The sequence below is a fragment of the Croceitalea sp. P059 genome, assembly GCF_031846365.1.
In the GTDB taxonomy this organism is placed as follows: Bacteria; Bacteroidota; Bacteroidia; order Flavobacteriales; family Flavobacteriaceae; genus Croceitalea; species Croceitalea vernalis.
Window position 1 is genome coordinate 576,715 of record NZ_JAVRHW010000002.1, and the last position, 230,686, is coordinate 807,400.

General features: G+C 34.3%; 218 protein-coding genes, 1 pseudogene and 1 riboswitch (1 of these 220 cut by a window edge). Of the genes and pseudogenes, 123 read left to right on the forward strand and 96 right to left on the reverse strand.

Annotated features, from left to right (window positions below; all coding sequences use genetic code 11):
• On the reverse strand, positions 1-1,015 hold the 5' portion of the coding sequence (gene glyA / locus RM542_RS08865; RefSeq protein ID WP_311385384.1) for a serine hydroxymethyltransferase. Its footprint begins 257 nt before the window's first position; 1,015 of the gene's 1,272 nt are visible here — the first part of the coding sequence; its start codon is at positions 1,013-1,015; the stop codon falls past the left edge of the window.
• A gap of 235 nt (positions 1,016-1,250) precedes the next feature.
• On the opposite strand from glyA, the gene RM542_RS08870 reads away from it, so the two are divergent.
• The gene (locus RM542_RS08870) at positions 1,251-2,435 is read left to right on the forward strand and encodes a hypothetical protein (protein WP_311385385.1); all 1,185 of its coding nucleotides are present in this window, start codon (positions 1,251-1,253) and stop codon (positions 2,433-2,435) included.
• A gap of 36 nt (positions 2,436-2,471) precedes the next feature.
• On the opposite strand, the gene ytxJ is transcribed toward RM542_RS08870, so the two are convergent.
• Positions 2,472-2,864: a bacillithiol system redox-active protein YtxJ gene (gene ytxJ, locus RM542_RS08875; protein WP_311385386.1), complete on the reverse strand. Its 393-nt coding sequence runs from the start codon at positions 2,862-2,864 to the stop codon at positions 2,472-2,474.
• A 144-nt stretch (positions 2,865-3,008) separates the two neighbouring features.
• Between ytxJ and clpB the strand changes: the two genes are divergently transcribed.
• Positions 3,009-5,609, forward strand: a complete 2,601-nt coding sequence (clpB, locus tag RM542_RS08880) for an ATP-dependent chaperone ClpB (RefSeq protein ID WP_311385387.1) — start codon at positions 3,009-3,011, stop codon at positions 5,607-5,609.
• A 113-nt stretch (positions 5,610-5,722) separates the two neighbouring features.
• Positions 5,723-6,319 carry a TetR/AcrR family transcriptional regulator gene (locus RM542_RS08885; RefSeq protein WP_311385388.1) on the forward strand — a complete coding sequence of 199 codons (597 nt, stop codon included), beginning with the start codon at positions 5,723-5,725 and terminating at the stop codon, positions 6,317-6,319.
• Here RM542_RS08885 and RM542_RS08890 read toward each other — a convergent pair whose 3' ends face one another.
• Positions 6,320-7,741 carry a PorP/SprF family type IX secretion system membrane protein gene (locus RM542_RS08890; protein ID WP_311385389.1) on the reverse strand — a complete coding sequence of 474 codons (1,422 nt, stop codon included), beginning with the start codon at positions 7,739-7,741 and terminating at the stop codon, positions 6,320-6,322.
• A 58-nt stretch (positions 7,742-7,799) separates the two neighbouring features.
• Here RM542_RS08890 and RM542_RS08895 point away from each other — a divergent pair, with 58 nt between their 5' ends.
• A complete protein-coding gene (locus tag RM542_RS08895) occupies positions 7,800-8,351 on the forward strand; it encodes a phosphoglycerate mutase family protein (protein ID WP_311385390.1) in 552 nt (183 codons plus the stop codon).
• Here the strand turns inward: RM542_RS08895 and RM542_RS08900 are convergent.
• Positions 8,348-9,094, reverse strand: coding sequence for a DUF6503 family protein (locus tag RM542_RS08900; RefSeq protein ID WP_311385391.1), 747 nt, complete (start codon positions 9,092-9,094; stop codon positions 8,348-8,350). The genes RM542_RS08895 and RM542_RS08900 overlap by 4 nt on opposite strands.
• Positions 9,095-9,170: 76 nt before the next feature.
• On the opposite strand from RM542_RS08900, the gene smpB reads away from it, so the two are divergent.
• A complete protein-coding gene (gene smpB, locus RM542_RS08905; RefSeq protein WP_311385392.1) occupies positions 9,171-9,632 on the forward strand; it encodes an SsrA-binding protein SmpB in 462 nt (153 codons plus the stop codon).
• A gap of 221 nt (positions 9,633-9,853) precedes the next feature.
• Positions 9,854-12,319 (forward strand): DUF5686 and carboxypeptidase regulatory-like domain-containing protein, encoded by a 2,466-nt coding sequence (locus RM542_RS08910; RefSeq protein ID WP_311385393.1) that lies wholly within the window; start codon positions 9,854-9,856, stop codon positions 12,317-12,319.
• Here RM542_RS08910 and RM542_RS08915 read toward each other — a convergent pair.
• Positions 12,316-12,957, reverse strand: coding sequence for a protein-L-isoaspartate(D-aspartate) O-methyltransferase (locus RM542_RS08915; RefSeq protein ID WP_311385394.1), 642 nt, complete (start codon positions 12,955-12,957; stop codon positions 12,316-12,318). The two genes, RM542_RS08910 and RM542_RS08915, sit on opposite strands and share 4 nt — an antisense overlap.
• A gap of 103 nt (positions 12,958-13,060) precedes the next feature.
• Between RM542_RS08915 and RM542_RS08920 the strand changes: the two genes are divergently transcribed.
• From RM542_RS08920 to RM542_RS08955, 8 genes are read left to right on the forward strand one after another with little or no spacing between them, the layout of a single operon-like run.
• Entirely contained in the window at positions 13,061-14,026 is a 966-nt protein-coding gene (locus RM542_RS08920) for a Gfo/Idh/MocA family oxidoreductase (protein WP_311385395.1), read from the forward strand.
• 5 nt (positions 14,027-14,031) lie between these two features.
• Positions 14,032-14,919 carry a 3-hydroxybutyryl-CoA dehydrogenase gene (locus RM542_RS08925; RefSeq protein WP_311385396.1) on the forward strand — a complete coding sequence of 296 codons (888 nt, stop codon included), beginning with the start codon at positions 14,032-14,034 and terminating at the stop codon, positions 14,917-14,919.
• Between the two features lies 1 nt (position 14,920).
• Positions 14,921-16,156, forward strand: coding sequence for a DUF1015 domain-containing protein (locus RM542_RS08930; RefSeq protein WP_311385397.1), 1,236 nt, complete (start codon positions 14,921-14,923; stop codon positions 16,154-16,156).
• Between the two features lie 13 nt (positions 16,157-16,169).
• Entirely contained in the window at positions 16,170-16,829 is a 660-nt protein-coding gene (locus RM542_RS08935) for a YggS family pyridoxal phosphate-dependent enzyme (protein WP_311385398.1), read from the forward strand.
• A gap of 17 nt (positions 16,830-16,846) precedes the next feature.
• Positions 16,847-18,142, forward strand: coding sequence for an exonuclease domain-containing protein (locus RM542_RS08940; protein ID WP_311385399.1), 1,296 nt, complete (start codon positions 16,847-16,849; stop codon positions 18,140-18,142).
• On the forward strand, positions 18,139-18,975 hold the full coding sequence (locus tag RM542_RS08945; protein WP_311385400.1) for an ion transporter: 837 nt from the start codon (positions 18,139-18,141) through the stop codon (positions 18,973-18,975). The genes RM542_RS08940 and RM542_RS08945 overlap by 4 nt, the downstream gene beginning before the upstream one ends.
• On the forward strand, positions 18,972-19,886 hold the full coding sequence (gene miaA, locus RM542_RS08950) for a tRNA (adenosine(37)-N6)-dimethylallyltransferase MiaA (protein WP_311385401.1): 915 nt from the start codon (positions 18,972-18,974) through the stop codon (positions 19,884-19,886). Before RM542_RS08945 ends, miaA begins: the two co-directional genes overlap by 4 nt.
• The gene (locus tag RM542_RS08955) at positions 19,883-20,377 is read left to right on the forward strand and encodes a gluconokinase (RefSeq protein WP_311385402.1); all 495 of its coding nucleotides are present in this window, start codon (positions 19,883-19,885) and stop codon (positions 20,375-20,377) included. Before miaA ends, RM542_RS08955 begins: the two co-directional genes overlap by 4 nt.
• A 68-nt stretch (positions 20,378-20,445) precedes the next feature.
• Here the strand turns inward: RM542_RS08955 and RM542_RS08960 are convergent, their stop codons facing one another.
• The 13 genes from RM542_RS08960 to RM542_RS09020 all read right to left on the reverse strand — a co-directional run bounded on the left by RM542_RS08960 (position 20,446) and on the right by RM542_RS09020 (position 32,817).
• The gene (locus tag RM542_RS08960) at positions 20,446-21,168 is read right to left on the reverse strand and encodes a response regulator transcription factor (protein ID WP_311385403.1); all 723 of its coding nucleotides are present in this window, start codon (positions 21,166-21,168) and stop codon (positions 20,446-20,448) included.
• 6 nt (positions 21,169-21,174) lie between these two features.
• Positions 21,175-22,755: a HAMP domain-containing sensor histidine kinase gene (locus tag RM542_RS08965; protein WP_311385404.1), complete on the reverse strand. Its 1,581-nt coding sequence runs from the start codon at positions 22,753-22,755 to the stop codon at positions 21,175-21,177.
• A gap of 78 nt (positions 22,756-22,833) precedes the next feature.
• On the reverse strand, positions 22,834-23,421 hold the full coding sequence (gene coaE, locus RM542_RS08970; RefSeq protein WP_311385405.1) for a dephospho-CoA kinase: 588 nt from the start codon (positions 23,419-23,421) through the stop codon (positions 22,834-22,836).
• Positions 23,418-24,371 (reverse strand): YbbR-like domain-containing protein, encoded by a 954-nt coding sequence (locus tag RM542_RS08975; RefSeq protein WP_311385406.1) that lies wholly within the window; start codon positions 24,369-24,371, stop codon positions 23,418-23,420. Before RM542_RS08975 ends, coaE begins: the two co-directional genes overlap by 4 nt.
• A gap of 5 nt (positions 24,372-24,376) precedes the next feature.
• Entirely contained in the window at positions 24,377-25,384 is a 1,008-nt protein-coding gene (locus RM542_RS08980) for a glycosyltransferase (protein WP_311385407.1), read from the reverse strand.
• A gap of 56 nt (positions 25,385-25,440) precedes the next feature.
• Complete coding sequence (locus RM542_RS08985; RefSeq protein ID WP_311385408.1) at positions 25,441-26,253, reverse strand: SDR family oxidoreductase; 813 nt, start codon at positions 26,251-26,253, stop codon at positions 25,441-25,443.
• A gap of 56 nt (positions 26,254-26,309) precedes the next feature.
• Positions 26,310-27,962, reverse strand: a complete 1,653-nt coding sequence (gene recN, locus RM542_RS08990) for a DNA repair protein RecN (RefSeq protein WP_311385409.1) — start codon at positions 27,960-27,962, stop codon at positions 26,310-26,312.
• A gap of 47 nt (positions 27,963-28,009) precedes the next feature.
• Entirely contained in the window at positions 28,010-28,903 is an 894-nt protein-coding gene (locus RM542_RS08995) for a DUF4835 family protein (RefSeq protein ID WP_311385410.1), read from the reverse strand.
• The gene (coaBC, locus tag RM542_RS09000) at positions 28,896-30,104 is read right to left on the reverse strand and encodes a bifunctional phosphopantothenoylcysteine decarboxylase/phosphopantothenate--cysteine ligase CoaBC (protein ID WP_311385411.1); all 1,209 of its coding nucleotides are present in this window, start codon (positions 30,102-30,104) and stop codon (positions 28,896-28,898) included. The genes RM542_RS08995 and coaBC overlap by 8 nt, the downstream gene beginning before the upstream one ends.
• Complete coding sequence (locus RM542_RS09005) at positions 30,105-30,431, reverse strand: DNA-directed RNA polymerase subunit omega (RefSeq protein WP_311385412.1); 327 nt, start codon at positions 30,429-30,431, stop codon at positions 30,105-30,107. It abuts the gene before it with no gap.
• A gap of 18 nt (positions 30,432-30,449) precedes the next feature.
• Positions 30,450-31,286 (reverse strand): outer membrane protein assembly factor BamD, encoded by an 837-nt coding sequence (locus tag RM542_RS09010; protein WP_311385413.1) that lies wholly within the window; start codon positions 31,284-31,286, stop codon positions 30,450-30,452.
• A gap of 104 nt (positions 31,287-31,390) precedes the next feature.
• Positions 31,391-32,281, reverse strand: a complete 891-nt coding sequence (gene dapA / locus RM542_RS09015; protein WP_311385414.1) for a 4-hydroxy-tetrahydrodipicolinate synthase — start codon at positions 32,279-32,281, stop codon at positions 31,391-31,393.
• Positions 32,281-32,817, reverse strand: coding sequence for a DUF6913 domain-containing protein (locus RM542_RS09020; protein ID WP_311387804.1), 537 nt, complete (start codon positions 32,815-32,817; stop codon positions 32,281-32,283). Before RM542_RS09020 ends, dapA begins: the two co-directional genes overlap by 1 nt.
• Before the next feature lie 69 nt (positions 32,818-32,886).
• Between RM542_RS09020 and RM542_RS09025 the strand changes: the two genes are divergently transcribed.
• From RM542_RS09025 to RM542_RS09035, 3 genes are all read left to right on the forward strand, one after another.
• A complete protein-coding gene (locus RM542_RS09025; protein ID WP_311385416.1) occupies positions 32,887-33,648 on the forward strand; it encodes a 5'-nucleotidase in 762 nt (253 codons plus the stop codon).
• Position 33,649: 1 nt separating this feature from the next.
• Positions 33,650-34,564, forward strand: coding sequence for a metallophosphatase (locus tag RM542_RS09030; protein WP_311385417.1), 915 nt, complete (start codon positions 33,650-33,652; stop codon positions 34,562-34,564).
• 208 nt (positions 34,565-34,772) lie between these two features.
• A complete protein-coding gene (locus tag RM542_RS09035) occupies positions 34,773-36,599 on the forward strand; it encodes a Xaa-Pro dipeptidyl-peptidase (RefSeq protein WP_311385418.1) in 1,827 nt (608 codons plus the stop codon).
• A gap of 13 nt (positions 36,600-36,612) precedes the next feature.
• On the opposite strand, the gene RM542_RS09040 is transcribed toward RM542_RS09035, so the two are convergent.
• Together RM542_RS09040 and RM542_RS09045 are read right to left on the reverse strand one after the other, a co-directional pair.
• Positions 36,613-36,915: a hypothetical protein gene (locus RM542_RS09040; protein ID WP_311385419.1), complete on the reverse strand. Its 303-nt coding sequence runs from the start codon at positions 36,913-36,915 to the stop codon at positions 36,613-36,615.
• A 9-nt stretch (positions 36,916-36,924) separates the two neighbouring features.
• Positions 36,925-37,506, reverse strand: a complete 582-nt coding sequence (locus RM542_RS09045; RefSeq protein WP_311385420.1) for a M23 family metallopeptidase — start codon at positions 37,504-37,506, stop codon at positions 36,925-36,927.
• A gap of 22 nt (positions 37,507-37,528) precedes the next feature.
• Here RM542_RS09045 and RM542_RS09050 point away from each other — a divergent pair, with 22 nt between their 5' ends.
• Complete coding sequence (locus RM542_RS09050; protein ID WP_311385421.1) at positions 37,529-38,551, forward strand: DUF3089 domain-containing protein; 1,023 nt, start codon at positions 37,529-37,531, stop codon at positions 38,549-38,551.
• A 25-nt stretch (positions 38,552-38,576) separates the two neighbouring features.
• Here the strand turns inward: RM542_RS09050 and ligA are convergent, their stop codons facing one another.
• The 4 genes from ligA to RM542_RS09070 are packed head-to-tail and all read right to left on the reverse strand — an operon-like array spanning position 38,577 to position 42,535.
• Positions 38,577-40,571 (reverse strand): NAD-dependent DNA ligase LigA, encoded by a 1,995-nt coding sequence (gene ligA, locus RM542_RS09055; RefSeq protein ID WP_311385422.1) that lies wholly within the window; start codon positions 40,569-40,571, stop codon positions 38,577-38,579.
• Positions 40,572-40,600: 29 nt separating this feature from the next.
• Positions 40,601-41,182, reverse strand: a complete 582-nt coding sequence (locus RM542_RS09060; protein WP_311385423.1) for a TIGR00730 family Rossman fold protein — start codon at positions 41,180-41,182, stop codon at positions 40,601-40,603.
• Positions 41,183-42,043, reverse strand: coding sequence for a peptide chain release factor N(5)-glutamine methyltransferase (gene prmC / locus RM542_RS09065; RefSeq protein WP_311385424.1), 861 nt, complete (start codon positions 42,041-42,043; stop codon positions 41,183-41,185).
• 3 nt (positions 42,044-42,046) lie between these two features.
• A complete protein-coding gene (locus tag RM542_RS09070; RefSeq protein ID WP_311385425.1) occupies positions 42,047-42,535 on the reverse strand; it encodes a GNAT family N-acetyltransferase in 489 nt (162 codons plus the stop codon).
• A 30-nt stretch (positions 42,536-42,565) separates the two neighbouring features.
• On the opposite strand from RM542_RS09070, the gene ribD reads away from it, so the two are divergent.
• The 4 genes from ribD to RM542_RS09090 are packed head-to-tail and all read left to right on the forward strand — an operon-like array spanning position 42,566 to position 45,694.
• The gene (gene ribD / locus RM542_RS09075; RefSeq protein WP_311385426.1) at positions 42,566-43,618 is read left to right on the forward strand and encodes a bifunctional diaminohydroxyphosphoribosylaminopyrimidine deaminase/5-amino-6-(5-phosphoribosylamino)uracil reductase RibD; all 1,053 of its coding nucleotides are present in this window, start codon (positions 42,566-42,568) and stop codon (positions 43,616-43,618) included.
• Complete coding sequence (locus tag RM542_RS09080) at positions 43,611-44,213, forward strand: HAD-IA family hydrolase (protein ID WP_311385427.1); 603 nt, start codon at positions 43,611-43,613, stop codon at positions 44,211-44,213. The genes ribD and RM542_RS09080 overlap by 8 nt, the downstream gene beginning before the upstream one ends.
• Positions 44,213-45,076, forward strand: coding sequence for a DMT family transporter (locus tag RM542_RS09085; RefSeq protein ID WP_311385428.1), 864 nt, complete (start codon positions 44,213-44,215; stop codon positions 45,074-45,076). The genes RM542_RS09080 and RM542_RS09085 overlap by 1 nt, the downstream gene beginning before the upstream one ends.
• A 6-nt stretch (positions 45,077-45,082) precedes the next feature.
• On the forward strand, positions 45,083-45,694 hold the full coding sequence (locus RM542_RS09090) for a YigZ family protein (protein ID WP_311385429.1): 612 nt from the start codon (positions 45,083-45,085) through the stop codon (positions 45,692-45,694).
• Here RM542_RS09090 and RM542_RS09095 read toward each other — a convergent pair.
• Positions 45,683-46,081, reverse strand: coding sequence for a thioesterase family protein (locus tag RM542_RS09095; protein ID WP_311385430.1), 399 nt, complete (start codon positions 46,079-46,081; stop codon positions 45,683-45,685). The two genes, RM542_RS09090 and RM542_RS09095, sit on opposite strands and share 12 nt — an antisense overlap.
• Before the next feature lie 206 nt (positions 46,082-46,287).
• On the opposite strand from RM542_RS09095, the gene dnaA reads away from it, so the two are divergent.
• The 3 genes from dnaA to RM542_RS09110 are packed head-to-tail and all read left to right on the forward strand — an operon-like array spanning position 46,288 to position 48,886.
• Complete coding sequence (gene dnaA, locus RM542_RS09100) at positions 46,288-47,712, forward strand: chromosomal replication initiator protein DnaA (RefSeq protein ID WP_311385431.1); 1,425 nt, start codon at positions 46,288-46,290, stop codon at positions 47,710-47,712.
• A gap of 12 nt (positions 47,713-47,724) precedes the next feature.
• A complete protein-coding gene (locus RM542_RS09105; protein WP_311385432.1) occupies positions 47,725-48,186 on the forward strand; it encodes a low molecular weight protein-tyrosine-phosphatase in 462 nt (153 codons plus the stop codon).
• Positions 48,176-48,886 carry an SAM-dependent methyltransferase gene (locus RM542_RS09110; RefSeq protein WP_311385433.1) on the forward strand — a complete coding sequence of 237 codons (711 nt, stop codon included), beginning with the start codon at positions 48,176-48,178 and terminating at the stop codon, positions 48,884-48,886. The genes RM542_RS09105 and RM542_RS09110 overlap by 11 nt, the downstream gene beginning before the upstream one ends.
• A 45-nt stretch (positions 48,887-48,931) precedes the next feature.
• Here RM542_RS09110 and RM542_RS09115 read toward each other — a convergent pair whose 3' ends face one another.
• From RM542_RS09115 to dapF, 4 genes are all read right to left on the reverse strand, one after another.
• Positions 48,932-49,576, reverse strand: coding sequence for a hypothetical protein (locus tag RM542_RS09115; protein ID WP_311385434.1), 645 nt, complete (start codon positions 49,574-49,576; stop codon positions 48,932-48,934).
• A gap of 149 nt (positions 49,577-49,725) precedes the next feature.
• The gene (gene mltG, locus RM542_RS09120) at positions 49,726-50,772 is read right to left on the reverse strand and encodes an endolytic transglycosylase MltG (RefSeq protein WP_311385435.1); all 1,047 of its coding nucleotides are present in this window, start codon (positions 50,770-50,772) and stop codon (positions 49,726-49,728) included.
• Complete coding sequence (locus RM542_RS09125) at positions 50,769-51,293, reverse strand: GNAT family protein (protein WP_311385436.1); 525 nt, start codon at positions 51,291-51,293, stop codon at positions 50,769-50,771. Before RM542_RS09125 ends, mltG begins: the two co-directional genes overlap by 4 nt.
• A complete protein-coding gene (dapF, locus tag RM542_RS09130; protein ID WP_311385437.1) occupies positions 51,287-52,075 on the reverse strand; it encodes a diaminopimelate epimerase in 789 nt (262 codons plus the stop codon). The genes RM542_RS09125 and dapF overlap by 7 nt, the downstream gene beginning before the upstream one ends.
• A gap of 185 nt (positions 52,076-52,260) precedes the next feature.
• Between dapF and RM542_RS09135 the strand changes: the two genes are divergently transcribed.
• The 12 genes from RM542_RS09135 (at position 52,261) to RM542_RS09190 (ending at position 65,855) form a co-directional block, all read left to right on the forward strand.
• A complete protein-coding gene (locus RM542_RS09135) occupies positions 52,261-53,652 on the forward strand; it encodes a trypsin-like peptidase domain-containing protein (protein ID WP_311385438.1) in 1,392 nt (463 codons plus the stop codon).
• A 118-nt stretch (positions 53,653-53,770) separates the two neighbouring features.
• Positions 53,771-55,219, forward strand: a complete 1,449-nt coding sequence (locus tag RM542_RS09140) for a glyceraldehyde-3-phosphate dehydrogenase (protein WP_311385439.1) — start codon at positions 53,771-53,773, stop codon at positions 55,217-55,219.
• Positions 55,220-55,312: 93 nt separating this feature from the next.
• Positions 55,313-55,918 (forward strand): tRNA (guanine-N1)-methyltransferase, encoded by a 606-nt coding sequence (locus tag RM542_RS09145; RefSeq protein WP_311385440.1) that lies wholly within the window; start codon positions 55,313-55,315, stop codon positions 55,916-55,918.
• A 6-nt stretch (positions 55,919-55,924) separates the two neighbouring features.
• The gene (locus RM542_RS09150) at positions 55,925-56,377 is read left to right on the forward strand and encodes a GNAT family N-acetyltransferase (RefSeq protein ID WP_311385441.1); all 453 of its coding nucleotides are present in this window, start codon (positions 55,925-55,927) and stop codon (positions 56,375-56,377) included.
• A 33-nt stretch (positions 56,378-56,410) separates the two neighbouring features.
• Positions 56,411-57,085, forward strand: coding sequence for a tRNA (guanosine(37)-N1)-methyltransferase TrmD (gene trmD, locus RM542_RS09155; protein WP_311385442.1), 675 nt, complete (start codon positions 56,411-56,413; stop codon positions 57,083-57,085).
• Positions 57,086-57,215: 130 nt separating this feature from the next.
• Positions 57,216-57,566 (forward strand): 50S ribosomal protein L19, encoded by a 351-nt coding sequence (gene rplS, locus RM542_RS09160; protein WP_311385443.1) that lies wholly within the window; start codon positions 57,216-57,218, stop codon positions 57,564-57,566.
• Between the two features lie 612 nt (positions 57,567-58,178).
• On the forward strand, positions 58,179-60,386 hold the full coding sequence (locus RM542_RS09165) for an NADP-dependent isocitrate dehydrogenase (RefSeq protein WP_311385444.1): 2,208 nt from the start codon (positions 58,179-58,181) through the stop codon (positions 60,384-60,386).
• 84 nt (positions 60,387-60,470) lie between these two features.
• A complete protein-coding gene (locus RM542_RS09170; RefSeq protein WP_311385445.1) occupies positions 60,471-61,280 on the forward strand; it encodes a DUF4249 family protein in 810 nt (269 codons plus the stop codon).
• A gap of 68 nt (positions 61,281-61,348) precedes the next feature.
• On the forward strand, positions 61,349-63,748 hold the full coding sequence (locus RM542_RS09175; protein ID WP_311385446.1) for a TonB-dependent receptor: 2,400 nt from the start codon (positions 61,349-61,351) through the stop codon (positions 63,746-63,748).
• A gap of 2 nt (positions 63,749-63,750) precedes the next feature.
• On the forward strand, positions 63,751-64,668 hold the full coding sequence (locus tag RM542_RS09180) for a DUF4249 family protein (protein WP_311385447.1): 918 nt from the start codon (positions 63,751-63,753) through the stop codon (positions 64,666-64,668).
• A gap of 18 nt (positions 64,669-64,686) precedes the next feature.
• A complete protein-coding gene (locus tag RM542_RS09185; RefSeq protein WP_311385448.1) occupies positions 64,687-65,616 on the forward strand; it encodes a DUF4249 family protein in 930 nt (309 codons plus the stop codon).
• Between the two features lie 11 nt (positions 65,617-65,627).
• Positions 65,628-65,855, forward strand: coding sequence for a DUF6095 family protein (locus RM542_RS09190; RefSeq protein ID WP_311385449.1), 228 nt, complete (start codon positions 65,628-65,630; stop codon positions 65,853-65,855).
• On the opposite strand, the gene RM542_RS09195 is transcribed toward RM542_RS09190, so the two are convergent.
• Positions 65,856-66,539, reverse strand: a complete 684-nt coding sequence (locus tag RM542_RS09195) for a DUF4294 domain-containing protein (protein ID WP_311385450.1) — start codon at positions 66,537-66,539, stop codon at positions 65,856-65,858. It abuts the gene before it with no gap.
• Between the two features lie 102 nt (positions 66,540-66,641).
• On the opposite strand from RM542_RS09195, the gene RM542_RS09200 reads away from it, so the two are divergent.
• Both RM542_RS09200 and RM542_RS09205 read left to right on the forward strand, forming a co-directional pair.
• Positions 66,642-67,730 (forward strand): M42 family metallopeptidase, encoded by a 1,089-nt coding sequence (locus RM542_RS09200; protein WP_311385451.1) that lies wholly within the window; start codon positions 66,642-66,644, stop codon positions 67,728-67,730.
• Positions 67,731-67,773: 43 nt separating this feature from the next.
• Entirely contained in the window at positions 67,774-68,325 is a 552-nt protein-coding gene (locus RM542_RS09205; RefSeq protein ID WP_311385452.1) for an NUDIX domain-containing protein, read from the forward strand.
• Here the strand turns inward: RM542_RS09205 and hisS are convergent.
• The 6 genes from hisS to rpsF all read right to left on the reverse strand — a co-directional run bounded on the left by hisS (position 68,318) and on the right by rpsF (position 74,704).
• Entirely contained in the window at positions 68,318-69,691 is a 1,374-nt protein-coding gene (gene hisS, locus RM542_RS09210; protein ID WP_311385453.1) for a histidine--tRNA ligase, read from the reverse strand. The two genes, RM542_RS09205 and hisS, sit on opposite strands and share 8 nt — an antisense overlap.
• A gap of 68 nt (positions 69,692-69,759) precedes the next feature.
• Positions 69,760-70,230 (reverse strand): DUF6495 family protein, encoded by a 471-nt coding sequence (locus tag RM542_RS09215; RefSeq protein WP_311385454.1) that lies wholly within the window; start codon positions 70,228-70,230, stop codon positions 69,760-69,762.
• A 61-nt stretch (positions 70,231-70,291) separates the two neighbouring features.
• Positions 70,292-73,498, reverse strand: coding sequence for a carboxypeptidase regulatory-like domain-containing protein (locus RM542_RS09220; protein ID WP_311385455.1), 3,207 nt, complete (start codon positions 73,496-73,498; stop codon positions 70,292-70,294).
• Positions 73,499-73,599: 101 nt separating this feature from the next.
• On the reverse strand, positions 73,600-74,052 hold the full coding sequence (gene rplI, locus RM542_RS09225) for a 50S ribosomal protein L9 (RefSeq protein WP_311385456.1): 453 nt from the start codon (positions 74,050-74,052) through the stop codon (positions 73,600-73,602).
• 14 nt (positions 74,053-74,066) lie between these two features.
• Entirely contained in the window at positions 74,067-74,363 is a 297-nt protein-coding gene (gene rpsR, locus RM542_RS09230) for a 30S ribosomal protein S18 (protein WP_311385457.1), read from the reverse strand.
• 2 nt (positions 74,364-74,365) lie between these two features.
• Entirely contained in the window at positions 74,366-74,704 is a 339-nt protein-coding gene (rpsF, locus tag RM542_RS09235; protein ID WP_311385458.1) for a 30S ribosomal protein S6, read from the reverse strand.
• A gap of 237 nt (positions 74,705-74,941) precedes the next feature.
• Here rpsF and RM542_RS09240 point away from each other — a divergent pair, with 237 nt between their 5' ends.
• Positions 74,942-75,634, forward strand: a complete 693-nt coding sequence (locus RM542_RS09240) for a LytTR family DNA-binding domain-containing protein (RefSeq protein ID WP_311385459.1) — start codon at positions 74,942-74,944, stop codon at positions 75,632-75,634.
• On the opposite strand, the gene priA is transcribed toward RM542_RS09240, so the two are convergent.
• The 4 genes from priA to nadC are packed head-to-tail and all read right to left on the reverse strand — an operon-like array spanning position 75,635 to position 80,378.
• On the reverse strand, positions 75,635-78,091 hold the full coding sequence (gene priA / locus RM542_RS09245) for a primosomal protein N' (protein WP_311385460.1): 2,457 nt from the start codon (positions 78,089-78,091) through the stop codon (positions 75,635-75,637).
• 9 nt (positions 78,092-78,100) lie between these two features.
• A complete protein-coding gene (locus RM542_RS09250; protein ID WP_311385461.1) occupies positions 78,101-78,547 on the reverse strand; it encodes a DUF2147 domain-containing protein in 447 nt (148 codons plus the stop codon).
• Positions 78,540-79,520 carry a YihY/virulence factor BrkB family protein gene (locus RM542_RS09255; protein ID WP_311385462.1) on the reverse strand — a complete coding sequence of 327 codons (981 nt, stop codon included), beginning with the start codon at positions 79,518-79,520 and terminating at the stop codon, positions 78,540-78,542. Before RM542_RS09255 ends, RM542_RS09250 begins: the two co-directional genes overlap by 8 nt.
• Entirely contained in the window at positions 79,521-80,378 is an 858-nt protein-coding gene (gene nadC / locus RM542_RS09260) for a carboxylating nicotinate-nucleotide diphosphorylase (RefSeq protein ID WP_311385463.1), read from the reverse strand.
• 100 nt (positions 80,379-80,478) lie between these two features.
• Here nadC and rlmH point away from each other — a divergent pair, with 100 nt between their 5' ends.
• On the forward strand, positions 80,479-80,952 hold the full coding sequence (gene rlmH / locus RM542_RS09265; RefSeq protein ID WP_311385464.1) for a 23S rRNA (pseudouridine(1915)-N(3))-methyltransferase RlmH: 474 nt from the start codon (positions 80,479-80,481) through the stop codon (positions 80,950-80,952).
• Here rlmH and RM542_RS09270 read toward each other — a convergent pair.
• The 4 genes from RM542_RS09270 to RM542_RS09285 form a co-directional block, all read right to left on the reverse strand.
• Entirely contained in the window at positions 80,918-81,844 is a 927-nt protein-coding gene (locus RM542_RS09270; protein WP_311385465.1) for a type IV pili methyl-accepting chemotaxis transducer N-terminal domain-containing protein, read from the reverse strand. The genes rlmH and RM542_RS09270 overlap by 35 nt on opposite strands.
• 126 nt (positions 81,845-81,970) lie before the next feature.
• Positions 81,971-83,863: a phosphoglycerate dehydrogenase gene (serA, locus tag RM542_RS09275; protein ID WP_311385466.1), complete on the reverse strand. Its 1,893-nt coding sequence runs from the start codon at positions 83,861-83,863 to the stop codon at positions 81,971-81,973.
• A gap of 156 nt (positions 83,864-84,019) precedes the next feature.
• Positions 84,020-84,814 carry an alpha/beta fold hydrolase gene (locus tag RM542_RS09280; protein WP_311385467.1) on the reverse strand — a complete coding sequence of 265 codons (795 nt, stop codon included), beginning with the start codon at positions 84,812-84,814 and terminating at the stop codon, positions 84,020-84,022.
• Entirely contained in the window at positions 84,805-85,257 is a 453-nt protein-coding gene (locus RM542_RS09285; RefSeq protein ID WP_311385468.1) for an isoprenylcysteine carboxylmethyltransferase family protein, read from the reverse strand. The genes RM542_RS09280 and RM542_RS09285 overlap by 10 nt, the downstream gene beginning before the upstream one ends.
• Positions 85,258-85,302: 45 nt before the next feature.
• Between RM542_RS09285 and RM542_RS09290 the strand changes: the two are divergent.
• A pseudogene (locus RM542_RS09290) lies at positions 85,303-85,416 on the forward strand (non-canonical purine NTP pyrophosphatase); the annotation flags it as partial.
• Positions 85,417-85,550: 134 nt separating this feature from the next.
• On the opposite strand, the gene RM542_RS09295 reads toward RM542_RS09290, so the two are convergent.
• Entirely contained in the window at positions 85,551-87,869 is a 2,319-nt protein-coding gene (locus RM542_RS09295; protein WP_311385469.1) for an ATP-binding protein, read from the reverse strand.
• A 310-nt stretch (positions 87,870-88,179) separates the two neighbouring features.
• Between RM542_RS09295 and RM542_RS09300 the strand changes: the two genes are divergently transcribed.
• The 4 genes from RM542_RS09300 to RM542_RS09315 all read left to right on the forward strand — a co-directional run bounded on the left by RM542_RS09300 (position 88,180) and on the right by RM542_RS09315 (position 93,362).
• Positions 88,180-88,755, forward strand: a complete 576-nt coding sequence (locus RM542_RS09300; protein ID WP_311385470.1) for a non-canonical purine NTP diphosphatase — start codon at positions 88,180-88,182, stop codon at positions 88,753-88,755.
• 167 nt (positions 88,756-88,922) lie between these two features.
• A complete protein-coding gene (locus tag RM542_RS09305; protein WP_311385471.1) occupies positions 88,923-90,704 on the forward strand; it encodes a DEAD/DEAH box helicase in 1,782 nt (593 codons plus the stop codon).
• Positions 90,705-90,780: 76 nt separating this feature from the next.
• Entirely contained in the window at positions 90,781-91,557 is a 777-nt protein-coding gene (locus RM542_RS09310; RefSeq protein WP_311385472.1) for a carboxypeptidase-like regulatory domain-containing protein, read from the forward strand.
• Between the two features lie 113 nt (positions 91,558-91,670).
• Positions 91,671-93,362, forward strand: a complete 1,692-nt coding sequence (locus tag RM542_RS09315) for an alpha-amylase family glycosyl hydrolase (RefSeq protein ID WP_311385473.1) — start codon at positions 91,671-91,673, stop codon at positions 93,360-93,362.
• A 1-nt stretch (position 93,363) separates the two neighbouring features.
• Here the strand turns inward: RM542_RS09315 and RM542_RS09320 are convergent, their stop codons facing one another.
• The gene (locus RM542_RS09320) at positions 93,364-93,732 is read right to left on the reverse strand and encodes a VOC family protein (protein ID WP_311385474.1); all 369 of its coding nucleotides are present in this window, start codon (positions 93,730-93,732) and stop codon (positions 93,364-93,366) included.
• 13 nt (positions 93,733-93,745) lie between these two features.
• Positions 93,746-94,273, reverse strand: coding sequence for an SRPBCC family protein (locus RM542_RS09325; RefSeq protein ID WP_311385475.1), 528 nt, complete (start codon positions 94,271-94,273; stop codon positions 93,746-93,748).
• A 117-nt stretch (positions 94,274-94,390) separates the two neighbouring features.
• Here RM542_RS09325 and RM542_RS09330 point away from each other — a divergent pair, with 117 nt between their 5' ends.
• Genes RM542_RS09330 through purB form a run of 3 tightly spaced genes read left to right on the forward strand, consistent with a single transcriptional unit; the run spans position 94,391 to position 97,045 of the window.
• Positions 94,391-95,083, forward strand: a complete 693-nt coding sequence (locus tag RM542_RS09330) for an NAD-dependent deacylase (protein WP_311385476.1) — start codon at positions 94,391-94,393, stop codon at positions 95,081-95,083.
• A gap of 3 nt (positions 95,084-95,086) precedes the next feature.
• The gene (locus tag RM542_RS09335) at positions 95,087-95,656 is read left to right on the forward strand and encodes a hypothetical protein (RefSeq protein WP_311385477.1); all 570 of its coding nucleotides are present in this window, start codon (positions 95,087-95,089) and stop codon (positions 95,654-95,656) included.
• Between the two features lie 45 nt (positions 95,657-95,701).
• Positions 95,702-97,045, forward strand: coding sequence for an adenylosuccinate lyase (gene purB, locus RM542_RS09340; protein WP_311385478.1), 1,344 nt, complete (start codon positions 95,702-95,704; stop codon positions 97,043-97,045).
• A gap of 67 nt (positions 97,046-97,112) precedes the next feature.
• Here purB and RM542_RS09345 read toward each other — a convergent pair whose 3' ends face one another.
• The 6 genes from RM542_RS09345 to RM542_RS09370 all read right to left on the reverse strand — a co-directional run bounded on the left by RM542_RS09345 (position 97,113) and on the right by RM542_RS09370 (position 100,808).
• Positions 97,113-97,916 (reverse strand): mechanosensitive ion channel domain-containing protein, encoded by an 804-nt coding sequence (locus tag RM542_RS09345; RefSeq protein WP_311385479.1) that lies wholly within the window; start codon positions 97,914-97,916, stop codon positions 97,113-97,115.
• Positions 97,917-98,069: 153 nt separating this feature from the next.
• Entirely contained in the window at positions 98,070-98,609 is a 540-nt protein-coding gene (locus RM542_RS09350) for a DUF4252 domain-containing protein (RefSeq protein WP_311385480.1), read from the reverse strand.
• Between the two features lie 72 nt (positions 98,610-98,681).
• On the reverse strand, positions 98,682-99,227 hold the full coding sequence (locus RM542_RS09355) for a DUF4252 domain-containing protein (RefSeq protein ID WP_311385481.1): 546 nt from the start codon (positions 99,225-99,227) through the stop codon (positions 98,682-98,684).
• Positions 99,228-99,321: 94 nt separating this feature from the next.
• On the reverse strand, positions 99,322-99,864 hold the full coding sequence (locus RM542_RS09360) for a DUF4252 domain-containing protein (protein ID WP_311385482.1): 543 nt from the start codon (positions 99,862-99,864) through the stop codon (positions 99,322-99,324).
• A gap of 10 nt (positions 99,865-99,874) precedes the next feature.
• Positions 99,875-100,312 carry a hypothetical protein gene (locus RM542_RS09365; RefSeq protein WP_311385483.1) on the reverse strand — a complete coding sequence of 146 codons (438 nt, stop codon included), beginning with the start codon at positions 100,310-100,312 and terminating at the stop codon, positions 99,875-99,877.
• Positions 100,299-100,808 (reverse strand): sigma-70 family RNA polymerase sigma factor, encoded by a 510-nt coding sequence (locus RM542_RS09370; RefSeq protein WP_311385484.1) that lies wholly within the window; start codon positions 100,806-100,808, stop codon positions 100,299-100,301. The genes RM542_RS09365 and RM542_RS09370 overlap by 14 nt, the downstream gene beginning before the upstream one ends.
• 185 nt (positions 100,809-100,993) lie before the next feature.
• Between RM542_RS09370 and RM542_RS09375 the strand changes: the two genes are divergently transcribed.
• A complete protein-coding gene (locus RM542_RS09375) occupies positions 100,994-102,442 on the forward strand; it encodes a S41 family peptidase (RefSeq protein ID WP_311385485.1) in 1,449 nt (482 codons plus the stop codon).
• A 50-nt stretch (positions 102,443-102,492) separates the two neighbouring features.
• Here RM542_RS09375 and RM542_RS09380 read toward each other — a convergent pair whose 3' ends face one another.
• Positions 102,493-104,382 (reverse strand): TonB-dependent receptor domain-containing protein, encoded by a 1,890-nt coding sequence (locus RM542_RS09380; protein ID WP_311385486.1) that lies wholly within the window; start codon positions 104,380-104,382, stop codon positions 102,493-102,495.
• Between the two features lie 65 nt (positions 104,383-104,447).
• Positions 104,448-104,672, reverse strand: a riboswitch (cobalamin riboswitch).
• Between the two features lie 52 nt (positions 104,673-104,724).
• Between RM542_RS09380 and RM542_RS09385 the strand changes: the two genes are divergently transcribed.
• The 6 genes from RM542_RS09385 to RM542_RS09410 all read left to right on the forward strand — a co-directional run bounded on the left by RM542_RS09385 (position 104,725) and on the right by RM542_RS09410 (position 110,009).
• Entirely contained in the window at positions 104,725-105,879 is a 1,155-nt protein-coding gene (locus RM542_RS09385; protein WP_311385487.1) for an ABC transporter substrate-binding protein, read from the forward strand.
• The gene (locus RM542_RS09390; RefSeq protein WP_311385488.1) at positions 105,876-106,910 is read left to right on the forward strand and encodes an iron ABC transporter permease; all 1,035 of its coding nucleotides are present in this window, start codon (positions 105,876-105,878) and stop codon (positions 106,908-106,910) included. Before RM542_RS09385 ends, RM542_RS09390 begins: the two co-directional genes overlap by 4 nt.
• A 1-nt stretch (position 106,911) precedes the next feature.
• Positions 106,912-107,691 carry an ABC transporter ATP-binding protein gene (locus RM542_RS09395; RefSeq protein WP_311385489.1) on the forward strand — a complete coding sequence of 260 codons (780 nt, stop codon included), beginning with the start codon at positions 106,912-106,914 and terminating at the stop codon, positions 107,689-107,691.
• Between the two features lie 61 nt (positions 107,692-107,752).
• Complete coding sequence (locus tag RM542_RS09400) at positions 107,753-109,096, forward strand: DNA recombination protein RmuC (RefSeq protein ID WP_311385490.1); 1,344 nt, start codon at positions 107,753-107,755, stop codon at positions 109,094-109,096.
• Entirely contained in the window at positions 109,097-109,468 is a 372-nt protein-coding gene (locus tag RM542_RS09405; RefSeq protein ID WP_311385491.1) for a 6-phosphogluconate dehydrogenase, read from the forward strand.
• A complete protein-coding gene (locus RM542_RS09410) occupies positions 109,464-110,009 on the forward strand; it encodes an acyl-CoA thioesterase (RefSeq protein ID WP_311385642.1) in 546 nt (181 codons plus the stop codon). The genes RM542_RS09405 and RM542_RS09410 overlap by 5 nt, the downstream gene beginning before the upstream one ends.
• Here RM542_RS09410 and pgl read toward each other — a convergent pair.
• Both pgl and zwf read right to left on the reverse strand, forming a co-directional pair.
• A complete protein-coding gene (pgl, locus tag RM542_RS09415) occupies positions 110,001-110,711 on the reverse strand; it encodes a 6-phosphogluconolactonase (protein ID WP_311385492.1) in 711 nt (236 codons plus the stop codon). The genes RM542_RS09410 and pgl overlap by 9 nt on opposite strands.
• 90 nt (positions 110,712-110,801) lie before the next feature.
• Positions 110,802-112,334 (reverse strand): glucose-6-phosphate dehydrogenase, encoded by a 1,533-nt coding sequence (gene zwf / locus RM542_RS09420; RefSeq protein WP_311385493.1) that lies wholly within the window; start codon positions 112,332-112,334, stop codon positions 110,802-110,804.
• A 103-nt stretch (positions 112,335-112,437) separates the two neighbouring features.
• Between zwf and gndA the strand changes: the two genes are divergently transcribed.
• Both gndA and RM542_RS09430 read left to right on the forward strand, forming a co-directional pair.
• Positions 112,438-113,847 carry an NADP-dependent phosphogluconate dehydrogenase gene (gndA, locus tag RM542_RS09425; RefSeq protein WP_311385494.1) on the forward strand — a complete coding sequence of 470 codons (1,410 nt, stop codon included), beginning with the start codon at positions 112,438-112,440 and terminating at the stop codon, positions 113,845-113,847.
• 36 nt (positions 113,848-113,883) lie between these two features.
• Positions 113,884-114,924 carry a succinylglutamate desuccinylase/aspartoacylase family protein gene (locus RM542_RS09430; protein ID WP_311385495.1) on the forward strand — a complete coding sequence of 347 codons (1,041 nt, stop codon included), beginning with the start codon at positions 113,884-113,886 and terminating at the stop codon, positions 114,922-114,924.
• A 72-nt stretch (positions 114,925-114,996) separates the two neighbouring features.
• Here the strand turns inward: RM542_RS09430 and carB are convergent, their stop codons facing one another.
• A complete protein-coding gene (gene carB / locus RM542_RS09435; RefSeq protein ID WP_311385496.1) occupies positions 114,997-117,849 on the reverse strand; it encodes a carbamoyl-phosphate synthase large subunit in 2,853 nt (950 codons plus the stop codon).
• A gap of 104 nt (positions 117,850-117,953) precedes the next feature.
• Positions 117,954-118,121, reverse strand: a complete 168-nt coding sequence (gene rpmH, locus RM542_RS09440; RefSeq protein WP_311385497.1) for a 50S ribosomal protein L34 — start codon at positions 118,119-118,121, stop codon at positions 117,954-117,956.
• A gap of 184 nt (positions 118,122-118,305) precedes the next feature.
• On the opposite strand from rpmH, the gene RM542_RS09445 reads away from it, so the two are divergent.
• On the forward strand, positions 118,306-118,821 hold the full coding sequence (locus RM542_RS09445; RefSeq protein ID WP_311385498.1) for a DUF2892 domain-containing protein: 516 nt from the start codon (positions 118,306-118,308) through the stop codon (positions 118,819-118,821).
• 49 nt (positions 118,822-118,870) lie between these two features.
• Here RM542_RS09445 and RM542_RS09450 read toward each other — a convergent pair whose 3' ends face one another.
• Both RM542_RS09450 and RM542_RS09455 read right to left on the reverse strand, forming a co-directional pair.
• Positions 118,871-119,824 carry a lytic transglycosylase domain-containing protein gene (locus tag RM542_RS09450; protein ID WP_311385499.1) on the reverse strand — a complete coding sequence of 318 codons (954 nt, stop codon included), beginning with the start codon at positions 119,822-119,824 and terminating at the stop codon, positions 118,871-118,873.
• Positions 119,825-119,869: 45 nt separating this feature from the next.
• Positions 119,870-120,532, reverse strand: coding sequence for an alpha/beta hydrolase (locus tag RM542_RS09455; RefSeq protein WP_311385500.1), 663 nt, complete (start codon positions 120,530-120,532; stop codon positions 119,870-119,872).
• 174 nt (positions 120,533-120,706) lie between these two features.
• Between RM542_RS09455 and RM542_RS09460 the strand changes: the two genes are divergently transcribed.
• On the forward strand, positions 120,707-121,000 hold the full coding sequence (locus RM542_RS09460; RefSeq protein ID WP_311385501.1) for a GNAT family N-acetyltransferase: 294 nt from the start codon (positions 120,707-120,709) through the stop codon (positions 120,998-121,000).
• A 69-nt stretch (positions 121,001-121,069) separates the two neighbouring features.
• Here RM542_RS09460 and mtaB read toward each other — a convergent pair whose 3' ends face one another.
• The 3 genes from mtaB to RM542_RS09475 all read right to left on the reverse strand — a co-directional run bounded on the left by mtaB (position 121,070) and on the right by RM542_RS09475 (position 124,011).
• Positions 121,070-122,398, reverse strand: a complete 1,329-nt coding sequence (gene mtaB, locus RM542_RS09465; protein ID WP_311385502.1) for a tRNA (N(6)-L-threonylcarbamoyladenosine(37)-C(2))-methylthiotransferase MtaB — start codon at positions 122,396-122,398, stop codon at positions 121,070-121,072.
• A 90-nt stretch (positions 122,399-122,488) separates the two neighbouring features.
• A complete protein-coding gene (locus RM542_RS09470) occupies positions 122,489-123,664 on the reverse strand; it encodes a GlmU family protein (protein WP_311385503.1) in 1,176 nt (391 codons plus the stop codon).
• Between the two features lie 80 nt (positions 123,665-123,744).
• Positions 123,745-124,011, reverse strand: a complete 267-nt coding sequence (locus tag RM542_RS09475; protein WP_311385504.1) for a type B 50S ribosomal protein L31 — start codon at positions 124,009-124,011, stop codon at positions 123,745-123,747.
• A 177-nt stretch (positions 124,012-124,188) separates the two neighbouring features.
• On the opposite strand from RM542_RS09475, the gene RM542_RS09480 reads away from it, so the two are divergent.
• On the forward strand, positions 124,189-124,710 hold the full coding sequence (locus tag RM542_RS09480) for a DUF4199 domain-containing protein (RefSeq protein WP_311385505.1): 522 nt from the start codon (positions 124,189-124,191) through the stop codon (positions 124,708-124,710).
• 42 nt (positions 124,711-124,752) lie between these two features.
• A complete protein-coding gene (locus RM542_RS09485) occupies positions 124,753-125,700 on the forward strand; it encodes a glycosyltransferase family 2 protein (protein ID WP_311385506.1) in 948 nt (315 codons plus the stop codon).
• Here the strand turns inward: RM542_RS09485 and RM542_RS09490 are convergent.
• On the reverse strand, positions 125,697-128,330 hold the full coding sequence (locus RM542_RS09490) for a T9SS type B sorting domain-containing protein (RefSeq protein WP_311385507.1): 2,634 nt from the start codon (positions 128,328-128,330) through the stop codon (positions 125,697-125,699). The genes RM542_RS09485 and RM542_RS09490 overlap by 4 nt on opposite strands.
• 129 nt (positions 128,331-128,459) lie before the next feature.
• Here RM542_RS09490 and RM542_RS09495 point away from each other — a divergent pair, with 129 nt between their 5' ends.
• The 6 genes from RM542_RS09495 (at position 128,460) to RM542_RS09520 (ending at position 134,042) form a co-directional block, all read left to right on the forward strand.
• Complete coding sequence (locus RM542_RS09495; RefSeq protein WP_311385508.1) at positions 128,460-130,166, forward strand: phospho-sugar mutase; 1,707 nt, start codon at positions 128,460-128,462, stop codon at positions 130,164-130,166.
• A 3-nt stretch (positions 130,167-130,169) separates the two neighbouring features.
• Complete coding sequence (locus RM542_RS09500; RefSeq protein WP_311385509.1) at positions 130,170-131,993, forward strand: ABC transporter ATP-binding protein; 1,824 nt, start codon at positions 130,170-130,172, stop codon at positions 131,991-131,993.
• Positions 131,994-132,059: 66 nt separating this feature from the next.
• The gene (locus RM542_RS09505; protein ID WP_311385510.1) at positions 132,060-132,602 is read left to right on the forward strand and encodes an RNA polymerase sigma factor; all 543 of its coding nucleotides are present in this window, start codon (positions 132,060-132,062) and stop codon (positions 132,600-132,602) included.
• Between the two features lie 33 nt (positions 132,603-132,635).
• Positions 132,636-133,148, forward strand: coding sequence for a hypothetical protein (locus tag RM542_RS09510; protein WP_311385511.1), 513 nt, complete (start codon positions 132,636-132,638; stop codon positions 133,146-133,148).
• A complete protein-coding gene (locus RM542_RS09515) occupies positions 133,132-133,578 on the forward strand; it encodes a hypothetical protein (protein WP_311385512.1) in 447 nt (148 codons plus the stop codon). Before RM542_RS09510 ends, RM542_RS09515 begins: the two co-directional genes overlap by 17 nt.
• Positions 133,579-133,691: 113 nt before the next feature.
• Positions 133,692-134,042: a DUF6515 family protein gene (locus tag RM542_RS09520; RefSeq protein ID WP_311385513.1), complete on the forward strand. Its 351-nt coding sequence runs from the start codon at positions 133,692-133,694 to the stop codon at positions 134,040-134,042.
• A gap of 51 nt (positions 134,043-134,093) precedes the next feature.
• Here the strand turns inward: RM542_RS09520 and RM542_RS09525 are convergent, their stop codons facing one another.
• The 3 genes from RM542_RS09525 to RM542_RS09535 all read right to left on the reverse strand — a co-directional run bounded on the left by RM542_RS09525 (position 134,094) and on the right by RM542_RS09535 (position 136,470).
• Positions 134,094-134,915, reverse strand: coding sequence for a hypothetical protein (locus RM542_RS09525; RefSeq protein ID WP_311385514.1), 822 nt, complete (start codon positions 134,913-134,915; stop codon positions 134,094-134,096).
• A gap of 21 nt (positions 134,916-134,936) precedes the next feature.
• Positions 134,937-136,034: a YHYH protein gene (locus tag RM542_RS09530; protein ID WP_311385515.1), complete on the reverse strand. Its 1,098-nt coding sequence runs from the start codon at positions 136,032-136,034 to the stop codon at positions 134,937-134,939.
• Positions 136,035-136,179: 145 nt separating this feature from the next.
• Positions 136,180-136,470, reverse strand: a complete 291-nt coding sequence (locus RM542_RS09535; RefSeq protein ID WP_311385516.1) for an EF-hand domain-containing protein — start codon at positions 136,468-136,470, stop codon at positions 136,180-136,182.
• Between the two features lie 344 nt (positions 136,471-136,814).
• Here RM542_RS09535 and RM542_RS09540 point away from each other — a divergent pair, with 344 nt between their 5' ends.
• The gene (locus RM542_RS09540) at positions 136,815-137,051 is read left to right on the forward strand and encodes a hypothetical protein (RefSeq protein WP_311385517.1); all 237 of its coding nucleotides are present in this window, start codon (positions 136,815-136,817) and stop codon (positions 137,049-137,051) included.
• A gap of 10 nt (positions 137,052-137,061) precedes the next feature.
• Here RM542_RS09540 and RM542_RS09545 read toward each other — a convergent pair whose 3' ends face one another.
• A complete protein-coding gene (locus tag RM542_RS09545; protein WP_311385518.1) occupies positions 137,062-138,096 on the reverse strand; it encodes a VPS10 domain-containing protein in 1,035 nt (344 codons plus the stop codon).
• 51 nt (positions 138,097-138,147) lie between these two features.
• Between RM542_RS09545 and RM542_RS09550 the strand changes: the two genes are divergently transcribed.
• On the forward strand, positions 138,148-139,359 hold the full coding sequence (locus tag RM542_RS09550; protein ID WP_311385519.1) for a methyltransferase domain-containing protein: 1,212 nt from the start codon (positions 138,148-138,150) through the stop codon (positions 139,357-139,359).
• Here the strand turns inward: RM542_RS09550 and RM542_RS09555 are convergent.
• Entirely contained in the window at positions 139,356-140,948 is a 1,593-nt protein-coding gene (locus RM542_RS09555; protein ID WP_311385520.1) for an amidohydrolase, read from the reverse strand. The genes RM542_RS09550 and RM542_RS09555 overlap by 4 nt on opposite strands.
• 295 nt (positions 140,949-141,243) lie before the next feature.
• Between RM542_RS09555 and purL the strand changes: the two genes are divergently transcribed.
• From purL to RM542_RS09570, 3 genes are read left to right on the forward strand one after another with little or no spacing between them, the layout of a single operon-like run.
• Complete coding sequence (gene purL, locus RM542_RS09560) at positions 141,244-144,915, forward strand: phosphoribosylformylglycinamidine synthase (protein ID WP_311385521.1); 3,672 nt, start codon at positions 141,244-141,246, stop codon at positions 144,913-144,915.
• Positions 144,916-144,943: 28 nt separating this feature from the next.
• A complete protein-coding gene (locus RM542_RS09565; protein WP_311385522.1) occupies positions 144,944-145,600 on the forward strand; it encodes a DinB family protein in 657 nt (218 codons plus the stop codon).
• 3 nt (positions 145,601-145,603) lie between these two features.
• A complete protein-coding gene (locus RM542_RS09570) occupies positions 145,604-146,053 on the forward strand; it encodes a GNAT family N-acetyltransferase (RefSeq protein ID WP_311385523.1) in 450 nt (149 codons plus the stop codon).
• A gap of 2 nt (positions 146,054-146,055) precedes the next feature.
• Here the strand turns inward: RM542_RS09570 and RM542_RS09575 are convergent, their stop codons facing one another.
• Positions 146,056-147,111 (reverse strand): hypothetical protein, encoded by a 1,056-nt coding sequence (locus RM542_RS09575; protein ID WP_311385524.1) that lies wholly within the window; start codon positions 147,109-147,111, stop codon positions 146,056-146,058.
• 157 nt (positions 147,112-147,268) lie between these two features.
• On the opposite strand from RM542_RS09575, the gene RM542_RS09580 reads away from it, so the two are divergent.
• The 7 genes from RM542_RS09580 to RM542_RS09610 all read left to right on the forward strand — a co-directional run bounded on the left by RM542_RS09580 (position 147,269) and on the right by RM542_RS09610 (position 156,831).
• On the forward strand, positions 147,269-149,038 hold the full coding sequence (locus RM542_RS09580; RefSeq protein WP_311385525.1) for a long-chain fatty acid--CoA ligase: 1,770 nt from the start codon (positions 147,269-147,271) through the stop codon (positions 149,036-149,038).
• Positions 149,038-149,286, forward strand: a complete 249-nt coding sequence (locus RM542_RS09585; RefSeq protein ID WP_311385526.1) for a hypothetical protein — start codon at positions 149,038-149,040, stop codon at positions 149,284-149,286. Before RM542_RS09580 ends, RM542_RS09585 begins: the two co-directional genes overlap by 1 nt.
• Positions 149,287-149,375: 89 nt before the next feature.
• The gene (locus RM542_RS09590; protein ID WP_311385527.1) at positions 149,376-149,825 is read left to right on the forward strand and encodes a MarR family transcriptional regulator; all 450 of its coding nucleotides are present in this window, start codon (positions 149,376-149,378) and stop codon (positions 149,823-149,825) included.
• Positions 149,826-149,839: 14 nt separating this feature from the next.
• On the forward strand, positions 149,840-152,245 hold the full coding sequence (locus RM542_RS09595) for a 3-hydroxyacyl-CoA dehydrogenase/enoyl-CoA hydratase family protein (protein ID WP_311385528.1): 2,406 nt from the start codon (positions 149,840-149,842) through the stop codon (positions 152,243-152,245).
• Positions 152,246-152,248: 3 nt separating this feature from the next.
• The gene (locus RM542_RS09600; RefSeq protein WP_311385529.1) at positions 152,249-153,439 is read left to right on the forward strand and encodes an acetyl-CoA C-acyltransferase; all 1,191 of its coding nucleotides are present in this window, start codon (positions 152,249-152,251) and stop codon (positions 153,437-153,439) included.
• A gap of 24 nt (positions 153,440-153,463) precedes the next feature.
• Positions 153,464-155,275 (forward strand): acyl-CoA dehydrogenase family protein, encoded by a 1,812-nt coding sequence (locus tag RM542_RS09605; protein ID WP_311385530.1) that lies wholly within the window; start codon positions 153,464-153,466, stop codon positions 155,273-155,275.
• A 110-nt stretch (positions 155,276-155,385) separates the two neighbouring features.
• On the forward strand, positions 155,386-156,831 hold the full coding sequence (locus RM542_RS09610) for an aminotransferase class I/II-fold pyridoxal phosphate-dependent enzyme (protein WP_311385531.1): 1,446 nt from the start codon (positions 155,386-155,388) through the stop codon (positions 156,829-156,831).
• Here the strand turns inward: RM542_RS09610 and RM542_RS09615 are convergent.
• Entirely contained in the window at positions 156,828-158,627 is a 1,800-nt protein-coding gene (locus RM542_RS09615; RefSeq protein ID WP_311385532.1) for a glycoside hydrolase family 15 protein, read from the reverse strand. The genes RM542_RS09610 and RM542_RS09615 overlap by 4 nt on opposite strands.
• A 98-nt stretch (positions 158,628-158,725) precedes the next feature.
• Here RM542_RS09615 and RM542_RS09620 point away from each other — a divergent pair, with 98 nt between their 5' ends.
• The 11 genes from RM542_RS09620 (at position 158,726) to RM542_RS09670 (ending at position 171,652) form a co-directional block, all read left to right on the forward strand.
• Positions 158,726-160,936: a bifunctional alpha,alpha-trehalose-phosphate synthase (UDP-forming)/trehalose-phosphatase gene (locus RM542_RS09620; RefSeq protein WP_311385533.1), complete on the forward strand. Its 2,211-nt coding sequence runs from the start codon at positions 158,726-158,728 to the stop codon at positions 160,934-160,936.
• Positions 160,937-160,940: 4 nt separating this feature from the next.
• Complete coding sequence (locus RM542_RS09625) at positions 160,941-162,461, forward strand: nuclear transport factor 2 family protein (RefSeq protein WP_311385534.1); 1,521 nt, start codon at positions 160,941-160,943, stop codon at positions 162,459-162,461.
• 182 nt (positions 162,462-162,643) lie between these two features.
• Complete coding sequence (locus RM542_RS09630) at positions 162,644-163,663, forward strand: polysaccharide lyase family 7 protein (protein ID WP_311385535.1); 1,020 nt, start codon at positions 162,644-162,646, stop codon at positions 163,661-163,663.
• 112 nt (positions 163,664-163,775) lie between these two features.
• Positions 163,776-164,399, forward strand: a complete 624-nt coding sequence (locus RM542_RS09635) for a TMEM175 family protein (RefSeq protein WP_311385536.1) — start codon at positions 163,776-163,778, stop codon at positions 164,397-164,399.
• Between the two features lies 1 nt (position 164,400).
• Entirely contained in the window at positions 164,401-165,732 is a 1,332-nt protein-coding gene (locus tag RM542_RS09640) for a M28 family peptidase (protein ID WP_311385537.1), read from the forward strand.
• 14 nt (positions 165,733-165,746) lie between these two features.
• A complete protein-coding gene (locus tag RM542_RS09645; protein ID WP_311385538.1) occupies positions 165,747-167,369 on the forward strand; it encodes a M1 family metallopeptidase in 1,623 nt (540 codons plus the stop codon).
• The gene (locus RM542_RS09650) at positions 167,366-168,172 is read left to right on the forward strand and encodes an arginase family protein (RefSeq protein WP_311385539.1); all 807 of its coding nucleotides are present in this window, start codon (positions 167,366-167,368) and stop codon (positions 168,170-168,172) included. Before RM542_RS09645 ends, RM542_RS09650 begins: the two co-directional genes overlap by 4 nt.
• 44 nt (positions 168,173-168,216) lie before the next feature.
• Positions 168,217-169,146 (forward strand): carbon-nitrogen hydrolase family protein, encoded by a 930-nt coding sequence (locus RM542_RS09655; RefSeq protein WP_311385540.1) that lies wholly within the window; start codon positions 168,217-168,219, stop codon positions 169,144-169,146.
• A gap of 2 nt (positions 169,147-169,148) precedes the next feature.
• On the forward strand, positions 169,149-169,676 hold the full coding sequence (locus tag RM542_RS09660) for a GNAT family N-acetyltransferase (protein ID WP_311385541.1): 528 nt from the start codon (positions 169,149-169,151) through the stop codon (positions 169,674-169,676).
• Positions 169,673-170,107, forward strand: coding sequence for a hypothetical protein (locus RM542_RS09665; protein WP_311385542.1), 435 nt, complete (start codon positions 169,673-169,675; stop codon positions 170,105-170,107). The genes RM542_RS09660 and RM542_RS09665 overlap by 4 nt, the downstream gene beginning before the upstream one ends.
• 12 nt (positions 170,108-170,119) lie before the next feature.
• Entirely contained in the window at positions 170,120-171,652 is a 1,533-nt protein-coding gene (locus RM542_RS09670) for a M20/M25/M40 family metallo-hydrolase (RefSeq protein ID WP_311385543.1), read from the forward strand.
• Positions 171,653-171,675: 23 nt separating this feature from the next.
• Here the strand turns inward: RM542_RS09670 and RM542_RS09675 are convergent, their stop codons facing one another.
• Positions 171,676-175,074, reverse strand: coding sequence for a ThuA domain-containing protein (locus RM542_RS09675; RefSeq protein ID WP_311385544.1), 3,399 nt, complete (start codon positions 175,072-175,074; stop codon positions 171,676-171,678).
• Between the two features lie 72 nt (positions 175,075-175,146).
• Between RM542_RS09675 and RM542_RS09680 the strand changes: the two genes are divergently transcribed.
• Entirely contained in the window at positions 175,147-175,722 is a 576-nt protein-coding gene (locus RM542_RS09680; RefSeq protein ID WP_311385545.1) for a YdeI/OmpD-associated family protein, read from the forward strand.
• Here the strand turns inward: RM542_RS09680 and RM542_RS09685 are convergent.
• The 3 genes from RM542_RS09685 to RM542_RS09695 all read right to left on the reverse strand — a co-directional run bounded on the left by RM542_RS09685 (position 175,719) and on the right by RM542_RS09695 (position 180,578).
• On the reverse strand, positions 175,719-178,961 hold the full coding sequence (locus RM542_RS09685; protein WP_311385546.1) for a S41 family peptidase: 3,243 nt from the start codon (positions 178,959-178,961) through the stop codon (positions 175,719-175,721). The two genes, RM542_RS09680 and RM542_RS09685, sit on opposite strands and share 4 nt — an antisense overlap.
• A gap of 68 nt (positions 178,962-179,029) precedes the next feature.
• Positions 179,030-180,280 (reverse strand): MFS transporter, encoded by a 1,251-nt coding sequence (locus tag RM542_RS09690; RefSeq protein ID WP_311385547.1) that lies wholly within the window; start codon positions 180,278-180,280, stop codon positions 179,030-179,032.
• Between the two features lie 7 nt (positions 180,281-180,287).
• Positions 180,288-180,578: a DUF1272 domain-containing protein gene (locus tag RM542_RS09695; RefSeq protein ID WP_311385548.1), complete on the reverse strand. Its 291-nt coding sequence runs from the start codon at positions 180,576-180,578 to the stop codon at positions 180,288-180,290.
• 95 nt (positions 180,579-180,673) lie between these two features.
• Between RM542_RS09695 and RM542_RS09700 the strand changes: the two genes are divergently transcribed.
• The 3 genes from RM542_RS09700 (at position 180,674) to RM542_RS09710 (ending at position 186,338) form a co-directional block, all read left to right on the forward strand.
• Positions 180,674-183,964 (forward strand): amidohydrolase family protein, encoded by a 3,291-nt coding sequence (locus tag RM542_RS09700; protein WP_311385549.1) that lies wholly within the window; start codon positions 180,674-180,676, stop codon positions 183,962-183,964.
• A 156-nt stretch (positions 183,965-184,120) separates the two neighbouring features.
• Complete coding sequence (locus tag RM542_RS09705) at positions 184,121-184,885, forward strand: CDP-alcohol phosphatidyltransferase family protein (RefSeq protein WP_311385550.1); 765 nt, start codon at positions 184,121-184,123, stop codon at positions 184,883-184,885.
• 40 nt (positions 184,886-184,925) lie between these two features.
• Complete coding sequence (locus RM542_RS09710) at positions 184,926-186,338, forward strand: amidohydrolase family protein (protein ID WP_311385551.1); 1,413 nt, start codon at positions 184,926-184,928, stop codon at positions 186,336-186,338.
• 7 nt (positions 186,339-186,345) lie between these two features.
• Here the strand turns inward: RM542_RS09710 and RM542_RS09715 are convergent, their stop codons facing one another.
• The 5 genes from RM542_RS09715 to RM542_RS09735 all read right to left on the reverse strand — a co-directional run bounded on the left by RM542_RS09715 (position 186,346) and on the right by RM542_RS09735 (position 190,802).
• Complete coding sequence (locus tag RM542_RS09715; RefSeq protein ID WP_311385552.1) at positions 186,346-187,647, reverse strand: type II toxin-antitoxin system HipA family toxin; 1,302 nt, start codon at positions 187,645-187,647, stop codon at positions 186,346-186,348.
• Complete coding sequence (locus RM542_RS09720) at positions 187,641-187,994, reverse strand: helix-turn-helix transcriptional regulator (protein ID WP_311385553.1); 354 nt, start codon at positions 187,992-187,994, stop codon at positions 187,641-187,643. The genes RM542_RS09715 and RM542_RS09720 overlap by 7 nt, the downstream gene beginning before the upstream one ends.
• A gap of 155 nt (positions 187,995-188,149) precedes the next feature.
• Positions 188,150-189,214, reverse strand: coding sequence for a membrane dipeptidase (locus RM542_RS09725; protein WP_311385554.1), 1,065 nt, complete (start codon positions 189,212-189,214; stop codon positions 188,150-188,152).
• Positions 189,215-189,223: 9 nt separating this feature from the next.
• Complete coding sequence (locus RM542_RS09730; RefSeq protein ID WP_311385555.1) at positions 189,224-190,336, reverse strand: D-TA family PLP-dependent enzyme; 1,113 nt, start codon at positions 190,334-190,336, stop codon at positions 189,224-189,226.
• Position 190,337: 1 nt separating this feature from the next.
• Positions 190,338-190,802, reverse strand: coding sequence for a RidA family protein (locus RM542_RS09735; protein WP_311385556.1), 465 nt, complete (start codon positions 190,800-190,802; stop codon positions 190,338-190,340).
• Between the two features lie 168 nt (positions 190,803-190,970).
• On the opposite strand from RM542_RS09735, the gene RM542_RS09740 reads away from it, so the two are divergent.
• Positions 190,971-191,567, forward strand: coding sequence for a methyltransferase domain-containing protein (locus tag RM542_RS09740; RefSeq protein WP_311385557.1), 597 nt, complete (start codon positions 190,971-190,973; stop codon positions 191,565-191,567).
• Here the strand turns inward: RM542_RS09740 and RM542_RS09745 are convergent, their stop codons facing one another.
• Together RM542_RS09745 and RM542_RS09750 are read right to left on the reverse strand one after the other, a co-directional pair.
• Complete coding sequence (locus tag RM542_RS09745; protein ID WP_311385558.1) at positions 191,568-192,101, reverse strand: hypothetical protein; 534 nt, start codon at positions 192,099-192,101, stop codon at positions 191,568-191,570. It abuts the gene before it with no gap.
• A gap of 218 nt (positions 192,102-192,319) precedes the next feature.
• On the reverse strand, positions 192,320-194,023 hold the full coding sequence (locus tag RM542_RS09750; protein ID WP_311385559.1) for an RICIN domain-containing protein: 1,704 nt from the start codon (positions 194,021-194,023) through the stop codon (positions 192,320-192,322).
• A 193-nt stretch (positions 194,024-194,216) separates the two neighbouring features.
• Between RM542_RS09750 and RM542_RS09755 the strand changes: the two genes are divergently transcribed.
• The 5 genes from RM542_RS09755 (at position 194,217) to RM542_RS09775 (ending at position 200,919) form a co-directional block, all read left to right on the forward strand.
• A complete protein-coding gene (locus tag RM542_RS09755; protein ID WP_311385560.1) occupies positions 194,217-197,441 on the forward strand; it encodes a VPS10 domain-containing protein in 3,225 nt (1,074 codons plus the stop codon).
• 12 nt (positions 197,442-197,453) lie between these two features.
• Positions 197,454-198,170, forward strand: a complete 717-nt coding sequence (locus tag RM542_RS09760; RefSeq protein WP_311385561.1) for a DUF2490 domain-containing protein — start codon at positions 197,454-197,456, stop codon at positions 198,168-198,170.
• Positions 198,170-199,390, forward strand: coding sequence for a bifunctional alpha/beta hydrolase/OsmC family protein (locus RM542_RS09765; protein ID WP_311385562.1), 1,221 nt, complete (start codon positions 198,170-198,172; stop codon positions 199,388-199,390). Before RM542_RS09760 ends, RM542_RS09765 begins: the two co-directional genes overlap by 1 nt.
• A gap of 360 nt (positions 199,391-199,750) precedes the next feature.
• Positions 199,751-200,242 (forward strand): YdeI/OmpD-associated family protein, encoded by a 492-nt coding sequence (locus tag RM542_RS09770; protein ID WP_311385563.1) that lies wholly within the window; start codon positions 199,751-199,753, stop codon positions 200,240-200,242.
• A gap of 71 nt (positions 200,243-200,313) precedes the next feature.
• Positions 200,314-200,919 (forward strand): superoxide dismutase family protein, encoded by a 606-nt coding sequence (locus RM542_RS09775; RefSeq protein WP_311385564.1) that lies wholly within the window; start codon positions 200,314-200,316, stop codon positions 200,917-200,919.
• 70 nt (positions 200,920-200,989) lie between these two features.
• On the opposite strand, the gene RM542_RS09780 is transcribed toward RM542_RS09775, so the two are convergent.
• Positions 200,990-203,539, reverse strand: a complete 2,550-nt coding sequence (locus tag RM542_RS09780; RefSeq protein WP_311385565.1) for an FtsX-like permease family protein — start codon at positions 203,537-203,539, stop codon at positions 200,990-200,992.
• A 5-nt stretch (positions 203,540-203,544) separates the two neighbouring features.
• A complete protein-coding gene (locus tag RM542_RS09785; protein ID WP_311385566.1) occupies positions 203,545-204,231 on the reverse strand; it encodes an ABC transporter ATP-binding protein in 687 nt (228 codons plus the stop codon).
• 73 nt (positions 204,232-204,304) lie between these two features.
• On the opposite strand from RM542_RS09785, the gene RM542_RS09790 reads away from it, so the two are divergent.
• From RM542_RS09790 to RM542_RS09825, 8 genes are all read left to right on the forward strand, one after another.
• Positions 204,305-204,994, forward strand: coding sequence for an arylesterase (locus tag RM542_RS09790; protein WP_311385567.1), 690 nt, complete (start codon positions 204,305-204,307; stop codon positions 204,992-204,994).
• Between the two features lie 37 nt (positions 204,995-205,031).
• On the forward strand, positions 205,032-205,403 hold the full coding sequence (locus tag RM542_RS09795) for a VOC family protein (protein ID WP_311385568.1): 372 nt from the start codon (positions 205,032-205,034) through the stop codon (positions 205,401-205,403).
• Between the two features lie 26 nt (positions 205,404-205,429).
• Positions 205,430-205,849, forward strand: a complete 420-nt coding sequence (locus RM542_RS09800; protein ID WP_311385569.1) for a GNAT family N-acetyltransferase — start codon at positions 205,430-205,432, stop codon at positions 205,847-205,849.
• Complete coding sequence (locus RM542_RS09805) at positions 205,846-206,412, forward strand: cysteine hydrolase family protein (protein ID WP_311385570.1); 567 nt, start codon at positions 205,846-205,848, stop codon at positions 206,410-206,412. The genes RM542_RS09800 and RM542_RS09805 overlap by 4 nt, the downstream gene beginning before the upstream one ends.
• Complete coding sequence (locus RM542_RS09810; RefSeq protein WP_311385571.1) at positions 206,409-206,966, forward strand: sugar O-acetyltransferase; 558 nt, start codon at positions 206,409-206,411, stop codon at positions 206,964-206,966. The genes RM542_RS09805 and RM542_RS09810 overlap by 4 nt, the downstream gene beginning before the upstream one ends.
• Before the next feature lie 21 nt (positions 206,967-206,987).
• Positions 206,988-207,176 (forward strand): hypothetical protein, encoded by a 189-nt coding sequence (locus RM542_RS09815; protein ID WP_311385572.1) that lies wholly within the window; start codon positions 206,988-206,990, stop codon positions 207,174-207,176.
• A gap of 386 nt (positions 207,177-207,562) precedes the next feature.
• Complete coding sequence (locus RM542_RS09820; RefSeq protein WP_311385573.1) at positions 207,563-208,321, forward strand: DUF547 domain-containing protein; 759 nt, start codon at positions 207,563-207,565, stop codon at positions 208,319-208,321.
• A 119-nt stretch (positions 208,322-208,440) separates the two neighbouring features.
• On the forward strand, positions 208,441-209,634 hold the full coding sequence (locus RM542_RS09825; protein ID WP_311385574.1) for an LETM1-related biofilm-associated protein: 1,194 nt from the start codon (positions 208,441-208,443) through the stop codon (positions 209,632-209,634).
• A 76-nt stretch (positions 209,635-209,710) separates the two neighbouring features.
• Here the strand turns inward: RM542_RS09825 and RM542_RS09830 are convergent, their stop codons facing one another.
• The 11 genes from RM542_RS09830 to RM542_RS09880 all read right to left on the reverse strand — a co-directional run bounded on the left by RM542_RS09830 (position 209,711) and on the right by RM542_RS09880 (position 217,951).
• On the reverse strand, positions 209,711-210,466 hold the full coding sequence (locus RM542_RS09830) for a LytTR family DNA-binding domain-containing protein (RefSeq protein WP_311385575.1): 756 nt from the start codon (positions 210,464-210,466) through the stop codon (positions 209,711-209,713).
• A 49-nt stretch (positions 210,467-210,515) separates the two neighbouring features.
• Entirely contained in the window at positions 210,516-210,848 is a 333-nt protein-coding gene (locus RM542_RS09835) for a 2TM domain-containing protein (protein ID WP_311385576.1), read from the reverse strand.
• Between the two features lie 11 nt (positions 210,849-210,859).
• Positions 210,860-211,210: a 2TM domain-containing protein gene (locus RM542_RS09840; protein ID WP_311385577.1), complete on the reverse strand. Its 351-nt coding sequence runs from the start codon at positions 211,208-211,210 to the stop codon at positions 210,860-210,862.
• A complete protein-coding gene (locus RM542_RS09845; RefSeq protein WP_311385578.1) occupies positions 211,207-211,530 on the reverse strand; it encodes a 2TM domain-containing protein in 324 nt (107 codons plus the stop codon). The genes RM542_RS09840 and RM542_RS09845 overlap by 4 nt, the downstream gene beginning before the upstream one ends.
• 2 nt (positions 211,531-211,532) lie before the next feature.
• Positions 211,533-211,835 carry a 2TM domain-containing protein gene (locus RM542_RS09850; protein ID WP_311385579.1) on the reverse strand — a complete coding sequence of 101 codons (303 nt, stop codon included), beginning with the start codon at positions 211,833-211,835 and terminating at the stop codon, positions 211,533-211,535.
• A 33-nt stretch (positions 211,836-211,868) separates the two neighbouring features.
• Positions 211,869-212,153: a 2TM domain-containing protein gene (locus RM542_RS09855; RefSeq protein ID WP_311385580.1), complete on the reverse strand. Its 285-nt coding sequence runs from the start codon at positions 212,151-212,153 to the stop codon at positions 211,869-211,871.
• A 24-nt stretch (positions 212,154-212,177) separates the two neighbouring features.
• On the reverse strand, positions 212,178-212,456 hold the full coding sequence (locus RM542_RS09860) for a 2TM domain-containing protein (protein ID WP_311385581.1): 279 nt from the start codon (positions 212,454-212,456) through the stop codon (positions 212,178-212,180).
• A 171-nt stretch (positions 212,457-212,627) separates the two neighbouring features.
• The gene (locus RM542_RS09865; RefSeq protein WP_311385582.1) at positions 212,628-213,956 is read right to left on the reverse strand and encodes a 2TM domain-containing protein; all 1,329 of its coding nucleotides are present in this window, start codon (positions 213,954-213,956) and stop codon (positions 212,628-212,630) included.
• Positions 213,957-213,959: 3 nt separating this feature from the next.
• Positions 213,960-214,583: a hypothetical protein gene (locus tag RM542_RS09870; protein ID WP_311385583.1), complete on the reverse strand. Its 624-nt coding sequence runs from the start codon at positions 214,581-214,583 to the stop codon at positions 213,960-213,962.
• Between the two features lie 117 nt (positions 214,584-214,700).
• On the reverse strand, positions 214,701-215,651 hold the full coding sequence (locus RM542_RS09875) for a C-type lectin domain-containing protein (RefSeq protein ID WP_311385584.1): 951 nt from the start codon (positions 215,649-215,651) through the stop codon (positions 214,701-214,703).
• A 140-nt stretch (positions 215,652-215,791) separates the two neighbouring features.
• Positions 215,792-217,951 carry a TonB-dependent receptor gene (locus RM542_RS09880; protein WP_311385585.1) on the reverse strand — a complete coding sequence of 720 codons (2,160 nt, stop codon included), beginning with the start codon at positions 217,949-217,951 and terminating at the stop codon, positions 215,792-215,794.
• A gap of 155 nt (positions 217,952-218,106) precedes the next feature.
• Here RM542_RS09880 and RM542_RS09885 point away from each other — a divergent pair, with 155 nt between their 5' ends.
• From RM542_RS09885 to RM542_RS09950, 14 genes are all read left to right on the forward strand, one after another.
• Positions 218,107-219,399: a DEAD/DEAH box helicase gene (locus RM542_RS09885; protein WP_311385586.1), complete on the forward strand. Its 1,293-nt coding sequence runs from the start codon at positions 218,107-218,109 to the stop codon at positions 219,397-219,399.
• Positions 219,400-219,544: 145 nt separating this feature from the next.
• Positions 219,545-220,237, forward strand: coding sequence for a peptidase E (locus RM542_RS09890; protein ID WP_311385587.1), 693 nt, complete (start codon positions 219,545-219,547; stop codon positions 220,235-220,237).
• Between the two features lie 20 nt (positions 220,238-220,257).
• Entirely contained in the window at positions 220,258-220,449 is a 192-nt protein-coding gene (locus RM542_RS09895) for a hypothetical protein (RefSeq protein ID WP_311385588.1), read from the forward strand.
• Positions 220,450-220,478: 29 nt separating this feature from the next.
• The gene (locus RM542_RS09900) at positions 220,479-221,864 is read left to right on the forward strand and encodes a glycoside hydrolase family 113 (protein ID WP_311385589.1); all 1,386 of its coding nucleotides are present in this window, start codon (positions 220,479-220,481) and stop codon (positions 221,862-221,864) included.
• 5 nt (positions 221,865-221,869) lie between these two features.
• A complete protein-coding gene (locus RM542_RS09905) occupies positions 221,870-221,995 on the forward strand; it encodes a hypothetical protein (RefSeq protein ID WP_311385590.1) in 126 nt (41 codons plus the stop codon).
• 80 nt (positions 221,996-222,075) lie between these two features.
• Positions 222,076-223,761 carry a D-aminoacylase gene (locus RM542_RS09910; RefSeq protein ID WP_311385591.1) on the forward strand — a complete coding sequence of 562 codons (1,686 nt, stop codon included), beginning with the start codon at positions 222,076-222,078 and terminating at the stop codon, positions 223,759-223,761.
• A gap of 10 nt (positions 223,762-223,771) precedes the next feature.
• Complete coding sequence (locus tag RM542_RS09915) at positions 223,772-225,130, forward strand: serine hydrolase domain-containing protein (protein WP_311385592.1); 1,359 nt, start codon at positions 223,772-223,774, stop codon at positions 225,128-225,130.
• A 9-nt stretch (positions 225,131-225,139) separates the two neighbouring features.
• Positions 225,140-226,651: a serine hydrolase gene (locus RM542_RS09920; RefSeq protein ID WP_311385593.1), complete on the forward strand. Its 1,512-nt coding sequence runs from the start codon at positions 225,140-225,142 to the stop codon at positions 226,649-226,651.
• A gap of 16 nt (positions 226,652-226,667) precedes the next feature.
• Positions 226,668-227,285 (forward strand): FMN-binding negative transcriptional regulator, encoded by a 618-nt coding sequence (locus RM542_RS09925; protein WP_311385594.1) that lies wholly within the window; start codon positions 226,668-226,670, stop codon positions 227,283-227,285.
• Positions 227,286-227,288: 3 nt separating this feature from the next.
• The gene (locus tag RM542_RS09930; protein ID WP_311385595.1) at positions 227,289-227,666 is read left to right on the forward strand and encodes a hypothetical protein; all 378 of its coding nucleotides are present in this window, start codon (positions 227,289-227,291) and stop codon (positions 227,664-227,666) included.
• Positions 227,667-227,675: 9 nt separating this feature from the next.
• Positions 227,676-228,152, forward strand: coding sequence for a GNAT family N-acetyltransferase (locus RM542_RS09935; protein WP_311385596.1), 477 nt, complete (start codon positions 227,676-227,678; stop codon positions 228,150-228,152).
• Between the two features lie 265 nt (positions 228,153-228,417).
• Positions 228,418-228,828 (forward strand): DoxX family protein, encoded by a 411-nt coding sequence (locus RM542_RS09940; protein WP_311385597.1) that lies wholly within the window; start codon positions 228,418-228,420, stop codon positions 228,826-228,828.
• Between the two features lie 108 nt (positions 228,829-228,936).
• A complete protein-coding gene (locus RM542_RS09945; protein ID WP_311385598.1) occupies positions 228,937-229,356 on the forward strand; it encodes a DUF2141 domain-containing protein in 420 nt (139 codons plus the stop codon).
• Positions 229,357-229,499: 143 nt separating this feature from the next.
• Positions 229,500-230,441: a LysR substrate-binding domain-containing protein gene (locus tag RM542_RS09950; RefSeq protein ID WP_311385599.1), complete on the forward strand. Its 942-nt coding sequence runs from the start codon at positions 229,500-229,502 to the stop codon at positions 230,439-230,441.
• 20 nt (positions 230,442-230,461) lie between these two features.
• Here RM542_RS09950 and RM542_RS09955 read toward each other — a convergent pair whose 3' ends face one another.
• Positions 230,462-230,659, reverse strand: a complete 198-nt coding sequence (locus tag RM542_RS09955) for a hypothetical protein (protein WP_311385600.1) — start codon at positions 230,657-230,659, stop codon at positions 230,462-230,464.
• Positions 230,660-230,686 lie beyond the last annotated feature (27 nt).

The window sequence follows — 230,686 nt, forward strand, 5'->3', positions numbered from 1 at the left end:
CATCTTTTCCTGTAATATTTTTATTTCTAAGGTCTATAAGCATCATATGATTATCGGTGCCACCAGAGATTACTTTATAATCTTTATCCATAAATGCTTTTGCCATTGCAGCTGCATTTTTCTTTACTTGAATCATATAATGTAAAAAGTCGTCTGACAGTGCCTCACCAAAGGCAACCGCTTTAGCCGCTATAATGTGTTCTAAAGGTCCACCTTGGTTACCAGGAAAAACAGCTAAATCTAACAAAGCAGACATTTTTCTTAGCTTACCATTTTTTAATCGAATCCCGAAAGGGTTCTCAAAATTCTCTCCCATAAGTATCAAGCCACCACGCGGCCCTCGCAATGTTTTATGAGTTGTGGTTGTTACTATATGGCAATGCGGTATAGGGTCATTTAAAATACCTTTAGCGATCAAACCAGATGGATGTGAAATATCTGCCAATAAAAGAGCATTAACACTATCCGCTATTTCTCTAAATCTTTTAAAATCCATATCGCGAGAATAAGCTGATGCACCTGCAATGATTAATTTGGGTTGCTCCTTTTCTGCTATTTCTTGAATTTTATCATAATTCAAAGTTCCTGTTTCTTCATCAACTCCATAAAACACAGGATTATACAACCTACCAGAAAAATTGACTGGTGAACCATGTGTTAAATGACCTCCATGAGCCAAATCAAAACCCAAAATCGTATCACCAGGCTTAAGACATGCATGATAAACAGATGCATTAGCTTGTGAACCAGAATGGGGTTGTACATTAGCATAGGCTGCTCCAAATAATTCTTTGGCTCTATCAATAGCAAGTTGCTCAACTTCATCAACGACTTCGCACCCACCATAATATCTTTTACCAGGATAACCTTCAGCATATTTATTAGTAAGAACAGAACCAGCAGCTTCCATTACTTGTGGACTAGTAAAATTCTCAGAAGCAATTAGTTCAATACCTTCTGTCTGTCGTTGTTTTTCTTTTTGAATAAGGTCAAAAATTAGCGTATCTCTTTGCATTTTCACTATAAATTAAGACGCAAAAATACAAATTGAAAAGCGCAATTATATACTTATAAATACATTATTCGGTCATTTTATTAAATAAAAATCAACAATTAAAAAACCTAGCAAAGTCACTATAAATCAATTAATTAAGAACATTTATACTAGTTTTTATTCTTTTTCGTTAATCAAAATAAGGTTTTTGGCACGGCAATTGAAAACCTACTATAAAACCATAAAATCAAAAGCCATGAAAAAATTATTACTTATTAGTATTGCATTTGTACTGGCAGCCTGCGGTGGTGCCAAGAAAACTCAAGAGGCTATTAATAGCGGTAATTATACCACTGCCATAAATAAAGCCCTTAAAGAGCTTAAAAACAATAAAACAAAAAAGGGAAATCAAAAATTTGTTCTAATGCTAGAAGAGGCATTTGATAAGAATACCACAAGGGAACTTGAAAAAATTACTTTTTTAGAAAAAGAAGGCAATCCTGCTAATCTTGAAAAAGTGTATAATGGCTATCTACAATTAAAAGATATTCAAGGTAGAATCGGTTCTTTACTGCCTTTACCTATTTATGAAGAAAATAGAGAAGCTAATTTTAAGATGAATAATTATGATACCAAGATTTTAAATACAAAATCTTCCTTATCAGAATATTTATATGCCAATGCAACAGATTTACTTGAGAATGCTTCCAACAAGTTAGATTATAGACAAGCCTATGACGAATTAAAATACCTTAATGATATTAATCCTGGGTATTTTGATACAGCCAAGAAAATGGATGAAGCCTATCAAAAAGGCCTAGATTATGTGAAGGTGGAAGTCACAAACGATACAGAACAAATAATTCCAAAGAGATTAGAAGAAGAACTATTAGATTTTAATACTTATGGTATTAATAACTTTTGGGCAACTTTTCATTCCAGTCCAATGGAAAATGTAGCATACGATTATGCTCTTGAACTTGATTTTAATCAAATCAATATTTCACCTGAACAAGTAAATGAAACTCAAATAATCAAAGAAAAATTAATCAAAGATGGTTTTGAGTATGTACTTGATGATAATGGAAATGTCGCGAAAGATAGTTTAGGTAACGATATTAAAGTTGATAAATTCAAAAAAGTAACTTGTGATTTTTACAGATTTACACAATTGAAGACAGCTCAAATTGGGGCCAAAGTCAATTTTAAAGATTTACAGAGTGGGCAAGTTGTTAATTCATATCCTTTATCAAGTGAGTTTATATTTGAACATATCTATGCCAATTACCAAGGAGATAGAAGAGCATTAGATAATAGTCTAGTTGCATTGTTGGATTTGGCAGCCGTTCCATTCCCATCCAATGAACAAATGGTTTATGATGCTGGTGAAGATTTAAAAGCCCGATTAAAAGATATTGTGCGAAGGAATAACTTCAATTAAAATAGGAAAAAGCCCAGATATTATCTGGGCTTTTTTTTATATATATTGTTCTAATTGTACTTCAGAAATTGCTCCATGTGAGGTGTGAAATACCGTAACACCATTTTTTATAATTAATAATTGAGGTGATTGGTGAAGAACCTGAAAGTGAATCCCTGTTTCATTTGATACATCTCGATTTGCAAGCAAGTCCAAAAAATAGATATCCATTTGATTACTAGCTATATCATATTTATCTGTAAACATATTAAGTACCATTCTACTGATACCACATGAAGTGGAATGTTTAAATATAACCTGAGTTTTCGTTGCAGATTTCTGTTCTATTTCTTTAAGCTGTTCTACAGAGTTTAAAGGAATCCAAGGGAGACTTTTCTTCTCTTTTTTCATTTCTGAGCTCTTCCCGAATAAATCATTAAATATTCCCATAGTACAAATTTACGGGATATGTCGAACAATTCCTCAATACTTACAAAACTGACGAAATGTCTTTAAAAATCAGCCCTTTAGCGACATTTTGACTGATTCAATTATCTGGTAAGATTATTGAAAATAACATTTAAAATAATTGAAATGAACTTTAATAATTTTACTATAAAATCACAAGAAGCCCTTCAACAGGCGCAACAAATTGCGCATGGTTATGGCCATCAACAAATTGAAAATGAGCATCTTTTTAAGGCCATTAACGAGGTTGATGAAAACGTTCTTCCATTTCTTTTAAAAAAGCTCAATGTAAACACTCAATTACTAAATAAAGTTTTAGATAATGAGCTGCTAAGTTTTTCAAAAGTATCAGGCACAGATATTATGCTCTCCAGAGAGGCTTCAAAAACATTGACTGAAGCAAATACATTTGCAAAGAAAATGGGAGACGAATTTGTTTCCATAGAACATTTATTACTAGCAATTTTAAAATCTAACAGCAAGATTGCTCAAATTTTAAAAGATAATAGTGTTACTGAAAAAGATTTACAGACCGCGATTGAAGAGCTTAGAAAAGGAAATAAGGTCACTTCGCAAAGTGTCGAAGAAACTTATAACTCATTAGGGAAGTATGCAAAAAATCTAAATGATTTAGCAGATTCTGGAAAGTTAGACCCTGTCATTGGTCGTGATGAAGAAATTAGAAGGATTCTACAGATTCTATCTCGTAGAACCAAAAACAACCCCATGTTAGTAGGAGAGCCAGGCGTCGGTAAAACGGCTATTGCTGAGGGTTTAGCGCATCGAATAGTTCAAGGAGATATCCCCGAAAATCTGAAAGAGAAAATCATATACTCATTAGATATGGGAGCCTTAATTGCAGGTGCTAAATACAAAGGAGAATTTGAAGAGCGGCTTAAAGCTGTTATTAAAGAGGTAACCTCTTCCGATGGAGATATTGTTTTGTTTATTGATGAAATTCATACGCTCGTTGGTGCGGGTGGTGGACAGGGCGCAATGGATGCGGCCAACATACTTAAACCTGCGTTGGCGCGTGGTGAACTAAGAGCGATAGGCGCCACTACGCTAGATGAGTATCAAAAGTACTTTGAAAAAGATAAAGCCCTAGAGAGGCGCTTTCAGAAAGTGATTGTAGATGAGCCTGATACCGAGAGTGCTATTTCAATACTTCGAGGTATCAAAGATAAGTATGAGGCTCACCATAAAGTGAGAATAAAGGATGAAGCAATTATTTCAGCCGTTGAGCTTTCACAACGCTACATTACTAATAGGTTTTTACCAGATAAAGCCATAGACTTAATTGACGAGGCTGCTTCAAAGTTACGTATGGAAATCAATTCTAAACCTGAAGAATTAGATGTTTTAGACAGAAAAATAATGCAGTTAGAAATTGAAATTGAAGCCATAAAACGTGAGAATGATACTCAAAAGGTAAAGACTTTAAATCTTGAACTGGCGAATATTAAGGAAGAGCGTAATGAAATATTTGCCAAATGGGAAAGTGAAAAATCAGTAGTTGACAATATTCAAAAAACTAAACAAGATATTGAAAATTACAGACTTGAAGCTGAAAAGGCCGAACGTAACGGTGACTACGGGAAAGTAGCCGAATTACGATATGGAAAAATTAAAGATGCTCAAGAGTCCCTTGAAGTTTTAAACAAAGAACTTCAGGAGCAACAAAAGACAACGACTCTAATTAAAGAAGAAGTAACTAATGAAGATATTGCAGAAGTTGTAGCCAAATGGACGGGAATACCGGTAACCAAAATGCTCCAAAGTGAGCGTCAAAAATTATTACAATTGGAGGAAGTTTTACATAAAAGGGTAGTTGGTCAAGAAGAAGCTATTGAAGCTGTTTCTGATGCTATTAGAAGAAGTAGAACTGGTCTACAAGATTCTAAAAAACCCATTGGTTCATTTTTATTCTTGGGCACAACCGGAGTAGGTAAAACAGAACTTGCAAAAACCTTAGCGGCGTATTTGTTTGATGATGAAAATGCTATGACCAGAATTGATATGAGTGAATATCAAGAACGACATTCAGTAAGTAGATTAGTAGGAGCACCCCCTGGATACGTTGGTTATGATGAGGGCGGGCAATTAACAGAAGCTGTACGTCGTAGACCATATTCTGTAATTTTGTTGGACGAAATTGAAAAAGCTCACCCAGATACCTTTAATATTCTATTACAAGTATTAGATGAAGGAAGGCTTACAGACAACAAAGGAAGAATAGCTGATTTTAAAAACTCGATTATTATTATGACAAGTAATATGGGCAGTCATGTTATTCAAGATCAGTTTGAAAAAAACTCAAATTTGGAGTCAGCGACTGAAACGGCTAAAAGTGAAGTCATGACATTATTGAAAAAAATGGTTCGTCCAGAGTTTGTGAATAGAATTGATGACATCATTATGTTTACACCGCTGGACAAGTCCAATATCAAGGAGATTGTTCAATTACAACTTGAACAACTTAAAAAGTTATTACTGAACCAGCACATAACATTAGACGCCACGGAAGAGGCTATTAATCATCTAGCTTATAAGGGCTATGACCCTCAATACGGAGCTAGACCGATTAAACGTATCATTCAAAAAGAGGTGCTAAATAAATTATCAAAAGAACTTTTATCTGGTAATATAAAAAATGAAAGTATCATATTATTAGATTCCTTTGATGAAGCATTAGTCTTTCGAAATCAGAAAGAAATGTCAGAATAAAATCAATAAATAACGAGTAGAAAAAGAGGTGATTATAATTAATGCCTCTTTTTTTTAGATATACCATACAGTATAATTTTTTTCTATATTAGCTGTATCCAATCTGAACTATTATGTCTACCAAAGCCGAAAGAACTACTAAATATATCGTAGAAACAGTTGCTCCAATTTTTAACAAACATGGCTATGTGGGCACAAGTATGAGCCACCTGACTGAAGCGACCGGCCTAACAAAAGGGGCTATTTACGGTAATTTTGAAAATAAAGAAGCTTTGGCCTTGGCTTCTTTTGAGCACAACAGAAATATTCTACTTCTAAAAATTGAAGAGCTTTTGGCTATAAAGGGCAATGCCTTAGACAAAATTCATTCTCTAATTAGTTTTTATAGACAATATGATGTTTTTACTCTTTCCATGGGTGGTTGTCCAATTTTAAATATAGGGGTTGATGCCCAGCATAATAATACTTTATTAGCAGCAGCCAACAAAGAGACTATAAAGGAAATTGAAGGGAAAATTGCACTGGTTATAGAAAACGGAATTAATTCAAATGAACTAAAAATAGCTGTTCCGCCACTACAATTCGCAAAACAGTTATATACTATTTTACAAGGTGCTGTTGCTATGGGAACAATGACTCGTGACAGAAAATACTTAATGAATACTATGGCCTATTTAGAGCAACTCATAGACCGTGAAATAAAAAAATAATTATTCTCCTCTTACTCTAAAAATCCAAAGTGCTTCATTGTATCTTCCATTAAAATTGCTATCTCTAGCTGCTCGAGCTTCTTCTATAGTATCAAATCTTTCTAAGTAGACATAATTGTATCCATTTAAACTTCTTAAGAATGATTTAGGTTTTAAACCTTGTGCTTGCAAAGTAGTCATGAAGTTTTCAAAATATTTTTGAGTACCAAAGACATTTGCAATTAAATAAAAGCCGGGTTCAAGGCCGTCTGAGGTTACTACTTCTTCATATTTTTCGTTAGGTTGTATTTCAACCTCTTGTTCTCTTTGAACTCGAGCAATACTATCTAGTCGATTTTGTTCTTTAACCGCCGCAAGTTCAATCTTTCGAGCTTTATTTAGCGAATCTTGCCTAGCCTCAGCTATTAGTCTTTCTTTTTCTAAACGTTGACGCTCACGTTCCTCTTGTGCGAGTCTTCTGCGCTCTTCAACTTCATCCATACGTTCCTCAACAGATTTCTTTTCTTTTTTCTCCTTTGCGGCAAAAGTCTGTTTTCCAAAATAATATGAAGCAACAATTTCAAACGTGGGGTCCTCAGCGCTAATCGTATTATCTAATCCGAATTCAACGAGGGCTCCGATTGAAAATTTTTCAAAAAGTGTAGCCCCTGCCCCACCAGAAACTCCATAAAAACTATTATACCCGCCTTGAACCCAAAATTTAGGGTTAGAGAATAAAGCGGTTAGACCGTATTGAGTATCTTCATTTGGTACGGCTCTAACATAAGCCAAGGGTCTCAAATAACTTACCTCGTCAAGCAAAAAAATAGGAAATCTATTACCTATAGAAGCAGAAAAAATTCTTGATGTCTCACCCCTTTCGTTATCTGAAAAATTATAGTCTAATGCATTTTCAATAGTCATGGCCATATCAAAATCTTTAACCTGAATTCGAAGACCAGGGGCAAATTCTGCAATAAAACTATTTTCTGTGGAAAGCTGGGCAATATCTACTTGATCACCGTTAATTAAACGATCATCCGCTAACTTTTGATTGTAGAAATTAATATTTGTTCCAAAAATTAAATTGGACTCCTCTCCAAGTGAAATAGCATAAGCATAGTTTAAAATACCTCCAGTATTTAAAAATAAACCCGTGTTATGTTGAAAAAAACCAATCCCTGCTGAAGATTGGGCGTCAATTTTTTGAGTATAATTAACGAATAGTGTGGTGGGGTCTGCATCCACAGTTTGCCATTGCCAACGCGACCATAATGATAAAGATCTAGGCTGATTTCTATCAAAAGAGAATGTAGGATTGAACAAACTCGAATTGAATTGAGTCAAGTTATGCTGTCTTAAGTCTTCAGGTAAACTACTTTCTTGTGCAAAAGAATAAATAGTGAAAAGAAAGATGATTACGATTTTGAGAAACCTACCCATGGAACTAATTGAAAATTTAGTGCTATTTTTAACTTAATTCAATTTTTTAAATATGACTATGAATAGCCCTTCAGCAAAAATAAATTACGTAAAATATTTGAGTTGTTTACTACTTCTAGTGGGATTTTTAAGCTGTAAACAAGAGGCTAAAGATAAAGAAATTAGTAAAGAACCAATAGTATCTACTTTTTATTTAATTAGGCATGCAGAAAAAGACACTAGTAACCCCAACAATGTAGATCCTGAATTAATTCAGGATGGGCTTGATCGCGCTATCAGATGGGCTGAAGTATTTGATCCTATTTCTTTAGACGCAATTTATTCTACCAATTACGAACGAACCCTAATGACAGCTGCGCCCACATCTGTTAAAAAGAATATAGATGTACAATATTATGACCCAAGAGACATTGATATTCAAGCCCTAATGGCGGACAATGAAGGCAAAAGTGTTTTAATAGTAGGTCATAGTAATACAACTCCAAATTTGACAAATCAGCTTTTAGGTTATGAAAAATATGAAGGAATGGAAGAAGATGATAACGCCAGCTTATTTATTGTAAGAATAATCGATAGTACTGCCACAGACATTCGATTAAAAATAAACTAGTTCAAAGCTTCAACTCGTATATTTTTCAATTCAATTTTTGAAAGCAATTCTAATGATTCAGTATTGAACAAACTGTCTATTTCAAAAATATCAACAACCTTGTTATTGGCCTTGTAGTTTTTGTAATCCACAAATCTAATTTTGTTGATATACCTTTCATTATAAGCTTCTCTGAAACGAATTCCTCCACCATCAACATGAAATTCATAGGCTAGAAAATCAGGTTTTAAGGTAATCTTATTTACCCAATATATGTATACATCATCAAAATCTTCACCCCCATCATTCTGATTGAATGTAACCTTTATTTTATAATAATTGTTACCATTTATCATCACCTCACCTATTAGTTCCTTATTGACTGCCGAATCATTTAAGCCATATGGTAAACGTGCAAAATAGTGAACAGAATTAACGGAATTAGCATATCTATTTGAAATAGAATCTGAAAGAATTAATAAACTATCATTAAAAAAACGTTGAAAACTATTATGCGCTTTAATATCAGTGATTACCAAAGAGTCCGTGGTAGTAATCCTCTTTAATAATTTTTTTCCATCAATTTGGTCGGAAATGTAATGTATATCTCTAAAGTCAAACGAAACAGTACTATTCTTATAATGGATACCTCCACTAACTTCAATAGTTTTATCAATAATCTGCTGTGCATCTAATTCTTTCTTATTCGCTTTTTTACATGAGCTCACCAATAGTATTAAAAGAATCAAGAATGTCTTTTTCATTATAATAGTTTTAACCATAATCGTAAAAAGCTATAAATCATTACATTTTTAGCAATTAAACTTATTTTTGCACTCGATGCAGAAAAATATCAACATAAAAAATAAGCGCGCCAAGTTCGATTATGAAATCTTGGATAAATATACAGCAGGAATTGTTCTGGGCGGCACTGAAATTAAATCAATAAGACTTGGTAAAGCCTCAATATCTCAAAGTTTTTGCGAATTCAACGAGGCTGGTGAACTATTTGTAATAAATATGCAAATTGATGAATACACATATGGTGGGCATTACAATCATCAACCCAAGGCACAAAGAAAACTCTTACTTAATAAAAGAGAGCTGAAAAAACTACAAAAAGAAGTTACTGCTTCCGGTTTGACAATAGTTCCGTTAAATCTTTTTTTAAATGAAAGAGGGCTAGCTAAAATTAATGTTGGCCTTGCTAAAGGAAAGAAAAACTATGATAAAAGAGAATCAATTAAAGACCGTGATAACAAACGAGATTTATCACGTATAAAAAAGAACTTCAATACTTAGTTTTTAAATTGATCTTACTTTGCCTAATTCCTTCATTGAAGTTAACTTCAATTAGCATACACATTTGTATTCTTAAATGTATCTATGACTATAAAGCGACTAAGATGAATGACAACTAACTTCATCAAATATTAAAAATTCCCAATTTTCTACATATTTAACAAAGAGACAACATTTATAAAAAGAGAATTTAGTTAATCTTGGATTTAATAAAACTATTCATGAAAGTTAAACTACTCTTTTGTTTTATTTTTTTTATGGTATTTCAAAACCATCTTTTCTCTCAAATTAAAGGAAAAGTAACGGATAAAGATGGTACTCCATTACCATTTGTTAACATCTATTTTGAAGGAACAATCAATGGCACCACTACAAATGATAATGGGATTTATGAATTAGAATTAAACGATTCTCTTGATGTTACTATTGTTTACAAATACCTTGGATATACAACTAAAAAAATAACTCCATCTATAGCTCAACTACCTTTTATCTTAGATGTTGTTCTTCAAGAAGAAACATTACAACTTAATGAAGTCGCTGTTACTGCTAAAGAAAATCCGGCAATTAGAGTAATTAAGAATGCGATTAAGCAACGAGCAGAAAACCGAAAGAAACTTGAAGATTTTACAGCTGATTTTTACTCTAAAGGGTTGATTCGCATTAAAGATGCTCCAAAGAAGATTTTAGGCCAAGATTTAGGGGATTATGGTGGTGGCTTAGATTCAACTCGTTCAGGTATTATTTATTTGTCAGAGACAATTTCTAAAATTGCTAAATCTAAAAATGAATTTAAAGAAAAGATTGTTGCTTCAAAAGTTAGTGGTGATGATAATGGCTTTAGTTTTAATAATGCTTCGGATGTGAACTTTTCGTTTTATGGCAATACCGTTGAGTTTGGCAACCAACTTATTTCCCCTATCGCTGATAATGCTTTTAACTATTATCGCTATCGCCTTATTGGAACTTTTTACGACGATCATAATAATTTAATTAATCAAATTAAGGTTATCCCTAAAAGGTCAAAAGACCGTGTTTTTACAGGTGATATTTACATTGTAGAAAATAAGTGGTCAATTTATGCGGCCGATTTTAAAGTAACGGGGCTTCAAACACAAATATTACCTGCAGACACCATTTCTTTAACACAAGACTTTATTTATTCAAAGGTTGATGACACTTATTTAAAAGTACTTCAAAGCATTGATTTTCAGTATGGAATATTTGGTTTTAAAGGAAATGGTCGTTTTACCGCAGGGTATAAAAACTATAAACTTAATCCTGAATTTGAAAAAAAGGATTTCACAAATGAAGTACTCTCCTTTGCCGATAATGCAAATAAAAAAGATTCTCTTTATTGGAATAAGGTACGCGCGGTGCCGCTTACATTAGAAGAACAGAATGATTATCAAATAAAAGACAGTTTGGAGGTTATAAGAAAATCTCAAAAATATTTAGACTCAGTTGATGCCGTTGGTAATAAATTAAATTTGGGCTCATTATTATTTGGCTACACCTACAGTAACACTTTTAAAGAAAAGTTCTTTACCCTAACCACACCATTCGCTAACACACAATTTAATACAGTACAAGGGTGGAATGGAGGTTTTGGTTTTGATTATTTAAAATTAAATAAAGAAAAAGGAACTCGACTAAACCTTGCAACCTCTTTCAATTATGGTCTTTCGGAAAAACGATTTAGGCCTAAGGGTTCCTTATCATATCGTTTTAATAATTTCTCAAGGCCATTTTTGAGTTTTAGTGCAGGTAGTGAAGCCAAACAATTTAATAACACCAACCCTATTACACCATTTGGCAATACCTTTGTTTCTCTTCTTTTTGAAAAAAACTTTGCAAAATTCTACGAACGTAATTTTTCAGAAGTATTTTACTCTCAAGAGATTACTAATGGTATCTACGCTTTCTTAAACTTAGGTTTCGAAGATAGACAAGCTTTATTCAATACTACAGACTATGTCTTATTTGGTAGTGACAACAGTGAGTATACCTCAAATAATCCTTTAAACCCAGACGACTTTGAGAATTCTGCTGTCGAAGCTCATAATATTTTTAAGTTCTCATTTACAACCAGAATTCGGTTTAATCAAAAATATTTGAATTACCCCGATGGAAAATTTAATTATTCAGAAGATAGGTATCCGACTTTATTGTTAGGCTATGAAAAGGGGTTTGCTAGCAATACCTCTTCAAATAATTTTGATCAATTCAAAATTAGACTTTATCAAAATTTTGATGTTGCCAATAAAGGGCGATTTGCTTATAATTTTCGTGCGGGGACCTTTTTAAATGGGGAAAATATATCATTTATTGATTATCAACATTTTAATGGAAATAGAACAAGAATTACAAGAGGCAATTATTTAAACTCGTTTTTTTTGTTACCCTATTATAATTTTAGCACAAACAAAAACTATTTTGAAGGACATTTAGAACATAACTTTAAAGGCTTTATAATGCAAAAAATACCGTTGTTAAATAAGCTTAACGCTCACCTCATTCTAAGTGGTAAAATACTAGCAACAACTGCAAACCAACCTTATTCAGAATTTGGAATTGCATTAGGTAATTTAGGTTGGAATAAATTTAGATTTTTAAGATTTGGATATGTTCAAAGGCATTTTAACGGAATTACTGAAAATGGAATTAATGTAGGCTTACAATTTTAATTTTTATTCTCTAATAAAGGCACAAATCTAAAATTTCCCAATTCCTTTTTTTCAAATTCCTTTTCAGATTTTCTAATAAAGAGGGTCATTATTTGATCTTCTATTCCAACTGGGATTACCAACCTACCTCCAATACTTAGCTGAGCTAAAAGAGGTTTAGGTACCTCAGGTGCACCTGCTGTTACGATAATCCGTTCAAAAGGAGCTTCGTCTGGCAAACCCTTATAGCCATCACCAAACACAAGCTTTCTTGGTCTGTAGCCCATCTTTCCAAAGAACAATTTTGTTTTTTTGAATAACTCTTGTTGACGCTCGATGGTGTAAACCTTTGTCCTTAAAGTCAATAACACTGCTGTCTGATAACCACTTCCTGTGCCAATCTCTAATATTTTTTGACCTGGTGAAACCTGTAATAATTCTGTTTGAAAGGCAACTGTATAGGGCTGAGAAATTGTTTGATCCGCACCAATAGGAAAAGCTTTGTCTTGATAAGCATGTGCTTCAAAACTACTATCTAAAAATAGGTGCCTTGGTACTTCGCGAATAGCATCTAATACTTTTTCATCGATTATACCTTTGTTTGCGAGCACTTCTGCTAAGTTATTTCGCATTCCCCTATGTTTTATTGTATCTCGCATAATTTAGTTTGGCTTACTAAATTAAAAAGTTCTTAGTGAACTTCGAGTATCGATAGAAGCATTTTCTGTTGTTATTCCTATTTTTGAAGAAATAACAAAGACTATGTTAAAAGTTGGTGTTTTAGGTGCTGGTCATTTGGGTAAAATCCATCTGCGTTTATTAAATCAATCCGCTAAATATGAACTTATCGGTTTTTATGATCCGGATGAAATAAATGCTAAAAAAGTAGCGGATGAGTTTGGATATACCTCTTACGAAAACATTAATGCATTAATTGATGCTGTTGATGTTATTGATATAGTCACCCCTACTCTTTCTCATTATAATTGCGCTAAAAAAGCTATTGAAAAAGGGAAACATATTTTTATAGAAAAGCCAATCACGAATACACTTGAAGAAGCTGAAGAATTAATAGAATTAGAATCAAAATTTAAGGTAAAAGGTCAGGTTGGTCATGTAGAGCGTTTTAATCCTGCATTTATTGCTGTTAACGATAGTATTCAAAACCCAATGTTTATTGAAACGCATCGCTTGGCAGAATTTAATCCAAGAGGGACTGATGTGCCGGTTGTTTTAGATTTAATGATACATGATATTGACGCTATTTTAAGTGTCGTACATTCAGAAGTAAAGTTGATTAATGCAAGTGGAGTTTCTGTCATTAGTAAGTCACCGGACATAGCCAATGCCAGAATTGAATTCGAAAATGGCTGTGTTGCCAACTTAACGGCTAGTAGAATTTCTTTGAAAAATATGCGCAAGTCTCGTTTTTTTCAGAAAGATGCCTACATCTCTGTTGATTTTTTAGAGAAAAAAGTAGAAGTAGTAAAAATGAAAGATGCTCCAGAAGTTCTTGGTGATTTTGATATGATTCTGCAAAATGCTGAGGGTATTAAAAAACAGATTTACTTTGAAAACCCTGAAGTTGAAGCTAATAATGCAATTTTAGATGAATTAGAAACATTTGCTGATGCAATAAATAATAATACGACACCTATTGTCTCACTAAATCAGGGTACAGCAGCGCTTAGAGTTGCTTTACAAATCATTGAAGCATTTGAAAATTAAAAACCATGAATATAATTGCTGTAATCGGAGCAGGTACTATGGGTAATGGTATAGCTCATGTTTTTGCCCAAAACGGATACAAAGTTCATCTCATTGATATTGCTCAAGACTCATTAGATAAAGGGATAGCGACAATTACTAAGAATCTTGATAGAATGCTGTCTAAAGGACGTATTACAACGGAGAATAAAAAAACTACTCTTAATAATATTTCCACGTTTACATTATTAAAAGAAGGTGTTAATAATGTTGATTTAGTTGTTGAAGCTGCAACAGAGAATTTAGATATAAAACTAAATATTTTTAGAGAGCTCGATGAAGTATGCGCTTATAAAACAATTTTAGCCTCAAATACTTCTTCAATTTCTATAACTCAAATAGGAGCCGTTACCAATAGACCTGAAAAGGTCATTGGAATGCACTTTATGAATCCAGTACCTATAATGAAATTGGTAGAAATTATTAGGGGATATAGCACTTCCGATGAAGTTACTAATTCAATTATGGAGCTTTCGAAAAAGCTTGGCAAAACTCCCACAGAGGTTAACGATTACCCTGGCTTTGTGGCCAATCGTATTTTAATGCCAATGATTAATGAGGCAATTGAAACTTTATATAACAAAGTTGCAGGGGTTGAAGAAATCGATACTGTTATGAAATTAGGAATGGCCCACCCAATGGGACCATTACAACTTGCCGATTTTATAGGTTTAGATGTTTGTCTTTCTATTCTGAAAGTGATGTATGATGGTTTTAAAAATCCAAAATATGCTCCTTGTCCTTTACTTGTAAATATGGTGATGGCCGGTAAATTAGGTGTTAAATCGGATGAAGGTTTTTACGATTATTCGGCTTCAAAGAAAGCTGAAAAAGTCGCCGCACAATTTAACTAGTATGGCAATAGTAAAACCATTTAAAGCTATACGGCCAACAAAAGATAAAGTTGCCTATGTTGCATCTAAGTCTTATGAAGAGTATGATAAAAATGAGCTCAATAGCATTTTAGAATACAATCCATTTTCCTTCTTACATATCATTAATCCTGGTTTTAAATTTCATAAAAATATTTCAGGTAAAGAACGTTTTAAACTAGTTCAGAACAGATACCTGGAATTTTTAGAAGATGCTGTATTTGAAAAAGATGAGACTCCTTGTTTCTACCTATATCAATTAAGTAAAAATAGTTTTAAAAGTTTAGGCCTTTTTTGTGCAACTAGTGTAACTGATTACAATAATGATATCATCAAAAAACATGAAGACACTCTTGAAGAAAGAGAAGTACTTTTTTCTGAATATTTGAATACTGTAGGGTTTAATGCGGAACCTGTATTAATGACTTATAAAGATGATGATGAAATTTCTAATATTCTAGAAATTGAAATTACAAAAGTTGCAGTCTATGATTTTACCACTACGGATAAAGTAAGACATAAACTTTGGAAAATTTCGAACATTGATACTATTGAAAAATTACAGAAATTATTTGGTGATGTAAATGCCCTTTATATTGCAGATGGGCACCATAGAAGTGCATCGTCTGCCTTACTGGCTGAAAGGTCCAAAGAAAAAAATACTAAGCATGGTGGTCAAGAAGCTTATAATTTCTTTATGAGCTATTTAATACCTGAATCTGAAATTAAAATTTTTGAGTTCAATCGAATGGTAAAAGACTTAAACGGGCTTTCAAAAGAAGCATTTTTAATAGCTTTAGATACGCTTTATAGAATTGAAAAAAGAAATGATGGCATATACAAACCTGAGAAAAAACATCATTTTAGCATGTATTTAGATGGAGAATTTTATTCTCTTTATTTGAGAAAAAAGGTTTATGAATTTACCGACCCTTTGAGTGCCTTAGATACACAAATTCTTTATAAAACAATTTTAGAACCTATATTGGGTATTCAAGATTTAAGAAATGATAAAAGAATAGCATATGGTTATGGTAAATACAATCATATTAAAATGAAAGATCATATTGATGAAGGCCATTTTAAAGTAGGTTTTAGTTTGGTACCTATTTGTATTGAAGAAATAAAAGCAATTGCAGATGCGGGCTTAGTGATGCCGCCCAAAAGCACTTATATTGAACCCAAATTAAGAAGTGGACTTGCTATCTACGAAATATAAAACATAGATAAGAATGGCTATTGCAACAAATCTTAAAAATATAAAGGAGACCATCCCTGAAGGTGTAACACTTGTTGCGGTTTCAAAAACCAAACCAACCGAATCTATTTTGGAAGCCTATGAATTTGGACAAAGAATTTTTGGCGAAAATAAAGTCCAAGAAATGACCAAAAAATGGGAAGTCTTGCCTAAAGATATTGAGTGGCATATGATTGGCCATGTTCAGCGTAATAAAGTAAAATATATGGCTGAATACGTAAGTCTAATACATGGGGTTGATAGTTTAAAACTATTAAAGGAAATTGACAAACAAGCAAAAAAAAATAATCGTGTAATCTCCTGTCTTTTACAAATTCATATAGCTAATGAGGAAAGTAAATTTGGTTTTGATGAGAAAGAACTTCTACACTTATTGGAATCTGAAGAATTTAAATCTTTAGAAAATATAAAAATTGTTGGTCTTATGGGCATGGCCACCTTCACCCAAGACATAAATCAAATTAGAAAAGAATTTAAAAATTTAAAATTACTTTTCGACACTACCGTGAGTATGCTTTCAGATGTAAAAGTATTGTCAATGGGTATGAGCGGAGATTATCAAATAGCCATTGAAGAAGGTAGTACTATGGTGCGTATCGGAAGTAGTATCTTTGGAGCTAGAAATTATTCATAAAATTCAGGAGTAGATTGATGTATGCCATTTTAGATATTGAGAGTACCGGCGGTAAATACAATGAAGAGGGTATCATGGAAATTTCAATCTATCGCTTCGATGGTCAAGATGTTGTAGATAAGTTTGCTGGTTTAATTAACCCTGAAAGAGATATACAACCCTTTGTTGTTAAATTAACTGGCATCAATAATTCGATGTTGAAAAGTGCTCCTAAATTTCATGAGGTTGCCAAAAGAATTATTGAAATCACAGAAGGTGCTACGCTGGTTGCTCATAACGCACAATTCGATTATCGTATTTTAAGAACTGAATTTAGAAGACTAGGGTACGATTTTCAGCGCAAAACTTTATGCACCGTGGAACTCTCTAAACAACTAATACCCGATGCAGAGTCTCACAGTCTTGGAAAACTAGTCAGATCATTAGGCATTGCAGTAAGTGATAGACATAGAGCAGACGGTGACGCACAAGCCACTCTTAAATTATTTAAACTTTTATTGATTAAAGACTCAGATAAATCCATAATTAAAACTGTAATAAGAGAAGAAACTTTAGGAGAACTTTCGACACGACAATTAGATATGGTGGAGGAATTACCAACTGAAACTGGAGTTTATTATTTGCATAACAAAGACGGAGAAATTATTTTTTTGGGTAAAACCAAAAACATGAAAAAAAGAGTCAATCAACATTTTACTAATGTTGGTGATTTAGCAAGAAAATTACAAAAAGAAACTAAAAAAGTAACCTATCAAGAAACTGGTAGTGAATTAATTGCGCTATTAAAAGAGTATCACGAAATCAAAAAAACAAATCCCAAATACAATCAAAAGATAAGAAAAAAAGGGTTTTCATTTGGGCTTTATTTAACTAAGGATAACAATGGGGCTCTAAAATTTGAAACGGAAAAAGTTAATGTTCAATTCACTCGATTAAGTAGTTTCACAAGTGCCAAAAGCAGTGCTTTATTTTTATCAAAATTAGAAGAAGAGTTTGGCCTTGATAGTATTGAATCATTAGAAGACAATTCAGAAACTGTTGAAACTATATTTAACAAATATAGCCTTGATAACCGTAATATTGCTTTAGTTGACAAAGGAAGATCCATTGGAGAACAGAGTGTCATTCTTATAAAAGAAGGACACCTAAAAGGCTTCGGATATGTTGAACTTAACCACCAACTAAATAATATTCATATATTAGAAACATTGATTACGCCAATAGAAGGTGATTCAAATTCAACTTTAATCATGGAATCATACCTTCGTAAAAAGAATAGAATTAAGATTTTAGAATTAAATCCATCTACTTGAGAGAAGAAGTACATTCTGGTTGGAAACATCGTCTTCATGAAATTATTTATGAAGCAGACACTCCCCTAGGGCGTTTTTTTGATATTGCGCTCGTATTTCTGATAATTGTGAGTGTCGTATTAGTAATGCTTGAAAGTGTGAAAGAAGTTGATCAAAACTATCACGATTTACTATTAACCTTAGAATGGGTTGTCACCATTTTTTTTACAGTTGAATACTTTGCACGAATTATTAGCTTAAAAAAGCCATTTAAGTATATTTTTAGCTTTTACGGTATTATTGATTTTGTATCTACCATACCATTATATCTATCATATCTTTTTGCAGGGTCCCAAGTTTTATTAGCTGTAAGAGCTTTTCGATTACTTCGAATATTTAGAATATTAAAATTGGTAAAGTTTTTAGGTGAAGCTTCACAACTAAAAGCGGCATTAAAAGCTAGTAGAGCCAAGATTGCAGTATTCATTTATGTGGTTTTGATTTTATCAGTTATAATGGGTACCATAATGTACTTAATAGAGAGTGATGAGGCTGGTTTTACAAGCATACCACGAAGTATTTATTGGACAATCGTAACCCTAACCACTGTAGGTTATGGTGATATTGCGCCTCAAACAAATCTTGGACAGTTTATAGCTACAATCATTATGGTTCTAGGGTATGGTATTATTGCAGTGCCAACGGGTATTGTAACTGTAGAATTTTCACGTCATGGAAAAAACAATAAAGGAAGAAGCGTTGTTCATAGTAACACGCAGGCCTGTCCATCGTGCTCAGCGGAAGGTCATCGTGACAATGCTAAGCATTGTTATAGTTGCGGATATCACCTATGATTACTAAAACCCTCATTGCCGTAATTGGACCTACAGCTATTGGCAAAACAGACTTAGCCATTCGCCTTGCAAATCATTTTCAAACCGAAATTCTCTCGGCTGATTCTCGTCAATTTTATAAAGAAATGACTATTGGCACAGCTGTCCCTTCTCATAGGGAGCTAAAGATAGCACATCATCATTTCATACAACACAAAAGCATATTTGACACCTACTCAGTTGGAGATTTTGAAAAAGAAGCTATTTTAAAACTAGATCATATTTTTAAAGAAAAGAACATTGCTATACTTGTTGGTGGTAGTGGTCTTTATATTGATGCTGTGGTTAAGGGTTTAGATAGTTTTCCGCCAGTACCTATCCAAATTCGTGAAGAACTCATACAACTCGAAAAAGAAAAAGGTCTTTCGTATTTACAGAACGAATTGAAAAAAAAGGACCCATTCTATTTCAAGCAAGTCGATATTGAAAATCCGCACCGAGTTATTCGAGCCTTAGAAATTTGTAGAGTATCTGGACAACCATATTCCAGTTTTTTAAATCAAAAAAGAAAAGAACGTATTTTTAGAACAATTTATGTAGGAATTAAAGCTGAACGAGAACTTATTTATGAGAGAATTAATAGACGTGTTGATGTGATGATGGAAAATGGATTATTGAACGAAGCTAAAGATTTATATAAGCACAAAAGTTTAAACGCTCTTCAGACTGTTGGTTACAAAGAACTTTTTGCTTTTTTTGATGGTAAAGAAGATTTAAATTTTGCTGTAGAAGAAATTAAAAAAAATACAAGGCGATTTGCAAAACGTCAATTAACATGGAATCGAAAGAATAATGAAATTATTTGGACCGATTTTGACGAAGATATCTCAACATTAATAAATAAAATAAAAAGGAATAAACTAAAGCAATGAATAAACCAATTTTTATTGTAATGGGTGTTTCTGGCACTGGCAAAACTACAATTGGCCAGCTTTTAAGCAAATCTTATGATGTGCCTTTTTTTGATGGCGATGATTATCATCCTAAAGAGAATATTGTGAAAATGAGCTCGGGTGAAGCTCTTGATGATAATGATAGACAGGGTTGGTTAGAAAGTTTAAACAAACTAGCCATTGAACAAGCAAAATCAGGGGCAATAATAGCCTGTTCAGCATTAAAAGAAAAATATCGCCTAATTCTACAAAATAATATAGAGGAACAAATGGTGTTCGTGTATCTCAAAGGCACTTTTGAACAAGTGAAAAGGCGATTAGAACAACGTAAAGGTCACTTTATGTCTTCTGTACTACTACAATCACAATTTGATACCTTAGAAGAGCCAATTGATGCAATAGTTGTTTCAATACAGGCAACTCCGCAAGACATTGTAGCAAAGATAAAAGACCAGTATAAACTCAATTAATTAAATCTTATTTAAACAAAAAAACGCTTCAATACAATTGAAGCGTTTTTAAAACCTTGTTTATGACTTTAGACCGAAGTTTCACCTTCAGTTTTAACCACTAATCTAAAGCCTTCACCGTGAATATTAAGAATTTCAACGACGTCGTCTTTCTTTAAATATTTTCTCAACTTAGCAATATAAACATCCATACTACGAGAGGTAAAATAATTATCATCTCTCCATATTTTAGTTAGGGCTAATTCTCTAGGCATTAAATCATTTTCATGTAAAGCCAATAAACGTAACAATTCATTTTCTTTTGGAGAAAGCTTAATAGGTTCTTCTTCTAAATATTTAAGAAAACGCAACTTAGAATTTAAATGGAAATTTCCGATTTTAAATTCGAATTGTTTACTATCTGCAAGAGTATTTGATGCTTTTCGCTGCATGAGTGCCTTTAATTTCATTAAAAGAACCTCAGAGTCGAATGGTTTATTCAAATAATCATCTGCTCCAGCCTTATAACCTTTCAAAACATCTTCTTTCATTGTTTTGGCGGTTAAAAAGATAATAGGAACATTCTCGTTCTTTTCTCTAATCTCCTTAGCTAAAGTAAAACCATCTTTATAAGGCATCATTACATCAAGAATACAAACATCATAGTTGTCTTTCTTAAATTTCTCGAAGCCTTCCATTCCATTCTTAGCAAGAACAACATCGAAATCATTCATTTGTAAGTAATCTTTAAGTACGATTCCAAAATTTGGATCGTCTTCTACTAAAAGTATTTTTTTGTTTTCTAATTCCATAATTTTTTAAATTAAAGGCAGCTTAATGTAAAAAGTACTTCCTTTTCCTTTTTCACTTTCAACATATACCTCACCTTGGTGATCATCCACTATTTTTTTAACGTAGGCCAGGCCTAAACCATGACCTTTTACATTATGTATATTACCAGTATGCTCCCGATAAAACTTCTCGAAGACCTTTTTAAGCACAGCCTTACTCATTCCAGCACCTTGATCTTGTACTTTAATAATAATATTATTTTTTGCCAGCTCTGTAAAAACATCAATTTTTGGTGCTTCCGGCGAATACTTTACTGCATTATCTAAAATATTCACAATTACATTGGTAAAATGCATCTCATTTGCCAGAACTTCTGATCTAGATGCATCTAAATGCGTATTAATATAACCACCTCTATCTTCAACAATAAGTTCTACGTGTGCTGTTGCATCATTAATAATGTCGTGAGCATCCACCCTATCCTTACTAATATCTAATTGGTTTTTTTCAAGCTTAGAAATCCGTAAAACATTCTCTACCTGAGCGTGCATACGTTTATTTTCATCTCTAATCATCCCCAAGTATCGTAAAACCTTTTCCCTATCTTCTAAAGATTTAGGATTTCTTATTGCCTCAACTGCTAAATTTATTGTGGCTATTGGCGTTTTGAACTCATGGGTCATATTATTAATGAAATCTGATTTGATTTCAGAAATTTGCTTTTGTTGTATTAATTGATAAATAGCACTAGAATAGGCTACAACTATTACCAATGTAAATAACAAAGACAAAATTGCCATTGTCATGATACTACTCAATAAAAATTTCTTCTTACTTGGAAAGGTCATCAATAAAGCAAAATCCGTTTTACCTTCACTATCTCTAAAAATTGGAGTTTCATAAAGCGTGTTATTAGTAAACTTGAATCGTTTTGATTTTACTTTCGTTGGAAAACCACGACTGTATAGACCGTACTCATAATCAATGTTTATACCTCTATTTTTAAGCTCACGATCTAACAAAAGTTCTAACTCTTGTTTTGACACCCTTTTATGAATCGGATTTTGTTTGGCCATTTCCATAAATAAATCGTCAAATTGGGCTTTTTGCATAGCAGAAAGGTTTCCAAGTTTTTCAATCTTTTGAATAGGTGTTAGCGCATAACGTTGTCCATCTAGACCATAATCTTCTTTAAAAATTGTAGTCGTACGTTTACTAGTGAAATTTTTTATTGTGGTAATATCATCACCACTATCATTGTCAAAGAACATTGAGGAGATACCGTAATCTTCCTCTAAAATACCATGCTGATAAAACTTTAGTTCATCAGAATTCAAATCCCGGTCAACAAAAAAGATATTACTTATTTGTGATGACTTTGGACTACCAACACTATCTACTAAAGCGGCAATACGATCGGAATATTCTTTTCGCTCCCTACTTTCAACTCGCTCTGCAACCTTATCCAAAACATCTTCAACCGCATTTGAAAATTGCTCCTTTTTATCATCGACCGATTTCTGTATCCAATACACTTGAACTGAAATGATTCCGATAAGTGAGAGACTCATCAAAATGACTAGAAGAACAAATCGCTTCTTGTTCATTAAAGTAAAATTAGAAATTTAACATTTAGCCCATTTACCGTTTAACCTAACCTTAACAAAAATGTTAAAATATTGAGCCTAAGTGGACTTACTACGTAGTTGATTATGAATTTTATACACTTGTTGATGTGTGTATTCTAAATCGAGGTTTTCAACAACAAAATCACTTAATTCAATTTTATCGGAATCATCCAATTGATGAGACATTCGTTCTAGAACTTTAATTTCTTGAACACCATCTCTTTCCATAACACGTCGTATTCTCTCCTTTTTTGGAGCCGTTACCAAAATAACTACATCATAATAATCTTGACTACTATTCTCAAAAATCAATGCGGTTTCTTGAATAACATATTCAGAATTTTGTTTAGTTGTCCATTCCAAAAAATGATTCTTCACAGCCGGATGAACAATTTCGTTTAACCTTTGAAGTAAGTCTGGATTTTTGAAAACTTTACTCGAAATATAGTTTTTGTTTAACTTTTTATGCTCAAAAGCTTTTTTACCAAAAAGCCGAACGAGCTCATTTTTTAATGATAGGGACGAGGTCATTAAATTCTTTGCCTCCTTATCAGAATTATAAACAGGAACACCTAATGATTCAAAGATTTTGGCAACTGTACTTTTACCGCTGCCAATCCCACCTGTAAGTCCAACTATTTTCATAACTTCTCTAAAACGAATTCAATCTGGTTATTCAATAATTGTACCGCATAAATATTTTCTGGAGATTTTGAAACTTCTATGAGGAGTTGACTTTTTGTTTTATCAATATTTGAACAATCAACAACAACCTCAAAATCATCATTAGAAATATCTTTCAAGGTATCTATACTTGCCTTACATACTAAACCAACTTGATTGGGAAACATTCTAATTCGAAAGCCAACAGGCACATTTTTGGCTTCAATACTTATAGTATATTCCTTTTCAGAAAAACGTACTACTTTACCAGATACTTTAACTGAATTTGTTGAGATTTCTCCGTTCACCAAACCATCCGGTATGACAATGCCTACTGATTTTGAAAAATCTTCTTTGAGTTCATTAAAAATTAATTGTTCGGTCTTAATTTTAGTAATGGATTTGACTTCATTTGAAGGTCCTTTTAAAACAATAATATTTGGCTCAATTTTCAAATCCCCTTCTAAAAGATGATTCTGCGCTAATTCAATGGAGACATCAGGTTCAATAGGCACTTCTTTTTTGATGACTTGATATAAATCAATAAAAACCTGTTGTTCTTCAAACTCAATAATTGAAATTGTATTGGACAATTGTTTTTCAAATTGTGGTTTAATTGTATTTGCAGACATATAATAACGTCCATTGGAAAAAGAAACATTATTTAAATCAATCTTCAGCTTTTTAGGACTGATGCCATAACTTAAAAACTGAAATCCACTGGTTCTAAGTTTTGTATTCACAAATTGTTTCTCAGCAGTATTTAGTAGTAAGGTGTCAGGAAAATTTATGTAATCAATTTCAAAAGCTGCTCGTGACTCGTACGATTCTGATAACTTACTTAACGACCATGCCAAAAAAGAACATATCAAAAAAAGTAAAAAGACCTTTACTTTCCGCTGATTTAAGTTTGTGACTAACTTTTTTAACACGACTATTATTTTGAGAAGAATAAATTAGGAAATAACTCTTCGGCAGGTTTTCTGTTAAAGTTAAGCAAGATGGTTGACTTTAAAAAACCAACGCCGTAGCCTAAAAACTGAATGCAGACGGCATATATTGATAATAAAGCAATTTTTAAGTTCTTATTTTTGATAAATGAATCTATAAAAAGAACTAAAAAGTATAGTCCGTAACAAATAATAAGTTGAGTAAAACCAAATGCGGATAATATTATACTCATGACAAAACCAACTAAAAAGATTGTTGGAAACCAATAAGTCATTTTTTTAGTCTCAGGGTGCCATTTGTTCAAAATTGGTCGTACAGAACCAAACTTATTAACCTGTTTGTAGAACTTACTCCAATCTATTCGTCTTTTATGATAAACATAAGCCTTAGAAAATAATCTGGTTGAATAACCAGCTTGCCAAATTCTAAATGTTAAATCGGGATCTTCACCAGGATGTATATTACCAAAACCATTGGTTTTTTCAAATATCTCTTTGGAGAGACCTAGATTAAAACTTCTTGGCTGAAATTTATTCAAAGATTTCTTATTTCCACGAATTCCTCCAGTCGTTATCAACGAGGTCATTGCATAATTAATACTCTTTTGTACATCACTAAAGGAGGCATGAGCGTTATCTGGACCTCCAAAACAATGAACAAACTCACTTGTCAACTCTTTTTCTACTTCGATTAAATACTCAGGTGGTATGATACAATCAGAGTCAAGAATAAGGAAATAATCACCTTTTGCTCGTCGCATACCATAATTACGAGAATCTCCAGGCCCAGAATTTTCTTTGAAGTAATAAGAAATCTGAAGCTTCTCTTTGTAATCGAGAACCACTTCTTTAGAACTTTGTGCAGAACCATCTTCAACCAAAACCACCTCAAAAGGTTTATTATATTGCTGTGAAGTCAAACTCTCCAACAATTCTCGAACCTCTTCAGGCCGATTAAAAACTGGTATTACAAATGAAAAAAAAGGTTCCTTCATTACTATAAATACAAAAGCCATCCTGATGAGGATGGCTTAATTATTTTGTGATTAATTTACTCGGTAAACTCGTCAATTACTTCTTGACTTACTCCTGTATTACTGAAGCCTCCATCATGAAATAAATTCTGCATGGTTACTTTTCTGGTCAAATCAGAAAACAAAGAAACTGTATAGTCTGCGCAATCTAAAGCCGTGGCATTGCCCAGTGGGGACATTTTCTCAGCATAAGAAATAAAACCATCAAATCCCTTTACACCCTGACCAGCTGTGGTTGGGGTTGGTGATTGCGAGATGGTATTAACTCTAACCTTTTTTTCTTTACCAAAAAAATAACCAAAACTACGGGCTACGGATTCTAAATAGGCCTTATTATCAGCCATATCATTATAATCAGGAAAAGTTCGTTGGGCAGCCATATAAGTTAATGCTACAATACTACCCCATTCATTCATAGCATCAGCTTTATAGAGTGATTGCATTACTTTATGAAATGATAAAGCAGAAACATCCCAACCTTTTGTTGTAAAGTCATATTTTTCGTCAGTATATGCACGACCTTTTCTAACGTTAACAGACATACCAATTGAGTGCAAAACAAAATCTAGTTTACCTCCAAGTATCTCAGTTGATTTAGCAACTAAATTGGCCAAATCTTCTTCATTTGTTGCATCAGCAGGTATAATTTCTGAACCAGTTTTTTCTGCAAGGGCATTAATCTGCCCCATACGCATTGCTATTGGTGCATTTGTCAAAACAAAGGTTCCACCTTCTTCATGAACACGTTCAGCAGTCTTCCAAGCAATAGAATTTGGGTCTAATGCCCCAAAAATGATTCCTCTTTTACCTTTTAATAAATTATAAGCCATTTAATATAGTGTTGGTTTCTATGACAAAGATATTTAAATTTAGTCACCTTTATTAATTATTGTAATAACTGTCGAGCATGTGCTAACGCAGAATCAGAAAGATTTTTACCACCTAACATTTCAGCTAATTCGTTCACTCTCTCATCATTTGTAAGCTTTCGCATGTCTGTTCTGGTTGATTCACCGGTTTCTTCCTTAAACACCTTAAATTGTGAAGCGCCTTTTGACGCCACTTGCGGTAGGTGCGTAATTGAAAAAACCTGCATGCTACTTCCCATTTTTTGCATTATATCTCCCATTTTAGAAGATATTTCTCCGGATACTCCAGTATCAATTTCATCAAACATCAATGTAGGTAATTGCTCATAATTAGCTAAAACAGACTTGATTGTCAACATAATGCGTGATAATTCACCGCCTGACGCAACTTTCTTTAACTCCCCATAATCATAACCTTTATTTGCAGAAAATAAAAAGATAAGATTATCCTTTCCATTTACTTTAAAACTTTCTGTGGGTTCTATTTCTATTTTAAAGCTAGCAGAAGGCATTCCTAAATTGCTTAGACTGTTTGTTAAGAGCTCTTTTAGTTGTGGAATTACTCTATTTCTATTACTATGAATAGCAGATGCCAACTTGTTCAAATCAATGGTTACACTAGCTAGTAAATTTTCTTTCTCTTTAATTTTTGCATCAATATTTAAAGAACTATCAACCTTTTCTGATAATTCAATTTTAATTTCTTCAAGTTCGATAACCGTGGAAACTTGATGTTTTTTAAATAAATCATGTAATAACTGTAGTTGACCATTCACCTCTTCTAAGCGATTTGGATTAGCTTCAACATCTTCTTGCAGACTTTCTAGTTCTGAAGCAATATCAGTCAATTCAATTGCTATTGATTGTACTCTTTCATTAAGACTGGTAAATTGTTTACCATAATCACTCAGCTTTTGTGAAGCCTGTTGTAAAATAGTAGAACTGCTCAATAAACCTATTTGTTCATCATTCAAAATTTTACCGCTTTGAGAGAGTAACTCTATAATACGTTCTACATTCGAAAGTTGATCATATTCTTCTTCAAGTGCTTCTAGAATACCATCTTTTAAAGTTGCTTTTTCTAATTCTTCTAAAAGAAAACTATTATAATCTAACTCTTTAGAAGCATTTCGTTCAAAGTCTCTAAGTTCTTCTAAATCTTTAATAAACCCTTTATATTTAGCTAATATGACGGTATATTTTTCTATTAGCTTTTGATTTTCAGCTAACGCGTCTATAACCCTAAATTGAAAATCATTTTCGGTAAGTCTTAATGTTTGATGCTGAGAATGAATATCTACCAATTGTGCACCTAACCCAGATAAAATATCTAACGTAACTGGTGTGTCATTAACAAAAGCTCTTGATTTACCACTTGGTAAAATCTCTCTCCGTAACCAAGTTGTTGCAGCATAGTCAAGGTCATTAATTTCAAAATAAGATTTCAATCCATAATTTGAAATTGCAAATTCAGCCTCTATAATACATTTTGCTTCTTTATTTTTTAAAGAAGACAAATCAGCTCTTTTTCCTAAAACCAAAGAAAGTCCTCCAAGAAGTATAGACTTTCCTGCACCAGTTTCACCAGTTATTGTCGTAAAACCAGAAGTAAACGAAACATTTAATTCGTCAATTAATGCGTAATTTTTAATGGAAAGGTGCGTAAGCAATGCAATCAATTTAGAATCGCAAAGATATAGGTTCTATTGCTATATCATCAATACTTTATATCATTCCATGTACTGGAATAAAATGGGGCTACTCTATTAAGGCTTTCTTTTAACTTAACTATATCAACTTTTGGACCATCTGAAAATATATTTTGAATTTCTTCAGACTTGGCATCAAAAAATGTTTGAATTAAAAATGCATTTGGACGTCTCTTAATTAAAGTTTCAAATAACCGAATGCTGCCAGCAATAACTTGTTTGCCTGTACTATTATTATCTCCAAGAACATCCATACCTTTTCTATGATAATTATACATGGCAATACGATATTCACGAAAAGTATTTGATAACAAATCATCGACAATATCAAATCGAGTTCTATTATCAGTTACACTTTGACTCCAGCCACTAAAGTTAGTACCTTGAGCTTGAGTAACTATATTTTGGGCTTTCCGATAATATTCGTCACCACCTTGAAGAGAAAAGGTATCTGCGTCTAGACCAAGCATGATATAAACGTAGTAAGAAATAACACCAACTAAATTTGAATCAAAAGAATTCGGGTTATAAACCAAGGGTTCAAATTCTTGATATTGAAAATTAAATGAATTGTCCTTATAATTAAAAACTGGGGTTTCGTATGAAGTATTAAATATTGGTCTGGAAGATTGCAATTGAATGTTGGCTTCAAAACGGTCAGACTCATATTTGGTAACCGTAATGAACATTCTGGCGTTAAGTCTCTCATTCTCCTTATAAACTCTATCCGTCCATTTGTTTTTATTTACAAAATCATTTAATGATCGCTCAAGAGTTTTAAATACTTGTTGATTCGTTTGACCTACTTGATCAGAGTTTACAGTTATAGTCGTGTTCAATTCTTGTGACGCTATAGTCGCAGAAAAAAAGATAAAAATGATAAACGTTAATAACCTATGCATTGCTTAAAGAAATAATTTCTTGCCAAATATCTATTGCTACTTCACTCTTGGTCTTTAAGTCAAACGCATTTACATTTAAATTCTTGTCTATGAAAGTGACTTTATTAGTTCCTTGACCAAAACCTGCTCCCTTATCTTGGAGCGAGTTTAAAACAATAGCGTCCAGATTTTTCTTTTGAAGTTTATTCTTGGCGTTATCTAACTCATTTTCGGTTTCTAGAGCAAAGCCAACTAAAAACTGATTGGTTTTGATCTCACCCATAGATTTTAAAATATCTTTTGTTCTCTCAAGTTCCAGATTTAAATCTCCATCACCTTTTTTCTTTATTTTTTGTTCTGCAACCGTCTTTGGCCTATAATCAGCAACTGCAGCTGCACTAATAACCACATGCATCTTTTCAAAATGAGTATGTACTGCTAAATACATTTCTTCAGCTGAAGTTACTCGTATTAGCGCTATTGTTTTGTTAGCCAGTTCTAAGGTTGTAGGGCCTGTTATTAAAATTACTTCAGCACCCAAATCAGCTGCTCTTTCTGCAAGCTCAAAACCCATAGACCCGGTTGCCCTATTGCCGAGAAACCTGACTGGGTCTATTGCTTCATGCGTAGGACCAGCTGTAATTAAAACCTTTTTTTTAGATAATGGGAGACCAGTTGCCAGATGGTTTTTTAGAAAAGAAACAATATTTTCTGGTTCAGCCATACGTCCTTCACCCTCTAATCCACTGGCAAGTTCCCCTGATTCAGCAGGAATCATAATATTTTTAAAGGTGTTTAGCTTTTCAAAGGATGCTTTAGTGGATGGATGCCTATACATATCTAAGTCCATTGCCGGAGCAAAATAAACAGAACATTTTGCAGATAGATATGTTGCCATCAAGAGATTATCACAAATGCCGTTGGCCATTTTAGATAATGAATTAGCGGTCGCTGGCGCAATTAACATAACATCAGCCCAAAGACCTAACTCAACATGATTATTCCATGAAAGGCTACCGTCATCTTTATTTATAAAATCCATCAATACTGGATTCTTGGAAAGCGTAGCTAATGTGAGTGGAGAAACAAAAGAGCTGGCGCTTTGGGTCATAACAATTTTGACCTCAGCACCAGCTTTTATCAATAAACGAACAAGAAAGGTGGTTTTGTAAGCAGCAATCCCCCCGGTAATACCCAAAAGGATGTTTTTTCCGCTCAACATTTATGCGTCTTTCTCTGTATTTCTATAATATATTTTATCTTCTAACCATTCATGAACGGCAAGCGCATGAGGTTTAGGAAGTTTTTCGTAAAATTTAGAAACCTCTATTTGTTCTTTGTTTTCGAAAACCTCTTCTAAGCTATCGCTATAAGTAGCAAACTCTTCTAATTTTTCTAACAGCTCTTTTTTAATTTCAGAGTTAATTTGAATAGCTCTTTTAGAAGCAATAGAAATTGCTTCATAAATATTGTCAGTCTTTTCATCAAACTCATTTTTGTTATGAGTTACAGTAGATACTGAAGCCTTGGTGTTTTTTAAATCGTTCATATCGTTAGATTACTAATATTATTTTGTTAAGGTCTCTTCAACCTCATTAAGTTCCTTTTTAATTTTGTCATTGAAACTCTCAGCTTTCTTTAAAAACTTTGTTTCAGGATACGATTTCATAAGCGCGTTGTAATACTCTCTTGCCTCTTGGTAACGTTCCGGCTGTCTGCTTGTGATACTATTCTGTGCAAGATTCATTGCCGCCTTCAAACGGTAAAAAAATGCATCTTCACGGTACACTGAACCTGGGTTATCACCAATGAAATTATCTAAAGCTGCTATTGCTGAAACGAGAATAGGGAAATTAAATTCTCCAAGTTTATCGAATTGTTTCGCTATTTCAATTTCCTTTTTTTGCTTTTTAATGGTTAACTCTTGAGCCATCGCATTGGCATCTTCAAAAAATTCTGATTCAGGATAAGTATTAATAAAGTTTTGCAAACGACTTAAAGCTTTATCTGTATCTGTTTGATCTAAAGAATATTTAGGAGATAGTTCATAATAACTTTTGGCTTCTAAATAAACAGCTTCTTGAAGCTTATCACTTTGCGAATAAGACTTGATGAATCTTTCAAATTGATAACCAGCTAGATAATAGTCACCGGATTGAAAATAAGAATTCGCAAAAAAGAACATTACCCTTTCACCTTGAGGCTTTCCAACATACTTTGGAGCTATTTGTTCAAATAAACGCTTCGCACGCTTGTAATCGCCTTCATTATAATACTTTTCAGCTAAATCATATTTCGCCTTTACGTCAGTGTTTTTAAGCACCTTTTGATACTCATTACATGAAACTAAAAAGAAGAGAGAGAATATAACTATTACAAAAAGAGACCTCATTTTCAAAAACATCCTGCAAAATTAGTGATTATCAGTGGATTTCAAAATTATTACAAGAAATAAAATTAGCCTAGTCAGCGGGTACAAACAATCATTTTAGGCAAAGTTTAACGCAATTAAGCATTTACTATAGATTTAGTCTTCATAAAAGTCACTATTCTTTTAGTCAAATCTTCACTTGCTTTAACCAATGGTAATCGTACTTTATTGTCAGCGATATTTAATAGTTGTAAAACAGTTTTAATGCCTGCAGGATTTCCTTCTTCAAAAATTAAATGCATTCCATTTAAAAGAGTTTGATGAATTTCATATGCCGGTTCAGAATCTCCTCTTAAACCCAAGGCAATCATCTTAGAAAACTCTTTTGGCAATCCTTGACCAAGCACTGATATTACCCCTGAACCACCAGCCAATACTGTAGCTAAGGCCGTAAAATCATCACCAGAAATAACATGAAAATCTGGATTTTTATGCTTCAATATTTCATCTAATTGCAACATATCTCCGCAGGCCTCTTTAATGCCAATGATATTATTAAAGTCATTTGCTAAACGTAATGTTGTTTCTGGGAGCATATTACTTCCTGTTCTAGAGGGCACATTGTACATAATTATTGGCAGGGGTGTCGCCAAAGACAGAGCTTTAAAATGTTGATAAATTCCCTCTTGTGTGGGTTTACTATATGCAGGTGATACTGATAATACAGCTTCATAGTCTAAAAAATCTATTTCTTTAAACTGTTGTACTAAATCATGAGTATTATTACCTCCATGACCAACAACTAATGGCAACCTACCAGCATTTACCAAAGAAACCGTTTTCATAACAAGATTCTTTTCTTTTGTAGAAAGTGTTGCGGCCTCGGCAGTTGTGCCTAATACCACCAAATAATCAATACCATTTGCAATTTGATATTCCACCAGGTTAGTCAATGAACTAACGTCTACATTTCCGCTGCTATCAAAAGGGGTAACAAGAGCAACCCCAGTACCAATAAAACTATCCATTATGCTATTTCTTTAAATACCTTTAAATACTTGTTTAATTCTGATTTAAACATTTTAAAGTCTTTCAAGTCTGTACTGAACATCAAGTCGTTAATTTTACTGTCTACTCCAGTAAATCCAACACGAAGTCTTGCATAAATCTTTGCTGTTAGTAACTTCAGCATTAATCTGTCTTCCTTGTAGTAATTGATTAATAAATCATATTCTCTACTTACAAATTCAGCTACATGACTGTTCTCAATCGAACCGTTCCAACCCATATCTTTATCAGTAAAAAACTGAATTGAAAATGGAGTATTTTTATCGTGGCCCCGCTTGTAGCCTATAATTTGAATAGCATTGGGTGGTAACCCAAAATCTTTCCTTAGCTCATTAAAATGATCTGCATTTGGAAAGTTATCCATATCAACAATACAAGCAATTGTCTTTATACCTTTTTCGCGATTGGCTGGAACCTTTGGTTTTGCCAGTTCGTCTTCCAAGTATTTAAGACTAGACTTAACTTTAAATTTATCTTGTATAGCTCGAAATATCATTTACTAATATGCATTTTTGCAAATGTAATTAATATCCTAACTTACTAGGTAACGAAGATAAATTAGAATATGAATTTAAAAATTCAACATTTTGTTATAATTATAACAATTGTGTTTTCTTCATGTGTAGATAATGTTGAGAATCCTCATCAAATAGTTGCCAAAGAACTCCCTATTACCCCCTCAATAACTACCAACGATTCAATTGCCAATTTTATAGCTCCGTATCGGGAACGCATAAATACCGTTTTAGACAGTACTTTATCTTATGTCACCAGTGATTTAGTAAAAGATGATGGTAAAAGAAATACATCAGCAGGTAATTTTATGGCTGATGCAGTATTAGCACAAGCTAATCCAATTTTCAAAACAAGAACTGGCCAAGAAATAGATTTTGTTGTTCTTAATCATGGAGGAATCCGATCAATAATTTCTAAAGGTAAGGTCAATGCACGAACTGCTTATCAAATTATGCCTTTTGAAAATAGTATTGTCGTTGTTGAAATGAGTGGCACTTCAGTCAAACATTTACTTACTTTTCTTGCGAAATCTGGCAGAGCTCATCCGGTTGCTAACACTAAATTGAAGCTTGACAATCAATATAACTATTTGAAGATTGAAATAAATGGTGCTCGATTTAACGAAAATCAAACCTATTATGTAGCAACGAATGATTACTTAGTTCAGGGTGGAGATGATATGGGGTTCTTCAAGAATCGGTCTTCAGTCACTAACCTAGATTATTTGGTTCGTAATTCTATAATTGATTATTTTAAAAAAATGGATACTATTTCCGTATCTGTTGACGACCGTTTCATACAATTAAATTAAAATGAAAAGACGTTCTTTTATTTCTAAAACAACAGCAACCGGAGCTTTTCTCGGCCTTGGCGGTTTAAGCTTGAGTTCTTGCAAGGGCAATAGTTCAAAGCAAATAACCATTCTACACACTAACGATGTTCATAGCCATATTGACCCTTTTCCGAGTGACCATGCAAGGTTTGCTAATTTAGGTGGCTTAGCAAGAAGAGCTAATCTGGTAGAACAGATCAGAAATGAAAATCCGAATACCCTTCTATTCGATGCTGGTGATATATTTCAAGGTACTCCATATTTTAATTTTTATGGTGGTGAACTTGAATTCAAATTAATGAGCATGTTAAAATATGATGCTGCTACCATCGGTAATCATGATTTTGATAATGGGATAGATGGTCTTTTAGCTCAAACACCACATGCTAAATTTGAATTGCTTTCTGCAAACTACAACTTTAAGAATACCGTTATGGATGGTTTTGTAAAGCCATACCAAACCTATTTGGTTGACGATATTAAAATTGGTGTTTACGGACTTGGTATTGCCTTAGATGGTTTGGTTACTAAAAAGTTATACAAAGAAACTGAATACGAACAGCCATATGATGTGGCTTTAGATATGGAACGTTTGCTTAAGGAAGATGAACAATGTGATATTATTATATGTTTATCGCATTTAGGCTATGATTATCAGGGTAATGCAAATAGACCTGATGACGTAACTTTAGCAACAAAAACAAGCTACACCAATTTAATAATTGGAGGGCATACCCATACATTTTTAGATAAACCAACCGTTAAAACCAATGCTGATGGAATGCCCGTTTTGGTGAACCAAGTAGGTTGTTATGGTCTCAATTTAGGAAGAATTGATTTCTATTTTGACCAAAATAAAAATATAACTGCAGACGGAATAAGCGTCTCTGTCTAGTTTCAGATTTAATCTAAACCATGAATACCATGGTTTAAACCAAACAATGGCACGCTCCACTTAAATCTCGCAACTTCAGTAATTAGGGTTAGGTTTATATCTTCAATGCATAAATTTGGTTTGAACGATGAGTTTTTATCTTATTGATGGTAATATTTTTAGTTGACACCCTAGTTTTCATTATTTTTATTTAATTCAATAATTAAACATGAAAAAAAATCTCTTTTTATTTATCCTATTGCTTAGTCCCTTTTTTCTGATTCTAGGGCAAACATCAACAGCAACTCCAATTTTTAAAGATGGTGAAGCACAAATAGTGGAAGCCTTTTCAAATCCTTCAAGTTGGTTGCGTCATGATTTATTTGTAGAAACAGAATTTGATACAGATGGCGATGGTAAGTTAGATAGAATGCATGTTTCTGTCACTAGACCTGAACAAACCGAATCTGAAGGATTAAAGCTTCCAATTATATACGTTTCTAGTCCTTATTTCGCTGGAGTTGCCCCGAATATTGAAGGCTTGTTTTGGGATGTTAATCATGAACTAGGTGAAATGCCTAAACCAAGAGTTCATGCGGAGGTTACTCGACGTGGTGAACGCCCAATTATTTCGAACTCACATATTAAAAAATGGGTGCCAAGAGGTTATATTGTTGTGCACTCCTCATCACCTGGTACAGGCCTATCGCAAGGGTCGCCAACAGTAGGTGGTGATAATGAATCGCTTGCTCCAAAAGCAGTTATCGATTGGCTGAATGGTAGAGCAAAAGGGTATACAGAACCTTATGGTAGTGAAACTATTGAAGCATATTGGTCCACTGGTAAAGTCGGCATGACCGGCACATCTTATAACGGTACAATACCGCTGGCTGCGGCCACAACTGGTGTTGATGGCCTTGAAGCAATTATACCCATTGCACCAAATACATCTTATTATCACTATTATCGTTCTAATGGATTGGTTCGTTCTCCGGGTGGGTATTTAGGAGAAGATATTGATGTTCTATATGATTTTATTCACAGTGGGGCTGAAGACAAAAGACCCTTCAACAATAAAACAGTTCGCGATACCGAGATGAAAAATGGTATGGATAGAATTACTGGGGATTACAATGATTTCTGGGCTGGTCGTGATTACTTAAATGATATGAAACCTATGAAAGCAGCCCTTTTAATGTCTCACGGTTTTAATGATTGGAATGTAATGCCTGAGCATAGTTACCGTATTTATAAAGCTGCGAAAGAGAAAGGCTTATCCGTGCAAACATATTATCATCAAAACGGACATGGTGGACCGCCACCTATTACTCTAATGAATCGATGGTTTACTAGGTACCTTCACGGTATAGAGAATGGGGTAGAAAAAGACCCAAAATCATGGATTGTTCGCGAAAACGATACGCAAAGTAATCCAACTTCTTATCCTGACTTTCCTAATCCAGAGGCTGATTTCGTTCAGCTTAATTTGACTAAAGGAGGTAACTCAAGCGGCATACTAAATTTTGATAAAAAAAATGCCCAAGGAAATGAAACCTTAATTGATAATTATACAATTGCAGGAGAGGATTTGGCGCAGCTTGCGAGTTCGGAAAATCGTTTACTATATGTTAGCCCAAAATTAAAACAAGAACTTCATATTTCCGGTGTTCCGAAAATAACGGTTAATATATCAAGTAATAAACCAGCTGCAAATTTATCTGTTTGGTTGGTATCTTTGCCATGGAACGAAGATTCTAAAGCCAAAATAACAGACAATATCATTACTCGTGGTTGGGCTGACCTCCAAAACTATAAATCATTGACTGAAAGCGAACCTTTAAAACCTGGAGAGTTTTATCAAATGACTTTTGAACTAATGCCAGATGATCAAATTATACCTTTAGGTCAACAAATAGGGCTGCTTGTTTTTAGTAGTGACAAAGAGTTTACCCTGCATCCTGAACCAGGTACCGAACTGACTCTAGATTTGGATAAAACACATTTGGAATTACCAATTATTGGAGGTAAAGAAAAATTGCAAATGGCATTTCAATAAAAACTAGGTCGTTTTAAGAAGTAGTTGACAAATCTTCAAAGATTTGTCTAATTTCATTTTCAAATGAGTCATCACAATATGGTTTTCTGGCCTGTGAATACCAATATTGTGCATTGAACTTATCACCTTCTACTCGGTGTAAATGAGCATGAATCCAACTACCTTCTGTAGTATCTAAGTCTTGAGCTATATCATGAGAAGCATCCCATTCTTGTTTTGCTGCATACCATAATGATTTTAACCAAAGTGGCCAATCCATTGCTGGTTTACGATTGTTTAAGGTAGTTTTAAATGCATCAAAATTGCTAGGAATCATCATATGAGGTTATAGTCTAAGCCAAGAATCTGGATCTAAGTAAAACATTTTTTTCCAACCTTGAACAGCTTCTTTATCCTTTAAACCCAAGTATGGAAACGGAGTGGTAATTGCGTAATGTAAATGTGGTGGTTTTCCTTTGGCATTTCCGGTATCACCTACTGTGCCTAAAACAGTTCCTCTTTTTAATAGTTGAAAAGTGAAGGCTTGTACTTCGTTTAAATGCGCATAATAATGAAAACGCCATTTAGGGCCAAGCACCATAACGGACTTCCCTCCTTTTCCACCTTCAGAAGTATAGATTACTATACCGTTCGTTGAGGCCAAAACTGGTGTACTTCGATCGGCAAAAATATCAATACCCTTATGGGTTATTGAACTACCCCACGGATACGCCCAAAAAGAGTCTTGTGCCCAATCATTAACTGTTGCGCCTTGAACCGGAATAATCATGTTTTGTGGAATAAAAAAACCAATGATTATAATCACTAGTGGTATCCAAAACCATTTTTTAAAATACCGATGGCGCACTAAGAAGGCAAAACTCGATAAGAATAAAAACCAAAACTGTCTTGTAGTGTTCGTTATCATATCTTTTTCTAAATTAGACATTATGAATAAATACCTCCTATTTGTTTTTTTGTTTTTAATCATTTGCTTGTCGTCCTGTAAATCATACGGACCTACTACTACCTTTGAAAACACAGCTCCAGAAGCTATTGACTATGGTAATCTAGCGCATTGGGCCGCCCATCCTGATAAAAGAGATAATTCTGATTTAATTCCAGGTTCAGATGCGGCGCCAGCTCTTAATTTAGCCGCTGATGTTTTTTTTATTCACCCAACTATTTATAATAACAAAGGGAAGAATTTGGCATGGAATCCAAGTATTTCTGATTCCGTGTTAAATAATCGAGTGGATAACTCAACTATCAAATTTCAGGCAAGTGCATTTAATGCCGCTGGCAGAGTATTTGCTCCGCGCTATAGGCAGGCACATTTAGTTAGTTATACAACTGATGATAAAGCATCAGCGAAGAAAGCATTCGCTTTAGCCTATTCCGATGTAAAAAATGCCTTCGAGCATTACTTAAAATATTACAACAATGGTAGACCCATAATAATAGCTAGTCATAGCCAAGGAACAACACATGGCGGACCTTTAATTAAAGAGTTCTTTGATGGCACGCCTTTGCAACAACAATTAGTTGCCGCATATTTAATTGGGATACCGGTTCCCAAAAATTATTTTGAGCGAATCTGGCCATGTGAAGATCCTGAGGGTCTAAATTGTACCATTTCGTGGCGTACATTCAAACGTGGCTATATTCCTGATGATAGGCCAATCGGAGATGATATTTTAGTTACCAATCCATTGAACTGGACACTTGATACAACCTATGTTTCTAAAGTTAGAAATAAGGGGGCCGTATTACGCAATTTTGATAAAGTTTTACCACGCCGTGTGGATGCACAAATTCACAATGGCGTATTATGGGCAAACAAACCAAGATTTCCTTGGAGTTTCTTATTAAGAACAAAAAACTACCATATTGCTGATATTAATTTTTATTACATGAATATTAAGTTGAACGCAAAGCGAAGAGTCGATAAATGGTTAGAAGCCAGAAACTAGAATTATTGAATTGATTTTAGTTGGCTTAAACCATATTTAAAAAATCTTGCTCTGAAATAATCGGCACTTCTAAATTTTCTGCTTTAGTTCGTTTACTGGGTCCCATTTTATCTCCGGCAACTAAAAAAGATGTTTTTGATGAAATTGAAGAACTTACCTTGCCCCCATTATCTTCAATTAATTTTTTAAGTTCAGTTCTACTTAAGCTTTCAAAAACACCAGATACTACAAAAGTTTTGCCTTTTAAGGTATCTGATTGACTCTGTAATTGCTCTTCCGATAATGAAAATTGTAAACCATAGGTTTTAAAACGAGAAATAAGCTCAAGGTTAGTTTCATTTTCAAAAAATTGTACAACGCTTTCTGCTATCCTTTCTCCAATTTCGTCAACAGCAACAAGTTCTTCTTGCGATGCAACCATTAAAGCATCAATGTTTTTATAGGCCTTAGCTAATTTTTTAGCCACTGTTTCTCCAACATACCGAATGCCTAATCCGAATAAAACTCTTTCAAAAGGAATTGATTTTGAAGCGGCTACGCCTTTAACTAAATTTTCAGCAGACTTCTCAGCCATACGCTCAAGTGGCATAATCTGTTCCTTAGTCAATGTATATAAATCAGCGTAGTTCTTTATCAAACCCTCTTTAAATAAAAGCTCAACTGTTTCACCACCTAAACCTTCAATATCCATGGCTTTACGAGAAATAAAATGTTGAATTCGACCCGTAATCTGCGTTGGGCAACCCGTATCATTTGGACAGAAATGCTGTGCTTCACCGTCTTTTCTTACAAGTAGTGTTTCACATTCTGGGCAATGGGTTTTATAGTTTGTTGGGATAGAATTCTTGGGTCGTTTTGTAAAATCAACCGCAATGATTTTAGGGATAATCTCGCCTCCTTTCTCCACAAATACAGTATCACCTTCTCTGATATCTAATTTTTCAATTTGGTCAGCATTGTGCAAAGAAGCTCTTTTTACAGTCGTACCGGCTAATAAAACTGGCTGTAGATTAGCAACTGGTGTAATGGCGCCAGTTCTGCCAACCTGATAGGTTATTTTATTTAAAACAGTTGAAACTTGTTCAGCCTTAAATTTATAAGCCATGGCCCATCTTGGTGCCTTGGCTGTAAAACCTAACTCTTCTTGATGTCTTAAACTATTAACTTTGACAACTACACCATCCGTTTCATAAGGTAAATCATGTCGTTTAACATCCCATTCCTCAACAAAGTTCATTACATCATCCGTGTTTGAACAGTGTTTAGCGACTTTTGGCACTTTGAAGCCCCAAGAACGTGCTCTTTCAAGCATTTCATATTGCGTATCAAAATTCAAATTTTTACCCACGATACTATAAAGCAAACACTCTAATGGGCGTTTTGCCACCTCAGCACTATCTTGTAATTTTAAACTGCCAGAGGCCGTATTACGAGGATTCATATACGCTTCTTCTCCATTAGCAAGACGCAATTGATTCATTTTGGCAAAACCTTCCAATGTCAAAATAATTTCGCCTCTGATGTCAAATTTTGAAGGGTAATCACCTTTTAATTGTAATGGAACTGATTTTATAGTTTTGATATTTGCAGTGACATCATCGCCTTGAAAACCATCACCCCTAGTAACGGCGCGCACTAGTTTTCCATCTTCATAAGTTAGACTTATAGATGCCCCGTCATACTTTAATTCGCAAGTAAAGGTTACATCAACATCACCAAGAATTCGTTGCATTCGCTTCTCCCAATCTTCTAAATCTTCTTTAGAATAAGAATTATCTAGTGAGTACATTCGAGTTTCATGAGAGATGGTATTAAAATTTTTAGTCACTGAACCTCCGACTCTTAATGTAGGTGACGTAGCATCATAGTATTCAGGATATTGGGTTTCTAGACGCTGCAATTCTTTAAGTTTTATGTCGAATTCATAATCAGAAATAATGGGTTTATCAAGAACATAATAATTGTGATTATGTGTTCTCAATTCATTTCGTAATGCCTCAATCTTTGATTTTATTTCCATATATCAATTCGCTAAGAGTAGAACGCTAATTAAGTTTGGTCTTTCGTTATCCATTTTGGAACAGGCACTGGCTCGTAAAGAGACATTTTATTTAAAACACCCTCAACACTATCATCAACGAGCAACATATCAAAATTTATTTGCTTCACAAAACCCTCTTCAACCATATGGCCTAGCATATTCAAAAGAGAATTATAAAAACCATTTGTGTTCAAAATACCTATTGGATAGCGATGTAAACCTAATTGCCCCCAAGTCAGCATCTCAAAAAATTCTTCAAGAGTACCATAACCTCCTGGTAGCATAAGAATCCCATCTGATAATTCATGCATTTTCATTTTGCGTTGATGCATATCTTTCGTGATAATTAACTCATTCAATTTAGGGTGATAAACTTCTTTCTTTTTTAAAAATTCAGGTATCACTCCGATGACCTCTCCATTAAATTGCAACACTGCATTGGCGATTGCACCCATGACACCAATTTTAGCACCTCCATATACCAGACCAATTTTTTCTTGTGCCAATGTTTTGCCTAGTATATGGGCTTCATTAGCATAGCTTGGGCTAACACCAACACTACTACCACAAAAGACTACAATTCGCTTCATTTATATATTTTTACTACACTTTAGCATTCGATTGTTCCCAAAAATATCTTTTTTTAGACTAATGTTTTCAAAATTTTCTTGTTCAAAAATCTGTTGCGTTTCTTTACCTAAATATTGATTAATCTCAAGATAAAGATTACCCCCATTTTTCAAGTGTTTTTTAGAGAAATAGGCAATAGCCTTATAAAAAAGAACGGGGTCATTGTCTGGCACGAAAAGAGCAGTATTAGGTTCATAATTTTTTACATTATTAAGCATGTCATCCTTTTCAGATTCTCGCACATAAGGAGGATTTGAAACTATAATATCAAATTGCATATTCATGGATAAATTTCGGTCTAAAATATCTGCTTTTTCAAAACTAATATTTACTTTGTTTCTATCGGAATTCTTAATCGCAATTGACAATGCTTTTTGCGAAATATCTATAGCATGAATATTAAGTTTCTTTAAATTAGCTGCCAATGCAATGGCTATACAGCCACTCCCAGTGCCAATATCTAAAACCTTAACATCTTGATTAAACTTCATTGAACAATCATCAATAATCCATTGAACGAGCTCTTCTGTTTCAGGCCTAGGAATTAAGGTATGTTCATTAACTTCAAAGCTTAAGTCCATAAAAGTAGCTTCTTTAAAAATGTACTGTAAAGGCTCTTCTTTAACTAATCTTGTTAGCGTCTCAAACAAGGGTCGTTCTTCTGACTTACTTAAGGTATAATTAGGCTGCATTACCAAAATAAATCGTTCTAGTTTCAAGTAAAACTCTATTGAACGAAAAAAGAAACTATCAATCTCTTCTTTTGGATAAAGTTCAGAAAGCTCTTTATGATAAATCAATTTGATTTCGGACAATTGCATTGACTAAAAGTTTTTTATCATATAAACAGGGCACGAACTATGTCCAGTGCATCCCATGGCTTCTTCCAAATAGCTAAAACCATTTTTTTGATATAATTTTTGAGCTGTTTTCATGTACGGCATAGTTTCTAAGTAACAGCTATCGTATTTAAAACCCCTAGCTTTATTTAAGCAAATAGTTATTAATTTTTGTCCGAATCCTTGTCCTCTCAATTCCGGCAAAAAATACATTTTTTGTAATTCACAAATATTCTTTCCTTGGTTTGCGAGTGGAGCAAAACCACCACATCCTATTATCTTATTATTTTGTACGATAACATAGAATTCCGCTTTTGACATATTCTGGTATGCTTCATACAAGCAATCCAATTCTTCATCTTCATAAGCTGTACCTACTTTAGTAATTTCTAACTCTTCAAAAACATTGCGAATTAATTTAGCAACCTGTTGATTATCTTTAGCTTCTATTTTACGGATAGTAGGCCCTGTCATCTTGCCGATTTATTATATTATTTTTACAAGGTGAATATAGATGAAAAATACCTTTTACGTTGTATTCAACTCGCGAAAAATGGTTTAGGCTCAACTGCCCCGAACCCTATGGTCGGCGCTGTTTTGGTTCATAATAATGAAATTATTGGAGAGGGCTATACGAGCCCTTATGGTGGGCCGCATGCAGAAGTTAATGCTATTAATTCAGTATCAGATAAGTCCTTGTTGAAATCTGCTACTTTGTATGTTACTTTAGAACCCTGTTCACATTTTGGTCTTACTCCACCTTGTTCAGATTTAATTGTTTCAAATACTATTCCTAAAGTGGTTATTGGTCTACAAGACCCGCATAAGAAGGTGGCGGGTAAAGGCATAGCTAAACTCCGTTCCGCGGGCTGTGAAGTGAAGATTGGTGTGCTCGAAAATGAATGTAGAGAACATCACAAAAGATTTTTGACATTTCAAGAAAGAAAACGGCCCTACATCATTTTAAAATGGGCGGAAAGTTCCGATGGGTTTATCGCGCCTGAAGTCCTTAAGAGAAAAAATAATCCAGAACCCTATTGGATTACAAACATACATTCTAGACAGCTAGTTCATCAATGGCGTAGTGAAGAACAAGCCATTTTAGTAGGCACAAATACTGTTAAAGAAGATAACCCCAAACTCAACGTAAGAGATTGGCAAGGTAATTCACCAACAAGAGTTATTATTGATGCAAATCTTGTATTAAACTCTGAACATAATATTTTTGATAAGTCAATAAAAACAATTGTTGTGCATCATCACAAGGCAAAAGCAAAAAAACAAACTAAAATTATTTATGAAGCTATTGATTTTGGTGAAAACACGATAAGCCAACTGTGTTCCATTCTTTATAAGCATCATATTACTAGTTTGATTGTAGAAGGCGGCAAAAAAACGCTTCAAAGTTTTATTGATGAAAATATTTGGGACGAAACTAGAATATTTAAAGGAACAAAGGTATTTGAAACTGGACTCAAAGCTCCAAAAATTATTGGTGAATTAACATCATCTAAAAAAATTATAAACGACACGCTAACCGTTATAAAAAATGATTAAAAACCTTATCCTTGACTTTGGCGATATTTTTATCAATTTAGATAAAACGGCAACCCCTAAAGCTATGTCTAATTATGGATTCAAGAACACAACGCCACAATTAGAGAAGTTATTTAATGACTATGAAAAAGGCTTGTTTAGCTCAAATTATTTTCTAGATAAAACTGGTACACTGTTTTCATCGGCAACAAAACAAAACTTAATTGATGCTTGGAATGCTATTTTGCTTGATTTTCCAGATTATCGTTTAGAATTTTTAGAAAAGTTAGCACAAGAAAATAATTACCGTCTATTCCTTCTAAGTAATACCAATGATATACATATAGAGCATGTAAAATCAAATATTGGTTTAGAAAAATTTAATCGGTTTAAGAATTCTTTTGAAGTATTTTATTTGTCTTATGAAATGGGTATGCGAAAACCTGACGCGGAAATTTTCGAATTTGTATTAAAAGAAAATAACCTTAATGCCAATGAAACCCTTTTTGTTGATGACACCAAAGAAAATACTGATTCAGCGGCAAGCTTAGGAATTCAAGTTTGGAATTTACAAGTTGGTAAAGAAGATTTTATTGAATTAAAAAATCATCTTTAATGCTAGACTTGCTACTTAGCATTCTTTGTTCCTCGTTAATTTTTGTAATTTTCAAATTGTTTGATACTTATAAAATTCAAACACTGTTCGCAATAATAACGAACTATATTGTTGCCTGTATTACGGGCCTACTATTTTATCAAGAACCGATTTCATTTTCTGAAATTCCAACAAAATCATGGTTCTGGGGCACTATACTATTGGGGGTTCTTTTTATTTTGATTTTTAATATTATGGCAAAAACGGCCCAAGCGGTTGGCGTTGCTGTAGCATCGGTTGCTACTAAAATGTCCCTAGTTATACCTGTTCTAGTGGGCGTTGTTGCATATCATGAACAATTGTCCATACTTAAGACAATAGGTATACTTTTAGCTTTAGCCGCAGTCTATTTCGCTTCTTTAAAAACTAAATCAATTAAGTTTTCCAAAGAAGTTTTCATTCTACCAATATTAGTTTTTTTAGGTTCTGGAATAATTGATGCAAGTATTAATTATTTTAGAGAAACAAAATTGAATTCAGTGGAATTCCCAATTTTTTCGGCTACAGTATTTGCAGCAGCGGCTTGCACAGGGTTTGTTTTTATTTTTTTAAAATCAATAAAGACACCTTTAAAAATAAATTTTAATAACATAATTGGCGGCATAACTCTAGGTGTGCCAAATTACTTTTCTATCTTTTTTTTATTACGAGCCTTACAGAACGAAAGTTTAAACAGTGCATCTATTTTCACAATTAACAATGTGGCCATTGTTATGTTCTCCACTTTACTTGGAATACTGCTTTTTAAAGAACAACTAAGTTTTAAGAATTGGATAGGAATTTTATTAGCTGTGGTTAGTATAGTTTTGGTAGCATTTTTCTAATAAATTATGATAGAAGATATATACAAGACTATAGCTATACCCTCAAAAGAGATTCTTTATAAAGACCGCAAGAGTAAATTCTTCGGACGCTCTTTTCCAATTAGTGCTGAAGAAGATGTAAAGCTCATCATAGAAAAATTAAGAAAAAAATATCAGACTGCAGGTCATATTTGTTATGCTTGGCAACTTGGTGTTTCGGAAATTAGTTATAGAGCAAACGACGATGGAGAACCTAACAATTCGGCAGGAATGCCCATCTATGGTCAAATCAAAGCATTTGAACTAACCAATGTTCTAGTTGCTGTACCAAGAGTATTCGGAGGCACTAAGTTGGGTGTTGGCGGATTAATACAAGCTTACAAAGCTACTGCACAGCTAACCTTAGAAGAATCAACAATTATTGAAAAATTTATTTCGGTTGAATTCGAAATAAAATTTGAATACAAGAATTTAGATAAGGTTATGCGTTTGATAAAACAATTAGACTTAATTATCAAACAGCAAAAAATGGAACTTTCTTGTTCCATAATAATTATTGCGAGAAAAAGCTTAGAGGAAAAAATATTTAAAATTTTTCAAGAACTTCATGAAATAAGTTTTAAAAAATTAGAAGGTTAATTTCTCTAAAATGTATTCTGGACATTTAATCGGTCTATTTGTCTTTTTGTCTATAAAGGCTAAAACAGTATTTGCCGTTGCGAGTAATTCTTCGCTTTGATTGTAGATGTTATAATTAAATTCAATTTTAACTAAAGGGGAATTCAATAATGTTGTTTCTACAGTAATCAAGTCATCATAAATTGCAGGTTTTTTGTACGTGACTTGTAAGTGAATTACGGGTAATATAATTCCTTCATTTTCCATACTTTTATAGCTAACTCCCAGAGACCTAAGCCACTCCACCCTACCCATCTCAAGGTACTGGGCATAATTACCGTGGTACACCACACCCATTTGGTCGGTTTCACCATATCTAATCCGAAAAGAAATTTTGTGAGAAGTCATATTATTTAACTAAAAAGTATATATTTATAGGCTTTGTTTTCGCGACCGGAACATGAGAAAAAAAAAGAATAAATTCAACCAATTAATCTTTTTTTTTTAGATTTTTTGTTCACATATTTGTCGCTCTTATGATGGAAGGTAAACCCCCACTTTTTGTTAATAAGAATGAAGCTTAATTACTAACCAAGAAACAAGGAATAATTTTTATGAGTGTTACTGCTACTTCCGTATGGAACAATTGTTTGGCTTTTATCGAAGATAATATCCAACCGCAGGCATTCAAGACATGGTTCCTTCCCATCAAACCTGTTCGTCTTCAAGATAATGCTTTAAGTATTCAGGTACCGAGCAAGTTTTTCTACGAATGGTTAGAAGAACATTATGTTAAGCTTTTAAAAGTTGCGCTTAGAAAAGAACTAGGTGCCAATGCTAAATTGGTTTACATCATTAAGATGGAAAACAAATATGGCAATAATGAGCCATTTACTGAAAAAATTCCAAGTAGTAATAGATCAACCATGGCTCCTCAAGAACTTGATGTACCTATTACTTCTAAAAATCCAGAATTAAAAAATCCTTTTGTAATTCCTGGAATACGTAATATTAAAATTGAATCTCAGCTAAATCCTAACTATAATTTTGAGAATTTCCTTGAAGGAGACTCCAATAGGCTTGCTAGGTCTGCAGGTATGGCCGTTGCAAATAAACCCGGTGGCACTTCTTTTAACCCTTTGTTGGTTTTTGGAGGTGTAGGTCTAGGAAAAACACATTTAGCTCATGCTATTGGTGTTGAAATAAAAGATAAATACCCCGAACGTACGGTTCTTTATATTTCTGCAGAAAAGTTTACGCAACAATATATAGAATCTGTTAAAAAGAATACTAGAAATGATTTTATTCATTTCTATCAATTAATTGATGTTCTTATAATTGATGATGTTCAATTTTTATCCGGAAAATCAGGTACACAAGATGTATTCTTTCACATCTTCAACCATTTACATCAAAATGGAAAACAGGTTATCTTAACGTCAGATAAGGCACCCGTTGACATGCAAGATATTGAACAACGTTTACTATCTAGATTCAAATGGGGTCTTTCAGCAGAGCTTCAAGTCCCTGATTATGAGACTAGAGTTTCCATATTGAAAAATAAATTATATCGCGATGGTGTTGAGATGCCTGATGAAATAATTGAACATGTCGCAAAAAATATCAAGTCAAATATTAGAGAATTAGAAGGTGCGATAATATCATTGATTGCTCAATCATCCTTTAATAAGCGCGAAGTTACTTTGGAATTAGCGCAACAAGTCGTTGAGAAATTTGTTAAAAACACCAAACGTGAAGTCTCTATAGATTATATTCAAAAAGTAGTATCTGACTATTTTGAAATGGATGTGGCCACTTTACAATCGAAGACTAGAAAACGTCATATTGTACAGGCAAGACAATTAGCAATGTTTTTTGCTAAAAAATTCACAAAAGCCTCATTAGCCAGTATTGGTTCACAAATTGGCAAAAGAGACCATGCTACGGTTCTACACGCATGTAAAACAGTCGATAACCTTGCCGAAACTGACAAACAGTTTAGAAAATATATTGAGGATCTCAATAAAAAATTCACCTAATAGTTTTATTCCATGATTCGAGTTTTAATGGTGTGCCTTGGTAACATTTGTAGGTCACCATTAGCTGAAGGTATTTTGCGGTCAAAAGTGAATGACAATAAAGTAATTGTGGATTCTGCTGGTACTGCGGGATACCATATTGGTAAACATCCAGATAAAAGATCTATAGCAATTGCTCAAGAATATGGTATAGACATTAGCCAACAAAAATGCCGAAAATTTATTCCATCAGACTTTGATGCATTTGATTTAATATATGTGATGGATAAAAGCAACTATGCGGATATTTTGGACCAAATTAGAACTGAAAATGATATAAAAAAAGTTGACTTATTGTTACATGATACTTCTTCAGCTCTACAAGAAGTGCCAGACCCATATTATGGTGGTTTAGATGGATTTGAAAATATTTATCATATGATTAATGAAGCATGTGAAGTAATGGCAAGAAAACTAGAAAATAATGAAGGCTAAAGGAAAACTTTATTTAATACCTACTACATTGGGTGACAATGCCCCTTTAGAAGTATTACCCATTTCTATTAAAGGTGCTATTGACAATATTGACTATTACATCGCTGAAAATGAAAAAACCGCAAGACGTTTCATCAAAAAAATACATGCAAGAAAATCTCAACCAGATTTACATTTTGAACAGCTTAATAAATTTACCGACCCATCTGAAATACCCTCTTTTCTTAATCCGTGTTTAGAAGGATTTAGTGTTGGTTTATTATCCGAAGCTGGTTGCCCCGGGATAGCGGACCCTGGTGCCGAAGTTGTTCGAATAGCACACCAGAAAAATATTCAAGTTGTACCAATGGTAGGCCCTTCATCAATTTTGCTAGCAATGATGGCCAGTGGTATGAATGGACAAAATTTTGCTTTCAATGGTTATTTACCTATTGATGGTTCAGAAAAAAAAGCTGCTTTAAAGAAATTAGAACGACATTCAAGAGATTTTCAGCAATCTCAGATATTTATTGAAACACCTTATAGAAACGATAAATTATTTGAAGAGTTAAAAAAAACCTTACAATCAAATACCTTATTAAGTATAGCCTCTGATATTACTTTACCCACCGAGTTTATTCAAACGAAGACGGTTTCAGAATGGAAACATGTGACAATCAGTTTGCATAAAAAACCTACGATCTTTATTTTTCAGGCATAAAAAAACCAGACATACATCTGGTTCTTTTATATTTTAAAAGTATGCCTAAACCTTTGGGTTATGCTGTGCTTTAATCTTAGAAATATTATAATTGGCAAATTTCTTCATGTAATGTGCTATGTTACTTCCATAAGCATCAGAAAAATCATTTTGTCCATAGGATCTAAGATACTTTTTTACATTTCCTGCACCTGCTAAATGAGCAGCGGCGACCATTCCTGATTCTGAAATAATAACTCCATTTATTCTTTTACCAACAAAACGTTTGATGTCTCGTCTTAAAATCCATTTATTACGAGCCACATTCAATTCAAATATTCTTTCTTGTAAAACAGGATCATTTAAAAAATAAACAGCATTTGAAACCCCCATCAGTTTTAAAGTTGATGAACCAAATTGATACTTACCTAAATAACCTAATGAGTTTACAATTTCATATTTACCTTGAGATTCTTTAAAAGCCAAAGCTTCTTTAAATCCTACATATGACTTACCTAAAAGTATCGGGCTACCCTGGTCTTCTTGATTTTGAAAATCAATCAAAGAAGGAACATTAGATAAATATGTGCTAGTTACCTTTAATTGAAAAGGTACTTCAACAACACTTTTACTTTTGAACGAATATGTTCCAAAGCTGGTGAAAATTATTATTATTGCGAGATGACCTAAAAATCCAATCCATCTTTTCATAACTCATAAATTTATAGTTCGGGGAGAACTTTAATTTAAGCGGGCAAATATAGTGGGGGATTTTTATAAGCGAGGCATAAAACTGCTAAGAATTTCTTAAACTAGTGGTAAATAACGTTAAACCGTCATAAAAACACGATGAAGTAGCATTATCTGCTAATATTCTGCTCGTTTAACCACCTGATGTACTGTGCTTTATTTCGGTTATGTTGCGTTAGACTCTTTGCGAACATATGATATCCGAAGTTTGAAATATTGGAAACCATATATAGATAATCATGTTTTTCCGCGTTCAAAACACCTTCAATTGAAGAAATATCAGGCATTGTAATTGGACCTGGAGGAACACCAATATTTTTATAGGTGTTGTATGGAGAATCAATTTCTAAGTCTTTATACAATACTCTTTTAATTATGGTATCATAATTACCCGTTTCCTTCTTTATCGCAAAAATTACCGTTGGGTCAGCCTGCAGATACATTCCTTTTCTTATCCTATTCAAATATAACCCCGCAACTCGCGGTCTTTCGTCAATCTTCGCAGTTTCCTTTTGCACTATGGCTGCTAAAGAAGTGATTTCTGCTGGTGATAAATTTAAAGCTTGAGCCTTGGATAGTCTTTCTTCATTCCAAAATTTATCATACTCCTTCTTCATTCGAGCTCTGAATTCTTCTGCATTTGTATTCCAGAAAAATTCATAGGTATTGGGTAAATACATGCTCAATTTGGTATCGTCATTAAAACCATTTTCTTTAAGAAAAACATCATCATTTAAAATCTTCAGGAGGCTTAGACTATCGGCTTCAATTTGAGATGAAATTCTCCCAGCCAGCGATTTTAAGTTTTCTTGATTGTTAAAAGAAACTTTTACAGGTTGGTTTTGACTTCGTAGTGTATTAATTATATCGTTATTATTCATTCCTTTTGAAAGAATGTATTTACCAGCTTTTATATTATTTGAATACCCTTTCCGCTTTGCAACAGCTTTAAAGGAAGATACATCATCCAATAATGGACTTAACTGTGCACTGACGTCATCAATAGTCGCATCGGAAGAAATAAACAGATAAGCCTCTTCATTAGCAAAAGTTGTATTAGGAGAAAATATGGCGTTATATATGTTGTAGACAAAGAATCCGCAAATAACTAGGCCCAATATGGCGGTAGCCCAAAGTACTTTTTTAAGGTTTTTCAAGATTTAAATTTTTGGTATAAAATTTCGTTTTTAAAACTTCCATTTGAAAATACCCAATCTTTTTTAAGTCCAACAGCAGTAAATCCAAGTTTCTCAAAAACTTTAATACTGTTGGTATTACTTTCTAAAATATTGGCGTACACTTGATGCAAGTTTAGTATGGAAAAAGCATATTCACAAAAAACAGAAATTGCCTCGGCTCCAAATCCCTTGTTTCTATCATCTTGATTTTTTATTATCAATCCTAGCCCAGCTTTTCGATTCTTAGGGTCAAAATCAAACAAATCGATTAAGCCTATTACTTCCTCTGATGCATTGCAAATACATAATCGTAATTGTTTCACTTCGTAAATATCACGATGAGAATTATCTAAATAAAATTCAAGAACCGCCTTGGAGTATGGTGTCTGTGTACCACTTAGTTCCCAATTGTCAGTATCATTCTCTAAATGATATAAAAAATCTAGATCAGTAGGCTCTAGAGCTCGCAAATAAATTTGTTTACCACTTAATTTTAACATGAAATGGACCCTTTAAATACTAAACTCGCATCGCCAATCAATTGAACATTGTTATAAACACTACCTTTTGAGCTAAAATTGACTCTTAATTCTCCACCCTTTGTAACAACTTTAATTTGATTGCTTTTCGTCTTTTGGTTTTGAAACATGGCTAAAGCCACAGCTGTCACTCCAGTGCCGCACGAAAGCGTTTCTCCTTCAACACCCCTCTCGTAAGTTCTTATGCTAAAAGTATCATCATTTAGTTGGCTAACAAAATTAACATTGCTTCCTTCTTTGCCATAAATTCCATATCTGATTTTTGCACCTTCTAGTTGTACCTCTAAATTATCTAAATCAGATACCAATTGAACATGATGAGGAGAACCTGTATTTAAAAAGGAGTATTTTTCTCTAGATTGAATGTCGGAAACATCAATCATTTGTAACTTAACTATAGTACCTTCAATACTAGCGTGATGAATACCGTCAACCGCCATAAAATTTGTTTCCGAATCAATTATATTTAAGTTTTTTGCAAAAGCAACAATACATCGTCCACCATTACCACACATTGTACTCTGATTACCATCAGAATTATAATAAACCATTTTGAAATCTGAAGATTCGTGATTTTCTAGTAAAATCAGACCATCAGCTCCAATACCAAATCTTCTATCACATAAAAAAGCCACCAATGAAGTATCTTCTTTGGGAAAAAAATTACTGCGATTATCAAAAAGTATGAAATCATTACCAGTGCCTTGATACTTATAAAAGTTGAGTTCTAACTTAGCCTTCATCAGACAAATATAATGTATTCTTTAAGTTTTTTTTTGCAGTTAAAAAGGCGTTAAACTGTTAAAATCAATTAGGAAATTGAACTAATTTTAGACTATTGAACTCAATGTAGAATTTAAAGTATAAAAAAGTGCCAACCTCTTTGGCAATCATTTATGCTCTTTTTAAAATGATAAATCATATAAAAATGAAAAAAACTGCAAGTCTATTTTTAGTTGCCCTGTTTGCAGGTGTAATAACCTTAGGGTCTTACAAATTATTTTTTGAAAACAATACGATAACGTATTCTAGTAAAGAAGAAACACCTTTTCTGAAAACTAATTCTAATATTAATTTTGCCAAGGCTGCCGCACTCAATGATATTGATTTTACCATTGCCGCCGAAAAAACAGTCAATGCGGTAGTACACGTTAAAAACATGACCACGAGTAAAAGCAACCCCATCTCAGGTTTCTTTTATGGTTTTGAAAGTAATCAGCAACCACAAATTGGAAGCGGTTCAGGAGTGATTATTTCTGCGGATGGATACATAGTTACAAATAACCATGTGATAGATAAATCGCAACGCTTAGAAGTTGCCTTAAATAACAACAGAACTTATGAAGCCGAAATAATTGGTGCTGATGCCAATTCGGATATTGCTTTATTGAAAATTAATGTAGAAGAGCCCTTACCATATTTAGCATTTGGAGATTCTGACGGCACACGTATCGGTGAATGGGTTTTAGCAGTTGGTAATCCATTTAATCTTACATCCACAGTTACAGCAGGAATCGTTAGTGCGAAAGCTAGATCAATTTCGAATAGAACGAATCAATCCTTTATACAAACAGATGCTGCCGTAAATCCAGGAAATTCAGGTGGTGCACTTGTGAACACTAATGGAGAATTAATAGGTATCAACACCGCAATAACTTCGCAAACGGGTTCTTACGTGGGTTATTCTTTTGCAGTACCTAGTAACATAGCTAATAAAGTAGTTAGTGATCTTTTGGAGTTTGGCAGAGTACAAAAAGGAATATTAGGAATATCTGCCGTTAATTTAAACTCGCGGTTCGCACAGGAAGAAGGACTTAATGAAATTGAAGGGGTCTATGTTGCTGGAGTTGAAGAAGAATCTGGCGCTGATGCAGCAGGGCTTGAAGAAGGAGATATTATCAAACAAGTAGACAACGTGAAAGTCAGTAAGTTCTCAGAATTAACTGGTTACCTTTCTGCCAAAAGACCAGGAGATCAAGTTGAAGTGGCTATTGAAAGAGGTGGCAAAAGAATAACCAAAGAGGTTACCTTAAAAAAACAGCTTTCAGTGCAATTACCTATAATGGGATTAACCGTGAAAGAACTTTCCAAAAAAGATGAAAAAATATACAACACAAAGAATGGAGTGAAAATCACAAATGTTCCTGAACGTTACGCTGATTATGGTTTGCGAGATAAAGTAATAGTAAAAGTTGATGACAATGAAATTGACAATATTGAAGATGCAAAATCGAGCTTCAGCAAAATTTCAAGATATGGTCGAACGAGTATGACATTATTAAGTAAAGATGGAGAACGAGAACGACTAATTTTTCAGTAAAATAATCATAAAAACGCCTCTTAATTGAGGCGCTTTTTTTTATAAACAAATGGTTTACGAAAACGTTTGAAATAAGTACTTTTGCACATCTTTTAAAACAACCATTTTAAAACCAATCATGAGCGACATTAAATCTTACGAAAAAGAACTGGCATTTCAGGCAGATAGAAGAAAAGCAACGACTGAATTTATAAAAATCATTAGTGATCTTTGGTATGATAAGGCCATTGAAGTGGTACTATTCAAAAACCAAATAATTGATAAAAATGTTAGTGAAATTATAAATTTACACCAATACGCCGGCGAGTTCGTTCAAAAACCAATTTCAATTTTTGATTCAGTTGAATTGTTGAGAGCTATAAACGACATTCACCTTCCGCCAGCAAAACTTGATATCGGAAAATTAACATATGAATTTCATTCACAAGATACTCAACACCTTAATGTAAAGGCTTTCGTGGTTGACAAACTTAAAGGAGCTAGTTCATCAAAAGAGATAAAACCAAAAGATGTTGTCTTATATGGCTTTGGAAGAATTGGACGTTTGGTTGCAAGAGAACTCATGGCTAGAACTGGTAAGGGAAATCAACTCCGATTACGTGCCATTGTTACCAGAGGTGAAATCACAGAAGAAGTTTTAGAAAAGAGAGCCGCGCTTTTACGAACGGATTCCGTACATGGTCAATTTAGTGGAACTGTAGATGCTGATTTAAATAAGAAAGCACTGCTGATTAATGGCACCACAGTGCATCTAATAAATGCAAATAATCCGGAAGATATTGATTATACTGCTTACGGTATTTTTAATGCCCTAGTCATTGATAATACGGGCGTATTTAGAGATAAAAAAGCGCTATCTCGTCATTTAAAGTCTAAAGGAGCCAGTAAAGTTTTATTGACTGCGCCAGGTAAAGAAGTTCCGAATATTGTTCATGGAGTTAATCATACGGAGTATCACCCCGATAAAACAAAGCTATTTTCTGCAGCATCATGTACGACAAATGCCATTACCCCAATACTCAAAGTTATAGATGACTCTCTTGGTATAATAAAAGGGCATTTAGAAACAATTCATGCCTATACCAATGATCAAAACTTGGTTGATAATATGCATAGTAAATATCGTCGTGGAAGATCAGCAGCACTGAATATGGTCATAACCGAAACAGGTGCCGGTAAAGCCGTTTCTAAGGCCCTTCCTGCTTTGGAGGGTAAATTGACATCAAATGCAATTAGGGTACCGGTGCCCAATGGATCTTTAGCTATTCTTAATCTTGAAATTGAAAACAAAACTTCAGTTGAAGCCATTAATACTATTTTAAAGAAATATGCTCTTGAAGGCGATTTGGTAGAACAAATCAAATATTCATTAAGTAATGAATTAGTTTCTTCGGATATTGTAGGTACAACAGCTCCATCTATATACGATAGCAGAGCTACTATTGTAGCTGCAGATGGTAAAAATATTGTACTATATATATGGTATGATAATGAATACGGTTATTCACATCAAGTTATTAGATTAGCTAAGTATATTGCAAAAGTTAGAAGATATACTTATTACTAGGCCTTCAAGAGGAAGTAAATTTTTGGTGATTCTCTTTATTGGTGTAAATTCGTTATCCTCTAAATCGAAATAAAATATTTAAGAATAGAACCTATGAAAAAGTTTTTATTGGTATTCATTTGTACGGTGTTTTGTGTAATTACTATAAATGCACAAGAAGAACAGACCACTACTAATGATAATACTGTTAAAGGTCAGTTTGAGACATTAATTAGAAAGTCTACTAATTATCGACAAGGTGGAAAAAGATATGAAGTAGTACGATTGCTTGAGTTGGAAGCTTTTCAAAGAAATATATTAGATACTATTCGAGTTGCCAACACTAATATTGGTGAGCTCCAAGCTACAATTTCCGAAAATGAGACCAATCTTAATTCATTGAATACCAGATTAGATGACACTTCTAAAAAATTGATAGAACTTACAGCAGAAAAAGATAGCATGTCTTTTTTTGGGGTCATGGTTTCTAAAGGCACTTATAAACTGATTGTTTGGTGTATAATTTTTGGCTTACTCATTTTTCTTGTGTTGTTTATTTACAAATTTAAAAATAGCAACACGCTAACTCAACAGGCAAAATTGGCGCTTTCAGATGTTGAAGGTGAATTTGAAGATCATCGAAGAAGAGCATTAGAAAGAGAGCAAAAAATCAGTCGGAAACTTCAAGACGAAATCAACAAGAACAAGAAGAGTACATAAAAGAATATGATACAAGTAGTTAAAGCTGACCACAAAAATCTTAAGGATTTAGTTCCGCTTTTTGATGCTTATAGAATATTTTACCAGCAATTATCAAACAAAAAGAAAGCTGAAACCTTTCTGACTAAAAGACTAGAAAATAAAGAGTCTATCGTATTTATCGCATATAAAGCTCAAAGTGCTATAGGTTTTGTTCAGTTGTTTCCAACATTTTCATCCGTTTCTTTGGAGTCATTTTATATTCTTAATGACTTATTTGTCAGTCCAAAATTTAGGGGAATAGGTATAGGCGAAAAATTACTTGAAGAAGCCAAAAAACATTGTTCTTTACTAAAGTATAAAGGTTTAGCTTTAGAAACAGCTAAAGAAAACCCTGCTCAGCATCTTTACGAAAAACTTGGTTGGGTAAAAGATGAAGACTTTTTACATTATTTCTGGAAGTGTCCAAAGAGTGAATAATCAACTACTTTTGTTCTGTAAAAGTCAGCATATATGCGCATAGATATTATTACAGTTTTACCCGAATTACTTAAAAGCCCTTTTGAAGCTTCTATTTTAAAGCGAGCTATAGAAAAGGGATTGGTCGAGGTACATCTGCATAATTTAAGAGATTTTGCTCTCGGAAATTATAACCAGGTTGACGATTACCAATTTGGAGGAGGTGCAGGCATGGTATTAATGATTGAACCTATTGATAAATGTATAAGCGAACTTATGAAGCATCGCGATTATGATGAGGTTATTTATATGACACCAGATGGAACAACACTCAACCAAGGAATGTCTAACCATTTATCACTTAAAAAGAATATTATTATCCTTTGTGGACATTATAAAGGGGTTGATCAGCGTGTTAGAGATAAGTTTATAACTAAAGAAATTTCGATTGGTGATTATGTGCTGTCCGGAGGAGAACTAGCCGCAGCTGTGCTTTGTGATTCCATAATTAGATTATTACCTGGAGTTCTAAATGATGAAACTTCAGCACTAACGGACACTTTTCAAGACAACCTATTAGCACCACCAGTCTATACGCGTCCGTCAGAATATAAAGGAATGAAAGTACCTGATGTTCTATTAAGTGGAAATTTTCCAAAAATTGAACAATGGCGAGAAGAAGAAGCATTGAAAAGAACTGAGGAAAGAAGGCCAGACTTATTAAAATGAGTTGATTCGAAAAAAACAATCGAACATACTTGCTAGTTTTAAAAAAGGTTTTAATTTTGCACTCCATTAAAGTTAACCTCTGACGATATACGTGAATGTTGGTTTTAAGAAATCCATAAATAAAATTAAAATGGACTCTTTAATAAAATTTGTAGAAGACGAATTCGTATCAAAAAAAGATTTTCCTCAATTTTCTTCTGGGGATACAGTAACAGTTTATTACGAAATTAAAGAAGGTGAAAAAACACGTACACAGTTCTTTAAAGGAGTAGTTATACAAAGACGTGGTACTGGAGCAACTGAAACTTTTACAATTAGAAAAATGTCGGGTACTGTAGGTGTTGAGCGTATTTTTCCTATCAATATGCCAGCATTACAGAAAATTGAAATTAATAAGCAAGGTAAAGTTCGTAGATCAAGAATCTTCTACTTCAGAGGCTTGACTGGTAAAAAAGCGCGTATCAAAGAAGTACGTTCTTAAACAAACAAAAATAATTTTTAAAAAGCACCTAATTTCTTTGGGTGCTTTTTTTATGAACAAATGTTAATAACTAGGGTTCATAAGTTGTTGATTACAAATTAGTTACAAACTAACCAATATTCAATATTATTTTTAAATTTATAACAGAAGAAATGGAAATGGGTAACTATTTACTTTCCTCTTTTAAAGTTTACGTTCTTTAAATTATTATTCAAATTACTTTAAGATAGTAGCACTACTAATAAAAAAGTGAATTCAATGATAATAGTGTTTAACACTATTATTTTGAAATATACATTGTGTGCGAATAAAAGAGCTATTTTTTATTTTGACAATATATAATGAATAATAACAAAGTTTATTCAAGTTGTTTGATTGAAAAGTTAAAAACATGAATCTACCTAAACGTTGAAATTTTGCGATAAATGTGGCCCAAGGCCGAAACCGTGCAGCAATGCAGGTTTAAAGTTTATGCAATATTTCTAAAAAGCCATATCAATGTACTTGTACGATGATATGGCTTTTATCATTGTAACTTGCCTTTTAATCAAAATTTTCTGTTTAAAGAACTAGCTTAAATCGTATATTTGCACCGCTAAAAATTACACCTTAATGGCAAAAATACGATACACCAAGACCGATGAAGCTCCGGCTTTGGCAACCCAATCTTTTCTTCCTATTGTTAAAGCATTTACTAAAACAGCAGATATAACCATTGAAACGAAGGACATCTCCTTAGCAGGTCGTATCATAGCGATTTTTCCAGATTTTTTAAAAGAAGAGCAACAAATACCAAATGATTTGCAAGAATTAGGAGCTATTGCTAAAGATTCTGAAGCTAACATCATCAAGCTGCCAAACATTAGTGCTTCTGTACCACAACTTACCGAGGCAATAGAAGAACTTCAAGCTAAAGGTTATGCCATACCTAGTTATCCTGCCAATCCTCAGAATGATTCAGAAAAAGATATAAAAGCCAGATACGATAAAATTAAAGGTAGTGCCGTAAATCCTGTGCTCAGAGAAGGAAACTCGGACAGAAGAGCTCCAAAAGCCGTTAAAAATTATGCCAAAAAGAACCCACATAGAATGGGTGAATGGTCTTCTGATTCGAATACACATGTCGCTACAATGTCATCTGGTGATTTTCGTTCTAATGAAAGGTCTTTAACCACTAATCAAGCAACGACCGTAAAAATTATTTTCAAATCTTCAAATGGTCAAACAACACTAAAAGAAGGTATTCATTTACAAAAAGGCGAAATTATTGATGCCACCGTAATGAGTAAAAATGCCTTGGTCGATTTTCTTAATGAAGAAATTAAAGACGCTAAAAGTAAAAATCTATTACTCTCCATACATTTGAAGGCAACTATGATGAAGGTATCTGACCCCATCATATTTGGACATGTCGTAGAAACATATTTCAAAGACGTCTTTACGAAAAACAAAAACGTTTTTGAAGAATTAAGTATTAATTCAAACAACGGATTAGAGAGTTTACTCGATAAGCTTAGTGGACATGCCAGTGAGGAGCAAGTAAAATCTGATATTAAAAGCACGATAGATAATGGACCAGCTTTGGCTATGGTCAATTCTGATAAGGGTATTACAAACCTTCATGTTCCTAGTGATATTATTATAGATGCTTCAATGCCTGCAATGATTAGAAATTCAGGTAAAATGTGGGATTTTGAAGGAAAACTTCAAGACACAAAGGCGGTTATCCCAGATAGCAGTTATGCTAGTATATACCAAGCAACAATTGATTTTTGCAAAAAGCATGGCGCTTTTGATCCTACCACTATGGGCACTGTACCGAATGTAGGTCTTATGGCCCAGAAAGCAGAAGAATATGGATCACATGATAAAACCTTTGAAATAAAAGAAAATGGTGTAGTTCAGGTCATAGATGGTTCTGGAGAAATTGTTTTAGAACATCAGGTTGAAAAGGGAGATATATGGAGAATGTGTCAAGTAAAAGATGCTCCAATTCAAGATTGGGTTAAGCTAGCCGTTTCTAGAGCTCGTGCTACCCGTGTACCAGCAGTTTTTTGGCTAGATGAAAATCGTGCCCATGATGCCGAGTTAATTAAAAAAGTTAAAGAATATCTTCCAAATCATGACACATCCGGATTAGAAATACATATTCTATCTCCTTTAAAGGCTACACATTTTACCTTAGAAAGAATTAAAGAAGGGAAAGACACCATTTCTGTCTCAGGGAATGTTTTGAGAGATTATCTTACTGACTTATTTCCAATTCTTGAAGTGGGTACAAGTGCTAAAATGTTATCTATTGTACCTTTAATGAATGGCGGTGGTTTATTTGAAACTGGTGCTGGTGGTTCTGCACCTAAGCACGTGGAACAATTTATAGAAGAAGGACACCTAAGATGGGATTCTCTAGGTGAATTCTTAGCTTTAGGAGTTTCTTTAGAACACTTTGGTAATAAAAATCAAAATTCTAAAGCCAAAGTTCTAGGTGAAGCTTTAGATAATGCCACTGAGAAGTTCTTAGATAATAACAAGTCTCCTTCTAGAAAAGTTAACGAATTAGATACCAGAGGTAGTCATTTTTATTTAGCAATGTATTGGGCGCAGGAATTGGCTGCTCAAAACGAAAATTCTGAATTAAAAACGATTTTTGAACCTGTCGCTAAAGCTTTTACAGATAAAGAAAAACAAATCGTAAAAGAGTTAATTGAGGCTCAAGGAAAAACTATTGATATTGGTGGTTATTATTTACCTGATTCTGAAAAAGCCGGAGCTGCAATGCGACCTAGTAAAACATTGAACATGATTCTTAATCAGCTTTAATTATAAGTTTAGATTAAATAATTGTTAATGGTGACCATGACAAGTTGACCATTATATATTTTTGAGTTTGAACGAAAACTGAACTTGAAAAAATATTATTTATTTCTTATTATCCTTCCAGTCGCTTTAGCATGCGAAGAAGCCATAGACGTTGAATTACCTACTTCCGATTCGAGGTTGGTTGTTGACGCGCTAATAGGTTATAATGAAAATAATGATGACCCAATTACGATAGGTCAAGTTAAGCTTACCTTAACAGCACCCTTTTTGGCGGAACAAGTTCCTGTTCCAGAAAACGCCTCCGTCCAAATCATTGATAACACTTCTGGTGAAATATTTGAATTAGTCGAGCAGGAACCTGGTATTTTTATTGATGGATTTCCAAATTTAGAATTCAACAAATCATACAATTTAAGGATTGTTTATAATGATGAAATATACATTGCCACAGAAGAACTTGTAAGAACAGGAACACTTATCAGTGTAGAACAAGGAGATGGTTTTTTATTTGATGAGCAAATTGAAACTGAAGTCAAGGTAAATTTTTCAGACATCGTGAACGAAAGGAATTACTATTTGTTTTCCTTTGGTTTTGATAACTATTTAGTTACAGATGATGAATTTTATCAAGATAGTAATTTGAATTTCTCATATTATTATGAAAATGTTGATCCTGGTGATTTAATCTCCGTTACCTTGCTAGGTATTGATAAAGAATTTGCTGACTATGTTGATCAAACTTTATCACAATCTGGTGATGGTGGTGGAGGCCCCTTCTCAACTGTACCCGCAACAGTGCGAGGAAATATTATGAATGTCTCTGACCCAGAAAATATAGCCTTTGGTTACTTCTCCATTAGTGAGTTTGATATTGCGGTTTTAACTGTAGAATAAAGGTTTTTTAATAATATTAAAGTTTGTAACTTCCAAAGTATAATTCATCATAATCAGAAAGCCAAAACATGCCAAATAATTTTAACGCACTTCTTATTGTGCTTCTCCTTTTTTCAAGTTCTATTTATTCACAACAACGTTATACTATAAGTGGTACAATAAGCGAGGCAGCTAGTAACGAAACTATGATTGGCGTTACCATCGCTATTACTGAGTTAAGAACTGGTACAACAACTAATGAATATGGTTTTTACTCTTTAACCTTACCCCAAGGGGAATATGAATTGGTGGTTTCTTATTTGGGTTATGGTGATATCAAACAAACATTAGTTTTGAACGCAGATAAAAAATTCAACTTCAAAATGATTGAAGAAGCTGAAGCCCTTGATGAAATTATTCTTACAGAAGATATTGAAAGGGTTGACATTCGTAAACCCCAAATGAGTGTGAATGCTTTAAAAGTGCAAACCATCAAAAAAATTCCTGTTGTTCTTGGAGAAGCCGACGTCATTAAATCATTGCTTTTACTGCCAGGTGTCACAAGTGCTGGTGAAGCTTCCTCGGGTTTCAACGTACGCGGTGGAGCAGCAGATCAAAATTTAATTTTATTAGATGAAGCTATCATTTTCAATTCGTCTCACCTTTTTGGATTTTTCTCAGTATTCAATCCTGATGCTATAAAGGATATCAAACTTTTTAAAGGGGGTATTCCTGCAAGATATGGCGGAAGAGTTTCATCGGTTTTAGAAATTTTTCAACGTGAAGGTAATAGCAAAGAAACAAAGGTTACTGGTGGTATCGGTGCGGTGGCTAGTAGATTACTGATTGAAGGGCCTATAACTAAAGACAAAACAGCTTTTTTAGCAGGTGGAAGAGCTTCATACGCCCATTTGTTTTTGCCACTTTTCGATGTTAATAATAAGGCTTACTTCTATGATGTGAATACTAAGATAAGCCATAAGATAAATGATAATAACAGTATTTTTCTATCCGGATATTTTGGTAGAGATTTATTTAGTATCAATGATAGTTTTGTAAATGTTTATGGAAATGCTGTTGGAAATTTCAGGTGGAATCATCTCTTTTCAGATAAGCTTTTTTCTAATCTTTCTCTGATTTATTCTGATTATTTCTATGGCCTTGAACTTGACTTTGTTGGCTTTGAATGGGATTCAGGTATTCAAAACTTCAACTTCAAGTATGATTTAAAACACTATATAAATGACGGATTACAAATTAATTATGGATTAAATAATATTTATTACGTCTTCAACCCTGGTAAAATCAAACCAAATAGAGACGATTCAGGAATTATTGAAGATCAGTTAACAAAAAAGTATGCCAATGAAGCTGCAGCCTATATTGACGTGGAGCAAAAAATTACTGATAACTTGAGTGTTAATTACGGTTTAAGAGCTAGTATGTTTAACAGATTGGGGCAAGATGAGCTTTTTGTATATGAAAACAATCAACCAGTACTTTTTGACCCTTTTCAACTTATTTATCGTGAGGCAACCCCTATTGATACTATTAACCCTGGAAGAGGAACCAACCTTTCTACATTCACCAATTTAGAGCCAAGAGTTTCCATGGCTTATACCATTAATGATAAAAATTCTATTAAGGCTAGTTATACCAGATTAGCACAATATCTGCATTTACTTTCTAATACGAGTTCCCCTACTCCTCTTGATGTTTGGGCACCAAGTGGTCCTTTTATAGAGCCTCAATTATTAGATCAGTATGCCCTTGGTTATTTTAGAAATATAAACGACGGAGAATATTCTTTAGAAATGGAAGGTTTTTATAAGGATATCCAAAATAGAATTGATTATATCGATGGCGCAGATTTGATTGCAAATGATGCTATTGAACAGGTTATTTTGAATGGAGAAGCTAGGGCTTATGGACTAGAGTTTTTACTTCGTAAAAATGAAGGACGCTTTCAAGGTTGGCTGGCCTACACCTTGTCCAAATCAGAACAACGAACACCAGGTCGTGATCCCGTTGTTGATAACGGAAGATCTAACTTAGAATCTGGTATTAATTTTGGGGAATGGTACAATACTCCATATGACAAAACACATGATATAGCACTTTACGGTAATTATGAGCTAAATGATAGATGGAGTTTCAATTCTAATTTTATTTTTCAAACCGGGCAACCTACTAATTATCCTGTAGGTCAGTTTGAATTTCAAGGTTTAGTTGTACCCTTCTTCGGTCTTCGTAATCAAACTCGTTTACCTAATTATCACAGATTAGATATTGCAGCAACTTTTCAACCTAAGAAAAACAAGAATCGAAATTTTCAATCAGAGTGGATATTTAGCATATACAACGTATATAATAGAATGAATGCGGCTTCAATTAATTTTAGACAAAATCAAGACACAGGTAGAAACGAAGCGATTAGGACTTCCATTTTTGGAGTAGTCCCATCTTTAACCTATAATTTTAAATTCTAACCATGAAAAAAGCATTCATATTTGTCTCGGTTCTTTTTTTACTTTTTTCTTGTGAAGATGTCATTGATGTTGAACTAGCCCCCTCGGATTCCAAATTGGTTGTTAATGCCGTTTTTAGAGTTGATGTTACCCAAGATTTTATTCCAGTTTCGGTAAAGGTTACCGAAACAAATGGCTTCTTCGAGGAAAATACAGTTACACAATTAGATGGTAATGCGACCTTATTGTACGGAGTTCCAGATCCTAATGACCCAAACACCCTCGATTTAATTGTTGAAGGTGGAGGTACTTCGTCCCTTGCCGAAGTTACACCTGGCAGTGGTATTTATGAGCCTGACCCGACTTTTGATGATGACCAACGAGTTAGTACTTCTTTAGCTACAAGGCCTGGCACAGTGTTTATTCTAATATTACAACATAAAGGAAGAAGATATGCAGCACAAACGGTTTATTCACCTGTAGTACCTATTGACGCATTAGAGCAAGGTGATGAAACCCTTTTCGATGAAGACGATATCGAATTATTAGTCACCATATCTGACCGCCCAGATGAGGATAACTACTTCATTTTTGATTTTGATTTTAATGAATATTTAGCTCTAGATGATCAATTTATAGACGGGCAGCAATTCCAGTTTTCGTACTTCTATGAAAAAGAGTTGCTACCCGGTGATGCAGCAGAGGTAAGTATTTTAGGTGCTGATTTGGAGTTTTTTAATTATATGGATTTAATATTGGTGCAAACAGAAGATGCTGGTGGAGTTTTTGAAACACCTGCTGCCACTGTTAGAGGCAATGTATTCGATGTAACCGGTATTGATAATTCTGAAATATTTGATAATGTTGAACGTCCGGATAATTTCGCACTTGGTTATTTTGCAGTTGTTCAAGAATTCAAACGAACGTTTGTTGTTGAATAAATCGTTCGAAAATTGAATATGATTGAAAATATAAAACCTCATATCACTTTTAAGGAACCTTTTTTGCTGTTAGTCTTCATTTTTTTCTCGGGGAGTTGTGAAGAAGTTGTCGACGTGGATTTACCTGAAACTGAAACTCGTTTAATTATCAATGGAATCGTTCGCATAAATCAAGACGATGAATTTTTACCGATACGTATTGAAGCAACTGAAACAACTAGCTTCTTTGATGAACCTGTGGTAACTCAGCTTGATGATGCTGTTATATTGGTAGGAGAGCCTGACCCTGACAACCCCGACAATCTTAATCTAGGTGTTTCAGTTTTAAGAGAATATCAGGCAGGAACAGGAATTTATGAACCAGATACTATTGGCAATGATGTAGATGAAAGAATACCAACTGCCTTTATCAACCCAAATACTGTTTTTTATTTAATTGTGGAACATAAGGGTAAGAGATATGCCGGAATTACAAACTATGTGCCGACAGTTCCTATTGACAAACTAGAACAAGGTGATGAAACCTTATTTGATGAAGATGATACGGAAGTGAAAATTACAATTACAGATACTCCTGATAAAAAAAATTATTATGTCTTTGATTTTGGCTTCGGAGAATTTTTAGCTTTAGACGACCAGTTCATTGATGGACAAGAATTTGAATTCTCCTATTTTTATGACAGTGAAACTGAAACAGGTAATACTATTGCAGTAAGTATTTTAGGAGCCGACCAACAATTTTTTAATTATATGGATCTACTTGTCGAACAAACTGAAGATACTGGAGGTATTTTTGAAACTCCGTCAGGAACCGTACGTGGAAATATGTTTGATGTAACTGGCTTAGATAATATTGAAATCTTTGATAATGCCGGCAGACCAGAGTCCTTTCCATTAGGTTACTTTGCCGTTGTTCAAGAATTCAAACAAACCCTCATAGTTGAATAAATCAAATCACATTGAAAACTAACAAAGAGCTTTTAATAAAAGGTTTAAAGTCTTTCGGTTATACCGCCTTAGTCATGTTTGTGGCTCCAATAATTTTATATCAGGCATTTAAGAACACCGATAAACCATTATTTATACCTGTGCTGATAGTTGGTATTATTATGGCAATATTTGCCATTTATTTAGGTTTTCGATCTATAAACATTGTAATGGATGCTGTTTTTGGTAAAAAGAAATAATCACTTTTTATGTTCGCCTGTTTGCTTCCATTTATTACTTAATGAAGCATAATCATAATCTAAAACGGATTTCTGCCTTTTTAATCTGTTTGATGCAAAAGCACGTTGTAAAATATCTTCAATTAAATAATCTTCATGAACCTCTTTGGGCAAAAATTCTTGCTTTAAGCTTATTTTAAATGCTTTCGCTGTAGTATTATACCAGAAAGCTCGCCATCCACTTCTAAGTTCTTTTACCAAATCAAAAGCAGTAGCGCCTGTTTGTCGATGAATTAATTTTATTAGTATCTGACCTTCAGTTCGCGTTAATTTTTTCAATTTATCTGAAAACTCTCCTTCTATATACTTTTGAACCTTTTTTGTGTAACGTTTTTGTTGACGTTTCTTTTTTATTTGGGAGATACTATCATTAAGTTCAACTAACTTCTCGGCTGCTAATTTGGCATAAGGATAAACCTTTAAAGTCTTTCTTCTTAAAATATAATATCTTAATTTTTCTTGTTTATCTGCAAACTCCAACTTACCGAAAATATAAACTTCATCAAGTGGAATAGAACTCAAAAGAACAGAGTCTCCCTGCATTCTAACATAATAATCAGAAATGGAATCTAGTGGTTGTTCTTCTTGCCCATAGGTAAACGTTAGCAAGAAAATACTTAAAATGGCGGTTACAAGTTTTTCCATAAACCAAAGAGGTCATTAATCGTACCAAAAGTAATGATAAAGGCTAATTCATATTATTAAATAAAAGTGAATATTGCTATGTTTGTAGCTTAAAACATACTCATGCCTGATAAAAAAATCATTACAGATAAGTCTATTAAATTTTTTGAAAAATACCTAAACAATGCATCTCCAACAGGTTATGAATGGGAAGGTCAAAAAATTTGGATGGATTATTTGAAACCATATGTAGATGATTTTATTACTGACACTTATGGTACTGCTGTTGCGGTAATTAACCCAGAAGCTGAGTACAAAGTTGTTATTGAAGGCCATTCCGATGAAATTTCTTGGTATGTAAATTATATTACCGACAATGGTTTGCTTTATGTAATTAGAAATGGTGGAAGCGACCATCAAATTGCACCTTCAAAGTGGGTAAACATTCACACAAAGAATGGTATTGTAAAAGGTGTATTTGGATGGCCGGCAATTCATACGCGACGAAACGGGAAAGAGGAACCGCCAAAAATTGATAATATCTTTATTGATATTGGAGCAAAAGATAAAGAAGAAGTCGAGAAAATGGGGGTACATGTAGGCTGTGTGATTACTTACCCTGATGAGTTTCAGATTTTAAATAAAGACAAGTTCGTATGTAGAGCTTTAGATAATAGAGCAGGTGGTTTTATGATAGCTGAAGTAGCACGATTACTTCATGAAAACAAAAAGAAATTACCTTTTGGCTTATACATCACAAATTCCGTACAAGAGGAAATTGGTTTACGTGGAGCAGAAATGATCACGCAAACTATAAAACCTAATGTAGCTATAATTACTGATGTTACTCATGATACAACAACGCCACTAATTGATAAAAAAGTTCAAGGTGAAGCATCAATTGGTAAAGGACCGGTCATAGCTTATGCTCCTGCGGTACAACAAAAATTACGTGAGCGAATTATTGAAACTGCAGAGGCTAATAAAATACCTTTCCAGCGCGCCGCAAACTCCAGGGCTACAGGAACAGATACGGATGCATTTGCATATAGCAATGGCGGTGTAGCATCTGCATTGATTTCATTGCCTTTACGCTATATGCATACCACCGTAGAAACTGTTCATCAAGATGATGTAGAAAATGTAATTCGTTTGATTTACGAAACATTATTGACCATCAAATCTGGTGAAACTTTTAGTTATTTTGATTAAAATCTTTCTTAAACTCTTCATTAAAGAGTAAGAGCTCATATTCATGGATGAACTTATTGACATTTTAAATGAAGATGGCTCACCAACAGGAACAACAGAATTAAAGTCCGTTGCACATGCAAACGGACTTTTTCATCCTACTATTCATGTTTGGTGTTATTCTTTAGATGGTTATCTTCTTTTACAGCAACGCGGAAGGCATAAAGAAACCTATCCTCTAAAATGGGATGTATCTGCAGCCGGACACATTGGAGCAGGTGAAAGTCCTCAAATAGGTGCTTTTCGAGAATGTCAAGAGGAGTTAGGAATTACTATTGAAATTGAAAACCTTCAAAAAATCACCATTTATAAAAAAGAAAAGAAACACAGCAATCGTATTTTTGACCGAGAATTCATCAATGTTTTTATCTATGAGTTGGATAAGAGCGTAGCGCTTACCAAGCAAGAAAGTGAAGTAGAAGCCTTAGAATGGATTTCGATTAAAGATTTTGAATCTTGGATATCTCAAAAACATCAAGGTTTAATCCCCAATTCAGAAAAGCGTTTCGAATTTGTGATTTCTGAAATCCAAAAACGTCTTAAAGATTTTAGTTAAAAAGAGCATTCGGAGTTTCATCTATTTTATGAGTGGTTTGCTCACCAGAAACCATATCTTTTAGTATAAATTCTCCATTCTCCAGTTCCTTTGCACCCAGCAAGATGACATAAGGCACATTTCGTTTATCAGCGTATTTGAATTGCTTTTGAACCTTGGTTGTTGAAGGATATAAATCAGCCTTAATACCTTTATTTCGTAACCTAGCTACTAATTTTAAAGCTGCTAAACCTTCTTTATCACCAAAGTTCAAGCATAATACATTTAAAGACCGGTCAACTGACTCAGGAAAAAGATTCAATTCTTCTAATACCAAATATATTCTATCCAAACCAAAAGAGATGCCAACACCACTTACATCTTTTAGTCCGAAGATTCCAGTTAAATCATCATAACGCCCTCCACCGCCAATAGAACCCATTTGTATACCTTCTGGCGCTGAAACTTCGAATATGGCACCTGTATAATAATTCAACCCACGAGCAAGGGTTACATCTAATTGTAAATTAGCAGATTTTAAACCCAATTCTGTTACGGTACTTATGATAGCTTCTAATTCATCGATTCCTGTTATACCAACTGCAGAATCTGATAATAATCCTCTTAGTTGAGTCAATTGTTCTTTGACACTTCCTTTCATTGAAAATAATGGAGATGCCTTATCAATTGCTGATTGAGAAATACCTTTATTAAGCATTTCATCTTTTACCTTCCCCTCTCCAATTTTATCTAGTTTGTCTAATGCAACTGTAAAGTCAATTAATAGGTGTTTAGCCCCTATAACTTCGGCAATCCCAGATAATATCTTACGGTTGTTTATCTTAATTCTTGTGCCTTTTAAACCCAATTCCGTAAAAACAGAGTCATATAGTTGAATTAATTCAACTTCTTGTAATAATGAATTTGCGCCAACTACATCGGCATCACATTGGTAAAATTCTCTAAACCTCCCCTTCTGAGGTCTATCCGCGCGCCATACTGGCTGAATTTGATACCGTTTAAATGGAAAATCAAGCTCGTTTTGGTGCATTACCACATACCTAGCAAATGGTACTGTTAAATCATAGCGCAACGCCTTTTCTGTAATCTTAGGAGCAATAGAAGTTGAATTTTTGGAGCTATATGTAACATCATCTACTTTAGAAATAAAATCTCCAGAGTTCAGAATCTTAAAAATCAGTCGGTCTCCTTCATCGCCATACTTACCTAATAATGTTTCTGAATTCTCAAAACTTGGTGTCTCAATAGGTTGAAAACCAAAAATCTCAAACTGTTTTTTTATCGCACTAAAAATATGATTGCGCTTTGCTATTTCAGAAGGAGAAAAATCTCGGGTACCTTTAGGAATTGATGGTTTATGTGCCATAAAAATTGAATGTATTGCAAATATACTAGATTGTATATTTTAGAATTGAATATTACTTTTAATTGGTATTATTCAATCATATCGTCAAACCATTGATAAAGTGCACCTTTTGTAATAACAGCGCCTTGCTGAATTAAGCTGAATTTATCCACATTTTTATCTTCAGAATACTTTTTTGAAGCTGTAAGATATTCTACAAAATCTGATTGAAAATTTCTCTTAAACCAGCTGAAACCAACTTCTGTCCTTAAATCTATTTCAGGATTTAAAATTTTGACCGAAATTAATTTCATCTCTTTTTCTTTCAAATCAAAAAGATGCATATGGCGTTCCGATATATTTTCTAAATACTTTACTTTGGTTAGGACACCTTCCCAAATTAAATCACTAAAAACATCAAGTTCTTCTTCGGCAACTTCTGGCTTCTCATTTTTAAGTTTTTTCCATTCATCTGCAGTGATGGATTGGGTTGCCAAAAAATTGATGAATTCTTGATATAATTCTACAAATTGTTCTTTTGATAATCTACTATACTTCATAATGCAAAAATAAAAAAGGGCCGTGCTTACGCACAGCCCTTTTTGAAATTTTGAAACTTTATTAATTAAATATATAACGCAGACCAATTTGCGCTTGCCATCTAGAAAGTAATCTCGTATCTGCAGAGAAAGTATTTGTTCTATTAGGATCAAATGTAAACGTCGGCGTATTTGTATCGTCAACGGTTACACCCAGTACTTGATCAAAATCTTGACGTTCTACCACTCCCCAATCAGAATTCAATAAATTTCCAATATTGATGACATCCAAACTCACCTGAAATTTATTCGTATCGTTCAACTTAATATCTTGTAGCACTTTTACATCCCAGCGACCTCTCCAAGGCGCTAAGGCTCCATAACGCTCGGCATATTGACCTCTTCTCCCACTCAAATAATCATCTTGTTGAATAAAAGATTCAAATGCTGCATCTTGGCCTACTCCCGTAAAGGCCATTTGACCAATCTCGCTAGCTGTTGGAATGTAAAGCAAATCATTTATGCTAGAACCATCATTATTGATGTCTCCACCATAGATATAGTTAAAACGACCACTCTGAGCATATTCGAAAAAAGATGAAATGGTAGTCCCAGTTTTAAAAGCTTTTGAAATTACACCTATGATACGGTGCTTGTCTCCATAACGTGAATTTGACAATACATCTGAATTTGCGTTACCTACTATAGCATTTCCTGCAAAAGCATCACCTGTAATTTCAGCATCAATAGAATTCACTTCTTTAGCGTCTAAATAACTATATGCCAGTTGTGTATAAAGACCGTCATCAAAGGTTTTTTGCAATTTCAATGTGGCATTCCAAATACGACCCTGGTCAGAGTTAGTGAATACATAGGCATTTGTTGGCCCACCAAATAATTGTGATTTGTCATCATCTTCATAAACAACTCTATTATCAGGTCCATTTAGTGTTGAAGAAGGTGCGCCTAGGCCCCAATTTTGAACATGTGCTGCATTAAGGTCCTTAGTATATGAAAGATCAGCTGTAAGTACAATTCCGTTATTAAAACGTTTGTCAAGACCTAAGTTAGTTCTCCATACTTGCGGCCACTGAAAATCTGGATCAACGGCTTGGTAAAAGAAAAAGTCGGTTCCCTGTACCTGATTACCTAACCAAACGAATGGAAAACGCCCTGTGAATACTCCAGAGCCACCTCTAAGCTGAACGCTTTGGTCACCATGAATATCCCAATTAAAACCAACTCTTGGAGAAACCAACCAATCATTGTTTGGCAAGGTTTCTGAATTGATAGTAATAGGTTCATTCGTTTCGGGATCAAAATATTGAATATCTGAGGCATAAGTACCACCTTCTGCTAAAGTTCCACCTTTTCTATCAATATTGTCCCTTATCAAATCAGCAGTATTAAAATATAACGGCTTATCAAAACGAACTCCATAAGTCAATTTAAAGTCATCAGTGGCATCCCATTCATCTTGAATGTAAAATGATAGCTGCCCAACATTGGTTTCTGCCAAAGACCAACCACCAGGGGTACCGTCTTCAAATTGGTTATTGTTATTTGCTGTGGCTATGGCTGCGTTGAACTGTGCTTGGTAATCAGCGACTAAGGCTGCTTCGCCAGCTGCATCCAAATTTCTAAAATCAGCAATAGAGTTTGAAGGAAAGAAAACACCTCTTGCTCCATAAAAACCTAAGTTAAAGGAATTGTCAAACTGGAATTTCTCAAAGGAAAAACCTACCGTAAAAGTATGATCACCAGTGAAAAAATTTAAATTATCAGTTAGCTGAAATACCTTTTGATCCAATCGATTATTAATTGAAAAAGGTTCGTGGCCAGCTATAATATAATTTGAACTACCGGTTTCATCCAAAATTGTAATACTTGGTGCAGGACTTGAAAATGGCGTTCTAAAATCGTCAAAATGTGTATAACCAACTTGAAGTTTATTAGTTGCCTCGTTGCTAATTGTACTATTTAATTCTAATTGTACGGATCTTATATTATTGGTGATTTCATACCCGGCATTTTCAAACTGCAAAGTTTGTGTGCTAGGACCACGAAATGTGATTGCGTCACGATTAGCTGGTTTACCTTTTGTAGCATTTAAAAAGTTGTAAATCAAAGCCAATCGGTTGTTATCATTAATATTCCAATCTAGCTTGATAATACCTTTGGTAGATTCTTGATTAAAATTAAAACCTGTAATGGCGCCTGGGTTATAAAAAGTCGGATTGCCTTGAGCATCTTGGCCAATAACAACTTGACGTAAAATATTATCAACCAATTGCATATCACTTTGAGTTACCCTAGAAGTACTAATTCCATCTTGCCCGACGCCGCTAGGCACAAAACCGTCGGTGCCCAACTCAGTTAAATCATCTTTTTCAAAATTTGCAAAGAAAAATAACTTATCCTTAACAATTGGTCCTCCAATACTGAATCCATATTGCTTTTGTTCCAAACCGGTTTTGGTTACATCATCTCCGTTGATTTTTCCTCCGGTCAAATCATCATTTCTAAAAAAACCGTAGGCAGTCCCAGAAAAATTATTTGTTCCACTTTTCGTAACGGCATTTACCGATGCTCCTGTAAAACCTGATTGGGTTACATCATAAGGAGCAGTAGTAACTGAAATTTGATCAATCGCCTCAATGGAAATTGGTGTTGCATTGGTTTGTCCACCTGGTTGGGCAGCATCCAATCCAAATGGATTATTAAAAATTGCTCCATCCAATGAGAAATTATTGTACTGGTCATTACGACCACCAAATGAAAGCCCCGAAGCACCCGAAGAAGCTGCTGGTTCCAATCTGATGAAATCATTTGTAGATCTTGAGATTGTTGGTAAACGTACCAAATCTCTTCTGCTCACGCTTGTAGCGGCTCCTGTTCTATCACTTCCAAAAGTGCCTGATTGGTCAGAAACAACGACTACCTCGTCAAGCTGCTGGCTACCAGCCATCATCTGAACATTATAATTGAAGGTTTTACCAAGCGAAAGAAATATATCACTTCTCACGTCATCTTGAAAACCAACAAAGGAAATTGTTACTGTATATGGGCCACCAACCCTTAGGTTTAGTAGATTAAAACGCCCTTCATCATTAGTAATAGAGCCGTATCTCGTTCCTGTAGGAGTATGAATAGCAACAACGTTTGCGCCAAATAAAGGTGCGTCCTGATTATCTGTCACTTCTCCTCTGATATTAGAGGTGGTAACTTGAGATAAAGCCGATGTGATGGTCATCAAAACGACTATTCCCATTAAAAATATTTTTTTCATAATGATTTGATTTATATGATATTTAAGCAATTGTAAACGTAGCAAAAAAAAAGAGCTATGCATGCATAGCTCTTCACAATTTATTAACAAAAAAGTAGTGTTTACTTAGCCTCTGCAATTACTTCAAAAGGAAAATCAACAATAACTTCTCTATGTAATCTAATCTTAGCGTTATAGGGTCCAGTTCTTTTAACGGTACCACCTTGTATTGTAATAAACTTTCTATCGATAGCTTGACCAGCTTTTTCGATAGAGGCAGCTAAATCAATATTAGAAATAGATCCAAATAGTTTATCACCAGCACCAACCTTCGCTGGTATTTTAATTTCTAAAGCTTTTAGACTGTCAGCAATCTTTTGTGCTACATCAATTACTTTTTTCTCTTTATGCGCTCTTTGCTTCAAATTTTCAGCAAGCACTTTCTTTGCAGACGGGGTAGCTAAATCAGCCAAACCTTGAGGAATCAAAAAGTTTCTACCGTAACCATTCTTCACAGTAACGACATCATCTTTAAAACCTAAATCTTGTACATCTTGTTTTAATATAAGTTCCATTTCTCCGTCTTTTATTATTTTAACATATCACCTACGTATGGCATCAATGCCAAATGACGAGCTCTCTTTACAGCTTGAGCTACTTTTCTTTGATACTTTAATGAAGTACCTGTTAATCTTCTTGGTAAAAGTTTACCTTGCTCATTAACCAACTTCATTAAAAAATCTGGGTCTTTATAATCAACATACTTGATACCAGACTTTTTGAAACGACAATACTTTTTCTGTTTGTTAGTTTCAATATTTAAAGGGGTCAAATACCTGATTTCACCGTCCTTTTTTGATTTTGCTTGTTGTTCTATTGATGACATAACTATGCTTTAGCTTTTAATTTAGTTCTTCTTCTTTCTGCCCATGCAACTGCATGTTTGTCTAACTTAACAGTTAAAAATCGCATAATGCGCTCATCTCTTCTGAACTCTAACTCGTAAGGACCAATGGCCTCACCTGGAGCAGCAAATTCAAATAAGTGGTAAAAACCACTTTTCTTGTTCTGAATAGGGTAGGCTAATTTCTTTAGCCCCCAATTTTCTTTGGCCACCATTTTGGCACCATTCTTAATTAAGAAATCTTCAAATTTCTTAACTGTTTCCTCTATCTGAGTTTCAGACAGAACGGGATTCAAAATGAAAACAGTTTCGTAATGATTCATATTATATATTTATTTAAGGAGCGCAAAAGTAAACATTCTTCTGTCCTTTCACAAGAAATAACTTAAATCTTCGTTATTCGTTTAAGAAGTTATTAACAATAAAAATCGAAATAAACCCTACATCGCGCCTAATGCTAATTACACAACAGAATACACCATGTTTACATCTTTTGTTGCACTTTAACGTTGTTTTTATGTAATTTGCCGATGATTTAACCCCACAAATCACCCCAATTTATGAAACTTAAAAGTATAATTGTAGACGACTCATCAATGCAGCGCATGGCTGTAGCTAAGTTGGTCAACAATCACCCACATCTTGCCTTGGTCGCTGAGTACAGCAATGCCATTGAAGCCAAAAACGGTTTAAAGAACCACGAAGTAGATCTTATCTTTTTAGATGTTGAGATGCCTATTATCAGTGGTTTTGACCTTTTAGAGGCTTTAGAGAACCCACCACAGGTTATTCTAATCACTGGTAAACCGGATTATGCACTAAAGGCATTTGACTATGATGTTACCGATTATCTGCACAAACCTATTACCTTAGCCCGTTTTGAAGCCTCTGTAAAAAGAGCCGTATCAAAATATGAGCAAATCAATAGAGTTGATGAGGATGAAGAGCACATTTTTGTCAAAAGTAACCTTAAAAAACGAAAGGTTATCCTTAATGATATCAAATGGATTGAGGCCTTAGGTGACTATATTAAATTAGTTACTGACGAAGCTAACATTGTGATTTTATCTACTATGAAATCTTTTGAAAAGCAATTACCTGCTGAAAAATTCTTAAGAATTCACAAGTCTTACATCGTTAATCTTGAAAAAATAGAGAAATTCAACAGTAAAAATGTTGAAGTAGGTGGAAGACAAATACCTTTAAGTAGAAACAAAAAAACTGAGCTAGCCGAAGCGTTAGCAAATGTATAATTAGATGTGGTCCACGTTGTAGATTAGTCTAATACTTCTGTAATACGAAATAGCATTAAAGGATTTTTCAATTCTTTTAATGCTATTTTTTGTTTGTAGTACAGATGAATTACTGCTTATTTTAATTAAAATATTCTTTAAATACTGGTTTCTAATTCTTGCCACAGCAGGATACTCAGGTCCTAAAACTTGCGTTTTTAATACATTTCGGAGTGATGAAGCAAACCAATCAGATGCCTCGTTTAGTTTATTATAATCTTTGTCTTTTAATGTAATTCGTATAATTCTGACGTGAGGCGGATATTTAAATTGTTCTCTTTCATACAACTGTTCAGTAAACATCTTATCAAAATCGTAGTTCGATACCTGATGCAAAATTTGATGATATGGGTTGTAGGTTTGTATAAGTACTCTTCCTCTTTTTTCAGTTCTACCAGCTCTTCCTGCTACTTGTGTCATCAACTGAAAGCTGCGTTCATGGGCCCTATAGTCCGGAAAATTTAATAAATTATCGGCATTCATGATACCAACTAAAGCCACATTTCTAAAATCAAGACCTTTTGTGACCATTTGAGTGCCCACTAAAATATCAAACTCATGATTTTCAAATGCATTAATTATTTTCTCATAGGCATATTTACCCCTAGTGGTATCTAAATCCATCCTGCCAATCCGATGATTAGGAAATAATTTTAATAATTCTTCCTGTATTTGTTCAGTGCCAAATCCCTTAGTGTCAAGGGTATTATTACCACATGCCTGGCAACTTTGGACCAATGACATATGATATCCGCAATAATGACACCTTAATTGGTTCCTATGCTGATGATAAGTTAAACTAACATCACAATTAGGGCATTGAGTTGCATTACCACAGGTGGTACATTCAACAATCGGGGCAAAACCTCTTCTGTTTTGAAACAAAATTATTTGCTCTTTTTCTTCTAAACATGTTGAAATTTCTTCTAAAAGTCTTTCAGAAAAATGACCTTTCATTCGTTTTTTTCGGGTGGCCTCTTTAATATCAACCAGCTCAATTTCAGGCATTAAAACATCTCCGAAACGTCTGCTCATTTGTGCAAAACCATACTTTTTGGACTTTACATTAAAATAGGTTTCTATACTTGGCGTAGCTGACCCCAATAAACAATTTGATTCTTGTAGGCTTGCTAAAACAATAGCAGCATCTCTAGCATGATATCGAGGAGCAGGGTCAAATTGTTTAAATGATGATTCATGCTCTTCATCTACTACAACAAGACCTAAATGACCAAAAGGTAAAAATAGCGCTGATCTCGCACCAATTACGATTTGAGCTTTTTTGGTATTATGTAAAACATTATTCCAAACTTCAACTCGTTCATTCACGCTATATTTTGAATGATAAACCGCGACCTTATTACCAAAATATGCTCTAAGTCGATTAATAAGCTGAGAAGTTAATGCAATCTCTGGCAATAAATACAAAACCTGCTTACCAGCTCGAAGTACTTCATCGATGAGTTTTATGTACACCTCGGTCTTTCCAGAAGATGTGACACCATGCAATAAGCACACTTTGTTTGAATTAAAACTAGATTTTATGTTTACAATAGCCTTTGTTTGAAGTTCATTCAGTTGAATTTGATTTACTTCTTTTGAGTTTTCTTCAAATTGTATTCTATCAGTTCTTACCTTGACGGCCTCAAAAATGCCTTTATCAATAAGGGCTTTTATTACGGCTTTTGAAATTCCGCTAGACTTAACAAATTCATTTACTTTTATTAAAGCTGAATTTTTAGGTTTTAATTGAAAAAAAGCCAAAATCGCTTGGCTTTGTTTTTGTGCTCGCGTCAGTGTTTTTAGTAGGTTTTCTAAATTGTTTTCAGATTCATATAAAGTATTTAATCTTATATACTTTTCAAGTTTTGGGCGATACAGTTCATTTAATGACTCATGTAAAATAATTGCCTCTTTTTTAACCAACTGATTAACAATAGGCAAAACATTCTTTCGATCAACAATTTTTGATATTTCATCAATCTTTAAGCTTGACTGATGTTTCAGTGCTTCTAGAATTAAAAACTCATTATCTGTCAACTCCGCTTCATCAACATTTTCCATTTTTGAGGACTGAACCAAAGTTTCACTTTCTAAAAGAAAAGCACTCGGTAAAGCTCCTCTTAAAACTTCGCCCAAAGTGCACATATAATATTCTGCAATCCATTGCCAATGCTTGAGTTGGGTACCTGTAATAATAGGTTCACTATCTAAAACTTGATGAATCTCTTTAGCGTCATAAGCGATTGGGGCGTTATGATGTATATCCAATGCAATCGCGGTATATATTTTTGATTTGCCAAAAGGAACTGCCACTCGAACACCCTTTTTGATTAAAGACGCCTGTTCTGCATTTAAGCGATAAGTAAAAAATCTTTGTAACGGTATCGGAAGGACAACATCTAAAAAAAAGTCCATACTTGTTAATTATTCAACTACACGAATCCATGTTTGCGTTCGATATAAAAATGCCAAATATCCACGAACTTTTAATTGATTTGGGTTATCTGGGTCTAGCCAAATTCTGCCTCTAAAAGTCATAGCTTGCTCTGGGTCAAAGAGTTTTTTGCCTTTATAAACACCTTCTCCATTATCTTTAAAACCAAAAATGATTTTCATGCCTTCAACAGGCTTATTTTTTAAGTCGCCATCACATTTTATACAAAGCGCATTTTCTTTACCCTTTTCAACAATCTCAAGCACCTTACCATGTAAAAGACCACCTTCTTTGTAAAGCTCTACTATTGCCTTTGGAGTGCCATAACGGTCATCTATAGTTTTCCATTTACCTACAATTTCCTGACATGAGACATTATATGCCGTTAAAAAAAATACTGCAATAAAAATAAAAATTCGGGGGTGTCTTTTACTCATTCTTGTTTTGTTTCATCACATTCTTTCTAAGCGAATGTAATGTAGCATTTAGTTCAAAGCCTAACAATATTATGTTTGAGTTAAGCCAAATAAATACCATTAATATTAATAAACCTCCTAAAGCGCCATAAAGTTCATTGTATCTAGCAAATTTTTCCACATAAACTCCAAATAAATAAGATGTTACAACAAATAAAAGGGTAGTCATTAAAGCTCCAGCCGAAAAAAACTTGACTTTTCGTCCTTCAGCAGTACCAAAATAATACAATATTGCTGTAGTTAGATAAGATAGAAGCATAAAGAATAAAATCTTAGATAATTGCAAGCCAATATCATCACCTTTGGCAACATCATACCCTAAAGTTTTACCTAAATACTCACTAGTATACTCAACAATATAAAATTCAAAATAGACGAAAACAACAGCACCAATAATTAATAAAATAGAAAGTAATAGCCCCACCATTAAGGCATAAGCATATTGGCGAAAAAAGTTTCTTGTGAGTTCAATATGATATGAATTTTCAAAAGCGCTAAAAATGGCGTTCACTCCATTAGCAACTAAAAAGATTGAAATTATAAATGCAGAAGATAATAAACCTCCACGTTTTTGATCTTTAATTTGCTGGTAAATTTCGCTAAAATATTCACTTGTTGCAGACGGTAAAAAAGACTCAAGAAATAACAAAAATTGGACATCAAAATTCTCATTACCAACGCTAACATGGGGTATAACGAATGGTATAAGTGTAACCAAAAATATCAGCAAAGGAAAAAGTGCCATAAACAAACTAAAGGCTATCGAACTTGCCCTGCTTGACAAAGTACCTTTTACAATACCAACAATATAGATTTCAATTAAATCATAAATTGAAAGACCTTCGAAACCCGGTAGTTTTACTTTTTTTAAAAATCTAGCAACCCAATTTATTATTGGAATTTGTTCTACCTTTTTTTCAATAGCCTCCGACATTTATACCGCTTTTAGGCTTAAATCCATATTGTAGACTGAGTGTGTAAGAGCTCCAGATGAAATATAATTTACCCCACATTCTGCATATTGCCTAATAGTTTCTTCATTTATACCGCCAGATGATTCTGTAAGACATTTGGAACCGATTAACGCAACAGCTTTTCTTGTATCCTCGTAATTAAAATTATCAATCAAGATTCGATAAACTCCTTCAGATTCAAGAATTTCTTTTATTTCATCTAAACTTCGAGCTTCTACAATAATTTTTAATTCTCGATTACTCCTTTTTAGATAATCCTTTGTTTTTTCAATAGCTTTGGTTATTCCTCCAGCAAAATCAATATGATTATCCTTAAGCATAATCATATCATACAAAGCAAAACGATGGTTCTCTCCTCCTCCAATTTTAACAGCCCACTTTTCAAGAGCTCTAATACCAGGAGTTGTTTTGCGAGTATCCAAAATCTTAGTGTCTGTGCCTTCTAATAACTTTACAAAATCATTAGTTTTAGTTGCAATTGCACTCATTCGTTGCATGGCATTTAATACCAAACGTTCTGCCATTAATATACTTTGAGAACTTCCCTTTACGTAAAATGCAATATCACCGTACTTAACAGGTGTTCCGTCCTCTATAAGGGTATCAATAACTAATTTCGAATCAACGTAAGCAAAAACTTGTTTTGCAAATTCAACCCCAGCCAAAATTCCCTCATCTTTTACTAATAACTTTGCTTTACCAACGGTATCATTAGGAATACAGGCTAATGAGCTATGGTCTCCATCGCCAACATCTTCTCGAATAGCATTACTAATAATTAGATCTAACTCTTTACCAAATTGAGTTTCAGAAATCATGGGCAAAAATTGTGTTTAAGCTAAAATACTAAAAAGCTAATCCATCTGACTTAAATCATTTGCAAATACTAAATTTGATAGTTTTAAGGCGATATCTTTTATGAAAATAAAACTAATAGCTATTGGGAAAACCGATAGTAAGGAACTAGAGAATTTAATGTCAATTTACACCAATAGGTTGACACATTATGTGAAATTTGAAGTGCTAATTATTCCGGATATCAAAAACACAAAAAACTTATCTGAATCAGAACAAAAAAGAAAAGAAGGTGAAGCTATTTTAAAACAGTTAGTAACTTCCGATATTCTGATTTTATTAGATGAGAAAGGAAAACAATTTTCAAGTGTTGAGTTCTCAGAATTATTACAAAAACGAATGAATAGTGGTATAAAAAATTTAATTTTTGTTATTGGTGGGCCTTATGGGTTTAGCTCTGCAATACAAGAAAGAGCCAATCAGAAAATAAGCCTTTCAAAAATGACTTTTTCGCACCAAATGGTTCGGTTATTTATTGTTGAACAATTATACCGAGGATATACTATTCTAAAGAATGAGCCTTATCATCATCAATAAGTTCTTCTGACGGTTTTATATTGTACTTATCCAGCAAACCTTCTACTTTTTTTATAACAGCATGATGTGGCATTTCTGTTTCGTCATTTTTCTTAAGAGCCTTGACCATACTATCAGAAACATTTTTTAGCTTATCCAATTCTTCTGAAATAAACTTTATTATTTCTTGTTGGCGCTCTGGTATTTTCTCAACCTTTAACACATATTGGAGATCTTGAATGTTTTTCATGTGTGAACTAAAAACATGAGATTGATGCCAAGCAATTTCTTCAAGCTTTCTCTTTTGCTTTATAATCCGGTTAATAATCGGATTAACAATAAAGAAAATTTCAAATAAAACTATTAAAACAGAGAAAATAGCTAATTCTAGTTCCACTATTCGCATACCTTTAATATCTTCCTCAGATTTTTTCTGAAATTGTAACACGATAGTATCCATGATAGCCGTAAAACGATCCACACGGTAACGCATATCGTTAAACTTTATATTATCTAATTCTCTTAAATCACTAAGGTTCCATTGAAACCAATTAACGTGTGGTTCTAGCTTACTAAAATTTGCAAGAATTTCTTCACTATCCAAAGGGTCAATACCCAAATTCTCACTACCCTTTTGTAAAATTGTATTCATTTGATACAATTTATTTAGTGTGAGTTTAACTTCGGCAAAATCACAGTTATCATACTTGCAAGAATATGCTTCATTCAACAAACGTTGACTTAATGAACGTTGTCTACCCGCCAAGTTCACAATCATAGCAGTTGATCTTTGTTTGGCAAGCGAATATTGAATTATAGACTGAATGGCTATCGTCAAAACAATTATTGACACTACTAGCAAATAGTATGCTCTAAAACCTGTTTTAAAAATTTCTTTATTACCAATTTTCAATTGAATCTTCTTTAAGAAGTACTATTAATCTTTAGGCAATTTAAACTTAAAAATTGAGCGTAAAATATAAATGTTGTGAAAGACAAATAAATGCTTGTGAAAAGCAATGATAATAGTTTTATGATTTTAATAAAGTACTCTAAATTTAATAGTGTTTTCAATGTTCTTAAGAGCCTTAATTACATCCTTATTATATTCTTTGTCCAAATCTGAAATTACATAACCTACATCACTGTCCGTTGATAGAAACTGACCCGTTATGTTCATCTCAAATTTTGCAAGCACTTCATTAATCTTTGCCATTACGCCGGGAACATTTTTATGAATGTGTAAAAAACGATGTGCGTTATTCTGTTTTGGCAATCTAATATTTGGAAAATTTACAGCATCTACTGTATTCCCAGAATTGATATAATCCATGATTTTATTTGGAACAAAATCAGCAATATCACGTTGTGCTTCTTCAGTGCTTCCTCCTATATGCGGAGTTAAAATAACATTTTTAAGACCTTGTAGTTCGCTGTAAAATTCACCGTTGCTTCGAGGTTCTTCTGGATAAACATCAACTGCTGCACCTCCTAATTTGTTAATTTTAAGAGCGTTTACCAATGCAGGAATATCAACAACAAAACCCCTTGATAGGTTAATTAATATTGCTCCATCACGCATTTGATTAATTTCACGCTCACTGATAAAGTTTTTATTCGCTTTATTATCATCAATATGCAAGGTAACAACATCTGAGACAGATAATAAATCCTCCAAAGTGTTGCATTTTATGGCATTACCAAGAGCTAAACGATCAGCAACATCGTAATAATAGACCCTCATCCCAATGGCCTCGGCTAATACCGAAAGCTGCTTTCCAATATTACCATATCCAATTATTCCAAGATTCTTACCACGCACTTCTTGTGAATTTAAAGCGGTTTTAAACCATTGTCCATTATGAATTTCAGAACTACGTGCAAAAATGCTACGTTTCAACATTATTATTTGACCCAACGCCATTTCAACTACGGAACGTGTATTGCTATAGGGAGCATTAAAAACCACTACCCCATCTTTCTTAGCCGTTTCTAAATCTATTTGGGTCGTTCCAATGCAGAAGGCACCAACTACTAATAAACGGTCAGCGGCCTCTAAAACCCTTTTGGTTACTTGAGTCTTTGAACGAATTCCTAAAACATGTACGCTCTTTATCCGTTCAATTAATTCTTCTTCAGGGATAGCATGTTTTACTAATTCTACAGAAAAACCTTCTTCCGAAAGGTTATCAAAAGCATCAGGATGAACATTCTCTAATAATAGAATTTTTATTCTATTTTTTGGATATGAAATTTTTCTTGGTAGATCGTTCACAAATAAAAATTCATTTAAATTAGGCGTTATATAATCGGCATTATTTGCTGCTTTTTCCCGATGTACATTCTCTGTATACGCGAAAAACTTATCAGCTATACCCGCCTCTCTCATCACGTAATCACTGTATCCATCGCCAATAACCTGAACCTCTCCTTCTAAATTAAGATTTTTAAGACATTCGATTTTACCATTGTGTGATGAAAGTACATTACCCTCATCAAAACCAACAATATTGCCCTCTTTGTCAAATTCAAAAGTATTGGCAAAAACTCTTTCAGAAGGAATATTATACTCTTTTACTATGGGGTCAATAAATTCTTTAAAACCACATGAGATAACATATATGTCATCTCCGTAATTATCAAAAAATGATTTATTCTCTTCAATCGATTTTGATATTTTTTGCTTCAGTTCTGCAACTAATGCAGGTAAATCATTTTTGTGCGCCTTTAAAAGCTTTATTCTTCGCTCTAAAGACTCGGTAAATGAAATATCTCCATCAATTCCTAGGTTTGTAATTTCTTGAATTTCAGCAAGGACTGCATCTTTATTTGACTTTCCGTTAAGAGTCATTTCCGCTAATACATCTAGGGCTTCTACCCTAGTCAAAGTACTATCAAAATCAAAGACATATTTTCTACCTATTTCCACCACTTTAAAGAAATTTAAGCCCTAAAAATAAACATAAAAATGTTCGACATTTTTTACGTGCTAAAAAAAAATGTTTTGAAACATATTTTAGATAATTCGATATAGAATTATTACTGAAAGAATCAAATTTTTAAGGATTTGACATTCAATTAAATTATGCTAGTCTTTGATGAACTCCATAACCTCTTTTGAAAAGACTTCCTTTTTGTATGTTTCATTGTGATTTCCAGGCACAACTTTCAAAATAGCATTAGGAAGTACGTCTGCTAAGTCTTGCGGATTGCCATTATCTAAATCTTGATCTCCGGCAATTACCAATACTTTCATTTCCAGATTTCTTAAGTCACTAACAGGAGTAACCGGCTGGAATTTTTGCTGTAAATAGAGGGATTTAATATCAGCATTTATAGAATTAGCATAATCAACCGCCCCTTTAGTCATTTCATTTGTTGTCCCATTGAAAGCCTCAGTAAACTGTAATCTTCTAGTCCAATTAGGATTGGTAAAATCAATTCCCATACCTCCCAAGACTGCTTTCTCTATTTTTTTATCTTCAGTTAAAAGCTTAGCTAACACAATACTGCCCCGTGAATAGCCTATTGCCTTGTATTTTTCAAAACCTAATTTATTCATTAAAAAAATTAGATCTTTAACTTCCGCATGGTCACTATAAGCTGTATTTTTTTGAGGCTTGTCAGAGTCGCCATTACCCCGCAAATCAGGCACAATGACCTGATAGCCTCTTGATATTAATTCCTTTTTCAGTACCGTTTTATCCCAAGACTTTCTATTTTGAATAAAACCATGTACTAGTAAAACAGGTTCACCAGTACCTTTCATTGTATATGCAATTTTGGTGTCATCAAAAGAGTTAAAATAATGAATCTGTGCATTCAAAACCTGAGCTAAAAACAAACTAATTAATCCAAGAACAATTTTATTTTTTAAAACCATCTTCTAACTGCTTTACAATACAATTTATAATTCTTTCCAAATAAATCTTCCAATGCTTGTTCTTCCCTCTTTATTTGAAAATGATTCATAAAATAGACAAAGCCGGCAGCCGTAATCGCATTAAATGCATTCCCAAGTTTTAATCCAAAACCAATTAAAAACAAGAGCATTGCGAGGTACATCGGGTTTCTAGTGTAGCTATAAATTCCATTAATAACCAATTTTTTTGCTTTTGTAGGATTAATTGGATTAGTGGTAGTTTTTGCTAAATAAAACTGTAGAAATGATATTAATAATAAAAAAAATGCCGAAGTCCACATTATATATTTTAATACCTCCCTTCCAAAAAAATCAAATTTACCAACTGGCAAAAAAGTAGCTAGTACATACATTAAACCTGCAAAAAATCCCATGACTAAAGGAGGCGGTATTTTTATATTCATGGTAACTAAAATACTACTTTAGTACACAAAATTTATCAAAACGATATGAAACTAGTCTTTGCCACTCACAATACGAACAAGTTTAAAGAAGTGAAACTACTGATGCCTAAAAATATTAAGTTGTATTCTTTAAATATGATTGGGTACAAAGATGAATTGAAATAAATTTTACTCGTAATTTTAGACTACGCAGTGTTTTACGATTGAATTGCTTTTTTTTAATCAGAATTTATATTCATTACTTTTAAAACTTTTATTAATAAAAAACGCTTTGGGGTGAACTTTATATTAAATTATTTTTTGAAATAAGTCTGAATCAATTTCAACAATTCATCTTTCATAATTGGTTTAGATATATAATTATCAGAACCGGCTTCAATTGCTTTTTCTTTATCCCCCGTTAGCGCAAAAGCGGTTTGAGCTATAATAACTACATTTTTATTAAATTCTCTTATCTGGCGAATTGCTTCATAACCATTCAATTTCGGCATTTGAATATCCATTAATATTAGATCAATATCTGGATGTTTACGACAAGTTTCAATAGCCTCAATTCCTGTGGATACAGTCAAGATTTCCTTACTGAATTTTTGCAACTTTAGTGAAAGTATCATAACGGATGCCTCGTCGTCTTCAGCTATTAATACTTTTAAATCCGAAATTCCTGGAATTAATTCTATTTTCTTAATTTCATAGGAAACCGGCATTGCTCTCTTGTATTCAGTATCAATATTGAGAGGTAGTTTAAAAAAGAAAGTTGATCCTTCGGCTTCTTTGCTTTCAACCCAAATTTTACCTCCAAGAATTTCAACATATGCTCTTGAAATAGCCAATCCAAGACCTGCACCTTGTTGGGCCATTTTATCGTCAATATCAGACTGAATAAAACGATCAAAAATGATATTTAATTTTTCTTTTGGAATACCTATTCCTGTATCTTTAACAAAAAAATTAAATTCATCCTTTTTTTTAGTACAGCCAAATTCTATTTCTCCCGTATTGGTATACTTAATGGCGTTTGTAACAAGGTTCGTAAGAATTCCATAAAGTTTCTCTTTATCTGTTATAATTATTGCTTCTTTTTCTGGTAATGAAATGCTATAGGATAGTTTCAATTTTTTATTATCAGCATCAAGTTTTAACGATTCGTATATAAATTGTAATTGGTTATTTATATTCGTTTCAGTAAGGTTGATGTCTAATATACCTGATTCTATTTTCGAAATATTAACGATGTCATTTATAATTTTAAGCATTCTGACTCCGCTTTTTTCAATAATCTTAATGTATTTTTTTTGTTGTTCACCAGACAATTTTGCTTCTTTAAGAAGTGAGGCGAAACCTAAAATACCATTCATTGGTGTTCGTATTTCATGACTCATATTTGCAAGAAAGGCCGATTTTAAACGGTCACTCTCTTGAGCTTTTTCTTTCAATAAAATTTGCTCTTGCTCAAATAATTTTATGTTGGTGATATCAGTTATTGTTCCTACATATCCTATTACCTCTTTTAGGTCGTTAATTTCAGGCACTGCTCGACCCAATACCCATTTTATTGAACCATCTTTTAAGATAAATCGGTATTGAATTTCTGATGCCCTACTTTCACTTATTGCGAGCGCCCATTCAGTATTAATTTTTTCAATATCGTTTGGATGAACAACATTTAACCATCCAAAGCCAAGTGCTTCATTCATTGGTAAGCCGGAAATTTCAGTCCATTTAGGGTTCACAAAAGTTGTATAACCGTCATTACGCGTATGAAAAATGCCTACCGTAGACGAGTTGGTTAGTGTTTGATATTTAATTTCCTTTAATTTAACTTCTTCCGCACTTTTAATTGCTTCAGATTTAATAATCTCAAACTTCTGCCTATAGGTTAATGTTTTGAATACATCATTTATTTTTAAGAAATCGGTTGTAAACTCTCTCTTGTCAACATATTTAAAATAAAAAGAAAACAGAACACTATAGAAAATAGCAGCAATCCCTTTAGTAATTAAACCCGATGTTAGAATAGAACTTAAATTATCGTAGTTCCAAAAAGCAATAATTGAAAAGAATATGGCATCAAAACACAGCACAGTAAGCATAGTCAAACATATTTTTAGAAATAAGTTTGACAAATATTTAGAGGTAAACTCATAAATAACAATAATTAAGACAGAATCGAGAAAAAGTGCAATTGTCCCAATAAATAATACCCATGCATTTTTATCAAAAAAATTTGTCGATATATTAAATGGATTGTATATGGGTGGTTCTTTAATACTCCAGCCAAATGAGTGAATGAATAACGACATAACAACATTTGTAATCAAAAGAGCATAAATAATCTTAAGGGTTTCGTTTGCATCTTCCTTTATATAAATAATTAAGACTATAAATAATGTCGCTGGAAATATAACGGCAGTACCTGGTGAAATAAGGAAGCTACTTGTTAATTGAACATAAACCGTACTAGCGAGAATCGCTTGCATAAATTGAAATAATCCCAAACATGCAAATAGTAATCCTAAACCAAGTTTTTCACGAAAGTGGAATAATGTTAGAATCAAGAATGAAACCAATGTTCCTTGTAGAATTAATATGAAAAGCTGAAAAAAATTCATCTTAGAAATGTACTAAATGTAAAAGATACATAAGTTAAAAATTATATTATTTTGTTTCGTTTCATTTGGTTTTACTAATTTTTTTCAAAATAAAACTAGACTAAAACCGTCGAGATAAGTAAAAACCTTATTTCGCTCAGGGCATAAACCCATATGCGGTGTCCAAAAAATTGAAAATTTCAAAAGGGTAGAAAAATAACCGAAAGATAATTGTCACTTTTGAAAGTTAAAATTCTAATATTCGTGGAAATTAACTTCATCATTTTTTAAGTACTACATTAGTAATCATAACAGCACTTTCCATAAAAAAATGAAACTAGTCTTTGCCACTCACAATACGAACAAGTTTAAAGAAGTGAAATTACTGATGCCTAAAAATATTGAGTTGTATTCTTTAAATATGATTGGCTGTAAAGATGAAATACCCGAAACTGGGAACACACTTGAAGAAAACGCTCAAATAAAAGCTGATTTTGTGACTAAAAACTTTGGGCTTCCTTGCTTTTCAGATGATACGGGTTTGTTAGTAGATGCATTAAATGGTGCGCCTGGTGTTCATACTGCTAGATATGCAGGAGAACAAAAAAATACGGAGGATAACATGAAAAAATTACTTGAAAATTTAAAATTAGCCCAAAGTCGCAATGCTCACTTCAAAACGGTTATTGCATTAAACACCAGTGCTACAAATCATATTTTTAAAGGTATAATAGAAGGAAGAATTAGTGAAAAAAAACAAGGAACTAAGGGCTTTGGTTATGACCCAATTTTTATTCCTAATGGGTATGATCAAACCTTTGCGGAGTTAGCTCTTGAAGTAAAAAATACCATCAGTCACCGAGCCAAAGCTATCAAACAGCTCATAAATTATCTTTCGAAGTTATAAGTAGCTGGTTTAAAGTTATCTGTAATTACCAATGCTACATAAATAATAAGCAGTACCTTTGCAGCTTTAATAACGCCGCCGGTATGGCAGGTGCTGCGCTGAGCAAAGGTTTATAAGTCAAAAACGCTCTATGCAACACACATATTCGCGATTACTTATAAACATACATGTCAAAATTTGAAAGTTTAGGGCTTCAAAAGTCCTTGTTATCAGCAATTACAGATTTAGGGTTTGAAAACCCTTCAGAAGTTCAAGAAAAAGCAATTCCAATTTTATTAGAAGATGAAACCGATTTGGTTGCCCTAGCCCAAACAGGCACAGGTAAAACTGCTGCTTTTGGTTTTCCGCTAATACAAAAAATTGATGCTGCTAGCAGAACTACCCAAGGTTTAATTCTATCACCTACTCGAGAATTGTGTTTGCAAATCACGAATGAAATGCAACTTTATTCTAAATATGAAAAAGGTGTAAACATTGTAGCCATTTATGGAGGTGCAAGCATAACTGATCAAGCAAGACAAATTAAAAGAGGAGCGCAGATTGTTGTTGCAACTCCTGGTCGTATGAAAGATATGATTGGTCGTGGTTTAGTTGACATTTCAAAAATAGATTATTGCATTCTTGATGAGGCTGATGAAATGTTGAATATGGGCTTCTATGAAGACATAAAAGATATTCTTTCAAATACTCCAAAAGAGAAATCTACATGGTTATTCTCGGCTACGATGCCGAAAGAAGTATCTACGATTGCTAAAAAATTTATGCATAGCCCTAAAGAAATTACTGTAGGGGCCAAAAATGCAGGGGCGAGTACCGTACAACATGAATATTATGTAGTCAGTGGACGTGACCGATACCCAGCACTTAAGCGCTTAGCAGATGCCAACCCAGGTATTTTCTCTGTAGTCTTTTGTAGAACAAAGCGTGATACTCAAAGGGTAGCTGAAAAGTTAATTGAAGATGGTTACAATGCAGGTGCCTTACATGGTGATTTGAGTCAAAACCAACGAGATTTGGTCATGAATTCGTTTAGAAAAAAACAAATTCAAATGCTAGTAGCAACCGACGTGGCTGCAAGAGGTATAGATGTTGATGATATTACTCATGTTATAAATTACCAACTTCCTGACGAAATAGAAACCTATACCCACAGAAGCGGTAGAACTGGTAGAGCAGGTAAATCAGGTATTTCAATGGTTATTGTTACCCGAAGTGAACTTCGAAAAATAAGCGCAATTGAAAGAAAAATTAAACAAGATTTTCTCGAAGTTAAAATTCCAACCGGAATTCAAATTTGCGAAATACAACTATATCATCTTGTAAATAAAATTAAAGACACAAAAATCAACGAAGATGTTGATGTCTATTTACCTGCAATTAATGAAGTTCTTGACGGTATTGACCGTGATGAATTAATAAAAAAAATAGTCTCTGTAGAGTTTACACGTTTCTTTAATTATTATAATAAAACCAGAGATTTAAATTCTGATGACCGTTCAAACAAAAGAGAACGAGGATCTAGATCTGAGGCTGGCGATATTCCAAAAGATGGTTCTGTGCGATACTTCATCAACGTTGGAGAACGTGATGATTATGATTGGATGTCATTAAAAGACTTTTTAAGAGACACATTAGGTCTTGAAAAAGATGATATTTATAAAGTTGACACAAAAGATACTTTTTCATTTTTCAACACAGAAGCAAAATTCACACCACTAATTTTAGAGACTTTTTCAGATTTTAAAGTAGATGGTCGTTTTGTAAATGTTGAGGTTTCCAAAAATCCAGGCGGTGGTCGCGGCAGTCGAGGCGGCGGTGGCAGAAGAGATCGCAATAGAGGTGGTAGAAGAGATCGCAATTCATCTTTTAAAGGAGGAGGTAGAGGAAATTCAAGAGGATCAGGAGGCTCAGGAAAACCTAAGGGAAAAAGAAAACCTGGTTTTTATTAGTTAAGATGTTCCTAAATATTGGGGCTGGGCCATTTTGTTTGCTTTGTTTTGTATTTTTAGTTAACAAAATTGTTACATGAATAAACTTTTACCTGTTGTTTTTATTCTATTTACTGCCCTAGGTATTTCTCAGAACAATGAGAATTCTCAAATTATTCAAGAACTCAAAGCAACCGTTATAAATGCTCAAACGAACTTTCCGCTCGAGAGTGTTCACATTATCAACTTAAATCAAGTTAAGGGTACTATTACAAATCAAGACGGACAATTTGCAATTGATGCTGCTGTTAATGATACGCTATATTTAACCTATTTGGGCTTTAAACCACAAAAGGTTCGAGTTACCAATGATATGTTCAAGTTTGAAGACACCAAAATATCACTAACGGAATTGGCATACGCCTTAGAAGAAGTAATTGTAAGACCTTATCAACTTACTGGCTTTTTAGAAATTGATGTAAAAAACTTACCGGTAAATTCCGGATATCAATATAGTATTTCAGGTCTTAACAAAAGCTATGAAGGAGGAAATAAGAACCCAAGTGCAGTTACCAAAGTTTTAGGGGCTATCTTAAATCCTGCGGATTTGTTGCGGAATTTATTTGGGAAGAAACCACAACAAATGCGAAAGTTAAGACAGATGAAAGAAGATGATGATATTAGAGATTTGCTGGCTTCTAAATTTGATCGGGAAACACTCATCCAATTGCTGCAAATTGAAAAAATGGATATTGAAGACATCTTGAACAACTGTAATTATTCAAAATCCTTCATACAAACAGCTAATGATCTTCAAATATTAGATGCAATTAGTAGCTGCTATGAAGAATATAAAGTATTGAACCGTAAATAGTTGTGATTTCTATTATGGTCAACATGCACTAGTATTGCTCCACTATTGAATACTGAGGAAATAAATTTTATAATTCGATATGCATTTTATAGTTTTAGAGAAATTCCTCAAAGATGAAAAAACTACTTATCGCAATGTCGATATTGACCTTTCTTTTAGGTTGTAAAAAAGTAAAAAAAGAAACCATTTCTGAAGAAAAAGTTGTTGCCACAACAGAGAAGGAAGTAAAAAAAGAAGTGCCATTTTTTTGGGAAGGGGCTAATATCTATTTTTTACTTACAGATCGTTTTAATAATGGCAATCCTGAAAAAGATGTGAATTTTGAAAGAACAGATTCAACAGCTGTTTTAAGAGGCTTTGAAGGTGGGGATATTGATGGTATTTCTAAGAAAATCGATGAAGGGTATTTTACTGATTTAGGTATTAATGCAATTTGGTTTACCCCTATTATAGAGCAAGTTCATGGAGCAACTAATGAAGGAACTGGCAATACTTATGCCTATCACGGTTATTGGGCAAAAGACTGGACGGCAATAGATCCGAATTTTGGTACAAGTAAAGACCTTGAGAATTTAGTTAAGAAAGCACATGCCAAGGGTATAAGAATTTTGTTGGATGTAGTTTTAAACCATACTGGACCTGAAACAGAAATAGACCCTGTCTGGCCAGAAGAGTGGGTTCGAACAGATCCCACCTGCGAATTCACAACCTATGATAATACTACCGCATGTACACTAGTAGATAATTTACCTGATATTTTAACGGAATCTGACGTACCGGTAGAATTACCAGATGCATTATTAGCAAAATGGAAAGAGGAAGGACGACTTAGTCAAGAACTGGATGAATTAAACCTGTTTTTTGAAAGAACAGGATACCCCAGAGCTCCTAGATTTTATATTATCAAGTGGTTAACAGATTATATTCATGAATTTGGTGTAGATGGTTTTCGCGTAGATACCGTTAAACACGTTAATGAAAATGCTTGGACGGAGTTATATCAAGAATCAGAATACGCTTTTGAAACTTGGAAGAAAAAACATCCGAATGAAGTGTTAGATGATAACCCATTTTTTATGGTTGGAGAAGTTTATAATTATGGTATTTCAACAGGGCGATTATTTAATTTTGGTGATAAAAAAGTTGATTTTTTTAATCATGGATTTAAAAGTCTCATCAATTTTGAGTTAAAATATGATGCTCAGAAAGATTATGAAACCATTTTCAGAAAGTATAATAAATTACTCAATACAAAACTTAAGGAGAAAAGTGTTCTTAATTACCTAACCTCACACGATGATGGTAGTCCTTTTGACAAAGAACGAAAAAAACCATTTTATTCGGCCAATGTATTATTGTTAACTCCGGGGGCTTCTCAAGTGTACTATGGAGATGAAACTTCTCGACCACTTGTTATAGAAGGAACAGAAGGGGATGCAACACTACGTTCTTATATGAATTGGGAAGATTTGGATAGTATTCCATCTATCCAAAGAGTTCATAGTCATTGGCAAAAATTAGGGCAATTTAGAGCTAATCACCCTGCTGTTGGAGCGGGAAAACATAAACGTTTAGCGAAATCTCCTTATGTGTTCTCAAGAACCTATGTTAACGGCGAGTATAAAGACAAAGTAGTTATTGGCTTAAATCTTCCAAAAGGTAAAAAATCGCTTTGGGTAAAAGGCTTTTTTGGAAATGGCACCAGACTTTACGATACCTACTCAGAAACTGAAGTAATCGTTAGTAATAATAAGGTTATTTTAGAAAATGATTTTGATATAGCCTTATTAGAGTTAATGGAATAGTCTATTTTTTTGAATGTAAAGCTATTCGATTGCCCTCGGAATCATGAAAAAGAGCCATATACCCTATATCAGGACTAATTAGCGTTTTTTGTTTTAATATACGACCACCTGCAGCTGTTATACTGTTTAATTCATTTTGAACATCGTCAGAGGAAAAGTAAATCAAAACACCTTCTTTAAAATTTGGAATATACCATTCAGGTTTTTGTATTAAAGAACCTGAACTGCCTGGCTTACCATCTGCACTTGGAAACCAACCCATAACCGCTTCTCCAAAATCATGAATTTGAATTTCTATTTGAAAAACTGTTTCGTAAAAGGTTTGGGCTCGCTTCATATCAGTAACAGGAATTTCAAACCAACCTATCATATTTTTATTCATGCTAGCCTTCCATAATAGTTTTCAGATTTGAAAGTCCTTCTTCAAAGTCCTTACCTACCATTTTATCCATACTCATAAATAGCATCATGATACTCATCGGGAATTTGTTTTTTCCTGAAAAGCCCCAAGTGACTTTTGTGTTTCCCTCTGAAATCTCATCGGTGATGAAATAACAGTTTGATTCAGATTTAAAGGGCTTCATAAAACGTAGTTCCCCTTCAATACGTTCGCCATCAATAATTTTTTTAATTTCTTGCTCACCTTCACCTACTTCCTTATTCCCTAACCAATAACTTACCGACCCTTCCTCTCCATCTACACCTTTAAACTCCTTTTTCATATTAGGGTCTTTTTTTGCCCATGGTGACCATTCATCTTGCTTTTTAAGTGAACGTAATACCTCAAATACGTCTTTTTTGGGTTTCTCAATAGTTATTGAACGAGAAACATCATAAGTCTTAGGAGCTAAAAGAGTCAAAATTATTATCAGAAAAATGAGACCCGCAACAATGTATAATACTGTAGTCATCTTGTTAATTTTTAATTGGTTGTGATTAAAAATACGAAATTCATTTTTGCGAGAAATAAGTATAGTTTTTAGATGTTAGCCCTGAATGAAATTTGTAATTTTAAAATCATTCATGTTATGAATAAAAAGATTGTAATATTAACAGGTGCAGGAATTAGTGCAGAAAGCGGATTGAAAACTTTTCGAGATGCCAATGGTTTATGGGAAGGTCATGACGTTATGGAGGTAGCCTCTCCACAAGGGTTTGCAAAAAATCCTGAATTGGTTTTAGAGTTTTATAATCAAAGAAGAAATCAGTTATTAAAAGTAAAACCAAATGCTGGTCATTTGGCTTTAGTTGAACTTGAAACCAATTTTGAAGTAAATATCATTACTCAAAACGTTGATAATTTACATGAGCAAGCCGGAAGTGCAAAAGTTTTACACCTGCATGGTGAGCTTTTCAAAGTAAGAAGTACAGTAAATGAAAATCTCGTATTGAATTGGAAAAAAGATTTGAACATAGGCGATTTAGGAACAGATGGGCATCAACTACGCCCTCATATTGTATGGTTTGGTGAAATGGTGCCGATGCTCGAAAGAGCAATTGAAATAACTTATACAGCCGATATTTTAATTATAATTGGAACATCAATGCAAGTATACCCGGCAGCGAGTTTGGTGAATTATGTGAAATCTGAAACCCCAATTTTTTTTATTGATCCGAAACCGAGTGTTACCAAAAATGATTTCGAAAATTTAACAATTCTAAAATCTTCAGCTAGTATTGGTGTACCGCAATTGGTAAACGAATTAAATTCCAATTTATAAAAATTGAAAGAAGAGCAACTTTATAGAAGGCTTAATTCAGGGCGATTATCTAAAACTGAAATAGATGAGTTAGTAAAAGAATTGATGGATTACCCTAATCTTACTGAAATGCTACTTCAAGAAGTATTTAGACAAGATAAAGAGCATGATTTTAATGCAAGCTGGGTTTTTGACCATTTAATGAGAAAAAAATTAAAATATCTATTACCCCATTTTGAATTTTTTAGTAAAGAACTTAAAAACTTAGTTTCAGAATCATGTCTTCGGCCCATGGCCCACACTTGTGAATTGATAACTATAGCATATTTTAAAGGTGAAAAAGAGTTTGTAAACGTAATTACCAATCAACAATTAGAACGATTAGTTGATGTTTGTTTTGACTGGTTCATTGGTAATCATAAAGTGGCAACAAAAGTGTTTGCAATGTCTTCGTTATTTGAATTAGGAAAGCGGTTTGATTGGATCTACCCAGAATTGAAAATAATCTTGGAAACAACCATTGGAAATAGCACCGCTGGATATAAAAGCAGAGGCAAAAAAACCCTTGAGAAGCTTATTGCAAAAGGAATATAAATCTTTAATATTAAGTATCTTTGCGCTTTCTCAAAAATTAGCAAAATGTCTTTAAATCAACTAAGCGCTATATCTCCTATTGATGGTCGTTATCGAAATAAAACTGAAGCTTTAGGTAATTATTTTTCTGAAGAAGCTTTAATCAAATATCGGGTTCAAGTTGAAATTGAATATTTTATTGCGCTATGTGAAATTCCTTTACCTCAATTGTCAGATTTTGACAAATCATTGTTTGCTGATTTGCAAAAAATTTATCTGGAGTTTTCAGCCAGTGATGCTCAAGCAATTAAGGACATTGAAAAGATTACCAACCATGATGTAAAAGCAGTCGAATATTTTATCAAACAAAAATTTGACGACTTAAAATTACAGAAATATAAAGAGTTTATCCATTTTGGATTGACTTCACAAGACATTAATAATACAGCAATTCCGTTTTCAATTAAATCGGCAATGAATGATGTTTATGTCCCCTTATACTTTGAAGTTTTTGATAAACTTAAAACTTTAGCTAAAGAATGGGAAGCAATACCAATGTTGGCTAGAACCCACGGTCAACCTGCAAGTCCAACGAGATTGGGTAAAGAAATTGGTGTTTTTGTTGAACGTTTAAAACAACAGTTTGATTTACTAAATGATATTCCTTCGGCCGCAAAATTTGGCGGAGCAACAGGTAATTATAATGCGCACAAAGTTGCCTTCCCACAAATAGACTGGAAAAAATTTGGACAAGAATTTGTCCAAGAAAAACTAGGTTTATACCAATCCTTCCCTACTACTCAGATTGAACACTATGATCATATGGCTGCGCTATTTGATTGTTTAAAGCGCATTAATACCATCATAGTTGATTTAAACCGAGATATGTGGACTTATATTTCAATGGATTATTTTAAACAAAAGATAAAGAAAGGTGAAGTTGGCTCCTCAGCTATGCCACATAAGGTAAATCCAATAGATTTTGAAAACTCAGAAGGAAATCTTGGTTTAGCAAACGCAATTTTTGAACATCTTTCAAGCAAACTACCAGTATCTAGGCTACAACGTGATTTAACCGACAGTACAGTACTCCGAAATGTGGGTGTACCTTTTGCTCATACTGTGGTTGCTTTTCAATCTACTTTAAAGGGTTTGAATAAACTTGTTTTGAACAGCTCTAAATTTGAACAAGACCTTGAGGATAACTGGGCTGTTGTTGCTGAGGCTATCCAAACAATTCTGAGACGAGAAGGTTATCCAAATCCTTATGAGGCTTTGAAAGGACTAACTCGTACTAATGAAAAAATTAACCAGCAATCTATTTCCAGTTTTATTGAAACCCTAGAAGTTTCGGATGATATTAAGACTGAGCTAAAACAAATAAACCCCTCTAACTATACTGGCATATAGTAAGCCTATAAAACTAAAAAAGACCGCTTTTTAGCGGTCTTTAATTTTTTAAAATTGTAGATTCAAATTATTTATTAATCTGAACTTCATGTGGATATGGAATTTCAATTCCTGCTTTATCCAAGGCTATTTTACAATTTTCATATGTTCCAAAGTAGACATCCCAATAATGCTCAGGTTTGCAAAAAGGACGTACAGCAAAATTCACTGAACTATCAGCCAATTCCATAACATTAACGGATGGTGCAGGATCTTGTAAAACCAGTGGATTCGAAGTTAATACTTCCAATAAAACATCTTTTGTTTGTTTGATATCAGATGCGTAATCAACACCAATCACGGTATCAACTCGGATCTTACCTTCTGCTGTATAGTTTACAATATTTCCATTGGCCATTGCCCCATTTGGTACAATCAAGAGTTTGTTGTCTGGAGAAACTAATTTTGTAGTAAAAATTTCAATCTCTTTTACAACTCCTAATACTCCTTGAGCTTCAACTAAATCGCCAATTTTATAAGGCTTAAAAATCATTATTAAAACTCCTCCTGCAAAATTTGAAAGTGATCCCTGCAAGGCTAAACCAACAGCTAAACCTGCGGCGGCGATTACAGCTGCCAAACTAGTAGTTTCAATTCCTAACGTACCAATAACTGTTATTATTAAGAATATTTTTAAAGCCCAAGAAACCAAATTCATCAAAAACTTCTGTAATGATTCATCATAACTTCCTTTAGCCATTACCTTTCTTAAAATACCTACTAGTTTCTTGATAATAAAAGAACCAATAATGTATACGAGAATGGCTTTTAAAACTGGTATTCCATAGGTCTCAACGTAACCCATTATGCTTTCCATTGATAAATTTTCCATATTGTTTATATAGGTTTTAGTGTTATATATTTTTCTGACACTAATATAACAATTTGGTCACCACTTTTTTTTAAGAAAGTATCAATTCTATACCATAAAAAAATCCTGAAGTGCAATTGCATTTCAGGATTTTCAAGTTTAGTTGAGTTTGGATTATCCTTTTAAGAACTTACCTATTTCCCCTAGGCCTTCTCCATTATAATCTGATTTTTGAATGGCTTGCATTAGCTGTACAATATGAGCTGGATTCATATCTTTCCCTAATACACGAACCAAAGCAAAACCCTGTTCCTCACTTGCACCATAAATGATAACTTCATCAATAGCATTTTCGTCTCCAAGATACTTTACCACTCCTTTACCGTACCGTGAATTAATTTTCATTAACTCAACAAAATCATCATTTTTCAATATCTCTTTCACTCTAGCCTTTTCTATCTTAAAGTCACTAGAATTTTTATCGGTCTTTTTAAAAGCCAAAAGATTAAACTTTTTTAAAGAGTTAACAGCTGCTTGTTGACCATCTGTTAATTCTGCTACCTCCATTTTCAAAATACTTGCAGGGATATCTAAAGAAATGAAATTAGGATTTTCTTGATTATCTATATAGTACTCTTGAAGGCTTTGTTGTGAAGCACATGACCCAAGCAAAATAACTGCAAGTAATAAGGTGCTTTTAATTATTTTTTTCATTGTTTTATATTTTTTGATTGACTTATAAATAAGTATGATTTTTGGCTGTTTTGTTACAGTTAATTGTAATAATTATTTACCTCTTTTAGCTTTTTTTAGCTCTTTGGGTAAATTCATTTTATTTGTAAGTGAACCTATCTTACTCAGCTCAATATCACCAGTCATTGTCAGAAGCACAGTTTCAAAATGCGGTCCATTTTTACCCTTTGCTTTTTCATCTATTCCGGTCACAAACATCAATAATTCTGTAACCCGGTTAGAGTTTCGGCCGTTTTTTATGTAAAACCTAACATTAGTATCACCATCTTTAACCTTCATTAACTCTTCAAGCGAAGCTGATTTTACATATTTTTTCATGGTCTTCGCCATATCAGCAGAAGCCGATGCATCTTCTGACATAAAGACTTTGATATTATCGATACTTTTTGCTAATTCTATGAATTCTTGAGTTTCCTTATCATTTTCGTCAGCAGACATACTTGCTACAATACCTAATAGACCTTTATTGATGATTACTGAACCTACATTTTCAGAATCTTCATATTTGTCAAAAGCAGATTGTGATGTACCTAGAACAGGTAATAAAGCTACCAACGCTATTATTATAAATTTTTTCATGTTATTCGTTTTTGATTTTTGATTGATTTTTTTTAAAGTATAGTTGTCAGTTAACCATAAGACTAACTGACAACCGCTCTTTGCAAATTGACTATTAATTGTTACCAGCTTTGTTTAATTCATCTGGTAAATTCATTTTTTTTGTCAATGAATTGATTTTATTTAAATCAATATCCCCAGTCAATGAAAGTAATACTGTTTCAAATTTTCTATCGTTAACCTCTAAATCAACATCTTTAAGTCCGGTAACGAACATTAACAGCTCACTAACATGATCACTATCTTTACCTTCTTTAATGTAAAATTTCACATTAGCATCTTTGTCTTTAATACGCATTAATTCAGTTAAAGACGATTTCTTTAAATAACCATTTACAGAAGCTTTCATATCTGCTCCAATAGATTGATTATCTGTTGTAAATACTTTGAGGCTCTTTAAACTCGTTGCAATATCTACAAAGTCTTGTGCTTCAGGATCATCTACCTCAACATCAATCTTTGCCAATAGATTGAACATGCTTTGATTCACCACAACTGATGTTACATCATCTAACTCTTCATACTTATCAAAAAGCGATTGTGAAAACCCAGAAAGTGGTAATAGGGCTACTAATAGAATTAAAATATTCTTTCTCATTTTGTTATTATTAATCATTACTTAAAACTTTTTGTTTTGCGACTTCAAACTCATTTAACAAAGCAACTTTTTCAGTGCCTTTATTAAAATTTACTGCTAAAAGATTTAAAGCCTCTTTTGTTTGTAAATAGACCTTTTGGGCCTCTCTTTGTTCTCGATAATCATTACCGAAATACACACCAAATGCCAACACTACTGCCGCCGCAACGGAAACCCATCTATAATTGAATCTTCTTCTAGGTTTTACAGGTTCCGATAGCGATGTTACTTTTGTAAACTGTTCTTCTTTGGCTTTAGAAAAATAAGTGAACATAGGTTGGTATTGCTCAAGATGCGATGCTACGCCCTCTTGATTAAAATACACTCGCAATGTTTCTTCTTCAACAACTGTTGTCGTTGCTTCAAAATATTTTTCTAATAATTTTTCTATGTTCTTATCCGATTCCATAGCTATGCTTTTGCATTAATTTTTCTCTAACTGCTTTTCTCGCTCTTGATAATGTTACACGAACTGCTGTCGGTTTCATACTGAGCATATCTGAAATTTCATCAAAATCATAATCCTCAATATCTCTCAATTGCAAGACCAATTTTTGTTGCTCTGGTAATTCATCCATTATTCGTTCTACCCAACTAACACTATCTTCAATTTCTAATTGTTTCTGTAGACTAGTATTTTCATCTTTATAATTACTATGAACTAATTTTAAATTACCAGCTTGTTTAGATTTCAATCGATCTAGACAGAAATTCTTTGTCATGGTCATAGCAAAAGCCTCAACACTTTTATATTGGCTCATTGCCTCATTTTTTGACCATAGTTTTAATAAAATCTCTTGAGTTGCATCTTCAGCTTCTTCTCTTGACACAAGCAATCGCTTCGCCAGTCTAAACAGCTTATCCTTAAAGGGCATCACAAGATTTAAAAACTCTTTTTGTTGCATTTGGTGGTTGAATTGTTATAAATCATTTACTGACTTACAACTTGAAGACGAAACATAACGAATATTGTTACAAATAGTATTAAAAATTTATTAGATGTAAGTATTTTAGGGTTTTTCAAACTAAAGTTGTTATAGTAAAGAAGCTACTTTGGAATACTAATTGCTATTGAAATTATAAAAACACTATGAAAAAACTTCTCTTCTTATTTGTTGGCTTAGGTTTTATAGTCATCTCTTGTGATAAAAATGATGATAATCCTTTAAATCCCACCTCAGGTGATGTAACGGTGCAGAATTTTATGTGGAACGCCATGAATGATTGGTACTTTTGGCAAGCAGAAGTCCCAGATCTCGCTGATGACAGGTTTGCTAATAATGAGGTTTACACGGAATTTTTACAAGCAACTCCTAATCCCTTAGATTTTTATAATAGTATTCAATTCATAGAAGATCGTTTTAGTTTCTCTAATGAAGATTATAATACTTTGGTAAATAGCCTTAATGGTATTTCGAAAAACAATGGATTGGAATTTGGTTTAGTACAATTTTCTGATGGTAATAATATATTTGGATACGTGCGATATATCATTCCAAATTCAGACGCAGCGACTAAGGATATACAAAGAGGAGACATTTTTACAAGAGTAGATGGTCAACAATTAAATTTAGATAATTATAGAGAATTATTATTTGGAGATAATGACTCTTATACCCTAGGCCTTGCAACAATTGAAAATTCAACAATTACTGATATAGAAGAAGAGGTTTCACTAACTAAGTTAGAAGGTTTGACCGAAAATCCGGTTTTAGTAGCTACTACGCTTGATGTAAATGGTCAAAAAATCGGTTATCTAATGTACAATGGTTTCACTCGTGGTTTTGATGAACAACTGAATGCTGCTTTCGGCCAATTTGTAGCTAATGGAGTTACAGATTTAGTTCTTGATATGCGCTATAATCCTGGAGGTTCTGTTAATTCTTCAAGGTTATTAGCAAGTATGATTTATGGTACTAGAACTCAAGACTTATATATAAAACAACGGTGGAATGCAAAAGTTCAAGAACAATTAAGCTCATCTCAGTTAGAAGATTATTTTGCCTCAACCACTGGAGCGGGAACTCCTATAAATACTTTAAATCTAAATAGAGTTTTTGTAATTGCAACTAATAGTTCCGCTTCAGCGAGCGAATTGGTGATGAATGGTTTAGCACCCTATTTAGATATTATTCATATCGGAGAGACCACACGAGGAAAAAACGAGTTTTCAATCACATTAATTGATGATTCTGAAAATGATTATGTTTATAATTCATCTCGAGAAAATCAAATAAATCCGAATAATAGTTGGGCAATTCAGCCTTTGGTAGGACGTAATGAAAATGCTGACGGCTTTTTCGATTACACTAATGGTTTAGCGCCAGACATTGAGCTTGGAGAAGATTTTGGAAATCTTGGACAGCTCGGCAATTTAAGTGAACCTCTACTTGCAAGAGCTATTCAAGAAATTACTGGTGTTACTTCCAAATCTATTTTTAGAGAAGTAATTAGAACTGGTGAAGAAGTGTCAAACTCAAAGTTACATGCTCCATTAAGAGATAATATGTTTTTAGATAAACCAATTAATCTCAAATAGAAATAAAGAAATGGCCCACAATCTTAAATTCAAGAATGTGGGCCAACTATTTAAAGATTAATATTGAGACCCAAATTATAGTTTCTACCCCTGGTACTATACCCAATAATTTCTTGATAATCTTCATTAAAGATGTTGGTGATGTTAACAAACAACTTCAGTTTATTGTTTTTAAATCGATGGCCTATGTAAAGGTCTATTAAAGAGTAAGCATCAAGTTCTACATTTTGAAAGGTGCTAAAATCAGTATCTTCTCTACTACCAACGTATTGATAAGTTAAAGTCGAATTAGTCTTATCTGAAAATTGGTAATTCAAATTTGCATTCGCCCTATGTTTTGGTAATCTTACCCGATTGCCCTCCTTTAATTCTGTGAAGGTGTAATTCGCAGAAAGTTGTAATCCTGAAATCAATTCAGAAGCTACTTCTAGTTCTGCTCCTTGTATTTTAGCGTCTCCTTCGGCATTGGTATATTGCGAAATAAAATTAACTGGATCTATAGTGGTAAAAATAACAGTATTTGTTTCGTTTCGGTTAAAGTAAAGACCGCTAACACGCAACGTTTTTCCAAGATTCCATTCAAAACCACCTTCTAATGTTCTATTATCTTCAGCCTGCAGGTCTGGATTTCCAAAAGTCCCATCAAATAATTGAAACAAACTAGGAGCGATGAAAGAGGTACTGTATGAAGCTAAAAACTTACCATACCCCTTACCCAAATCAAAAGAATAAGAAGGGTTAAAATTATAGGTAAATTGACTTCCGTACTCGCTGTGGTTGTTTAATCGTGCTCCAACGTTCAAGTTCAAACCAAAATCAGAGACATAAACGAAATTGGCATATGGGTCACTATTGGTATAACTAACTTCCTCGGCAAAAAGAGTTTCGTTTTGCTGATAGTTAAAACCAACAATCGTGTACAATTTGTCGGCAAATACATATTTATTGAAAATATCAAGACTATACCCTTTTGATTCAAATACTGAAGGAAAATCTGATTTGGTTTCCCTATCAATACTGGTCATGCTTGCATTTATAGAGATACTTCCGTTTTCATATGTGTAGGTAGGTGCAACGGCAAATCTCAGTTGCTCAGAAATAGATTCATCATTGGTATCAGCAAACTGAAATAACGGAGCTGGAAAACCATCAATATCATTTTTGATCTTATCAAAACTTCCGAACACCTTTAAATCAAGAGCTTCTGAGAATTTATATCCTATTTTCATATTGGTATTAAGTCGAGAAAATGGGTCTTTTTCGGTATTAACACCAGAGGCAGCCGAGAGTCCATCGGTATATTGAGTAGCAAACCCTACCATATAGGTCAGCTTATCAATTGTCCCGTTTAAATTTATAGCATTGTTAAAATTGGACAAGGTTTTATTATCTTCATTTTGCGATGCATTGGTCCCAACCACTGAATTAACACTCAAAGCTACCTTTTCTTTTGATGCATTTTTAGTCGTAATACTAATTACTGCTGTTGCAGCTGCATTACCATAAAGTGTACTGGCAGAACCTTTTATAATTTCAATATTCGCAATGCTGTTTAAATCTAATAACCTTAAATCAAAATCATTAGCTATTTGTGAAGGGTCGTTCACCTGAATTCCATCTATTATAACTAAAACCTGTCGGTTATTACCACCTCTTATGAAATAACCTAAATTCTGACCTGCTACACTCCTACTACCGTTAATTTCAATCCCACTTTTAGAATTAATAAGCTCCGCTACTGACCTACCTCGATTCTGGGCTATTTCTTCCGCACTAATTTTAATAACGGTTTTACCCGAGTACTCTCGCTTAAGTGCAAAACGAGAATCACTAACCACAACTTCATCAAGGATTTGAACTCGTACTGAGTCTTGTTCTTGTGCGATTAAAGACACGCAAAAATTACTTAGGGCTAAAAACCCTATTACTACTTTTTTCATTTTAATTTTAATTACTCGGAAGAGCCATAGGAATCCCTACGCAAACTTTTATCCCGAAAGTTTAACATTAATCGTTCGAAATTGGCAGGTCTCCTGGCTTGTAATTTGTATTTAACCTTCCCACTAGAAATAACTAGCAGTGGTCTGAAGCAAATACAACTTGCTTAGTCTAGCAAGATGCCGAAAAATTCGACATATACTCACAGTTGCGGGAACAGCTCTAGTTTCTCACTAAATTCCCTTTTAATCATATAAGATGATTTATATGAACCAAATTTCGCTGCGAAGCTAATCATTTTGTTTAACCTTATCACATAAGTTAAATACCCTATTTTTGAAATCATGAAAAGTATCTTCATTAAAGCAATTTGGAGTAGTTTATTAATACTAACAGTAGCCTCCTGTAAAAAAGACGCTAAGACAATCGAAGCCAATAATGGACAGCACAACGGCAGTGTTCAATATGCAAAAGGTTTTAGTATTGATAGAGAAGGTGATTTTACTGTTGTTTCTGTGACAAATCCTTGGCCAAATGCAAAACATAGTTTTAGATATGCTTTTGTTCCTAAAGAAACTTTAGAAAAAATTTCTGTATCCAAAGACTTTTATGATGCGATAATAACAACCCCTATCGAAAATCTTGTGGTAACTTCTACCACACATATTCCTGCATTGGAGAGTTTAGGTGGTTTAGATAAATTAAAAGGTTTTCCAGACACCGACTATATATCTTCAATGCCAGCTAGGCAGCTTATAAATGCAAAGAAAATTATAGATTTAGGATCAAATGAAACATTGAATACCGAGATGGTTTTAGAAATGAATCCTGATGCCTTGGTAGGGTTTGCTATTGATAATCAAAATACCACCTATGAGCTCCTTCAAAAATCAGGAATTCCTATACTATTTAATGGTGACTGGACCGAACAGACTCCACTAGGCAAGGCAGAATGGATAAAATTCTTTGGTGTCTTGCTTCAAAAAGAAAAAGAGGCTGATAGTATTTTTAAAACAATTGCAAATTCATATCACCAAATTAAAGAACTGGCTAAAACAAGTAATAAAAAACCAACAGTGATGAGTGGTGCGCTATATAAAGATGTATGGTATTTACCTGCAGGTGAAAGTTGGGCATCCCAGTTTTTGGCGGATGCGAACACAAATTATCTGTGGGCAGAAACAAAAGGAACAGGAAGCCTTGCTTTAAGTATAGAAGCTGTTCTTGAAAAAGGTCAAAAAGCTGATTATTGGATTGCTCCATCTCAATTTACAACCTATGAAAATTTAGCTAATGCCAATACTCATTATATCAAATTCAATGCCTACAATAAAAAAAAGTTGTTTACCTATTCGGCCACAAAAGGGCCCACCGGTGGACTATTATATTTCGAGCTTGCCCCCCAGCGACCTGACATAGTATTGAAAGACTTGGTTCATATTTTTCATCCAGAATTGCAACCAAATTACATACCATATTTCTTTAAAGCCTTAGAATGACAAATTCATTAGGATCTTATAAAAAATGGTTTTCAGTGCTGACAATTATGCTATTGTTTAGTATGCTTTTGAATATAAGTTTAGGTAGTGTTTCAATTCCATTTACAGATACTTTAAAAGTGCTTTTTGGAGGAACGTTAAAAACAACTTCTTGGGAGTATATTATTTTAAACTATCGGATTCCAAAAGCACTGACAGCAATTTTAGTTGGTGGTGGTTTAGCGGTTAGCGGGCTTTTAATGCAAACTTTATTTAGAAATCCTCTAGCAGGCCCTTTTGTTCTAGGCATAAGTTCTGGTGCCAGTTTAGGAGCTGCTTTAATGATAATGGGAGCTAGCCTATTATCTGGTTTTGCCACTTTTCAATTTTTAAGTGATTTTTCTTTAGCTGTAGCAGCTAGTATAGGGAGTTTTTTAGTCCTAGCCGTTGTAATGGTTGTTGCGAATCGGGTTCGTGATACCATGGCCCTTTTAATAATAGGCTTAATGTTTGGTAGTATTACCGGAGCAATAGTTAGTGTATTGGCTTATTTTTCACCAGCAGAACAACTACAACGTTTTATTTTTTGGTCTTACGGCTCTGTCGGCAATCTATCTTGGGAACAACTTATTATTTTAGCTATTACTTTAGTAGTTGGGTTGCTTCTTGCTTTGTTATCGTTAAAGAATTTAAATGCCTTATTGTTAGGTGAAAATTATGCCAAGAGTTTGGGCATTTCAGTTAAAAAATCAAAGTTTTTAATCATTCTATCAACTGGGCTGTTGGCTGGGTCTATTACAGCCTTTGCCGGACCTATAGCCTTTGTGGGGCTTGCTGTACCTCATTTAACTCGGCAATTTTTCAATACCATGGAACATCGTGTTTTGTTACCTGCCGTTTTCTTATATGGTGGAATTTTGATGTTATTATGTGATTGCATAGCACAATTACCTAATTCGGTCAATGTAATTCCGATTAATGCCATTACTTCTATTATTGGTGGACCAGTAGTTATTTGGCTACTAGTTAAAAAACGAAAATTGTTTTTCTAAAATGATTACTACAGACCTAAATACCATTGCTGTCCATAACTTGAAAATCGGTTATAAAAACAATACCATTGCCAATGAAATTACATTTTCATTACAACCTGGGGAGCTATGCGCAATAATAGGTGTTAATGGTATTGGTAAATCTACTTTATTGAGAACACTAGGGAACATTCAAAATAAACTTGGAGGAATCATAAAAATTCAAAATAAAGAGTTGGAGAAGTATTCTCCCATTGAAGTTGCAAAACAAATGAGTTTAGTTTTAACTGAAAATATTGCTTCTAAAAACTTAACTGTTAAAGAGCTGATCACATTAGGCAGACAGCCCTACACAAATTGGATGGGGTCTTTGTCTAAAGCTGATTCAGAATTTATTGACGAGTGTATTGCTGCCTTAGAATTAGAGCCATTTATAAACCGTAAATGTCATGAAATAAGTGATGGTCAATTACAACGTGTCTTAATAGCAAGGGCTCAGGCTCAAGACACTCCATTAATTTTACTAGATGAACCAACAACACATTTAGATTTATACCATAAGGTTCAAATATTAAAACTCTTAAAACAGTTAGTCCAAGAACAGCAGAAAACAATTGTCTTTACAACTCATGAAATTGATTTGGCTATTCAACTTGCTGATAAAATTTTAATTATTGACGGCATAGAAAACCCGTTTAATGAGCCCTGTGAGCTTATCTCTTCTGGAGCGTTTGAAAACGTTTTTCCTACTGACATGGTTACATTTGATGCAAATTCTGGTTCTTTTAAAGTTAATAAGTAGTCTGCCTTAGTAACATTTGTTTGCATCCGAATCTATTATCTTTATCCTTAGAAAAATTATTATGAGTACTGATTTGATTACTATACTTATTGCATTGCTTTGTCTTGGTTTAGGGGCACTTTTAGGAATATATATCCAAAAGCTCAAAACAAAGTCTGGTTTAAGTGAATTAGAGGCGGAAAATAGGCAGTTAAACATTTCTGTTCGTACTTTGAATAATCAGCTTTTAACTAATGATGAAGAAAATAAACAAATTCAATTAGCAAAAGAAAAACTAGGTCAAGACTATGTTCGTCTTGAAGCTATCAATAGTAATCTAGAACAAGCAAATAAGGAACAGAAAGAAGAAGTAGAAAAGTTACAAGAAAAGTTCACTAAAGAATTTGAAAATTTAGCGAATAAAATTCTGGATGAAAAGAGCGAGAAGTTTACAAAACAGAATAAATTAAACATTGAAAATATTTTAACGCCTCTTGATAAGAAGATTAAAGAATTTGAAAAGAAAGTTGAAGACACACAAAAGGAAAACATCACCATCCATTCTGCTTTAAAAGAACAATTATTAAATCTCCAAAATCAAAATCTAAAGATTACCCAAGAAGCTGAAAATTTAACGAAAGCCCTTAAAGGAGATAGCAAAATGCAGGGTAATTGGGGAGAATTGGTTTTAGAACGTGTCCTAGAAAAATCTGGTTTGGAAAAAGACCGTGAATATAGTGTTCAACAAAGTTTTCAATTGGCCGATGGTTCTAGAGTATTGCCTGATGTAATCATCAATTTACCGGATGGCAAAAAAATGGTAGTGGATTCTAAGGTTTCACTAACCGATTATGAGCGATATGTAAACGCTGATGAAGAGTTTAAACAAAAACACTTAAAAGACCATATCAACTCATTACGTAAACACGTAGAACAACTTTCGGCTAAAAAGTATGAAGATCTATATGAAATGGAGAGTCCCGATTTTGTATTACTTTTTGTACCAATAGAACCCGCCTTTGCAGTGGCCATTAACCAAGATAATTCTTTGTATAATAGAGCATTTGAACAAAATATTGTTATTGTTACCCCATCTACCCTTTTAGCTACCCTACGAACTATTGATACGATGTGGAATAATGAAAAGCAACAAAAAAATGCCATTGAAATAGCTCGACAGGCTGGTGCGCTTTATGATAAATTTGAGGGGTTTGTTACTGATTTAACCAAAGTCGGCAAAAAAATGGATGAGGCTAAAACGGAATATCGTGGAGCTATGAATAAGCTAGTAGATGGGCGTGGAAATATAGTTGTCAGCATTGAAAAATTGAAAAAAATGGGAGCCAAAGCAAAAAAGTCTATCCCAGAGCCGATAATAAAACGAGCAGAAGAAGACGATTTTGAACAATCTAAATTAGAAATGTAAATGCGTAAGTTTCTCTTTATTTTAATAACAGTGGTCATTTTGGCCATAGCAGCGTACTTTGCTTTTGTATATTATGTGCCATTTAGCGAAGGATATCGTTCAGGTGAATTGATAAAATTCAGTAGAAAAGGGGTGTTGGCTAAAACTTGGGAAGGTGAAATTAGTCAAGGTATCTCAGGAGCTCAAATTTTTGAATTTTCAGTAGAAGATAGCAAAGTTGAAGTCATTCAAAACCTTAAAGATTTACAAGGTAAATATGTCAAAGTAACCTATAAAGAGCGCTATTCGACCTTTTTTTGGTTAGGAGACACCAAGTATTTTATCATCGAAGTAGAACCTGAAAAATCACCACATTTTGGGAGCCAAGATTAAAAAGTTTAAAACTGCCAAAGAATCTCGGCTATCTATTACAGAGCTCATGCTTCCTTCTCATTCTAATTTTGGTGGAAAGGTTCATGGCGGTCATATACTAAGCCTAATGGATCAAATAGCCTTCGCTTGTGCCTCAAAGCATTCTCAAGCCTATTGTGTAACTGCCTCAGTGAACCGAGTAGATTTTTTGAATCCGATTGAAGTAGGCGAGTTGGTTACCCTCCGAGCATCTATTAATTTTACGGGTAGAACTTCAATGGTTGTTGGGGTACGCGTTGAATCTGAAAATGTAACTACTGGTGATACAAAGCATTGTAATTCGTCATATTTCACCATGGTGGCAAAAGGCGAAGGTGGTAAAAATCTTCCAGTCCCAGGATTGATTATTAAAGACAAACAGGGAATGCGTCGTTTCGCAAGAAGTAAAGAACGAAAATTATCTGCTTTCAAACGTGATTCAAAATACGACACTAAAAACTTTAAAGTTGAAGAATATTTAGAATACCTTGAAAATGAAAATGTAAAAATGGATTTAGATTAGTGCAGCAGCTTCTTCATCCATAAACCAAATCAACTTACCAGATTCAGGAATTACCAATGAAGCGGGGTATTTTTTATAATCTTCTTTTTGGTTATGTATTTCCTCAACCTTTTCAGCTTTTCCACTTCCAGTAACTAAAAAAACGACTTCTTTTGCTTGGTTAATGACCTTTCCATTGATGGATACCCGCTTTTGACCTGATTCAGGATGTAGGGCAACAACACAATGGTCTTCAGAATGCCATAAGTCTATTTCATGAGGAAAAATAGAAGCTGTATGCCCATCATCACCCATACCTAGTAAGACCAAATCAAACTGAGGAATACTATTTACTCTATCTAGATTTATCTCCAAAAGGTTGGCATAACGCATAGCTTCACCTTGAGGGTCATTTTCACCTAAAACACGATGAATATTTTCTTTTGGAACATTTATTTTAGAAAATAAATGCTCAAAAGTCATCTTAAAATTACTTTGATCATCGGTAGGAGGAACGCAGCGCTCATCTCCCCAATAAAAATTGATCTTTGACCAATCGATTTGATTTCCGTATTTCGTGGCTAAAACGTCAAAAATCAACTTCGGTGTACTTCCGCCTGATAAGGCAACATGAAATTGTACTTTATCTTCGACTAAATCGGCAAAATAATCTGAAAATGCCTCGGCAACCATCTTTTTATCCTTGTAAATCTTGTTTTCCATTACTAGTACTAGCTGTTTTGCGTCTTGTCTTATACTTCAATTAACTTCAATTCGAAAGTATGACCTTGAATTACACCTAATGACTCACTCCTAACAAATAACACAGTACCCTGGGTCATCTGCTAAATTTGAACTAGGATTACGCCAATATCCGATTCCTTCTATTAATTCATCTGCATTTTCAGGACCCCAAACACCAGCTGCATAGCCATACATTCGAACATCGTCTCCGGTTTCCCAATATTTTAAAATAGGATCAACAAATTCCCAAGCAGCTTCAACTTCATCAGCTCGAGCATACAAAGTAGCATCGCCTTGCATGCAGTCTAATAATAGTCTTTCATAAGCCTCCATTACATGGGTTTGTGCTAAACTTGAATAGTAAAAGTCAAGATTTGCACGCTCTACTTTAAAGCCTTGACCGGGAACTTTGACTCCAAATTTCATGAGAATACCCTCATCAGGTTGAATTCTAATGATGAGTTTATTATCCTTGTTATTCACACCGGAATTCTGAAATATATGATGGTGTGGTGATTTAAAATGAATAACAACTTCAGTAACTTTCGTAGGCATTCTCTTTGCAGTACGCACATAAAATGGAACATCTTTCCACCTCCAATTGTCTACAAAAAACTTAATCGCAGCATAAGTTTCTGTTGTAGAATTTTTATCCACTCCTTCCTCTTGACGATATCCTTTAACCTTCTCACCATTGATGGTAGAATCCATATACTGGGCTCTAATGGTGTTATCATGAAGTTCTTTGTCATTCTTCATGATTCGGAGAGACTTTAATGCTTTTACCTTTTCATTTCGAATTTCTTCAGGTTCATCGCCTATTGGAGGTTCCATTACAATTAATGATACAATTTGCAATAGGTGATTTTGGAACATATCTCTTAAAGCTCCTGACTTATCATAGTATCCTCCTCGTTTCTCTACCCCAACACTTTCAGCGTTTGTTATCTCAACATGATGAATATAATTTCGATTCCATAAGGGTTCAAAAATGGTATTTGCAAATCGCGTTACTAAAAGGTTTTGCACAGTTTCTTTCCCTAAATAATGATCAATACGATAAATTTGAGATTCTGAAAAATATTTTTGAAGTCCATTATTTAGTGCTTTTGCCGTTTCTAAACTGTAACCAAAAGGTTTTTCAACAATAAGTCTTTTCCAACCTAGGTTTTCTTTATTTAATTCAACTTCGGCCAATCTACTTGCTATCGTCTCATATAAAGTTGGAGGAGTCGAGAGGTAATAAATGATATTTCCTTCAGTATGATACTTGTTATTTAAATCTTCTACACGTTTTCTCAAACGGTCATAATGGGTATCATAATCGCCACCTAAATCTTCATAAAAAAACTTATCTGAAAAGCCCTGAATATAATTTTCTTTTAAGTCCTCAAGTCGAGGTTTTAAATATTTGCTTTCTAAAACAACTCGATTGCGAAAATCTTTGTCTGTCATATCGCTACGACTAGCTCCTAAAACCACAAAATTTTCTGGTAACTGCCTAGCAATGTAAAGATTAAATAATGAGGGCACCAATTTTCTCGCTGTTAAATCCCCTGAAGCTCCAAAAATAACAAGAAGTTGATTAGCTGTTTTTTTCATGAGTTACGCGCTCCTTTATTTGAGCATAACGAATATAACGTTTATTTTAGGTAGCTCTTAATAGAAAATACGTACTTAGCGTAGACTTAATTTATACATAGTTATGGCAAATACATATGATTTTGGATTGGTAGGGCTTGGAGTAATGGGTAGAAACTTTATTCTTAATGTTGCAGACAATGGGTTTACTGCTTTTGGTAATGATCTGGATGAAGAAAAAGTCAATGCTTTAATCGAAGAAGGTGGTGATTCAAACAAAGTGAATGCCAGTACTGATGCCAAAACTTTTGTCAATGCCTTGAGCACTCCAAGAAAAATTATGCTTTTGGTACCTGCGGGTAAAATTGTGGATGTGGTTATTGAAAGTTTACTACCAATGTTACATGAAGGAGATATTATCATTGATGGTGGTAATTCATTTTTTACTGATACGGACCGAAGAGAATCTTATTTAAAAAAGAAAGGTATTAACTTTTTTGGAGCAGGAGTTTCTGGTGGTGCTAAAGGTGCTCGTAAAGGACCGAGTATTATGCCAGGAGGGTCGCGTGAAGCATATCAACATGTAAAACCAATATTTGAGGCAGTTTCTGCAAAATATAATGGCGAACCTTGCGTCACCTATTTAGGACCTAAATCCGCTGGAAACTATGTAAAAATGGTTCACAATGGCATTGAATATGGACTAATGCAGCTCACTTCTGAAATTTATGATTTACTCAAAAAAGCTGGCGGATTAAACAATCAAGAATTACATCAAACATTTGCTGAATGGAACGAAGGACGTTTGCAATCATTCTTAGTGGAAATTACTTCAGAAATATTGGCTCAAAAAGATGAACTTACAGATGGTGATTTGGTCGATATGATTCTTGATAAAGCGAAACAAAAAGGCACTGGAAAATGGACTTCTCAAAATGCAATGGATTTGGGTATTCCAGTTCCAACCATTGATATTGCAGTAAGTATGCGAGAAATCTCCGCTTTAAAAGAGGAACGTATAAAAGCTGATAAACTATATGACAGACCTAGTCCTGAAACCGTTGTTAAAGGCTCATTGGTTGCAAAAGCAGAAAAAGCCTTGTACTTCGCTTTTATAATGGCGTATGCCCAAGGTATGCATCAATTGGCAGATGCTTCAAAAGAATATGGTTACGAACTAGAATTAGCAGAGATAGCTAAAATTTGGAGAGCTGGGTGTATTATTAGAGCGCGACTCTTGGCAGATATAACAGATGCATTTAAAGCTGATAAAGAGTTACCAAATCTATTATTATCTCAAGCTTTCGTAGATAAAGTGCAAAGTACGGTTGATGAAACTAGAGAGTTAGTAGCTTACGGTGCAACCAATGGTATTCCATTGCCTGGACTTTCAAACTCTTTAACTTATTTTGATGCCTACACTTCTTCTAAATTACCATTAAACCTAATTCAAGGGCAACGTGATTATTTTGGGTCTCATACTTATGAGCGAACTGATAGAGAAGGTGTTTTTCATACAGAATGGGAAGCTTAAAATCTTTAAAAGAACAAATTGTAAATTAGATTAACAATGTTTAAAAATCTAACCATTTTTCTTATCATATTTTCGACTAGTTTGGGGTTTGCACAAGACGATTTTCAATCAATAGTTGAAAATCAAACCAGACCTTCAGTAAGTAATATTCGAATTAAATTCAGTGACTCACAAAACAATCAAGGCCATTTACCCATATCAATTATTAAAGGAAAAAAGGAAGGTCCAACTTTTACAATCGTTGCTGGTGTGCATGGTTATGAGTATCCTCCAATTATTGCAACTCAAGAATTTTTAAAAGAAATTGATATTGATAGGTTATCGGGCACTTTGATAGTCGTGCCTATAGCAAATACTGGTTCTTTTTTCTCCCGAACACCACTAATGAATCCTCAGGACAAAGTCAATTTGAATGGTGCATTACCAGGTAAATCAAATGGTTCCATCACGTATAAAATTGCAGATTATTTCAAAACAAAGATAATTCCGCTTAGTGACGTATTTCTTGATATTCATGGCGGTGGCGCTGCTGAAGATTTGATGCCGTTTATTTGTTATTACCGCAATAAAAAAAGGCCAGAACAAACTTTGAAGGCAAAACAACTATCAGAAACTAGTGGTTTTGAATACGTAGTTTCTTATGCCTATACTTTAAAAGATGATGAACCAGCGAAGTATGTTTTTAAACAAGCAGCGCAAGACGGTAAAATTGCATTGAGTATAGAATCGGGGAAATTGGGTAATGTTCAAAAAGATGCTGTGGTGCTCATAAAAAGAGGGGTTTATAGTATGCTTAACCAAATGGAAATGTATAATAGCGACATTGAGCCTTTAAAAAGTATTATCAAATTAAATAATCAGACCTATATCAGATCTAACAATAAAGGAATTTTTTACAGTAAGTATAAGGCAGGAGACACTGTAAAAGAAGGGGATATTGTTGGTCAAATTACTGACGAATTTGGGGTGGTAATTTCAGAATTTAAAGCTCCAGTTTCCGGAATAATTCTCTACAAGATTTCTACACCACCAATAAATATTGACGATACTATAATGTGCATTAGCAATAGAATATAGTACTACATAAAACAAAACCCACCCTATAAACGAGTTTATAGGCCGGGTTTTAATACTTAAGACTATTAGCCATTATTTACTCAAGTACATTTTACGTCTTGAGTATAGGTTATAAAAATCATCATCTTTTAAACTATCAATAAACAAGATGCTTTCCCCAGTACTTTTCATTTCAGGTCCTAAGTTCTTATTTACATTAGGGAATTTATTAAAAGAGAATACCGGTTGTTTAATTGCGTAACCTTCTAATTGAGGGTTAAAGTTGAAGTCCTTGACTTTCTTTTCACCTAACATTACTTTGGTAGCATAATTTACATAAGGCTCTTTATAAGCCTTGGCAATAAAAGGAACCGTTCTAGAGGCTCTAGGGTTTGCTTCAATGATATACACCGTATCATCTTTCACTGCAAATTGAATATTAATTAAGCCAACAGTATTTAATGCCAGCGCAATTTTTTTAGTGTGGTCTTTTATTTGCTGCATTACAAACTCACCTAAATTAAATGGAGGTAATGTTGCATTAGAGTCACCAGAGTGAATACCACATGGTTCAATATGTTCCATGATACCAATAATATACACATCTTCACCATCACAGATTGCATCGGCCTCAGCCTCAATAGCACCATCTAAATAATGATCTAGTAATAGTTTGTTATTAGGTATGCTGCGCAATAAGTCTACTACATGAGCTTCTAAATCTTCTTTGTTGATGACTATTTTCATGCCCTGACCACCTAAGACATAAGAAGGTCTCACCAATAGTGGAAAACCTAGTTCATCAGATAATTTTAAAGCTTCGTCCGCACTTTCAGCAACACCAAATCGTGGATAAGGAATATTATTCTCTTTTAATAAAGTTGAGAAACTACCACGATCTTCAGCTAAATCTAAAGATTCAAAAGTGGTACCGATAATCTTAATTCCATACTTAGATAACTTTTCAGCAAGTTTTAAAGCTGTTTGCCCACCTAATTGCACAATTACACCTTCTGGTTTTTCATGTAGAATGATGTCGTAAATGTGTTCCCAAAATACAGGTTCAAAATAAAGTTTATCAGCAGTATCAAAATCAGTTGAAACTGTTTCAGGGTTACAATTGATCATAATAGTCTCGTAACCACATTCAGCAGCAGCAAGAACACCATGAACACAACAATAATCAAACTCAATACCTTGACCAATACGGTTAGGACCTGAACCCAAAACAACAATTTTCTTTCTATCAGTAACTTCACTATCATTGGCTACATAACGTGTACCATCAGCAGTTTCAATTTCCTCTTCAAAAGTAGAATAGTAATAGGGTGTCATCGCTTTAAACTCAGCAGCACAAGTATCTACCAGCTTATAAACCCTATTAATATTTTGAGCAGTCCGTTTTTTATGAACCTCACTCTCGTAACAATCAAGCATGTGAGCTATCTGACGGTCAGCAAACCCTTTTTGCTTTGCTTCTAAAAGCAATGATTTAGGCAAACTTTCAATAGTATACTTTGCTATTTCTTTTTCTAAAAAATGTAGTTCTTCATATTGTCTTAAGAACCACATATCAATTTTAGTGATTTCATGAATTCTTGTTAGCGGTATACCCAATTGTATAGCATCATAAATAACAAAAACTCTGTCCCAACTAGGTATTGTTAGTTTTTTAATGATGGTATCATAATCTTTATAACCTTTACCATCGGCACCTAATCCATTTCTTTTAATCTCGAGCGATTGTGTTGCTTTGTGCAATGCTTCTTGAAAAGAACGTCCTATTCCCATTACTTCTCCAACAGATTTCATCTGTAGCCCTAAAGTTCTATCAGAGCCTTCGAACTTATCAAAATTCCAACGAGGAATCTTTACAATCACATAATCTAATGTTGGTTCAAATAGCGCAGATGTTGACTTTGTAATTTGGTTATCTAACTCATCAAGTGAATAACCAATGGCTAACTTAGCAGCAATTTTGGCAATAGGATAACCTGTAGCTTTAGAAGCTAATGCCGACGAACGCGAAACCCTTGGGTTAATTTCTATCGCAATAATATCTTCTTTCTCATCTGGGCTGACCGCAAATTGAACATTGCAACCCCCAGCAAAGTCACCAATACTTCGCATCATATGAATTGCCATATCACGCATTCTTTGGTACGTTCTATCAGAAAGCGTCATTGCAGGTGCTACTGTTATGGAATCTCCGGTATGAATACCCATAGGATCCATATTCTCAATAGCACAAATAATAACAACGTTATCATTTTTATCACGGAGTAACTCTAATTCATATTCTTTCCAGCCCATCAAAGCCTTATCAATCATCACCTCATGAATTGGAGATACTTCTAAACCATGGCTTAGTAAATCATCAAATTTCTCAGGATCATATACTATAGAAGCTCCGGCACCACCAAGAGTAAAAGAAGCACGAATAACTAAAGGAAAACCGAATTCTTGAGCAATTTCTTTTCCTTTTAAGAATGAGGTGGCCGTGGCTTGAGGAGCCATACCAATACCAATTTTTAACATCAGCTCACGGAACTTCTCACGATCTTCAGTTATGTTAATAGCATCAATATCAACTCCGATAATCTCTACGTCAAAATCTTCCCAAATTCCCTTTTCATCAGCTTCTATACAAAGGTTAAGCGCAGTTTGCCCACCCATAGTAGGTAAAACAGCATCAATTTGTGGATGATTTTTAAGAATTTCAATAATCGATTTGGTATTCAGTGGTTTTAAATAAATATGATCTGCCATGACGGGATCCGTCATTATTGTTGCAGGATTACTATTTATTAAAATAGTTTCAATTCCGTCTTCACGTAATGATCGCAAAGCCTGGGAACCGGAATAATCAAACTCACATGCCTGACCAATGATGATTGGGCCAGAACCTATAATTAAAATTGATTTAAGATCTTCTCTTTTTGGCATTCTTAATAATGTTACTCGTTATTCAAAATTTTTCAAATTTCGGCAAAAAAAAAGGTGCTAAACTTGAAAAAGTAGCACCTTTATTAAAAAGTTATTTACAGTCATTATTTCTTATGACGAGGTTCAGATGAAACCGTTAATTTTTTTCTTCCCTTTGCTCTTCTTCTAGCAAGAACTTTTCTTCCATTAGCTGAGGCCATTCGGTCTCTAAACCCATGTTTATTTCTTCTTTTCCTTTTTGAAGGCTGATATGTTCTTTTTTGTCCGGGCATTTTTTAATCCTTTAATTAAATTTGAAATTACAAATAGCTTCGCAAAATCTGGGCGCAAATATACAAAGAGTTTTTACTTTGACAATATTATTCAAAAATAATTTTCAATAGTTTTTAGTAGCTTTGCAAGCCGAGAAAAACTGCATTTCTTTGTGCGGTAGCTAAATTATAAAAACACTAGAAAATGTTTAATAAAAATTTAAAACTAGTCATTGCCGCTCTTATCATTGGTTATGCAGTTTATCAAATTATAGAAGGTTATATCGGTAATGGTATTTTTTTAATCTTACTTTCTTTAATCTTTGTCTTTTTGTATTTCAGAAATGAGATTATTTTATTGGCATTTCTGCGAATGCGCAAGCAAGACATGGTTGGTACAGAAAAATGGTTGACTAAAATTAAGAAGCCTGAAGCTGCTCTAACTCCAAAGCAACAAGGGTATTACAACTATCTGCAGGGGATTATCTTTTCGCAAAAAAATCTAACTACAGCCGAAAAATATTTTAAGAAGGCTCTTAAACTTGGGCTTAATATGGATTATGATGTGGCCATGGCAAAACTTAGTTTAGCTGGTATCGCTATGCAAAAACGCAGAAAACGTGAAGCCACTACCCTACTTCAAGAAGCTAAAAAGTTAGATAAAAACAATATGTTGACAGATCAAATTAAAATGATGCAACAACAGATGAAGAAAATATAAGACCCGAACCCACAGTCATTTCCTAATTAAAAGACAATTTAAGTTGTTTCTATTTAGATTCTCTGTAATATCCTTTATTCGGAATTTCAATGGTGTACTTCTTTTTAGAAGCATTATTCAAATGTGGTTCTCTCAACCACGGGTTATGCCTCTTTAAGATTTTGTAATTAATTTCATATTCATTAGCAAAGTCAGCCCAGTCGGTAACGGGTTCATCAACTTCGACTGAAAAAGTAGGAACAGCATTATAAAAATCATCATTTTCTACATCAAAACCATATTTATCCGGATTCGCAATGATCTCTTTTATCGCCATTATTCTAAATAAATAACGACCAGTTTCTTCGCCTAAAAGCAAATCGTAGTAGTCGTCTACCTTTTGAATACCCATATACTTTCTAATTCCGCCAGGGCCAGCGTTATAAGCCGCTGCAGTTAAGGTCCAACTACCAAAACGATCTTTCCATTTATTCAAATATTCACAGGCAACCTGAGTAGATTTTTCAACATGGTATCGTTCATCCACATTACTATTAACCTCTAAACCATATTCTTTACCCGTCGCTCGCATAATCTGCCAAAAACCAGTCGCACCTGCCGGGGACACTACATTTTGTAATCCGCTTTCTGCAACTGCTAAATACTTAAAGTCATCGGGTATATTATTTTTTGCAAGTATTGGTTCAATAATTGGAAAATACTTATTAGCTCTTTTCATTAACAAAAGGGCGTTAGATTGCCAATACGTGTTTACTAAGAATTCGCGATCCACGCGTTCCATTACTTCTGGGTCATCAAAAGGTACTTTTTCACCGGCAAAATTTAAATCTTTAGGAATATCAATTGCACTTATTCGGTAACCCTCTTTAACCATGTTATCAACTTGTTCGGTTTTTTCAGAGAGCTCACTCTTTAATGCTTCATTTTCTTGGGCAGCGTAAATAAGGCTACCGATAACCACGATAAAACCGATTATTGCTAATATATTTTTTAAATGTTTCATGATTTCCAATTTTCTAATGCAAGATACTAGGAATTTTAAACTTTGCTACTCTAATAATATTGAAGGTAAATGCTCATTGAACCATTTGGCACGATGAATAATCATTGTATGAGTGCCGTTTCTAACTCGAATACAATTTTCAATTTTTTTAATGGGAAAAACCGCATCCTTCTCACCATGAATATGAATTAGGTTCGGAAGTTTTTCCTTTTCCTTCCAATTAACAATATTGTCAATAGACCAATCTATGTAATATTTATCTCGAATAGAAAGGTACATTTCATAAAGCGCCAATCGTTTGGTTACAGTTTCTCCAAAGGCGTATTTAGCCAGTAGCTCAACATTGTTAATTAAACCTGTTGGTAATAACTTATGGACCTTTGTGTACTTTGCAAAAATCATTCTTTTAGGTAACTCCTTTGCTGACTTTACACTAGAAACAACTATAACCTTTTTAGTGGCTATATGACGAGCCATTTCTTGAACAAGCATGCCACCAAATGAAACCCCAAGTAAAACAGGTTTTGAAGCTTTAATCTGTTGGCACATTTTCTTGGCATAGGCTTCAAATGAGATTCCTTGCTCGGGTTGAAACCATTGTAAACGATGCACCTCAAAAAGAGTGTCATCAAGTTTTATTCCATTAAAAATAGAGGGGTTAGCAGCCATTCCCGGCATAAGGTATACTGCAGTTTTGTCATTGGTCATATCATGCACATGGTCTGTTCTACTAGGAATTTAGCAAATTTTTAACTACTTTTGTCTCCCGTTTGTAATGTACCTCACAATTTTACAAACACCAAACCGAAAGAAAGATATAAAATTACGATTTAGGATACATCGTAATTTTTTTGTCTAAATCTAAAAGTAAACAAAAACTATATGATAGAGATGGAAATTAATGATAACAGTTTCTTGCGCCAGTTTGAGACGAAAGTTGACGGTCATTTAGCAAAAATCGAGTACTCTTCTCAAGAAAGAAAAGTTTTTTTAACAAAGCTTGTTATTCCTGAAGAAATTACTCAAGAAGGTTTTAAAGAATCTTTTATTAAAGGAGTTCTTAACGAAATTCAAGAAAGAAATCTGAGAGTGGTGCCAACGAGTCCACATATTGCAGGATTCTTAAGAAAGAATAGGCAATACAAAGAAATGTTACCTGTGGGTATAAGAATATAACAATGAAAAAAGCCTCTCAATTGAGAGGCTTTTTTTATGACTTATAATTAGTAAAACAAAACAATCCTTTTAAACTTCTGCCGATTCTTTAACAACCTCAAACCGCACTAAGCCATCTTCATCAATTTTCGTCAATTCAACGCTTTCTAAAGTATTAACTAAATCAGGATTCCAAGGCGCTTTTACCTTAACGTAGTTTTCCGTAAAACCATGGATATAACCAGATTTATTCTCCCCTTCAAAAAGCACCGTCCGTTTTGTTCCTATTTGACTTTCATAGAAGGCTCTTCTTTTTTTAACGGATAAACCACGTAACATTTTACTACGTTTACTTCTAATATTTTTCGGAACTACACCATCCATTGTTGCCGCAACGGTATTGTCGCGCTCGGAATAGGTAAATACGTGTAAATATGAAATATCTAATGCATTCAAAAAGTGGTACGTTTCTAGAAAGTATTCTTCAGTTTCACCAGGGAAGCCAACGATAACATCAACGCCTATACAAGCATCAGGCATCACCTCTTTAATTTTAGACACTCTGTCGACATATAAATTAGTCAGATATCTGCGCCTCATCATTTTTAATACTTCATCACTTCCACTTTGCAGTGGAATATGAAAATGAGGTACAAATGAATTGCTATTTGAAACAAAATCAATGGTTTCGTTTTTAAGAAGATTGGGTTCTATTGATGAAATACGTAATCTATGAATTCCCTCAACTTGATCTAAGGCTTTTACCAAGTCTAAAAAAGTATGTTCATGCTTTTTATTACCAAACTCTCCCTTGCCATAATCGCCAATGTTAACGCCCGTGAGTACAATCTCTTTAATATCTTTAGAAGCAATCTCTGCAGCGTTAGCCAATACATTTTGCAAAGCATCACTACGCGAAATACCACGCGCTAAAGGGATTGTGCAATAGGTACACTTATAATCACAACCATCTTGTACTTTTAAAAAGGCTCTAGTTCTATCGCCTATGGCATAACTACCTACATAAAAATCAGCATCCTCAATCTCACAGGAGTGTACCTCACCAAGGTCATTTTTTGAAAGGTCATTTAGGTAATCAGTAATTTTGAATTTTTCTGTTGCACCCAATACCAAATCAACACCGTTAACTTCTGCTAACTGTTCTGGTTTTAATTGTGCATAGCAGCCCACTGCAGCGACAAATGCCTCCGCATTTGCCTTTTGTGCTTGTTTTACAATGGTCTTAAAGCGTTTGTCTGCATTTTCAGTAACAGAGCAGGTGTTAATTACGTAGATATCAGCTTTTTCTGAAAAGTCTACGCGGTCAAAGCCTTCACTCTCAAAATTACGCGCTATAGTCGAGGTTTCTGAGAAGTTAAGCTTACAGCCTAAAGTATAAAATGCGACCTTTTTATTCATTACCAACCCAAATTGGGTTTGCAAAGATACTAAATAGTGAAAATGCTGTCGACATCAATAAAATAACATCTTGATTCGTTACTTAAAAGCCTAATATTTTCGCCACTTTTTACTCAACTCAAATACATGATTTAGCATATTTGCTTCGACTTCATCAAACTCAACTCCCCTTCTGGCCATCATCACTTTAGCAGCTTCAAAAGCCTTTTTTGGTAAGTAAGTACTAAAACCAGAGGCACCGCCCCAACTAAAACTTGGTATAAAATTTCTTGGAAAACCCGGAGTATATACATTAACATTCACACCAATTACTGTTCCGGTATTAAACATAGTATTAATAGCAGTTTTACTATGATCACCCATCATTAAACCACAAAATTGTAGACCAGTTTGGTCAAATTTTTCTGTAGCGTAGTTCCATAAACGAACTTTGGCATAATTATTCTTTAGGTTAGAATTGTTAGAGTCTGCACCAATATTGCACCATTCACCTAATACGGCATTACCTAAATAACCGTCATGACCTTTACTTGAATACCCAAAAATTACCGAATTATTTATTTCGCCACATACTTTTCCGTAAGGGCCTATAGTTGTTGCTCCATATATTTTGGCTCCCATTTTCACTACAGCATTATCACAAAGCGCCAATGCACCGCGTATCATATTCCCTTCCATAATCAAAGAGTCTTTACCCAAGTAAATTGGCCCTTGTGTAGCATTTAGTATGCTATATTCAACCTGAGCTCCTTCTTCCAAGAAAATGTTCTCAGAAGCTATAACACGGTTAGTATCAGAAATAGGTGCGCTTTTTCGGCCTTGTGTAATAAATTCGTAATCCGCTTGTAGTGCCTCACCATTTTTTGAAAAAATATCCCATGTGTGTTTCACGGTTATTAGTTCTTCTTCCCAAGTGCTGATTTTAAAATCAGATGCCTTAAAGGTCGCTGCAGGGTCTGCGGTGCAATAAGCAATAACTTCTTCTTGATAGTTAATTGCCTCTCCTGTTTTTAAAGATACTACCGCTTTAACCAAATTATCTGTAGGAAGAAAAGAAGCGATTATGACCACATTACTATCCATTTTTTTAAGTGGAAATTTTTCAGACAAATAAGCCGCTGTTAAAGAGCTTAAGTCAGTATTTAACCTTCTTTGCCATTTTTCTCTAATAGTTAATATACCAATGCGAATATCTGCCACTGGTCTGGTAAACGTAAATGGTAATAAGTGTTCGCGATAATTGCCGTCAGAAAGTATATAGTTCATTGCTATGATTTCAATATGGTAAAAATAAAAAACGCCTTCGCTATAAAACGAAGGCGTTTAAAATATATTTTCAAAAAAGTTTACTCAGACTTTTCGTCTTTTTTAAACTTCTTGTATTTATTCTTGAACTTATCAATTCTACCAGCTGTATCAATAAGTTTGGTTTTGCCAGTATAAAAAGGATGAGAAGTTCTTGAAATTTCTAATTTGATTAGCGGATATTCAACGCCATCAACAGTAATATTTTCTTTTGCTTCAGCAGTTGATTTTGTAATAAAAACATCTTCATTAGACATGTCTTTAAAAGCAACTAATCTGTAGTTTTCAGGATGTACACCAGTTTTCATTGTAATAATATTTGACGCGCCCATTCCAACAGGCACTTATTTCAGGCTGCAAATTTACTTAAATTTTGAATACTGACAACATGATGCAAGCAAAAAAGAAAAAAACGTACATTTAGATGTAACATTTTAGAAAATAAACAAACTAACGTAACGTAATCAACTAAATATTTTATAAAAATGGAAGAAAAAAAATTAAAAACAGGAAAGTTTTCATTGCAATTTGGTGCAATAGCAGGTCTTGTAGGTATAATATTCGGCGTTATGCTATATTCTATGGATATGCACTATGATAGAAGCCTCGGTGTTCAAGCTGTTCAATTTGGAATATTAGCAGTTTTTGTTGTAATTGGAATAATTCAATTCAAAAAAGCTAATGAAGGCTTCTTGAAACTAGGACAAGCTTTAAAAATTGGAGCTGGTGTTGGACTTATCGCTGCAATAATCGGTACGATATATTTTCTTGTATTATCAAATGTTATTGAGCCAGATTATATGGCTAAGACAATGGAAATACAAAAAGCAGCAACTTTTGAAGCAAATCCACAAATGACACAAGAGCAGTGGGATCAAGGGGTGGCCTTTCAGAAAAAGCTATTTCCAGTATTTTTGGCATTTGGTCTAGTTGTAAGTGCACTTTTTGGATTAATTGTTGGCTTGATAACCGGTTTAATAACTAAAAAGGACAAACCGGCTTTCTAACAAAGAAAATCTTATTTTTGAAAGGAATTCTACAAAACAACAATGCAATTATCCATTGTCATTCCTTTACTTAACGAAGAAGAATCTTTAAAAGAGCTTTATGATTGGATTGCACAAGTCATGCAATCCAATCATTTTTTATTTGAAGTAATTTTTATTGATGATGGAAGTACCGATGATTCTTGGAAAATCATTGAGGAATTATCCACAGTAAATAAAGACGTAAAAGGTATACGCTTTTTGAGAAATTTTGGAAAATCTCAAGCCTTACATGCCGGATTTAACCTAGCACAAGGTGATGTAATCATTACCATGGACGCTGATTTACAAGACAATCCCGAAGAGATTCCGGAGTTGTATGAACTTATTTCAAAAAATGGTTTTGATATCATATCTGGCTGGAAGAAAAAAAGATATGATTCTATTTTAGCCAAGAATTTACCATCAAAACTTTTTAATTGGGCTGCAAGAAAAACTTCCGGAGTTCAACTACATGATTTCAATTGTGGTTTAAAAGCTTACAACAAAGAAGTGGTAAAAAACATTGAGGTTTCTGGCGAAATGCATCGTTATATCCCTGTTTTGGCTAAGAATGCAGGTTTTCATAAAATAGGTGAAAAAGTGGTTCGCCATCAAGCCCGTAAATACGGGAATACCAAATTTGGAGCAGAGCGTTTTATCAACGGCTTTTTAGATTTATTGACTATTTGGTTTGTTTCAAAATTTGGAAAAAGACCTATGCATCTTTTTGGTGCCTTAGGAGTCCTTATGTTTTTTATTGGCTTTGCTTTTTCGTTGTACCTCGGTATTGACAAACTTTTTCTTAACCCAACTAGTCGTTTAATAACCGATCGACCACAATTCTACATTGCTTTAGTAAGTATGATTATAGGTACCCAATTATTTTTAGCTGGGTTTTTAGGCGAAATCATGATTCGTTCTAAAAAAACCTCCGAAAATTATCGCATTTCGGAAACTATTAATGATTAACGTTTTAAAGCGAAAAATCCTTTAAAACTTCTACCATCTTGCAATTCTAAGTAGTACCAATAATCATCTGCAGGCATATTTTTGTTTTGATAACGACCATCCCACCCTATTTGACCTTCTTGAAATGATTTCATCAAAGTACCATATCTATCAAAAATTGAAATTTTATAATCTGGAAAGAAATTGCTGTTTGCCATTGTCCATACGTCATTAACCCCATCGTTATTTGGTGTAAAAAAACTTGGTGTACCGCCAACTATTATTTCTTCTTCATAAACAGAACATCCATTATAAACCACCAAATCATAAACTCCTGGAAGCACAGCGTTGAAAGTATTATCATTTTGAAAACTTTGCCCTCCATCAAGTGAAAAAGTTGTGTTTTCAACAATTTCATTAATTCCTAGTTGAATTTGAACTTGATTGTTACGACTGAAATCTTGAATACTAATAGCTTCAACAACTATTCCGATTTCGGGTAAAATTTCAACGGTTTGAGCATAGGAACAGGTACCTGTAGAGAAAAGCACATCATAAATACCAGGAGTGTCAAACTGTACTTTCTGATTCATTAGGCCAGTACTCCATAGGTATGATTCATAGCCTTCTGGCGCTATAACTTCTGCTACACCCTCACACAAATAAGCGGTTTTTGAAATCTCATAATCAGGCGTCTCTGTTATTACCAATTGCACACTACCAATAAATGCACAATTAGTATCCTCTTCAATTCTGAAATACAATTCAGGCGTAAACAATGCGTCAAAACTAAATTCTGATAATGGCAGTACATTTAACTTTAAAAGAGCATCATTGGCGGACTCAAATAATAATATGTCACTATTTGCAAAATCATTAGAGAGCTGATCAAATACGTTACTAATATCTGCTATACTCGTATTTTGAGTTAAACGCCCATCACAGATATAAAAGGTATCATATAATCCCAAATCAGACATTGGCTGGGCTATCAAATCAATTTCAACCACTACAAAACACTCTGAGTCTTTAAAAACTCTGGCAAAAATGGTTTGATTTATACTGCTGTTTCTGTAACCCACAGCATTTATAATATTCTCATTTAGGTTAGCATTTTCTTCAGTTTCAAAGAATAGGGCTTTTAATTCATCATTACCATTATTAAAAAGAGGGATACTTTCTAATAAATTAAAAGACGTTAATCCATCGTCCACCCCATCAATATCGCATTGCACAAGACTCACTCGGCCTAAAACATCTGGTATCTCTTGAATATTAACATACTCAATAAATTGTCTAGTGGCTCCATTGTCATATGTTACTTCAACCGTAATGGTGAAGTACCCGATATTGGAGAATATATGTTCACCAACTAAATCATTTGAATAGTTAGAAGCTCCAGAATTTGGATCCCCAAAGTCCCAAGAAATTGCCGCAATTCCTGAAATATCTTCAGGGGTAAAAGTGGTGTTATCACTCAAACAAAAGTTTTCAATTTCAAATATGGTTTCAAAATAGGATTGTACGAAAGTTGGTAAGCCAAAAGAAGCTTCACGATTACTTAATTCGGTTTCAAATTTTGAGGACTCAATAAATTGCGAATCAGCATTGGGGTTTTTAATCACAGATAATTGTAAACTCGGTATGGCATGATAAATTCTTTTATCAATTCCTATTTGCATGGAACCTCCTAAAAAGAAACCGGCTTCATTTTCAAAAGTTAATATGATTTTTTCAGATGAAAAAATGTCTGGAGCCTCCAAATCAAACTGACTAATATTAATTGCACCTAACATATTACCCCTCAAAATATTTACACCTGAAGCGTATAGTTTTTTAGAGTTTGAAGAAAACTCTAAACCATAATAAACTTTTTCTTGATTCAAAGCTTCAATAGGATTACTAACAATTCCTGTTTCAATATCAAAATCAAAAAGAAATAAGCTAGAAGCATAATCGGGAGTGGTTATGCTATATGACATGGCCAGTTTATTTCCATTAGGCGAAAACTTTAATGCTCCTCTTCCGTTTCTATAATTGTTTATGCTTGGGCCAATAGCCGAAACCACCGGATTATTATTCACGCCGTTTTCATCTACTCTAAAAGCGTAAAAGCGATCCGTAAAATGTGTAATAACCCAATAGTTATTTTCTCTTTCGTTTTTAATAGCACTTACTTTTTCTGAAGATTGCACTAAGAGCTCATTATTCTTTTCGACAACATCACCCAAACCATTGTCTAAGTTCATATCTACTACTGAAAAGTTAAAGCCGTTAAATTCACCCGTATCACCTAATAATACATCATCGGTTGTAAAAACATAATATAGATTAGTTTGAACTGGATTTGGCATGATTACCGCTGCCTGAGAACTAGAAGAACTGCCTTTAATGCCTTCACCATTAGGCATGATATCATGATTGCGATTCCATATGGTAATACCATCAGTGTAAAACAATAAATTACCATCTACATCAGAAATTGCCGCACTACCCTCAACGCTATTTAATACGCCGTCAATTAATGGTAATGGCTGCCCTGAATTAAAGTCAAGACCTGCACTTTTACCAAAGTACCAATTGGCCGCTTCTTTTTGAGCGAATCCCTTGGTAACAACTAACAAAAAGAACAATATCACAAAGCCTTTCATAGCATTCCAACTTAAGAAAAAAAGGCCTTATAACCCAATTTGATGGTTATTTTAATAATTTTTTACTTTTTGCGTTATTAAGTGAGAATATTCTGATGTAATTTTGATTTAAATAAGAAACTGAAATCTATGGATTCTACAATAGCAACAGCAAACACTTGGCTAACAGATTTTTTTGATACGGAAACAAAGAAGGAAATTGAGAATCTGATGGCCTCTGACACCGAAGAACTAAATGAAAGGTTTTATAAAAACCTAGAATTTGGTACTGGAGGTATGCGCGGTGTTATGGGTGTTGGAACCAATAGAATTAATAAATATACTCTAGGTAAAAGTACACAGGGTTTAAGTAATTACTTGAAAAGAACATACCCAGATACCGAGATAAAGGTGGTAATAGCCTACGATTGTCGTCACAATAGTGACTCTTTATCGCAAGTTGTTGCAGAAGTTTTATCTGCCAATGGAATTAAAGTATTTCGTTTTTCAGCCCTTAGAACTACACCAGAATTATCTTTTGCTGTTCGTCATTTAAATTGCCATGCCGGTATTGTCTTAACTGCTTCACACAATCCACCAGAATATAATGGCTATAAAGTTTATTGGGGTGATGGTGGACAAATAGTACCGCCTGAGGACGGAGAAATCATTTCTGAAATTGATTCCCTCGCTTTTGAGTCTATTAACTTTAATGCAAACCATGATTTAATTGAAGCTATAGATACTGATGTTGATGAAGCTTTTTTCAATGAATCAGTTAAGAATGGAAACTTTAATGCCGCTGGTAAAGACGACTTTAAAATTGTGTTTACATCTATTCACGGAACTTCTATAACGGCTATACCTGAGGTTTTAAAACGTGGAGGGTATGCAAATGTCACTGTTATTGAAGAACAGGCCGTACCTGATGGTAATTTTCCAACCGTAAAATCACCTAATCCAGAAGAACCAGAAGCTCTAGCTATGGCGATAGCCAAAGCTGAAGAGATTGGAGCTGATATGGTCGTAGGAACGGACCCTGATAGTGACCGTTTAGGTATTGCTGTGCGTAATTTAGATGGTGAAATGGAACTATTGAATGGTAATCAAACTATGGTTTTGATGACTAAATTTCTGTTAGACCAGCATAAATCAAAAGGTTTTAAAGGAAATGAATTCATAGCTTCAACAATTGTATCAACGCCAATGATGGCGCAAATGGCAAATGCGTATGGTGTAGAATGCAAAACTTCATTGACCGGTTTTAAATGGATAGGTAAAATGATTAAAGACTTCCCGGAATCAACATTTGTTGGTGGTGGTGAAGAAAGTTTTGGATATATGGTTGGCGATTTTGTGCGTGATAAAGATGCTGTTACCTCTACCCTACTCGCTTGTGAAATTGCCTCACAAGCAAAAGCAAATGGTAGTTCTTTTTACAAAGACCTAATTGACTGTTATGTACAATTCGGATTTTACAAAGAGAAACTTATTTCAATCACAAAAAAGGGAATGAGCGGGGCTGACGAAATCAAGCAAATGCTTCAAGACTTTAAAGAAAACCCTGTAGCATCTGTTCAAGGTTCAAAGGTCCTTTGGATTGAAGACTATAATACCTCTATTTCTAAAAATGTTCAAACAGGTGAAGAAAAGTCAATTGATTTACCTAAATCTAATGTTTTGATTTATGAAACTGAAGACGGAACAAGAATTGCGGCTAGACCAAGCGGAACGGAGCCAAAAGTTAAGTTTTACATGAGTACTAACACAACTTTAACCAAAGCCGAGGACTTTAAATCCGTAAATTCGCAGCTAGATTCCAAATTAGAAGGAATCGTTGCTGAATTGAATTTATAGTGAATGAATTACTTTAAAAAGATTTTACGGTTTGCGATACCCTATCGCAAATTCGGATTCTTAAATATTTTTTTTAACATACTTTATGCCTTATTCAGTGCTCTTTCTTTTGCGGCACTAATACCAATGCTAGATGTATTGTTTAAACCAGAAGATAAGGTATATAAAGAACCATTATATACAGGTTTTTCTGGATTAAAAGATTATCTCCAAGAATATATAAACTATCTCGTTACTTCTTATTCAGGTGATGATGAAATGAAAGGTTTAATATTGGTTGTAGGCTTGGTTTTAGTTTTATTTCTATTAAAAAATATTTTCAATTATTTAGCTATGTTTTTTATAACCTTTCTTCGAAATGGAGTTTTGAAGGATATAAGAAATAATATGTATAAGAAAGTAGTGGATTTACCTATTTCTTATTTTTCAGAAAAGCGAAAAGGAGATGTGATTGCTAGGATAACATCCGATGTTCTTGAAATTCAACATTCATTTTTATCAGTTTTGGAATTAATTGTGCGGGAGCCGTTAACAATTCTTTTTACCATATTAATAATGTTTGGAATTAGTGCGAAGCTGACCATTTTTGTTTTTCTTTTTATTCCTATTGCTGGTATGATTATTTCCAGAGTTGGTAAATCATTAAAAAAGAAATCAGATAGAGTTCAAAGAGAACAAGGTGAATTTCTTTCTATAGTCGAAGAAACATTAGGTGGCTTAAGAGTGATTAAAGCCTTTAACGCAGAATCCAAGTTTTATCAAACTTTTGCAAAATCGACTAACAGGTTCTTTAACTTTTCAAACAGTTTACTAAATAGAAAAAACCTTGCATCCCCCACCAGTGAATTCTTAGGTATTTTAGTTATTGGAGTATTACTATGGTATGGTGGAAAAATGGTATTAGTTGACCAAACCCTTGATGCATCTTCATTCATTGCTTATATGGGTTTAGCCTATAATATTCTTACTCCGGCTAAGGCAATAAGTAAAGCCACTTATGGAGTGAAAAAAGGAAATGCCGCTGCTGAGCGTGTTTTAGATATTTTAGAGACGCAAAACCCAATTAAAAATCCTAAATCTTCACAGTCCAAAGTTACATTTGAGAATTGTTTAGAGTTAAAGAATGTTTCATTCAAGTATGAAAACGACTATGTCTTGGAAGACTTCAACCTAAAAGTAAATAAAGGCCATACAGTTGCATTGGTTGGACAATCTGGTAGCGGTAAAAGTACCATTGCAAATCTGGCAACACGCTTTTATGATGTTAATAAAGGTGAGATTCTAATTGATGATATCAATATCAAAAATATTAAAAAGAAGTCTTTACGAAATCTCATGGGCCTTGTAACCCAAGATTCTATTTTATTCAATGATACGGTTAAAAACAATATTGGATTAGGTAAAGAAAGGGCAACCCATGAAGAAATAATTGAAGCGGCAAAAATCGCTAATGCTCATGAGTTTATTCTTGAACTACCTGATGGTTATGAAACTAATATTGGTGATAGTGGAAACAAACTGAGCGGTGGTCAAAAACAAAGATTATCAATAGCAAGAGCTGTTTTGAAAAACCCTCCAATAATGATTTTAGATGAGGCAACCTCTGCCTTAGACACTGAAAGTGAGCGTTTAGTTCAAGATGCCTTAGAGAAAATGATGCGCAATAGAACTTCAATTGTTATTGCTCATAGACTATCTACCATTCAAAATGCTGATTCGATTGTAGTTATGCACAAAGGAAAGATCATTGAACAGGGTACTCATGATGAACTCATGAAATCAGCAAAGAATTATAGAAAATTGGTTGAAATGCAAAACTTAGCATAGTTATTTAAAAACCATACGTTAAACCTTTTCATAACTTAGTAGTCTTAGTACTAAATAAGATTTCTTTTGATTGCCGAAGAAACCCTAGTCAACGAACTAAAGAATAAAGAATCACAAGCTAAAGCCTTTGAAGTATTAGTTAATACTTACAAAGAACGGTTGTATTGGCATATTAGAAGAATTGTATTGAACCATGATGATGCTGATGATGTTTTACAAAATACCTTCATCAAAGTATTTAGAAGTATAGATAAATTCAAGGGAGATAGTAAGTTATATTCATGGATGTATCGTATCGCAACGAATGAAGCCTTGACATTTTTAAAACAAAAATCAAGAAAGCTTGGTGTTAGTAATGAAGAATTACAAGAACAACTCATTGAGAATTTACAGGCTGATGTTTATTTTGAAGGTGAAGAAATTCAATTAAAATTACAACAAGCTTTGGCAACTTTACCTGAGAAACAAAAGTTAGTTTTTAACATGAAATACTACCAAGAAATGAAGTATGATGAAATTTCTGAAGTACTTGAAACATCGGTTGGAGCATTAAAAGCATCATATCATTTGGCGGTAAAAAAAATTGAAACGTATCTTAGAGCAGATTAAACCTTTTATAAAGTTGAAAGTCAAAATAGTATAATGAAAAAGAACCACAAAGATAAATTCAAAACCCCAGAAGGTTACTTTGAAAGCTTCAATGAGAGGTTGATGGATAAAATCGTTAAGGAAGAGTCTATTATTCCTTCTAGCGATGGCTTTTCCGTTCCCAAAGATTATTTTGACAATATCTCTACTACAATTCCAAATTATACGGAAACGAAGGTTATTGGTTTGAACAGTTATCGCAAATATTATGCGGTTGCAGCGACAATAGCAGTTTTAATTGCTTTGACATTATTTTTTACTCAAAACCAGGAAACTGAATATGGTTTTGAAGATTTGGCAAGTGCTGAATTAGATGCCTATTTTTTGAGTAATGACATGGACCTTAGTTCTGATGATTTAGCACAAGTAATTAATATTGAAGAAATTACCATGCTTGATATCATAGAATCAGAAGACCCACTTGGAAGTGAAATGATTTTAGAATATTTGGATGAAAATGTTGACGAAATTGAAGAATTAAACTTAGGTTATGAAGAATTTGAATAAAGTAGGAGTTATTTTATTGTTACTACTACTATCATATAGCGTTACAGCACAAGGGCCTGCTAGAGATAAAATTAAAACTCTTAAAGTGGCATATATCACCGAACAATTAGGATTGACAACTAATGAGGCTCAACAATTTTGGCCCATTTATAATGATCATGAACAAAAATTGAATCGTATAAGAAGTACTGAAAGAGAGCAATTTCAAGGTGTTCAAACAGATATGTCAATAGTTTCGGACAAAGAAGCCGATAAGCTAATTTTAAAATACTTGAGTCTTCAAACTCAAAAAAACGAAATTGAGCAAAAGTTTATAGCAGATTTAAGGCCTGTACTTTCTTCTAAAAAAATTATACTACTATTTAGAGCGGAGAGTAATTTCAAAAAAAGACTATTACAGCAATATCGCAACAGGCGCGGTCAGCGTTAAAAACTCGTTTTTCGATGAATAACACTAAAAATGAGCCAAATGGCTCCTTTTTTTATTAAACCCTAGTTCCAAAACGTAGTCATAGATATAGAAACCCAATTAAAATCTACGTTATGAAAAATTTAAAAACATTTTTAGCAGCAATTGCAATTTTAAGTGCAATGTTCATCTCGAACGCTCAAAAAAAAGTAGTTCGAGTCTACCCCACTCATGGAACGGTTGTTACTACTGTTACAAAACCTAAAATTATAGTTCATAAAAAGACCAACTTCTATTTTGCTGATGGTGTATGGTACAAAGCAAAAGGTAGAAAATATGTGGTGGTTGGAGCCCCTGTTGGCCTGAAAGTGAGAAAATTACCTAGAGGAAAAAAACTTGTAGTAATTAACGGCAGAAAACTCTATAGATATAAAGGAATTTGGTATAAAAAATCAGGTCGTAACTACGTGATTGTAAACGTATAATTCTTAAGTGTCAATGAAAACATAGAGGAGCGGTTTTTATCGCTCCTTTTTTTATTCAGTGTTCGTAGTTAAAGCAAACCAAAAGTCTAAAAGAACATCTTTTGATGGATTATCATTTGGTTGTCCACCCTGACCACCGCCTCTTTGTCCGCCTGCTCGTTGACCACCACCTCTTTGATTTCCAACTCTTTGACCCCCGCTTCCAAGGCTTATTCCACCTAGACTTCCATTTAAGCCTCCATCATTATCTCTTTCAACTTTCTCTTTAATAGTTTTAATACCAATTGTTAACTTTTCAAAATTCTTTTCAGAGTCTTTAATTAATAATGTTTTTGGAACAACCAGGTTATAAAATAACACAGTTTGTTCCTCATTAAAAGTAAATTTCGGTGCAATGTTTAGCGTGTTAAACATTACATGAAACTCTTCCGAATCTTTGAAATAGCTATACTCTGCCTCTTGAGGATAATCATTTTCTAAAATCTCTTTGACTTTATTTTTGATATCATTACCTTCTTTTTTAGAATCTTCTCCTCGAGGTTTTTCATTAGGTCTAGCCCCTCCTCTTTGACGTTTTTCTTGCTTACCAAAACCACGCTTTAAAGGTTCTGATGGATACTTCACATAAACGTTTTGCTTCTTTTTTCCTTTGATATCAAAAAAAGTAGTTACGCCCAGGTTGAGCATAGCCATCATAGTTTTAGGGTCTCTAGTATTAATATTTAGATAAAAATTAGTTTCATCTTGACTTATCTTATAAGTCACTTTATCGTTTTTCAACTTAGTAGTATCATTACTGAACATATCATTGTAATTCGAAAAACTAGATAAAATCCCTCCAATTATACTTAAAATCACAATACACTTTCTCATCATCCTCATTATAGTTACTGGTTACCTTTTTGGTCTACTATCGTAATCATTAAGATGTTTTTTTAATTCTTCTTTTGATAAAAAATCATCATTATTAGTATCTACCGATTTAAACATTTGTTTTAATGGACCTTCGGCTTCTGCCTCTGTAATTTTATAATCTTTATTCATATCCATTTTTTCAAATAATTCATTCAAATCTGGTTTTCCTGCGGGCCGATTAGGTGGTGGACCTCCTCTTTGATTTGACTCAAAAGCACCCATTAGGCAACGACTTACATATGGAAATTCTGAAGTGACTAAATACATATATTCATCATCAATTGTAATTCCATTACACTCATCTAAATCACCTAAACCATCAACAAATTCAAAATCCGAATTAAATGTACCGTCATGATGTCCTCCATCTGCAACCTCAACTGAAATACCGGGTCGTTCATATGAACAATCTTCACCTTCTCTAATACCTTCAACTAAACGATAGCTAGGTTTATATTTACCACTTCTAGAATAATAAATAGGAAAACCATCATGCGCGAAACCAATATGTACCAAATCTTCTAAATTCTCCATCGTTTCAATGATACTAACAGGTGCGCCATGATAATGGTAAGCGCCAGTTGGCTGGACATGAGCATTGTTAAAATCAAGACCTAAATCAATGATATCTTGAAAAGCTTCTACTCGATAATTTTCACCAGATTCGCATTGAACAACCTCCCCTGTTCCGGGTTCAAACTTAATGCCATTAATTGCAATACCTGGCTCTCTAATCCATGTTGGCTTCCCAACAAAAACCGGTTTTAACGGAAACTCAAATTTTCTATTTTGAGCGGCAATCGTATTTGGATTACCTTCATTTGGAAATTTCCCTGTATTATGATTTGGTAAAGAATTAGTAACCATAATTCGTTGCGTCTCAGTAATGGTTACACTAGTCTTGGTTCCATATACTTCATCAGATAGCATATATTCATCAAAATAATTTTGATCATCTAAATTGCTTACCTCCTTATGAACATGAGTATGTTCGCCATGTTCATGCTTTTTGTTTTTGCACGCGCAAAAACAAACTAAAATAATTAGGGCTAATAAAAGGTGTTTAGGTTTTATCATCATACTTTTTTTAAGGTCAGTTGCTTCTTAATGGCTAAATATCTTAAAAAAAGCTTCACGATTTCTCATGAAGCCTTTAACTCAAACCAATCAACCAAACCATAAATTTTTATTGGTTTAAGCGTTACTTAAACCATTGGAATTGCTATTTATTTCTTTCTCTTCTTTTAGGCTTTGGTGCTTTTTCCATTTCTTCTTCTGTGATAAAACCATCTTCATCCGCATCAATCTTTTTAAAATGATCTTTTAAAGGACCTTTTACTTCACTCTCTGCAAGTTTTCCATCCTTATTTTTATCCATCATTTCTAAAAGCTCACTAAAACTTGGTGGCTCTTGTCCTCTCTCTTTATTATTTGATTGTGCGCAAGCACTTTGAAAGGTAATCATGGTAATTCCGAATACTATTGTGGTTATTCTAAGTATATTACTTTTCATTTGTCATTATATTTATTGGGTTTGCTCTTTTTTAGATGTTCTTCTATTTTTAAACTTGCGCGATAGTATGTTAAATAAAAACCAAAAAAAATGGCATACCACTTTTCAAAAAAGTTACTTTTTTGACTTCCTTTGGAATATTTTGAATGAGATTAATTGGACTCCTTCGATTAAATGCACGCAGTTTCGGTTAAGTGTAAAAGTGCTAAAAAACGTTTGTCGAGGATAAAATACACTTCATCTAGACTTATGTCAGTTAACGATTATTTTTAATCGCTAAACGACCAAAATCCCTTTGAGAATAGGGCCTGGGTTAATTTTACAATGTAAAAATAACCCAAGACATGAAAACAGTTATAACCTTTATCTTCATCTTCTTCTTAACAATTGGAGCAATGGCACAAAGTACTTCTAAAGAAGTTAAGGTTGAAACTATAACAAATGGTGTTGAGTTAACAATAACAATTGAAAAGTCTACAACTGAAACTAATAAAGTTGCTCGTTTGTATATGTTTAAAAATTCTAGAGTAAAGAAAGCTTTAACTTTTAAGACAAAAAGAAACAAGTCTAAAATGGCTTAATTTGTTATTCTCATTTAAAAGTAAGTTTCGAAATTCTATTTCTACCAGCCGCATAAGCAACACTATCATTTAAAAACCGGATTGTATAAAATCCCTCTTCACTCAAGGTCTTCCAAGAAGAACCACCATCATTTGAATAATCAATTCCTGTAAATCCAACGGCCAATAAATCGTTACCTCCTGCATTTGGTATGTATTGTACACAACTTTTATACCCAGGTGCCATTCCATTAGCAATCAATTGCCACGTTTTTCCACCATCTTCAGTTAATATCTTATTCGCTTCATTGGCGTTAGGCGCCGTAAAATCCCCACCAATCGCAAAACCAAGGTTTTCATTATAAAAATCTATCGAATACATTCCTTGAGTTTCTTTTTCCTTAATAAATGGAGTTTCTAGAGAAATCCATGAATGTCCTTTATCATCAGAATAAAAGACACGACCTGAGGTCGTAGCAATCCAAACCTTATTCCCGATTAATTCAATATTTGTATTACTAGCGGCAAAAGCTCCTTCTTTATCAATCTCATTAGGTAATTCATAACAAGAAATTTTTTGCCAGGTATAACCTCCGTCTCTCGTAATTATAATTGATAAGCATCCTTCAAAAGTATCACCAACAGCAATACCCTCTTTATCATTCCAAAATTTCATTGCATCGTAAAATACACCCTCGCCTTCTTCTTTGTAAACCAATTCCATTTTTCCATTATCACCTGTTTTATACAACAATGCTGGACTTTGAATAGAAAGCATAAAAAAGTCCGTTGTCGTATGCGCTACAGCCCTAAATTGAGGAACAATAGTATCGTATTGCATAACATTAGTCCTTACTTTACCAGAAGTGACATCAACGGTACCGTACATTCCCTTACTACCAGCAAAAGCCAAAGTTTGTTGATCTAAAAACTCGATAGCTCGAATACTAACTGAATCCTGAAACACTGACTCCAACTTTACGGTGCTATAATTATGCGATTCTTGCGGATCTTGACAACTCAAAACAATAAAGCCGATGACACTGAATAATAAGTATTTCTTCATAGTATCAAAAATAAGGAACAAACCCTACCTTTGCAGCCTTATTTAAAAACCATGCGTTTACATAGAAATTTGGTCTTTGCTGTTATTGATGCCCTTGGCATGATATTTAATGAAAACGAATATGCCGATAAAGTAATTGAAAAAGTATTACGATATGATAAACGTTGGGGGGCACGTGATAGAGGTTTTATTGCTGAAACCACCTATGATATCGTAAGGTGGAAAAGACTTTATGCCGAAATAGCTGAAGTAAACTCCCCATATTCTAGACAAAATTTATTCCGTCTTTTTGCCGTCTGGTGCGTTTTAAAAGGAATACAATTACCTGATTGGAAACAATTAGAAGAAACACCGGAAAGACGTATTAAAGGGCGTTTTGATGAACTTTCTAAAATTAGAAAATACCGTGAATCTATTCCCGATTGGATTGATGATTTAGGAGAAAAAGCTTTAGGTGATAAACTATGGACTAAAGAAATAGCTGCCCTTAATGCTCAAGCAGAAGTAATTTTAAGAACAAATACGCTTAAAACTACCAAAGAAAAACTACGTCAAGCACTTAAAGCAGAGGAAATTGAAACAGAAACAATTTCAGGAGTTAAAGATGCTTTAAAGCTTGTAGTTCGTAAAAATGTGTTTGTTACACAGGCTTTTAAAAATGGTTGGTTTGAAGTACAAGATGCTTCATCACAATTGGTAGCCCCTTACTTAGAAGTAGCTCCTGGTCAACGTGTAATTGATGCCTGTGCTGGTGCAGGTGGTAAAACACTTCACCTAGCCTCTTTAATGGAAAATAAAGGACAGCTTATTGCCATGGATATTTATGAAAGTAAACTTAAAAAATTAAAGGTTAGAACTCGACGTAATGGTGTACATAATGTTGAAGGTAGAGCTATAGAATCTACAAAGGTTATTAAAAAATTACATAATTCAGCCGATAGGTTGTTATTAGATGCCCCTTGTTCTGGTTTAGGAGTTTTACGTCGCAACCCGGATTCAAAATGGAAGTTACAACCTGAATTTTTAGATAAAATTATGGGCGTTCAAAACTATATTCTGCGTAAATATTCCAAGATGGTAAAGCCAGGTGGTAAAATGGTATATGCCACCTGTTCTGTATTACCAGATGAGAATGTCAATCAAGTAAACTCATTTTTAGCGTCTGAAGAAGGGGAAAATTTTAAATTGGAAAAAGACCAAAATATTTATGCCTCAGAACATGGTTTTGATGGATTTTATATGGCTCTAATGGTTAAGAGTTAATCCTTTTTAATCGTCGGATATTCAACACCTAATTGCTCTAAATACGTATCGAATTTAGTTTCATCATAATAGAATTTCTCTAATTCAGAGCGAAATTCATCTTGCTTATCTTTATTCAAATAGATTGGCGGCATATCATCCGCAGAGATCATAGGCTCAAACTTTGTTTCCTTCGTTTGTTCATTTTTGAAATAATCCCAGGCCTCAGCTAACAATTTTGGTTTTGTTAAAAAATCTATGATTGTCATTGCTTCAGCCTTGGCACCTGCAACAACACCTTTATGAGCAATAGGCGTTGCCATTGTTATAGCATTACTCCAATGATGCCCCTGTAAACCAGGAATGTTTGACGGAAAACGCATTGTTACTGTAGGTATTTTCCATGAAATATCACCAATATCGTCAGATCCTCCACTTATTGGGTTAACCACTGGTAAACCAATAGGGCTTAATTTGGTTGCTAATCCTTCTATCTTTTTAGAATTTACTTCTGTTTGAACTGCTTTGGCTAATGTCTGGTCTGCTTCAGACCACATAGGTAAGCCGACCGTCTTGATGTTCTCATACATGGTTTCAGCAATCACTTTATTAAAGTGACGTGGCCAAGCAGCACCTAATACTCTTGAAGTCATAGTTGTCCCTGTCATTAAAGCTGCACCTTTAGCCATATCATTAGCAGTAGCATACATATCCATAATTCCTTCATACTCAATATCTCTAAAATAAAACCAGATTGATGCCTTTGAAGGAACAACATTGGGCTGATCACCAGAATCTGTAAAAATAGAGTGAGAACGTCTTAAAGGATGTAAATGTTCCCTTTTGTAGTTCCAACCAATATTCATAAGTTCTGCAGCGTCTAAAGCACTTCGTCCTCTCCAAGGTGATCCTGCAGAGTGCGCAGCCTCCCCTTCAAAAGAATATTCTACAGAAATTAATCCAGTTCCACGAGCGGGCCCATAACTTACGCTTAGATTACTGCTAACATGAGTAAAAATGCACATATCTATATCGTCAAAAAGACCATCACGAACATACCAAGCTTTAGCAGCAACCAATTCTTCAGCAATACCAGGCCAAACAATAAGAGTTCCACCTATATTTTCACGTTCCATAATTTTTTTGGTGGCAAGAACTGCAGAAATATTTAAAGGGATTCCCGAATTATGACCTTCGCCATGACCAGGTGCACCTTCAACCATGGGCTTATGATAAGCTACTCCAGGATATTGAGATGCTTTGGGTATACAATCAACATCACTACCAATTGCAATTGTTGGACCATCACCGTTGCTCCATTCTGCAAACCAAGCTGTTGGAATTCCAGAAATGGAATTTTCTATTTTGAAACCATTTGATTCTAAAATTCCAGTAAGATATTTAGAACTTTCTACCTCTTGAAAGCCAAGTTCAGCAAAGCTAAAAATCTTATCGACCATTACCTGTGCTTGTTTTTTTTCTGCTTCAACTAATGATGCCACTTCAGATTTTAATTTGGCAATCTGTTTTTTAGAATAAGTTTTTTGAGCAGCAATAGTAGTTGCAAAACTCACTGCTATTAAAAAAAATAGTGTTTTAAAAGTTCTCATGAAGGTTGGTCTTTATATTAGCTGGCTTAAGATAACAACTTAATTTCAGTTACTCAATTGACTTTTAAATATTTACTAGATTTTTAATTCCGATGCATCATAATTGGCGAATCCATATTTAAACAAACTCATTTCCAAATAAAATCGGCTGTTTTATGTAATGATAATTTTAAAAGGAAAATTAGGGATAGAAAACTATCAACAATACTAGTTAAAAACTGTATAGATTTAAACTAAAAAAGGCATTGAAAATTTGTAAATTTGCACTTTCCATTCTGCAAAAGAAAGCAACGATATGATTCATTTCTTTGGAGACCTAGCAACTAAAATTTTTGCGGTCCAAACTACTCAAGAAATTACAGCTGAAAACGAAAAAAAACTAACCTGGTTATTCGGTGAACAACCCAAAATAAACATGGCGTCTCTTGACGCCTTTTTTGTTGGCCCGCGCGCTGCAATGGTAACACCTTGGAGCACCAACGCTACTGAAATTACACAGAACATGGGTATTGAAGGAATTCTTAGAATTGAAGAATTCAAAGCAATTGCAGCAGATAGTGCTGATTTTGACCCCATGTTATTTCAAAAATATAGCGAACTAGGACAAGATATTTATACCATTGAGGTAACTCCAGAACCTATTTTAACAATAGAAGATATTGCCGCTTATAATAAACATGAAGGTCTGGCATTAAGTGATGATGAAGTTTCTTATTTAGAAAAATTAGCTGAAAATATCGGGAGAAAACTCACGGATTCTGAAGTATTTGGTTTTAGCCAAGTTAACTCAGAACACTGTCGCCACAAAATCTTTAATGGCACCTTTGTTATTGATGGCCAAGAGATGCCAAGTTCACTTTTTAAATTGATTAAGAAAACCTCAGCGGAATATCCAAACGACATTGTTTCTGCCTACAAAGACAATGTTGCTTTTGTAAAAGGACCAAAAGTGGTTCAATTTGCACCAAAAACTGCTGATAAACCAGACTTTTATGAGGAAGAGGAATTCGATTCAGTGCTTTCATTAAAAGCAGAAACTCATAATTTTCCGACCACAGTTGAACCTTTTAATGGGGCTGCAACGGGTTCTGGGGGAGAAATTAGAGATAGATTAGCAGGTGGTAAAGGTTCTTTGCCTTTGGCTGGAACAGCTGTTTATATGACAGCATATTCTAGACTTGAAGAAAATTCAAGGGAATGGGAGCATGCCTTTCCTGCTCGCCCATGGCTCTACCAAACTCCTATGGACATTTTAATAAAAGCCTCTAACGGAGCATCGGACTTTGGAAACAAATTTGGACAACCATTAATTGTTGGTTCAGTGCTCACTTTTGAGCATAAAGAAGGCAATAAACGATTAGGTTACGACAAAGTAATCATGCAGGCTGGAGGCATCGGTTATGGCAAAGCTGAACAAGCTTTAAAAGATACCCCTAAAAAGGATGATAAAATTGTAATTCTTGGTGGCGATAATTATAGAATTGGTATGGGAGGTGCAGCAGTATCTAGTGCTGACACTGGTGAATTTGAATCAGCAATTGAATTAAATGCTGTGCAACGTTCTAATCCTGAAATGCAAAAACGAGCGGCAAATGCCATCCGTGGGATGGTAGAAAGCCATGATAATCCTATCGTTTCTATTCATGATCATGGCGCTGGTGGACATTTAAATTGCCTATCAGAATTAGTAGAAGATACAGGTGGTCATATAGATTTGGATAAACTACCAGTAGGAGACCCTACCCTTTCGGCTAAAGAAATTATTGGTAATGAAAGTCAAGAACGAATGGGCTTGGTTATCGGCAAAGAAGATGCTGCTTTGCTTCAACTTATTGCTGAAAGAGAACGGTCCCCTATGTACGAGGTAGGTGATGTTACTGGTGAACATCGCTTTACATTTGAGTCTGCCACAAAAGGGGATAAACCTATGGATTTAGCCCTTTCTGATATGTTTGGAAGTTCACCAAAAACTATCATGAAAGATTCGACTATCAATTTCGAATTTAAAGATGCTCAATATTCTTTAGAAAACTTCCATGAATATTTAGAAAAGGTATTGCAATTGGAAGCAGTAGCTTGTAAAGATTGGCTTACCAATAAAGTTGACCGCTGTGTAGGTGGTAAGGTTGCTAAACAACAATGCGTTGGTCCGCTGCAACTACCTTTGAATAATGTTGGCGTCATGGCACTAGATTACAAAGGTAAAGAAGGGATAGCTACAAGTATTGGGCACTCCCCAGTTTCTGGTTTGGTAGATCCTGTTGCTGGTAGTAGAAATAGTATTGGTGAAGCACTAACTAATTTGGTTTGGGCGCCATTAAAAGATGGTTTACAATCGGTTTCACTTTCCGCCAATTGGATGTGGCCTTGTAAAAACGAAGGTGAAGATGCACGCTTATATAAGGCTGTAGAAGCTATTTCTGATTTTTCTATTGCTTTGGGTATTAATGTACCTACTGGAAAAGATTCATTATCAATGAAACAGAAATACAAAGACCAAGAAGTTATTGCTCCTGGTACTGTTGTAATTTCTGCTGCTGCAAATTGTAACGACCTTACTAAAGTGGTTGAACCAGTACTACAAAAAGAAGGAGGTTCTATTTACTATGTTAACTTATCTCAAGATGATTTTAAACTCGGCGGTTCTTCATTTGGACAAATTTTAAATTGTATTGGGAGTGAAGCACCAAGTATAAAGAATGCCGCGTACTTCAAAACGGCTTTTAATACATTACAGCAACTAATTAGAAAAGGACATATTATTGCTGGACATGATATTGGCTCTGGGGGTTTAATCACTACGTTATTAGAGTTATGTTTTGCAGATAACAATCTAGGCGTAGCACTCGATTTAACTGGCTTAGGTGAAAAAGATAGTATTAAAGCCCTTTTTGCTGAAAATATCGGCGTAGTCATTCAATCCAAGGATAATGGTATCGAAGCTTTGATGAGCAAAGCTGGATTAGATTTTTACACGCTAGGTAACGTAACACAAAACAACGAATTACAAATTAAGAATCATGGGGTTGACATAGGACTAAATATCTCATCACTGAGAGATTCATGGTTTAAAACCTCTTATTTATTAGACAATAAACAAACGTCAAACGGCTTGGCAAATGATCGTTTTGAAAATTACAAAACTCAAGAATTGAGTTATAGTTTTCCAAGTGCTTTTAATGGGTTGATTCCCGTGATATCCAACGGAGTAAAGAAGCCAAAAGCAGCTATTCTTCGTGAAAAAGGAAGTAACTCCGAACGTGAGATGGCCAATGCGATGTATTTAGCTGGTTTTGATGTAAAGGATGTGCATATGACCGATTTAATCTCTGGTCGTGAAACTTTAGAAGATATTCAGTTTTTAGGGGCCGTAGGTGGGTTTTCTAATTCCGATGTACTTGGCAGCGCCAAAGGTTGGGCTGGTGCCATAAAATATAACGAACGTGCCAACAAAGTAATCAATAATTTCTTTGCTAGACCTGATACCTTATCCGTTGGTATTTGTAACGGTTGTCAATTGTTTATGGAACTAGATTTAATCAATCCTGAGCATGAAATTCACGGCAAGATGACCTATAATGATTCTGGCAAACACGAAAGTAATTTTACTTCTGTAAAAGTTCAGCAAAACAACTCAGTGATGTTGTCTTCATTAGAAGGTACCACTTTAGGGGTATGGATATCACATGGTGAGGGTAAATTTAGTTTGCCCTTATCTGAAGACAACTACGATATTGTAGCTAAATATGGTTACGAAGGCTACCCTGCAAATCCGAATGGTAGTGATTTTAATACGGCGATGCTTTGTGATAAAACAGGAAGGCATTTAGTAACTATGCCACATATGGAGCGTTCTATTTTTCCTTGGAATTGGGCACATTATCCAAAAAACCGCCAAAAAGATAAAGTTTCTCCTTGGATACAAGCTTTTGTTAATGCTAGAGAATGGGTGGTAAAGAATTCGTAAATTAATGGTCAAACTTTAATCAAAGACCATGAAAGAACAACTATTTACCGCAGATAGAAGAAATTTCCTTAAAAAATCATCACTATTTACTCTTGGAGCCCTGGCTAGTACTAGTGTCATAGCAGCTCCACACCTTCAACCTTTAAGTAGTTACAGTCAAGATAGTGATGTTAATATAGTAGGGCCAAAAGAAGGTTATACACCGCAAATAGGAACTTTGGTCTCTATGATGAATTGGATGCGTATGGTTATTCTTTCACCAGTGCGTGGTATGAGTGCTTCTGATCTTGATTACTTGGTCGATGATGATGCTAATAGTATTGGAGCAATGCTTATGCATTTAGCTGCCACTGAACGTTTTTATCAAATACATACTTTTGAGAACAAGACATGGGGAGATTGGTCTAAAGAAGATTCAGAAAAATGGTCAGTAGCCTCTGGTCTGGGGGCTCAAGCCCGCAAAGAGATTAAAGGAAAACCCTTTGACTATTACCTTGAAGAAATGTCCAAGGTTCGGGAATATACGCTTGCAGAATTTAAGAATAGAGATGACGAATGGTTAATGTCCGTTGATAAAAATTTTCCTTGGGGACCCACTAATAACTACTGTAAATGGTTTCATGTTTGCGAGCATGAATCCAATCACAACGGTCAATTTAAATTTATAAAATCAAGAATTTCTTAAGGAATGACTATCCGCAATGCCATTAAATCTGATGTTTCTGCAATAGTCCAAATGATTGCAAATGATAAGTTGGGTAAGCTTCGTGAAAATTATCAAAACCCCTTACCTGACAGGTATTATGAAGCATTTCAAAATATTACAAATGACCCTAATCAAGAATTAATGGTAATTGAAGATAATAATAAAGTAATTGGAACATTACAATTATCATTTATTCAATACCTGACATATCAAGGTGGTATAAGGGCACAAATTGAAGCAGTTCGGGTTCATGAAGATTATCGAGGCAAAGGAATAGGACAAAAATTATTTAAATGGGCCATTTCTAAAGCCAAAGACAAAGCAGCTCACGTGGTACAATTAACAACGGACAAAAAGCGACCAGAGGCATTAGTCTTTTATGAAAAACTTGGATTTATAGCTTCTCATGAAGGAATGAAATTACACCTTTAAGATTAATGTGAATTTTTTTGTTTAAGAACCAAAAAGTGCTTATCCATTACATTACCTAATACCATTAAATCACCATAAATAGGCGCTACAGTTGAAGCTGACATTTCTTTACCATCATTAACATAAATTGAGTTTACCGTATAATCTCCTTTATCTCGATAATTAATCTTAATAATTTCTGAAGGGGAAAATTCACGATTACCTTTAGCATATGAGCTAAATGCTAACAAGTTTGGATGGCATCCTACCAAAAGATTACCTTCCTTATCAAATTCAATATTATCAACCCCTGTTCCACAATCAATAGATTCAATATAATTTAAATCTCCATTTTCCTGTCGATTATATACGTTGATTTTAAAACTTCTAGGTGAGGCTATAAACATTAAGTTTCTGTAATAATCAAAATTGATACCATTTGCATAAGACAAATCATTGTCCACAACACGGTAATCTATACCATCAAAGTAAACCGTTTCACAATTACTAATCTCTAGGTAGTTTTCGGCCAAACGACCAATAGTATTGCTATAATAATGGTCATTGGTTACGTAGAATTTATCCTCAGAGATAGCAACAATATCATTTGGAGAATAAATGAGTTCATTACGCAGGGTATTCACATGAACCAGACTGTCTTTATGGAATAAATCATAGACTTCAATACTTTCTCCTTTGGCATGATTAATAACAAATAATCGGTGTTTAGTACTATCAATTTCTATCAAACTAATACCATGCGGCGCCAACTCCCGCTTATGAGTTTCCGTCAAAGATTGGACCCTAATAGTATCCTTTGAAAAATACATACCATATATACCCCCTTTTTTGGCTTGCCCCTCACGTTCACCAGCTCGGTCATAAGAAATAAATATGCCAAAATCTTTTCCCTCATCAATGGTGATATCTTCTACACCGGGAATGTTTATGGTCTTATATACTTCAAAATTGGTTGTATTTTCTATTGTTCTAAAAAAACCAGTTGATATGAAAATATAGAGTACATAAGGTATGATTAAGATTAGAACTAAGGTGATTGTTCTTTTTAGTTTTCGCATCGAATGGACTTTAATTTTGTGATTTTTTAAAGGTATCAGAAATAAATTAGAACTGCTATGTTGCTAGATTATCAAATAATTAGTCTTTTTTTTAGAAAAGCCATTTTAAATTACCGCTTCCTTTCCCTATTTTGCAATTTCTTAATAGAAACTTAGTATGCAAACAGTAACTAGACTCTTTGATTTTCCTTATTATCAAAAGGAACATTTTAACCAACAAAAAGCTTTGACCAGTAAAAAAGATGGTAAATGGATAAGTACTTCAACTGAAGAATATATTAATCAAGCAAATGCCGTAAGTCGAGGTTTGCTAAAACTTGGCGTAAAACCAAATGATAAAGTTGCCATTATATCCATGACCAATAGAACGGAGTGGAATATTTGCGATATTGGAATTTTACAAGTAGGAGCTCAAAATGTACCTATATATCCAACGATATCAGAAGATGATTACGAATATGTATTAAATCATTCTGAAGCTAAATACTGCTTTGTTTCTTGTCAAGAGGTCTTGGATAAAGTCCTTGCAATTAGTGGAAAGCTAAAAAAATTAAAAGATGTTTTTTCTTTTGATGAATTAGCTAATTGCGAGCATTGGTCTAAAGTCTTAGAAAAAGGAAAAGATGATAGCAACCAAGATGAGGTTGAAAAACGAATGGCTGCTGTGCAACCTGAAGATTTAGCTACCTTAATTTATACCTCAGGAACAACCGGTAGACCAAAAGGTGTAATGTTATCTCATAATAATATCGTATCGAACGTAATCGCAAGTAAATTACGAGTACCTTTTGAAGCGGGGGCCAAGGCACTAAGTTTTTTGCCGGTATGTCACATATTTGAACGAATGATTTTATATCTATACCAATACTGTGGAATTCAAATTTATTTTGCCGAAGGTTTAGATAAAATTAGCGATAACCTTAAAGAGGTTAAACCCGAAACTATGACAGTGGTTCCAAGACTATTAGAAAAGGTATATGATTCCATCATTGCTAAAGGAACAGCGCTTGATGGGATTAAGAAAAAACTATTCTTCTGGGCGGTCGAATTAGGATTAAAATATGAGCCATATGGTGCAAATGGTTGGTGGTACGAAAAACAATTAGGTCTTGCTAGGAAATTAATTTTCAGCAAATGGCAAGAAGGTCTTGGAGGAAACCTAAACACAATGGTTTCTGGAAGTGCAGCACTACAACCTAGACTAAGTCGTGTTTTTGGTGCTGCTGGAATACCTGTAATGGAAGGCTATGGCTTGACAGAAACATCTCCCGTAATTTCAGTAAATCAAGAAGATGGTATGGGTTGGAAAATTGGTTCCGTGGGGCGTATTATTAACGATGTTGAAGTAAAAATTGCTGATGATGGAGAAATACTATGTAAAGGACCTAATGTAATGATGGGTTATTACAAGGACCAGAAAAAGACGGAAGAAGTACTTAAAAATGGGTATTTTCATACCGGTGATATTGGTGAAATAGATGCTGATGGTTTTCTGAAAATCACAGACAGGAAAAAAGAAATGTTTAAAACCTCGGGAGGTAAATATGTTGCACCTCAATTATTAGAAAATCGTTTTAAACAGTCTCGATTTGTGGATCAGATTATGGTGGTTGGCGAAGGTGAAAAAATGCCAGCGGCATTGATTCAACCAAATTTTGAATTTCTGTATGCTTGGGCAGAAAGAAATAAAATATCGGTAGGTGAAAATTCCGATATTGTTCTTAATGATAAAATTATTGCGAGAATTCAAGAAGAAGTTGATGCTGCTAACGAAGACTTCGCAAAATGGGAAAAGGTTAAGCAATTTAGATTAACACCCGATGTTTGGAGTATTGATGATGGGCATTTAACACCAACTATGAAACTCCGAAGAAAAATCGTAAAAGAAAAATATATTGCATTATATAATGATATATACGGACACTAATGGCTTTTGAAAAATACACAATAGAACAACTCAAGAAATATCAGAAAACACTTTTAGTAAGTGCTGTGGTATTTTTAATTATCATGTGTATTGCGTTAGGTGTCGCACTTTATCAAATAAGCCAGAAAAAAGACTCAAGTCTTATATTTTTAGTTCCAACCGTGTTTGGGCCACTAGCTATTCTCCCTTCTGTTTTCTCTTCAATAATTGGTGGGGAACTAAAAAAACGGAAGACGGAAAAATCATAATTAAAAGGTTCATTTCTTAGAATTCGACATCAAATTTATTATGCATGCATAATAAATTTTCACTATATTTACAGTCGAATTTTTGTTCTATGAAGGATTTGACCATTGATTATGCCTTGCGAGCCACATGGCAATCAGTAATTAAAATGTACAATGAAGAAGCTAAAAACTATGGACTTACCATGGCATTAGGCTTTACATTATTAAGTATTGACCCGAAGAAAGGTACTCCTAGTACCGCTCTTGGTCCAAAAATGGGAATGGAATCTACTAGTCTTTCAAGAATTCTAAAAAATATTGAAGAAAAAGGATATATAATTCGTAAGCCTAACCCTAATGATGGTAGAGGTGTATTGATTCACTTGACTGAACTAGGCTTGAGTAAAAGAAAAGATTCTAAAGAAGTGGTTTTAAGATTCAACGACGCTGTAAAACAAGATATTGATGAGAATGATTTAGCCGGTTTTTTCAAAACAATTGGTGTCATAAACAAACTCATTTTAGATAAAAACATTTATAGAAAAACAACAACTAATTAATCCAAAGCATATTCATGAAGCGACATATCAATAAAGTTGCCGTAATAGGTTCAGGTATCATGGGAAGTGGTATAGCATGTCACTTTGCCAATATTGGGGTCGAAGTTTTATTGCTTGATATTGTTCCAAGAGAATTGAACGATAAAGAAAAAGCAAAAGGACTAACCTTAAAAGACAAAGTAGTTCGTAATCGATTGGTCAATGATTCTTTAAAAGCCGCTTTAAAATCAAAGCCTTCTCCTATTTACCACCAAAAATTTGCAGGTAGAATTTCAACTGGTAATCTAGAAGATGATATTTCTAAAATCAGCAAGGTAGATTGGATTATTGAAGTGGTTGTCGAACGATTAGATATCAAAAAAATAGTTTTTGAAAGTATCGAAAAACATAGAACTCCAGGAACATTAATTACATCAAACACCTCTGGTATACCAATTAAATTCATGAGCGAAGGTCGTAGTGACGATTTTCAGAAACATTTTTGTGGGACTCATTTTTTTAATCCTGCCCGTTATCTAAAACTTTTTGAAATTATACCTGGTCCAAAAACGGATACCGGAGTTTTAGAATTTTTGAATGGTTATGGTGAGCAATATCTAGGTAAAACCTCTGTTATTGCCAAAGACACTCCGGCCTTTATTGGAAATAGAATAGGGATTTTTAGTATCCAAAGTCTTTTTCATGCTGTAAAGGAAATGGGAATGACTGTTGAAGAGGTAGATAAGCTTACGGGACCCGTCATTGGTCGTCCGAAGTCCGCAACATTTAGAACTGTTGATGTAGTTGGTTTGGATACATTGGTACATGTAGCAAACGGAATTGCTGATAATTGCAAGGAAGACGAAAGACATGCATTGTTCGCTTTACCAGATTTTATTTCGACCATGATGGAAAACAAATGGTTAGGAAGTAAAACCGGTCAGGGTTTTTATAAAAAATCTAAAGATGCCAAAGGTAAAACCGAAATTTTAACGCTTGATTTAGATACGATGGACTATCGTTCTAAAAAAAGTGCAAAATTTGCTACGCTTGAATTGACAAAAACTATAGACAAAGTTGTTGACCGTTTCACAGTTTTAACAGGTGGTAAAGACAAAGCAGGAGCGTTCTATAGAAAAAGTTTTGGTCAGTTATTTGCCTACGTTTCTCATCGAATTCCTGAAATAACAGATGACTTATACAAAATAGATGATGCCATGAAAGCTGGTTTTGGATGGGAACATGGTCCTTTCCAAATCTGGGATGCCGTTGGTCTTGAAAAGGGCTTAGAATTTATAGGCTCAGAAAATCAAGAAGCAGCAAAATGGGTTGCTGAAATGAAAGAGGCTGGGGTTTCTTCATTCTATTCTGTAAAAGATGGCGCAACATATTTTTATGATATTCCTAAAAAGGAAATGGTCAAAATACCAGGTCAAGATTCATTCATCATATTAGATAATATACGCAAATCAAAAGAAGTCTTTAAAAACGCTGGCGTTGTTATTGAAGATTTAGGAGATGGAATCTTGAATGTTGAATTCCAATCTAAAATGAATACGATTGGAGCAGATGTTTTGACAGGCCTTAATAAGGCAATTGATTTAGCGGAAAAAGACTACCAAGGTTTAGTAATTGGTAACCAAGCTGCTAATTTTTCTGTAGGGGCTAATATCGGTATGATTTTCATGATGGCCGTTGAACAAGAATATGACGAGCTTAACATGGCTATCAAAATGTTCCAAGATACAATGATGCGTATGCGTTATTCATCTATTCCTACGGTTTCTGCGCCTCACGGAATGACATTAGGTGGCGGTTGTGAACTTTCCCTGCATGCAGATAAAGTGGTTGCTGCTGCTGAAACCTATATAGGCTTAGTGGAATTTGGTGTTGGTGTTATCCCTGGTGGAGGTGGTTCTAAAGAATTTGCACTAAGAGCATCTGACTCCTTTAGAAAAGGTGATGTTGAATTGAATGTTTTACAAGAGTATTTTCTAACAATTGGGATGGCAAAGGTCTCAACTTCTGCTTATGAAGCATATGATTTAGGAATACTTCAAAAGGGTAAAGATATTGTAGTGGTCAACAAAGACCGCCAAATTGCAACAGCCAAAGCTCATGCCAAACTAATGGCAGAAGCTGGTTATACTCAGCCACCTACTCGTAAAGATGTTAAGGTTTTAGGTAAACAGGCTCTAGGTATGTTCTTAGTTGGAACAGATTCAATGGAGGCAAGCAGGTATATCAGTGAACACGATAAGAAAATTGCAAATAAACTGGCTTACGTTATGGCTGGTGGTGATTTATCTGAACCTAGCTATGTTTCTGAACAGTATTTATTAGACATAGAAAGAGAAGCTTTCTTATCACTATGTACTGAACGAAAAACATTGGAACGTATCCAACACATGTTAAAAACTGGTAAACCTCTAAGAAATTAAAAAATGAAAACAGCATATATAGTTAAAGGATATCGTACAGCAGTTGGTAAGTCTGGTAGAGGTGGATTTCGTTTCAAAAGGGCCGATGAATTAGCTGCAGAAACCATTTCTCACTTAGTAAATCAACTTCCTGATTTCGATAAAAAACGTATTGACGATGTAATTGTTGGTAACGCTATGCCTGAGGGGTCTCAAGGTCTAAACATGGCTCGTTTAATCTCATTAATGGGGTTAGATATTGTTGATGTACCAGGTGTAACAGTTAACAGATTTTGTTCTTCGGGCCTAGAAACTATTGGTATCGCAACAGCAAAAATTCAAGCTGGCATGGCAGATTGCATAATCGCTGGCGGTGTTGAAAGTATGAGTTCCGTACCAATGACAGGTTTTAAAACTGAATTGAACTACGATATTGTAAAGTCAGGTCATGAAGATTATTACTGGGGCATGGGTAACACTGCTGAGGCAGTAGCTCAAGAATATAAGGTTTCGCGAGAGGACCAAGATGAATTTGCTTTTAACTCACATACTAAAGCTTTAAAAGCTTTAGCTGAAGATCGCTTTCAAGACCAGATTGTTCCAATTGATGTGGAACAAACTTATGTTGATGGAAATGGTAAAAAGGCCTCAAAGAAATATACGGTTACTAAAGATGAAGGGCCAAGAGCCGGAACATCTATTGAAGCATTAGCAAGACTAAGACCAGTATTTGCCGCTAATGGTAGCGTTACTGCAGGTAACTCTTCTCAAACAAGTGACGGTGCTGCTTTTGTCATGGTTATGAGCGAAGAAATGGTTAAAGAATTGAATCTTGAACCAGTTGCTCGTTTAGTAAATTATGCCGCAGCTGGAGTACCTCCTAGAATTATGGGAATTGGTCCAGTGGCTGCAGTACCAAAAGCATTAAAACAAGCAGGTTTAAAACAAGGAGATATCGAGTTAATTGAATTAAACGAGGCTTTTGCATCGCAATCGTTAGCCGTAATTCGAGAGCTAACACTTAACCCGGAAATCATTAATCCTAATGGTGGGGCAATTGCTTTAGGTCATCCACTTGGTTGCACTGGTGCTAAATTATCAGTGCAGTTGTTTGATGAAATGCGTAAGCGTAACATGCAAGGTAAACATGGCATGGTGACTATGTGTGTAGGTACGGGACAAGGTGCTGCCGGAATATTTGAATTTTTAAACTAAGAAAAAGAAATAACGACTATTACTATGAGTACTGAAACTTTAAAAAAAGAGATTTTACGTGGAGGCCAATTTTTAGTAAAAGAGGTTGATTGTGAAGATATATTCACTTTGGAAGATTTAAGTGAAGAACAAAATATGATGCGTGAAAGCACTAAAGAATTTGTTGATAGAAAACTTTGGTCACACTGGGAACGTTTTGAAAGTAAAGATTACGCATATACAGAAGAATGTATGCGTGAGGCAGGGGAATTAGGGCTTTTAAGTATTGCTGTTCCTGAAAAATACGAAGGTATGGGCATGGGGTTTGTTTCTACCATGTTGGTTTGTGATTATATTTCTGGCGCAACTGGTTCTTTTAGCACTGCATTTGGCGCACATACTGGTATTGGCACAATGCCTATTACGCTTTATGGTACCGAAGAACAAAAACTAAAATATGTGCCAAAGTTGGCCACTGGTGAATGGTTTGGAGCTTATTGTTTAACAGAACCTGGTGCTGGTTCAGATGCTAACTCTGGAAAAACAAAAGCGGTACTTTCAGAAGACGGAAAACATTATAGTATTACAGGACAAAAAATGTGGATTTCAAATGCCGGTTTCTGTAATCTTTTTATAGTTTTTGCAAGAATAGGTGATGATAAAAACATAACAGGCTTTATTGTTGAAAATGACCCAAGTAATGGGATAACTTTAGGAGACGAAGAGAAAAAATTAGGGATTCATTCCTCCTCCACTCGTCAAGTATTCTTTAACGAAACCAAAGTTCCTGTTGAGAATATGCTTTCAGAGCAAGGAAATGGATTTAAAATCGCCATGAATGCTTTGAACGTAGGTCGTATAAAATTGGCTGCAGCCTGTTTAGATGCTCAGCGAAGAGTTGTTAATGAAGCAACTAAATATGCTAACGAACGAATTCAGTTCAAGACGCCTATTATGAATTTTGGTGCCATAAAAGCAAAAATAGCTGACATGACTACTAATGTTTATGTAGATGAATCAGCTTCATACAGAGCAGCTAAGAATATTGAAGACAGAATTGCTATGCGAGAAGAAGCTGGCAATACTCATCAAGAAGCAGAACTTAAAGGAGTTGAAGAGTATGCTATTGAATGTTCCATTCTGAAAGTTGCCGTTTCTGAACATGTACAACAAACAACTGATGAGGGAATTCAAATATTTGGTGGTATGGGCTTTAGTGCTGATACTCCTATGGAATCTGCATGGAGAGATGCCCGTATTTCTCGGATATATGAAGGTACCAATGAAATTAATAGAATGTTAGCAGTTGGCATGCTAGTTAAAAAAGCCATGAAAGGTCATGTTGACTTATTGGGTCCTGCAACGGCAGTTGGAGAAGAATTAATGGGAATTCCATCTTTTGATACTCCAGATTTTTCTGTGTTGTTTGCAGAAGAAAAAGACCTTGTAAAACGTTTGAAAAAAGTCTTTTTAATGGTGGCAGGAAGTGCAGTTCAAAAATTCGGACCTCAATTAGAAGAACATCAACAACTTTTAATGGCAGCTTCTGATATTTTGATTCAGGTGTATTTAGCAGAATCTGCTATTTTACGAACAGAGAAAAATGTAAAAAGATTCGGTGAAGATGTCCAGAGCACTCAAATAGCGATGTCTAAGCTTTATTTATACAGAGCTACTGATATTGTGAGTCAAAAAGGAAAAGAAGCTATAGTTTCTTTCTCTGAAGGTGATGAACAAAAAATGATGCTGATGGGCTTAAAACGCTTCACTAAATATACAAATCAACCCAACGTTGTAGCCTTACGAACTCAAATTGCTGATAGAATAGCAGCGGATAACGGGTATACCTTTGACTAATTCAAATAATGGCTTCTTTTAGAAGCGTAATTTGAGAAACCGCTCCACCTAAGGAGCGGTTTTTTTGTTTCCAACTTTGTCAGTTATCATCAAGCCATTAATTTTATAAAATGAATGATGAACTTTTTAAAAAAATATACTCACCAGAAGAATTTGAAAAGAACTCTTTAATTCTTCTAAAACAAATTAAGGCTCATATTCAAAACACGACAAGTGGGAAAGCTTTAAAAACCCTTCACTGGAACGAGCCTGAAAAAGAATTAGATTTTTGGAAATCGTTCTTAGAAAATGGTGAGAATGAAGATTTCTTTCCTGAAGTAATTAAACGTACAACACACACTCACCACCCGAAATATGTAGGACACCAAGTTTCTGCTCCTGCTCCAATTACCCTTTTAACAGCCTTCGCTAGCGCCTTACTTAACAACGGCATGGCAGTGTATGAAATGGGCATGGCTCCCTCAGCAATTGAGAAAGTAGTGACTGATGAAATATGTAAAAAAATAGGTTATGAATCTGGTTTTGGAGGGCTTTTAACTTCCGGGGGAACCTTGGCCAACTTGACAGCCTTATTATCTGCTCGGAAAGCAAAAATTTCAAACGACATTTGGAATGAAGGTTATTCAGAACCTTTGGGTGTTATGGTTTGTGAACAAGCTCATTATTGTATCGATCGTGCCGCTAAAATCATGGGACTAGGTGAAAAAGGAATCATTAAGGTGCCTGCTCAGGATAATTTTTCTATGGATACTTCTGTTTTAGAAGAATCTTATCAAAATGCAATTACCGCTGGGATTAAAATATTTGCCATAGTAGGCAGTGCACCCTCAACTGCCACAGGGGCTTATGATGATTTAATGACTATTTCAAAATTCGCAAAAGAAAAAGACCTCTGGTTTCATGTAGATGGTGCTCACGGGGGTGCTGCTATTTATTCTAATAAATACAAACACCTTCTTAATGGTATTTCTACTTCAGATTCAGTAGTTATTGATGGTCATAAAATGATGCTAATGCCCACCATAACCACAGCATTATTATTTAAAAATAAGATTCATGCTGAACTGACCTTTAATCAAAGAGCAGATTACCTACTCAATGATATTGAAGAAGATGATTGGATAAACAGTGGTAAAAAGACTTTTGAATGCACTAAAACTATGATGTGCATGCATTGGTATATTTTATTCAAGCTTTATGGTCAAGAGGTTTTCAATCAATTCGTAACGCGCCAATATGACTTAGCAAAGGACTTTGAAAAGTATTTGACTGAAAATGGAAATTTTGAAATGGCCACTTCACCGATGTCGAATATTGTGTGTTTTCGGTTTAAAGAAGAAAACTATTCCAACAATCAGTTGAATCAAATTAACAAGAATATTAGACAAGAATTACTTGAAGAAGGCGAATTCTATTTAGTTCAAACGAAACTAAATGAAAAGATTTTCTTAAGAACTAGTCTAATGAATTCTTTTACGACAAGTGACCATCTTAATCTTCTTATATCAAAAATTAAAAAGAAGGGACTAGAACAATTGGAATTTATCAAACATTAACTGATAGATTCCAAAATTTTTGCCTCACTCTGTTTGCGTGAAAAATTAATTGCACATTCAATTAAAGCTAGGTGCGAATAAGCCTGAGGGAAATTACCCAAAAGACGTTTTGTTTTAAAATCAATATCCTCGCTAAATAACCCTAAATGATTGCTATAACTTAACAATTGTTCAAAATGAGCTAGAGCCTTTTCTTCCTCGCCAATCTTGAATAGCGCATTGATAAACCAAAAAGTACAAATCGTAAATGAAGATGAAGGTAATCCAAAATCATCTTCATTTTTATATCTATAAAGTAGGCCATCATTACTTAAATCTTTCTCGATAGCTTTTACAGTACTCACAAATTTTGGGTCACGGGCATCAACAAAACCATAAGATTCCATCAATAATACAGATGCGTCTAAGTCATATGAACCATATGATTGAACAAAAGCATTAACATCTTCGTTCCAAGCGTTTTCATGTATATCAGCTTTAATTTCTTGTTCAATAGAAGTCCATTGTTCAATTTTTCGATGTTTTCCGAAAATTTTGGCAACTTTTATTGCTCTATCTATCGCTACCCAACATAAAACTTTTGAAAAAGTAAAGTGACGATCTTCACCTCTAAATTCCCAAATTCCTTTATCAGGTTCTTGCCAATGTTTATTAACTATCCAAACAATACCTTTGGTGATACTCCAAAGCTCTTCGCCATTTTCAATATCGTTACTAAACTTATTTAATTGCTCATATATAACATCCATTAATATTCCATAAATGTCATTCTGTTTTTGCTCATAAGCAGCATTACCGGTTCGCACAGGTTTAGAGCCCTTATAACCATCAAGATGCTCTAAGGTTTGTTCTGTTAATTGCTTTTCCTTGTTAATACCATACATGATTTGAAGCTTCTCATCTTTATCTGGCATTAAATCAATAATAAACTGTAAGTATCTTTTGGCAGAATTTTTATGTCCTAGTTCAGAAACCACTTTAATTACCATCGAGGCATCACGAATCCAACAGAATCTATAATCCCAATTTCTTACTTCACCAATAGTTTCTGGTAAAGATGTGGTAGGTGCAGCCAATACAGCACCAGTCTTATCAAAGGTGAGCATTTTTAACGTAAGTGCACTTCGAATAATCTCTGGATTGAACTTTTTATAAGTTGGAGTTCTATCAACCCAATCTAACCAATAAATTTTCGTGCGCTCTAGCTCAAGCGACATCTTTTCAGTGCTGGGCTTTAAAATTTTCTCGTTATAACAAACTAAAAAATAACCATCTTCTTTTAAAGTAATTTCATCGCCACTGACCACCTGATTCTTATTGAAAGAAGTATATAAAAACAATGTATCAAACTTTTCTTTATCCGTTAAACTGACGATAAAGTTATTTTTTACGTGATTAGCTGTTTCACCGATAGCATATTCTAATTTAGGGTCATATAGCACAGAGAACTTTGGGGCTCCAGAAATGTACTTTACATATCGAACTATTTCAGGTGGAGCATTATACTTACCAGTCAATTTGTGGTATCTAGGCATGAAATCATGCAGCTCAAAAATATTTTCACCATCTGAATAACGCGTAATTAAAATGGACGTATTAGGATGGTATTTTTGAGTAATCTCGTAATTATATTTGGTGATAATTTCAAAAGAACCTCCCTTTTTATCATCCAATATTTTTGCAAAAACTGAGGTAGAATCAAATTGAGGCAAACAGCACCAATCCAATGATCCTGTGTTAGAAATTAAAGCTGCACTTCTACAGTTTCCAATTATTCCGTAATTTAGGTTATCCATAGTGGGATTCTTATTTTCTGGTGGTTATTGTAGGTTTTTTCTTTCTTATTAATCGAAAAAACACCACTTTTATTACATTTTTGTTCTAAAATTTATTTATGAGTAAAACTATAATTATTTCTAATAGGCTGCCAGTACAATTGCAAATAAGTGATGGCGGCTTATCAGCAATTCCTAGTGTCGGTGGTTTAGCAACTGGTATGAAATCTGTTCATAGTGGTGGTGAAAGCCTTTGGATTGGCTGGTCTGGACTAACGGATGAAGACATTCCTAATGGCTTATCTGAAACTATAGATAGTGCTTTAAAAGAACATGGTTGTTCTAAAGTAAGGCTCACCAAGGACGATGTTGATGGATTTTACTTTGGTTTTAGTAACAGAACTATTTGGCCTCTATTCCATTATTTTCTAGAATATTCCGAGTTCGAATTAGACTTTTGGGACAGTTACAAATCTGTAAATCAGAAATTTGCAGATGCTATTTTAGAAGAATCTGGCGATGATGATATTATCTGGATACACGATTACCAACTCATGTTGGTGCCGCAGATGGTAAAGGAGAAAAGGCCTAATGCTACTATTGGTTTCTTTTTACATATTCCTTTTCCCTCTTATGAAATTTTTAGAACCCTGCCTTGGCGTGAAGAAGTTCTTGAAGGGCTTTTAGGAGCAGACTTAATAGGGTTTCATACTTATGATTATGAGAGACACTTTTTAAGTTCAGTAAGAAGATTATTAGGACTTGATGTAAGCTTTAATGACGTTTATCTTGAAAATCGAGTCATTAAAGTTGACTCTTTCCCTATGGGAATTGACTATGATAAGTTTCATGAAGCTGCTAAAAAGAGCAGTGCTTTAAAAGGTAAACAACGTTCAGATTTACAAATTAAATTAGATGAACACAAAAAATCCGCTCCAGATACCAAATTAATTGTTTCTATTGATCGTTTAGATTACAGTAAAGGAATTGCCAAAAGAATAAATGCCTTTGAGTACTTTTTAAATAAATACCCAGAATATAAAGAAAAGGTTCGTCTAATTATCTTAGCAGTACCATCAAGGTCCAATGTACCGCAATACAAGTTATTAAAACGTGAAATAGATGAATTAGTAGGTAGAATTAATGGAGAACTTTCAACCGTTAATTGGACGCCTATTTGGTATTTTTATCGTTCTCTTCCTTTTGAAAACCTGATTGACTTATATACCTCGAGTGATATAGCCTGGTTAACGCCCCTACGAGATGGCATGAACTTGGTGGCAAAAGAATACGTTGCGACCCGTACAGATAAAACAGGTGTACTTATCTTAAGTGAAATGGCGGGTTCAGCCTATGAAATGAATGAAGCTTTACTCATAAATCCGAACAATTTTGAACAACAAGCTGATACCTTAAAACAAGCCATCACCATGCCTAAAGAAGAGCAGATTGCTCGAAATATGTTTCTTCAAAATCGACTAAAGCGTTATAATGTGGAGGTCTGGGCTAATGAATTTATGAACTCATTAAAAACACAGGGGCAAGACATTGGAACCTATGTTTCTCAAAAAATGAATGATGAGATTTTAGAGGCCGTTTCTTCTAAATATAGCTCCGCAAAAAAAAGACTGTTGTTTTTAGATTATGATGGAACACTTGCAAGTTTTCATAAAGACCCTCAAAAAGCCTCTCCTGATGAAGAATTATATCAACTTTTAGATCAACTACACCATCAAGAAAGTACAACGCTCTTTCTTATTAGCGGTCGTGACAAAGAAACTTTTACACGCTGGTTTCTACCAAAAAAATACAACATGATTGTAGAGCATGGAGTTTGGATTTCAAGAGATGGCGAACAGTTTAAACTTTTAGAAAAAGTAAATGGAGAATGGATGGGAAAAATTCAACCAGTATTGGAATCTTTCGTAGATAGAACACCAGGGTCTTTTATTGAAGAGAAAAATTATTCATTAGCATGGCATTATCGAAATACAGATCCTGATTTTGGTAATAAACGGGCAACTGAACTAAATACGGTGTTGACTAGTTTAATCGGTAATGATGATATTAGTGTTCTTAACGGCAATAAAGTCATGGAAGTTAAAAGTAGTAACGTTAATAAAGGAAGGGCTTCAGTTAGGATTTTAAGTGAAGATGACTATGATTTTGTTTTTGCAATAGGTGATGATTGGACAGATGAATTCATGTTTCAAGAACTACCAGAATCGACCATAACCGTGAAAGTAGGGCTCCAAAAAACACAAGCCAAGTACCATATTGATGGTACAAAAAAGGTTCGTGAATTATTAAAACACTTTGTAAATCTATAATAGTTTGAAAAATTACATTTTTTTTCTAGTCTGTTTTATTTGTCACCAATTTATATCTGCTCAAGCTGATACTGAAATTTATCTCTTTGATTTAAGTGTTGATAATGACACAGTAATTCTTTCGAACAAGATTAATATTTCTAGTAATGCTGGGTACGATAACCAACCTTCTTTTTTCGATAATAATACAGTTCTTTTTTCGTCTACACGTAACGGACAAACTGATATTAGAAAGTATGATATTGCGACTGGCGAGACCACTTGGTTAACTGATACCACAGTTGGTAGTGAATACTCCCCTACTCGAATTGTGAATGGTAATCAAATTTCTGCGGTTCGATTAGATACAACGGGACTACAATTGCTTTATGCGTATGACATTGAAAAAGGTAACTCTAAACCTATTTTGGAAGATGCAAAAGTGGGTTATCATCTATGGTACAATAAAGACGTTTTAGTCAATACCGTTCTGATAGAGAATAGAATGGATTTAGTCGTCAGTAATTTGAAAGACGGAACTAATTATACTTTTCAGAAAAATGTAGGTAGATGTCTTCAGAAAATTCCAAATTCAAAAAATATAAGCTTTATACAAAAAGAGGGCAATCAAAATGTACTAAAGTCATTAGATCCTATTACTGGAAAAACTGATTCCATCACCAACATTTCTAATACACAAGATTATGCTTGGCATCCCATGGGCTTTGCTGTAATTGGAATGAAAAACATGCTAATGATCTTTGATTCTAAAGAACTTAATCAATGGGCTACGCTATACAAGTCTCAAGACAAGAATGTTCAAAAAATTTCAAGATTGGCGATTTCGCCAAATGGCAATAAAATTGCCATAGTTTCTGAAGTATCACACGAATCATTAATTGATAAACAATTTCAATCATTTAACAAAAGAGATCTAGATGCCTTTGTTTCATGCTTTTCAGAAAATGTTGTGGTTGCCAATTTTCCGAACAAAACCTTATTCACTGGAATTGAAAATCTTAGAAAGGACTATCAAAATTATTTTGATAATGATAGTGAAACTAAAGTAGATGTCGTATCTAGAATTATTGTGGGTGATATAGTAATTGATAAAGAACTAGTGCTTAACTCTTCCAACAAAAAGAAACAAGCTGCAATTTATAAAATTCAAAACGGTAAAATTAAATCCATGACTATGGTTTATGGCAAGGGTAATGAAAAACAAGCTGAACAAATTGTTGATGAACAACTCGTCGCTTACAATTCGAGAAATATTGATGCCTTTTTAGAAACCTACAGTGAGGATGTAGAATTATATAGTTTCCCTAATAATCAAACCTCAATAGGTCAAGAAGCCATAAGACAAGGTTATGAGGGGTTTTTCGATGCAACACCCGATTTAAACTGCGAAATAAAAAACAGAATTATTATTGGTAATAAAGTAATAGATCAAGAGGACATCACGGCTAACGGTGGTAGTTTTGAAGCAATTGCCATTTATGAAATTGAAAATGGTAAAATTGCGAAAGTAACTTTTGTTAAATAAAGCTTTTTAACGCCGCCTTCTAACGTCTATTTTTTTGAGGCGATAAATACGCTCTTACTAAAAACAGAAATTACTAACTTTGTTATAATCACTGCAGATACACCTAACTTCGAAATTTTGACGTAGTTTTCATTTTAAAATTTCAGCAGTGAACACTATTTTTTGATTTAAATAAGATTTAAATGAAGTCCCAAACAAAACTTTTATCCCTATTCATTCTTGCATTTTTATTTTTTAATTGTAGTTCTTCTGAACCAGAAACACCTGAAGAACCAGAAATAGTAATTGGTGAAGAACCAGAGGAGCAAGAAGAAGTAGAAGAACCGGAAGAAGAAGAGGAAGAAGAAACAGGTGCTTTTGAAGATTTAGATAGTAGTTTACCACCATCAGGGAACTTTGACCTCGCAGTTTGGAAAATTAGTATACCTACCGATATTGACGGCAGTGGTACAGCCGATGACATAAAAGAAGATGATTTAAGTTCTGGTTACGAGGATGATCGTTTTTTTTACACTGCTGAAGATGGTGGTATGGTTTTCAAATGCCCGAATGCAGGGTTTAAAACTTCAACAAATACCAGTTATACAAGAGTAGAACTTCGCGAAATGTTGCGCAGAGGTAATACTGATTTTAATACTACTGGAATTTCAAGAAACAACTGGGTATTTGGTAGTGCTCCACAACAAGATATTGATAACTCAGGTGGTTATGATGGTGTATTGACAGCGACATTAGCAGTAAATCATGTCACAACAACTGGAAGCACCAGCCATCGAGGACGTGTAATTGTTGGTCAAATTCACGCTAACAGTGATGAACCAATTCGCTTGTACTATCGAAAACTACCGAACAATGAACTTGGTAGTATTTATTTTGCTCACGAAGAAAATAACGATGACGAATTTTGGTATGAAATGATTGGCTCTCGCTCAAATAGCGCCAGTAATCCAACCGATGGTATCGCCTTAGACGAAAAGTTCAGTTATCGTATTGAGGTCGTTGGTAATGAATTAACCGTTACAATCATTAGAGAAGGTAAAGAAGATGTAACACAAGTTGTTGATATGTCAGATAGTGGTTATGATGTTGGAGGACAGTACATGTATTTCAAAGCTGGCGTATACAATCAAAATAATTCTGGTGATGATGAAGACTTCGTTCAAGCTACCTTCTATAGTCTATCACAATCGCATACCAATTAATGACCTAACATATTATTTGAATAATTGTACTCTTAATTTTTAAATTTTATGAGGAATAGCTATTAGAGGTGATAAAATTGCCAGATTCACTTTAATTCGATAAATTTCTATTGTGAAATTACCTCATAATATTTCTAGGATAGAAGCCTTCAGTGATGCAGTTTTTGCTTTTGCAGCAACACTATTAGTTGTTTCGGTGGGATCTAGTAGTTCCGAATCTATTATCTCCATAGACTTTAAATTATTCACGGGTTTTGCTGTGAGTTTCTTCGTTTTAGTAACCTTATGGTATCTACATTACAATTTTTTTAGGCGAACCAATTATATGGATAACCATATTATCGTCATTAATGCCGTGTTATTATTTGTAGTGCTATATTACGTATTTCCACTTAAAACATTGGTCAATTCGTGGTTTGGTACTGAAGGTATGACACCAGAAAAATTAGCCGGTATTTTTGAGCTTTATGGTCTTGGTTTTGCGCTAATATTTATGTGTTTAGCCTTAATGTACTGGAGAGCATACTATAAAACGAAAAAATATGTTTCGGCTTATCATTTACTCTTTTATGTAAGGCATTTCGGAATTTTTGTTCTGGTTGCTCTAATTTCAATTTTTGTTGCCTATTTACAAATAGGAATTAATTTCGGATTACCAGGTCTTTTATATAGCCTGTTGGGGCCTCTATGTGCGGGTCACAGTTATTACTTTTTTAAAAAATTCAAAACAGAATAAAATGAACAAAATAATACTGACTAGCATTTTGCTTTTCTCTTTAAGTCTTACTGCCCAATACGATTCAAGAATATATGATATTATTAATGCTGTTTCAGCCGAGCGCATAGAAGCAGATATAACCACCTTGGCCAATTTTGGAACGAGACATACTTTGAGTGATACAGTCTCTCAGACAAGAGGAATTGGTGCTGCTCGAAGATGGATTAAAAGTGAGTTTGATAAAATTTCTAATGACTGTGCTGATTGTCTTGAAGTGTTTTATCAAAAAGATTTTGTAGAAAAAGGAACTAACGGACGAATCGTAAATGATGTTTGGGTAGTTAATGTTGTTGCTATCAAACGAGGAACTAAACATCCTAACCGTTTTATAGTTATGAGCGGTGATATTGATTCTAGAGTTAGTGACCCAACCAATTTTACTTCAGACTCTCCAGGAGCTAATGATAATGCTAGTGGAATGGCAGGTACTATTGAAGCAGCAAGAGTGCTCTCTAAATATGATTTTGAAAGTAGTATCATTTTCGTTGGACTTTCAGGTGAAGAACAGGGACTTTTTGGTGGAAAAGGCTTAGCAGCTTATGCAAAGGAAAATGAATGGGATATTGTTGGAATACTCAATAATGATATGATCGGTAACATCAAAGGTGTTGATGGGGTTGTAAGTAATAGAGATTTTAGAATCTTTTCTGAGCCCGTTCCGGTCACCGAAACGGAAAAGCAACGCAATGCTAGACGTTTTTATGGAGGTGAAGTAGATGGTGTTTCTAGACAATTGGCTCGCTATGTTCATAAAACGGTAAAAACCTACATGCCTGAAATGAACCCTACTATGATTTATAGACTTGATAGATTTGGTCGTGGAGGGCATCACCGACCTTTTAATGATGCTGGTTATGCAGGAATAAGAATTATGGAGTCACATGAGAATTATACACAACAACACCAAGATATTCGTGTAGAAGACGGCATAGCTTATGGAGATGTCTTGGAACATGTGAATTTTGAGTATGCCAAAAAATTAACTGCAGTAAATGCAATTAACTTAGCATCAATAGCTTGGGCCCCTCCTGGGCCAGAAAAAGTTGAAATTGGAGGTATTGTTAGACCAGCAGCTAAATTTAAATGGAGCCCGGTTGAAGGAGCTATTGGTTACAAAATTTATTGGCGTGAAACTACCTCTCCTACATGGGATAATTATAAATTTGTAAGAAATACCAACATTTTTACGTTAGATGGTATTGTAATCGATAATTATTTTTTCGGAATTGCAGCAATTGGAGAAGATGGGCATGAAAGCCCGGTAGTATTTCCTAACGCAATTTTTAGATAAACCAATCCATTTTTATGAAGTACTTACTGATAGTAATCCTTAGTTTTTGTAGTGTTTTTGCCTATTCGCAGGATAATCTTAGTTATACAAAAGAAGATTTTTTAAGAGGTAGTATAACTCCTGAGCGTGAGTGGTGGGATTTGAATTACTATCATTTAGATATCGAGGTTAAACCAGATTTAAAGTTTATTTCTGGAACAAACACCATTCGTTATAAAGTTTTGAAGGAGCATGATTTAATGCAAATTGATTTGCAAGCTCCTATGCAAATTGAAAAAGTAGTAAGCGATGGTAAAGAACTAACATTTAAAAGTAGTGGTAATGTTCATCTCATCTTGCTCAGTAAAAAACAAGTTAAAGGAGATTTCAATGAAATAACAATTCACTATTCAGGAAACCCCAAAGAAGCGGTCAGAGCTCCTTGGGATGGCGGGTTTTCTTGGAAAAAAGACAGTAAGGGCAGCCACTTTATTGCTACTTCTTGCCAAAGTTTAGGTGCAAGCGTTTGGTGGCCAAATAAAGACCATATGTATGATGAAGTTGACAGCATGGCTATTAGTGTAAAGGTGCCAAAAGACTTAATGAATGTATCTAATGGTCGCTTGCGCTCGGTGGATGAAGATGCAAACACAAAAACGTATCATTGGTATGTTGATAGCCCAATAAATAACTATGGGGTTAATGTTAATATTGGAGATTATGTTCATTTTGGAGAAAAATACAAAGGTGAAAATGGAGACCTTGATTTGGACTACTATGTGCTACCTGAAAACTTAGAAAAAGCCAAAGAACAGTTTAAACAAACTGGCCAAATGATGGATGCTTTTGAACATTGGTTTGGCCCGTATCCTTTCTACAAAGATGGTTTTAAGTTGGTTGAAGTACCTTATTTAGGTATGGAACATCAAAGTTCAGTCACATATGGTAATGGGTATCAAAACGGATATAAAGGAATGGACTTATCAGATAGTGGCTGGGGACTTAAATTCGATTTTATTATCATACACGAAGCGGGTCATGAATGGTTTGCAAACAGTATCACTTACAAAGATATTGCTGACATGTGGATTCATGAAGGCTTCACAGCCTATTCAGAAAATTTGTATTTAGACTATCATTTTGGTAAAGAGGCTTCAGCGGATTATGTCATTGGGACCAGAAAGAGAATACAAAATGACAAACCTATAATAGGGCGTTATAATCTTAATAAAAAAGGTTCTAATGACATGTATTACAAGGGCGCTAATATATTACATACTCTAAGACAGCTTATAGAAGATGATGAAAAGTGGAGAAAAATCCTTAGGAATATGAACAAAACATTTTATCATCAGACGGTAACAACTGCTCAAATAGAGAACTTTTTATCAATGGAATCAGGTATTGATTTAACTGCCTTTTTTGAACAATACTTGAGAACCTCAATGATACCTACTTTAGAGTATAAATTAGAAGGCAAGAATTTAAAGTATCGCTATACCAATGTTGTAGAAGATTTTGACATGCCAGTTGAAATGACCATTGGTGATAAAAATCAATGGATATATCCAACCTCAGATTGGAAAACTGAGAAAGTAAACAGTAGTACTCTTAATGTTGACCGTGATTTCTATATAGATTCAAAAATTATAAAGTGAAAATTTACTTTCCGCAATGGCAAGGCTCTGGTACCGGAAAATCTATTGAATATGGGGCCAAAGCAATTCTTGAATATCTAAATGATACCACAATTGAATCCATTCCATTGGCAATAATTCCTGCTGGTAAAAATGGGGAACAACTATATAATATCAATAATTTCAATGCCATTCATGAGCAATTAGGTCGTTTCAAAGAGGTTTTAGAAAAATCGAATCCATCAAAATTACAGATTATCGGTGGAGACTGCGGTTTAGAAATTGTTCCGGTATCTTTTTTAAATAAAAAATACCCAAACCTAGGGCTTATTTGGTTTGATGCACATGCCGATATCAACAAACCGTGTGATTCTCCTAGTTGCAATTTTCATGGCATGCCTTTAAGAACCCTTTTGGGCGAAGGTGAAATAAAAATGAATTCCTTGCTATTCTCAAATTTAGAAGCTTCGCAAATACATTATGTTGGTTTAAGAGATATTGACAAGAAAGAACAGGAAAGAATCAATAATGGCAATATATATGCACCACAAAAATTACATTTATTTGAATTGGTACAAACTTTAAAGAAAAAGAATATCACTCAACTATATCTTCATTTTGATTTTGATTGTTTAGAACCAACTCAATATGACAAAAGTTATTATAAAATACCAAATGGCTTAACTATTAAAGAAGCTGAAAACTGTATTACGATTTTAAAAAGTGAGTTTGACATGGTTGGTAGTAGTGTTCTAGAGTCCATAACCGTTCATCAAAAAGAACTTGAACCAATTCAAGGCATAATTGATTTACTAATGGTTTAAGTCTTATATATTTCATACTTTGTATTGCTTCAAAAAGTATTGAAATGAAAGTAAAGTTAGGCGTAGTTCAAGACAATCCTATTTTTTTTGATAAGGAAAAAACCTTGGATAAAATGGAAGCTATTATCCTTGAGCAAGCCAAGTTAAATTGCGATTTATTAGTATTCCCCGAGTCTTTTATACCAGGCTATCCCAGAGGTTTTGATTTTGGCGCAAGAATAGGTAGCCGAACAGAAGAAGGTAAATCTCTCTATACAGAATACTATAAAAACAGTATAGCTATTGAGGGTGAAGAAATGAAACGATTAATTGGACTTTCTAGGGCACATAAGACTTATCTTGTTATTGGGATTACTGAAAAACAAAACAACAATGGTAGTCTATTTTGCAGTATGGTCTTTATCTCCCCTACCAAAGGTCTGTTAGGCGTACATCGCAAAATAAAACCGACGGGGACAGAGCGCTTAGTTTGGGCAGAGTCAGATGGATCTTCATTGGTGACCTTTGATACAAAAATCGGTAAACTTGGTGGACTTATTTGTTGGGAAAATTATATGCCACACGCCAGAATGGCTATGTATCAAAAGGGAGTTGAAATTTACCTTGCTCCAACAGCGGACTCAAGAGAAGAATGGACCACGACACTCAAACATATTGCATTAGAAGGAAGATGTTTTGTATTGGGATGTAATCAATATTTTACAAAATCCATGTACTCAAAAATCCATCAGGAGCAAGTAAAAGAACAACCAGAAGACCTTTGTCAAGGTGGAAGTATTATTATTTCTCCACAAGGAAAGGTTTTGGCCGGCCCATTATTTGGTAAAGCAGGTGTTTTAAATGCTGAAATAGACTTGGATGATATTACAAACGCAAAAATGGATTTTGATGTAAACGGTCATTATTCAAGAAATGATATATTTCAATTTATGGTGAAAAATCAGCCAGAAACTAAAAATGAAAAACTTATTTAGTAATGATAGATTTACAGCCAACATTAGAAAATGAATTGGTCATCGTTAGACCACTATTAGATAAGGATTTTGAAAATTTGTATCATGTAGCAAGTGATGCTGAAATTTGGAAGCTACATCAAAATCCAGACAGATTCGAGCTGGCTATTTTTAAGGAATTCTTTAAAAACGCTATGGCCTCAAAAGGGGCATTTGCAATTTTTGATAAAGCCACCAAAATTATTATTGGAAGTTCACGTTACAAACCTCATGAGAACGCTAGCAACGCTGTTGAAATTGGTTGGACATTTCTCTCTAGAGACTTCTGGGGTGGGAAGTATAACAAAGCTTTCAAACATTTAATGATTATTCACGCCTTCAAATATTTTGATTATGTGCTCTTCAATGTTGATGAAAATAATTTTCGTTCACAGAAGGCTGTAAAAAAATTAGGTGGAAAACTTATAGATAAGTCTGGCCTATTAAAGCATTTACATACACCAAAGGAAACCGGACTTACTTTTGTTTTGGACAAAACACTGTACTCATGAAAGAAAAGAATAAATTACTCTTATTAACCAGCTTTTTTCTTTTCCTTTCTTGTCTGATTTTTCTTGTTTCCGGTTCAGAAATGCTGCTACTCCCCTTGATTAAAAACCCAGAAATTCCTTTAGGTAATCTTACGACGGCCATCGGACTAATTGCCTTTCCAATCTGGATTTATCTGGCTTTTCAATTAAATAAAAATACCCCTCCCTTGATTTTGAAGTTTCTTAAATTTAATGTGGTTTTAAATATTTTGTGGTGGCCCATTGGAAGAAACTTAAGTGGTAATTGGAAAAATTCATTCAAAAATATTCCCGAAAAATCAGAACTTTTTAAAAACTATACCTTTCTAATTCTAGGAATAACACTTGTAATTATTTTGTTTTATTTTATTTTGTTGATTTACAAAAGGATAACACAAAAAACTCTATTTTAAATTCTTTAACTCATGATGATTAATCTTTTTACCAAAACCACAAGATTTACTATTTGCTTGAGCTTTATTTGTTTTAGTAGTTTTTCACAAGAGTTAAGTCAAAACAAATTAAAAGAAATTGCTTCAAAATATGCGGAAAGCTCCATTCCACTTCTTAAAGAAATTTTGAGCATTCCAAACGATGCATTTTATCCTGAGGATATTGAAAAAAATATAAAATGGTGTGAAGTAGCTTTTAAACAAAGAGCATTTACAACCCATCGAATCAAAACCGCAACGGTGCCTTTGCTTCTAGCTGAGCGTAAACATAAAAATGCCGAAAAGACGGTATTGATTTACCTACAAATTGATGGTCAACCAGTCGATTCCACAAGATGGTTTCAAAAAAGTCCTTACCGACCAACTTTAAAAAGATTAAATTCTAATGGTGACTGGGAAGAAGTTTCTTGGGAAAAAATGACAAATTACGAAGATGATTGGCGAGTTTTTGCACGTTCTGCAAGTGATGCTAAAGGTCCGGTAGCAATGTTTTTAAGTGCATTAGACGCCGCCAAAGAATTCAACATAACACCGAATTACAATATCAAAATCATTATGGATTTTGAAGAAGAGTTAGGATCACCTCGCCTGCCAAATGCAGTAACGGAAAACCAAACACTTTTATCAGCTGATATGCTCATTATTTTTGATGGCCCAAGACATATCACCAATAAACCTACACTTACCTTTGGTGCCCGAGGTATTGCCACTTTGCAGTTAACAACATATGGCCCAAATGTTCCTCAACATAGTGGGCATTTTGGTAATTATGCCCCAAACCCTGCATTAAGGCTTGCAAAATTACTGGCATCAATGAAAGATGATCAAGGTCGCGTCACCATTAAGGGCTTCTATGATGGAATCTCCATTAATCCTGCGACTGAGCAAATCCTTAAGGCAGTACCAGATAATGAAACTCAAATTAAAAATAGACTAGAAATTGCCGAAACTGATAAAGTGGGAGGCTATTATCAAGAAGCTATACAATATCCTTCACTAAATATTCGCGGGATGCAATCCGGCTGGATAAATGAAAAGGTCAGAACAATCATACCTAGTTGGGCAAGAGCTGAAATTGATGTACGATTAGTTCTAGAGTCTAACCCTGAAAGACTTCTTAGTCTAATTAATAATCATATTATAGCTGAAGGATATCATGTTTTGAAACAAAAACCAAGTACAGAAGAACGCTTAAAGTACCCCAAAATAGCTACACTAACTTCTGAAATATCGTATCAATCTTTCAGAACAGACTTTGATTCAGAAGTAGGTCTTTGGCTAACAAGAGCACTTAAAAAATCGTTTGACGAAGACCCCATACGCATTAGAATGAGCGGTGGTTCAATACCAATCTCTCCCTTTGTCACCACACTTGATATTCCTGCAGTGACTGTACCAACTGTCAATAGAGATAATAACCAACATAGTCCTAATGAAAATTTAAGACTTGGTAATTATCGTGAAGGTATTCAAACAATGCTCGCTATATTGAATGAAAAACTTTAGCCCATTTTACCTAACAAACTGATTTAATTAAATGTTGCATTTACAAGAGCAACCATAGCTGGTTCCTTACCCTCTTCAATGGCATAACTAATATAGATATCAGTTGTACTTTCTATTTTTTCAGAAAAAGTAAGCATTGCAGCGCCACCTGGTTGTCCGGGTTGAGGCTGAGGCATTGCTCCTTGGCCAATTACGGTGCCTTCCGCGTTATTTTGACGTATCTCAAAATTGTAACCTATACTTGGTGCTTCTTGCCAACCAAATGTAAGTAGAACTGCCTGAACGCCTGTCAAATCAACATTTTCCATTACAAGACCGCCTTTGGCTTCATTGAGTAACTGCAAATCCATTCCTCCAAATTGTACTGCCTGCATTCCATCTGTAACTGTGCTTTTAGGGAAAGTCACCGTATTACTAGAAAGTGCTACTGATTTAGTCCCTGTTAATGGACTGGCACCCTCTTCACCAATATCTGTATAACTAGCTGTAATGACCATCATCTGCCCAGGTTTCGCCGTGGCCGTAACACTTCCTTTTGGAGGTAAAGATTTTTTTTCTTTATAATCGTCAGCAAGTGATGTTATGTATAAACTAATTTGTCTTGCTTCATCAGCAGTCACGTTTGGATGTGCAGGCATCATAACTTCTCCCCAAACACCAGAACCACCAGCAACTATTTTTTCTTCCAAGTAAGCCAAAACATTTGACTGACCATTATATTTATTAGCTATTTCCAAATAGTTTGGACCGATTGAAGCCTCTTTTTCTTTATGACATGTTTTGCAATCCATCGCCTGGGTTAGTGCTTTACCAGTAACAACTGCAGAAACTTGTTGATGACCTAAAGACATGGCAACCTTGTCCATACCTTCTAAATAATCAACACTTACAAAAATATTTTCTTCATTCAATGATTCATTACCATCAGGGTCGTTCACAATGACTTCATAAGATATGTCTTGACCAGGCACAAAGAAAGAAGAATTACCCCCTACTAAGTTAATATTCACCTCAGGTCTACTATTACCTGCAACAACAGCCACAGACTCACTTTGAGCAGTTTCTCCTAAATCATCTTTTACATCAACTTTTACTTTATAAGAACCAACCTCATTATAAGTATACTTAAGTTCAGGTGTAGTTGTTTCTTTTGTATCTCCATTACCTAAATCCCAAACGTAAAATATGTTGTCCTTTTCTCTATCCATTGCCTCAACACTTGCATTAATTGTCAATGGTGCTGCCCCTGAAGTTTTATCAACTATCATATTATCAATTAAAGGTGGGCGATTTCCACCATTAAATTCGATATAACTTAAAGCAGAATCATCATTCTTAGAAAACCAACCACTTCCATATTCTAACAAATAGATTTTACCATTAGGTCCGACCTCCATATCTATTAGACTGTTTACCTCAATATCTGAAGCAAAAGGCTCCATTTTATTAAAACTACCATCTTCGTTTAAATGAATAGCCATCATCCACCCGCGCATCCACTCATAAATGATAACCTTACCATCATAATAAGCAGGTAGCTTTTCTTCTCCTTTATATAAATCAGAATAATAAGTTGGTCCTGCCATCGCATTACGACCTCCCGAACCAACTTGCGGAAATTCTGTGGTTTCCGCATAAGGATAAAATGTATATGCTGGCATCGCTTTGGGCAACTCTGTTAACCCAGTATTATTTTTTGAATTATTGATTGGTTTTTTTGGATCAAAAGCCTCGCCAGAAACACCGGTTTCATAATTATATGCCACATAAGGTTTATTATCACCAATAAATAAAGGCCAACCAAAGTTTCCTGCTTCTCTTGCTTGATTCATTTCATCATAACCACGCGGACCTCTTGTTTCAAGACTATCTACTCTTGAATCCGGTCCAACATCTCCCCAATAAACATAACCTCTTTTAATATCAACAGAAATTCTATAAGGGTTTCGATGCCCCATGGTATAAATTTCAGGTCTTGTTTTCTCCAATCCTGCAGGAAATAAATTTCCTTCAGGAATATCATAACTACCATCTTCATTTACTTTTATTCTTAAAATTTTTCCGCGTAAATCATTGGTGTTACCAGAAGATCTTCTAGCATCGTATTGCTCATGTCCTGGTAAATCGTTCAAAGGTGCAAAGCCGCTGTTAACGTATTTAGCATTTCCTTCATCAAATGGTGTAGAATTATCGCCAGTAGACAAATACAATAAGTTTTCAGGACCAAAAGCTATGGAGCCACCCGTATGACAGCATATCTCTCTTTGGCTAGCCACTTCAAGGATAACTTGTTCAGAAGCCATGTCAAAAACATCATCCCTAAAGGTAAATCTTGATAATCTATTGACTTCTTTTTCGCCTGTTGGAGCATAATAAACATAAACCCAATTGTTACTGGCAAAATCAGGGTCTTTTTGTAGCCCCATAACACCTTCTTCAGCATTTACACCTTGTGCTTTAAGTGTCTTATGATATACGTCAAACTTAGCTACTTCAGTAATTTCTTTGGTGTCTTCTTTATAGAGCATAATCTCACCTCTTCTTTGTGCAATTAAGACATCGTTATTAGGTAAAATAGTCATCTCAGTCGGCTCAAAAAACTCCCCTTGCGTTAAGTTTACTTTAGAGAATCGGTCTACTTCAGGTGGAATTTGTGAAGAAACGTTTGCGTAATCTAACTCCAAATTTTCTCCAATTGCATATTGTATACCTCCTAATAAATGCTTTAAGAATAGTTCTTCTTTAAAACTTTCATCTGTGTGTCCTGCACCAGTATAAAATGAACGACCTCCATCAAACTCATGATACCAAGAAATTGGATGATATTCACCATTTTCACCTCCTTCATAAGAAGATTCATCCACAGTCATCAAAACATTTACATCGGGGTTTAAGTTTTTATAGTTATACAATTCATCTGAACGATTCCAAATAGAATCTGTAAAATGAGTTGTGGCGATAAAAGTATTGTCTTCAATAATAAAATTGGCATTTGGAGTTCCAGCAGGATGACTCAAGAATTGAGCACCTACCAATTGATTATACCAACCCCAATCGTACTCTGTGTCCGCAGCAGCATGTATGCCTACGAAACCGCCACCGGCTTGAATATAACGTTCAAAAGCTGCTTCTTCATAATGATTAAGTACATTCATTGTAGTACTTAAAAATATGATAGCAGAATATTTTTTTAAATTCTCTTCATTAAAAAGTTCCGCATTAGTAGTGGTATCAACTGCAAAGCCGTTCTCATTACCTAACTTTTCAATAGCAGCCATACCTGCAGGAATAGAAGCATGGGCAAAGCCCATAGTCTTAGAAAACACCAATACCTTAGGTGTACCTGATCTTTTAGTATCACAACTATTTAGTAAAAATAAAGCGCCCGCAAGTACTGCAGAACAGAGAAGAAATTTTTTCATAAGAATTTGCCTTGAGATAAAATCAAAGCTATTAAATATTCTGGATATTTGTTAGGGTCTTGATTTTTAATAATGGAAGCAATAAAAGAGTACTATTTTAAGAATGATAAAGAGTGGCGGGAATGGTTGTTAGAAAATCATATGAGCACGAAAGGCATATATCTTATTTTTTATAAAATTGAACACCCTATGCTAAGTATGCGATGGGAAGAAGCAGTAAGGGTTGCGCTTTGCTTTGGATGGATTGACAGTACCGTAAAAAGTTTAGGTAATGGTAAACGAAGACAATACTTCTGCCCAAGAAAACCAAAGAGTGTATGGAGTAAAGTGAACAAAGACCACCTAAAAGAACTTAAAGCACAGGGCTTAATGCACAAAAGCGGCTTAAGATCAATAAAGACTGCCAAAGAAAATGGTTCATGGATAGCATTAGACAAAGTAGAAAAAGGCATAATCCCTGAAGATTTACAAATGGCATTTGATAAAAACCAAAAAGCTTTTGATAACTATCAAAGCTTTACAAAAGGCCAGCGCAAAAGTTATCTTTATTGGCTCAATCAAGCCAAGAGAAATGAAACCAGACAAAAGCGGATAATAGAAATCATATCACTTTGTAAACAAGGTATCAAATCAAGAAGTCCTCGCTAGTTTACATCTTTTAAAAGCTCTTCAATAGAACGTTCCAGTTGTTGATCAATACCTTTATCAATGACATCTGGCATGTTCTTGACCACAATCATAGGCTCTGTTTGATTATTTTCCATCCATTCTCCTGCTTTGTTTTTAGCACTTACGGGCACTACTCCCCAAACACCCCCGTTCGGCAAACGTTCCCAACCTGCAAAACTACAAGTGCCTGGTACTGGCATACCTACGGTTTTACCAATTTTTAAATCAGTATATCCACTAGCAAAACAATGCCCATCACTATACATAGATTCATTGAAAATAGCTAAAGTTGGTTTTGTCCATCTAGATGTTGGTTCACCACCTACTTGTCTATCCTCAGTTTCGTAAGTAATAAAAGGTTCTCCAGTAAAGAACATCGCCAAATCTGCTACTAAATCACCTCCACCATTAAAACGAGTATCAACAATAACAGCCTTTTTGTCTGAAAACTTTCCTAACATTTGCTCATATATATTTCTATAAGGACCGTCACTCATTCCTGGAATATGAACATAACCCAATTGACCGTTACTTTTTTGGGCAACTTCCTTTTCATTAATTTTTACCCAGCGTTTATAGAGCAAACGATTTTCTTGGCCTAAGGTTATTGGTTTAACAGTAATTTGTTGTCTTTTTAGGCCGGCGGCATCAACCACATCAAGTAAAGTGAATTTAGATGACAAACGATTTAAATAGCCAGCCACATCTTTATCGGCTTGAATGGTTTCTCCATTAATTTTTTCAATAATACTTCCTACTTCAAATTTGAACGAAGCTTTATCTAACGGTCCTCCCTTAATTACTTCTGCTATTTTTATTCCATTACCCACATAAGTATAATCCATAAAAATCCCTAGACTAGCCGTGGCATCTCCATTAGGGATGTTAGTATTGTAACGACCACCAGCATGACTTACATTCAATTCTCCAAGTAATTCAGAAACAACCTCGGCGAATTCATAAGAATTACCTAAATGCGGAATGTACTTCTCATATTCACTACGTAACAATTCCCAATCCTTACCGTGAAAATTGGAATGGTAGAAAATTGCATTAGTACGCAACCAAATATGCTCGAACATATGTTGGCGCTCAGCATCAGTATCTAATTGCATTTCAGACTTCATTTTAACCGGTTTAGTGCTACCAGACTTTAAATCTACTTTAGAAATACTTCCATCGCTTAGAAGAAATAAATTCTCTTGTTTAGCGTCCCATTGCAGACTTGCTCGGCGTGCACCTAGACCAATTAACATTTTGGTTTTTTTCGTTCGCAGTTCCGTTTCCCAAAGATTTAGATTCTTTTCAAACCTGGCGAGATAGTACAATTTTTCACCATCCTTAGAGAGCACAGCATCACTAAGATTAGACGAGTGTATTGTTAATCTGGCCTTTCTATCCATCACATCTTCAAAGTCAAAATTTAAAGGTTTGGTTTTGGGTTTTTCTTCCTTTTTATCTTTTTTACTTTTTTTCTTGGAAGCAACATCAGAGTTATCTTCACTCTTCTTATCATCTTTCTTTTCCTCGAGTAATTTCATTAAATCAAAATCCTCTTTGGTCATACTGAACTTATCCCAACTTTCTTGCGTCAAGAACATACTATAGACATCACCTTGAGTTCTTCCACTTGTAGCATAACTCTTTAAGCCATCTCTATTACTAAACCACAATAATTGCTTTCCGTCATTTACCCATTTCGGATAATAATCATAATAACCACTTTGAGTTAAATTCATTTTTTTGCTACCATCGGCGGCGACTAATAAAACTTCACCATTACTTAACGATTTACCCCATGAAACTAATAACCATTTACTATCTGGACTCCAAGTAAAATACTTGTCACCGTCACGCATATGGTACAATTCATCAGGTGTCATTAAGGTTTTCTCTTCTTTGGTTTTGAGGTTTAAAACTTTAAGTGTACGCCTATCTTCTATATAAGCCATATAGGTGCCGTCGGTTGAAAATTTGGGCAAGTAGCAATCCACCTCTTTGTTTAAAACCACTTCTTCTTTAAGTAAGGTTGCTGCAAAAAAGTAAGGCTCTTCAATTCTAGTCTTTATAGTTTTAAAGATTTGCCAACGACCTTCTCTTTCACTTGCGTAAGCAACTCCTTTACCATCTGAGGTAAAACGAACAAAACGTTCTTGCTCTGGAGTATTTGTAATTCTTTTGGTCAAACCACCTTCCACAGCAGTGACAAAAACTTCACCTCTTGCTATAAAAGCAATCTCTTTACCGTTGGGAGAAACCACCATTTCACGAACTCCAGAATTAATAGAGATATATTGGTCTGAATTAGCGCCATCTTGCGTTCTGATAATTATATTAACTCTTTTAGGGGCCTCTCCTTCAACTAGAGTGTAAATTTCTCCATCATAACTAAAAGCCATAGTGCCATTTCCGTAAGATAAGAATCGAACTGGATGTGTTTTTAATTCGGTTAACTGTTCATTTTCAGTAGGATTGTCTACTGCAAACTTATGAACGTTAAAAGTGCCACTTTCTTCACTTAAATAATAGACAGTCTTCTCATCTTTAGACAACACAGGGTTTCTATCTTCTCCTTTAAAGTTGGTTAGCATCGTATGCTTATCATTTGTCAAATCATACATCCATATATCTCGTGTAATCGCGGATACATGATGTTTTCTAAATTCATCTTCGTATCCTTTTTTATCATGATAGAGCAAATAACTTCCGTCTGAACTTATTTGTACGTCTTGAGCAGGCACTGTTAATACTTGATTTACTTTGCCAGCATTAGAGGCCACCATATATAACTCGGGTTGAGACCTATTCGGGTATTGTCTATGTTTCACCGCGTCTTGTCTTATTCCACCAAAAATAACCGTAGTATCATCGTGCGAAAAGGTATAAGGCACTTCGTCATTGCTATGAAATGTTAATCGCGTTGACTCGCCTCCTAATGCATCCATTACAAATACATCAAAATTGCCATATCTATCAGAAGCGAATGCTATACGCTTACCGTCTTTACTCCATACTGCTTTGTAATCATGTGCTTTATGAAAGGTCAATTGCATGGCTGTGCCTCCAGTACTTGGTACACTGAATAGGTTCCCTTTGTAGGTAAAAACAATAGTTTTACCATCAGGTGAAATAGAAGGATACCTAGCCCATTTAGGGTTTGTTTGAGCAATAGAAAAACTAAAAAATAACAATGAGATTAAAAACGCAAGACGCTTCATTCGGATGTGGTTTAATTTAAGTTAGAAAGATAACAAAAAGCGACGGCTGTCTTACTTTTTTTAAAATGTTAATTATTGTTTTCAAACAGTCTATAATATATGAATGCTGCAATAGCTCCAACCGCAGAAAAAGCAGTTAGCATCCAAAAAACGTATTGATAGCCTTGTTGACCAGGATACTTATCTAAAAAATAACCATAAGCTGGTCCTGCAAAAATATCTGGAGTATATCCGATCAAAGAAATGAGACCAACTGCTGTACCAGTAAGGACTAAGGGAATTTTACCTTTTTTCATAACACCAAAATACAAAGCTCGAGCTGCGTAAACACCCATACCAATTAAAGAGACAGCAATAAAAAAGAGATAGAATGTAGTCGGAATAATATAACCAGAAGCAAATAAAGCACCAGCTAGAATACATAAGACCAAACTCAAAAACAGCCAAAAGGTGATTTTAAATCGGTCAACGATGAGTCCAACCAAAATACCCGTCGCCGGTCGTAAAAATTGTAAAAAAGTACCTAGTTGAGCAGATTCTACTTGGTTATATAGCATTACCTCATTTGCAAATTGAGAGACAATATCAGTTATTTTATAACCCACATAAGCACAAAGAATAATAACCATCAAAAGCCATACAGAAGGTAATTTTAGGACGGATTTAATTTGAGAAACTGTTATCTGGTCGACCAAAATCTCTTTTTCATTTATTCCAGATTTCATAAAAAACCAAACCAATACACCAACCAGCATTATAATTACTATTGCCGCATAAATAACAAAAGAAAAAGCTTCTTGACTTTCTTGTAAAGAGGCCTCCGCCACCTGTTCTCCCATAATCAGAGAAAATATAAATACACCCAGCAAGCCAAAAAGAAAACCAGTTAAACCTCGACCACCGTCTAAAAAACCAAATGCTCTGCCTTGTGATGTATTGCCACCCCAAACGCGAGTTGCTTTTATCATAGGTGCCCAAAACAAAAAAATCGTTGTAAAGCCCCAATAACCATAAAGCATTTGTAATGATAATAAACTAGGGTATGAAGCAAATAAGAGACCACCTAAAGCCGTCATCCATAAGGCAATGGCTATTAATTTTCTAGGCGGGAACCTATCTGCTAAAGGGCCGCCTAACAAATACGACGGAACGGCTACCAAACCATATATAGAAAAGCACAGTCCTATTTCGACATTTGAAAGTTCAAAAACTTCTAAAACGGTAGGTCTGAAAATTCTTGGCAGTACAAAGGGTAAAATAAATACTGCTTCACCGGACAATATTAAAAGTAATAGGTAATACCAAGGTGGTTGTTTCATAAAATCCTTATCTATCCTTAGGATTAATATTCATCATTTTCTCTTTTAGGACTTGAAAAGAATTCAAATTTACTGGCTTAAAAACTCTTGTAGTTGTTGAGGGGTTATGATCCAATTCTTTTTTAGGCCGAATTGGGCGTTTTTCAAATCCTCCACCACAATTAGGACATACGTTATCGAGAATTTCTGTCACACATGACAAACAAAAAGTACACTCATAGGTACAAATCATAGCCTCTAGGCTATCTGGTGGTAAAGATTTATCGCAGTTTTCGCAGGTTGGTCTTAATTCAAGCATCAAGAATTTTTACTTTCTAAAGGTAATGATAAACCGATAGTGTCAAAATCTAAGGCGGGTTTTGCCTATCTTTAGTCGACTAATTTGCCAACAAAATGAAAAAACTAACGACTGTATTGGTGTTACTGGCATCAATTATTGTTTTCCCTCAAGAAGACAAGAAAAAAGAACCTACAAAATGGGATGTAGCTAACCCAGGAGAATCATTTAATTACAAGGATTATACCCTAACCACGGATGAAGGCACCTGGATGAACATTGATGTTAGTCCTGATGGAAAAACCATTGTTTTTGATTTATTAGGCGATATCTATAGTATGCCTATTTCAGGAGGAAAGGCAACTGCAATACGCAGCGGTATCCCTTTTGAAATTCAGCCCAAATTTAGCCCTGACGGCAAATATATTTCTTTTACATCTGATGCTGGTGGTGGTGATAACATTTGGATAATGAAAACCGATGGTTCTAACCCAAAGCAAGTCACCAAAGAAAGTTTTAGATTATTAAATAATTCTTATTGGATGCCTAATGGCAACTATTTAATAGGTCGAAAACACTTTACTTCACAACGATCACTGGGAGCTGGCGAAATGTGGCAGTATCACATTACTGGTGGTTCTGGTTTGCAAGTTACCAAGCGTAAAAACGACCAGCAAAATGTAAATGAACCATGTGTGTCGCCTGATGGCAAATACCTCTATTACAGTGAAGATGTATATCCAGGAGGATATTTTCAATATAACATGGACCCCAATAGTCAAATTTATGTTATCAAACGTTACGATTTTGAAACAGGAAAAACGATCACCATTACCGGCGGCCCTGGCGGCGCTGCCAGGCCTCAGCTTTCACGCGATGGGTCTAAGTTAGCCTTCATCAAACGTATTCGCACTAAAACAGTCTTGTTCTTACATGATTTAAAAACCGGCGAAGAATGGCCTTTATACGACGGTTTAAGTAAAGACCAACAAGAAGCTTGGGCAATTTTCGGAGTATACCCAAATTTTAATTGGACACCAGATGATAAAGCAATAGTATTCTGGAGTGGCGGTAAAATCCATAGCATAAATGTGAATTCTTTAGAGGTCACTAACATTCCTTTTCAAGTTGAAAATGAAATTAAAATTGCAGAACGCGTACATTTTAATTCTCCTGTGGCTCCGGACAGTTTTAACGCCAAAGTCATCCGACATGCGACCACATCACCAGATGGAAAAACCATACTATTTACCGCAGTGGGTCATTTATGGAGTAAAAAACTTCCTAACGGAAAACCAAAAAGATTGACTACTATTTCTGATTTTGAGGCGGAGCCTTCTTTTTCTCCCAATGGTAAAGAAATCGTCTTTGTCACTTGGAATGATGAAAACTTAGGAGCTGTTCATAAAATACCAGCCTCAGGAGGTAGTTCAACAAAACTAACTACTGAAAAAGGCATTTACCGCACACCAAGATTTAGCCCGGATGGTACTAGTATTACCTATCGCAAGGAGCGTGGTAATAACGACCAAGGCAGAACCTTTAGTAAAAATACTGGCATCTACACCATGAATTCAAATGGCGGAAATCATAAATGGGTTTCAGAAGAAGGAGAATACCCGATGTTTACTAAAGATGGTAATCGAATATTTTATCAAACTGGTGGTACTTATTTTGGTAATTTGACCAAAAGTTTAAAATCGGTTGATTTAAATGGGAATAAAGTTAGGACTCATGTAAAATCTAAATATGCCAATAGGTTAGTTCCGAGCCCAGATAATAATTGGATTGCCTTTACAAATCTACATCAGGCTTATATCGCACCACTAGTGATGAATGGAAAGGAACTTAATTTAGATAACAAGTCTAAATTCGTTCCTATTGCACAAATATCAAAAGATGCAGGTATCAATCTCCACTGGTCTAAGGATAGCAAAAATATCATGTGGACTTTGGGTGATGAATATTTTTCAAACGCTATCAAAGACCGTTATACCTTCATGCCCAATTCTCCAAAAAAAGTGGCTAAACCCGATTCAACAGGTATTAAAGTAGGTTTAGAACTCAAAACTCATAAACCAACAGGTCGTATTGCTTTTACCAATGCCACAATTATTACTATGGAAGGTGATGAAGTCATCGAGAATGGGACCATAATTATTAATGAAAACAAGATTGAACAATTAGGCTCATCAGAAGCTATTTCAGTTCCACCTAATGCAACAGTATTTGATGTTACAGGAAAAACCATTATGCCCGGTATTGTTGATGCTCACGCCCATGTTGGTGGTTTCCGTTACGGGTTAACCACACAAAAACATTGGCAATTATACGCCAATCTTGCTTTTGGAGTAACTACATCACATGATCCATCGGCCAATTCAGAATCTATTTTTGCAATGTCTGAGTTAATAAAAAAGGGAGATATGATTGGCCCACGCCTCTACTCTACCGGAATTATACTTTATGGTGCAGATGGTGATTTTAAAGCTGTCATCAATAATTTAGACGATGCTCGTTCATCTATCCGTAGAACAAAAGCTTACGGTGCTAAATCTGTTAAGAGTTATAACCAACCAAGAAGAGAACAACGTCAACAGGTAATGCAAGCTGCTCGTGAATTGGGCATAAATGTAGTCCCTGAAGGTGGTTCCACTTTTTACACAAATATGACGATGCTCATGGATGGTCATACCGGTGTTGAACATAATATTCCGGTAGCACCCGTATACAAAGATGTTTTAGAGCTTTGGCAAAATAGTAAGTCTGGCTACACTCCTACTCTTGTTGTTAATTACGGTGGACTCAATGGTGAATATTGGTTCTATCAAAAAGATAAGATTTGGGAAAATGAAAAACTATTAAAATATACCCCTAGAGGTTTAGTTGATTCACGTTCTCGCCACAGGACTATGGTACCTGATGAAGAGTATGAAAATGGTCATATTTTGGTATCCAAAGATGCCACTGCGTTAACCAATAAAGGGGTTAAAGTGAATTTAGGTGCTCATGGTCAATTACAAGGTCTTGGAGCGCACTGGGAACTTTGGTTATTGCATCAAGGAGGTATGACTAATTTACAAGCATTGAAAGCCGCAACTATTAATGGGGCAGAATATATTGGAGCCGGAAATGAAATAGGTTCATTAAAGGTGGGTAAACTGGCAGACCTCATCGTCTTAGATAAAAATCCTTTAGAGAATATTCGAAATACAGAAACCGTGAAGTACACCATGGTTAATGGTCGTTTATTCGATACCGATACGATGAGCGAAATTGGCAATACGCAAGAGAATCGTGGAAAATTCTATTGGGAAAATAACAAATACAATCAGGCCTTTCCATGGCATGAAGCTTCACATGGCTTTACCATACCTGGCTGTGGCTGCGAACTTGGACATCAATAAAACTAAAATATTAAAGTAGTAATAAGACTTACTTTAAAATACAAAAAAGGTTTTGAGCTACTTTAATTATTTGTGAATTTTAGGTTATTTTTGCTTCTGTTTTAAAAAATAGTTGGCTAGCGTGTTCCCGTTCCTTCTATTTTTTTACCAAAGTAAATGTCAAAATTACCTAGGGAGAATCAATTTTTAGATTTATCAGATTACGGCAGACCAATTGCCAACGTCATCGCAAAATCACTTCAAAACACAGCTTTCACCCCAATTCATGTTACATTTTTGTTTGTAGCTAGTGGTCTAATTGCCGTGTTCTGCATATTAAACGAATATTATTGGGCTACAGCATTTTTCTTAGTTTTAAAATCAATATTGGATGCGGCGGATGGCGAATTAGCAAGACTTAAAAATACCCCGTCGTATACTGGGCGTTATCTTGATTCTATCTCTGATATGCTTCTGAACTTATTAATTTTAATGACAATCTGGTACAGCACTGATGGTTCTATCGCATATACCATTTTAGCATTTTTAGGGCTACAACTTCAAGGCACCTTATACAATTATTATTATGTGATTCTTAGAAACCAACATCACGGTGATATCACCAGTCGTGTTTTTGAAAACGAAACACCTATTGCGCTTAAAGGTGAAAGACAAATACACGTAAATATTTTGTTTCGTATTTACAGTTTGCTGTATGGTGCTTTTGATAAGATAATTTATAACATGGATAAAAAGGCGGTAGAAGGTACCCGAATGCCCAATTGGTTCATGACTGCAGTTTCAACATTCGGTCTAGGTTTTCAATTATTGCTTATAGGTACTATGTTGGTCATGGACTTAAAGCAATACATTGTATCCTTTTTTATTGGTTACTCAATTTTCATTCTAATATTTATTGCAATTAGAAAGCTATTGAACTAACTGTATTATAATTACTACCTTTTTACAAATTAATTACGGAATGAGAAAACTTGGGTACGCCATACTTTTTATTTTAATTATTGGATGTAATCAAAACCCAATTAAGAATTATGACCTAGTTATTAAAAATAGTAATGTTATAGACATTATTACCGGTGAAATAGACACTCAAAATATATTTATTTCTGAAGGGCAAATTGTTAAAATAAGTACTAGCTTTAATGAAGGCCATTACACTGCTAAAACAGAAATTGATGGAAGTGGAAAGTTCGCGCTACCAGGTTTTTGGGACAATCATGTACATTTTAGAGGCGGCGATTCTTTGATTGCCGCAAATAAAAATCTTTTGAAACTCTTCATAGCTAATGGAATTACAACGGTTCGCGATGCCGGTGGTGATTTAACACCGCAAGTAATGGAATGGAAAGAGGCAATTAAAAAGGAAGAACTTCTTGGTCCAACCATCTTTACTTCAGGGCCAAAAATTGATGGTCCGAATGCAACTTGGGCCGGTTCTATTCCCGTTGAAAATGATATTGAAATCACTAAAGCTTTGGATTCTTTAGAACAAATTCCAACTGACTACGTCAAGCTTTATGACAGTAGAATTAGTGGTGAGGCGTATTTAAATACAATTCGAGAGGCTGAAAAACGAAATATCATTACAACAGGGCATATGCCATTTACCGTGGAACTTGATGATGCCATTACCGCAGGAATTGATGGTATTGAGCATTTATACTACATTATGAAAGGATGTTCTAGTAAAGAAGGGGCCATTACCAAACAATTACAAAATAAAGAAATTGGTTTCTGGCAAGCAATGCCGGCCCTTCAAACAAGCTTTAATGAAACCGTAGCTCAGAACACTTTTTCAAAATTGAAGAAGAACAATGTGTATTCTATTCCTACGCTAAACATCGGTAGAATATTGAGTTATTTAGATGAAGTCGACCATAGCCAAGATGCTTATTTGCAATACATGGGCTCAGGAATTATAAAAACCTACGAAATGCGTATTAATAGAGTTAAGAATTCAACAGCCGAAGCAATTCAAAATCGAAAAGAATTAGATACCTTTTTTGGCAAATTGGCCAAAACCATGTCTGATGCCGGAGTTTCACTTTTGGCAGGTTCAGATAGTGGTGCTTTTAACTCGTATACTTATCCAGGAATTTCGCTACACCAAGAACTAGAAGCTATGGTCAACGTGGGTATTTCACCGCTGCAAGCACTACAGAACTCTGCCTATAAAGGGGCTCAATTTTTAAAGAAAGATGCTGATTATGGTCAACTTATTGAAGGTAATAAAGCCGATATCGTATTGCTGAATGCCAATCCCTTAGAAGATATTCAACAAACTCAAAATATAGATTATGTGATAAAGGGTATGCAAGTTTTGGATAAAAATGATCTTAAAGATTTGTTGAAATCTGCTGTAAATAAGGATTAAGAAGAATCTACAAAAAATTTAAACTGTTCCCAATTCTATCGGTTAAATCGTTTCGTAATACTGCCTTCTTAGCGTATGTTGTCCATGACTTGATTATGTTATTTACTTCATCAATTATTTTTGAACCTCGTTTGATATTATTGTCTTTGGCTATGGTCATCAGATCTTCTTTTGTAATCTTCAAGCGCTTACCATTAACACTAAGGGTTTGCTTGTTCACCCAATGATTACTAGGGTCAAAAGAAAAACACAAATCATATGCCGGAGCTAGTTGCCAAGCTTCACCCTTTTTTAAAAGAAAAGAAAAATTCTTAGTATGGTCGTCATAATTGGTAGCTAAAACATTAAACACCATTCTTCTAAACATCTCTTCAGCCTCAGGGTAGCTTAATCGCAATAGGCGCATTGTTTGAAATACCTGCTCATAACTATAGCCATACATATCATTAAAGTCGTAATGCTGTATACCGCATAAGGACTGAATATGATGCTTTTCATTATTGTTTCGATCAAAACGTTTGGTCATAAAATGAGCCCTATTATTTTCAACTAACAATTGACATTCGTTAATTTGAATTCCAGCATCTTTAGCCATCAAGTAATAGGCGTACTCTACTCTACCCCAACCTGAGCTTTCACCAAATTGTTCGCCACTAACACCATCTAATTTGAGTAACCAATGTTCAAAACCTTTAGGCAAATCACCTTGACCTGAGCGCACTTCTTTGGTTCTAGGATTGTAACCTATAACTGCTTTTGGGCGGGCGCCACCAGCAGAGGTACCTATCTTTAAAATCTCTAACATTGCCTTCTCTTCGTCTTTATCAAGATTAGTCAAAAAGGTTTTACGTTCATTCAGCATTTTTTTAGCCACTTGGACCAAACTGTCCAGCTCTAAGGAAAAACTATTTTGACCAGCTTTTATTTGTGAAGGATAAAATTCGAGTGCACCCATACCTCTAGCCCCTATAAAACATAACTTCTCGACCGGGTTCATACTATCTTCTGAACGTCCCTGTTTTACTAACCAAGTATCAATAAGTCTATTACCATAGCGGTCGGGTAATGCATCTGATAACAAGCCCGGTAGACCTTTGAAGGTATCTTCAATGTCTGCGCGACCTTTGCGCAGTTCTGGAAAACTATAGATTCGAGAACCTTGTACAATTGGCATTTTTATGGGTGATAAATCCCAACCTTTTTCTATAAAAGTTCTGTCATATTCAAAATATCCTAATTGTTGAGATTGCTCCCAACGAATAGCACCTACAGAAACTCCCCATACTTTGACTTCTGCAACATCTACCATCCTAAATCTTCTTCATTAACTTTATTCACCTTTTGTGGTGAAGCATTTTTACGTTGTTTCTTTTTAAGCTTGGCATAGGCAATAGGACTTATTTCATCTGAAATATGAAACGCATCCATTACATCAAGTAAATCAAGTACACGTAACACCTGGATTAAACTATCAATACGAACCTTTTCACCTCGCTCTAATAAACTTAGAGTAGAACGACTAATACCGGCAGTATCAGCCACCTGATTTTGTGACTTATTTTGGTTTAAACGATGTGATTTAACGAATTTACCTATGATTTCTAATAAAGATTTATCAGAAGCTTCTCTGTAATTATTGTATGATTTATCATTCATATTATATGTTAAGTACTTATTTTGAATGTTATATCATACAAATATATGTTATAAAATTTAAAAAAACACATAAACGAATGATTTATCAGTCATACTTTGGTATAATCTAAATATTTGAATGAATTCTCATGCGTAGACTACAAATTTCTAAGTTATTATGCCCAAACTCTCCTTAAAAAATTGAGAAAATTCTCGCTCATAATCCCTTGAATATCATTTTGAGTATACCCTTTATCTTCTAATAACTGCGGAACTTTTTGTAAATCAGCAATAGTATCTAAATCTGCAGGGCTTTGTTCCTTACCAAATGCACCATCTAAATCGGTACCAATCCCAACATGTTTGGTATTTCCAGCCAATTGGCAGATATGGTCAATATTATTAACCATTTGTGCTAAAGATACACCCATACCTTTCGGGGTTGATTGTCCACGTACCCAATTTGGTACCATCATCCAAGCGTCTAAAGCTATGCCAATAACCGCTTCTCTTGAAATAAGTTCCTTTAACTGTTCATCCGAAAACTGACGATTATGGTCTACTAAGGCTCTACAATTGTTATGACTAGCCCATACCGGGCCTTGATACAATTTCATCGTTTCCCAGAAACTTACATCACATAAATGCGTAGCATCTAGAATTAGTCCTAATTCTTCAATCTTTTTTAAAAGTGCCCTGCCCTTCACTCCTATTCCACCCACGGAATCTGTACCATGAGCATAAGTGCCTGGGCCATAATGTGCCGGGCCAATTGCTCTTAACCCACTTTCGTATGATTTTTCTAGATGGTCCAGAGTTACGATAGAATCTGCACCCTCTAAACTTAAAATATAACCTACAGGCTTGTTGAGAGCATCACTCTTCCATAACTGTAAATGAGTATTTAGCGTATTTAAATCATGAACTTGAATCATTTCACCAGCTGCCTCCATACTTTGGTACCAAGCTAATTGCCCTTGTGTTTGTGCCCAGGCCTGTTCTGGTGAATTCCAACCTGGCAAAGAACTACTCTTTTTAACATACCGAGCAATCTGAGTAGCAACACAAAGACCAATATTTCCTTTTCGCAACTCAGGCAAACAAACTGTGTTCAAACCTCTATCAGGTTTATCGGTCATGCCTTGTTCGCTGTTTCTAATGGCTTCAATTGACCATCTTAAATCGCGATTCCATTCTAAAGCGTTCATAGAAAGATCTAAATGAGCATCAAAAACAAACATGGTTTTAAATTAAATAGTGATTTTGTTATTTCGGGCCTCTACTTGCCAGACTTCTGAAGTTTCACCCCCCTTAATTGCGGTGACCTCATGATATTTTGCAACCGTCGGACATATATGATATGGTATTGCAAAGAGCACATCACCAACCTCGTAGTTATCGCTATGCTTTGTAGTAACAACCAAATGTTCTTCGCTTTGCCCTATTTGTTCAAAATCTGTATCCTCAATAAATTGAACTCTTGGTAATGGCATTTCCGGCGCGACAGATTTATGACCTAAGTCTAAACAAAGATGACCATTCTTTGGTTTACTGATAACACGCGTCATGATAACTGCGGCATGTAAAAATTTTAAGTCAGGAAAAAGACTTCCATATCTAAAATCCCATAATAACGAAGTGCCTGGTGATACTTGTATACCATCTCGTTTAGCATGCACGGGAAACGAAGGCGTACCGCCAGCAACAATATTTTTTACTACTAATCCTGCAACTTCTATTTGTTTTTTTAAATTGGTAACGGTTTCAAAAGCATTGTTACAAACATTGATTCTCGTTGTGATATCGGAATTTCGGATGTGACCATCATATACATGTAAACCTTCCACCTCAATATGTGGGTTTTCAGCCATTTCCTTATACAATTCTAATGCTTTACTATTCGGTAAAATACCAGTTCGATGCATTCCGTTATTAAGGTCTAACCATAAATAAACGCTTTCTTTTCTTTTTTTAGCTTTGGAGGCCATTTCATTAGCTATTTTCGAATTATCGATAATAGTAGAAAAATGTGTTTGAGGATAAGCTGCAATCAAATCAAAAAAACGCAGCTGATTAGGGCCTGTAAGCTGTATAGCCAGGAGAACATCTTTTGCCCCAGATTGTGCTAAAAGTTCTGCTTCGGCTATAGTTGCACATTTAAACTTATCAATACCATGCTTTAATTGCATGGTAATGATTTTAGCCATTTTATGAGTTTTAATATGTGGTCTTAAAAATGCTGCACCTCCAGCTATTTCAAGCATTATCATAATATTCTGTTCTATCCGATTTGGATAAACTAAAAGTGAAGGAGAAACAATAGTGTCAGAATCGGTTACATGATACCAGGTAGCTTTTTCCATATTAATGTAGTTCAAACATTGCCTCTATTTCAACAGGGATACCATTGGGTAAAATCATACCTACGGCGCTACGAACACCTATTCCATTATCTTTACCAAATACCTCAGCAAACAATTCGCTAAATCCATTGATAACCAAAGGTTGTTGTCCAAAATCAGGACCGCAATTGACCATACCTAGTACTTTTACAACCCGTTTAATTTTGTCTAAACTACCAAAATGTGTTTGAATCGTAGATAGCATTGTTAGGCCTACTTGACGTGCGGCCAATTTACCCGCTTCTATTTCCATATCATCGCCTACGCGACCTTTAATTAATGAACCATCGCTCAATACAGGGCCTTGGCCAGAAACATATAGAAAATTATCGACCACTAAAACAGGTCGATAAACACCCGCTGGTGGTGGAGCCGGAGGTAACTCCAGTCCTAATTCTTTTATCTTTTCTGAAGGTGAAAAATTCATTGACGTTCGTTGTTTTTGGTGGTCATTAAATTAAGCTAATTATTTTAAATGGCATTACTATTAATATATGCTTAGCTTAAAGTCTACGAGTTTTTTTAAAATTGTATCTGCACTATTATTTACAATATCTTTGAAAGTATGTAACAGTAATATGAACTACTACATATCATGAATGTTGAAGAATCAAAATACTGGACAGAGCGCTACCAGCAAGGGAATACAGGTTGGAATATCGGTTACCCATCTACCCCTATTAAGGCCTATATAGACCAACTTCAAAATAAAAGTTTAAAAATTTTAATTCCAGGAGCGGGTAATGCCTATGAAGCCGAATATTTATGGGAAAAAGGTTTTACAAATGTTTATGTGATGGACATTTCACCTACTCCGTTAAAAGCCTTTCAAAAGAGAAATCCAGACTTTCCGGAAAATCAATTATTGCACGAAGACTTCTTCAGGCATAAAAACCATTACGATTTGATATTTGAACAAACCTTCTTTTGTTCTTTTGTGCCGACTGATAAAAATCGTTATGCTTATGCACATCAAATGAATGCACTACTAAATACTGATGGAAAGTTAGTAGGCGTTTGGTTTGACATCCCATTAGGAAATGATTTAGAAAAACGACCTTTTGGTGGTGATAAAAAACTGTATACCAAATATTTATCTAAGCATTTGAAAACGCTCACTTTTGAACCTTGTTACAACTCTATTCCACCTAGGCAAGGCAATGAATTATTTGGAATTTTTATAAAAGAATAATTAGTTCCCTTTTGATTTGAGCAAAGATTTAATAAAACCTACTAAATGATATATTATAAAAAACACTAGACATAAAAGACTACCAAATCCGATAGGAATTATTGCTCCAAAGGTAAAAGAGGCCCCTAGTACCCATCCTAAAAAATATTCAGATTTATAAATAGGAAAAATAAAAGCCATCAAAAAGACAAGGCCCATAATAAAATCTACTATTTGAATGTCTTGCATATAACATATAGAAATTGTTACGGCAAAAATCAAACCTGATAAAAATCTTAATCCAATTTTCTGTAAGGTTTCTTTACTAGCTGGCTTTTTTATGCGTTGCTGTATTCTGAATAGCAAAAAGTATGTAATTAAAGGTAAGACAAGACCTCCCCACCAATTGGGAATACCAGGTAAATCTTTATTATGCAAAATATAGTGCGTAGGAATGCCGCCATGAACATAATCCCAAGCAATATGGCCCCATATTAAAAGAGTCACAGCCAAAGAGATTACAATTCGGATTGATTGATTAAGTTGAGTTTTCATAATGATTTATGTATTGATTGATTTAGCAATCAGACGCGAGCTTTTAATTTTTGTTACTTTAATTGAAAATTCTTTTCTATCGGGGTCTTTTTATTAATAAATAGCTAGGCCTTTTCTAAGCTTTTTTTTTAAAAACATCAATCATTATAAAAATCACAAAATAAAAAACCTCTCAATGAAAACATTGAGAGGCTATATTGTATTAAATTAAAACTTATTTAATCTTCTAAACGTTCAAAAGTCCATTGCTGATTGTTTCTACCATGAAATGGCCATGTTATTATATTTGTTCCAAATGAAGTTCGTCTTCCATAAACATCTAGGTATCTTCCATCTCCTAAGTTTCTTATATAAAAATAACCTTCTTGAGCTCCGGGTTCAATCGCCCATTGTTGATCAGATTCATTCCCGAATTGCCACTGTCTAACATCAGTACTTCTGCTGGCAACTGCCTTATTGGAGTAATTAGATGTTATTACATATGCTCCCGAATCCAAAACTTCTAAATGCCATTCTTCATTTTCTGAATCACCGGTTAAGGATCTTTGATTAATATTTATTCCATCATCTGCGGAAAGATTTGATATACCTATTGCGCGTGTGCTATGTCTTGCCTTTATAATATAATTTCCTTCGGGGATAACCAAGCTTTCTTGAGTACGAATTTTATTTATAATCTGTAAACCTCGTGTACCTGATGCTGCGAATATAAAATCTCCGTCCGTAGCCACGTAATTTATGGAACCATTTAATTCTACAACTCCCATTAGATCAATAATATCATTCTTAACCCTAATAGCTAAACCTGCTCCACCATTTGCCATAAGAGTGACATTACCTTCGACATCAACTGCATTAGTAACTTTATCAGCTTCAATTACATTATCTGGGTCAATAAGTATAGGAAGTCTTTCTTCCAAAGTTGCCGAATCCAAGTCAAATATTGCAGCTCCATTATCGCCCTCTGCTACAATTAATTTATCGTCTGCAATGGCTATGGTACGTTTGGCACCAGCAACGAAATCAGTTCTTGTGCCTATTTGCGAAACTTCGTTTAAATCAGTGTCAAGAATCCTTACTCCGGCACTACCATCTAAAACAGCAATTTTATCAATTGAAGATGCTACCCAGCGTAAATCGTCAAAAGAAACTTCGTTGGTCTTTGAAAAATTATTCGCATCATATTTTGCAACAACCCCTTGAACACCACTGGTGACGTAAAATGAATTTCCTGATTTTGTAATTCCAGTTGCCGTTTGGCCTTCTTGATAAGTATAGCTTACATCATTTAAATCAATAACACCGTCATTTACTCGGATTTTTGCAATGAAAGCTTCACCTGTCGCTTCAATAACTTTTTCGGCATTTACACCACCAATAACATAAATATAGCCTTCATCATATAAAACAACATTGGCATCTCTGTCATACAAATACATTCTTGAAGAAAGAATCGGTACTAAAGGATCACTAAGGTCAATTACATCTACTGCACCGGCGTAAACCTCACCTACAGTGTTATATGAAACATAGGCAAAATTATTATTGATATCGATATGTGTAGCTCCCATATTAGTGTTGCCGTCAAAACTTGGGCTTTGAACTTGACCCACTAAATTCAAATGGAAATCACTACTAGCATTAGCTGTATTCGAGCCCTTATTAAAATTAGCTTCAAAAGCGGAACGATTTAGACCATAGTATTTATTTTTTTCAAATAGGTCATTGTCGTATTCTTCGTGCTCAAAATAAATCTCTAGAATTCCATTGGAGGCTGTTGAAACTGAATTTAAAAGCGTAGTATTATTTTCTTCTAGTAGTAGGGCTTTACCTTGGCTTTGTAAATCGAATACAGTTGTTTCATCAGAACAACTGCTTATCAATAATACAACTACGACAGTAAAAATGTAGTAGTTCTTCATAATAAAAGAGGTATTTGTTTGGTTTGGTGAAAAGACAACCATCAAATATGTTATTTATTGTCAAAGCGATTGATTTTTCGATAAAAGTCAAGTAGATTATGTAGTTCGTCGATAAAATTCCTTAACACCTTTTTAAGAAATCACCTAAGCCTTTTCTTTATCTTTAGGCGACTAATTTCCAACTAATTCGAAAATGAAAAAATTTCTTTCCTTTTTGATGCTCCTCGCATCAACTTCACTGGTTGCTCAAGAATTTACAATGGACCTTGTTCAAGACCTTAAACCAAGAAATATTGGTCCTGGCGGCATGAGCGGTCGTGTTACGGCCATTGATGTGGTTACTTCAAATCCTGATGTAATGTATGTTGGAACTGCTTCGGGAGGACTTTGGAAATCAACATCTGGCGGTATTAAATGGGAACCAATTTTTGATAAAGAATTAACAGCATCTATTGGAGCTGTTGCTATTCAACAGTCTAACCCATCCGTAATTTGGGTAGGTACAGGTGAGGGTAATCCAAGAAACAGTTTAAATGGTGGTTTTGGTGTTTATAAATCACTAGACGGTGGTAAAAACTGGTTGGCTATGGGCTTAGAGAACACTAGGCATATACATCGTGTTATTATTGACCCGACAGACCCAAACACCGTTTATGTTGGCGCAATTGGCTCTCCTTGGGGTGAACATCCTGAACGAGGAGTCTTTAAAACAACTGACGGCGGTAAAACATGGAGTAAAATTCTTTTTGTGAACAACAAAACTGGTGTTGGAGATATGGTAATGGACCCAACCAACCCTAATAAAATAATGGTTGCCATGTGGGAACATAAAAGGGATCCATGGTTTTTTAAATCAGGAGGTTCTGGAAGTGGCTTATATATGACACATGATGGTGGTGCTAATTGGAAAAAGCTAACTGATGAAGATGGTTTGCCAAAAGGGGAATTGGGTAGAATAGGAATTGCTATCGCCAAAAACAAACCGAATATTGTTTATGCTTTAGTTGAAGCCAAGAAGAATGCGCTTTACAAATCAGAAGACGGTGGTTTTATATGGAAAAAAATCAATGATAAAAATGATATCGGAAATAGACCTTTTTATTATTCTGATATCCATGTTGACCCAGAAAATGAAAATCGAGTATTCTCAGTATTTACCTATGTGAATGTTTCTGAAGACGGTGGTAAGAACTTTACAGAACTTATGCCTGCTTATGGCGTGGATAATGGTGTACACCCTGACCATCATGCGTGGTGGATTCATCCAGAGAATGGACAATTTATGATGGATGGTAATGATGGGGGCATGAATATTACTAAAGACGGTGGTAAAACCTGGCGTTTTGTGGGTAATATTCCAGTTGCTCAATTCTATCATATTAATGTAGATAATGAATATCCTTATAATGTCTATGGCGGAATGCAAGACAATGGCTCTTGGCGAGGCCCTGCTTATGCTTGGAGAGCGCAAGGTATTCGTAACGATTATTGGCAAGAAATTAGTTTCGGCGACGGCTTTGATGTTGTGCCTGATTTAGATGATAGTCAATACGGATATACAATGAGTCAGCAAGGTAATGTCTCTCGTTATGATTGGAAGACAGGTAATAATTATTCTGTACGCCCAACGGCACCAAATGCCGATACAAAACTTAGATTCAATTGGAACGCTGCAATTGGTCAAGACCCTTTTGATAATAGTACGGCATATTTTGGAAGTCAGTTCGTACATAAAACAACAGATAAGGGTTTGACATGGCAAGTAATTTCTCCAGATCTAACTTCAAATGATCCTGAAAAACAAAAACAAAGTGAGAGTGGCGGATTGACCATGGATGCTACTGGGGCTGAAAATCATTGTACCATATTGGTCATTGAACCTTCAGTTGTTGAGAAAGATATGCTTTGGGTTGGCACAGATGATGGTCGTGTGCATTATTCTCAAAATGGAGGTGCAAATTGGTCTGAAGTTACCGCTAATATTAAAGGCTTACCAAAAGGAAGTTGGATACCACAAATAAAAGCATCTAAAAAAAATAAAGGAGAAGCGCTTTTAATTGCAAACGATTATAGAAGATTCAATTATACACCTTACGTGTATAGAACAAAAAACTATGGTAAAACATGGTCTAGAATTGTAGATAGTAATGATGTTCAGAGTTATGCTTTAGCTATCGTCGAAGATGAAATAGACGCGAATCTTATGTTTTTAGGAACTGATGATGGTCTTTATATTTCTTTTAATGCTGGAAATTCTTGGAAAAAATGGACAGAAGGTTATCCTACCGTTTCCACTAAAGACTTGGTAATTCACCCTAGAGAACATGATTTAGTAATTGGAACATTTGGTCGTGCCGCCTGGGTATTAGATGATATTCGCCCATTGAGAGCTCTAGCAGCTAATAAAGCCATTCTACAAAAAGATATTAAGCTATTCGAGAGTCCGACTGCCTATCAAGCCGCTTATCAACAAGCTACAGGTAGCCGTTTTGGTGCAGATGCTATATACAATGGAGAAAACAGAAAGCGTGGCGCCATGATTACCTACTTTTTGAAAGAGGGTAAAGAGGTCATGAAGAAGGATGATAAAAAAGCTGATACAACAAATAAGGAAACTTCTGATATTGATGCTTCTAAAAAAGAGCTGACTGGTGTTCAGAAAAAAGATTCAATTCAGTTTGATATTTATGATGGGGAACGCCTTATTCGTACACTAAAATATAAGACACCTAAAAAAGCCGGTTTCCATAGAATTTATTGGAGAATGGATGAAAAAGGAGCAGAACGTCCTTCAAGGAAAATTAGCAAGAATAGTCGTGAAAGAGGTGGTGTTGCTGTAAAACCAGGTACCTACAAAGTGCAAGTAAGTTTTGGTGATGTAACTGATGAGACAGCAGTTACCGTTAAGAGCGATCCAAGAATAAAAGTGAATATTGCAGCCATTAATGAGGTATACGAGAGTGCAAATAAACTTCAAAAATTGACACAAACGGCAGCAGATGCAGTTAAACAATTGGTTGAAAGTAAAGACTTGGCAAACAAGTATTCTAAAGAGTTGAAAGCTTTAGATAAAGACAAATACAAAGACCAAATTAAGGAGTCTTCTACCATTGTAAAAAGCATTGACTCTGTAATCGCCCTATACATTGGCAAAGTAGACAAACGTCAAGGTATCACAAGAAACCCTGAGGTGAACGTAATGCAAAGAATAAGCGTAGCCAATAGATATGTTTACAGCAGAAAAACAGGCATCACAAAAACAGAGAAAGATTTAATCAATTATGCTGAAGCCGAGTTGAAAGAGACCTTAACTAAAACTAATTCTTTCTTTACTGATACATGGAAAACCTATAGAGAGTCTATTGAAAGTATTGACTTATCTCCTTTCAAAACAACAAAAACATTTTCCATCAATTAAAAAAAGCAGAACATGAAAAGAGTTATTGTTTTTTGTTTTTTAATAAGTTTTTTAGCCAACAGTCAAGAAACCGGAGAAGATGAAACCGGTATTTGGTATATGTATTTCGGAATGAATAAAATTTCAGAACGATTCAGTTTACATACTGAAGCGCAGTTTAGATATTATGAAACTTCGGATAATTTTAATCAATTATTATTAAGAACTGGGCTCAATTATCATATCAACCCAAATGCAATGATTACCGGGGGATACGCTTTTATTAATACCGACCCAAATTTTGAAGATAATAGACTAATTTTTGATGATATCATTGATGATGATTTAAGAATAAAAGAACACCGAATTTTTGAGCAATTCATTTTAAAGAATAAGGTTTGGGAATTATTATTTGAACACCGTTATCGCCTTGAGCAACGTTTTATAACCGTTGCTGAAAAAGATGATTTTGATTATGAAAACAAGACAGAGCACCGTGCTCGATATCGTATTCAAATGACTTTACCCTTAACCAATACGTTCTTCTTAAATTTTTATGATGAATTATTCATTAACCTTCAAGACAACCTCTTCGGGCAAAACAGACTTTATGGTGCTATAGGCGCTCATATTACAGATAACAGCAGCCTGCAATTAGGTTGGCTACGCAATCAGTTTTCTAGTGCAGTTTTTAATCGTTTTCAGATAGGTTTCTTCTTTAATCCCGACCTAAGGAAAAAGAAAAAATAATGAACCTGCAGAAAGTTAATTTCAATAATAAAGAAGGACAAAAACTTATAGGTAGGTTAGAATTTCCGGCAGATCGGCAAGCACATAATTTTGCACTTTTTGCCCATTGCTTTACTTGCACAAAAAATCTTTCTGCAGTAAAAAATATAAGTAAAGCTTTAACCGCTAATGGATTTGCGGTGCTCCGCTTTGATTTTACTGGTTTAGGAGAGAGTGATGGAGACTTTGCAGATACCAATTTTTCTGGCAATGTAAATGACTTAATTGCTGCTGCTAATTTTTTGAAAGAGAATTATGAAGCACCCTCTTTAATAATTGGCCATTCATTAGGCGGTGCAGCAGTTTTATTTGCTGCAGCTGAAATAGAATCTATTAATGCTGTTGCCACTATTGGGGCTCCTTCGAACCCAAAACATGTTAATCATTTATTTAAAAGTGGGCTAGAAGAAATTAAAGCCAAAGGTGAGGCGGTGGTAAATTTAAGCGGTCGTGACTTTAAAATTAAAAAGCAGTTTGTTGATGATTTAGAATCTAAATCGTTACCGGAGACTGCTAAATCACTACGCAAGCCGTTACTTATCATGCATTCACCACAAGATGAAACCGTGGGAATTAAAAATGCAGAAGAAATTTATGGCGCCGCGCATCATCCAAAAAGTTTCGTGTCTTTAAATGGAGCAGATCATCTTTTGTTTGATAAAAAAGATTCTATTTATGTAGGTGAAGTCATATCTGGTTGGGCCAAAAGATATTTAACTATTAATGCCCGTGTTGATAGCAAGTTAAAATCAAAACATCAGGTTATTGCAAGCTTAGATAATGATGACGGATTTTCTACGCAATTAAAAGTAGGAAACCATTACATGCTTGCCGACGAACCCATAAGTTTTGGTGGTAATGATTATGGTCCTTCGCCGTATGAATTAGTATCTGCCGGACTTTCAGCATGCACCGTTATGACAATTCAAATGTATGCCAAACGAAAAGGATGGCTTATTGATAATGTAGAAGTTCACACCTCTTACAGTAAAATGCATATAGAAGATTGTGAGAATTGTGAGAGTACTAATGCTAAGATTGATACTTTTCATCGAGAAATAAAACTAAATGGAGACCTTGATGAAAATCAAAAGCAAAAGCTATTACAGATAGCTGATAAATGCCCTGTGCATAAAACTTTGCATAGCGATACTCAGGTAATTAGCGCTTTAGTAGACTAAAGTCTCATATGAAGAATATCAAAATATTGTAGTTCTAATTCAATTACACGATTATGCAATTTTCTTAATGCCTGAACATATTCGTTTTGGGCAATTTCCCCGGATTGTTTCATTAAACGTAAATTCTGATAATTTCTACTGAATAAACGTCTTTGCCTACAATATGAAAGAAAATCTAAATATTTTGATGGCTGGTAGACCAACATAATGGTTTGTGTTTATTGTTTTTATTTATTTACTAATCGGGGGAAATTAGATACTTTTAAAACGTCCAATTACCGATTATCGTATTTTTTAACCATTTTATCGATGTTTTTCCTTTAAAATTCATAATTGGTTTGTTTGTAATTGATTCGTATTATGCTGAAAAGTTCTGTTTTTGAAATTTCTGTAACTGGGGATTATTATTCTTTAATTCTTTCAGAAGAAATAGTAGAACCCTTCATAAAGATGAAAACAAGACGTGTAAAGGCCGTTGCAAAATTTGAAGGGAAAGAATTGGTATTTCATGCCGCCATTCAAAAAATACATGGTCAATATTGTATGATGTTTGGTAAACGCTATCAAAAAGAATTGGGGCTATTTCCAAATGATATTTTTGAATTGCAATTTTTTGAGGACACTTCAAAATATGGAGTTGAAGTTCCGGAAGAATTTGAAGCGGTTATGATTAGTGATTATGAGGCCTATAAAATTTTTGAAAGTTTTACCGATGGTAAAAAGAGAGGTTTGATTTATGGTATAGCTCGCTACAAAAACTCGCAAACCAAAATTGATAAGACCTTATTATTATGTGAAAATTTGAAAAGAGGAATTAAAGATCCCAAGGAACTTTTTAAGGCGCAATTCTAAAGTGATAGCAGCTGAAATATTGAATTCACTTGAAATATTCAGTAACTTAGACAAAACTAAAAACACTAAAAATGAAAAAAGTTCAAGCAACACTATTAGGCTTATTGATAGTGACTGTATTTAGCTGCAAAGAGGTAAAGAAAGATACTAATGCCGCTAAGGAAGAAATGGAAGCAGTTGAGACAGAATTTGAAACTGAAAAAGAAATGATTGAAATGGCTAAAAATGAAGCGATTACATTTCAATTAGAACCTAAAAGTGATAGTGGTATATCTGGCGAAGTTACTTTTGCTGAAGAAGGTGGTACTGTGAGTATGTCGGCCTCTTTAACTGGTTTAACAGAAGGTGAGCATGCTATTCATATTCATGAAAAAGCTGATTGTTCATCTGCTGATGGAAAATCAACTGGTGGTCATTGGAACCCAACATTTCAACCACATGCAAAATGGGGAGCTGAAGGTGGTTATCATAAAGGTGACATTGGTAATTTTACTGCAGATGCGAGTGGTAATGCATCCATCTCATTTTCAACTAGTGAATGGTGCATTGGATGTGATGATGATACTAAAAATATTGTGGGTAAAGCAATTATAGTACACCAAGGTATTGATGACTTCACATCTCAGCCAAGTGGTGCCGCTGGGGCACGTGTTGCCTGTACTGGTATCATACAATAATTATAAAAATATTCAGATTCAATATAGAGGGTGAATGCTTTACCCTCTATATGCTGTTTCTTTTGATAAATTAGTTAATTTCTTTTCTTAAAACTTCTAAAGGCGGGCTTTGTAAAACTGTTTTACTATTAAATAAGCCTATCAACAATACCAAAAGAGTGATTACAGGTAAAACAATGACGAAAGGCGGCCATGAAGGAATAAACGCTGTTTGAAATACAAATTTTGCCAATAAAAAGCTACCCACTAAAGCAAGGACCAATCCTATTCCACTTCCTAAAAGCCCCAAATACAGATATTCTAAAGCTGTAATACGTAATATCTGCTTACTTTTTGCTCCTAGAGTTCTTAACAGTACACTCTCTTTAATTCGCTGATATTTACTAGTTCTAACCGAACCTATCAGCACAATAATACCAGTAAGAATACTAAAAAAGGCCATAAAGTTGATTACCCAAGAAATCTTATTTAATATACCCTCTATAACACTTAAAACTTGTCTTAAATCTATAATTGATACCGTCGGAAACTGTTTCACCAATTGCCGTTGTAAAGAAGCTGAAGTACCAGTATCCGGCACATTTGTCGTTAAGACGTGAAATTGAGGTGCACTTTCTAGAATACCAGAAGGAAAAAGAATGGAAAAATTTATTTGCATTCTAGCCCAATCAACGGTTCTTATATTGGCTACATAAGTCTCCATTAGTACACCTTGTACATTAAAAATAAGTTTATCACCAAGATTAACTTGTGCACCTTGAGCTACATTTTCAGCAAGTGAAATTGGTATTAAACCATTAGGAGTTTTTTCAACAGGCCAAGTTCCTTCTAGTGAGGTTTCAGAACTCACTAACTCATCTCTATAGGTTACTCTAAATTCATGATGTAATATCCACTTGTTCATAGTGGTGGTAGTGTCTAAAATCAATTCTCGTACAGGTCTTTCCTTTATTTGTTGTACGCGCATCGTAATTATCGGAATATTATTTAAAACCTCAAGCCCTGAAGATTTAATACTATTTTCAGCGTGCTCTTTTTGCTCAGTTTGCACATCCATTAAAATTAAATTTGGAGCTTTTTCACTAGCTTCTAAAGATGTTTTAGCTAGTAATACATCTTTTGTAAAGTATAGGGTACTAATTAAGAATGTACCTACTCCTATAGCTAAAATTAAAACCGCAGTTTGATTATTTGGTCTAAAAAGATTCAATAGACTCTGTCGAGCAGTGAACCCCCAAGAATTAGGAAAATAACGTTTTACCAATCGCATGAATAAAATTGCTGTTCCTCCTAAAACTGCAAATACCATAAGAATTGCTAGTACAAAGTAAAGTGCATAGTTCAATCTACCAAGTAACCAATAAGCAAATCCAAATACGAAGAGCATGATAGCCAATAAAACCAAAAAACGAGATGTTAAGGAGTTTTTACCATTATCATCCTGTACCCTCAACACTTGCAGAGGTGAGACAAACCATGTTGATAATAATGGTGTTAATGCAAATAAAACTGACATTAAAACCCCCAATATTAATCCTACCGAAACTGCTTGGGGAGCAAAACTAATCTCTACTTCAAAAGGCAAATATCCTTGCAATAATAATGGAAATGATTGTTGTAAAACAAGACCAGTTAAAACCCCTAAAAATCCGCCCACAAAACCCATTCCAGCTATTTGTATTAAGTAAATAAAGAAGCTCTGCTTTCTAGTTGCTCCTAAACACTTCAATACGGCAACGGAGCTAAGCTTTTCTTTAATATAAATATGAACTGAACTAGCAATACCTACACAACCTAAAAGCAAGGCAATAAAGGCTACAAGATTTAAAAACTTACCAAAATTCTCATAGTTTCTACCTAAACGTTGTCCTGTAGACAAGTGAGTGTCCAAATCGGCACCCTCTACATCGAGCATTGGGTCAACTAACCTATCTAGTTCTTCCAAATCTTGTTGTTCATCGGCAACAAAATAAAAATCATAGCCTACTCTACTACCAATTTGAATTAAACCCGTTTCTTCGATAGATTTAAAAGGAATCCATATAGGAGGAGCTATAGAAGCCCCAACTCCACCTGTACCAGGTGCTGAAACTAGACTCCCAGTAATAGGAAAAAGGCTATTTCCAATTTTAATAGAGTCACCAACGTTTACACCAAATTGTAACATTAATGTAGCATCTACAAGAGCACCATTTGTTTTTTGATAAGTACCTGCAGCATTTAGCGGTACTGTTTCTAATTCGCCATAAAATGGATAGGCACCTTGAATACCTTGAATACTGACTAGTTTAGTATCGCCACTTCTTGGAAACACGGCCATTGAAGGAAAACTAACCCCTTTTGCATCAGCGCCACCCAAAGAGTCAATAATAGCTTGAACCTTGGGTGTTGGAGGTTTATCACTATCAATTAAAAAATCAGCACCCATTAATGCTTTAGATTGTAATGCAATATTATCTTTTAAGTTAGCGCTGAAAGATTGAATAGAAACAACTGCCGCAATACCTAAAATTATTGAAGCCATAAATAAAAGCAAGCGTTTGCCACTAGCCTTACTATCACGCCAGGCCATTTTAAAAATCCAACTAATACCTGCTTTTGAAGTAGATTGATTCTTCATAGTTATCAAATAGATACTGTTTCATTAGCAACAATTCTACCACCTTTAAGCTTCAATATACGCTGCGTTTTTTGCGCTAATTCTAAATCATGGGTCACAATCACTAAAGTAGTACCAGCTTCTTTATTGAGGTCAAATAGTAACTCAACCACTTTTTGACCCGTTTCTTCATCAAGATTACCTGTTGGTTCGTCTGCAAATAAAATAGAAGGGCGTGTAGAAAACGCCCTAGCCAAAGCAACACGTTGCTGTTCTCCACCAGACAACTGGGAAGGATAATGATGAAGTCTATCTTTTAAGCCTACTTTACCTAATAATTCAATCCCTACTTTTTTCGCATTCTTTTGGCCCTGTAGTTCTAAAGGAACGATAACGTTTTCAAGTGCGGTAAGCGTTGGTAATAATTGAAAATTTTGAAATATAAATCCCACTTCTTTATTACGCAGTAAAGCCCTTTCATCTTCGTTTAAGTCAGATAAGTCCTTTCCAGATAGTTCTACAAAACCTTCATTAGGTTCATCAAGACCTGCACAAAGGCCTAACAATGTTGTTTTACCGCTTCCTGAAGGGCCTACAATCGCAAAAGTTTCACCAGCTTCAATTTCAAATGAAATAGCATCTAAAACCGTTAACTTTTTAGAACCACTAGTGTATGTTTTCCCAAGCTGACCAACGTTTAATATCTTTGACATAGTTTATATGTGAGCTGTATTTTTTCGAAATCGAAAAATAGGCAATTGAATTCACTTAACACCTCTTTTTACTATGCGTACCCTCTTAAAGTTTCGTTATTTTTTTGCTTTGTTTTTAATGTTATCGTGTGATGATTCAGCAAAAAAAACAACTCAAAATAAAACATCAGAAACGACTGAACAACAAAAAAATCTTTTAATAGAGGATGGTAATAAAGTAATACTGTTTTTTGGTGATAGTTTGACTGCTGGTTATGGTATAGAATTGGAAGAGGCTTTTCCTGCATTAACTCAAAAACGAATAGATTCTTTAAACCTTAATTATACCATTGTCAATTCGGGTTTGAGCGGCGAAACAACAGCTGGCGGATTAAACAGATTAAATTGGGTTCTTAATCAGAAAGTCGATGTTTTTGTTTTAGAACTAGGTGCGAATGACGGTTTAAGAGGAATTCCGTTGAACGAAACCAGTTCTAATCTACAAGCAATTATCAATTTGGTCAAAAAAAAGAACGATGACACCAGAATTGTCTTGGCAGGCATGCAAATACCACCGAATATGGGGCCAGAATACACAAAAGAATTTCGCGAAATATTCCCTAAGTTGGCAAAAGAAAATAATATTCCACTTGTACCTTTTCTTTTGGAAAATGTGGCCGGTAACCCAGAATTAAACTTAGAAGATGGTATTCATCCAACCGCGGAAGGACATCAAATTGTAATGGAAAATGTATGGTTAGTTTTAAGTGAAGTTCTTAAGTAAAATTCTTAATTTTAAGAGATAACCATTATACACAAAAATGAAACTAGGCGTATTCTCATTAAGTCTTTCTGTAAAGGACTTAGAAACTTCTCGAACATTCTATGAAAAATTGGGCTTTGCGATTTTCGCAGGTTCAATAGAGCAAAACTACATGATAATGAAAAATGGTACTACCTTAATTGGTTTGTTCCAGGGCATGTTTGAAAATAATATCATGACTTTTAATCCTGGATGGGATGAAAATGCTCAACCAGTAAAGGGTTATGATGATGTACGTACAATACAAAAACACCTAAAAGCTAATCAAATTAAATTGGTGAGCGAGGCAGATGAAAACAGTACCGGACCAGCAAGCTTTGTCATTCAAGATCCTGATGGTAATACCATTTTAATTGATCAACATGTTTAAGGTATAAATCACAGAATTTTATTCTTTTGAATTTTAATATCAAAGAAATTGCACACTACGAAACTTGGGATATTAGGCATCAAGTCATGTGGCCGGACAAAAATATTGATTACATAAAACTGAAAAATGATGAGCATGGGCTTCACTATGGCCTATTTATTAATCATAATCTTGTTTCCGTTGTTTCACTATTTTTCCAAGGAAAAAGAGTACAGTTTAGAAAATTTGCTACTGTAAATAAACAGCAAGGCAAAGGATATGGCACTGAATTACTTAAAGCAATGTTTAATAAATTAAGTATCCTAAATATTGAAAATATTTGGTGTAATGCTCGTAAGGATAAAGTTAGTTTTTATACCAATTTTGGTATGGAAGAGACTAACATTCAATTTACAAAAGGAGGGATAGACTACATTGTTATGGAAAAAAAATTAGTAATACGATGAATTTAGAATTTGATAACTCAGCATTGTTACTCATTGACATACAATATGGTTTAGACGATTGGGAGTATTATGGCGGTAACAGAAATAACCCTCAAGCAGAAGAAAATGCTAAAGCATTACTTCAAAAATGGCGTACACTTAAATTACCTGTTTTTCACGTCCAACACAGTGCTCAAAACCCGAAATCACCTTTACATCCTTCTAAAGCAGGCTTCGCTATAAAAAATGAAGTTTTGCCAATTAAAGGAGAACCTATTATTTCTAAAAATGTAAATAGCGCATTTATTGGCACCGATTTAGAAGAACAATTAAATAAAGATGATATTTCAATAGTCGTTATAGCAGGCCTTACTTCCAATCATTGCATTTCAACAAGTGTTAGAATGGCTTCTAATCTTGGATTTAAAATCTATTTAATTGCAGACGCAACGGCTACTTTTGACAGCATAGCTCCAAATGGGGATAAGTTTGATTCAGAAATCATTCATCAAACAACCTTAGCAAGTTTGAACGAAGAATTTGCAACTATCTTGAATACTCAAGATTTACTTTCGAGCTTATGAATGAAAAAGTAAAAATGATACATGGTGAACTTTACAATCCTTTTGACAAAGAATTAGTATCTCAACGGATTGAAGCTCGACTCTTGCAACAAAAACTAAATACTTGCTCACCGGATAACGGAAAAGAATTGAAACGTTTGGCCAAATTACTCATTCCTAATCAGGGTAAAAGTTGCTTTATTCAACCCCCTTTTTATTGTGATTATGGTGCTAATATTTATTTAGGTAAAAGAGTTTTTTTTAATTTTAATTGTACGGTACTAGATGTTACACCTGTTAAAATTGGTGATAGAACCATGTTCGGACCCAATGTTCAAATATATACAGCTACACATCCTTTGGACGCCAAATCACGGGCCTCTGGCTTGGAGTTTGGTAAACCTATAACTATTGGTGAAGATGTTTGGATAGGTGGCAATGTTACTATTTGCCCTGGTGTTACAATTGGTGACAGAACAGTAATTGGTGCGGGTAGTGTGATTACTAAAGATATTCCTTCAGATACATTCGCTGCTGGCAATCCTTGTAAAATTATTAAAACCATTGATAATTAAATTTTTTATTATTTTGCTGCCATGGATATAAAAAATATTTTTGGAGCCATATTAACCTTAGCGGGAATAGGAGGCTTAATTTATACAGCAATATTGTATGGAAATAATAGTGAAAATACGAGAGCTATGATTATTTATGGGGTCTTGGGAGCACTCTTCTTCTTTTCTTGTATTGGTTTAATAAAAAATACTTCAAAAAAAGCTTCATAAACTAGTTAAAGAGTACTTCTCAAATAAGATTTAGGCTTTTTAATATTTTTCTAAATAAGGCAAATCAATAAAGTTTATTGATTTCAAAAAGCCATTACCTACTAATGTTTAACAAGCATTTTATTTTGCGACCTAACGATTAACTAAAGGCCATTGAATTTTATGTTTCATTAATCTATTCGTCATTTGGAATACGAAACGTGATTTTTTTGAATTGCTCTTACTTTAAAACTGCAAATGAAAAGCTTATCATCATTAATAAATTTATAAAATATCAACAGGATTTTGTTTGCTAGATTTCAGAAAGGAAATTAAATCTTTTTCGACCAAGAACACATGTGCTTAATTACCTGTGGTAAATTGAATTTCTGGTGAAACAAAATGATATGAATTTAAAAGGCATTAGTATTTTTCTTTTGTTAATCTTCTCCATGTGTGAAGCACAGACTACAAAACTTAATTCGCTTTCTGAGCAGTTTTTAGAAAAAATCAAAAAAGGTGAAAACACTGAATATCTTCAAGAGCAGTTAGCGAAAATTGACCTAGAAGAATTAGCTAACACCCTTAAAACAGATGAACAAAAGATAGCCTTTTGGATTAATCTCTACAATGCTTACATACAAGTAATTCTGAAAAAAAGTCCGGAACTTTATGAAAATCGAAACGATTTCTTTTCAAGAAATCAAATAATTATAGCCGAAAATGAAATTTCTTTTGATAAGATTGAACATGGGATAATTAGAAAGTCTAAATCCAAACTAGGATTGGGATACTTAAAAAAAAGTTTTCCTAATGGGTTCGAAAAATTATTAAGAGTAGAAAATCCAGATTACAGAATTCATTTTGCTCTTAACTGTGGTGCAAAAGACTGTCCACCAATTGCTATTTATTCCCCTATTGATTTACATCATCAATTGGCCAAGAGCACAACGTATTTTTTAAAAAGTTCCACAACATTTGATACCACACAAAACAAAGTATTTGTTTCTTCTGTGTTTAGTTGGTTTAGGGGAGATTTTGGAGGCAAAGATGGTTCACTTAAGATTCTTAAAGAACAAGACCTGATTCCCACGACCAGGGGCGTAGCAATTGACTATAAAGAATATAATTGGACCCTGGATTTGGGTAATTTTATTGAGTTCTAAAGCTGTTAGAAAATCTTTTGCTTTTCAAAATTCTTCTTTTCAATTTTAATTTAATTAGATGACTTCATTGTAGCCAAAGTCTTATAATTTATGTTTCTTTGAAGTTGGAAAATTAACCTATGAACCCATCTGCTCCAGGTTGGATTAATAAATTTGGTTCTCTTTTAAAAACCGGAGAGTTACCCTATTCTTCTTACAAAGAACTCTATCTAGAGCTATTAGATAATGGCTTTGTTTATGGCATACATCTAGACATTCCATCATTTATACCTACTGAACATAAGCTATCGGAAGATGAGATAGCCAAAATAAATCTATTAACGGCTTTATATTTTGCTTTTCGTTTTGAAACTAACAGTTCAGATTTTGAAAAGTTTGTTGATACTGTTTTTGCCTATTATCAACAAATGGAGGTTGGAAGAATCTCTTTCTTAAATAAAATATTGACCGGAAGCAAAACCATTGCACAACTTGAAAAGCTTGTTGAGTCAAGAATTTACTTAAATGGTAACGTTTTTAATAAAGCTTTTGGGAATAGTTTAACCAACTCTTTATTATATGTTGATGTTTTAATTTTTAGTGCCTACTTGTCAAACTCTAAGTCGTTAACAAGACATGCTCAAGTTTTAGAATATATAACTATTAACATAGCTTATCACGCTCTTTATTCAAAAAAGCGAAATGATAATGATCTTAAACTAATGCAATTATTAGAATCATCATTAACCTATGTTGATTTAAACGAGACAAAGTTTGAAGGATCTTATCTTCAAATGATACCAGATAATTTAAGTGAATGTGAGAAAGATTATTTGCTTGATTTTGCTTGTTTAGCTGTTTGGGAAGATGCTACTTTAGACCACTCAGAATCAGAGTTTATTTTTAAAATTTCTAGCGTCTTAGACAAGACAAAAACCAACGCTAAAAATGCATTAGAAAATGTTAAACTTTTCTTCATTAAAAATCATCAAAAAATACCCTATTTACAAGACACAAATTTGGCATCAAAATTCTATGATGGGATGACCAAAAATGTCAGTAAATTAATTTTAAGAAATAGTAAAAGGCTTAAAAAGGAGCTTTCAGAAAGTAGAGAGTTAGTACAGCTTTTAGCCAAGGCAACTTCTAAAGATTTAAATGTAGAGGAGCGAAAAAAAATACAAAGTCAACTGCTTGACCTCTTTAAATCTATTCCGTCTCTAGCTATTTTCATGTTACCAGGTGGAGCTGTTTTATTACCAATTTTTATTAAATTAATTCCTAAATTGCTACCATCTGCTTTTGATGATAATAGGGTGGATGAAAAAGGGTGATTTTAGTAAAAATAGCTGGTATAAGAAAAATCTATCATGATATTTAATTATCTTAAATTCAGTTTATTAAATACTCTTATTCCAACCATAACTTAAAATCTTTTACTCGCTCCCGGCTAACAATAATTTCTTGTTCTTTAAAGCTATTTAGCTTAATTTGAAGTCTAGAATTAGTATATGAAATTATATCATTAATATGATTTATATTAACATAGAACTTACGGCTTACTCTGAAAAATATTTTCGGTGAAAGTTCGTCTTCGAGGTTTTCTAAAGTGGTATCCAACAAATAATTTCTTCCATCAATAGTAGCTGCATAAGTGCCTTTATTTTCACTATAAAAACACTCAACTTCATCAGCATTAATAATTTTTATATGCTGTCCAACTTTGGCTGTAAATCGTTTTTTGAATTCGCGTTCAAGTGGATTAATTAAAAGCTTTTTAATGTCTTCAAAATCAACAGCAATTTGTTCTTTTTCAGGCTTTAATTCTTTATACTGTTTTACCGCTTTTTCAAGCTCCTCGTCATCTATAGGTTTTAGCAGATAATCAATGCTATTTAACTTAAAAGCTTGCAGCGCATATTCATCATAAGCAGTAGTAAAAATGATAGCACTTTTAACATCAACAACATCGAATATTTCAAATGATAATCCATCCGAAAGTTGAATGTCTAAAAAGATTAAATCAGGGTGTTCATTATTTTGAAACCACTCAATTGATTCTTCAACAGAATGAAGCATTGTTGAAACCGCAACATTTAAATCACTCAATAATCTTCCTAATCTTCTAGCTGCAGGTTTTTCGTCCTCAATAATGATAACTTTCATTCAGGTTTATTTTAATATTGATACTTAAACTTCGATAAAATTTATCAAACTATCTATACTTATTCTCTTCTTTACTTTCTTGTTCCATGAATTTCTGTATTTGCTTTTTCTCCCAGTTTTTAAAAAAGGGAAGTTTGTTACGAAAAACAAGCAAACCATGAAAAACTAAAAATATACCCCAGATTATGAAATTTTCATTTATCCAATCAAAATAATAAGAAGCTCTTGGAAAACCATTTGGCAGCCAAGAATGAATCCAGCCACTTTTAATTAAATAAAGAGCCAAATTCACCACCACAAAGATTTTAATATGATTATAAAAACCTTTTAATTGTTTCACCCTTTTAGTAGCACGTTTGTATTTAATTGTTTTATTCTCCATAGGAATGGTTACTACATGGAATTTGAATTGTTTCTCATTCTCTCCTTTTCCATATAGCTTTTTATTTTACGTTCTTCCCATTTTTTGAAGGGACTTGGAATAAAAACCACCGCAGCATGTGCTAACAATACTAAACCCCAGATTATTGGTGTCCCATATACATTCCAATTAATCCATTTCATAAAATCAGGATTACCTAAAGCCTCTTTACTTAAAAGAATAAAAGTCATTTTACCAGAAAATAAGAGCAAAAGACCATTAATAATTATATAAACCATTAAATGTTTATAAAAACTCTTAAGTTTCTTTACGCGTTCTTGAGCGCGCTCTAATTGCGATGTTGAGCTATATTCCTTTTTCATTTCTTAGTATATTTTTCAGAAATCTTACGGTCCTCTTCCATATACTTTTCTATTTGACGTTTTTCCCAATCCTTATTTAAAATTGGATTAAAATTAAAAACCTTAGCAGCATGAAAAAATAAACCAATACCCCAAAAGAAAGGGGTTAAAAAATGAGAAAATTGCCAAAAATTTTCACCATCATATCCATTGCCAATAAAAATATTAACCAAAATAAAAATATTTATTATCGTATAAATTGTGGCATGAATATAAAATCCCTTTATCTGTTCTACTCTTTTCTTTGCTCTATTGAGCTTTTCTGTTTTTAAATCTTCCATAACTATTGCCATTTTCTCTGATCATTCTCCTTTTCCATATACTCTTTAATCTTACGTTTCTCCCAGTCCTTACCAAAAAATGGATTAAGACTAAAAGTACCTATCGCATGCGATATAACGCCTATTCCCCAGCCAAAAGCTGCCCATAAAAACCACATATACCTCCATTCATTTACCCAATAATTTAAGGCTCCAAGGCCGGCTATTACAATAAAATAAGATGTTAAGTGTCCATAGAACTTTTTTAGCTCGTCAACGCGCTCCTTAGCTCTTAAGTATTTGTTGTTATTATTTGTGTTTTCCATAATAATGGTTTGTTGGTTTTTAAAGATAAAAGTTTAAAAATCACCCTTCTCAATAAACTCTTTTATTTTCCGCTCTTCCCAGTCTTTACCAAAAATCATATTTAATCCGTAAATCTTAGAAGCCCTAATAAAAAGACTTAAACTTACCCCAAAAACAACCCATAAAAACCATGGTCTTTGCCATTCATTCAGATAATAGTTTATAGCCCCGACAATTAGAATTGCAACAATGCCTCGTATCACTCTTCCATAAAAAGCTTTGATTTCTTCTACATTTTTCTTTGCTCTTAAATATTTACTCTCGTTATAGTTTTCCATTTTATTCGCTTTTTGGTTGATGTATTATAGTTTATCACTTTCTATTAATTCTTTAATTTTTCGCTCTTCCCAATCTTTACCGAAAATCAAGTTTTGACCAAAAGCGCGAAGACCATGACTTATGAGTCCTAATCCCCATCCTACTGCAGGAAAGATTACCCAAATAAAACTAGTTGTAGAATAGTTGATATAGGCTAAAGCGCTTATGACCAAAAAATAGATTGTTAGGTGGGTGTAAAAAGACTTAATACATTTTACTCTTTCAACAGCTTTATTGTATTTGTATTCGTTTATGTTTTCCATGATGATATGTTTTTGTTTTGTTATTAGTTACATACCAAATCTCTCAATAAGTGGGCTATTCTAAAAAAGTGTATTACTGAATTGTAGTTTTAATAGGATGGATTGAAAAAAGGCTGGGGAGTATTGAAAATGAATTGCTGAATTTGTAAGAAGAACTATCGCTTTTTTAATTTAAAAGTCTTCATTTTCCATTAATTCTTGGATTTTCTTTTGTTCCCAACGTTTACCCCAGATTGGATTATAACCAAAGGCCTCTAAGGCGTGCATAGTTAAACCAAAGCCCCAACCTAAAGTTGGGAATATCGCCCAAATGAAATCAGTTGTTCGCAAGTTAAGCCACCATAAAAAGGGTATAACAATAAGATAAGCAATGAGATTACCATAAAAACCTTTAAGTGCTTCAACCCTTTCTTTAGCCTTTAAATAACGTTTTTCCTCAATGTGTTCTTCTTGTGTTTCCATCACGGAAACTTGTTTAGATAACATGGGTAGAGATACACTAAAATCGGACTTTGTTTTGTTTATAAATACCTGTTTATCCGTTAAAATATCATAACGTTGGCGAATATTTTGCAGACCAACTCCACTGCTCTTTTTAACGACTTGTTTTTCTTGCAGATTATTTTCAACAACAAGGTTGCCATTACTCTCAAATACCTTAATATGTAAAGGCCTTGAGGAAGTCACTACATTATGTTTTACAGCATTTTCTAAAAGTAGTTGCAAAGAAAGTGGTATGATCTTGGCATCTGGCTGGCTAGATTGCTCTGGTATGTCAAATACGATGCTATCTTCAAAACGCATTTTTAATAACCTAACGTAGGTACGTGCGAAATTTAGTTCTTCATCTACTGTAACTAAGTCTTTGTTCTTTTGTTCCAAAACGTATCGATAAACTTTAGATAGCGAGGTTGTAAACTTTTGAGCTTGATGTGGATCTTCTTCAATTAGACTAGTCAATACATTAAGACTATTGAAGAGAAAGTGCGGATCTAATTGATTTTTTAGCGCGTCAAATCGTGCAGAGGCGGTACCAGCAATTATTTTTTGCTCTTTTACCTCTCTTTTTTGAAGGGTACGATAGAAATAAAAAGCATGGGTGAACAGAGATGCAATTAAGGTAATAATCAGTGCAATTACATAAGAGCCCGTCTCATTTTTTTCGCGTTCCACAAACTCGTAGAAAGAACTACCAGTAAAATAATAATAGACTAAAAATCGAAGCAGCCCAAAAGTTATTAGAGTCAATACCAAAGACCCAATGGCTCCAAACCATAACCGTTTCTTTGGATCTTTCTCCCATGAATATCGAAGATTCATTCCATCGTAGTAATATGAGTTAACTAAAGTGAGTCCAAAAGAAAAAACAAAGGCAATAATTAAGTTTCGGGAAATACTTTCCAAAGAGTAATCATTATTCCCAAATATAAAAATGCTAAGAATAGCAACAAAAACCGTAATCAGTAAAGAAATCTTAACTACTTTGACAAAACTCCACATGCATTATGCTTTACATTCCTTTAAAACTTGTTCAGCTCTTTCTTTGCCCCAAACAGGATAAAAAGGAATATCAGATTTAAAGGTAGCAAAAAGTTCTAAAGCCTTTTCAATATCATTACAATATGGAGTAGTGTCCTTTCCAAAATAACGAGCTGAACCCATATCCCATTCAGCTTTTGATAATAGTACTCGAGGGTTCTGTGGAGCTATTTTCATTGCTTCATTATACAATTTGACGTTCTTTCCAGATAAAGTCATACCATATGTGGCACCATCAAAAGCAATCCAAGCGGTATTTATCATAGCTTCTTGTACTAAAATTTCAGCATTATCTGGTGAAATTCTCTTTGCAATTGCTATAAACTCTTTTGCCTTTTCTAATTGTTGCGTTAATTTTTCTTCATCTTTTTCTCCAAAAGATGCTGTTGTATTGACAACAGAAACGTAGAAATATGGAAGCCAATTGTCACTTTCAGCCATTGCAATCCTTTCAAAAAGATTTGAAGCTTCAGCAGTTTTCTGTTCGGTCCAAAGTTGCATGGCTTTCTCCATACCCATAGCGTATTGATCTTGTGCATTTAAAACTCCGGCAATTAAAAAAAGGAGTGGTACTATTAATTTTTTCATGACTGTTGTTTTTTGATTTATGAAACAAAAGTCTTTAAGAATAGAATGTGTAGAAAAGTAAAGCTACCGAGTTGTCAAAAAATGAGGATGAATTGTAGATTAGTTCAGAATCAGGTTTTAATTCTTATTCACACGATAAGTTATATTTCTATTGGTAATCAATTTGCATTGTATAACCATGGTCGTAGAACCAGAAATATTTAAAACGGGATCACCTGGCATACCACCATATTCAACCACGTAACCTTGTGAAGCGTACGCTCCTCCTCCTCCTCCATTAGGTAAGTCATTCCACGCACCAATTGGAGCACCACCTCTAATTACTCTCTCTGCAGCTATGTGGGCATAATCTTCTCCATTACTTCCAACATTATTAGGTTCACCACCATTCCAATTCGCGTAGGTGATTTCTGTTCCATTACGGTCTCCTAGCCAAAACAAAGTACCTGCTTCTGGTCCAGTTACCCAACGCCACTCACCCTCTACAGCAACGTCAGTGGCACCTATCCAACCAAAACCACTAGCTTGTTGCCCTGCAAAATCAGCTTCTTCTTGTGATGTCAATGTCACTAAATAACCTTGCAAACCAAAATAAGTTCTTGAAGCTGCTGCTGCTTCTGCAGCAGTCCAGGAAATACCTGGTGAAGAAACAAATTCATAATAATGCTGACTTTCAGGCAAAAAATTGGGTTCGCCTACTGTAATCGAAAATTGTCTTGAGCCAGTAGGGCTTGTGCTTGAGCTAGAAAATTCTGTTGCTAATATGGCTGCTTCAAATTCTGTATAAGTTGCTGGACCTTCTAAACTTAACTCTCCTTCAACCACGTTCCAGGAACTGGTGATGTTAGGATGCGTTCCCACTAAACTTAACAAATCTTCGCCATTAACATAACCACCTGAAATTTGAATATAAACGGCCGATGTTGTGGTATCGTCAGGGTCAGTAATACTAATAGTTTCTGCAATGGCCTTTGATGAACCTGTGCAATATGCTTGATAACCTGTAGCAGTTACCGTAGGCGGCTGATTCTGACCATGGCTAGTTTGCCAAAAACATAGTATAACCATCAACAAACAAAAAGTTATACTACTGAAAAAATTGAATCTCTTCATAATATTCAAAGTACGTATGGAAATGACCGGAATCAAACTAAAAGTTGTACAACATCTAAAAAGTGTTGTTAATTGGCTAAAAAAGTCTTTGAAACTTATAAATTATCCAGCTGATTACTTTTATTATCGGTGCTAATTGTCCAGAAAAAACCAACGAAAAAGAAGCTATCTGCCGAGGGTCTAATCGTTTGACGTTCAAAAACTCCATCAAGATTTGGGGTATTCGAATATTGGTAATTATTAATATTATTAAAACCTAAAACATTATTGACTGAGAAGTATAAAATCTTCTGTTGGTCAATCAAATATGCCCAATTCAAACTTAGATTATTAAAAGATTTAGTTTTTTCAGCTAAAAACTCTGGTGTATTGGGATTGTCATAAGGTCGACCAGAACCATAATTGTATGAAAGGCCTACCTGAGATTTTAAATCATCTACCCAAAGTTTTGTAACTAATGACAAACTATGTTTAGGTGCAAAATTTGGTGTGGCTTGCTCCCTAAAATTTCTAAAATCACGCTCTGTATTCAAATAGGAATAAGATACCCAATAATCTAGGTTTTTAATAGTTTTATTATCCCTCCAAAAGATATCTAAACCAGTTGCATATCCATTTCCAGAATTTTCATACTGAGAATCAAATTGTGGAAGATTAGTATCATACTTGACCAAATTATCATAGTCCTTATAATAAGCCTCAGCTCTAAAAGTTTTACCATTTTTTAAATATTGATAATTGAAAATGTAATGGGATGTTTTCTCAGAAAGCAAATCTTGTTCATACACCAAAATATCATTTAATGGGTTTTGATAAAAATCACCATAAGCCAAAGAAAACTGGCCATTCTCACTAGTTTTATATGCTAAAGAAAGTCTTGGTGAAAAAGTGAATTCATCAATAACCTTAGTACTTTCAACTCTTGCCCCTAGCTTCATTGCAAGTTTATTACTAAAGAAAATATCACTTTCAATAAAACTTGCGAACAGTTGATCATTAAATCCATTCTCAAATTCAGAATTATCTGGCGTAACTATGTTTTCATCATAATCTATATTAAAGAGCTCGGCTCCCAGACTAATATTAAACCTATTTGTAAATATTTTTTTTAATTTTAATTTTGAATGAAAAGCAGTTTCAATTGCTCTAACATCAGTATCGAAAACCGTTATTTCATTTTTGTCTTTTGATATACTAGAACCAGCTGTTATAGTCCAGTCATTTTTAAAAAAATATTTATAGGAAGAATTAAAATAGAGATTATTATTGGTTAGTTGAAAACGCACGAAATCTTCAAAATTGATATCCTCTTGATTAATATCTAAATTAGAATGATTGAAACCAGTGTACAGTTTAAACATACTTTGCTCTCCTTTATTTCTAAAAACTGCTTCTCCAGAAATTGACTCAAAAGGTTTATTCCAACTAATTCCTTGAGTTGATGGTATCAATGCTTCATAAGGCGCCAGATTGATATATTGTGTATTAAAACTAAGTGATTGGTTTCCCCAAATTTCGGTATGACCAATTCCTCCACCAACTGACATAATATTAATATCTGTCTTTTCTTGATCCGGTACGTCAGTAGTACTTAATAAAAGAACACTAGAAAGGGCTTGGCCATATTCGGCTGAATACCCTCCGGTGCTGAATGTAATTCCTTTAAAAAGAAAAGGAGAAAACCGGCCTCTTGTTGGAATGTTATTAGCTGTAGTATTAAAAGGCTGAAAAACTCGAAGTCCATCAATAAAGACCTGGGTTTCTCCTGCTGCACCGCCTCTTACAAACAAACGACCATCTTCATTGACCGTACTTGTTCCGGGTAAGGTTTGTAATGCAGCAACAAAATCACCAGCTGCACCAGCTGTAGTTACTATATCTAAAGGCTTTAAAACGGAGACCTTAGAATTGTCACCAGCTTCAAAGGTACCTGCAGAAAGGGTTACCCCTGTTAATTGGTTGATAGATTCCACCAATTGGATGTTTAAGTTTTTTAAATAAGTAACATCGCCTACCTCATAGTGCGCTTCATAAGACAACATAGAAATGACTAAAGTTTGGGTACCAATTTCTGTAGTTTCAAAAGAAAACTTACCTCCTTCAATTGTAGATGCTCCGTCATAAGTGCCCTCTAAATATACATTCGCTCCAACAATTGGATTATTTGACTTATCAGTAACTGTGCCCTCGATAAGTGTTTGGGCTGATGAAACCCAAACAATACTAAAAAAGAAAAAGAAGAATTTGTTTCTCATGATGATTCGTTTGTAATAATTTTTGATTGTGTTTTTAAATTGATGAGACAAATATGCAACTAGGTCAATATTCTATAGAATAAGAACTACCGAACTGTAGGTTTGAATGACTGGATTGTCATAAATTGAAGTACCTTCGTCACTTATTGATTGAAATGACATTTAAAGACCTCGGCTTAGCCGACCCAATATTGAAGGCCTTATTAGATGAAGGCTATACAAATCCTACTCCTATACAAGAACAAGCGATTCCTATATTACTGAAAGGAAAAGATTTGCTTGGTGTTGCCCAAACCGGAACCGGAAAAACAGCCGCTTTTGGTATTCCGATTCTACACCATCTTTATGAGGCTGGTCAACAACAAGGAAGAAGAAAAATAAAGGCTTTAGTAGTTACTCCAACTAGAGAGTTAGCCATACAAATAGGAGAAAGTTTCACCGCTTACGGTAAACACACCGGACTACGAAATACGGTTATTTTTGGAGGTGTCAAACAAGGAAAACAAGTAAATATTTTAAGAAATGGCGTTGATATTTTAATTGCAACGCCTGGTCGATTATTAGATTTAATGAACCAAGGATTTATCTCGCTTCGAGATATTGAATATGCTGTATTGGATGAAGCTGACCAAATGTTGGACATGGGCTTTATTCATGATATTAAGAAGCTAATTGCCAAACTTCCGCCCAAAAGACAATCGCTTTTCTTTTCAGCTACCATGCCCAAAACCATTGTAGAGCTTTCAAGAAAAATACTAGGCGATTTTGAACAAGTGACCATTAAACCACAACAGGCGACTGCCGAAAAAGTGGAACAAGGCGTTTATTTTGTTTCAAAATCAAACAAACCCAAATTGTTGGTTCATTTGTTGGAAGGTCGCCCTAAAGATTCTGTGTTGGTATTTTCAAGAACCAAACATGGCGCGAATAAAATTGTTAAGAAACTAGGGCAAGCAAATATAGAAGCCGCCGCCATTCATGGCAATAAATCGCAAACAGCTCGTCAAAAAGCTCTCGGCGCTTTTAAAGATGGCAAATTAAAAGTCTTGGTTGCCACAGATATTGCGGCTAGGGGTATTGATGTGGAAGAACTTGCATTGGTTGTCAATCACGATTTACCAAATGTACCCGAAACTTACGTACATCGTATCGGTAGAACTGGTCGTGCAAGCGCTAGCGGAATTGCCATTTCTTTTTGTGATGTTGAAGAGAGACCCTATTTACGAGATATTGAAAAGCTCATCAAACAAGCAGTACCGAGACTACCAGAGCATCCTTTTATGGATGACGTCCCTCCCGAAGGACCAACAATAAAGCAAAAACCTAAGGCTAAAAACAATCAACAAGGTAAAAGCCAAAACCGGAATAGAAACCGTAACAGAAATAAAAATAGAAGTAATTATAAAGGCAACCGAAATAATGGAAATCGACAAAACAGTTCAGATTAAATTACTTAAGAGCAAGCTCTTAAAGCTTACTTAGAAAAACAACTTTAAATTTACCAAGGAAGCCTCACAGGCTAAAAATCTTGAACATTGATTAAAAAAGTTTCATGATTTTTGTCACCAATGTTCGGTTTTGTATTTTGGATAAATGAAAAAACATCTCTTAGTATATGGCAGTGGTAGACATCGAATTCCCTTTTTAAGATTTTTAGCGCAACTGACAGAAAAAGAAAACCCTAACATCTGTTTTTTACCTACTGCTACTGCTGATGACAAAGACTACATTATTGCCTTTTATGAGGTTTGTAAAGGTTTATCGATAAACCCTCATGTATTAAAAGTCTGGATTAATTCTTATGACCAACAAGAAACCTTTGAAGAAATTATTTCTAAAATGGATGCCATTGTCGTCGGTGGTGGAAATACATTGAATATGTTAGCTATTTGGAAGGCGCAAGGTATTGATATCCTTTTAAAACAAGCCTATGACAGAGGTTGTATAATGGCTGGAGGTAGTGCCGGCTCTTTGTGCTGGTTCAATGCAGGCACTACTGATTCTAGGCCAAAAGAGCTAAGCATTGTTAAAGGAATGTCCTTTATCAACAAGAGTCATTGCCCGCATTATAATTCGGAAAAATCAAGAAGACCTTTGTACCATAAAAACATAATGGAAGGTAAACTTACTGATGGGTATGCCTGTGATGACCGTTCTGCCATTCACTTTATAAATGAAAAAGTAGAAAAATCGGTTTCCTTGGATGAGCAGAATTGTTCTTATTATGTCTATCTTAAGGACAATATGATAGTAGAAGAAAAATTAGTTTCTTCCATTATAACTTAATCATTTTTAAAAAATATAATATGGGCATCTTTTGGGATTTATTACAAGAAAATGAATTGGAAAAACAACAAAAGCAAGCCGATAGTATTGAAGAACGGGTAAAAGAACTAGAAAACCAGCTTGCTAACACAAAAACACTTCTTAAAAAGACACTTGAAGCCTTAGAATTACATCTCAATAAAGATATTGATGGCGATGGCCAAACTGGATAAACAGCTATTTTCAGTACCTTTAATAACCTATGCATCAATCAATAGTCCAAAAAGAAATCCGTAATATACTTGTCACTTATTTGCTGACCTGGCTTATTGTGTTTATAGTTGTTACTGCCAGAATATCAAGAGGAAAACGCACATTTAGTGAAGCTGCGACACTATTTTTTGAGTTTTTGTCGAATTCAAGTTTTATTGTAGCTATACATGTGCTTTTTGCTCTCTTTCTTCTCACCTTTTGGATAATTAGATACTTTTTTAGATTAAATAAAAAGAAAGGAAGTAAAGTTTTTTTAAAACAATTATTCTATCGCCTTTTAGCCCCAATTCTAGTTGTGTTTTTGGTATTTAAAAGCTTGGTTTTTGCCAACTCAAATGAAAATTATGATTTTGAATGGAATAATGAATTAATGAACTCTGCGCTTGTCCCCAGCGATTATTATGCTTTAGATAATATGCATCGTGGCATGAGTGTTTTTGGTTGGAGATCTGAGCAGAATGAAGCTTCTATTGATTCCCTAATTAAAGCGAATGTGGAATGGGTTGCAGTAATTCCGTTTATTGATCAAGAAGATGAAACCTCTAAAACTGTTCGTCGCCCCATTGATAAAGATGCCGAATGGACCTCTAGAGATTCTAGTTTTATTAATACTATTCAAACTATTCATGATAAAGGATTACATGTGCAACTAAAGCCGCACTTATGGACTTTTAATGGTTGGCGGGCAAATTTGACCTTAGAATCTGATGCAGAATGGAGTACTTGGTTTGATTCATATGAAGCATATATGCTCTATTATGCTCGTATGGCAGAATTGACTAATTCTGAATTGTTTTGTATTGGTACGGAGCTCAAAACATCCATTAAAAAACAACCAGAACGTTGGATAACTTTAATTCGGAAGATAAGAGAAATATATTCCGGAAAGTTGACCTATGCTGCTAATTGGCATGACGAATATGAATATATCGATTTTTGGAATGAGTTAGATTATATAGGTATTCAGGCATATTTTCCATTAACCAAAAATAAAAATCCAGATTTAGAGACCATAGAAAAAGGATGGTCTAGACACCTAAAAAAACTTGAAACTTTACATCAGACCTATCAAAAACCTATTTTATTCACTGAAGTTGGGTATAAAAGTGATGCGTCGGCCACCATAAAGCCATGGGAATGGGATTCATTTTTAAGTGTCCTCTCCGAAAGAAAATCAGATCAAACGCAACAATTAGCTTATGAAGCCCTTTTTAAACAACTTTGGTACAAACCATGGTTCGCAGGAATGTACATTTGGCAATGGGATAACAGAAGCACAAAAGAAGATGCACCAACAAATTTAGATTTCTCACCTAGATTTAAACCTGCCGAAAATGTAATTGCCAAATGGTTTGGCAAACCTACTTCCAAATAGAATTTATGAGTACTATTAATATCATCACATTAATTGCAGTTATTCTCTTCGCTAGACTTGGGGTTCGCTTATACACAAGATACCAACAACTAAAAAAGGAAGAAAAGGAAGCGAAAAACGATAAAACATAGCCGATCTAAGTACGCTATAAATCAAAAACTTAGTTATCTTGTAGCAGCTCCCCTGTACAATCAATAAACCAACCAATAAAATGAATCACTTAAAAAATTATTTGATTGCTTTTTTAGTAATTACAGCGATTGGGTGCGTAAAAGTTAATACCTATGACATCCTTATCAAAAACGGACAAATTTTAGATGGTTCAGGTCAACCCTCTTATATAGGGTCGTTAGGAATCAATGCTGATACTATCGCAGCAGTAGGAAAATTAGAAAATACCAAAGGCTTAAAAGAGATTGATGCTACCGGCCTCTCGGTAAGCCCTGGGTTTATTAATATGTTGAGTTGGTCTACGGAGTCACTCATCATTGATGGTAAATCTGAAAGTGACATTCGTCAGGGTGTAACCCTAGAAGTGATGGGTGAAGGTTGGTCAATGGGTCCGCTTAGCGAAGAAATGCGGCAAGAGCAGCAACGTACTCAAAAAGATTTCAAGTATGATATTGAATGGACAACGCTGGGCGAATATTTAGAATTTTTACAAAATAAAGGAGTTTCAACTAACGTGGCATCTTTCGTTGGAGCCACTACTCTGCGTATTCATGAGCTTGGTGAAGCAAACAGACCACCTACTACACAGGAATTAGAAAATATGAAGACCCTTGCTAAAACGGCTATGGAAGAAGGTGCTATGGGTATTGGTTCGTCACTGATTTATGCACCAGCCTTTTATGCCGACACACAAGAATTAATCGAATTATGTAAAGTTGCCTCGCAATATGACGGTATGTACATTTCGCATATACGCAGTGAAGGTGATTATTGGTTAGAGGCCATTGACGAATTGTTGCAGATTGCAAATGAGGCCGATATCGCTGCTGAAATATATCATTTAAAAGCTGGTGGAAAAGACAATTGGAGCAAGTGGGAAACTGCTATAGCCAAAATTGACTCCGCCCGAAATGCGGGTTTAAAAATCACCACAGATATGTATAATTATACCGCTGGAGCTACTGGACTGGATGCTTCTATGCCGCCATGGGTTCAAGAAGGTGGTTATGGAAAATGGGCAGAACGCTTACAAGATCCGGCTATTCGAAAAAAAGTAATCAATGAAATGAAGGCTAAAGGTGACGGATGGGAAAACCTTTATTTTGCAGCTGGTAGTCCAGAGAAATTAATCTTAAATGGTTTTAGAAGTGATAGCCTGCGCTACCTCACTGGTAAAACTTTAGGAGAAGTGGCTCGCATGCGAGGTACTAGTCCTGAAGAAACCGCAATTGATCTAGTGGTACAAGATAGCAGTCGCGTAGGTACCGTATACTTTCTAATGTCTGAAGAAAATGTAAAAAAACAAATTGCGCTACCGTACATGAGCTTTGGGTCTGATGCGGCTTCAATAGCACCGGTAAAACCATTTACCAATTATAGCCCTCACCCAAGAGCATATGGCAATGTTGCAAGGCTACTGGGTAAATATGTACGCGAAGAAAAAATAATTTCACTCGAGGAGGCTATTTATAAACTAAGTGGTTTGCCAGCTAGTAACCTTAAAATCAAAAAAAGAGGGACGCTTACGGTTGGAAATTTTGCAGACATTGCCATTTTTAATGCTGAAACGGTAATTGACAAGGCCACTTTTGACAATTCACATCAGTTTGCGGAAGGTATGGTACATGTTTTTGTAAACGGAGAACAAGTTTTACAAAATAAGCAACATACAGGGGCAATGCCGGGCAGGGTAGTAAGAGGACCTGGATATAAAACAAGGAACTAATAAAAACAAAATGAAGCACACATTGATTTTATTTGCTGTCTTATTAGGCATGCTAACAGCTTGTCGAAATGAGAAAACTTATATTGAACCACAACTGTCTACTTTAGAAAGGTATACAGATTCCCTCTTTTATGCATCAATTGATAGCAGTATGGTTGCAGGGGGTGCAGTTTTAGTTTATCAAAATGGTAAGACTTTATTGAACAAATCTTTTGGTCATGCTAGTTTAGAATTAGAGACCCCCATGCCAGAAAATGCAAGTTTTGAAATTGGCTCTGTAACCAAACAGTTTACTGCAGTTGCTATTTTAAAATTGGTTGAACAAGGTAAACTTTCGTTAGAAGATGATTTTACCAAGTATATGGATTATGATACCAAAGGTCGAAAAGTTACCATTAATCATCTACTCAATCATACTTCTGGCATTGCCAGTTATACAGAAATTGAAGAATTTGGAAGTCTTGTCCCGCAAGACCTACCAAGAGATTCCTTAACCAGAATTATAGAAACTAAAGATTTTCTATTTGAACCTGGTGAAGCCTTAATCTATAATAATTCCGCTTATTTTTTCTTGGGATTGATTATTGAAAAAGTTACTGAGAAGACTTACGAACAATATTTAGACGAAGTGATTTTTGAGCCTTTAGGTATGAAGAACACGTATTACTGTTCTACGAGCAAGGCAGTCAAAAACAAAGCCTATGGTTATGATTTTAGTCCGGAAGGTTTACAACAAAAACAATATTTAAACCATAAATGGCCTTACGCAGCGGGTTCATTATGTAGTACCACAGAAGACCTTTTAATTTGGATGAATGCTTTGCATAATCAAAAAATAGTTAGCAATGAACAGTATCAAGAATTAATAACCCCAAAAACTTTAAACGATGGGATTCAGGTAAGATACGCTATGGGACTTACCAACTTCACGAATTATGGCCATCAAGAAATCGGTCATGGGGGTGGCATACCGGGCTTTTTATCTGATACCAGATATTACCCCAAAGAAGACCTATATATTATTTGTCTTGTAAATACAGCAGGACCTCATGGCGGAAATTTTTTCGCCAATAATATTACTTGGAATATCCTTGAGAAAAAAGAATATGAAGGAATCGAATTAGATTTTGACCCGAACGAAATCACCGGTACTTATTCTGGTCAAACCCGTGGTCGAAAACAATCTGTTAATGTGCAGGCCCTAACAGATGCTATTACAATTGAATTTAATGGCAATGGAAAAATAGACACCCTCAGAACCTATATAGGCGATTATACTTGGATGGATGGCAATACCAAAATTAGAATTAAAGACGATCTTTCAAAAGTAGATCAGGTTTCCGGATTTTATATTATGAAAAAAAAGTAAACAATAACTATGATAACTAAAAGATCAAATCAATTATTATCTATATTATTTCTCTTTACCCTCGCAATGTCCCAAGGGCAAAAAAACAAAAACGTAGCACAATTAGATGCCATGATTGTTCAAGGTATGCAGGACTGGAAGGTTCCTGGTTTAGCAACAATTGTAGTAAAAGACGGAGAAGTTGTTTTTCAAAAAACCTACGGTGTGAAAAATTTGACTACGAAAGAGCCTGTCAATGAAAACACCTTATTCAATATGGCCTCGACTACAAAAGCGATCGTAGCCATTGCCATGGGTATGTTGGTTGATGAGGGCAAACTTGATTGGGACGATAAAGTAGTGGACCACCTCCCCTATTTTAAATTGTCCGACCCATACATCACCGCAAATGCTAGGGTAAAAGATTTGTTCACCCACAATTTGGGTATTGGTAATGCTGATGTTTTGTGGACGCTCGATAGCGTCTCGACCAAAGAAACCATTAAAAAGTTTCAATTTGCTGTGAAAGCCTATCCGCTTCGCGGAGGGTTTACCTATCAGAATATTATGTATGCAGTCGCTGGAGAAGTAATCAAAGAAGTAAGCGGGCAACCATGGAACGAATTTGTAACAGAACGTATATTCAAACCATTAGGTATGAATAGAACTCAAGCCGTGGCAAGTGATATTTTTAAAGTAGGTAATTTTGTAACTCCCTATTATGATGATTCTGAAGAAGGTATTGTCGAGGTTGATTACGGTTTTTCAGATCAAATAGGTCCGGCAGGAATGATTTGTTCTAGTGCAAATGATATTTCAAAGTATTTGACATTTCTAGTAAATGATGGTGTGCACAAGTCTGATACTTTGGTACAACCAAAAACATTCAAGTATCTTTTTGAGCCTAAATCGTTTTTAGGCAATACTGGAACGTACCCTACAAATGCATTGACCAAACCAAATTGGAATACCTATGCTATGGGTTGGTTTCAACAAGATTATCGAGGGCATAAACTTGATTTTCATACAGGAAGCTTATTTGGTCTGGTTGCCATAGCTGGTATTGTACATGAAAAGGATATGGCGGTTTACGTGTTTGCCAATTTAGACCATGCAGAATTACGACATGCCATTCTTTACAAAGCTATTGACCTTTTTGCTTTTGAAGATGATTCACGTGATTGGCATAATGAAGTTTTTAATTTGTACCAAGGATTTAAAAAATCAAATCTAGAATTTCAAGAAAAAAAGAAAAAAGAACGCATTTTAAATACCAAGACAAGTTTAGCCCTAATAGAATATGAGGGCACGTATAATAACGAGTTGATAGGTTCAGCTAAAGTTAAATATAACAATGGCCAACTTCATATTGATTTCAATGACTTTGTAAAATATAATCTAGAACATTGGCATTATGACACTTTTTTGACCAATAAAGATTCGAGATTTCGTCAAAAAATGATGATACGATTTGAATTGAATACCGATGGAAAAGTTCAAGAATTAGATTTGTTTGGTGATGTCTTTACAAAAACAAAATAAAAACACATTATCTTAAATGTACATTCCGCATTACTACAAAAAAGAAAACCTTGAAGAAATTAAAGAATTCATTCAAGAAAATAGCTTTGGTATTTTAATAAATCAGGTCAATAACAAACCATGGGCTACCCACATTCCATTAGAACTAGACATAGATGAAAGTGGGAATGATATTTTGGTAAGTCATATTTCAAAAGCAAATCCGCAATGGAAGGAATTTAAAGAGCAACCAGAAGTGCTCTGTGTTTTTAATGGGCCTCATTCTTATATTTCGTCTTCGTGGTATAGAGAGGAAGAGGTGCCAACCTGGGATTATATTGCCATTCATGTATACGGTAGAATAAGAATTTTATCAGAATCAGAGGTAATGGATTCTATGAGAAAATTAGTCGCCAAATATGAAGCAAATTCAAAAAACCCGATTTCGTTAGAAAACATGTCTGAAAAAACCTTGAGGCAGGTAAAGGGTGTAGTCGGTTTTAAAATTGAAATATCGGATATTCAAGCTGCTTATAAACTTTCTCAAACGAGACCTGAAGATCATCAATCGATTATTAAAGAATTAAATGATGGTAATGTAACATCTAAAGAAATTGGTATACATATAGAAAAACAATCAAAACTAAATCAATAGATTATGCTACATAATAAATTTTGGCAAGGTTTTTTCGCAATTGCCCCGCTATTAATAGGTGTTTTGGCAATCGTGTTTTATTTCTTTTTTATTTTCAATTTGGTAACTACCATTGAAACTAATGAAGCTATGGATGCCAACACTTCAGTATCCCTAATTTTAGGAGAGCTTGCTTGGTTTTTTACTTTTATTGGCTTGGCAATCATAATTTCAGTAAGTAGTTTTATTTTTTACATTGTTCATGCTGTCCAAAACCCCAATCTCAAAGAAAATAATCTTCTAATTGTTTGGGTTCTACTTTTTGTATTTGTTGGAGGAATAGGACAATTAGTTTATTGGCTCGTCGAAATAGTAAGTAAAAACCAGCAATTGAGGACTTAACATTTTATTATGTCATATTCAAATCAAATTACGATTATTGATTTCGAAGAAAAGTACCAAGAAGACTTTAAGAAATTAAACCAATGGTGGATTGAGAAATACTTCACTATGGAGAAAATGGATTTTCAAGCCCTAGATAATCCGAAAGAATATATTATTGATAAAGGAGGTTATATTTTAATCGCATTACTAAAAGGTAAAGCTGTTGGGGTTTGTGCATTAATACCAACCAAGCTTAGTGATTATGATTTTGAATTGGCCAAAATGGGGGTTGCACAAAATGCGCAAGGTCATGGTATTGGTTACCTTTTGGGAAAAGCAGTGATTCATAAAGCACGACTTAATGGAGCAAAAAGAATTCACCTTGAAAGCAATACAATATTAGCACCTGCGATTAGGTTATATGAAAAATTGGGGTTCAACGAGGTTAAGGGACTTCCAAGCCCGTATGAACGGTGTAACATTCAAATGGATTTAAATTTATAATTGTTTGTTCAAAGAACATCTAATTCTTTTAGTTTTTAAATAATTAAAAATTGACAACAAAATATGGTTGTTCTAATGGTTTACATCTTTTTTATTTAAAATGAACTACTTTAATAATGGTTAAACAAACTTTTTTAATCGTCGTATTTTTAATATATTATCCTTTAAATAACGCTCATTGAAAAGCATTCTACACAAAGTTATTCAACCTTTTACGTGCGACTCTTGGTATTTAAATCTATTTATCAAAGTGCCTCAAATTGTAATGGGTATCATATTAGCTTTTCATTTCGGAAAGTACTCCTTTGGAGTTCCGTGGTCTCCAGAGCGACTTAATTTAACCTTTTTTGAAGTTGCCCCCTGGTTTTTAGATGTGGTAAGTAACTTTTATAATCCAATTGGTAATTTTCCCTATGCCTTTGCACTCTTCTCCGGTCTAACTAAAATTGTAGGAGGTATTGCACTTATACTGGGCGTATTCTCAAGAATTGCTTCCTTTTGTGTAATAATTTTAATGTCTATATTTTTAATAAATCAAGAGTTTATAGATTTTAATTTCACTTTTCCATTATTCTTTATCGCTGTAAGTTGCTTTTCACTTTATTTTGGTTCTGGTAAATTCGGTATTGATTACCTCATTGCTAAAAAATTCTTTTCTACTTCATCAAACAGATAATCTTACAATTCGGTATTTAATTTCTACAACTCAGTAGGGTTACTTTTTTTATTGAAGGTCATGTCTGCACTTTTGTACCATCATTAACAAACAAAATCAAAAAACAAAATGAAAAAATTAGCATTTATTATCGGAGTATTTTTTATTTCAATTACGGCAAAAGCACAAGAACAAGAATTAGTTAAGATAACTGTTACCATTGAAAATGTGCTAAATGACAATGGAATTATCCTTGTTTCATTACATAATGAAGATACCTTCATGAAAGGAGCTGGAGTTATTGATTTGGCAGACCAAGCCCAAAAGGGCGAAGTTACTTTAACCTTCGAAAATGTAAAACCAGGAACCTATGCTGTTATGGTATTACATGATGAAAACGAAAATAACAGAATGGACTTTGAATCAAACGGAATGCCAAAAGAAAGCTATGGAATGTCCGGTAATGCGATGGTGATGGGACCACCAACCTTTAATGACGCAAAATTTGAAGTCGCCTCAGAAGACCTAGAATTAAAAATAAGATTCTAACAACTACCATCAATCAATTTATCAAATGAATCAACCCCATGTAAAAGTGGGGTTGCTTGTTATATAGGATTTATCAATCTTAATAATTAAAATCAATCAATTATTCTGATGGTTTTGTAACTTTATGGCTCAATATTTCTTTAATGACAATTACACAATTACAGTACGTTTTAGCAGTTGCGGAATATCAAAATTTTACTTTAGCAGCCGAAAAGAGTTTTGTCACTCAACCCACATTAAGTATGCAAGTTCAAAAATTAGAAGACGAACTTGGTATATTAATTTTTGACCGAAGTAAAAAGCCAATTTCTATTACTGAGGTCGGAAAAAAAATTGTTGCTCAAGCAAAAAACATTGTTGCTGAAGCTGACAGAATCAAAGATATCGTTGATCAGGACAAGGGCTTTATTGGTGGAGATTTTACTTTAGGAATAATTCCAACAGTTATGCCAACCTTACTTCCAATGTTCTTATCCACTTTCATCAAAAAGTACCCAAAAGTAAATCTTATTATAAAAGAACAAGCTACAGATACCTTAATAAAGAATATTCAAGATGGGCATTTAGATGCTGCAATTGCCGCAACCCCGTTAGAGGTAGAATTCATTAAAGAAAAACCTCTTTATTATGAACCCTTCGTAGGATACGTACCCAATAACCATAGGTTAACAAATCTCAAAGAAATCTCAACCTCTGATTTAGATATTGCTGACATTTTACTATTACAAGACGGACATTGCTTTAGAGATGGAGTTATTAATTTGTGTAAATCTCCAAAGGACCGTTCTGATGAACATTTTAAAATCGAGAGTGGTAGTTTCGAGACTTTGGTAAATTTATCTAATGAAGGAATGGGAATGACCTTGCTACCATTTTTAAATACTTTAGAATTAGATAAAAGGAAAAAGGAGAACCTACGTCATTTCAAAAAGCCCTCACCAGCCCGAGAGATTAGCTTAATTTATCATAAAAGTGAATTAAAAATACAAATAACCGAAGCTATAAAAGAAGTTATTTCAGCAGTAGTAAGAGGTGCTATTGCTTTTCAAGATGTTCAAATTATTAGCCCTTTAAGTAAAAATTAAAACCGCCCGAAGGCGGTTTGTTATGCTTTTAAGTAAAGTAAACTTTGGTGTAATTCTGGTTTGTCATCAATAAATTGTTGTAACCAGATTTTGAGTTCTTCAATTTCATCAGGTAGTAATCTTGAAACTGCCTTCTTTAGCTCTTTTGCAAATAATTTTGCATCAAAACTGACTTTCTGCAATACAGTCTTGGTGTATTCCAACATAGCTCTAGCCATATTTTAAATTGTATTTATTAGGTTTAT

Coding starts and splice junctions, on each gene's coding strand:
- RM542_RS08870 (WP_311385385.1), top strand. CDS start 1,251: ATGAAAAAATTATTACTTATTAGTATTGCATTTGTACTGGCAGCCTGC.
- ytxJ (WP_311385386.1), bottom strand. CDS start 2,864: ATGGGAATATTTAATGATTTATTCGGGAAGAGCTCAGAAATGAAAAAA.
- clpB (WP_311385387.1), top strand. CDS start 3,009: ATGAACTTTAATAATTTTACTATAAAATCACAAGAAGCCCTTCAACAG.
- RM542_RS08885 (WP_311385388.1), top strand. CDS start 5,723: ATGTCTACCAAAGCCGAAAGAACTACTAAATATATCGTAGAAACAGTT.
- RM542_RS08890 (WP_311385389.1), bottom strand. CDS start 7,741: ATGGGTAGGTTTCTCAAAATCGTAATCATCTTTCTTTTCACTATTTAT.
- RM542_RS08895 (WP_311385390.1), top strand. CDS start 7,800: ATGAATAGCCCTTCAGCAAAAATAAATTACGTAAAATATTTGAGTTGT.
- RM542_RS08900 (WP_311385391.1), bottom strand. CDS start 9,094: ATGAAAAAGACATTCTTGATTCTTTTAATACTATTGGTGAGCTCATGT.
- smpB (WP_311385392.1), top strand. CDS start 9,171: ATGCAGAAAAATATCAACATAAAAAATAAGCGCGCCAAGTTCGATTAT.
- RM542_RS08910 (WP_311385393.1), top strand. CDS start 9,854: ATGAAAGTTAAACTACTCTTTTGTTTTATTTTTTTTATGGTATTTCAA.
- RM542_RS08915 (WP_311385394.1), bottom strand. CDS start 12,957: ATGCGAGATACAATAAAACATAGGGGAATGCGAAATAACTTAGCAGAA.
- RM542_RS08920 (WP_311385395.1), top strand. CDS start 13,061: ATGTTAAAAGTTGGTGTTTTAGGTGCTGGTCATTTGGGTAAAATCCAT.
- RM542_RS08925 (WP_311385396.1), top strand. CDS start 14,032: ATGAATATAATTGCTGTAATCGGAGCAGGTACTATGGGTAATGGTATA.
- RM542_RS08930 (WP_311385397.1), top strand. CDS start 14,921: ATGGCAATAGTAAAACCATTTAAAGCTATACGGCCAACAAAAGATAAA.
- RM542_RS08935 (WP_311385398.1), top strand. CDS start 16,170: ATGGCTATTGCAACAAATCTTAAAAATATAAAGGAGACCATCCCTGAA.
- RM542_RS08940 (WP_311385399.1), top strand. CDS start 16,847: ATGTATGCCATTTTAGATATTGAGAGTACCGGCGGTAAATACAATGAA.
- miaA (WP_311385401.1), top strand. CDS start 18,972: ATGATTACTAAAACCCTCATTGCCGTAATTGGACCTACAGCTATTGGC.
- RM542_RS08955 (WP_311385402.1), top strand. CDS start 19,883: ATGAATAAACCAATTTTTATTGTAATGGGTGTTTCTGGCACTGGCAAA.
- RM542_RS08960 (WP_311385403.1), bottom strand. CDS start 21,168: ATGGAATTAGAAAACAAAAAAATACTTTTAGTAGAAGACGATCCAAAT.
- RM542_RS08965 (WP_311385404.1), bottom strand. CDS start 22,755: ATGAACAAGAAGCGATTTGTTCTTCTAGTCATTTTGATGAGTCTCTCA.
- coaE (WP_311385405.1), bottom strand. CDS start 23,421: ATGAAAATAGTTGGACTTACAGGTGGGATTGGCAGCGGTAAAAGTACA.
- RM542_RS08980 (WP_311385407.1), bottom strand. CDS start 25,384: ATGAAGGAACCTTTTTTTTCATTTGTAATACCAGTTTTTAATCGGCCT.
- RM542_RS08985 (WP_311385408.1), bottom strand. CDS start 26,253: ATGGCTTATAATTTATTAAAAGGTAAAAGAGGAATCATTTTTGGGGCA.
- RM542_RS08995 (WP_311385410.1), bottom strand. CDS start 28,903: ATGCATAGGTTATTAACGTTTATCATTTTTATCTTTTTTTCTGCGACT.
- coaBC (WP_311385411.1), bottom strand. CDS start 30,104: ATGTTGAGCGGAAAAAACATCCTTTTGGGTATTACCGGGGGGATTGCT.
- RM542_RS09005 (WP_311385412.1), bottom strand. CDS start 30,431: ATGAACGATTTAAAAAACACCAAGGCTTCAGTATCTACTGTAACTCAT.
- RM542_RS09010 (WP_311385413.1), bottom strand. CDS start 31,286: ATGTTTTTGAAAATGAGGTCTCTTTTTGTAATAGTTATATTCTCTCTC.
- dapA (WP_311385414.1), bottom strand. CDS start 32,281: ATGGATAGTTTTATTGGTACTGGGGTTGCTCTTGTTACCCCTTTTGAT.
- RM542_RS09020 (WP_311387804.1), bottom strand. CDS start 32,817: ATGATATTTCGAGCTATACAAGATAAATTTAAAGTTAAGTCTAGTCTT.
- RM542_RS09025 (WP_311385416.1), top strand. CDS start 32,887: ATGAATTTAAAAATTCAACATTTTGTTATAATTATAACAATTGTGTTT.
- RM542_RS09030 (WP_311385417.1), top strand. CDS start 33,650: ATGAAAAGACGTTCTTTTATTTCTAAAACAACAGCAACCGGAGCTTTT.
- RM542_RS09035 (WP_311385418.1), top strand. CDS start 34,773: ATGAAAAAAAATCTCTTTTTATTTATCCTATTGCTTAGTCCCTTTTTT.
- RM542_RS09040 (WP_311385419.1), bottom strand. CDS start 36,915: ATGATTCCTAGCAATTTTGATGCATTTAAAACTACCTTAAACAATCGT.
- RM542_RS09045 (WP_311385420.1), bottom strand. CDS start 37,506: ATGATAACGAACACTACAAGACAGTTTTGGTTTTTATTCTTATCGAGT.
- RM542_RS09050 (WP_311385421.1), top strand. CDS start 37,529: ATGAATAAATACCTCCTATTTGTTTTTTTGTTTTTAATCATTTGCTTG.
- ligA (WP_311385422.1), bottom strand. CDS start 40,571: ATGGAAATAAAATCAAAGATTGAGGCATTACGAAATGAATTGAGAACA.
- RM542_RS09060 (WP_311385423.1), bottom strand. CDS start 41,182: ATGAAGCGAATTGTAGTCTTTTGTGGTAGTAGTGTTGGTGTTAGCCCA.
- prmC (WP_311385424.1), bottom strand. CDS start 42,043: ATGCAATTGTCCGAAATCAAATTGATTTATCATAAAGAGCTTTCTGAA.
- RM542_RS09070 (WP_311385425.1), bottom strand. CDS start 42,535: ATGACAGGGCCTACTATCCGTAAAATAGAAGCTAAAGATAATCAACAG.
- RM542_RS09080 (WP_311385427.1), top strand. CDS start 43,611: ATGATTAAAAACCTTATCCTTGACTTTGGCGATATTTTTATCAATTTA.
- RM542_RS09085 (WP_311385428.1), top strand. CDS start 44,213: ATGCTAGACTTGCTACTTAGCATTCTTTGTTCCTCGTTAATTTTTGTA.
- RM542_RS09090 (WP_311385429.1), top strand. CDS start 45,083: ATGATAGAAGATATATACAAGACTATAGCTATACCCTCAAAAGAGATT.
- RM542_RS09095 (WP_311385430.1), bottom strand. CDS start 46,081: ATGACTTCTCACAAAATTTCTTTTCGGATTAGATATGGTGAAACCGAC.
- dnaA (WP_311385431.1), top strand. CDS start 46,288: ATGAGTGTTACTGCTACTTCCGTATGGAACAATTGTTTGGCTTTTATC.
- RM542_RS09105 (WP_311385432.1), top strand. CDS start 47,725: ATGATTCGAGTTTTAATGGTGTGCCTTGGTAACATTTGTAGGTCACCA.
- RM542_RS09110 (WP_311385433.1), top strand. CDS start 48,176: ATGAAGGCTAAAGGAAAACTTTATTTAATACCTACTACATTGGGTGAC.
- RM542_RS09115 (WP_311385434.1), bottom strand. CDS start 49,576: ATGAAAAGATGGATTGGATTTTTAGGTCATCTCGCAATAATAATAATT.
- RM542_RS09125 (WP_311385436.1), bottom strand. CDS start 51,293: ATGTTAAAATTAAGTGGTAAACAAATTTATTTGCGAGCTCTAGAGCCT.
- dapF (WP_311385437.1), bottom strand. CDS start 52,075: ATGAAGGCTAAGTTAGAACTCAACTTTTATAAGTATCAAGGCACTGGT.
- RM542_RS09135 (WP_311385438.1), top strand. CDS start 52,261: ATGAAAAAAACTGCAAGTCTATTTTTAGTTGCCCTGTTTGCAGGTGTA.
- RM542_RS09140 (WP_311385439.1), top strand. CDS start 53,771: ATGAGCGACATTAAATCTTACGAAAAAGAACTGGCATTTCAGGCAGAT.
- RM542_RS09145 (WP_311385440.1), top strand. CDS start 55,313: ATGAAAAAGTTTTTATTGGTATTCATTTGTACGGTGTTTTGTGTAATT.
- RM542_RS09150 (WP_311385441.1), top strand. CDS start 55,925: ATGATACAAGTAGTTAAAGCTGACCACAAAAATCTTAAGGATTTAGTT.
- trmD (WP_311385442.1), top strand. CDS start 56,411: ATGCGCATAGATATTATTACAGTTTTACCCGAATTACTTAAAAGCCCT.
- rplS (WP_311385443.1), top strand. CDS start 57,216: ATGGACTCTTTAATAAAATTTGTAGAAGACGAATTCGTATCAAAAAAA.
- RM542_RS09165 (WP_311385444.1), top strand. CDS start 58,179: ATGGCAAAAATACGATACACCAAGACCGATGAAGCTCCGGCTTTGGCA.
- RM542_RS09175 (WP_311385446.1), top strand. CDS start 61,349: ATGCCAAATAATTTTAACGCACTTCTTATTGTGCTTCTCCTTTTTTCA.
- RM542_RS09180 (WP_311385447.1), top strand. CDS start 63,751: ATGAAAAAAGCATTCATATTTGTCTCGGTTCTTTTTTTACTTTTTTCT.
- RM542_RS09185 (WP_311385448.1), top strand. CDS start 64,687: ATGATTGAAAATATAAAACCTCATATCACTTTTAAGGAACCTTTTTTG.
- RM542_RS09195 (WP_311385450.1), bottom strand. CDS start 66,539: ATGGAAAAACTTGTAACCGCCATTTTAAGTATTTTCTTGCTAACGTTT.
- RM542_RS09200 (WP_311385451.1), top strand. CDS start 66,642: ATGCCTGATAAAAAAATCATTACAGATAAGTCTATTAAATTTTTTGAA.
- RM542_RS09205 (WP_311385452.1), top strand. CDS start 67,774: ATGGATGAACTTATTGACATTTTAAATGAAGATGGCTCACCAACAGGA.
- hisS (WP_311385453.1), bottom strand. CDS start 69,691: ATGGCACATAAACCATCAATTCCTAAAGGTACCCGAGATTTTTCTCCT.
- RM542_RS09215 (WP_311385454.1), bottom strand. CDS start 70,230: ATGAAGTATAGTAGATTATCAAAAGAACAATTTGTAGAATTATATCAA.
- RM542_RS09220 (WP_311385455.1), bottom strand. CDS start 73,498: ATGAAAAAAATATTTTTAATGGGAATAGTCGTTTTGATGACCATCACA.
- rplI (WP_311385456.1), bottom strand. CDS start 74,052: ATGGAACTTATATTAAAACAAGATGTACAAGATTTAGGTTTTAAAGAT.
- rpsR (WP_311385457.1), bottom strand. CDS start 74,363: ATGTCATCAATAGAACAACAAGCAAAATCAAAAAAGGACGGTGAAATC.
- rpsF (WP_311385458.1), bottom strand. CDS start 74,704: ATGAATCATTACGAAACTGTTTTCATTTTGAATCCCGTTCTGTCTGAA.
- RM542_RS09240 (WP_311385459.1), top strand. CDS start 74,942: ATGAAACTTAAAAGTATAATTGTAGACGACTCATCAATGCAGCGCATG.
- priA (WP_311385460.1), bottom strand. CDS start 78,091: ATGGACTTTTTTTTAGATGTTGTCCTTCCGATACCGTTACAAAGATTT.
- RM542_RS09250 (WP_311385461.1), bottom strand. CDS start 78,547: ATGAGTAAAAGACACCCCCGAATTTTTATTTTTATTGCAGTATTTTTT.
- RM542_RS09255 (WP_311385462.1), bottom strand. CDS start 79,520: ATGTCGGAGGCTATTGAAAAAAAGGTAGAACAAATTCCAATAATAAAT.
- nadC (WP_311385463.1), bottom strand. CDS start 80,378: ATGATTTCTGAAACTCAATTTGGTAAAGAGTTAGATCTAATTATTAGT.
- rlmH (WP_311385464.1), top strand. CDS start 80,479: ATGAAAATAAAACTAATAGCTATTGGGAAAACCGATAGTAAGGAACTA.
- RM542_RS09280 (WP_311385467.1), bottom strand. CDS start 84,814: ATGGTTTTAAAAAATAAAATTGTTCTTGGATTAATTAGTTTGTTTTTA.
- RM542_RS09285 (WP_311385468.1), bottom strand. CDS start 85,257: ATGAATATAAAAATACCGCCTCCTTTAGTCATGGGATTTTTTGCAGGT.
- RM542_RS09295 (WP_311385469.1), bottom strand. CDS start 87,869: ATGAATTTTTTTCAGCTTTTCATATTAATTCTACAAGGAACATTGGTT.
- RM542_RS09300 (WP_311385470.1), top strand. CDS start 88,180: ATGAAACTAGTCTTTGCCACTCACAATACGAACAAGTTTAAAGAAGTG.
- RM542_RS09305 (WP_311385471.1), top strand. CDS start 88,923: ATGTCAAAATTTGAAAGTTTAGGGCTTCAAAAGTCCTTGTTATCAGCA.
- RM542_RS09310 (WP_311385472.1), top strand. CDS start 90,781: ATGAATAAACTTTTACCTGTTGTTTTTATTCTATTTACTGCCCTAGGT.
- RM542_RS09315 (WP_311385473.1), top strand. CDS start 91,671: ATGAAAAAACTACTTATCGCAATGTCGATATTGACCTTTCTTTTAGGT.
- RM542_RS09320 (WP_311385474.1), bottom strand. CDS start 93,732: ATGATAGGTTGGTTTGAAATTCCTGTTACTGATATGAAGCGAGCCCAA.
- RM542_RS09325 (WP_311385475.1), bottom strand. CDS start 94,273: ATGACTACAGTATTATACATTGTTGCGGGTCTCATTTTTCTGATAATA.
- RM542_RS09330 (WP_311385476.1), top strand. CDS start 94,391: ATGAATAAAAAGATTGTAATATTAACAGGTGCAGGAATTAGTGCAGAA.
- purB (WP_311385478.1), top strand. CDS start 95,702: ATGTCTTTAAATCAACTAAGCGCTATATCTCCTATTGATGGTCGTTAT.
- RM542_RS09345 (WP_311385479.1), bottom strand. CDS start 97,916: ATGGAAAATTTATCAATGGAAAGCATAATGGGTTACGTTGAGACCTAT.
- RM542_RS09350 (WP_311385480.1), bottom strand. CDS start 98,609: ATGAAAAAAATAATTAAAAGCACCTTATTACTTGCAGTTATTTTGCTT.
- RM542_RS09355 (WP_311385481.1), bottom strand. CDS start 99,227: ATGAAAAAATTTATAATAATAGCGTTGGTAGCTTTATTACCTGTTCTA.
- RM542_RS09360 (WP_311385482.1), bottom strand. CDS start 99,864: ATGAGAAAGAATATTTTAATTCTATTAGTAGCCCTATTACCACTTTCT.
- RM542_RS09365 (WP_311385483.1), bottom strand. CDS start 100,312: ATGGAATCGGATAAGAACATAGAAAAATTATTAGAAAAATATTTTGAA.
- RM542_RS09370 (WP_311385484.1), bottom strand. CDS start 100,808: ATGCAACAAAAAGAGTTTTTAAATCTTGTGATGCCCTTTAAGGATAAG.
- RM542_RS09375 (WP_311385485.1), top strand. CDS start 100,994: ATGAAAAAACTTCTCTTCTTATTTGTTGGCTTAGGTTTTATAGTCATC.
- RM542_RS09380 (WP_311385486.1), bottom strand. CDS start 104,382: ATGAAAAAAGTAGTAATAGGGTTTTTAGCCCTAAGTAATTTTTGCGTG.
- RM542_RS09385 (WP_311385487.1), top strand. CDS start 104,725: ATGAAAAGTATCTTCATTAAAGCAATTTGGAGTAGTTTATTAATACTA.
- RM542_RS09390 (WP_311385488.1), top strand. CDS start 105,876: ATGACAAATTCATTAGGATCTTATAAAAAATGGTTTTCAGTGCTGACA.
- RM542_RS09395 (WP_311385489.1), top strand. CDS start 106,912: ATGATTACTACAGACCTAAATACCATTGCTGTCCATAACTTGAAAATC.
- RM542_RS09400 (WP_311385490.1), top strand. CDS start 107,753: ATGAGTACTGATTTGATTACTATACTTATTGCATTGCTTTGTCTTGGT.
- RM542_RS09405 (WP_311385491.1), top strand. CDS start 109,097: ATGCGTAAGTTTCTCTTTATTTTAATAACAGTGGTCATTTTGGCCATA.
- pgl (WP_311385492.1), bottom strand. CDS start 110,711: ATGGAAAACAAGATTTACAAGGATAAAAAGATGGTTGCCGAGGCATTT.
- zwf (WP_311385493.1), bottom strand. CDS start 112,334: ATGAAAAAAACAGCTAATCAACTTCTTGTTATTTTTGGAGCTTCAGGG.
- gndA (WP_311385494.1), top strand. CDS start 112,438: ATGGCAAATACATATGATTTTGGATTGGTAGGGCTTGGAGTAATGGGT.
- RM542_RS09430 (WP_311385495.1), top strand. CDS start 113,884: ATGTTTAAAAATCTAACCATTTTTCTTATCATATTTTCGACTAGTTTG.
- carB (WP_311385496.1), bottom strand. CDS start 117,849: ATGCCAAAAAGAGAAGATCTTAAATCAATTTTAATTATAGGTTCTGGC.
- rpmH (WP_311385497.1), bottom strand. CDS start 118,121: ATGCCCGGACAAAAAAGAACATATCAGCCTTCAAAAAGGAAAAGAAGA.
- RM542_RS09445 (WP_311385498.1), top strand. CDS start 118,306: ATGTTTAATAAAAATTTAAAACTAGTCATTGCCGCTCTTATCATTGGT.
- RM542_RS09450 (WP_311385499.1), bottom strand. CDS start 119,824: ATGAAACATTTAAAAAATATATTAGCAATAATCGGTTTTATCGTGGTT.
- RM542_RS09455 (WP_311385500.1), bottom strand. CDS start 120,532: ATGACCAATGACAAAACTGCAGTATACCTTATGCCGGGAATGGCTGCT.
- RM542_RS09460 (WP_311385501.1), top strand. CDS start 120,707: ATGATAGAGATGGAAATTAATGATAACAGTTTCTTGCGCCAGTTTGAG.
- mtaB (WP_311385502.1), bottom strand. CDS start 122,398: ATGAATAAAAAGGTCGCATTTTATACTTTAGGCTGTAAGCTTAACTTC.
- RM542_RS09470 (WP_311385503.1), bottom strand. CDS start 123,664: ATGAACTATATACTTTCTGACGGCAATTATCGCGAACACTTATTACCA.
- RM542_RS09475 (WP_311385504.1), bottom strand. CDS start 124,011: ATGAAAACTGGTGTACATCCTGAAAACTACAGATTAGTTGCTTTTAAA.
- RM542_RS09480 (WP_311385505.1), top strand. CDS start 124,189: ATGGAAGAAAAAAAATTAAAAACAGGAAAGTTTTCATTGCAATTTGGT.
- RM542_RS09485 (WP_311385506.1), top strand. CDS start 124,753: ATGCAATTATCCATTGTCATTCCTTTACTTAACGAAGAAGAATCTTTA.
- RM542_RS09490 (WP_311385507.1), bottom strand. CDS start 128,330: ATGAAAGGCTTTGTGATATTGTTCTTTTTGTTAGTTGTTACCAAGGGA.
- RM542_RS09495 (WP_311385508.1), top strand. CDS start 128,460: ATGGATTCTACAATAGCAACAGCAAACACTTGGCTAACAGATTTTTTT.
- RM542_RS09500 (WP_311385509.1), top strand. CDS start 130,170: ATGAATTACTTTAAAAAGATTTTACGGTTTGCGATACCCTATCGCAAA.
- RM542_RS09510 (WP_311385511.1), top strand. CDS start 132,636: ATGAAAAAGAACCACAAAGATAAATTCAAAACCCCAGAAGGTTACTTT.
- RM542_RS09515 (WP_311385512.1), top strand. CDS start 133,132: ATGAAGAATTTGAATAAAGTAGGAGTTATTTTATTGTTACTACTACTA.
- RM542_RS09520 (WP_311385513.1), top strand. CDS start 133,692: ATGAAAAATTTAAAAACATTTTTAGCAGCAATTGCAATTTTAAGTGCA.
- RM542_RS09525 (WP_311385514.1), bottom strand. CDS start 134,915: ATGAGAAAGTGTATTGTGATTTTAAGTATAATTGGAGGGATTTTATCT.
- RM542_RS09530 (WP_311385515.1), bottom strand. CDS start 136,034: ATGATAAAACCTAAACACCTTTTATTAGCCCTAATTATTTTAGTTTGT.
- RM542_RS09535 (WP_311385516.1), bottom strand. CDS start 136,470: ATGAAAAGTAATATACTTAGAATAACCACAATAGTATTCGGAATTACC.
- RM542_RS09540 (WP_311385517.1), top strand. CDS start 136,815: ATGAAAACAGTTATAACCTTTATCTTCATCTTCTTCTTAACAATTGGA.
- RM542_RS09545 (WP_311385518.1), bottom strand. CDS start 138,096: ATGAAGAAATACTTATTATTCAGTGTCATCGGCTTTATTGTTTTGAGT.
- RM542_RS09550 (WP_311385519.1), top strand. CDS start 138,148: ATGCGTTTACATAGAAATTTGGTCTTTGCTGTTATTGATGCCCTTGGC.
- RM542_RS09555 (WP_311385520.1), bottom strand. CDS start 140,948: ATGAGAACTTTTAAAACACTATTTTTTTTAATAGCAGTGAGTTTTGCA.
- purL (WP_311385521.1), top strand. CDS start 141,244: ATGATTCATTTCTTTGGAGACCTAGCAACTAAAATTTTTGCGGTCCAA.
- RM542_RS09565 (WP_311385522.1), top strand. CDS start 144,944: ATGAAAGAACAACTATTTACCGCAGATAGAAGAAATTTCCTTAAAAAA.
- RM542_RS09570 (WP_311385523.1), top strand. CDS start 145,604: ATGACTATCCGCAATGCCATTAAATCTGATGTTTCTGCAATAGTCCAA.
- RM542_RS09575 (WP_311385524.1), bottom strand. CDS start 147,111: ATGCGAAAACTAAAAAGAACAATCACCTTAGTTCTAATCTTAATCATA.
- RM542_RS09580 (WP_311385525.1), top strand. CDS start 147,269: ATGCAAACAGTAACTAGACTCTTTGATTTTCCTTATTATCAAAAGGAA.
- RM542_RS09585 (WP_311385526.1), top strand. CDS start 149,038: ATGGCTTTTGAAAAATACACAATAGAACAACTCAAGAAATATCAGAAA.
- RM542_RS09590 (WP_311385527.1), top strand. CDS start 149,376: ATGAAGGATTTGACCATTGATTATGCCTTGCGAGCCACATGGCAATCA.
- RM542_RS09595 (WP_311385528.1), top strand. CDS start 149,840: ATGAAGCGACATATCAATAAAGTTGCCGTAATAGGTTCAGGTATCATG.
- RM542_RS09600 (WP_311385529.1), top strand. CDS start 152,249: ATGAAAACAGCATATATAGTTAAAGGATATCGTACAGCAGTTGGTAAG.
- RM542_RS09605 (WP_311385530.1), top strand. CDS start 153,464: ATGAGTACTGAAACTTTAAAAAAAGAGATTTTACGTGGAGGCCAATTT.
- RM542_RS09610 (WP_311385531.1), top strand. CDS start 155,386: ATGAATGATGAACTTTTTAAAAAAATATACTCACCAGAAGAATTTGAA.
- RM542_RS09615 (WP_311385532.1), bottom strand. CDS start 158,627: ATGGATAACCTAAATTACGGAATAATTGGAAACTGTAGAAGTGCAGCT.
- RM542_RS09620 (WP_311385533.1), top strand. CDS start 158,726: ATGAGTAAAACTATAATTATTTCTAATAGGCTGCCAGTACAATTGCAA.
- RM542_RS09630 (WP_311385535.1), top strand. CDS start 162,644: ATGAAGTCCCAAACAAAACTTTTATCCCTATTCATTCTTGCATTTTTA.
- RM542_RS09640 (WP_311385537.1), top strand. CDS start 164,401: ATGAACAAAATAATACTGACTAGCATTTTGCTTTTCTCTTTAAGTCTT.
- RM542_RS09645 (WP_311385538.1), top strand. CDS start 165,747: ATGAAGTACTTACTGATAGTAATCCTTAGTTTTTGTAGTGTTTTTGCC.
- RM542_RS09655 (WP_311385540.1), top strand. CDS start 168,217: ATGAAAGTAAAGTTAGGCGTAGTTCAAGACAATCCTATTTTTTTTGAT.
- RM542_RS09660 (WP_311385541.1), top strand. CDS start 169,149: ATGATAGATTTACAGCCAACATTAGAAAATGAATTGGTCATCGTTAGA.
- RM542_RS09665 (WP_311385542.1), top strand. CDS start 169,673: ATGAAAGAAAAGAATAAATTACTCTTATTAACCAGCTTTTTTCTTTTC.
- RM542_RS09670 (WP_311385543.1), top strand. CDS start 170,120: ATGATGATTAATCTTTTTACCAAAACCACAAGATTTACTATTTGCTTG.
- RM542_RS09675 (WP_311385544.1), bottom strand. CDS start 175,074: ATGAAAAAATTTCTTCTCTGTTCTGCAGTACTTGCGGGCGCTTTATTT.
- RM542_RS09680 (WP_311385545.1), top strand. CDS start 175,147: ATGGAAGCAATAAAAGAGTACTATTTTAAGAATGATAAAGAGTGGCGG.
- RM542_RS09685 (WP_311385546.1), bottom strand. CDS start 178,961: ATGAAGCGTCTTGCGTTTTTAATCTCATTGTTATTTTTTAGTTTTTCT.
- RM542_RS09690 (WP_311385547.1), bottom strand. CDS start 180,280: ATGAAACAACCACCTTGGTATTACCTATTACTTTTAATATTGTCCGGT.
- RM542_RS09695 (WP_311385548.1), bottom strand. CDS start 180,578: ATGCTTGAATTAAGACCAACCTGCGAAAACTGCGATAAATCTTTACCA.
- RM542_RS09700 (WP_311385549.1), top strand. CDS start 180,674: ATGAAAAAACTAACGACTGTATTGGTGTTACTGGCATCAATTATTGTT.
- RM542_RS09705 (WP_311385550.1), top strand. CDS start 184,121: ATGTCAAAATTACCTAGGGAGAATCAATTTTTAGATTTATCAGATTAC.
- RM542_RS09710 (WP_311385551.1), top strand. CDS start 184,926: ATGAGAAAACTTGGGTACGCCATACTTTTTATTTTAATTATTGGATGT.
- RM542_RS09715 (WP_311385552.1), bottom strand. CDS start 187,647: ATGGTAGATGTTGCAGAAGTCAAAGTATGGGGAGTTTCTGTAGGTGCT.
- RM542_RS09720 (WP_311385553.1), bottom strand. CDS start 187,994: ATGAATGATAAATCATACAATAATTACAGAGAAGCTTCTGATAAATCT.
- RM542_RS09725 (WP_311385554.1), bottom strand. CDS start 189,214: ATGTTTGTTTTTGATGCTCATTTAGATCTTTCTATGAACGCTTTAGAA.
- RM542_RS09730 (WP_311385555.1), bottom strand. CDS start 190,336: ATGGAAAAAGCTACCTGGTATCATGTAACCGATTCTGACACTATTGTT.
- RM542_RS09735 (WP_311385556.1), bottom strand. CDS start 190,802: ATGAATTTTTCACCTTCAGAAAAGATAAAAGAATTAGGACTGGAGTTA.
- RM542_RS09740 (WP_311385557.1), top strand. CDS start 190,971: ATGAATGTTGAAGAATCAAAATACTGGACAGAGCGCTACCAGCAAGGG.
- RM542_RS09745 (WP_311385558.1), bottom strand. CDS start 192,101: ATGAAAACTCAACTTAATCAATCAATCCGAATTGTAATCTCTTTGGCT.
- RM542_RS09750 (WP_311385559.1), bottom strand. CDS start 194,023: ATGAAGAACTACTACATTTTTACTGTCGTAGTTGTATTATTGATAAGC.
- RM542_RS09755 (WP_311385560.1), top strand. CDS start 194,217: ATGAAAAAATTTCTTTCCTTTTTGATGCTCCTCGCATCAACTTCACTG.
- RM542_RS09760 (WP_311385561.1), top strand. CDS start 197,454: ATGAAAAGAGTTATTGTTTTTTGTTTTTTAATAAGTTTTTTAGCCAAC.
- RM542_RS09765 (WP_311385562.1), top strand. CDS start 198,170: ATGAACCTGCAGAAAGTTAATTTCAATAATAAAGAAGGACAAAAACTT.
- RM542_RS09770 (WP_311385563.1), top strand. CDS start 199,751: ATGCTGAAAAGTTCTGTTTTTGAAATTTCTGTAACTGGGGATTATTAT.
- RM542_RS09775 (WP_311385564.1), top strand. CDS start 200,314: ATGAAAAAAGTTCAAGCAACACTATTAGGCTTATTGATAGTGACTGTA.
- RM542_RS09780 (WP_311385565.1), bottom strand. CDS start 203,539: ATGAAGAATCAATCTACTTCAAAAGCAGGTATTAGTTGGATTTTTAAA.
- RM542_RS09785 (WP_311385566.1), bottom strand. CDS start 204,231: ATGTCAAAGATATTAAACGTTGGTCAGCTTGGGAAAACATACACTAGT.
- RM542_RS09790 (WP_311385567.1), top strand. CDS start 204,305: ATGCGTACCCTCTTAAAGTTTCGTTATTTTTTTGCTTTGTTTTTAATG.
- RM542_RS09795 (WP_311385568.1), top strand. CDS start 205,032: ATGAAACTAGGCGTATTCTCATTAAGTCTTTCTGTAAAGGACTTAGAA.
- RM542_RS09805 (WP_311385570.1), top strand. CDS start 205,846: ATGAATTTAGAATTTGATAACTCAGCATTGTTACTCATTGACATACAA.
- RM542_RS09810 (WP_311385571.1), top strand. CDS start 206,409: ATGAATGAAAAAGTAAAAATGATACATGGTGAACTTTACAATCCTTTT.
- RM542_RS09815 (WP_311385572.1), top strand. CDS start 206,988: ATGGATATAAAAAATATTTTTGGAGCCATATTAACCTTAGCGGGAATA.
- RM542_RS09820 (WP_311385573.1), top strand. CDS start 207,563: ATGAATTTAAAAGGCATTAGTATTTTTCTTTTGTTAATCTTCTCCATG.
- RM542_RS09825 (WP_311385574.1), top strand. CDS start 208,441: ATGAACCCATCTGCTCCAGGTTGGATTAATAAATTTGGTTCTCTTTTA.
- RM542_RS09830 (WP_311385575.1), bottom strand. CDS start 210,466: ATGAAAGTTATCATTATTGAGGACGAAAAACCTGCAGCTAGAAGATTA.
- RM542_RS09835 (WP_311385576.1), bottom strand. CDS start 210,848: ATGGAGAATAAAACAATTAAATACAAACGTGCTACTAAAAGGGTGAAA.
- RM542_RS09840 (WP_311385577.1), bottom strand. CDS start 211,210: ATGAAAAAGGAATATAGCTCAACATCGCAATTAGAGCGCGCTCAAGAA.
- RM542_RS09845 (WP_311385578.1), bottom strand. CDS start 211,530: ATGGAAGATTTAAAAACAGAAAAGCTCAATAGAGCAAAGAAAAGAGTA.
- RM542_RS09850 (WP_311385579.1), bottom strand. CDS start 211,835: ATGGAAAACACAAATAATAACAACAAATACTTAAGAGCTAAGGAGCGC.
- RM542_RS09855 (WP_311385580.1), bottom strand. CDS start 212,153: ATGGAAAACTATAACGAGAGTAAATATTTAAGAGCAAAGAAAAATGTA.
- RM542_RS09860 (WP_311385581.1), bottom strand. CDS start 212,456: ATGGAAAACATAAACGAATACAAATACAATAAAGCTGTTGAAAGAGTA.
- RM542_RS09865 (WP_311385582.1), bottom strand. CDS start 213,956: ATGTGGAGTTTTGTCAAAGTAGTTAAGATTTCTTTACTGATTACGGTT.
- RM542_RS09870 (WP_311385583.1), bottom strand. CDS start 214,583: ATGAAAAAATTAATAGTACCACTCCTTTTTTTAATTGCCGGAGTTTTA.
- RM542_RS09875 (WP_311385584.1), bottom strand. CDS start 215,651: ATGGTTATACTATGTTTTTGGCAAACTAGCCATGGTCAGAATCAGCCG.
- RM542_RS09880 (WP_311385585.1), bottom strand. CDS start 217,951: ATGAGAAACAAATTCTTCTTTTTCTTTTTTAGTATTGTTTGGGTTTCA.
- RM542_RS09885 (WP_311385586.1), top strand. CDS start 218,107: ATGACATTTAAAGACCTCGGCTTAGCCGACCCAATATTGAAGGCCTTA.
- RM542_RS09890 (WP_311385587.1), top strand. CDS start 219,545: ATGAAAAAACATCTCTTAGTATATGGCAGTGGTAGACATCGAATTCCC.
- RM542_RS09895 (WP_311385588.1), top strand. CDS start 220,258: ATGGGCATCTTTTGGGATTTATTACAAGAAAATGAATTGGAAAAACAA.
- RM542_RS09900 (WP_311385589.1), top strand. CDS start 220,479: ATGCATCAATCAATAGTCCAAAAAGAAATCCGTAATATACTTGTCACT.
- RM542_RS09905 (WP_311385590.1), top strand. CDS start 221,870: ATGAGTACTATTAATATCATCACATTAATTGCAGTTATTCTCTTCGCT.
- RM542_RS09910 (WP_311385591.1), top strand. CDS start 222,076: ATGAATCACTTAAAAAATTATTTGATTGCTTTTTTAGTAATTACAGCG.
- RM542_RS09915 (WP_311385592.1), top strand. CDS start 223,772: ATGAAGCACACATTGATTTTATTTGCTGTCTTATTAGGCATGCTAACA.
- RM542_RS09920 (WP_311385593.1), top strand. CDS start 225,140: ATGATAACTAAAAGATCAAATCAATTATTATCTATATTATTTCTCTTT.
- RM542_RS09925 (WP_311385594.1), top strand. CDS start 226,668: ATGTACATTCCGCATTACTACAAAAAAGAAAACCTTGAAGAAATTAAA.
- RM542_RS09930 (WP_311385595.1), top strand. CDS start 227,289: ATGCTACATAATAAATTTTGGCAAGGTTTTTTCGCAATTGCCCCGCTA.
- RM542_RS09935 (WP_311385596.1), top strand. CDS start 227,676: ATGTCATATTCAAATCAAATTACGATTATTGATTTCGAAGAAAAGTAC.
- RM542_RS09940 (WP_311385597.1), top strand. CDS start 228,418: ATGGGTATCATATTAGCTTTTCATTTCGGAAAGTACTCCTTTGGAGTT.
- RM542_RS09945 (WP_311385598.1), top strand. CDS start 228,937: ATGAAAAAATTAGCATTTATTATCGGAGTATTTTTTATTTCAATTACG.
- RM542_RS09950 (WP_311385599.1), top strand. CDS start 229,500: ATGACAATTACACAATTACAGTACGTTTTAGCAGTTGCGGAATATCAA.
- RM542_RS09955 (WP_311385600.1), bottom strand. CDS start 230,659: ATGGCTAGAGCTATGTTGGAATACACCAAGACTGTATTGCAGAAAGTC.